Consider the following 230,686-nt stretch of genomic DNA (forward strand, 5'->3'; position numbering starts at 1 on the left):
CCTGCCACCGGCATCCGGATTTTAGAACGTGAATAATGCCACTGATGATCCGACGATCATCATCCCGCCGTGCACCGGAATAGACCTTGGGCAAGACAGGCTCGATTGCCGACCATTGCGCGTCACTAAGCCAGAACTCATGAGCCATAGCTTATCTCCTCGAATAAACGAAGAGAATCAATGTTTGCACCTTAAATCAATAGGATGATTAGGTTTTAAACCTAAACCGCTCAGGCCGCGCTGCAAACGGTTGTTTTGTAACGGCGTTCGGGAGCGTTATTCCTAATAAAGCCACATTGACGTTTGATAAGATTAATCCAATACTACCGGCCATCTGGGGCCTGTTTAACTGAGAATTGGTGTAAGCATGCGTAAGTTGATGTCCGGCGCCGTTCTGGCGGTTTCGCTTGTGACGCTGGCGGCCTGCACGACCGCAACCCCTTATCAGCCGGTCGCCGGCAATTCGGCGTCGTCCATGGCGCGCGGCTACAGCGATCAGAAGATCGAGAGCAATCGTTACCGGCTGAAATTCGCCGGTAATTCGGCCACGACGCGTGAAACGGTCGAGGATTACATGCTCTATCGTGCGGCCGAACTGGCGCTGGAAAACGGGTTTGACTGGTTCACCCTGTCGGGCCGCAATACCAAGGAAGACCGGACGACTACGACGACCTATGCCGATCCGTTCCGCGGCCCCTATTTCGGCGGGGTGTTCTGGCGCTATTACCGCGGCCCCGGCTGGGGGGCGTGGGGTGCATGGGAGCAGGACGAAACGACCTTTTACCGCTATGAAGCCTCGGCGGAAGTCCTTCTGGGGAAGGGCCCAAAACCGGCCAATGACCCCAATGCCTACGACGCGCGCGAAGTGAAGCAAAACCTCGATCCGCGCATTATCCGTCCGGCGGCGAGACAATAGCTATATTCAGAAAGGGCCCCTGACGGAGCCCTTTTTTATTCGTCCTATTCCAGCCCTTCCAGTTTGACCGGCTTGAGGCGGCGACGGTTCATGTGGTCGGATGGGGCTTCGGTTTGATCCGGCAGTTCGCCCTTGTGGTAGAACTTCTGCCACGCCTGCTTGATGGCGGCCGGGTCGCGGTTGACAAGGCTTGAGTTGAAGGCGGCGCGGCTGGTCGACCAGGCCTCGAACTGTGCCTTCAGATCGGGATCGGCCTCGATGGGTTTGATCACCGGCTGGATGTCGTCGAGCTTCTTGTGCTCTACCACATTGATGAAGCAGAAGGATTCGCCCTTTTCGAAATGCACGATGCCGGGACGCGTCATCTTCCAGTTCATGGTGAAGGGGAAGGGGAGCCAGTCGGTTTCGACAAGGCCCGTCAGGGGCATGATGCCGTCCTTGACCTGATTGGGCGCGCCTGAGGCCCATAGCGCCCAGCCGGGCTGGGTACGGAACAGGTAGCCCGTATGGAAGGTGACGATGCCGTGGCTGAAATGACTCTGGACGAAGTGATCGACATAGGCGCCGGGCTTATCCGCCGTGATGGTGATGTCGGTGGCCAGCGGCCCGCCGTTCCATTCGATGGTGATGTCTTCGGGCACGATCAGCTCCCAGCCGGTCGAATTGGCCATGGTCAGGGGCAGGCAGCGATAGGGGAAGCGGTTGGTGAAGGCGTCCATCCAGTCGCGATCGGTGCGGCCGGGGATGATTTCGCGCGCGCCGTTCTGCACGATAAAACATTCCAATTCCATTGCGCGGAAACCTCCTGTAAACGCCGGATTTATGAGCTCAGATAAGACCTTTTATACGCAACCCACCCTGCTTCAAGCCCTAAACGACTGGGGCATCGCATCGAACACGCTGGAGCATCCGGCGGTGTTCCGCGTCGGCGAAGGCGACGAGATCAAGACGGCGCTGCCGGGAGCGCATACCAAGAACCTGTTCCTCAAGGACGACAAGGGGCAGCTCTGGCTGATCAGCGCCGAACAACAGACCCAGATCAACCTCAAGGCCCTGCCGAAGCTGATCGGATCGGGGCGGCTATCGTTCGGATCGGAGGCGCGGCTATACGACGCGCTGGGCGTCAGACCGGGGTCGGTGACGGCATTGGCCCTGATCAACGACCCGGAGCAAAAGGTGAAGTTTATCCTCGATCAACATCTGTTCGACGCGGAAATCGTCAATTTCCACCCCCTGATCAACACGGCGACCACGGCCCTGACGCAGGCAGAGTTCTGGCGGTTTCTGGAGAAGCTGGGGCGGGAATATCGCGTCGTGGATTTCAACGGACTTTAATTACCTGCTCCAAGTGACGGGTGCAGGGGCTGTGCCCCTGCTGCTAGTCGATCCACTCGATGAACGACCGCACCGTGGTGACGGCGGCGGCGACATCGGCGGGCATTTCGGTCAGAGTCTCCGTCAAGCCATAGAGGTCCGTGATCGCGTCGGGGGCTTTCGGTTCGAAGCCCAGCGCCTCGGTGACGAAGGCGGGGAACTTGGCCGGATGGGCGGTCGACAGGACGATCTGTGGGGCGTCGCTGCGGCGCTCCAGCGCGGCGGCCAGCGCCACGGCGGTGTGCGGGCAGATGACCTGACCGTATTTTTCATAGGCCAGCTTGATCGTCGCCTTCGTGGTCTCTTCGGAAACGGTCGAGGCGGAGACCTCGGCTTTAAGCGCGGCTTGCAGATCGGCGGGCAGGGTGACGTCGCCGGTAGCCGCGAAATCGTTAAACAGGGTGCGCGTCACGTCGGCGTCGCGGCCCGAGGCTTCATAGACAAGGCGCTCGAAGTTCGACGGGGCCTGCACGTCCATCGACACCGAGGCGGTTTCGGTGGCCTGACGGCGGACATATTTGCCGTTGTTGATCGCCTGATTCAGCGCGTCGTTGCGGTTCACGGCGGCGTGCAGGTGACCGACATTGCCGCCGATTTTCCGCGCGACCCAGCCGGCGAAGGCGTCACCGAAATTGCCGGTCGGGACGACAAACTCAGGCTTATCGGCACCCGAATGGGCAGCGGCGGCCAGATAATAGGGCACCTGACCGAGCAGGCGGCCCCAGTTGATCGAATTGACCGAGGAAATCAGGCCCTGTTGCTTGAGGACGGGTTCGGACAGCAGCGCCTTGACGATGCGCTGGCAGTCGTCGAAATCGCCTTCGACACCGACATTCAGGACATTGTCGGCCTGAACCGTCGTCATTTGCAGACGCTGAACCGGCGAAACGCGACCGAGCGGGTGGAAGACGACCAGCTTGACGTGTTCGGAACCGGCAAAGGCGCGCACGGCGGCCGCACCGGTATCGCCGGAGGTGGCGGTGACAAGCGTCAGTTTTTTGCCGCGTTGCGCCAATGCTGCATCGGTCAGCGGGGCCATCATCTGCATGGCCATGTCTTTGAAGGCGTGGGTCGGGCCGTGATACAGTTCCAGCAGCCACAGATTGTCATCGAGCTTGGTCAGCGGCACTTCGCCGTTGCGCAGGAAGGCGTCTTCGGTCCGCTGGGCGGCAGCCTTGACGGCGTGGTCGCCGAGGACATTGACGCCGAACAGGTTGAGCAGCTTGACCGTCAGGTCACCATAGCCGCCCGCCGAAGCGCTTTTCAGGTCGAAATCGGGCGTCGGCCATGTCTGAGGCACGTACAGACCGCCATCGGGCGCCAGACCGTCAAGTAGAGCGCCCGAAAAGGTGCGGTGTTCGTTGAAGCCGCGCGTGCCGATATAGTTCATTTTGTTACCATTTCTTAAAAGCATTCAAACGCTTCTTGCATGAAGAGGCGTATGTCCGCTAATAGGCGCAGGCATTGGCCCGCGATAAAACTGTCGCGCGGGGCCTATCATTTTAAGCGGCGTTAGAAAAGACTTTCATGGCTTTGAGCGGCACAAAATCGGTGTTTCCGGCGCATCTGGCGGCGGCAAAGCGCGTGACGCTGAAGATCGGCTCGGCGCTGGTCGTCGATCCCGCGACCGGGGCGGCGGATATGGCGTGGCTGCGCGGTCTGGCCGCCGACGTGGCGGCGCTGCGCGAGGCCGGGGCCGAGGTGATGATTGTCTCGTCGGGCGCAGGGGCTCTGGGACGGCGCTATCTGGGGCTGAAGACGCGCAACCTGCCGCTCGACAAGAAGCAGGCGGCAGCAGCAGCGGGGCAACCGATCCTGATGCGGGCCTGGGACGAAGTATTCTCCGAACACGGAATCAAGGTGGCGCAGGTGCTGCTGACGCGCGAGGACACCGAACGCCGCAGGCGCTGGCTCAATGCGCGCGAAACGGCGGATACCTTGCTGAAACTGGGCGTCGTGCCGATTGTCAACGAGAACGATACGGTGGCGACCGAAGAGATCAAATACGGCGACAACGACCGGCTGGCGGCGCGCGCGGCTATGCTGGTGCGGGCCGAGGCGCTGGTCCTGCTGTCGGATATCGATGGACTGTATACCGCCGATCCGCGCAATGATCCGTCAGCGGAACATATCGCCGTCGTCGAGGCGATTACCCCTGATATCGAGGCCATGGCGGGCGGGGCGAATGCCTCGGCGGGCGTCGGGACGGGCGGCATGGCGACCAAGATCGCCGCGGCGCGCATCGCCGGGTCGGCGGGTTGTTCGACGACGATCATGAACGGTCAGGCGATCCGGCCTCTGTCGAAACTGGCCGACGGCGCGCGGTTCACGCTCTTTACCGCGCAGGGTTCGTCGGGCGCGGCCTATAAGGCGTGGATCGCGGGGACGGTGGTGCCTGCGGGGCAGATTCATATTGACGCGGGCGCGGCGAAAGCGCTGACGACGGGTAAGTCCCTTCTGCCATCGGGGATCAGCGCGGTGACAGGCATCTTCGACAAGGGCGACTCGATCGCCATCCTCAGCGACGGACGCGAAGTGGCGCGCGGCATCGCGGCCTATGGCTCCGACGATATCGCTCAGATCAAAGGCCGCGCCAGCAAGGATATCGAGGCCATCCTCGGCTATACGTCCGGCGATGTGGTGATACATCGTGACGATATGGTGATGGTGTGAACTGGGACTGGCTAGCACTGATCGGTGTTGGTTTGGCCGTCGTTTTTCTGGTGGCTATGGTCCGCATCAGCGCATCCCGCTCACGCAAAGGTCCGCCGCCCCACCCGGTTCAGGTGTCGTTGACCGATAGTGGATTCGCGGTTTCGATTGAGCGCGGTCCGCCGTTGATGATCCGCTGGCTGGATATTCAGAAAGTGACGATCATCATGACCGATGAAGGGCCGTGGGTGGATGATCTGTTTTTCCATATCATCCATGCGGGTGGCGACCTGACCTTACCGGATGAGGCAGGCGGTATGCCCGATTTCGTGGAGAAACTCGTAAAACTGCCGGGCTTCGATATGGACGCCTATACTCAGGCTATCCGTTCGACTCAGAATAATACGTTCGTCGTCTGCCTGAACACTTTGACCTGATTATCGCTGGAGCGTAAAACGTTCCGGAATTTTACGGAAACAAACCCATGGACACCGCCGCACCCCTCGACCTGACCCATCTGATGACCGATCTGGCCCAAAAGGCCAAGGCCGGGGCCGAGGCGCTGCGTCTGGCCGGACCAGAGGCGCGGACCGCGCTCATTCTGTCGGCAGCGAAGTTCATCCGCGCCCGTCAGGCCGATATCCTTGCCGCCAATGCCGCCGATGTCGACGCGGCTTCGACCAAGGGCCTGTCGAGCGCCATGGTCGAGCGTCTGGTACTCAATGCCGACCGCGTCGAAGCCATGGCGAAAGGCCTCGAAGAGGTCGCGGCGCTGCCCGATCCGGTGGGCAAGGAACTGGCGCGCTGGACGCGGCCGAACGGCCTTGATATCGCTCGCGTTTCCACGCCCATTGGCGTCATCGGCATCATCTACGAGTCGCGCCCCAATGTGACGGCGGACGCGGCAGCTTTGTGCATCCGCTCGTCCAACGGCGCGATCCTGCGTACCGGCTCCGAAGCCCTGAAATCGGCGCTGGCCATCTTTGCCGCGTTCGAGGACGCCTTTGCCGAGGCTGGGATCGAAGCCGCCGTGCAACTGGTGCCGACGCCGGACCGCGACGCCGTAGGTTTGCTGCTCGGCGGGCTGAACGACGCGGTCAACCTGATCATTCCGCGCGGGGGCAAGTCGCTGGTCGCCCGCGTGCAGGCCGAGGCTCGTGTGCCGGTGCTGGCGCACTTGGAAGGCCTCAACCACACCTATATCCATACCGCTGCCGACCCCGAAAAGGCGCTCAACGTTACGCTGAACGCCAAGATGCGCCGCGTCTCGGTGTGCGGCGCGACCGAGACCCTGCTGATCGACAAGGCTGTGGCGGAAACGCTTCTGCCGGGGATTGCCAAGGCTCTGGAAGACAAGGGCTGCGAACTGCGCGGCGACGCGGCGGCGCAGGCCATCTATCCCATGAAAGCCGCGACCGAAGACGACTGGCGCACCGAATATCTGGAGAAGATCCTCGCCGTGCGCGCGGTTGACGGGCTCGAAGCAGCCATGGCCCACATCAAGACCTACGGCACCCAGCACACCGAAGCCATCATCACCGAAGACGTCGAAGCGGCGGAGATTTTCCTCAACGAGGTCGATTCCGCCATCGTCATCTGGAACGCCTCGACGCAGTATGCCGACGGCGGCGAGTTCGGTCTGGGGGCGGAAATCGGCATCGCCACGGGCCGGATGCACGCCCGTGGTCCGGTCGGGGCCGAGCAACTGACCACCTTCAAATATGTGGTACGCGGCGCGGGTCAGACGCGGCCTTAAAGGAAGCTGGCCGTCAGGACACTTTCAACGCCGGAAATTCTAACATCTAACGTACAAAACTATACGACAGCCGGGTCATGTCTTTTGCATCCGGTGTGAAAACGTTTGCGCCTAAAAATCACATGTCAAAACGATTGCCACAGGCGAAATTCATTTGACGTACCGATATTCAATATATAATCATAATATATGACACGACGCGTTGGGCTTGTATCCCTCCAGATGTGGTGAAAACCACGTCGCCTTTGAGGCCTGATATCGTCTCTGTCCCTTTGACGCATGGGCTTTGTGCATGGTCTGGTGTCGAGGGTGTACCATCCCTTCTGTGGACTACAGCTTCGCCCCTCCATCGCCTCATGGAGGGGTTTTTTTTGAACGAATACCAAAATATCATCTCGATAATCAGGATGATATTTTACAGGTTTGCGCAGGCCGGACTATAACCGGTCGCAAAACAGGGACAAAACATATGGCCAGATATCTCCGCGGAACCCTCCTGCTGGGGGCCCTCATGGCGGCGACCGCCTTGTCGCCCGTCACGGCAATTGCTCAAACGACGGCGGCCCTGTCGGCGACGCGTGGTCTGCGTCCCAATCTGGAAGGTCAGACGGCGACGCCGCTGCGGTATCGCCCGGATGGCGCCGATTTCGTCATCCGTAATGGCGCGGAATTCTTCAACCGCGCGCTATACGGCGGCAATACCGCCTTCCGGGTCGACGGTGGTGACAAGCCGGAGTTGTCGCTGTACCTGCCGGGACGCGGTGGCAATCTGCGATTGGGAATCAAGACCGCGCAGGGCATCAAGTGGCTGAGTGACACGGCGGAGATTGTCACGCGCTACCGCCCCGGCGAGCTGCTCTACACCATCAGCGATCCGATCCTGGGTAAGGGGAAACTTGAGGTCGCCGTACTGGCCTATCATCAGACCGAAGGGGTCATCGTTCAGGCACAGGGCAAGGGCCTGCCCAAGGGCGCGGAGCTGGTCTTCGCCTATGGCGGCGGTAACGGTCAGCGCGGGGCGCGCGACGGCGATATCGGCACTGAAAAAGTGCCGATCAGCGAATATTTCCAGTTCAAGCCCGAATATGCTGCAGACGATCGTTATGTCCTGAGCACCGGCGGGTTCACCGTCTCGGGTAAGGCCGCGCAACTGAACGGCGTGACCTCGGTCCCGGCGAAAATCGTCTGGGCGGATGCGGCTAAGTGGGGTGATGCTCAGGCCCTGTTCACCTCGTCCGCCGAGGCACCGGTCAAGGTTGCGATCGGACATATTCCGCTCACGGACAATAAACCTGTTTATATCTCGGTACAGGTCACCGGGCGGCCGGTCGCGGGCGATCTGGACACCTATCGTGCGGTCACCGCCCCCGGCGGCAATGCCGGGGCGACCGCGAAGGTCATACCGCTCGACCCGACCTATGCGGCGGCGGAATTGCCGAAGCGCTTTGCCGCCACGCGCACCCACTTCGCCGCCTTGCGCGACCGCGTGAAGATCGAGACACCCGACCCCTATCTCGATGCTGCCGTCGGTGCGCTGAACGTCGGGGCCGACGCCATCTGGGATGAGGCGCAGAGCGGCGTCATGCACGGCGCCATCGCCTGGCGTGTCAAGCTGCTCGGCTGGCGCGGCCACTACACGCCGGATGCACTGGGCTGGCACGATCGCGCGCGCCGGAACTTCAGCGGCTGGACCGCGCGTCAGAACACCAGCCCGATCCCGGATAAACTACCGCCCGCCGATGCTGACGCCAATCTGGCGCGCAGCGAAGCGGCGCTGCATTCCAACGGCGACATGTCGAATTCGCACTACGACATGAATGCCGTCTTTATCGATGCCCTGTTCCGCCATCTGCTGTGGACCGGCGACGTCGACTATGCCCGCGAAGTCTGGCCGGTCATCGAGCGGCATCTGGCGTGGGAGAAGCGCATGTTCCGCCGGGAGTATGGCCCGGACAAACTGCCCTTGTACGAAGCCTATGCCTCGATCTGGGCCAGCGACGACGTGCAGTATAGCGGCGGCGGCGTGGCCTATCAGTCGGCCTACAACCTCTATCACAGCCGCATGGCGGCGCGCCTCGCCACCCTGATCGGCAAGGATCCGACGCCCTATGCGACGGAGGCCGATCTGATCGGGAAGGGGATGCGTCAGTATCTGTGGATGGAGGATCGCGGGGCCTTCGCCGAATATCGCGATATTCTGGGCGAGAAGCTGCTGCACCCCAGCTATGGCCTGTGGAGCTTCTATCACACGATGGATTCCGAGGTGCCGAATGCGTTTGAGGCCGCGCGCATGGCCGCCGATCTGCAAACCCACCTTAAACCCTTGCCGATAGCCGGTGAGGGTGTGCCGAAGGATCGCGACTACCACGTCCTGCCCAGCTCCGACTGGATGCCCTATAGCTGGTCGGTCAATAATGTGGTGATGGGCGAAAACCTGCACACGGCGCTGGCCTACTGGCAGGCGGGGCAGTCCGAAGAGGCCTATGACCTGACGCGCGGCTCGGTCATGGCCAGCTTCTATATGGGCATCGCGCCGGGCAATATCGGCAGCCTGAACTATCTCGACGTCTATCGCCGCGAGGCCCAGCGCGACTTCGCAGATGGGGCCGGGGTCATGTCGCGGACCGTGGTCGAAGGCCTGTTCGGCGTGAAGCCGGATGCCTTGAGCGGTGTCCTCACCCTGACGCCGGGCCTGCCGAAGGACTGGGATCACGCGAAGCTGACCCACCCCGATCTGGGGCTGGCCTTCAGGCGCACGGGCCTGAGCGAGCAATGGACGGTCAGCCAGACGGCGACGCGGTTTAAGCGCTTTACGCTGGAGATACCGGCGACGCATGAAACCGTGGCGGTGACCATCGATGGCAAACCGGTGAAATGGAGCGCGATCAAAAGCGTCGGCGCACCGAAACTGCGCATCGAAGCGCCATTGACCAAGACGGCGGTCATCAAGGTCGTGTGGTCCGGGGCGGCTATCGATCCCAAACGGAACCTCATGGCCATCGCCGGACCCGAGCCGGAGTTTCGGGCGCACAAACAGGGCGCGTTCGAGTGGTTCACGCTGGTGGAACGCGCGAAGGACACGCACCCGGTCTGTACACCCGAAGCGCCGACATGGACGCAGGCGGGCGCTAAGGTCACGGCTGAGGCCGTCGATCTGACGCCGTATTTCAATGACCGCGTCACCGACATCTTCAAGCCGAACAAATACCTGTCGCCGCGCTCGCCCTACGTGTCGCTGTCCCTGCCGTCGCAGGGCATCGGGGCCTGGGCTGGTCACGTCAAGGCCACCGCCGAGATCGACGACAAGGCCCTGCGCGCCGGGGGCGGTAAGGTCACGCTACCGAACGGCCTGAGTTTCGCGACGCCGGCGGGCGAGGCGAAGAATATCCTGTTCACCTCGCAGTGGGACAATTACCCGAAAACCGCGACCGTGCTGCTGACCGGCAAGGCCCGTCACGCTTATCTGCTGATGGCCGGATCGACCAACCATATGCAAAGTCAGATGGTCAATGGCGAGGTGGTGATCACCTATACCGACGGTACGGAGGCGAAGCTCGACCTGCGCAATCCGGAAAACTGGTGGCCGATCGAGCGCGATTACTTCATCGACGACTATCAGTTCCAGCTGTGCGGCAAGGCACCCGTGCGCCTCGATCTGAAAACCGGTGCGGTAAGCGTGCCCGGCACAGCGAGCAAGGGCCGCAAGGACCGCGAAACCATCGCGGGCGGTGCGGCCAATGTGCTGGATATCGCGCTCGATCCGACGAAGACGCTGAAGTCCCTGACGCTTACGACCCACGTCAATGAGGCGGTGATCGGCCTGATGGGCGTCAGTCTGGAGCGGTAGACCAAGCGCATCCCAAAAAGTGTGCAGCGGTTTTTTGGAATCAGATGCGCGACTAAAAAAGGCGGGAGGATCAACCTCCCGCCTTTATGTTTACAGTGACGGCGACAGCCCTTCGGCCTTGACGGTCCAGCCCTTGGGGAAGCCGGGGGCGCGGCGCGTTTCGCCGTCCCAGCCCCCGGCCATCAGGGCCACGGCCAGCAGCAGCGACCCGTTCGACGGGAAATAGGTCTCGGCGGCGCGCTGATAACCCGGACCGTCCGGTCCGGCGGCGGGTTGCGCCCCCGCGCCGGTCGCCGTCGGCACAAAGGCCGCGGCGTGGGCGTCGAGATGGACGCGCGGGGTCATGCCGCTCTTGCCATATTTATTGTTTTTGGCGTCGAAGAACAGCCAGTTGACGGCTTCGTCCGGGGCATTAAGTCGCGTGGCGGTCATGGCGATCATCGCATAGTCCCAGCCCCAGGTCTGACGCAGGTCCCAGTCGCGTTTCATCCGGTCCAGCGTCCGGCGCATGGTCGGCTTATCGACACCCTTGCCGGGCAGCCAGCCGAGCGGCATCAGGAACGACGGGTGGTCGCGGTTCTGGCAGGTTTCCTCCAGCGCGTTCGATTTGCACGTCCCCGCCGCCTTGTCCCAGAAACCGGGCTCGGAACCGACCGGCAGGTAAAGCCCGTCCTTTTGCGGCAGGGCCGGCCATTTGGCCAGCACGGCGTCCCAGTCGGCCCGACGCTTCAGGCCGCGCCGCTCGCGCCACGTCTGCGCCGTCTCGATACCCCAGCGGAAATAGGCGACCTCGAACATCGGGTCGAAGGTGGTCAGGGGCGCGAAGTTTTCCTGCACCGGAATGATCGGCGGACCCAGACGGTAGCGGCCCGACGTGTCGTCGAAATGTACGAACGAGGCCAGCAGTTCCGCCGACTGTTCGACCAGTTCGCCGTAACGAGACAGAACTGTCTTGTCCTTCCGGGCGCGCCACAAAAGCTCGCTCATATAGATAGGATGCGGCTGTTGCCACATGATGAAGGGCGAGACCTTGCTGGGGCTGTCGGCACCGTCCGGTCCGATCATCTTGGGCCACCAGGCACCCTTGACGCCTTGCTGGGCGGCGCGGGCCTTGGCCTTGGGCAGGAAGTTCACGTACCAGCCAAGGCTGCGCTCCAGAAGCTGCGGCCGTCCCCACAGGGCGAAGTGCGCCGAATGCCACGGGTGCATCTCAAGGTGCGACTTGCCGTTCCAGCTGTTCGAAAACAGGCCCTCCTCCTGCGGCGGGAAATCGCCTGCCGCATTCACCGCCATCAGATATTGCGACAGGACGACCCGGCGTTCCAGTTCAGTCGCGCGCGGGTCGGCGCTGCCGGCGAATTCGACCATGCCGCCGTTCGTCCAGTAGTCCTTCCAGTGTCGGGCAACCTGCGAACCCGCCACCGCAACGGACGGCAAGGCGAGGTCGGGCTTTTGTGAGAATTGCGCCATGACCATCAGGGTCGTGCCGGTCGCCGAAGCCCGGTAGGCGTGCGACCCGGCGGCCTCGACGCGCCCGCCGGTTGCCTGAACGGCGGCGTGATAGATCGTCTGGTCTATGCGGCGCTCCAGCCGGACTTCGTTCGGCTTGCGCGAACGCACCGTCGTCGTGTGGCTGTCGGTATTCGTCCAGTCCGCCGGATCGGGATTGAGCGTCTTCGACACGCCCGGATATTTGACGATCACCGCCAGCCGCCCGTCGGCGATCAGCTTCGAGGCGATATCGACAAAGACCGTATCCTGATCTGGCAGGACACGGGTCACCACCGTGACGGCCTCGCCATCATAGGTAAAACGGCTGGTCAGGGCGCCGGTCCACATATCGAGCGTTTGCTGCGTATCGCGGATATCCTCGAAGCGCGCGGGTTTGCCGGTGCGGTCCTTCAGGTCGAACGATACCCGCCCCAGCGAGAAACGGTGCGGATTTTCACGAATCCACGCGATAGCCGGGCGGGTATTGGCCTCGGCCCAGTCCTTGATATAGCCATAGCGGCGCTTATGCCCATGCACATCGATCTCGACCTGCGTATCGGCGACCGTATAGCCGTTCGGATTGGGGAAGCTGTGCCACGCCCACTGGGCCTCGGTGAGCAGCGGCGCGATCTTGCTGTAGGGCTCGGTGAAGGTCTGAAGGCCGGTAATGTCGGCGGTAAAGCCCATACTGCCGTTGCCCAGCATCAGCGGTGCCGAGGGATCGACCGCGGTGAGCGTGGGGTTATGCCGCGTCACCAGCGCCTTGCGGTCGATGGGCGTCTGAGCTTGCGCCTGACCGGCGATGGCTATCGAACCGGCGATGGCCGCGGCAGACCCCAGAAGATGGCGGCGAGACACAGTAAGGTGGGACATTTTCAGCCTCCTGAACAAGAGCGGGTCCGTTCAGTGCGGCCCGTACGTTTCCTGAGCATCGATTGACAGCGATGTCGTAATTGTAAAGTCGTATCTATATTCGAGACGACGGGCGTCAGCCCTGTGTGTCGCCACTGAAAAACAGAACCGTGCAGCGGTAGCGGTCCCACAATCTGAGACGCCGACGCCGCTTGAGCGGTTGACCCGGAGCGACTGACGGTATCCTTCCTGCGGAATTCAGCACGGACAAACCCGTTGGTTTGCCTATATTGGCAAGGCTAAAGCCGAAAGTCGATGCGCAAAACTGAGAGATTGTGAGACATTTACAACAAAATTTTGCCTTACCAAAATTGACGCAATGCACATTTTCACAAATGAAAACTTTTTTAAAAAATGCGTCAAAAGCGAGCATTTCTGTTTACAAGAGCGAAATGGAGCAATATCATTTTTGAAATAACGATATAAAAAATAGGGACGATATGAAACGGCATCCCCTGGGAGTAGCGGCTATTCTCGTGACGCTGGGCCTGCCTGTGGCAGGTCTGGCCGCCGTCATTGGCACAAACGAACCGGCGCCTTCCGTGACGCCGGAGCGCCTGTCGATTCTGCCGGTCAAGGATCGCGCGGTGTGGGCGGACTATATCAAGCGTTCCGACGCACAGATGAAGCTGGATCGCGAGACTCTGGCCGGTGAGCTTCAGCCGGGCGAAACCCCGCCGCCGCCGCCCGTCGCCGGCAGCGGCAAGATGCCGCTGAACAAGGACGCGGCGTGGTACGGCTCTGCCGAGGCGCGCGCCATCGCCGACACCATCGTCAGCTTCCAGACCCCGGCGGGTGGCTGGGCCAAGAACCAGGACCGCACCAAGCCGCCGCGTCTGCGCGGACAACGCTACGCCAATAATGCCGAGACCATGGAATTGGGGACGGGCAGCTTCGATGCGCCGCACGACCGTTTCTGGACCTTTGTCGGCACGCTGGACAATGGCGCGACGACGACCGAGATGCGCTTTCTCGCCCGTGTCCAGCAGCAGCTGCCGGGCAAGGACGGCGACGCCTATCGCGCCAGCATCCTCAAGGGGGTCAATTATCTGCTGACGGCGCAGTATCCGAACGGCGGCTGGCCGCAGGTCTATCCGATCGAGGGCGGTTTCCACGACGGCATCACCTTCAACGACAACGCCGTGGCCGAGGCGGCGATGCTGCTGGAAGACGTCGCCGAAGGTAAGGTCGAATACGCCTTCGTGCCGAAGGACCTGCGTCAGAAGGCCGGTGCCGCCAGCGCACGCGCCATTCGCCCGATCCTCGATGCCCAGATCGTAGTCGACGGCGTCAAAACCGTCTGGCCGCAGCAGGTCGATGCCCTGACGCTCGCCCCTATTTCGGCGCGAAATTACGAGATGCGCTCTCTGGCCAGTGCCGAAAGCACCGATATTCTGCTGTTCCTGATGCGCCAGCCGAACCCGACGCCGGAAATGAAGGCCTCGGTCCATGCCGGTGTCGCCTGGCTCAAGGCCCACGCCATCCGCGACAAGGCCTTTACCGAGGTCAGCAAGGACGAGGGGCGCAAGCTGATCGACAAGCCCGGCGCCGGGCCGATCTGGTCGCGCAACTACGACATCAGGACGGGCAAACCGATCTTCGGCGATTGGGACAAGTCGATTCAGGACGACGTCAACAATATCTCGAAAGGCCGCCGCAACGGCTATTCCTGGTACGGCAGCGGGCCGCAAAAGGCGCTCGATGCCTATGAGAAATGGGCGGTAGCCAACCCGGTCAAGAACTAAATCGGATGACGGGGGGCATCATGGCGGGCGGGCGCAAAGCCTTGCCGGGCAATGATACCGATATCACCCGATCTGTACGCATAACACGACATAAGCCGCTCAAGCGGTTATCAAAGGGGTAAGGACTCATGATTAGCAAACACGGATTGAAATATCTGGCCGGGGCGTCGCTTCTGGCCATTTCGGTCGCCACGGCGGCCCAGGCTCAGACGCCGGCACCGGTTGCGGCCAAGGGTGATGAAGTCACCGACGTCGTCGTCGTCGGCGCCCGCCGCGCCGAACAGTCGGCCATCAACCGCAAGAAAAAGGCGGCAACCGCGCAGGATTCGATCGTCGCCGACGATGTCGGTAACTTCCCGGACAAAAACGTCGGCGAAGCCATTTCGCGTATTGCGGGGGTAGCGCTCGACGTCAGCGATGCCGGTGACCAAGGTGGCTTCACCATTCGTGGTCAGGGCGCGGATCTGATTCGCGTCGAAGTCGACGGCATGTCCATGCTGCCGACCGACAGTCAGAATGGTCGTTCAGTGACGGCATTGGGTGACATGTCGTCCGATCTGATCAAGAGTGTGGACGTCGTGAAAGGTCAGACCGCCGATATGCGTCCCGGTGGTGTTGGCGGCACGGTGCGCATCGAACAGCGCAATGGTCTTGATTTCGCCAAGCCTCTCTACAAGTTCAATCTTCAATATCAGAAGAACACGCTTGACCAAAACTGGTCGCCGCGCGCCAACCTGATCCTGACGCGTAAATTCCTCGACGGCCGTCTCGGCATCCTGTTCAACTTCACCTACGATGACCAGCGCACGTCGACTGATTTCAACAGCGTATCTGACAAGCAGGTCGGTTATCAGCCAATGGGCGATCATGATAACTCGCCGGAAAAAAGCTTCGTACAGGCTTATGATCCTGTAGCGGCAGCCGTCACCACCAAGGCAGGGTGTGCGGCTTTGTCGACTACCGGTATCAACAGCCGTCTAAATTGTTATGCCCAATGGGAAGATTTTGCGCCGTCTCTGCCCCGTATGCGCCGCGAAAACCGTCGCGACGTGCGTACGTCCTTCCAATTGCGCGCTGATTATCGCGTCAATGACCATCTAACCGTCTTCGCTTCGTATAATCCCAATCTGCGTGAGCAGGATTTCCAAGCCTACAACCTGCAAATCATTGCTCCTACCGGGACGACGAACACGAGCGGCGTTCTGTCAACCAATATGCGTAATGTCACCGTTAACGCCAATCATTACATAACGTCCTACGACCTTATCCGTGGCAACGGTGTGACGACGCTCAACTACGATAGCCAGGTTCGCGACATCCAGCGCACCAACGAACAACACTACACCCAGTTGGGTGCCGATTTCAAATCCGGACAGTGGCTGGCCAAGGCGCGCATTCAATACGGTTCTGCGAAAGGGGAACGGGCCGACGACGCCTTCAAGATCATTGCCTCCATTCCGTCGGCCCACTTTTATATGATTCCGGAAAACGGTCTGTGGACCTTCGACGTGCCAAGCTTTGATCTGAACAACCCGGCATCTTACTATCCGACCTCGCCGGATAACGCGTCCGCAACGCCGCGTCCGGGCGTTTTCCAAAATCCGACTACTACCGCGCGCCTTGAATACACGCCACAGGCTGACAAGAACAACGAGTGGAATTATCAACTCGATGTCACGCGGACCTTTGAGAGCTTCGGGCCTCTGAAAACCATCAAGTTCGGTGGATCGTACACGACGCGTGAAAACCAAACCTGGCGGGAAGGCGGCTTCACCATTGCCCCGGGCGTAACTCTTTCTCGTGCACGAAGCCTCGACTATATCCGCATGTGCGATCCGACGGTGACCGGTTCCAATTGTAAGTACGGCTCGACGGTGATCAATACCATCTCGACCAGTGCGGATAGGCTGGAAAAAGAGCATATGCTCACACCGGCACAATATCGTGAGTTGATCGACAGCAGCCTGATCACGCTGCCTGGTGCAAACTATTTCAACGGCATGCCGGATCGGGGTAACCTTATCAATTCGTGGAAAGCGTTTGATTTCGACAGCTTCTTTGGGGTTCTGGGCAAGTATGCCGATTTGAGCTCCCACAATCTCGACTGTCTATACGAATGTGTCGCTTCCGACGGCAAGACTTACACGCGCCCCAGCTATTCGACCGAAGAATCCACGGCTTCGGCCTATTTCATGGGTGATTTTGAAACCAAGTTGCTGGGTATGGAGGTGTTTGGCAACCTCGGCTTCCGTTATCAGAAGATCGAGGTGCATGCCGCACCGTCGATCAACTTCTATGACCGTAAACTGGATACGACCAAGGTTTCGGCCAGCAATCCGGCACCGTATACGGATGTCTTCGTTTCCCGCCGTGTAGGACAGGTGGATCGGTCTTCAGAAGACTTCCTGCCGAGCTTCAACCTCGCCGTTTGGCCGATTGAAGATCAGGTCGTTGTTCGTTACTCGATCGCCAAACAACGCGCGCGTCCGAGCATGACAAACCTGACTGGTACCAGCGCGGCTAACTGTTACAAACTTGATCAGGCACTTATTGATTTTTACGCCAATAATCCGGCCTATTTCGATGACGGTGATCCGGACACCGAAAACCCTTCGGCGTCAACGGCCACGCGTTGCTCGGGGCGTATTGGAAATCCGGAACTCAAAGGCTACGAGGCCAACACCCAGAACGTATCGCTGGAATGGTATCCTAATAAGGATACTCAACTCAGCTTGGCTACTTACTCTATCGACGTAAAGACTCAGCGGCCGGAGGAGATTTCGCTGCCGGAGTATGAACTGGAAGGCACTAAGTATATTGCAGACAGCTATGTGGACGGTCCTGGCGGCTTGAAGCAAACGGGTCTCGAAGTTGCGGGACGTACCGCCTTCACCTTCCTCCCCAGCGTCCTGCGTTATACCGGTGCGGGCTTCAACTACTCGACGACCGAATCCAACGAAGCTAATACGGCCAAGGACCCGCTGACCGGAAAAGCCCTGCCGCCGGTGAAGCAGTCTGGTTATTACTACAACATCAACTTCTGGTATGACGACGGTAAGCTCAACGCCCGCGTCGCTTATCAGGAACGTGATTTCTACTATGACCGGATCGACGCGTCTGAAAGTGCCAACCGCGTGCCGAATGCTGCTACAGCGGCGATTATCGGTATCCCGGTTGTTCCTACGGGTAGCGCGACCAGCTACTTTAAGACGGTTACGCCCGTCTTCAAGAACGGCTCCAAATCTCTTGATGCGCGAGCCTCCTATAAGCTGAACCGCAACGTTCAGTTCTTCGTCGAAGGCAAGAACCTGCTTGACGATACGATCACGCGATACGCGCCGGATGATTATCGTAACGTTGGTGGAGGCACCCCGTACGTCTTCGATACCCTGTACTATGGTCGCCGTTATTACTTCGGCATCATCACGACCTTCTGATTTGTAAAGCGTACCCTTGTTGGAAACTCATCCGGTCCTGCGCCTCTCAGGACCGGACTTTTCCGACCCTCTACTTTTTGCCGTCCGGAGCGACATCCCCTCGCGACGGACGGCGCTTTTATCAGGGACATCGATTCATGACGTCTAAGCGCGCCGCCTTGTTGACGACCATCAGCCGCAACGCCATTCTTTCTCTGGCCCTGATCAGTACACTGACGATGCCCTTGCCAGCCTATGCGCAAACGGCAGCCGCACCCAAGGTCGCCGGTATAGAGACCGTCTGGCAGACGGCTCTGCCGCGTCCGAAACTCGATTTCAATCCGAATACCCTGCCGTCGCGTGAGGCCGTGATGGCTGCCGTCGAATACGTCAATTCGGCTCAGATTGCCGACATGACCAACCGTCCGCTTCAGATGGCGACCGGCAGCAACGTTACCGAAGCGTCTTCGAACTGGGTTGCCGCGACCTACTATGTCGGCGCGGCGCGTCTGGCCCGCGTGTCGGAAAATCGCAATACCCTGCGCTTCCTGACCGCGGTGGCCGAGCACTATAACTATTCCCTGCGCGGGGCGCGCTCCGACCGGACCATGCTCAATGCCGACGACGTGGCGATCGGCGATCTCTATCAGGAACTGTACAGCCGCCGCGGTCAGCAGGGCACCTTGATGCCGTTGCAGCAGCGCCTCGACTTCATGGTACCGCATCTCAATCGTCCGCAGGAAACCGAGACCCTCGTCTGGTGGTGGTGCGATGCGCTGTACATGGCGCCGCCGATTCTGGCGCGCATGTCGGCCATCACCGGCGACCCGAAATATATCAAGGCTATGGACAAGGAGTGGCGCCGCACGGCGGGCCGCCTGTGGGTCGAAAGCGACCGCCTGTTCCTGCGCGACGAACGCTTCAAGACCCGCATGGGCGATAGCGGCAAGCCGATCTACTGGGCGCGCGGCAATGGCTGGGTGATCGGCGGTCTGGCGCGGACGCTGGAATATATGCCCGCCGATTTCGAGGGCCGTGACTTCTACACCGATATCTTCCGCAAGATGTCGAGCCGCATCATCGAGCTTCAGCAGCCCGACGGCCTGTGGCGCGCCGATCTCAACGACCCGAAAGCCTTCCCCGAAGCCGAAACCTCCGGCTCGGCCTTTTTCGTCTATGGGCTGGCCTGGGGCATCAATCATGGCCTGCTCGACCGCAAGACCTACCTGCCCTATGTGACGCGCGGTTGGGCGGCGCTTAACAAGCAGGTGCTGCCGAACGGGATGCTGGGCGCGGCGCAGAAAACCGGTGACCGTCCGGTGCCGACCAGGGCTGAGGAAACCGGTCCCTACGCCACCGGTGCCTATGTGCTGGCCGGGCTTGAGGTCGCCGATCTCAATGACGCGGTGCAGTCCCTGCCCGAAGCGCTGCAGGGCCGCGACCACCCGGATACGGTCATGGCGACCACCCCGACCCCGCCGCCACCGGTGACCGTGGTCGGCGAAGAGGAAAAGGCGCGCCGTGAGGACGAGATGCGCTCGACGCGGGCTCTGGCTTACGATCCGGCGACGCTGAAACGCCCCGCCGCCATCGAAAAGCTGACCCCGCCGACGGAAGCCGAGCAAACACCGCGCGCCGTCGCTCGCTTCGCGCCGGATCGTCTTGACGACCTGCTGTGGGAAAACGACAAGGTCGCTCACCGCATCTACGGTCCGGCGCTGGAAGCGCGCGAGTCGCCGTCGGGCTCCGGCATCGATGTCTGGGCCAAGCGCGTCCGCTACCCGTTCATGGATCGTCAGCTGAAATTCCCGAACTACCACACCGACCGCGGCGAAGGCCTCGACTATTACGATGTCGGTCGCGGTCGCGGCGCGGGTGGTCTGGGCATCTGGTTCGATAACAAGCTGTGGACCTCGCGCAACTTCTCGACCTACAAGATTCTGAAAACCGGCGACGAAGCTCTGTTCACGGTCGATTATCGTCCGTGGCCGGTCGATGTCGCGCGCAAGGTGTGGGAGACGCGGACCTTCTCTCTGCCGCTCGGCTCAAACTTCACGCGCATGACCTCGACGATCCAGTCCGATACGAAGGAGCCGTTGATTGTCGCTGTCGGCATTTCCAAGCGCAAGACCGATGCCGGTAGCGGCGTGCTGCTGAAAGACGCCAAAACGGGCCGTCTGTCGTTCTGGGAGCCGTCCAACCCCGAACACGGCAGCCTGGGGATCAGCATTCTCGCCGATCCGGCCATGGTCGAGGGCTTTGCCGAAGACGCCGACAACTATCTGATCCTGCTGCGCGTCACGCCCGGTAAGCCCTTCGTCTACTATATGGGGTCGGCCTGGGACGGCGGGCTCGACTTCAAGTCGCGCACCGACTGGGACGCCTTTGTCGCCAAGCAAAAGCCCGACTTCAATCCGGCGAAAAAGTAGGAGTTCCCCGATGACCACTCGTCGCACCGCGCTGAAAAGTCTGATCGGGGCCTCGTCGCTGTTGCCCCTGCTGATGCAGAGCGAAGCCAGCGCGCAACCCGCCCCGCAACCCGCGGCTAAACCCGCCGGTCCCGCGCCAAAAGAATGGATCGATCCCAAGACCGGCCATCGCGTCATCCGCGTTTCGACCGAAGACGGGTCAGGCGTGCTTTACTTCTACCGTCAGGCCTATACGCCCGAAGGCGATATCATGGTCATCAAGGCCCCGTCGGGCATGCAGGCCGTGCGGCTCAAAGACTGGAGCGTGTCGACCCTGCTCAAGGGCAAGGAAAACGACCTTCTGTTCATGATGCGCACCACGCGCGAAGCCGTCTATGCGGTCACCGATGCCGGCGAAGGCGAGGCCGAGGACCGGCCCAAGACCATATATGCCATCCATGTCGATACGAAGAAAATCCGCAAGCTGGGTCGCATCAACGGCGGGCGCATAACCTCGTCAAATGCTGACGATACCCTGTTGCTGGGGCAGGTCGCCGATGGTGCCAAACCGCTCCAGCCCAAGGACGCCGCCAGCGTCGAGAAGTTCGGTCAGGCTGAATATGCGGCGCTGGGGCCGGACGGCAAACCGCTGAACTTCGCCAAGGCCAAGGGTGTGCGCATGTGGGAGCGCTGGTCGCAGCGCGTCCCGGCGGAGATTTTCACGCTCGATATAAAGAGTGGCGATCGCAAGGTCATTTACAAGACAGAGGACTGGATCGGCCATACCCAGTTTTCGCCGACCGACCCGACCCTGATTCGCTTCTGCATGGAAGGACCATGGCACCGTGTCGATCGCATCAAGCTGATCCGCGCCGACGGCACGGGCCTGACCAGCGTCCATACGCGCACCCAGAACATGGAGATTTTCGGCCACGAATTCTTCAGCCAGGACGGCAAGTGGATCTGGTACGACCTGCAAACGCCGCGCGGTCAGGTCTTCTGGGTCGCGGGCCTCGAACTGGCCACGGGCAAGCGCGTGTGGAAACGTATGGAGCAGAACGACTGGGGCGTCCATTTCAACATCGCTGCGGATGGCGTGACCTTCGCCAGCGACGGCGGCGACGCCGACATGGTGGCCCACGCGCCGGACGGCAAATGGATATCGCTGTTGCAGGGTGAAACCATCGTCGATGCCGATATGTCGGGCTATGATGACGGCCTGATCACCATTGAAAAATTCAAGGCGACGCGTCTGGCGGACATGTCGGGCCACGACTACCGGCTGGAGCCCAATCTGCGCTTTACGCCGGACGGCAAGTGGCTCGTTTACGTCTCTAACCTGCATGGTGCCAACCACGTCTATGCGGTCGAGGTTGCGCCCGTGAAAGGCTAATTTTGCTTTTTAGCGTATTATCATTATATTCGAGTCGAGCACGATAAAACGAATGATTTTGACATCCGGATAAAATCGGTATGTCCTGAAATATACCCTGGTTGGAGCCGCGTACCTTGCCTAAGCTGAAACTTGCTGAACCGAAAGACATGGACGCGGAGGTCGAGGACTTTGGCGAAAAGGAAAAGGGCGTCACCGGCGCCCTGACCCTGATGCGTGGTCTCGACGTTCTGAAATCGGTTTCAGGCGGCAACAATACCCTGCCCAAGATTTCCAAGGACTTGACGCTGAACAAGTCGACGGTCCATCGTCTGGCGACGACTCTGGTCGATTACGGCTACCTGTCCTTCTCGCAAAAGGAAGGCTACGCGCTGGGGACCATGCTGCTGGAGCTGGGGCACGCCGCGTCCCAGCAGATCACCCTGACCCGCGTGTCGCACGACTATCTGGTGCGTCTGGCCGCCGATACGGGCGATACGGTCAATCTGGGCGTTCTCGACGGCCATCAGGTTCATTATATCGACAAGATTCCCGGCACCCGTCGCATCGAGGTCCGTTGCGTCATCGGTGAGCGTCAGGCCATCCGTCCCACCGGTCTCGGCAAGGCCTTGCTGATCGATGCCGAGGAAGACAAGCTGCGCGAAGTCTATAATCGCGAAACCCGCGACTATCCCAACTATCGCTACGATATGAAGACATGGCTTGAGGTCATGAAGCACTATGCTCAGGAAGGCTATGCGCTGGACCTCGACGAGAACGAGGACCGCATCCGCTGCGTTGCCGCACCTATCCGCGACATATCGGGCCGTATCGTAGCTGCCGTATCGATCTCCAGCGCCGCCCAATATATGGATGACGGCCGGATCGAAACGCTCAAGGGATACGTAAAAGACGTTACGCTCCAGATCAGTCGCGAACTGGGGTACAAGGACTGACACAAGTCTGAAACAGACCGGTCTGTCCACATATGTTTCTTATCGATCTGTCACAACCCTGTCGTGAAATCTGCGTAGGCCTCTGTATTAAAAATACAGGGTGCCCTTGCGTATGGATAACAGGATATTAACGCACGCCAGCGTTCTATGGTTGCCTCACTCAGACTATATCGAAGCAGGCATGGCCAACAGACCCAAGAAAATCCGGGGCTATTTTCCGTTAAGTGTCGCTACCGGCATCATTATCCTCATCGTGCTGGCGATTATCGCGCCGAACGCCCCCTGGTTGATCTGGGTGGCGCTGACGGTGTTGGGGGTCTGCGCCTTTGCCATGAACCGCGACATCCGCAAGGCGCAGCAGGTGACCGCGCCGGCGCCGGCCCTCCCCGAACCCGTACGGGTTCAGCCCGAGGGGCCCAGCTTTCAGGAGGTCCTGCGCGCCATTCCTGATCCTGTCATGGTCGTTTCGGGGGTCGAGCCCAACGATATCGCCGGTCGCTGGGTGGTCTTTGCCAATACCGCCGCGCGCGAAGAGTTTCACATAACCGGCGAAAACGGGCTTCTGGTCTCCTCCGTGCGCAATCCCGAAGTGCTGGAGGCGGTCGACGAGGCCCTGTTCGGTAATATCCGCCGCGATACGGTGTTTGAAACCTCCGGCGCGCAGGACAAGTTCTGGCGCGCCTGGACCTCGCCGCTGCCCGTAGCCGAGGGGGCGCGGAAGCTGGCCCTGCTGGTGGTGCGCGATGAGACCGACATCCGCCGTATCGAGCGCATGCGCGCCGACTTCCTCGCTAATGCCAGCCATGAGTTGCGCACGCCCCTGGCCTCGCTAACCGGCTTTATCGAAACCCTGCGCGGCCATGCCAAGGACGACCTCAAGGCGCGCGACAAATTCCTCAATATCATGGCGGCGCAGGCCGAGCGCATGGGTCGGCTGATCCACGATCTTCTGTCGCTCAGCCGCATCGAGATGAACGAGCACGTGCCGCCGTCGGGCGAGGCCGACCTGTCTCTGGCGGCGCGCGACGTGATGGACAGCCTCAGCATTCTGGCGCAGGAAAAGGGCGTCACCCTGACCTTTACCGGCCCGGCGCCCGGCGCGATCAGTCTGGTTGCCGACCGCGACCAGATATTGCAGGTCGTCCAGAATCTCAGCGACAATGCCCTGAAATACGCGCCGCCCGGCTCGGAGATCGAACTGGAAATCCTCACCGACCGGACGCTGGAGCAAGCGATTGCCGCTCGCGATCCCGCCGCGGCCAAGCTGGTTCTGCTGCGCCCGGACCGTCGTGACGACTTCTATACCGTCATCCGCGTCAAGGACCATGGCCCGGGCATCCGGCGTGAATATCTGCCGCGGCTGGCCGAGCGCTTCTACCGTGTCGAAGGACAGAAATCCGGCGACAAGCTGGGGACCGGTCTGGGGCTGGCCATCGTCAAACACATCATCAACCGCCATCGTGGCGGTCTGGTGGTCGAATCCATTGCCCGGCCCTCGACCACGGACCGGGAACTGCTGGCCTACGACCTGCCGGATAAGGTGGCGGCGGTGTCCGACGATCTGACCACCTATACGGCTTTCAGCGCCTATTTCCCGCAGCCACGGCGGCTAAAAGCCTGATTATGAACCCGCTTTGCGGGAAAAATGACAGTTTTGCCGCTAAAACCTTGGGTAGGGCGCTCAGCTGTAATAAGCTTGTCACAAAATCCACATATGGGCTTTAGGCCAAGGACACCTGTCATGAACACGCACATCGTCAAAACCTACGGTGAAGAACTGGACCAGCTTTCGGCCGAAGTCGTCCTGATGGGCGGGCTTGCCGAAGCTCAGGTCGCCGACGCCGTCGAAGCCGTCGCCCGTCGTGACGTGGCGCTGGCGCAAAGCGTGGTCGTGCGCGACCAGAAGCTCGACGAGCTGGAAAAAGACATCGAGCGCAAGTGCATCCGTCTGATCGCCCTGCGTCAGCCTATGGCTGCCGATCTGCGCAAGACGGTTGCCGCCATGAAGATCGCCACCTCGCTGGAGCGTACCGGCGATCTGGCCAAGAATATCGCCAAGCGCTCGATGGTCATCGCCGAGGCCGAGCCGATGTCGCCGCTGACGCGCTCAATCGAACGTATGGGCAAGCTGGTCTCGTCGCGTCTGCGCGACGTGCTTGACGCCTATAAGTCGGGCAAGCTCGACATGGCCATGGCCGTCTGGTCGTCGGACACCGAGGTCGATGAGCATTACAACGCCCTGTTCCGCGAACTGCTGACCTATATGATGGGCGACCCGCGTACCATTTCGGCCTGCACCCACATCCTGTTCATGGCCAAGAACCTTGAACGCATCGGCGACCATGCGACCAACATGGCCGAACACATCCATTACGAGATCACCGGCGAGGATTACGTCGAAGATCGACCTAAGAGTTCAACCTTCTAAATTCTCAGCCGGAGCGGCTTTTTTCCCATGAGCGTGAAACCCTACATCATTGTCGCCGAAGACGAGGACGCCCTGTCCACCCTTCTGCAATACAACCTCGAAAAAGAGGGTTATGAGGTAGGAATCGCCGCCGATGGCGACGAAGCTCTGGTGATGATCGAGGAGCGTCTGCCGGACCTTCTGGTCTGCGACTGGATGATGCCCAAGGTGTCGGGCATTGAGGTCACCCGCCGCCTGCGCGCCCAGAGCGAGACGCGCAACCTGCCCATCGTCATGCTGACGGCGCGTTCGGAAGAGACCGACCGTATCCGTGGGCTCGATACCGGGGCCGATGACTATGTGGTCAAGCCGTTTTCGATGGTCGAGCTGGTGGCGCGCATCCGCGCCGTCCTGCGCCGCATCCGTCCGGGCCTCAGCGAGGACCGCGTGACCTTCGGCGAGATCGTCATCGACCGCCTGTCGCACCGCGTGCAGCGGTCGGGTCGCGACGTGCATCTGGGGCCGACGGAATACAAGCTGCTCGACTACCTGATGCAGCACCCCAAGCGCGTGTTCAGCCGCGAACAGCTGCTCGACGCGGTATGGGGCAATGATGTCTATGTCGAGGCTCGCACGGTCGACGTCCATATCGGCCGCCTGCGCAAGGCGATCAACAACGACAACGAGTTCGACCCGATCCGCACGGTGCGTTCGGCGGGCTATTCGCTGGATATGCAGGGCTAGCACCCCTTATACCTCCCCATCAAAGATGGGGAGGTATGATTACGCCCCATACCCGAACAGCGCTGTGCCGTGGGTTTTCAGCCACTGACGGGCAGGGCGATAATCCCCGAACAGCCGCTCGACCTCGGCCCAGAACCGGTCGCTGTGATCGGGGTGTTTGAGGTGGGCGACCTCGTGCGCGCAGACATAGGAAAAGACCGTCTCGTCTGCCATGATCAGCCGCCAGCTATAGCGGATCGCCTTGCGCCCCGGCGTACACGACCCCCAGCGCCCCTTGGCATCGAACAGCGACACCGTCACGCCGGTTGCCCCCAGCTGCTGCGCATAGAGTTCGGTATGGGCTTCGGCAAAGTCCTTTGCCGCCTTGCGCAGGAAACGCTCGATGCGCCGGTGATAGGCTTCGCCCTCGCCGCCGGCGCTCAGCACGCCGCCGATCAGGCGGGCGGCGGCACGGTCGCCGCTATGGGTGAGGCGCAGTTGCGAGCCGAGATAGGGGATGTCCATACCGGGCTGAAACATCCCGGCCACGGTACGCTTTTCCAGATGACCCAGTATCCAGTCGCGCCGCGTCAGGGCGAACTCGACGGCCTGAGATAAATCGCGCGGACGCGGCGCGGTGACGACCGCTTCGCCGGTCTTGTTGTCCAGCCGCAGCGAGATACGTCTGGCGCGTGCATTGACCCTGAGGCGCAGCCGGAATCCGTCGGCGTCGAGCACCTGACCGTTGGCATAATTCGTCTTCGACTTGGTTCCGAACACGCTTAAAGCGCGGCTTCCGTGCGGGCGATGAAGTCGCGGATCTTGGGGTAGATGCTCTCGCGGAAGCGGCGGCCATTGAAGACGCCATAGTGACCGGCGCCGGGCTGCACATAGAGTTCGCGCATGTCTTCGGGGATGTTCGGACACATGGCGTGGGCCGCCTGGGTCTGACCGACGCCGGAAATGTCGTCCTTTTCACCTTCGACGGTCATCAGGGCGATATCGGTGACGGCGTCCAGCCTTACCGGGCGGCCGTGGTGGGTCAGTTCGCCCTTGGGCAGGGCGAATTTCTGGAACACCAGATCGATGGTTTGCAGGTAAAACTCTTCGGTCAGGTCGAGCACCGACAGATATTCGTCGTAGAATTCGAGGTGCTTTTCGATACCGTCGCCGTCGTCATCGACCAGCGAGTTGAAATAGGACCAGTGGGCGTCCTTATGGCGCTCCTCGTTCATGCTCATAAACGAATAGAGCTGTACGAAGCCGGGATAGACGCGGCGACCGACGCCGGGATAGGGCGGCGGCACGTTATGGACCATGTTCGACTTGAACCAGGTGAACGGCTTTTCCTGCGCCAGATCGTTGGTGATCGTGGGGTTGAAGCGGGCATCGATCGGCGAGCCCATGAAGGTCATCGAGGCGGGGCGGCACGGATCGTTGTCCTCGGCCATCAGGCAGGCGGCGGCCAGCGTCGGCGGGCCGGGTTGGCAGACGGCGACGACGTGGGCACGCGCGCCGATCACCTTGAGCATGTCGCGGATATGGTCGATGAAGCTGTAGAAGTCAAAGCGGCCTTCGAGGACCGGCACCTGACGGGCATTGACCCAGTCGGTGACATAGACGTCGTGGTCGAGCAGGAATTCCTGCACCGTACCGCGCAGCAGGGTCGCATAGTGACCCGAAAGGGGCGCGACGATCAGGACGGCGGGGGCGGGTTTCTTGACGCCGGCGCGGCGCAGGTCGGTCGTGTCGCGCTGGAAGCGGACCAGCTTGACCCACGGGCTCGACCAGTCCTCGATCGTCTGAACGCGCACATCCTTGCCGTTGATGGCGACGCTGTCGATGCGCCAGTCGGGCTTGCCGTAGCGGCGGGTCACCGTGCTGAACAGTTCCGCCGAGGCATACATCTTGCGGCCGAACGGGGTTTCGGCGGCGGGATTGGCCTTGTTGCCCCAGAAATCGCGTGTCATCTGCGCGACACCGCGCAGGGGGGCGGCGGAATAATAGGCCATCTCGTGGAGCAGATACAGCATGGGCGCACTCAATCACATAACCGAAGCGGTTACGTTAACATAAGAGTCCTGCGAATATATTACGAGTCAAAATCGCCGTTCATTTCGCAAGTGCGAAACAAAAGTGCGTTATTGGCTCTTCATCGCGCCCCTTATGACGTCGGCGCTCTGTTCCGGCGTCAGGCCGTGGGTCAGCGGACTGACGAACTCGCCTTTGGGGTTCATCAGATAGATGACCGAGGTGTGGTTCATCGTATAGTCCTTGCCCTCGCCGACCTTTTCATAGGTGGCGCGGTAGGCCTTGGCGACGGCGGCGATCTGGTCCGGGGTGCCGGTCAGGCCGATGACGCCCTGCGGGAAGCCGCCACTGCTCAGATAGGCCTTCAGCGCCTCGGGGGTATCGCGTTCCGGATCGACCGTGATGAAGACGAACTGCAGCTTGTCGCCGTCCTTGCCCAGTTTCTTTTTGGCCTGATCGAGGGTTTGCAGTGTCAGGGGACAGATATCGGGGCAATAGGTAAAGCCGAAGAAGACGGCGGTCCATTTTTTGTTCAGCACCGCCTCGGTTTGCGGCCGGCCATACTGGTCGGTAAGGGTGAACGGCCCGCCGATGCGCACCGAACTGTCGGTGGTCGAGGTGGTCACAGGGCGGGTCAGGAGCGACGACCAGTAGATGGCGGCCAGGGCCCCCAGTCCGACGACCAGCAGGGCGATGATTGTCAGGCGCATCTTGTTCATCTAGGCTACCTATTCCCTTACCGTGCGCACATGTCGCATGGCGAAATGCCGCCGAAGCGCCTATAGCGCGTCTCAGGCTTTACTATGAGTGCTTCTGTATAGGCGAACCCGCACCGTGCGCCAACGGATTAAAACCTTCCTGTCATCATTTGCCGCACCCCCGCGCGAGGGTGGGCCCGTGTTCGACTGGGCGGGATTTACGCCGTCGCCGCTGAACCTCGACGGCGACAGCCTGCGCCTGCGTACCCTGGTCGGCCTGAGGTGGCTGGCCATACTGGGGCAGGGCCTGATGGTCGCCGTGGTGGCGCTGGGCTTCGGCTATGAAATCCCCCTGTGGCCCTGTGTAGCCGTGATCGCCGCCAGCGTCTGGCTCAATCTGCTTCTGCTGCTCAACGACCGGCGCAAACGGCTGGACGACTGGGATGCGGCGCTGCAACTGAGCTTCGACTGCGGGCAGCTGGCGGTATTGCTGGGCCTGACCGGCGGCCTCGACAATCCGTTCTGCCTGATGCTGATCGCCCCGGCGACGGTGGCCGCCGCCAATCTGCCGACGCGCTATGGTTTCGGCGTCGTCGCCGTGGCCCTGCTGGCGACCTCGGCCCTGGTCGTCTGGTCGATGCCGCTGCCGTGGGCCGACGGGCAGGTCTTTGTCATGCCGCAGCTTTACCGGCTGGGGTTTCTGGCGGCCATCCTGATCGGTATCGTCTTTACGGCAGGGTATGCCTGGCATGCGGCGCTGGAATCCCGGCGCATGGCGCAGGCGTTATCGGCCACGCAGGCCGTGCTGGAAAAGGAACACCGCTTGTCGGCGCTGGGCGGTCTGGCGGCGGCGGCGGCGCACGAACTGGGGACGCCGCTCGGCACGATTCAGGTCGTGGCGCGCGAAATGATGCGCGGTGTCACCCCCGGTACGGCCCTGTACGAAGATGCCGAACTTCTGGTCAGCCAGAGCCAGCGCTGCCGCGACATCCTGAAAAACCTCGCCCAGCGTCCGGAGACGCGCGATCAGGTCCACGACCAGATTCCGTTGCAGGCCTTTCTGGAAGAGGTCGCCCGGCCCTTTCGCCACGAAGGCAAAGCTATCCATATCGCGGTCACCATGGACGACGATCCGACCGGCGATGCGGGCGACCGCCTCAGTATCAAACGGCGGCCGGAATGGCTGCACGCCCTGTCGGCCTTTGTCGAAAACGCCGTCGATTTCGCCCGGACGGCGGTGTGGATCTCGGTCGATATCCGCCCGCGCCACGTCAGCCTGCGTATTCAGGATGACGGCCCCGGCTTTTCGACGGAGATCCTGTCGCGCATCGGCGATCCCTATATTTCGACGCGCGGCTTCGATTCGCGGCCGGAGACCTCGACGCACGGGGGCATGGGTCTGGGCTTTTTCATCGCCAAGACCCTGCTGGAACACACGGGTGCGGCCGTGACCTATGGCAATGCCGAGACAGGCGGCGCGTTTGTCCGCGCCTTCTGGCGCCGCGACCTGATCGATATCGTGCCAACCACGGATGTGACGGGGGACGACATCGCGCCCCTAAGTCGCGTTAAGGAGTAAGACCATGAGTGAAACTGAACACCCTGCCCCGCTAACGGCGTCTGCGATCGAGGCCCATGTGGCGGCCCTCGCCGACCGCAGCCTGATCCTGCTCGACGATGACGCCCCGTTCCGTCAGCGTCTGGCACGGGCGCTGGAGTCGCGCGGCTTCAGCGTGACCGCGGTCGACAGCGTCGCGGCGGCGCTCAAGGTGATCGAAAGCGATCCGCCGGCCTTTGGTGTGATGGACATGCGGCTCGAAGACGGCAACGGCCTCAAGGCGATCGAGACCCTGCATCAGGCACGCCCTGACGCGCGCGCCATCATGCTGACTGGCTACGGCAATATCGCCACCGCCGTGGCGGCGGTGAAGTCCGGGGCTATCGACTACCTGTCGAAGCCTGCCGATGCCGACGATGTGGTAAAGGCACTTCTGGCATTACAGGATCATACGCCCGCGCCGCCGGAAAACCCGATGTCGGCGGATCGGGTGCGTTGGGAACATATTCAGCGCGTCTATGCCCTGTGCAATCACAATGTCTCGGAGACCGCGCGGCGACTGAACATGCACCGCCGGACGTTACAACGCATTCTGGCCAAACGCGCACCGAAGTAGTCGAGGCGTTCTGAGGGGCTGCGAAAGCTCATCGGTCTGCGATACGCTGCTCACGTACTCAAGTACGCTGCGCTGCGTTTCTCGTCCGCTAAACTTTCTCGCCGCCTCATAACGCCTCTTTGGTAAGAGTCATGTTACTCGTCCGGAATGATAATGTCCGGATTGTCGGGCGGAATGAACTCGAACAGACCGATATCGAGGGCCTTTTGCGGGCGATAGGCCATTAACGGCGCATGCGCCAGCGCCCGCACCTCTTCGGGGGTCAGTTCGATGTCGAGCGCCTTCTTGCGCACGGCCCGGGCCTGAAGGTGCGGTGTGATCGACGGCGGCTTCAACCGGGCCCGGAGCGATCCGATCTTCCAGTAACCGATGGACAGCTTCCATTGTGGCGCGGGTCCGGCAGGCAGGGTCGGCCAGCGCTGCCCCTCCCGCATGACCGGCGCGGTGCGGGTGCGCGGTTTGGCCGTGCGTTCGAAGCCGCAGACCAGGGCCGCAAAGGGTGCGTTCAGCAGGGCATCGTAGTGTTGCCGCGCCGCCGCTTCGCTGGGAAAGGCGGGTTCAAGGGTTTCGCGCACGAAGGTGACGGGCTTGCCGCTGAGGTCGCTGGCCTCCCGCTCGCGCGCCGCCGTCCTGAGGCCGCTGTCCGGCCAGTTCAGGGCGATTTCGAGCGCGTTGTGAGCGATGGGATAGGCGATGGCGGACATGGCCCCAGTCTATAGGATGACGTCCCTTAACAAAACCCACCGTCGCGCGATTTATGCACAGGGCTTGACGGCGGAGCAATTATTTGGTATTTGCCGAAATAACAAATTTACGTACCCTTCAAAACGTACGCCCCCGGAGACCGGCCATGTCCGAAGTCTATAAGGCCCTCAGCGACCCCACGCGGCGACAGATTCTGGAAATGCTGCGTGACCGCGAAATGAGCGCGGGTGATATTGCCGATCGTGTCGCTGTATCCAAGCCGACCCTGTCCGGCCATTTGTCGACGCTCAAGGCCGCTGGTCTGATCGATGTGACGCGTCAGGGCACCAGCCTCATCTACCGGCTCAATGTGTCGGTTCTGGAGGAGGCGATCATGGCCCTGATGAGTGCCTTCAGGATCGGACAGACCGTTCCGTCTGCTGCGCATTCAGCGGATGCAAAAGGGGAAACCATATGAAAGCGGGATTTGCCAGCTGGCCGGGGGTGAAGATATTCAGTCTGCTGACGATTACGGGTCTGATCGGCATCAGCCTGTGGGCGCGGACCCGGTTGCCGGACGCGCTCATAGCGACACATTTCGGCCCCGGCGGTGTAACAGACGGTTTCATGCCACGCGACGAAGCCCTCATGGCCGGGCCGATGCTGGCGGTGATGCTGACGCTGGTGTTGTGGCTTCTGCCGTACTTTCAGCCGAAGAATGGCAAGGTCGAGCGCTCCGCCCGCATCTATGGCGTGGCGTGGATGCTGACGCTAGCCGTGGTGGCCGCGGCGCATCTGTTCATCGTCGGCAAGGCGCTCGGCATGACCGCCAATGTACAAGGGCTGACGCTGCTGCCGGGCGTTCTGTTTATCGTGCTCGGCAACTTCCTGCCCAAGACGCGCTTCAACTACATCATCGGTGTACGGACGCCGTGGACCCTGTCGAACGAGCGCGTCTGGGATCGCACCCATCGTCTGGCTGGGCCGGTCTTCATGCTGACGGGGCTTGTCATGCTCATCGGGGCATGGATGATGCCGGTGGATTATCAGCATACGGTCATTCTGACCGGGGCGCTGGGCTCGACCCTGATCCTGACGATCGCCTCTTACGTCTTTGCGCGCCAAAACCGTACCGTATAAGGCTGAATCACCATTTTATTGGGTGGTTGAATCAAGTTGCACTATTATGGCAGGCAACTGATTCGTTTTAGGCGACACCATGACGGTTGCAACCATTGCATTTGCCGCTGCGGCGGGGGCGACGGCCCTGGCGTTTTCGACCACCGTGCTGGCATGGCGGATGCGCGCCAGACTGACGGGTCTGAGCGAGGGTTTCCGCAGCCGCCTCGATGTGCAGCATACGGTTCTGGGCGAGCTGGACGCCGCGACCTCCGCCTTCGACGAAGCCTTTCTGGCCATCGAAGGCGATACGGTGCGCCTCGTCTGGGGTGAAGAGACGCTCACGACCGTCGCGGGCGCGCTGCGGATCGCGGTCCCGGACTCAGGCGCCGCGCCGCTGGTCATCGAAGCCCTGGCCGCCACGTCCAAAGAGGCGGCGGACGCGCTCAAGGCCCTGATCGCCGAAGGGAAATCCTGCCGTTTCGAGGTGTTTGCCGAAGCCTCGGGCGGGCTGGTCTCGGCGCAGCCCAAGGGCATGACCCTTGTGGTCGAAGGCCGGTCGTCGGGCGCTACCGCGTGGGTGCGTCTGGCCATTGCCTCGGCCCGGACGTCGCTGTCATCGGGACCGTTCGCCCAGATGGCCAATCGACTGCCGACGCCGTGCTGGGTCGTGCGCGACGGACAGCTGGTGTGGGCCAACCACGCCTGGCTCAGCGCCGTCGAGGCGCAAAGTCTGGAGCAGGCCCGCGCCGACCATCTGGGGCTCGACCGTTCGACCGATGCACTGGTCACCGAGGCGGGCGAACAGAATATCCGTCGCGAAGGCTTCCGCTGGCTGACCATCGAGGGTCAGCGCCGGGCCTTTCAGATCATCGCCGAGCCCCTGTCCGATACCTATGTCTGCGCCTACGCCATCGATGTGACCGAGGCCGAAGAAAGCCGCGAAGCGCTCAAGCGCCACGCCAAGGCCCACGACGAGACGCTGGATCGCCTCGAAGACGCCGTCGCCATCTTCGGTCCGGAAAAACGCCTGACCTTCCATAACAGCGCGTTCGAGACCCTGTGGGATCTGGAACCGGCGTGGCTGGCCGAGCGCCCCACGCACGGCGAACTGCTGGAACGCCTGCGTCAGAAGCGCAAATTGCCGGAAACCTCGGATTTCACCCAGTGGAAAGCGCAGGAACTGGAATTCTATGGCCTGACCGAAGCGGCCCCGGACGAGATGTGGTCGCTGCCGAACGGGCGGTCCTTGCGCGTCGTGCGTCAGCCGCACCCGCTGGGCGGGCTGCTGCTGCTGTTTTCCGACAAGACGGGCGAACTGAAACTCAAGGCGCAGTTCAACTCCCTGATTCAGGTTCAGCGCGCCACCCTCGATCAGCTCAACGACGCCGTCTCGGTCTTCGGCTCGGACGGGCGTCTGCGTCTGCGCAACGCGGCCTTCGACAAGTTCTGGGCGCTGTCGGCCGAGGATATGGTGGCCAATATCGACTTTGCCCAGATGGCCGAACTGTGCATCCCGCTGGTCCACGACCGCGGTTTCTGGAGCGAACTGAAAGCCCGCGTCACCGACACCGATCCGGTCGCCCGCGCCCCGCAAACAGGCGAGGTCAAGACCTCCGACGGGCGACTGGCGCAATGGCGGACCCAGCCCCTGCCCGATGGTGCGACTCTGGTGGCGTTCAGCGACATCACTACCCGTCGGGCGCTGGAGCAGGCCATCGAGCAGCGCGATCTGGCCCTGACCGAGTCGGTGCGCCTGAAACGCGACTTCGTCGCCAATGTCTCCTACGAGCTACGGACGCCGCTGACGACCATCGTGGGTTATGCCGACCTGTTGCAGCGTCAGGCCAATGCTGCCGAAGCCGATCCGATCGAGGCGCGCAACCGCAACTACCTTAACGCCATTCAGGCCGCCGCCTCGGTTCTGGCGCGCTCGATCGACGACGTGCTCGACATGGCGCAGATCGATGCCGGTGAAATGTCGATGTCGCTGTCGGAATTCAACCTGTCGCGCACGGTGGCCGCGGCGCTGGGGCGTCAGGCCGATACTCTGAGCGCCAAAGGCATTCGCTTCGACTATACGGGCCTCGATACCACGGCGCTGGTGCGGGCCGATCAGGCGCGTCTGGGGCAGGTGCTCGATCATCTGCTCGACTACGCTCTGCGCAACGCCGCTCAGGAAGGGCAGGTCGCCATCCGCAGCCGCAAGGACGGCGATACCCTGACGCTGGAAATCGGCTATACCGGGCGCGGTATTCCCTATCATACGCAGGCCCACATCTTCGATCGTTTCGTCGGACGTGAACGCGGCGGGCCGGGTCTTGGTCTGGCTCTGGTCAAGGCGCTGGTCGAACTGCACGAGGGCTGGATCACGCTGGAGTCCGAGCCGTCGTCGGGCGCGACCTTCGCCATCCATCTGCCGCGTCAGAGCGGGGTCGGCCACGAAGACCCGGTCAAGGCCCCCCTCCCGGAAGAGGTGACGACCGAGGCGCCTCAGGAAGAGCCCGAAGCGCCTGTCGCCGACCTGCCGCCCGAAGCGAAGGCGCTCGGCCTGACGGCGGAGACCTTCGCCCAGGCGAAGAAGATACTGGGTATGGCTTAGGACTCCTTCGTCCCGTACCAGTTGATATTCCGTGTCAGGATCATCACCGCCGCGATGACGAGGAAGGCCGAGACCGCGCCGACCAGTAGGGCGTAGTCTTCCATGCGCATCAGTATATAGATCAGACCGTATAATCCGCTGAACACACCCATGGCGGCCGCAAAGCGCCATTTCGAGTGGAAGACCAGACCGGCATAGCCGGCGATCAGCAGCACGGTCGCTCCTGCTGCGACGAAGAAAGCGGCGTCGAACCCGATGCGTTCGGCGAACGATAACAGCAGCAGATAGAAGGTGATCTGCGCAAGCCCGACCAGAATATATTGCGCCGGGTGCAGCTCCTTCTTCGAGGTGCTTTCGAACAGGAAATAGGTCAGGAAGACGAGGCCGACGAACAGCATGGCGTATTTCAGCGACCGTCCGACGCTTTGGTACGGATTGGTCGGCTCGACGAAGGTCACCGACAGCTCGGACTTACCCAGCGAGGCCAGCTGGTCCCGGTCGATGACGGCGGGCAAGCCTCGCGCGATGAACGGTACGGACCAGTTGGCCGTAAAGCCTGTTTTCGACGTATCGCGTGTCGCGGGCAGGAAGCCGCCGCCGAAGGACGGGTACGGCCAGTCGCCCGTGACGGTGGTCTCCGACGATTTGCCATAGGCCAGGATGCCGATCTTTTCCGAACCGGTGAAGACCATATCGACATCGACGGTCAGGTTTGCATTGGGGTCAAGCGTGCCCAAGCCTGCGGCAAACAGGTCGAGATCCTGCCCGTCGGGGGTCACGCCGGGCGCCCCGGCCCCGGCCGGGGCAACGGTCGTCGCCAGGCCATTGATATGGGCGACGATGTCCTTGCGGGCACCGCGCGAATCCGAAGCGCCGGTGAGCAACTGCGCCTTGTCCCACATCAGTACCGCGCCGGGGTGGCTGGCCGCGACGTCTTTCAGGTCGAAGCTGGCATTGAATTTGAGACTGGCCTCGTACACCGGTACGCGAAAGATCGAGCGCGAGCGGACCTCGCTTTTGGTCGCGACCTTGGCCAGACCTTTGGCCGGGAAGACGATCAGGTGGCCGGTTTCCTGCGGCAGGGTGATGCGGTTGCCCTTCTCGTCGGTCGAGAGGCGGGGGGCGATGGCATAGGGCACCTGAATGACCGGACCGAGGAAGACCTGTTCGCCCCCCATCTGGCTGCCGATCTCGCGCGCGACGCCTTCGGCGCGATGGGTGCGTTCCATGAGGAGCGCAAAGACGAGCAGGGCGGGAATAGCCATCAGCACCGCCAGGACGCAGACGACGAGCAGCTTAGTCCCCTTGGACCGGCTGACCTTCATCGGAGATTTGGGGAAGTCGTTCATGACGTATCTCTCAAAAATTGAACAATGTTCATTTTGATGAGAATTATGGCGATATTAGAGCATGCTGCGAAAAAGTGGCACCCGGTTTTTCGCGACAAGCATGCGTCCCCTAAGACCCGGACCCGGGTTCGCAACTATTGTGCCGTGAGCGCGTCGTATTTGCGCGGCTGCGCCTCACAGGCGCGCAACCAGACTTCCAGCGCATCGATCGGCATGGGGCGGGCAATCCCGTAGCCCTGCGCCATGTCACAACCCATTCCGGCCAGAAGCGCCAGGGCCGTATCGTCTTCCACGCCTTCGGCGGTGACCTTCATGCCGAGCCCGTGCGCCAGATTGATCGTCGCGGCGACCAGAAGCCGTTCGCGCTGGCCCTTTTCCATCTCCATGATGAAGGAGCGGTCGATCTTAAGTTCCTGCGCCGGGATCATTTTCAGATAGGACAGCGACGACAGGCCGGTGCCGAAGTCGTCGAGCGATACCTCGATCCCGGCGGCGACGAAGCGTTCGATGGCGGCCAGACCGACCGTCGGGTCTTCGATGACGGCGGTTTCAGTGATTTCAAGGCAGAGCTTGCCGGTGGCCTGCGCGCAGATGGCCAGGGTCTGTTCGGTATAGTCGCGGTCGGTCAGCAGGCGGCCCGAATAGTTGACGCTCATGGCGATGTCGAAGCCGAGCGATTTCAGATAGGCCTGATCGCGCAGGGTGTTTTTCAGCACCAGAAGCGTCAGATCGCGGATAAAACCGGTTTCTTCGGCCAGCAGGACGAAGCGCTGCGGCGAGACCATGCCGCGCGTGGCGTGGTCCCAGCGCACCAGCGCTTCGGCAGCGGTGACGCGCCCCAGCCGGTAATCGTATTTCGGCTGATAGAAGGTCATCAGGTCTTCGTTATCGAGCGCCGAATGCAGTTCATCGGTCAGCAGCACGTTGTCGGCCAGCTCGTCATAGGTCTTGGGATCGAACGCGGCGGTCTTGACCTTGGCGGTGCGCGCCTGATCGAGGGCAATCAGCGCCTTTTCGATATATTCGGCGGCGGTTTGCCCCGTCTGAGGCACCGGATCGTAGCCGATGACGACGCCGATATCGACCATCTGATCGTCGATGGAGACGCGGGCGTCGAGCTTCTGTACAAGGGTCGCGGCGAAGTCCGGCGCCAGATCGAACTGGAAGGTGTCCTCCGGACGGGGCAGGACCATGCCGATAACGTCGGGCCCCAGCCGCCCGATCAAGGCGTCGGGATCGAGGTCGCGCAAAAGATCGGACAACGCATTGATGACGCCGTTCGAGGTCTTCATACCCCAGATCGACCGGATATGGCTGAAGCGTTCCACCCCGATGGCATAGATCAGCGGGCGTCCGCCCTCGTCCGTCAGGGCACCAATGCGGTCTTCCAGCGCCGCGCGATTGGGCAGGTCTGTCGTCAGATCGTGCCGCGCCATATGCAGAATGCGCTGTTCGCGCTCATGGATCGACACGGCCATGGCGTTGAAGGTGGCCGCAAGGTCGGCGATCTCATCTTTCGAATGCAGGGTGACCAGTTCGGTTTCCCCGGCCTTCAGCTTTTCGGCGGCGTGATTGAGCATCAGGATCGGACGCGTCAGGGTCCGCGCCAGAAACAGGCTGGCCAGAATCACCGCGCACAGGGTCAGGCCGCCCAGCCCCATGAGGATGAACAGCAGGGTCTGGTATGAACTCAGAGCCTTGTTCAACGGATAGGACAGGAGCAGGAGGCTGGGCTGAGCCTCGTTCAGGCCGGGCAGGGCGGTCGCAACGGCGATGATCTGGCCCTGCGTGCCGGGTACGATCTCGGCCCGGGTATGCTGTTTCTGGTGGGCCGCGAAACCCGACAGGTCGCGGATCGCCTCGACCGAAAGATCGCCGGATGTCGACCGCCAGATCCCTTTGGCATCGGGCGAAATGATCGCCGCATCCAGCGGGATCGAGGACAGGGTCTCAAGCCCTTTCATCTGCGCGCGATCGACGCGCAGGGCGAAAACGACCCATCCCATAGGGTCGGGCGCCAGTACCGGGGCGATGACGGTCGAATAGGCCTGCCCGTTGACGGTGATGATGCCGGTCCGCGCCTCGATGGGCTGTGCGTCCATAACGATGGCGGCGATATTGGCGGCGATCGGACTCTGTGCCCCGGCCAGCACCGTCCCGTCAACGGCGACGATCAGGCCTTCGTCGGCCTGCACCCGGCTGCGGAGATTGTCGAAAGCCGAAGCCACGGTCGGCAAGTCGCCATTGGCCAGCGCCGACTTGAAACCGAAATCGCGCGCCAGAAGTTCGGCATTGGTCTTGATCGCCTCGGACTTCTGGCTCCACAGCCGGGTAAAGACCGAGGTCGCCGCGCCCATCTCGTTCTGTACGTTCTGCTTGGCGTAGGCGATGATCGCAAACTGCGCGGCCAGCCCAAGGAACAGCAGGGCGAGGCTGAACACGCCGCCGTACAGGATCAGGAGTTTGGTGCGCAGATTGCGGAACATGGAGCCGGCCGGGAGCGGAAGTCGGGGCGGAAGATGTATGACCTTAACCCGCGAGCCTTTAATATCTCCCTAAATCAGGCCGCCGGACGGTGATAGACCGCCCGCATCACGTCCGAGGCGCTGAGGATACCGGTCAGGCGCCGGGTCTCGTCGAGGATCAGCAGGTGGTGCTGGCCCTTGTCCGAAAACAGGGGCACCAGGGTCGCGACATCGGCCATATGGTCCGCGGTTCTGAAATGGGTCGTCATGACCTGGCCGGCGACTTCGGGCTTGTGCGAATGCGGTGACGGCGTGCGGCGAACCAGTTGCTTCAGGTTCTCGCGCAGGGTGGCGGGCGTACCGGCTGCCTGACGCAGAAGATCGTCGGGGGTAATGACGCCGACAACGCGGCGGGCCTTGTCGGTCACCGGCAGGAGCTTGAAATCATGCGTCCGCAGAATGTCCATGACCTCTTCCAACGGTGTGCCGAACTCTACATGGACCGGGTCGGGCGTCATGATATCGCGGGCGCGAATGTGATCCATCAGGCGCTGATAGGCATGGGTTTCCGACAGGATCAGCAGTTTTTCCAGATCGTCGGGCGCGATGTCGATGACGGTGTCCATCTGCTCAAGCGCGGCAGCGATGTCCCCGGGGGTAACGCGCCGGAGGTGGTTGTCCTCGGTCTGCGGAACCGGGGCGATGTGCGGGTAGTTGCGCTTGGCCACCATATTGAACGCGATGCCGACGGCGACCAGCAGCAGCGAATTGGTAAAGGCCGGGAACAGGGCGAACCACGGGTTCTGCGTGTGGGTCAGCACGACCAGCAAGGCCATGGCCCCGCCCGGCGGATGCAGGCTGCGGGTAGCGAACATGGCGGCGATGGCGAGAGACACGGCCAATGAGGCCGCGATGACCGGATCGGGCACGAGGTTGGCGCAGATCAGCCCCATAAGGGCCGACACCGTATTGCCGCCGACCACGGACCACGGTTGGGCGAGAGGGGAGGCCGGGACGGCGAAGACCAGCACCGCCGAGGCACCAACGGGGGCGACCAGCCAGGGTGACAGACCGGTCTGTCTGGCGAACAACAGGCAAGTGAGCGCGGTAAAACAAATCCCGATAAACGCCCCCAGCGCGCTGCGCATCCGCTCAAGGCCGGACACCGGCAGCGGTTTGGGTTTAAGGGCGTCGAGCCATTGGGAAAAGGTGACCGTCATTTAAGCGCTTATGTGAGTCTGATAGGCCATGATAAACTCGCGATGTCGGTCATAGACGGCATAATAGGCTTCGACCAGTTCCTGAGGTGTGTAGTAACGCAGACTATACAGGTCCGGCGTATGGTCGGGCTTCAGGACATGGGCCCGATCGACGGAGGGGTTATCGAAGTTCAGGCCCAGCATCCGGTGGACAGCGGGGTGTGGCGCTTTGACGATATCCGACAGATAATCCTCCTGCGTCACCTGGCTTATATCGTAGTGGTCTATGCCAAGATGGCTGAGAATGCGGTGAGCCAATACGCCGAGCAGATGCGCGGTGGGGTGATTGAGCGTGTGAAACAGGCGACGGCTTTTGTAATGCTCAGCGATATAGTCGGCCATCCTGACCTCAAGATGGGCTTCCCGCCTGACCATTTCAGCCAGAGACTGTTCGGCGGCACCGGCATAGTTCCGTTCGAAAAAGGTGTCGTCAGAGAACAGGGCGACGGCCCGGTCGGGCGACCAGCCCTGTTGATAGGCATGGATGACCGAGGCCAGATGATAGTCCGTCATCGGTCCCTGCACGACGTGGCGCGAACCAGCGGCGTGAAGATAGACCATGTCGGGCGTATAGCCGAGAAAATACATGTTCGGGATGAGGTGCAGGCGATCGCCGCATAGCGTCTGCAGATTGGTGGTGCGAAGCCATTCGACGGGGTACTGATCGTGGATCGTGAGCGAGAGTACGATGTCCGCCGTATCGATTAGACGGGCGTGGTTCGCATAGGTATTACGCGGAAAGCTGGCGACCGATACGGCCCCCAGAATATGGGCCGACGGCACCATGGCTTTCAACATGGGGATAAGCGCCTGCGCCTGACAGTTCCCGACCAGAGCGATACGGGGACTACCCGCGGAGGGCGTGAGGGAGGACAGAAGTCTTGACGCCTTGCGGGCCGCCCGGACTATCAGGCTTCTGTCTTGACTGCCTATCACGTGCGTCCCCCCGATATGCTTTAATCTCTTGTTTAGTCGCGATATTGTAGCCGAAAACCGCTTACACTTTTCGGCATATCGCTTTAATGCTGGTTTTCCGGCAGGCGCACGATCAGGCCATCGAGGGCTTCGGTGACGCGAATCTGACACGACAGGCGCGAAGTGGGTTCGACCTCCTGCGCGAAATCGAGCATCGACTCTTCCATGACCGACGGGCCGCCGGTTTTCTCGAACCAGTCCGGATCGACATAGACGTGGCAGGTCGCACAGGCGCAGGCCCCGCCGCAGTCGGCGTCGATGCCAGGGATATTGTGCTTGATCGCCCCTTCCATGACGGAATTGCCCGTCCGGACCTCGATCTCGTGGGTTTTACCGTTAGATTCGATATAGGTGATCTTGGGCATGAGGGGCTCTTTCAAAAGCATAGAGCCGAAGCGAGGCTTCGGCTCTCAGGATACAAAGCAAAAATTTGCGACGAGCCGTCTCTAGCAAATTTTTTCGATATCGGAAGGGGGCGCATGGGGGAAACGCCGTTTCCCCCATGCTGATAATTATCCCTTCGAGGGCATCATCTTCTTGAGCTCGGCGATCGCCTTGGCCGGGTTGAGACCCTTGGGGCAGACCTGCGCGCAGTTCATGATGGTGTGGCAGCGATAGAGCTTGAAGGGGTCTTCGAGCGATTCCAGACGCTGTTTCGTGTGATCGTCGCGCGAGTCGGCGACCCAGCGATAGGCCTGAAGCAGAGCGGCCGGGCCGAGATACTTGTCCTGATTCCACCAGTAGCTGGGGCACGAGGTCGAGCAGCAGGCGCACAGGATGCACTCGTAAAGACCGTCCAGCTTGTCGCGGTTGGCGGGGCTTTGCAGGCGCTCCTTCTGCGGGTCCGGCGTCGTCGATTGCAGATAGGGCTCGATCGAGGCGTACTGCGCGTAGAAGCCGCTCAAATCGGGGACGAGGTCCTTGACGACCGGCATGTGCGGCAGCGGCGCGATGGTGATCTCGCCATTATATTCGTCGTGACCCTTGGTGCAGGCCAGGGTGTTGCGGCCGCCGATATTCATGGCGCACGAACCGCAGATACCTTCGCGGCACGAGCGGCGGAACGACAGCGTCGAGTCGATGTTGTTCTTGATATAGATCAGCGAGTCGAGCAGCATCGGGCCGTGGGCCTTGGAATCGACCTCGTACTTGTCCCAGCGCGGGTTTTCGCCCGTTTCCGGATCGAAGCGATAGATCTTGTACACGCGGACGTTCTTCGCACCCGACGGCGCCTTGTAGCGCTTGCCGGCCTTGATCTGCGAGTGTTTGGGGAGCGTCAGTTCAACCATGGTTTCATACTCCCCTTAGTAAACTCGCGCCTTGGGCGCGATATAGGCGATGTCATTGGTCATCGTATAGGTATGGACCGGACGATAGTCGGCGGTCACGGCGCCCGTCTTGGTGTCGAGCCACATCAGGGTGTGCTTCATCCACTTATCGTCGTCGCGGTTCGGGAAGTCTTCGCGGGCGTGGGCGCCGCGCGATTCCTGACGGTTGAGCGCCGAATTGACGGTGATGACGGCCTGACCGATCAGGTTGTCGTACTCAAGGGCTTCGAGCAGATCGGTGTTCCAGATCATGCCGCGGTCCTTGATACCGATGTCCGACGACGCCGTGTAGATTTCGGCCAGACGGTTGACGCCCTGTTGCAGGGTTTCGCCGGTCCGGAAGACGGCGGCGTCTTCCTGCATGGCGCGCTGCATACGCAGACGCAGGTCGGCGGTCGGCGTCGAACCCGAAGCGGTGCGGAACTTGTCCAGACGCGCCAGATGGCCTTCGACGGCGGTCTTGCCGATGTCCTTGTGCGGCTCACCGGCCTTGACCAGCTCAGGGGCGCGCTTGCCCGCCGCGCGGCCGAACACCACGAGGTCGATCAGCGAGTTCGAGCCGAGGCGGTTGGCCCCGTGTACCGAGACGCAGGCCGCTTCGCCGACGGCCATCAGGCCCGGCACGACGGCGTCGGGATTGCCGTCTTTCAGGGTGACGACTTCGCCGTGATAGTTGGTCGGAATGCCGCCCATATTATAGTGGACGGTCGGGATGACCGGGATCGGCTCCTTGGTCACGTCGACACCGGCGAAGATCTTCGCCGATTCCGAGATACCCGGCAGGCGCTTGTGCAGCAGATCGGGCGGCAGGTGGTCGAGGTGAAGGAAGATGTGGTCCTTGTCCGGACCGACGCCGCGGCCTTCGCGGATTTCCATCGTCATCGAACGCGACACGACGTCGCGCGAGGCGAGGTCCTTGGCCGACGGGGCGTAGCGTTCCATGAAGCGCTCACCTGCCGAATTGGTCAGGTAGCCGCCTTCGCCGCGCGCGCCTTCGGTGATCAGGCAGCCCGAACCATAGATGCCGGTCGGGTGGAACTGAACGAACTCAAGGTCTTGCAGGGGCAGACCGGCGCGCAGGACCATGCCGCCGCCGTCGCCAGTGCAGGTGTGGGCCGAGGTCGCCGAGAAGTAGGCGCGGCCATAACCGCCGGTCGCCAGAATGACGAGGTGGGCGCGGAAGACGTGGATCGTGCCGTCGTCGAGCTTCCAGCAGGTGACGCCACGGCAGACGCCGTCATCCATGATCAGGTCGAGCGCGAAATATTCGATGAAGAACTCGACGTCTTCTTTCAGCGACTGACCATACAGCGTGTGCAACATGGCGTGGCCGGTCCGGTCGGCGGCGGCGCAGGTGCGCTGCACCGGGCCTTCGCCGAAGTTCTTGGTCATGCCGCCGAACGGACGCTGATAGATCTTGCCGTCTTCGGTGCGCGAGAAGGGCACGCCCCAGTGTTCCAACTCGTAAACCGCGTCCGGCGCGTTGCGGACCAGGTATTCGATGGCGTCCTGATCGCCCAGCCAGTCCGACCCCTTGACGGTGTCGTACATGTGCCACTGCCACTTGTCTTCGGACATGTTGCCCAAGCTTGCGGCGACGCCACCCTGAGCGGCGACGGTGTGCGAACGGGTGGGGAAAACCTTGGTGATACAGGCGGTCTTGAGGCCTGACTGGCCGCAGCCGAGCGCCGCGCGCAGGCCCGCGCCACCGGCGCCCACGACCACCACGTCATATTCGTGTTCGATGATCTTGTAGGTCATGGGTTACGCCTTAAAAGCCAGAAAGATGCCGCCAAGCGCCGCAACGAGCAGAACGAGGCAGAAGAGGGCGCTGATCAGTTTCAGCGCGCGCGAGTTCGGGAAATAGTCCAGAACATTGGCGGTCAGGCCCATATGGGTGTGCCACACGGTGATGATGAAGGTCAGGGCCAGCAGGCCCGCATTCACCGGGGCCTTGACGAAGGCCAGAGCCGCTTCATAGCCTTGACCCATCAGGCCGTAGGCGCTCCACAGCGCCCAGCCGGTCAGAACGATCAGTGCCACCGAAGTCCAGCGCTCGGCCAGCCATTCGCCCGCGCCGTGTTTTTCCGATTTCTTCCAGTCCTTCGAGGACCGCTCTCTCAGATACGAGTCAACCATTACAGCACCACCTTGCCCGTCGCGAACAGAACCACCCAGAAGACGATCGTCAGGGCGATCCCGATCAGCAGGCCCCACCACGACAGGGCGTTGGCCGACTTGAGCTGAAAACCGAGCCCCAGATCCCAGATCAGGTGGCGAATGCCGCCGGTCAGATGGATGAATCCGGCCAGAGACAGACCGAACCAGATGAACAGACCGAAGGGCGACGCCGCAAAGGTCAGGAAGCTCGTATAGGCCTGCGGGCAGCAGCCCGACGCCGTCAGGCCGATGGCCAGCAGCCACGCGGCGACCAGAACCGCGCCCACGACCAGCGCCAGACCGGTCGCCCGGTGCAGGATCGAGGTAAACATGGTGATATGGAATTTCCACACCTGAAGGTGCGGCGACAGCGGCCGATAGACCGTTGGCTTTGAGGGAGGCTGAGACATTCTATATGGCCTTGATTACCCGGTGTGTGGCGTGCCCCTCTTGACGTGGAACACGTTCGCCGGAGGCTTAACCTGATTTGGCGTCGAAAAGGTTAAATTTCCCGCGCCTTTGGGGGTCTTTTAGACCTTGAGGCGCATGTGTCAACAGACCGCACCCCCTGTCGGCGCGGTTTTTTGCGACCGCGAACATTTTGGCGACAGCGTGGCCAATTCACAAATTCGCTATTTAGGGTGATTGGCGTCCAAATTAGGCCCCAGTTAAGATGCATTACTTACCTTCTGTTTTATCTAAGGTTTGTTCGCCTTTTAGGGGAACGGGCTTTCTCGGCCTTTGTTTCGGTACTGTAGTGCGGGTGGTTTTCAGCGTGATTCAGAACAAGATGTCTCTTCGCCTTCTGGTGTCTTCGGCTCTGGCCTCTATCCTGATGCTTCAGGCGCCGGGCGCGTTCGCGGCGGCAGCAGCCAGGGTCAATGCGCGTGCCGATGAACTGACCGAGACGCAGAAAAAGCCTGCCAAGTCCAAAAAATCGACGGAGAAGGTGACCCCCTTCCGCGAAAAGACCGACGAAAAGACGACTGCCAAAAAGCCTGCCTCAAAAGACGAGAAAGCCGTCGAGAAAGCCAGCAGCAAGACCACCGCCAAAAAATCGACGATGGCCAGCAAGAGCAAGTCCGACGACGACAAGACGACCGCCAAGTCGTCCAAAGCATCTGGATCTAAAAAAGCCGATGCGGCCTCGAAAAAGGTCGTGGCCGACAAATCCTCGACGAAAAAGACGGATGCCAAGGCCACGACCAAAAAACCGGCGGCCAGGGATGACGAAAAGGTCGTCGCCACGTCATCGAGCAAGGGCACGCTCTATGTGACGCCGGACAAGGACGAGAAATACGCCAACCGCAAGACGGGCAATCTGGTCTCGAAGGCGGATGAAAAGCCTGCGCCCAAGCCGGTCGCCAAGGCCTCGCCGCCGGTGAAGGCCGTGGTCCTCAGCGCCGATGCCGACAAGGCGGTGAACCAGTTGTTCGAGGCCGATCCGAAGCCGACGGTACAGACGGTTGCACATAACGTGGAGGCACCCAAACCGGAACCGAAACTGGATCTGCCATCGGCGCCCATCCCCTATACGCCGTCGGTAAAGCCCGATGCCGCGCCCCAGCCAAAGGTGGATTTGGCCAAGGTCGATGTGACGCCTCAGCCGGTCGATCAGCCAGAGTCTAAAAAAGATATTCAGGTCGCTGACGTGGCCCCCCTGCCGGTAAAGGCTGCCGAGGTGAAGGCCGATCTTAAGCCCGAACCGAAACCTGAGCCGCAGATTATGCCGCCGGTGGTCGCCGTTGCACCCAAGGTGGTGCCGCAGGATGTGCCGCCCGTACCTGTAAAAGAGGTTGCGCCCGTTAAGGACAAGGTGCTGGTCGCCGTCAAGGTCGATGCCTATGGCCGCGATTACGAAGGCCAGCAAACCGGTTCGGAAACCCGTTACGACTCCGGCATTCGCGCAGGTCTGGCCAGCCGTCAGAGCCAGATGAGCGCGCTGGAAGGCAACTGGATGGTTAGTTCCCTGACGGGAGACAGACTGGTCTCTCTCGCCCTGCGCGGCGCGGGCGCTCAGAAGCTGGAGGGCGCCTGGCGCTCGTTGCAGGGCGGGGTCGGTATGAACCGCTCGGGCTTCGTGTCGGACGTGGTTCAGGCCGAGGACCGGCTGATGATCGACTATCAGGCCGCCTCCGCCAAGGGTCAGTTCCGTCTCGACCTGCGCAAGGAGCCTGACGGCCGCTGGCGCGGGCAGATGATCGATCCGAACGGGGCGGCCACCCCGGTGGTCATGTCGGCCCAGTAATTTCGAGTATTAATGTCGCGCGATTAGATCGTATCGTTTGATGTCGGAAGGCAGGCTTTTCGTTATCTCAGCAGGAATCTGACCATATTGAACGGGCAGAGATGTTCGGGTGAGATGTATTGAGACAACCTCTATGTCAGATGTACGTATTGTCCTGACGCCTTGCGGCGTGGAAATGGCCAATTGCGGCCCAAGATAGGCTTTAAGATCGCCATCGGTGCTTAGGGCTTGCTCGATATTACGGGCCAGTATGTCCGGACTGCCTGTAATCAACGGGTCGCCGGCTACGCTCGATTTCAGTAGGAACAGGACGCGTCCATCAGGTGTGTCCACGGCCAAGGCTTCACCCAGAATTCGACACCGCCCCGAAGCCGTGACATTGCGAAAATAGCGGACGCCCGGGCAGTGATAAGCCTGAACGGTTGAGCCAGAATAAATATGGCCACCAATTTGCACCCAAGCTGCTATTTTATAATGAGTTCCTTTTTGATCGGCATGTTTCTCGCCGAGGTATAAAACGATCACCGGAATGAAAACGACAGCCGCAATCGCGACGGCAGATACTATCCATTTTCCTAGTGTCTTCATGTGTTTGATTAACTTATCATATTTTGGTTCTGAGAACAGGCACTAACGCATCGATCTGTTCCGGGGCGAACGGTTCCGCCTGGCCGAAACCCCAGACCGGCCCAGGCCACGCGGCGTCCTGATCGTTGCGCGCGATGACGTGGATATGCAGTTGCGCGACGATATTGCCGAGATTGGCGATATTGATCTTGGTCACGGGGAAGCCCAAATGCGCCGCCGCCAGTCGGACCAGTTTTTCCGCCGCGCGTATATCGGCCCACAGCGCGGCATCGTCTTCCGCTGATACATCCGTCAGTTCGATCAGGCCCGCGCGTTTCGGCAGCAGAACCAGCCACGGAAAGCGCGCGTCGTTCTGCAAGCGCACCTCGCAGAGTTTGAGATCGCCCAATTTGACGGACGAGGCTTCGATACGCGGATCAACGATAAAGTCAGACATAGGTCGGCCTTTCCCGGAATATTAAGACATGTCCTTTATAGCCCCTGCGGGATTTTCGCATCACATTTCACATTGTTGCAGTGCGAGGTCTTGCGAACGCGTCTTAACAGGTTTAGAGGCGGCGTTAATCTTTAGGCGTCCCCTTGGCGGGACTTAGGTTAAAAAGGGAATGCTCATGGCACGTGCCAAAATTGCGTTGATCGGTTCGGGTATGATCGGGGGCACGCTGGCCCACATCGCCGCGCGTGAAGAACTGGGCGACGTCGTCCTGTTCGACATCACCGAAGGCGTGCCGCAAGGCAAGGCGCTGGATATCGCCGAAGCTTCGGCCGTGTTCGGCAAGGACGTCGCCCTGAAAGGCGCCAACGACTACGCCGACATCGCGGGCGCCGACGTCTGCATCGTCACCGCCGGTGTACCGCGTAAGCCGGGCATGAGCCGCGACGACCTGCTGGGTATCAACCTGAAGGTCATGAAGGCCGTTGGCGAAGGCATCAAGCAATATGCCCCGAACGCCTTCGTCATCTGCATCACCAACCCGCTCGACGCCATGGTGTGGGCGCTGCAAAAGTTCTCGGGTCTGCCGACCGGTAAGGTCGTCGGCATGGCCGGCGTTCTGGACTCGGCGCGTTTCGCCTACTTCCTGGCTGAAAAGACCGGCATCTCGGTCGAAGACATCCACGCCTGGACGCTGGGCGGCCACGGCGACGACATGGTCCCGATGGTTCGTCACTCGACCGTCGGCGGCCTGCCTCTGCCGGACGCGGTTGCCGCGGGCTTCCTGACGCAGGACGAACTCGACGCCATCGTGAAGCGCACCCGTGGTGGTGGTGGCGAAATCGTCGCGCTGCTGAAGACCGGTTCGGCCTTCTACGCCCCGGCGGAATCGGCCATCGCCATGGCGACCTCGTACCTCAAGGACAAGAAGCGCGTCCTGCCGTGCGCCGCCTATCTGACGGGTCAGTACGGCCTGAACGACCTGTACGTTGGCGTGCCGGTCGTGATCGGCAAGGACGGCGCGGAAAAGATCATCGAATTCTCGACCAATGACGAAGAAAAGGCGATGTTCAAGAAGTCGGTCGAAAGCGTTCAGGGCCTGATCGAAGCCTGTAAGGGCATCGACGGTTCGCTGGCCTAAGTCGATCCGCATTAAGCTTGAAAAGCCGTCCCGTGAAAACGGGGCGGCTTTTTTATTTTCGCGGCGGTAGCCTTGGCGGGAAAGGAGTTCCGCCATGAATACCACCCTCAAATTCGCCCTGCCTGTGGCCGGTCTTGTGGTTCTGGCCGTGGCGTGTGGACGCAACGAACCGGCGCGCGATGCCGCCATGCCCGAGCAGGCCGTGGCCAAATCAGCGGCAGCGGCCCTGTCGGAAACCCCGCCCAATGAACGTCCGTCCGAAAGCGCCACCGCGCCGCGTCCCGGTCCGGCGGGTTTCGATTGTAAACGGGCGCGGGCCGGTGCCGACACCATTGTCTGTGGCGATATCAATCTGGCGGCGCTTGATCGCGAAATGACGCGGCTTTATGGACTGGCGGAAACACAGGGACCGGCGGATACCCTGCATCGCCTGCAAGGCGGCTGGATGGCCAAGCGCGAGGCCTGTGTCGAGGCCGGTGATCCGACGGGGTGCCTGAAAGCCGCCTATGCCGGGCGCATCCATGACCTGCGCGCGGGATATGAAGCGGCGCGCAATGATACGGGCGGGATAAGCCAGGGGCAGGACTGGACCTGTCCGGATGGCGTGAAGTTGAGCGCCACCTTCCTCAACACCTTTGACGCGGCGGTTTATGTGACGTCAGGCGATACGCGTATCTGGATGCCGCGCGCCGTCAGTGCCTCGGGGGCGCGTTACGAAGGCGGCGGTTACGAGCTGTGGGTTAAGGGTCGGGAAGCCAGCTTCCGCCGCCCGGACGCGCCGGTGACGACCTGCACAATAACGCCTTTGTAACTGGCCATTTTTGCCCTGCGCGGCTACATCCGGGCCATGACAAAACTGCCCCTGACCTCGCCGCTTGGCCCGACGCTTGAAACCGCCCGTTTGATCCTGCGCCCGCCGGTGGCTGAGGATTTTCCCGGCTTCTGCGCCTTTCAGTCCGACCCCAAAGTCATGGCGCACCTCGGCGGCGTGACCTCTGACGCCGTAACGTGGCGGGTGACGCGGTCCATCGCCGGGGCATGGGCGCTGGACGGCTTCCATATGTTCAGCGTTATCGAAAAGGATAGCGGCGCGTGGATCGGCCGCATCGGCGCGCTCTATCCGCACCAATGGCCTGCCCGCGAAGTCGGCTGGGGCGTCCTGTCCTCGGCCTGGGGCAAAGGCTATGCGAAAGAAGCCGCCTTGGCCTGCATGGACTATGTGTTTGACGTGCTGAACTGGGAGGACGTGATCCACACCATAGCGCCGGACAATGCAGGGTCTCAGGGCGTGGCGAAATCACTGGGGTCTTACAATCGCGGACCGGGACGCCTGCCGGAACCCTATGCCGATGCCGCCGTTGATATCTGGGGTCAGACGCGTGCGGAGTGGCGGGAAAACAGAAAGCGACATACCGTTTAGAAAAGGCGCTTGACTCTCTGGCACGACGAGCGTACTTAACCATCAAGTTATTTAACTTTTCAGTTAAGTTTATGTCCGATCGTTTGTCCCTCACCCTGACCGCCTTATCCGACCCGACGCGCCGCGCGATTCTGGCGCGTCTGGCGCTCGGCGAGGCGACGGTCAACGATCTGGCCCAACCCTTCGACATGAGTCTGCCGGCGGTGTCCAAACACCTCAAGGTGCTGGAAAAGTCCGGCCTGATCAGCCGGGGACGCGAAAAGCAGTGGCGTCCCTGTCGGCTGGAGCCCGAGCCGCTTCAGGAGGTCGATATGTGGCTCAAGGATTATCGCCGCCTGTGGGAAGGCCGCTTCGACCGGCTGGAAGCCTATTTGCAGCAGTTGCAGGCCGCTGAAAAAGCGGTCAAGGTCGCGCCGGATAACGACGGCATCGCCCCGAAAGCCGCCGACGATCAGGGAGAGACGACATGAAACTCGCCACCCGCCCGTCCGATCCGATGTCCGGTTTCGAGGTCTCCTTCCCCAGCGAGATCGACATCGTCATGTTCCGCACCTTCAAGGCCCCGCCCGCGCTGGTGTTCAAACTGTGGACCGCACCCGAACACGTGATGCAGTGGTGGGGACCGAACGGTTTCGAGAACCTCAATTGCGAGATGGATTTCCGCGTCGGCGGCAGGTTCCGCATCGACATGCGCGCGCCGGACGGTACGCTGTGCCCGTGCGAAGGCACCTATGTCGAAATCGTCGAGAGCGAGCGCATCGTTTATGAGGGCGATCCGCATATCGATCATCCGTGCGGGTCCGGCCTGCCGCCCGAAGCGCTGGTGACGATCACGTTTAAACCGGACGGCGACGGCACCCGCCTGACCCTGCATTCCAAAATGATTTCACCCGACATCACCAAGGCCGCCATCGAGATGGGCTTCTCGACCGGCTGGGCCGACAGCTTTGACCGTCTGGAGGCGGCTATGGATACCCTCGATCAAGACCGTTTTGAAATCGTCACCTCGCGCCGCTTTGCCGCGACACCGGCAGAGTTGTTCGGCCTGTTCGCCGATCCGGCGCATCTGGCGCGGTGGTGGGGGCCGGATGGTTTCACCAACTCCATCCCGGTGTTCGACTTCCGCGAAGGCGGGGCGTTCCACATTACCATGCACGGGCCGGACGGGCGCGACCATGAGAACCACAAAGGTTTTGTCGAGATCGTCGAGAACGAGCGCATAGTCTTCGATCACTATCAGCCCACGCATGAATTCCGCATGACCATCGAATATATCGGTGACGGCGATCATACTGACATGATCTGGCGCATGGATTTCGCACCGTCCGAACACGAAGCCATGCTGAAGGCCTTCATTCCGCAGGCGAACGAGCAGAACTATGACAAGCTTGACGACTATATTCTCAAAACCAGGGGGTACTGATGCTGACGACGATTCTGATAATCATCCTGCTCGCCATCGCGGGGGTCCTTATCCTGGCGGCCACTCGGCCGGATCATTTCCGGCTTGAACGTTCGATCAGTATCGACGCCGCGCCCGAGATCATTTTCGACCAGATTCAGGATTTCCGCCAATGGCGCAACTGGTCGCCGTGGGAGAACATCGATCCTGACCTGCGCCGCACCTATACCGGCCCGGCGTCGGGCGCCGGCGCGGTCTATGAATGGGACTCCGACAATAACAAGGCTGGTCAGGGCCGCATGGAAATCCAGCGCACCGAACCCGCCCGCAGCGTGGTCATCGAGCTGACATTCATCAAGCCGATCGCCGCCGTCAATACCGCCGAATTCACCCTGCAGCCGCAAGACGGAAACACACGCGTCATCTGGGCCATGTATGGTCCTGCGCCCTTTATGTCCCGCCTGTTTGGCCTGATTTTCAATATGGACAAGATGGTTGGCGGCGACTTCGAAAAAGGCCTGATAGCCCTGAAAGCCGTTAGCGAAGCCAAATAAAACCCTGTCACGGAAGGAACGAAACCATGCGTCTCGAAGCTCACCTCAGTTTCCCCGGCACCTGCGCCGAAGCGTTCGCCTTCTACCAGAGCATTCTGGGCGGCGAGATCACCGCCATGTTCCGCTATGGCGATGCGCCCGGCGATATGCAGGGCGACCCGGCCACCAAGGATTATGTCATGCACGCCTATCTTCAGATCGGCGATGCGGCGATCATGGGGGCCGATGCTCCGCCGCAGTTTCAGTCAAAGCCGCAGGGTTTCTGCGTCAATATTCAGGCCGCCGACGTCGCCGAGGCCCAGCGCATCTGGGGTGGTCTGTCGGAAGGGGCGAAGGCGATTCAAATGCCGCTGGCACCCACCTTCTGGTCGCCGATGTTCGGCATGCTGATCGACAAGTACGACCAGCCGTGGATGGTCAATACCACGCCCGATGCCGCCTTTATGGCCGCCAACGCCCCCATGTAATTTAAATCCATCCTGTTTACCGATCTGACGCCGGTGTCCCGGCGAACGATCCCCTATGCCCGAAAGGCCCCCCATGAGCCTCAAAGACCGCGAACTGGTTCTCACCCGTACCCTCGATGCGCCGCGCGAACTGATCTGGCGCTGCTGGACCGACCCGAAGCTGCTGGCCGAATGGTTTTGCCCCAAGCCGTGGTATATCGACGAGGTCAAGCTCGATGTCCGCACCGGCGGCAGCAACAGCTTCGTCATGCACGGCCCGAACGGTGAAACCGTCCCCAATCGCGGCGTCTATCTGGAGATCGTCGAGAACGAGAAGATCGTCCTGACCGACGCCTATACGACCGCCTGGGAGCCGTCGGAAGACCCGTTCATGACCGCCATTGTCGAGCTGTCGGATGCGGGCGACGGCAAGACGCTGTATGTCGCCACGGCCCGCCACTGGTCGGTCGAAAAGAAGGTCCAGCACGAACAGATGGGCTTCCATGTGGGCTGGGGCATCTGCGCCGATCAGCTCGAAGCCCTCGCTCAAACTCTGAAATAAACAGGAGGACATCATGCGTCTTTTACCCTTTACCTTCGGCCTGCTGGCTGTTGCCGGTGGTCTTTCAGGTTTGGCCGCCTGTTCGCCCAAGCCGGCCGAGAAACCGCCGGTCGCCGCACCCGAAGCGCCGCAAGCCGTCGCGCCCAAGGACTTTCCGGCGGGTGAGTATAAACTCGACAAGTCCCACGCCAGCCTGACCTTCACCGTCAACCACACCGGCTTTTCGACCTATACGGCGGGCTTCGATGCCTTCGACGCCCAACTCACCATCGACCCGAAAGCGCCGGAAGCGGCCAAACTGACCGCCAGCGTCGAGGTCAAGTCGCTCGACCTGCCGACCCCGCCGACGGGCTTCCACGACAGCCTGATGGGGGCACAGTGGTTCGATGCGGCCAAGTATCCGCAGATGACCTTCGTTTCGACCAGGGTGGAAAAGACCGGCGACTATACGGCGAAAATCTACGGCGACCTGACCCTGCACGGGGTGACGAAGCCGGTGATGCTGGAGGCGACTCTGAACGGCGGCTATGCCGGGTTTGCGCCCTATGATCCCGCGGCTCGCGTCGGCTTCTCGGCCAAGGGCACGATCAAGCGCTCGGATTTCGGCATCAGCTACGGCATCCCGGCCCCCGGCACGGTGATGGGCGTCGGCGACAGCGTCGGTATCGCCATCGAAGCCGAGTTCTCCGGCCCGCCGCTGAAAGCGGAGAAGTAATATGACCCGTCACGTTACCCCCCACACCATGATCATCACCCGCGACCTGAAATTCGCACCGTCGGTGGTGTTCAAGGCCTGGGCCGATCCGGCCGCCAAGGCCCATTGGTTCTCAGGCCCGCCCGACTGGGAGGCCGAGCCACACCGGCTCGACTTCCGCGTCGGCGGCGAAGAATATAGCGCCGGTGGCCCCAAGGGCGGTCCGATGCACATCATGCGCGGTGTCATTCACGAGATCGTGCCAGATGAACGCATTATTTCCAGCTTCACCATGCACGTCGATGAGACCATACTGACCGTGTCGCTGGCGACGATCGAGTTCGTGGCGACCGCGACGGGCACGAAAATGACCCTGACCGAACAACTCGTCTTCCTCGACGGCTGCGACCACATCGCTGACCGTGAGCACGGCACCAATGCTATGCTCGACATGATGGAAGCCTATCTGAACCGGCAATGACATGACCGATACACCCATGCTGACCGTCACCACCGAAGACCACCACGATGTCGTCATGGTGCGTCACTTCGATGCCCGCCCGGCCCTGGTCTGGCTGGCCTTCACCCAGGCCGAACATATGGCGCAGTGGTGGGGGCCATCCTGTTTCACCGCCCGCGCCGAGATGGATGTGCGGCCGGGCGGGGCCTATGTCATTGACATGATTGGGCCGGACGGGTCTGTCTCGCCGATGAAGGGCCATTATATCGAGGTCATCGAGCACAAGCGGCTGGTCTTCGACTTCGATATCTCGGAACACGGCCCGGCGTTCAACCGGATGCTGCGCGAAAATTACGTTGCGGCGGGTGGCGGGGTGGACGATCCACTGGGGACGCGCAACACCATCACCGTAACGTTCGAGGACGAAGGCCACGGCACGCGCCTGACCTTCCGGCAGGGGCTGGCCACCGCCGCCGAACGCGACGCCTATGTCAAGATGGGCACGGCGGAAGGCTATGCTGAAAGCTGCGTGAAACTGGATAAGCTTCTGGCCTCGATGCAGCTGTTTTTCCACGGATAGGGCGAGCTTGAGCCACAAGGCCGGATAACATAGACTGAGCCCCAAAGAGGGGGAGACGACTATGAAATCAGGTGTTCTATGGTTGGCAGTGCTGGCGGCTTGGATCAGTCCTGCAGGGGCGGCAACGCCGCCACCTGAGGTGCCCTATGGTTATCTGGAAGAGGTGAAAGCGCCGCCACATGCACAGATAGCGCCGTCGGTGTTTCGGTTGGGGGGCGGGGTATATCGCTTCGAACAAACGTCTTTGATCGATCTGGCCAAGGCAACGGGTCATAGACGCATCGGTCACGAAGGCGATGCGTCCGAAGCTCTGGACTGGTTGTGCTTCACGGTAAAGTCACCGCAGCCTTATCGCCTGTGGTTGTCGTCCAGCGAGATGGGGGGCGGTACGATCGATGGTGTCAATATGCGTGCCGAAGCGGCAAAGGCGACGGAGGATTGTCCGATTCTGGGCGCGCGCCTGACGCCGGTATCCGTCGATGGTGTAAGGATCGGCATGACGCAGGTCGAGGTGCGCAAGGTGCTGGGCGCACCCGCCGATCAGCGTGACGGCTGGTGGATCTATACCTACGAAAAGAACGTCCGTCCGAGCGATCCGGGCTACTTTTTCACGGCCTATGGTCACATGATGCTGCGCTTCGAAGCCGGGCGACTGACTCATCTCAGTGCCGGTCGCGTTACCTCGAATTGAGGCGGCTATCATTATGTCAACGAGTTTAATCACCGCCATCGAAGGGCTATACGAAGCGTTTGAAGCGCCTAAACCGCGCTATATCGAACGCTGTCCATGTTGCGGTGACCGCAAGGTGGTCAAAAATCCTGAAAAGGCCTTACGCGATCTGACCGCTGACGATCTGAGCGCCTATTCCATAGCGGTATTTTCCACGGTCGGTGGCGTTATAGATTTCAAATATTACCTGCCTCGCATGTTTGAATTGGCAGCGGTGGACGACTCTTTATCGGCGGCACCTTCGACCTTGATGTGTCACCTGACACGCGGCGAATGGCGGCGCTGGCCAAAGTTCGAGCAGGTCGCCGTCGAAGTCTTTGTGAAGGCGTGGTTTCTGTTCACACTTGACCGGCAGCCTGAATATTCCGGCCAAGAGGTAATGGGTGATGCCGAAAACGTCTTGTGTGCCTTGCCAGAAGCCGGGTTGGCACTGGAGCCGTATTTTCATATGCTGAGGGCCGATCAAAAGGCTCTGATTCAGATATATTCTGAAAATGAAGCCGCGCTTTCGAATGAAAGCCTTCTGAATCGTTATCCATGGAATTATTGTCCAGAAGCGACCCGGGCGTTTCTCGACTTCCTGCGCTCAGCCGAAACCGAAGCGGCGCTTTACGCCTAAACCCAACCGTCGGCGCGCAGCGCCTTCTGGAAGCTGCGGCTGACCGGGGCTTCGAGGTCGCCTTTCAGCACAAGACAGACCTTTCCGTCTTGTTTGCGGATATCGGTAATCGCGTCGCGCGCCACCCACCATGAGCGGTGCGTCTGGCTGCCCTCGATGCCTTCCAGTTCGCGAATGGCGTCGTAAAGCCGCATCAGGATCATCGTATTTCCGGCGCTGGTGTGGACGCGCAGATAGTGGTCTTCGGCGGAGATAGCGTAGATGTCGGCGCGCTGATGCTTGAACGGCAGACGCTCCAGAAAGGCGACGGCGGACGGGATTGATTCGGCGACCGGTGCGACAAAGGCATGGCTTTGCAGGGGTTCGCGGTTGATCAGCATGTTCAGTCCGGTCATCGCCGCCGACAGGATGGCAACCGGCGTCAGCAGGCGGATATAGGTCGACAGCGTCAGGTCCGATGCCCCGAACAGCGGATTGAAAAGCCAGATAACCAGAGTGATGGCCGGGGTCAGCAGCACGATCAGCAGCAGCGCATAGGGCAGGGGCTTATGTTCAAGCCTGAGGCGCGCGCGCAGAGCGTAGAAGGTGAAGGCTTCGACGCCGATGGCGACCAGCGTCCCTAGCGTCATGACCGGCACCCAGTAGATCAGCCGGTGCCACAACGGCATGGCCCCGGTACCGAAGGCACCGATCAGGCTAAGGAAGACGCCCATACCGATGGCGACGCCGGTGGCACGGCTCCAGCCCTTCCAGTTCCGCGTCCAGACCTCATGCGCCATTGACGAAGCGTGAACGGTCGGCGGCGTCGTTTCACGCAATTCCGGCCCCGTCTCACGCATAGTTCAGTCCCCTGTCGAATGGCTGCCCTATTGGAGCCAAGCCGCGTCCATAACTCAAGGGGTAATTCCATGTCCAACGCCATTCCGGGGAAATTCAACTATCTACGCAGTTTCATGGCTGCCATGCTGCTGACGGTGGGTGTCGTCGGGATTGCGGTGTGGATGACGGGCGGCGACCTCAGCCATATCGGCGAGATAATTGCCCAAAGCCGGTTGCATCCGCCGCATTTCGATCTGATCGCGCAGTCTTCTCTGGCGACGCAGATCCACCTGAGCGCCGCGTGTTCGGCGTTCCTGATCGGCCTTTATCAGCTTATGGGGCCGAAGGGCCACACGCCACATCGCGTTCTGGGCTATATCTGGCTTTGCCTGATGCTGACGGCGGCGATATCGAGCTTCTGGCTGAAGGGCCTGAACCACGGTGCCTACAGCTTCATCCACATCCTGTCCGGCTGGACGGTGGTGGTCACACCGATGATCCTCTATGCGGCCCGAACGAAGAATATCAAACGCCATCGTGATATGGCGACAGGCCTGTTCATGGGCGGGCTGGTGGTGGCGGGTCTGTTCGCCTTCATTCCGGGACGGTTGCTATGGCGGGTGTTTTTCGGCTGATTGCCACAGGTGACAAAAAGGATCATGCTCCGCTCAAAACAAGTGGGGCGGACACATGAAACGGTTGATCGGCACTGTATTCACGCTGCTGGCTTTTGTGGCGGTACCGGCAACCGCCCAGAAAACCGCCCAGAAAAAAGCGACGCAATGGTCCGATATCACCGAGGTCGTGGTGCGCGCCCCGGCGGCCGGCCCGGCCATGTGGAAGCTGACGCGCGGCCAGTCCACCGTCTGGGTGCTGGGGACGCTGATCGTCGTGCCCGAAAATCTCAAATGGGATCAGAAGCGCCTGGCGCGGGCCCTGAACGGTGCGCACGTACTGATCACGCCCGCGGTCAGTCGCAGCGATCCGGCGCAGGCAGGGCAATTGCAGGCCTTGTCGAAACTGCCCGCCAACGGGCGGCTGTACGAGGTCCTGTCCGAGCCGGTTTATGCGCGGTTCGAGGCCACGGTTCAGCGTGAGCACCTGTCGATCAACGACTATATCCGTTTTCAGCCGGTGATCGCGGCGGGCAATCTGTCGCGCGACGCTTTGAGCGCCCACGGTCTGTCGGCGATGGCGCTTTATGAGCAGATGACCACCGTGGTGCGTAAGTCGAAGGTGCGCACCCGACGGGCCGGCAGCTACGACTATTCGGCGCTGATCGCCTATTATGTCAGCCTCGATGCGGCGCAGGCCGAGGCCTGCGTCGTCAACGGACTGGATGGACTGGACTACGACCTGCGCACGACGCAGTCGATGGCAAAGGCCTGGGCGACGGGGGATTTGCCCGCCGTCATGCGATTGTACCGCGAGCCGGATTTTCTGACCTGCGTCCTGTCGGGGGAAACCACGGCCGATATGTATCAGACCTATGCCATCGACAGCATGACGGCGGCCATCGGCGCGGCGCTCGATACGCCGGGCAAGAGCGTGGCCATCGTGCCCTTCGATGACCTGTTGCGTAAGGACGGTGTGCTGGATCGGCTGAAAGCGGAAGGCGTAGAGATCACGGCGCCGTCGCAATAGAGCGCCAATAATAAAACAATTCGTTTTATTAAAACGCCGTGCTAAATCCCGTTCTGTAATTGGTGCGGGATAGACATGGACGATCACACAAAAATCGGCTGGCGGGCGCATCTGTGCCTGGGTCTGTTGCTGATTGTCTATATCTTCAATTTCATCGACCGTCAGATCCTGTCGATCCTCGCCCAGCCGATCAAGGCCGAACTGAACCTTACCGATGCGCAGCTGGGCTGGCTGGGTGGGTTTGCGTTTGCCCTGTTCTATACGTTGGTGGGCATTCCGGCAGCGCTCTATGCCAACCGCATCGGACGGACGAAGATGATCGCCGCCGCCCTGATGCTGTGGAGCGCGGCGACGGCCTTTTGCGGGCTGGCCTCGTCCTATGCCATGCTGGCCATTGGACGCTTCGGCGTCGGTATCGGCGAAGCGGGCGGCGTCGCCCCGGCGCAGAGCCTGATCAGCGACCTCTATCCGCCACAGCACCGTGCCAAGGCCATGGGTGTCTTTTCGATGGGCGTGCCGCTGGGCTCGGGGCTGGGCATCATGTTCGGTGGGCTGGTCGCGGCGGCTTTCGACTGGCGCTGGGCCTTTATCGTCATCGGTCTGGCCGGGGTGATCTTTGCGCCGGTCTTCTTCTGGGGCGTCAAGGACGGTTGCGAACGCCCGGTCGATACGCGGCGAACCGCGCGCGACGCCCTCGGGGCCGTTATCCGTAACCGCAGCCTGTGGCTGATCTCTCTGGGCGCGTCGCTGTCGTCGGTGATCGGCTATGGTCTGATGTTCTGGCTGCCCTCGGTCTTCATGCGCTCGTTCAAGGCAACCCTGATGTCGGCGTCTATCGGGTTTGGGCTGATCGTGCTAATCGGCGGGGTCATCGGCATCGCCGGTGGGGCATGGCTGGCCGACAAACTGGGCGCGAAATCGCCGCGCAGCTTCGTCTTCGTGCCCGCGGTCGCCTATCTGCTGTGCATCCCGGCCTATGCGCTGGTCCTGCTCGACCCTGACTTCGGATTTAGCACGGGATCGGGTTTCGCCCTGCTCCTGCTCGCTCAGGCGCTGGGGCTGGTGTGGATGGGGCCAGTTATGGCTAGCCTGCATCACGTCGTCGCCCGCGAAGACCGGGCTTTGGCCTCGGCGGTGTTCCTGTTCGTCACCAATGTCATCGGGCTGGGCTTCGGGTCGTGGATTCTGGGCCTGATTTCCGATTATTTATCACATAATTACGCCGAAAACGCCCTTAAGATGGCCGTAACATGGGGCTTGGGCTTCTACGTTCTGGGCGCGGCCTGTTTTCTGCTGGCGTCGCGAACCCTTGCTCAGGACTGGAAAAGCGGCGGCGACTGACCCCATCAAACATCACTTTTGCAATGCAGTATCAATTTTCGGCGATCTTGCAGTTGCACAACCGTTTGCCGGACCTTATAAACCCTGCCCGTAACTCGGACGAGCAACGGTGTTCGCCCAGGAATGTCGCCCGGGCGGTTCGTCATCGCCCAGATTTGTCATTAGGGTGTCGCGTCGGCGATACCTGACATCCAATTTTTCAAGACCGGTTCCATGAACATTCACGAGCATCAAGCCAAGGCCGTCCTCAAAGAGTTCGGCGTCGCCGTTCCGCGCGGCTATCCCGCCTTTTCCCCCAAGGAGGCCCTTGAGGCCGCCAAGAACCTGAAAGACGACTCCACCAAGGTGTGGGTGGTCAAGTCGCAGATCCACGCCGGTGGCCGTGGCAAGGGCAAGTTCGAAGGCCTCGGTGCCGACGCCAAGGGCGGCGTCCGCGTCGTGAAGTCGCCCGCCGATGTCGAAGCCAATGCCGACGAAATGCTCGGCCGCGTTCTGGTCACGCACCAGACGGGTCCGGCAGGCAAGCAGGTCAACCGCCTGTACATCGAAGAAGGCGCCGACATCAAAAAGGAGCTTTATCTGTCGCTCCTCGTCGACCGCGTCACCTCGCGCGTCAGCGTCGTCGCCTCGACCGAAGGCGGCATGGACATCGAAGAAGTCGCCCACGCGACGCCTGAGAAGATCATCACCTTCACCATCGACCCCGCCACGGGCGTCTTCCCGACGCACGGCCGCACGCTGGCTGCTGCGCTGGGCCTGAAGGGCGATCTGGCCAAGCAGGGCTTCAAGCTGCTTCAGCAACTGTACGCGGCGTTCAACGCCAAGGACATGGACATGCTGGAAATCAACCCGCTGATCATTACCGGCGACGACCAGCTTCTGGTTCTGGACGCCAAGGTGTCGTTCGATTCCAACTCGCTCTTCCGTCATCCGGACATTCAGGCCCTGCGCGACCTGACCGAAGAAGACGCCAAGGAAATCGAAGCCTCGAAGTTCGACCTCTCCTATATCGCCCTTGACGGCGAAATCGGCTGCATGGTCAACGGTGCGGGTCTGGCCATGGCTACGCTCGACATCATCAAGCTCTACGGTTCGGAGCCTGCCAACTTCCTCGACGTCGGCGGCGGCGCGACCACCGAAAAGGTGACCGCGGCCTTCAAGATCATCACCTCGGACCCCAAGGTGAAGGGTATCCTCGTCAACATCTTCGGCGGCATCATGAAGTGCGATATCATCGCCACGGGCGTGATCACCGCGGTGAAGGAAGTCGGTCTCAAGGTGCCGCTGGTCGTGCGCCTCGAAGGCACCAATGTCGATCTCGGCAAGCAAATCATCAATGAAAGCGGCCTGAACGTGATCGCCGCCGACGACCTGGCCGATGCGGCCGCCAAGATCGTCAAGGCAGTGAAGGGCTAAGGTTTAAACATGTCTGTACTTATCAATCGCGACACCAAGGTCATCACGCAGGGCTTCACCGGCGCGCAGGGCACCTTCCACTCCGAACAAGCCATTGCCTACGGGACGCAGGTCGTCGGCGGCGTGACCCCCGGCAAGGGCGGCACCACCCACATCGGCCTGCCGGTGTTCGACAGCGTCGCCGAAGCCAAGGAGCGCACGGGCGCGACGGCCTCGGCCATTTACGTCCCACCGCCCTTCGCGGCCGACGCCATCCTTGAGGCCATCGAAGCGGAAATCCCGCTGATCGTCGCCATCACCGAAGGTATCCCGGTGCTGGACATGGTCAAGGTCAAGCGCGCCCTGTCGGGTTCCAAGTCGCGCCTCATTGGTCCGAACTGCCCCGGCGTCCTGACGCCGAACCAGTGCAAGATCGGCATCATGCCAGGCAACATCTTCTCCGAAGGTTCGGTCGGCGTCGTTTCGCGTTCGGGCACGCTGACCTATGAAGCCGTGTTCCAGACGACCAATGCCGGTCTCGGTCAAACGACCGCCGTCGGCATCGGCGGCGACCCGGTCAAGGGCACCGAGTTCATCGACGTCCTGGAAATGTTCCTTGCCGACGAAGCGACCAAGTCGATCATCATGATCGGTGAAATCGGCGGCTCGGCCGAAGAAGACGCCGCTCAGTTCCTGATCGACGAAGCCAAGCGCGGTCGCAAGAAGCCGATGGCCGGCTTCATCGCGGGCCGCACGGCGCCTCCGGGCCGTCGCATGGGTCACGCCGGTGCGATCATCTCGGGCGGCAAGGGCGGTGCGGAAGACAAGATCGCCGCCATGGAAGCCGCAGGCATCCGCGTCTCGCCGTCGCCGGCGGCGCTGGGTGAAACGCTTCTGGCCGTGCTGAAGGGCTAAGTTTCATCCTCCCCTGCGTAGCGGGGGAGGGGGACCACGTAGTGGTGGAGGGGGCGAGTCTCGGACTCTGCCCCCTCCGTCATTTTCGCTAATCGCTCAAATGCCACCTCCCCCGCTACGCAGGGGAGGATGAACGGCAATACATCCTTCATGAAAGGCGCGTAATTTCGGTTACGCGCCTTTTTTGCCGGTTCTCAACAGGTAATAAACAGAGTATAGGCAGAGGCGTCGGGCGGTGTCGTTATTGGCCGCCTTCACACCAGTGGAAAGGGAGACGGTGTCGTCATTGGCCGTCTCAAGGTGCATATATGGCGGACGATTCCGGTCGGCTTAATCAGGTTTTCGCAGAAACCTCGTTTCTGTATGGCGGCAACGCCCTGTTCATCGAACAGATTCAGGAGAAGTGGGCGGCAGATCCCAACTCCGTAACCCCCGCATGGCGGGCCTTTTTCGATCAGCTCATGGATCAACCGGCGAACGTGGCGCAGAACGCCTCGGTCGGCGGCTGGGCGCGCCCGGTACTGGATGCGCGCGACGAGCTGACCAGTGCTTTGGACGGGTTCTGGCCCGCCGTCGAAGCCAAGGCCGCCAAGGGTATCGCCGACAAGGCCGTCAAGGACGCCGCCGCCGGTAAGCCTGCCGCCTCCGCCGCCGATCTGCAAAACGCGGCGCGCGACTCGGTCCGCGCCCTGATGCTGATCCGCGGTTACCGTATCCGCGGCCACCTTCAGGCCAATCTCGACCCGCTCGGCCTTGAGCCGAAGGGCGACAATCCTGAACTTCAGCCCGCGCACTGGGGCTTCACCGACGCCGACATGGACCGTCCGATCTTCATCGACGGCGTGCTGGGCCTTGAAACGGCGTCGCTGAAGGAAATCCTGCAAATCCTGCGTCGTACCTACTGCGCCAATGTCGGCGTGCAATATATGCACATCGCCGACCCCGCCGAAAAGGCGTGGATTCAGGAGCGCATCGAAGGCCGCGACAAGGAAATCACCTTCACCAAGGAAGGCAAGATCGCCATCCTCAAGAAGCTGATCGAGACCGAAGGTCTGGAACGCTTCCTGCACCGCCGCTTCCCCGGCACCAAGCGCTTCGGCCTCGACGGCGGTGAAGCCCTGATCCCCGCGATGGAGCAGATCATCAAGCGCGGCGGCAATCTCGGCGTCAAGGACATCATCCTTGGGATGCCGCACCGTGGCCGCCTCAACGTCCTGACCGCCGTCATGGGCAAGCAGTACCGCGCCCTGTTCCACGAATTCCAGGGCGGTTCGACCGTCCCCATGGACATCGACTCGACCGGCGACGTGAAATACCACATGGGCGCGTCGTCCGACCGTTCGTTCGACGGCAACAACGTCCACCTGTCGCTGACGGCCAACCCGTCGCACCTTGAAATCGTCAACCCGGTGGTGCTGGGCAAGGCCCGCGCCAAGCAGGCCTATCATATCAAGGCCAAGGGCGACGGCGTGCTGGACCGTACGCAAACCATCCCGCTGATCCTGCACGGCGATGCCGCCTTCGCGGGTCAGGGCGTGGTGGCGGAATGCTTCGCGCTGATGGGCCTCAAGGGCTACAAGACCGGCGGCACGCTGCACATCATCGTCAACAACCAGATCGGCTTCACGACCGCGCCGCGCTTCTCGCGCTCCTCGCCCTATCCGTCGGATTCGGCGCTCGGCGCGCAGGCCCCGATCCTGCACTGTAACGGCGACGACCCCGAAGCCGTGGTCTTCTGCGCCAAGGTGGCCACCGAGTTCCGCCATCAGTTCGGCAAGGACGTCGTCATCGACATGTTCTGCTATCGCCGCTTCGGTCACAACGAAGGCGATGATCCGACGTTCACGCAGCCGATCATGTACGCTAAGATCAAGGACCACCCCTCGACGCGCGAAATCTACGGTACGCGTCTGATCGCCGAAGGCGTCGCCACGGCGGCGGACATCGACGGCTGGGTCGCCGAATTCGAAGCCTTCCTGAACGTCGAATTCGACGCCGGTAAGGAATACAAGGCAACCAAGGCCGACTGGCTGGACGGCAAGTGGTCGGGCCTCGGCCTGCCCGAGGACGACGAGCGTCGCGGCTCGACCTCGGTGCCGCGCGCCAAGCTGGAAGAGATCGGCAAGAAGATCACCACCATCCCGAACGAGATCGACGCGCACAAGACGCTGCGTCGCGTCATCGACGGCCGCCGTCAGGCGATCGACTCGGGCGAGAACCTCGACTGGGCGCTGGCCGAGCATCTGGCCTTCGGCTCTCTGCTCGACGAGGGCTTCGACGTCCGCCTGTCGGGTCAGGACTCGATCCGCGGCACCTTCTCGCAGCGCCACTCGGCCTTCATCGATCAGAAGACCGAAGACCGCTACTTCCCGCTGAACCACCTGCGTGACGGTCAGGCCCATTACGAAGTCATCGACTCGGCCCTGTCCGAAGAGGCGGTGCTGGGCTTCGAATACGGCTATTCGCTGGCCGATCCGAACACGCTGGTCATGTGGGAAGGTCAGTTCGGCGACTTCGTCAACGGCGCTCAGGTCGTCATCGACCAGTTCATCTCGTCGGGCGAACGCAAGTGGCTGCGCATGTCGGGTCTCGTCATGCTGCTGCCGCACGGCTACGAAGGTCAGGGCCCGGAGCACTCCTCCGCGCGCCTCGAACGCTTCCTTCAGGCCTGTGCCGAAGACAATATGCAGGTCGCCAACTGCACGACGCCGGCCAACTACTTCCACATCCTGCGCCGTCAGATCCACCGTCCGTTCCGCAAGCCGCTGATCATCATGACGCCGAAGTCGCTTCTGCGTCACAAGAAGGCGGTCTCCTCGATCACGGAAATCTCCGAAGGTTCGTCGTTCCACCGCGTGCTGCACGACGATGCCGAGCGCCGTCCCGACGTGGCGGGTGTCAAGCTGGTCGCCGACGACAAGATCCGCCGCGTGATCCTGTGTTCGGGCAAGGTCTATTACGACCTGCTGGAAGACCGTGAAAAGAAGGGCATCAAGGACGTCTATCTGATGCGTCTGGAGCAGTTCTATCCGTGGCCGATGAAGTCCCTGCTCACCGAGCTGGGCCGCTTCAAGAACGCCGAACTGGTCTGGTGTCAGGAAGAGCCGAAGAACATGGGTGGCTGGTCGTTCGTCGACCCGTGGCTGGAACTGACGCTCGACAAGCTCAAGATCAAGGCCAAGCGCGCCCGTTACGTCGGTCGTCCGGCCTCGGCCTCGACCGCTGCCGGTGTCATGAGCCGCCACCTCAAGGAACTCGAAACCTTCCTGAACGAAGCGTTCGCCTAATCGTCCTTCATACGGGGCGTGCTGAGTCGCGCCCCGACCCCAAATTCAAAAGATAAAATCGGAGCCTTATCATGGCCGACATCCTCACACCTGTTCTGGGCGAATCCGTCGCCGAAGCCGCCATCGCCAAGTGGACCAAGAAGCCCGGCGACGCCGTCAAGAAGGACGAAATCCTCGTCGAGCTGGAAACCGACAAGGTTTCGCTCGAAGTCGCCGCCCCGGCCGACGGCATCCTGACCGAAATCCTCGCCGGTGAAGGCGACACCGTCGTCCCCGGCACCGTTCTGGGCCGCATCGGCGGCGCGGGCGAAGTCGCTGCCGCCGCCCCGGCACCGAAGGCCGAAGCGCCTGCGGCGCCCGCCGCTGCTTCCAGCGCGCTGCTCGACGTAAAGACCCCGGTCATGGGTGAATCTGTCGCCGAAGGCGCGATCTCGCGCTGGGCCAAGAAAGCCGGTGAAGTCGTCAAGAAGGACGAAATCCTCGTCGAGATCGAGACGGATAAGGTTGCCGTCGAAGTCGCTTCGCCCGCCGATGGTGTGCTGGCCGAAATCGTCGCCGCCGACGGCGCGACCGTGACCCCGGGTCAGGTCATCGCCCGCATCTCGACCGACGGTTCGGTGGTCGCTGTCGCGCCTGCCGCTGCCCCGGCGCCCGCCGCCGCGCCGGTTGCCGCGCAAAAGGCCTCGGATCACCTGTCGCCCGCCGTCAACCGCATCGTCTCGGAAACCGGTCTGAACACCGCCGGTATCGCCGGTACGGGCAAGGACGGACGCATCACCAAGGGGGACGCGCTGGCTGCCCTGTCGAACCCGGCCCCGACGGCGATCGCCCCGGTCGCCACGCCCGCCGCGCCGATCGCCCCGCGCGAAGTCGGCCCGCGCGAAGAGCGCGTGAAGATGACGCGCCTGCGTCAGACCATCGCCCGCCGCCTGAAGGAATCGCAATCGACCGCGGCTCAGCTCACCACCTTCAACGAAGTCGACATGACGACGGTAATGAGCCTGCGCAACACCTATAAGGACGCGTTCGAAAAGCGCCACGGCGTCAAGCTCGGCTTCATGTCCTTCTTCGCCAAGGCGGTCGTTGCGGCGCTGAAAGACATCCCGGCGGTCAACGCCGAAATCGACGGCACGGACATCATCTACAAGAACCACTACGACCTCGGCATCGCCGTCGGCACCGAAAAGGGCCTTGTCGTGCCGGTTCTGCGCGATGTCGACACCCTGTCGCTGGCCGGTATCGAAAAGGGCATCGCCGGTCTCGGCAAGCAGGCCCGCGACGGCACCCTGTCGCTGGATCAGCTGCAAGGCGGCACCTTCACCATCACCAACGGCGGCATCTACGGCTCGCTGATGTCGACCCCGATCCTCAACATGCCGCAGGTCGGTATTCTGGGGATGCACAACATCGTGCAGCGCCCGATGGTCGTCAATGGTCAGATCGTTGCCCGTCCGATGATGTACCTCGCCCTCAGCTACGATCACCGCATCGTGGACGGCAAGGAAGCCGTGACCTTCCTGGTTCGCATCAAGGAAGGGCTGGAAGATCCGCAGCGCTTCATCCTCGACGTGTAATTTAGCTTGAGGGCCGTCTGCAAATGGCGCTTTTCTGCGCTCCGGTGCTCACGTACTTAAGTACGCTCCGCTCCGGTGCTCGAAAAACACCATTTTCGCCAAGCCCTGAAGCTAAATTCGCCTGAGAAATTAAGCCGCTTCGTTGATGTAACGGAGCGGCTTTTGTTTTGAATGCGGCGCGGTATAATGCGGCATGACCCACGCCCTGATCCGATCGTTCAAACACGCTGCGGCAGCCATTGGCATCGCGCTCAGCCTGTCGGCATGCGTGACGCTGGAACGACCGGAGCAGGACTATCCCAAGACGACCGATTTCGCACCGATGGGCTTCAAAAACGCCCGCATGTCGGCCAGCGACCCGTCGCTGCCTGAGAAGCTCGAAGCCGACGCCCGCAACGAGATGAAGCTGTCGGCCAAAAGCCGTTTCGACGTGCTGGCCCTGTCCGGTGGCGGCGCGGATGGCGCGTTCGGAGCGGGCGTGCTTCTGGGCTGGACCAAGCGCGGTGACCGGCCGCAGTTCCGCATGGTCACCGGCGTCTCGACCGGCGCCCTGATAGCGCCCTTCGCTTTCCTCGGCCCGGACTACGACGACAAGCTGAAAGAGGCCTACACCTCCGGCGCCGCTAACGGCCTGAGCAAGTCGCGCGGCCTGATGTCCTTGTTTACGCCGGGTATTCTCGACACCAATGCCCTCAGCGGTCTGGTGACGCGTTATGTCGACGAGCCCATGCTGATCGCCATAGCGCGTGAACACGCCAAAGGCCGCCGGTTGCTGGTGGCGACGACCAATCTCGATGCCCAGACCGGCGTCCTGTGGGACATCGGTGAAATCGCCAGTGAGGCTGTGGCCGCCAAATCGCCCGCACGTCTGACACAGGCGCGCGACCTGATCTGTCAGGTGCTGGTCGCCTCGGCCTCGGTTCCGGGGGCCTTTGCGCCGGTGATGATCGATGTCGAACGCTCGATCAACGGCGGCGTTCAGCACTTCCGCGAAATGCACGTCGATGGCGGGGTGACCCTGCCGTTCTTCGTTTTGCCGGAATCGATGCTGAACTGGACCGTGCCGCGCGACCTGATCAGTGCGGGTCATATCTATGTGCTGGTCAATGGCAAGATCACGCCGCAACCGGCCATCACCACCTATAATGCCCTGAACATCATGGCGCGCTCGCTCGATACCCTGACCAAGGCGCAGGCCCGCACGACCCTGATCACGCTGGAAAGCTTCGGCCAGCGCAACAATATGGGCGTCTCGTTCGTGTCTTTGCCGGACGAATTTGCCGAGGGCGGGCTGCTGGCCTTTAAGGAAGATTCCATGCGTCGGGTTTTCTATTACGGCTTTCAGCTTGGGGCCTCGGACAAGCTGTGGGCCAAACCGGAAAAATAAACAGACGGTTTGGACGTCGCGTTCCGCACGAAAACCCCATAGGCAAATTCCCGTAACTGCGGTACAAACACGGTTAACAAACGCTTAATCGTGAGACGCCCCATGAAGTATCTGCGTTGGATGATCGCCATCATCGTGCTGGCCTATGCCGGATGGATCGCGTTCCCGGTCGTCAAGAACGCCTTGACCCCGACCTATGACCCCAGCGTCCCGACGCGTCAGGCCGACGACACCTCCTATCGCAGCGGGCCGACCATCACCGCCAGCGATGACGCCTATGGGGCCGATGTCGTGGTGCCGACCGACTCCATTCAGGGTGAAACCGCCGTGGCGGCGATCGAGACCGACAACAAGCCGGTGATCTGGCTGTGGGCGGGCGTAGTGGTCTTCTATCTCCTCTCCGCCTTCCTGCTGGCCAAGGGTAATTTGCGCGCGGGCCTTGCCTATGGCGCGGCGTTCGTGGCCGATGTGACCCTGACCTATCTGACCAAGGGCGAGGCCGGATCAGGCCTGTTCGACAAGATCCTTGAGACCCTGTCGGGTTGGGATCCCCGTTACACCCTGACGCTGGTAGCGCTGGTGCTGGGGTTCATCGTCCTCATGGCGCGCGGCCGTCCGCTGCCGAAACGCCATCTGGTGATGGAATAGTCCACATTATAAGAAAAAACGCTTGTCCGGTTGTGAATAGACTTGACCCTGCGCCTTGAGGATTTTACGGCAAGACACACATATTTTTGCACGAAATAAGGCCCAGTCATGTCTCAGGAACAAAGCTTCGACGTCGTCATCATCGGCGGTGGTCCCGGCGGCTACAATGCCGCAGTTCGCGCCGGTCAGCTGGGCCTGAAAACCGCGATCATTGAATCGCGCGGCGTGCTGGGCGGCACCTGCCTGAACGTCGGTTGTATGCCCTCGAAGGCCCTGCTGCACGCCTCGGAACTGTTCGAAGCCGCGACGCATGAATTCAAGACCATCGGCATCGAAGTGCCTGCGCCGACGCTCAACCTCGTCCAGATGATGAAGGCCAAGCAGGACAGCGTGACCGCCCTGACCAAGGGCGTCGAATTCCTGATGAAGAAGAACAAGGTCACCTACCTGCCCGGCTTCGGCAAGATTGAAGGTGCCGGTAAGGTGTCGGTCACCGCGCAGGACGGTTCGGTCCAGCAACTGACCACCAAGAACATCGTCATCGCCACGGGCTCCGAGCCCACCCCGCTGCCGGGGGTTGCCGTCGATCAGAAGCAGATCGTCGATTCGACTGGCGCCCTGTCGCTGCCGACCGTGCCGAAGCACCTCGTCGTCGTCGGTGCCGGCATCATCGGCCTCGAACTCGGTTCGGTCTGGCGTCGTCTGGGCGCCAAGGTGACCGTGGTCGAGTTCCTGGACCGCATCACGCCGGGCATGGACACCGAAGTCGCCACGCAGTTCCAGAAAATCCTGACCAAGCAGGGCTTCGAGTTCAAGCTCGGCACCAAGGTCACCGCCGCCAAGACCTCGGCCAAGGGTGTCGCACTGTCGCTCGAAGCCGCAAAAGGCGGTAACGCCGAAACGCTTGAGGCCGACGTGGTGCTGGTCGCCATCGGTCGCCGTCCGTTCACCTCGGGCCTCGGCCTCGAAAACGTCGGCATCGCGACGGATCAGCGCGGCTTCATCCCGACCGACCACTTCAAGACCTCGGCCCCCGGTGTGTGGGCCATCGGCGACGTGATCACCGGCCCGATGCTGGCGCACAAGGCCGAAGAAGACGCGGTCGCCGCTATCGAGTTCATCGCCGGTAAGGCCGGTCACGTCGATTACGATCTGGTCCCGTCGGTCGTCTATACCTTCCCGGAAGTGTCGTGGGTCGGCAAGACCGAAGACCAGCTCAAGGCGGCGGGCGTGCAGTACAAGGTCGGCAAGTTCCCGTTCATGGCCAACAGCCGCGCCAAGATCAACCACGAGACCGATGGCTTCGTGAAGTTCCTGGCCGATGCCAAGACCGACCGCGTCTATGGCGTCCATATCCTCGGCCCGCAGGCCGGTGAAATGATCGGCGAGGCCTGCGTGCTGATGGCGTTCGGTGGCGCGTCGGAAGATCTGGCGCGCATCTGCCATCCGCACCCGACGCGTTCGGAAGCCGTCCGTCAGGCGGCCATGGGCGTCGAAGGCTGGACGATGCAGGCGTAACGCACGTGTTACGGGGTTTGGGGCCAAAGAAGCTTCTTGGGGCCCCAAGACTTATCTTTCAAAAGAAAAAGCCCTGTCATCAAGACAGGGCTTTTTCTTTTGATCGGTAAAGGTTTCGTGGGGTCACGGACCCCACACCCCGTAACCGGACGTCACCCCTTAGGATGCGCCGCCGCGTAAGCGCTGAGGAGCCGTTCAGCATCGACCTGGGTATATTTCTGCGTCGTCGATAGCGACACGTGCCCCAGCAATTCCTGAATAGAACGCAGATCGGCCCCCGATCCCAGCAGATGCGTGGCGTAAGAGTGGCGCAGGGCGTGCGGCGTGGCGCGATCCGACAAACCCAGTCGCGAGCGCATATGCTGCACCGAGGCCTGCACATGACGCGGTGATAATGGCCCGCCGCGTTTGGCGCGGAACAGGTCATCGTCGACGGAGAGATTGAACGGTTGCAGGCGTTTATAGGTCTCAACGGCGTCTCGCACCTCATCCAGCACGGGGACGAGGCGCGTCTTGTTACCCTTACCTACGATGCGCAGGCTGTCGGTCAGCGGCGTGTCCTTGACCTGCAACGACAGCGCTTCGGAAATGCGCAGACCGCAGCCATAGAGCAGCAGATAAACGGCCTGATCGCGCGCGGACTCCCATTCGGTTTTGTCCGGATCGAGGACGGCTTCCTGCATCAGCCCCAGCGCCTGATCTTCGTTCAACGGACGGGGCAGGGTGGCTTTCAGGCGGGGCCCGCGCGTCAGAGCCACCTGAGGGCTCGACATCCCCAGATGCAGGTCGAGATAGCTATGGAAGGATTTGATGGCCGACAGATGTTGCGCCAGAGAGCGTGGCGACAAGGGCGGGTCTTTGGACCGCAGATGCGCCATCCAGCCGCGAATATCGACCGAGGTCAGGTGCGTCAGGTCGGTGAGATCGATCTCAGGACCAAGTGTGCGTCTCAAATGCGCCAGATAGAGCCCGAAGGCGTGGCCATAGGCTTCCAGGGTGCGCGGCGAACAGCGCTTCTGGGCCTTCATATAGGTCAGCCAGTGCAGGCGGGCATCATCGATGGTCATGTGTTCAGGATAAGGTTAATTCCTGACCAAGGGCTTAAGCAAGAGCCCCCACCACCACATCTCATTTGCTTACGCAAATTCGTGCGGTCCCCGGCACCGGCCGCCCGGCTCCCCAACAAGTTGGGGAGGTATAATCAGGAAAGAACCGGCCAGCGTTCGGCGACGCGTTCGACCACGCGCGTGACGAAGGCGACCAGTTCGGCACCCATTTCCGGGCTGAACCCGTCGAAATCGGCCGAGCCGAAGGCCACCGCACCGGGGCGGCCATCGCGCCACATGGCGGTGCGCAGGACGGCAGCGGATTTGATACGGCGGACGTCTTCGCCGAACAGGGCACGGCAAACGCCTTCGGGGCCGAGCAGAGACAGACCGGTCTCACCGATGATATAGTCGACACCGCCGTAATCGAGCGTCATCCAGCCGAGCGGCACGGGTGCCGTGTCTTCCAGGGCGATGGTCGCAGCGACGAGGCCGAAACGGCTGCGCACCTCCTCATTGAGGCGGCGGGCCAGATCAGAGTGGTTGCGCGCTTCCATCAGGCTGAGGATCAGGCCGTGCGCCTGATTCTGCGCGTCGAAATTGGCTTTCGCGGTCAGTTCAAGCTGCCGGCGGACGTCGAAATCCTTGATCGCCTTGGCTTCCAGCCGCGACAGGGCGGCGGGGCCGAAGTCGATCAGGTTGCGCGTCTTGGGTTGCAGCCCCATCGCATCGAGCAGGGCGCGATCCTGTTTGATTTCCTGCACGAAGTCAGGCAACAGACCGCGCAGCGTCTGATAATCCATCAGCGCGGCAAGGCGTTCTACGGTGCTGGGTTCGCGGTAATCGGAAGACATCTGTGGTGAACGGCGGGTTAAGCTTGTTGTTGCTCCAATTGATGACATAAAATCCGTCACAGCATGAGTCAAATCTATGGTTAATACGTAAATTCTTATGGATGCCCTGTTCACCACCTCTGAAATGACGCGCTCGATACGCTGCGCGAAGGTGGCTGTGCTGGCGCCGATGGAGACGCCGCTCGATTATCTGGTGCCGGACGATTTAGCCGTGAGCGTCGGCGATCACGTCTGGGTGCCGCTGGGCTACGCCAAGATCCGCGGGCTGGTGACCGAGATTTCCGATACGATCGAGACCGAATTCAAGCTCAAACCGATTGCGGCTAAGATCGACGATGAGCCGGTCCCGGCAGCGTCCCTGCGATTTTGGCTATGGGCGGCGGGCTGGACCCTGACCGCGCCGGGCACCTTCCTCAAAGGTTGTTTGCAGGCCCTGAAAACGCCGAAGGCGCAGATTAAACACGGCTTTGTTCGCACCGGGGCCGAACCCGTCAAGCTGACGTCGAAACAGATGCGCGTGCTTGAGGTCGCCGTACTCCCGATGAGCGCCGCTGAACTGGCGCAGGCCGCCGGGGTAACCGTTGGCGTGGTGCAGACTCTGGAGAAAAAGGGCTATCTGGAACGCGTCGAATTCACCACGCAGGGTTTTGACGCGCCCGATCCCGATTTCATGACGCCGACGCTGAACGACGATCAGGCGGCGGCGGATCGTTTGCTGGAAATGGAATGGGACAGACAGGTCTTTTCACCCGTTCTGCTCGATGGGGTGACCGGTTCCGGCAAGACCGAAGTCTATCTGGAAACCGTGGCGCGCGCCCTGCGTGACGACCCTACCGCTCAGGTCATGATCCTGCTGCCGGAAATCGCCCTGACGACAGCGGTCATGGGGCGTCTCAAACGCCGCTTCGGCGTCGATCCGGTGCAGTGGCATTCGGCCATTTCGCCGTCGCAACGCCGCCGCATCTGGGAGGGCATTGCGCGCGGCGAAGCCCGACTGATCGTCGGGGCGCGCTCGGCCCTGTTCCTGCCCTATGCCAATCTGAAGCTGATCGTCATCGACGAAGAGCACGACGGGTCCTTCAAGCAGGAGGAGGGCGTGCGCTATCAGGCGCGTGATCTGGCGGTCATGCGCGCCCATCAGGAAGGGTTTATGGTGGTGATGGCCTCGGCGACTCCGTCGCTGGAGACCCTGACCAATGCCCAGAAAGGCCGGTACAGCTGGGTGCGGCTGGAACAGCGCCACGGCACGGCGCAACTGCCCGATATCGACCTGGTCGACATGAAGGCCCACGCCCCGGAGGCCGGTCCGACGGGGGATAAATGGTGGTTGTCCAATCCCTTGGTCAAAGAGATCGAGGCGACCCTGGCGCGGCGCGAGCAGGTGCTGCTGTTTCTCAATCGCCGCGGCTATGCGCCGCTGGTTCTGTGCCGGGCCTGCGGCGAGCGGATGACCTCGCCGAAGACCGATAGCTGGCTGGTCGAACACCGGGCGACCGGGCGGCTGGTCTGTCACCTGACCGGCTTTTCAATGAAAAAGCCCGACCGTTGCCCGCACTGCGGCGCGCTGGACAGCCTGACCTCAATCGGGCCGGGGGTCGAGCGCATTCTGGAAGAGGTGCGCGAGCGTTTCCCGGCGGCGCGGGCGGAGATTTTTTCGTCCGACACCACGCCGGACGCGGACTCATCTGCCGCGCTGATCAAGCGCGTGGAGGACCACGAGACCGATATCCTGATCGCCACGCAGGCGGCGGCCAAGGGCCACAATTTCCTCAACCTGACGCTGGTAGGCATCGTCGACGCCGATCTGGGTCTCAAAGGGGGCGATCTGCGCGCAGCGGAGCGAACCTTCCAGCTTCTGGCGCAGGCGACGGGCCGCGCGGGTCGCGCCGAAAAGGCGGGCAAGGCCGTGCTGCAAACCTATTCGCCGGAGCATCCGGTCATGCAGGCCCTCAAGGCGCAGGACCGCGAGGCTTTCTATGCCTATGAGCAGATGAGCCGTGAAATCGCGCAGTTTCCGCCGTTCGGGCGGCTTGCGGCAGTCATCCTGTCGGCCAAGGACAATGCCCTGCTCAACCGCTTCGGGCGCGAGCTGTCGCTGGCGATTCCGAACACGGAAGGTATCGACGTCTATGGCCCCGCCGATGCGCCCCTGAGCCTTGTACGTGGCATGTGGCGCAAGCGGTTTCTGGTCCGCGCCGACCGTAACCGCGATTTGCAAGGGTTCATGACGGCGTGGTTGAAAAGCGTGAAAACGCCGAATGCGATCCGTTTGGTGACCGATATCGAGCCGTACAGCTTTCTTTAGGCGTAAAGCACCGATTTCGGACCGAAGACCGCGCGTTCGTCGTCGAGGCCCTTGCTGAGGTCTTCGAATTCTTCCTCGATTTCCTTCATGTCTTCGTAAGAGCTGCGGAAATCCTCGACGGTGTCCTTGCCGACGGTCTGGAACGCCAGCTTGATCTTGGCCGTTTCGAGCAGTTCCTTGGTGGCCTTCATGAAACCGCGCACCAGCCGCATGAACTCACCAACCTCCATCAGTTCACCCTGGGCCCGGTCGCGCTCGGTCTTCACATAGGCTTCGGCGGCGGTTTTCGCCTCAAGCGGCGTCTGGGGCTTGTCGGTGGTTTCAGACGTGTCGGTCGTTTCCGGCGTCTCGGCGGCTTTATCGGCGACATCGATATCGGCATTGTCTTCGACCGCTTCGCTGGGAACGTCTTCCGACATAGCCTCAGCCTCGTCCGCGACGTCGGAGGCTTCGACCTCGGCAGCTTCCCCGTCTTTCGCCTCATCCGGGACAGGCGTACTGGCGGTGACCTGCGCGGCGGCATAGCCCGACACGTCGCTCGAATTGCCCCCGGCCCTGACATATTCCTTGACGATGGCTTTCAGCTCTTTCATCGCCTGCGCCAGCAGCTTGGCCATCATTTTCGGGTCGTTTTCGCCCAGCTTCTTGATGATCTTCATGCGTTCGAAAAGCTGCATCAGCTTTTCCTTAGCGCGGGCGCGGGTATCGTCGCGCACCTTGCGCGGCACATCGCGGACGTCTTCCATCGCCTGTTTCTGGGCGCTGAGTTTCTCGGCCTTAAGCGCCTTGAGTTTTTCGGCCATGCCGCCCGTCGTCAGTGACGGCATGAAGGTCGTTCTGATGTCCATGGTCTCCAGCCTTCTGCTGTATGTCTGGACTGTAACAGAACAGGCTTAACCGAATCTGAAACGCAAAACGCCCCCGTCGAGGCCGGGGGCGTTGCAAAGACCGGAAAGTCTTTAGCCTAGATATGCGGATCGGGATGCTTTTCAGTCCCTTGGGCGGCCTTTTTCTTCTGGCTGCTGCGCGAGAGCATGTTCAGCCCCTCGACCAGCGCCGAGAAGGCCATGGCGGCGTAGATATAGCCCTTGGGGACGTGGACGCCGAAGCCTTCGGCGATCAGAACGGTACCGATCATCAAAAGGAAGCCCAGCGCCAGCATGACGACCGTCGGGTTCTTTTCGATGAAGTTGGCCAGCGGGTCAGACGCCAGCAGCATGACCAGCACCGCGACGACGACGGCGACCATCATGACCGGGACGTGGTCGGTCATGCCGACGGCGGTCAGGATCGAGTCGACCGAGAAGACGAGGTCGAGCAGGATGATCTGAACGATGGCGGCACCGGCATTGTTGATGGTGGCGTTTTTGGCGTCCATAACATCATGGGTCGGCGCGGGATCGACCGTATGGTGGATTTCCTTGGTCGCCTTCCAGACGAGGAATAGACCACCCGCGATCAGGATAAGGTCTTTCCACGAGAAGGAGGTCTCGAACATCGGCTCGCCGTGTTCGCCCAGCGGCCCGATCAGACCCAGATTGAACACCTCGGCTTTCAGGCCGATGATCCAGCCGATGGTGAGCAGCAGCCCCAGACGCATGATCAGGGCCAGACCGATACCGAGGCGGCGGGTCTTCTGACGGTCCTTTTCCGGCAGCTTGTTCGACAGGATCGAAATGAAGACGAGGTTGTCGATGCCGAGCACGACCTCCATCACGATGAGGGTGACAAGGGCCGCCCAGACGGCGGGGTCGGTAAAAAGGGCCGCGAGGTCCATAGGATCTTTCTCTGAAAGCAATAGGGTGCGCTATACATAGGGCAACCCCGTCAAAGCACAATCAGTCGCATAACAGGAAAATCGTTTGCATAGGGTGCAGAGCCGATTTTTCGGGCAACCATAGCAGATAGGCGGAAAAATACGAAAATCATCCGTGATCTCGTCCGGTCACAGAAATTTGAAAAATGCCGTTTGGTTGGTTGCGATGCGGGAGACCCCATGCTAAGAGGCGCGCGGCTTTAAAGACGTGGCGCCTTGTATGTGTGCGCCGGTCGCGTTGTGCCCATTCCACTTATTTCTTTTGCCGGAACCTGCCGTGAGCGATATTTTTAGAGAAACAGAGGTTGGCGCCCGTTACGCCAAGGCCGTGTTTGAACTGGCCGATGCTGCCGGTTCTATCGACGCCGTCTATGCCGATCTCGCCACGCTGAAGGCCATGCTGACCGAAAGCCGCGACCTGCACCGTCTGGTGACCTCGCACGCCTTTGCATCAAGCGACAAGCTGAAGGGCCTGACCGCCGTTCTCGACATGGCCAAGCCGAACGCCCTGACGGTTAAGGCCCTGGGCCTGATCGCGCAGAACGGTCGCCTCAACGAAGTTTTCGGTTTCATCACCGCCTTTAACCGCCTGCATGACGCCCGCAAGGGCATCGTCTCGGCGGTCGTTACCTCCGCTACCGCGCTTTCCGAAGCCCAGGTGGCCGATCTTCAGGCGGCTCTGCGCATTGCGCTGGGCCGTGACGCCGTGATCAGCCAGTCGGTTGATCCGTCCCTGCTTGGCGGGCTTAAGGTCCGCGTGGGCTCGCGTCTGTTCGACGCGTCGCTCAAGACTAAACTCGACTCCCTCAAATTCGCCCTTAAGAGAGCGTAAGACTCATGGACATTCGTGCTGCCGAAATCTCGGCCATCCTCAAAGCTCAAATCGCCGGTTTCGGTGAAGAAGCCGACGTTTCGGACGTAGGTTCCGTTCTGTCGGTCGGCGACGGTATCGCCCGCGTTCACGGCCTCGACAAGGTTCAGGCCGGTGAAATGGTCTCCTTCCCCAAGGCGGGCGTCAAGGGCATGGCCCTGAACCTCGAAAAGGACAATGTCGGCGTCGTTATCTTCGGCGAAGACCGCGAAGTCCGCGAAGGCGACGAAGTGCGCCGCCTCGGTGAAATCGTTCAGGTGCCGGTCGGCAAGGGCCTTCTGGGCCGCGTCGTCAACCCGCTGGGCGAGCCGGTCGACGGCAAGGGTCCGATCGAAGCGACCGAATTCCGCCGTGTCGACGTCAAGGCCCCGGGCATCATCCCGCGCAAGTCGGTGCACGAGCCCGTGCAGACCGGCATCAAGGCCATCGACACCCTGATCCCCGTCGGCCGTGGCCAGCGCGAACTGATCATCGGTGACCGCCAAACCGGTAAGACCGCCGTCGCCATCGACGCCATCCTGAACCAGAAGGCCGTCAACGCCGGTACCGACGAGTCGGCCAAGCTGTACTGCATCTACGTCGCCATCGGCCAGAAGCGTTCAACCGTCGCCCAGATCGTCAAGGCGCTGGAAGAAAACGGCGCGCTGGAATACACGACCGTCGTCGTCGCTTCGGCCTCCGAGCCCGCTCCGCTGCAATATCTGGCGCCGTTCGCCGGTTGCGCCATGGGTGAATATTTCCGCGACAACGGCATGCACTCGCTGATCATCTATGACGATCTGTCGAAGCAGGCCGTCGCCTATCGTCAGATGTCGCTGCTGCTGCGCCGTCCGCCGGGCCGCGAAGCCTATCCGGGCGACGTTTTCTACCTCCATTCCCGTCTGCTGGAACGCGCCGCGAAGCTGAACGAAGACAACGGTTCGGGCTCGATGACCGCCCTGCCGGTCATTGAAACGCAAGCCAACGACGTGTCGGCCTACATCCCGACCAACGTGATCTCGATCACCGACGGTCAGATCTTCCTCGAAACCGACCTGTTCTATCAGGGCATCCGTCCCGCCGTGAACGTCGGTCTGTCGGTGTCGCGCGTTGGCTCGGCCGCTCAGATCAAGGCGATGAAGCAGGTGGCCGGTTCGATCAAGGGCGACCTGGCCCAGTATCGCGAAATGGCTGCCTTCGCCAAGTTCGGTTCGGACCTCGACGCCGCCACCCAGCGCCTGCTGGCCCGCGGTGCGCGCCTGACCGAGCTCCTGAAGCAGCCGCAATATTCGCCGCTGAAGGTCGAAGAGCAGGTCGCGGTGATCTATGCCGGTACGCGCGGTTACCTCGATAAGGTTGCCGTCAGCGACGTCGGTCGCTTCGAGCGCGACTTCCTGTCGCTCCTGCGCGGCAAGCACGTCGACCTCCTGACCGCGATCCGCGAGAAGAAGGCCCTGACGCCGGAGCTGGAAGAGCAATTGAAGGCCATCGTGGCCGATTTCGCCGCCAACTTCGCCTAAATGATGTGCCCTGAGTTTATCTCAGGGCATTAGTCAAAAAGTCGGATCAAATCGAAGGGCCGCCCCGAGATTTGATCCGTCGATATCAACCAAAATAAAATCGAAGATTTTGTTTTGAGGGAATATTTTCATGGCAAGTCTTAAGGACATGCGCGTTCAGATCGCCAGCGTGAAAGCCACGCAGAAGATCACCAAGGCCATGCAAATGGTCGCCGCCGCCAAGCTCAAGCGGGCTCAGGACGCGGCGGAGAACGCCCGCCCCTACGCCAAGCGCATGGCCGAGGTCATTGCGAACCTTGCCCGTGGCGTGTCGGGCGATGCCGCGCCGAAGCTGCTGGCCGGGACCGGCTCGACCCAGAACCATCTGGTCGTCGTCGCCACCGCCGATCGCGGTCTGGCGGGCGGTTTCAACTCCTCGATCGTCCGCGCCGCGCGTGAGCACATCCGCGGCCTGATCGCCGAAGGCAAGACGGTGCGCATCCTGACCGTGGGCCGCAAGGGCCTCGATCAGCTCAAGCGTCAGTACGCCGATCAGATCGTCGGTTCGTTCGAACTGGCCAAGACGCTGAACCTCGATGTCGCGCAACCGATCGCCGACGCCATCTTTACGGCGTTCGACAACGGTCAGGCCGATGTCGTGACGCTGTACTACAGCCAGTTCCGCTCGGTCATCTCTCAGGTGCCGACGCCCAAGCAACTGATCCCGGCCGAGATCGAAGCCACGACCGAGGAAACCTCGGGCGGCGCGGTCTATGAGTACGAGCCATCGGAAGAAGAGATTCTCGAAACCCTGCTGCCGCGTAATCTGACGGTTCAGATTCTGGCCAGCCTGCTTGAGAACAACGCTGGCTTCTATGCCGCCCAGATGAGCGCGATGGACAACGCCACGCGCAACGCGGGCGAAATGATCAAAGCCATGAACCTGAAATACAACCGTAAACGCCAGGCGCAGATCACGACCGAACTGATCGAGATCATCGCCGGTGCCGAAGCCATCTAAGGATTATTGAAAATGTCCGCCCATCAAACGATTACGGCCAATAAGGGCCGCGTCACTCAGGTTATCGGCGCCGTTGTCGACGTCGAATTCGACTCGAACCTGCCCGCCATCCTCAACGCGCTGGAAACCGTCAACACGGCTTCGGGCGCGCGCCTCGTCCTCGAAGTGGCGCAGCACCTCGGCGAAAACGCCGTGCGCACCATCGCCATGGACGCCACCGAAGGCCTCGTCCGCGGTCAGGAAGTGACCGACCTTGGCGCGCCGATCACCGTTCCGGTCGGTCCGGCGACGCTCGGCCGCATCATCAACGTCATCGGCGAGCCGATCGACGAAGCCGGTCCGATCGAGACGCAATTCTTCAACCCGATCCACGCCGACGCCCCGGCGTTTGCGGATCAGGCCACCTCGGCTGAAATCCTCGTCACCGGCATCAAGGTCATCGACCTGATCTGCCCGTACGCCAAGGGTGGTAAGATCGGCCTGTTCGGCGGCGCCGGCGTCGGCAAGACCGTGACCATTCAGGAGCTGATCAACAACATCGCCAAGGCCTACGGCGGCTATTCGGTGTTCGCCGGCGTCGGTGAGCGTACCCGCGAAGGCAACGACCTCTATCACGAAATGATCGAGTCGAAGGTGAACGAACACGGCGGTGGCGGCGCGTCACGCTGTACGCTGGTTTACGGCCAGATGAACGAGCCGCCGGGTGCCCGCGCGCGCGTCGCCCTGACGGGTCTGGCTCAGGCCGAATATTTCCGCGACGTCGAAGGCAAGGACGTGCTGTTCTTCGTCGACAACATCTTCCGCTTCACGCAGGCCGGTTCGGAAGTGTCGGCTCTGCTGGGTCGTATTCCGTCGGCGGTGGGCTATCAGCCGACTCTGGCGACCGAAATGGGCAAGCTGCAAGAGCGCATCACCTCGACCAACAAGGGTTCGATCACCTCGGTTCAGGCCGTGTACGTCCCCGCCGACGACCTGACCGACCCGGCCCCGGCCGCTTCGTTCGCCCACCTCGACGCCACGACCGTTCTGTCGCGTTCGATCGCCGAACAGGGCATCTATCCGGCGGTTGACCCGCTCGACTCGACCTCGCGTATCCTTGATCCGCGCATCGTCGGCGAAGAGCACTACAACACCGCCAACCAGGTCCAGCAGATCCTCCAGCAGTACAAGTCGCTGAAGGACATCATCGCCATCCTCGGCATGGACGAACTGTCGGAAGAAGACAAGCTGGTCGTGGCCCGCGCCCGTAAGATCCAGCGCTTCCTGTCGCAGCCGTTCCACGTGGCCGAAATCTTCACCGGCACGCCGGGCGTCCTGATGAAGATCGAAGACACCATCAAGGGCTTCAAGGGCCTTTGCAACGGTGACTACGACCACCTCCCCGAAGCGGCCTTCTACATGGTCGGCGGCATCGAGGAAGCCATCGCCAAGGCCGAGCGCCTGGCGGGTGAGGCCTAATCATCATGGCCGAGAAGCTCCACGTCTCTCTGGTGACACCGGAAAAGGAACTCTTTTCCGGTGACGTCGATCAGGTGATCGCACCGGGTTCCGAAGGCGAATTCGGCGTGCTGGTCAATCATGCGCCGTTCATGACGACGCTGGCCGAAGGTATGGTGACCATCCTCGACGGTGACAAGAAGCGCATGTATCAGGTGCGCGGCGGCTTTGCCGACGTGAACGCCGAGGGCATGACGATCCTAGCCGAAAGCGCCGAGGAATATGTCGAAACGGTCCACTAAGGATCGGTTTGATGTTGAAATTTAAAAGCCCTGCCGGATAGTATCGGCAGGGCTTTTTTACGTATCTGGGGGGATAATGCGGGGCGTCGGCTTGTTTGTGGGTATCGCTCTCGTCCTTGTGCCGACCGCAATGACCGCCGCAGAGAAAGGCAAGGTATCCGCTGTGACTTTATCTGATGATGACTTCAGTCATGGGCAATTGGTTCAGATAAACGATGAGCGCCGTCCCTTCCGGTTCGACTACTGGGACTTCAAGCCTGAATTTCAGGCATTGACGACGCCTGAAGGTGGTCAGGGCGGAGGGTATTCGCTCGAATCGATGGTCATTGCCGCCTTGGAAATCAGTGATCAAAAGATCGCCGTTGATTTCGACTCTGAGGGGGATTGCTTTGTCGCATGGGGCGATAAAGAAGAACTACGTGTTGTGGCAAGGATCGTTCTGCGCATTACGTCAGATAATGACTACGCGAAGATGGTCATGAAACACGCTGTTGCGCGTGGCTATTTTGAATAGCCACGCGTCTTGATAATTACTCCACGCCCTCGACCAGAACCATGTTGAACTCCGCCGCGTTGAGGCGGTGTTCGCGGGCGGCCTGATAGTCCGGCGAATTGTAGTAGCCGAGCGCCGCCTCATAGGACGGGAACTCAAGGATCACGACGCGCGGAAAGCCCTGACCTTCGAGGACTTCCGAACGACCGCCGCGCGCCAGCGGCGTCATGTTGAAGGCTTCGGCCGGGGCCTTGGTGCCCGCGCCGTACTTGGCGTAGGATTCGGGATCGCTGACCTTGGCCTGAGCGATGATGTAAGCTTTGGGCATATGAGCCTCCTTCTGAAATAACCGATAAGGGCCGTTAGCAAGAATTTGCACAAAAGCCTACAGTTTGGAGCGGTTTGAGACTATATAGGCCTCAAATGACGACACCTTTTCTCAAGATGAACGGCCTCGGCAATGATTTCATTGTCGTCGATGCCCGGAACCAGCGTTTCCAGCCCGCCGCAGAACAGATCCGCGCGTGGGGCAATCGTGCGTCCGGCGTCGGTTTCGACCAGTTGATCGCCATCGAAGCCTCACCGGAGGGCGATGCCTTCATGCGCGTGTGGAATTCCGACGGCGGCACGGTCGAGACCTGCGGCAATGCCCTGCGCTGCGTGGCGTGGTATCTCGATCAGGACCAACCCGATGCTGAGCTGAAAATCGATACGCTAGGCGGAAAGACTACCGCGCGGGTGCTGGAGCGCGACACCAAGACCGGCATCGCTTCGGTCGATATGGGTAAGCCGCGCCTCGACTGGACGCAAATCCCGCTTAGTGAGGAGATGAACACCGAACGGCTGGAGCTTCAGGTCGGGCCGATCGACGCGCCGCTCTATCATACGCCGTGCGCGGTCTCGATGGGTAACCCGCACGTCGTGTTCTTTGTCGATGATGTCTCCACCGTTGATGTCGAACGCACGGGCAGCCTGATCGAAAACCATCCGCTGTTCCCCGAAGGCGTCAATGTCGAATTCGCGCAGGTGATCGACCGCAACACCATCCGGATGCGGGTGTGGGAGCGCGGCGCGGGCATCACCAAGGCCTGCGGCACCGGGGCTTGCGCGACGTTGGTCGCCTGTGCGCGGCGCGGCCTGACCGACCGCCACGCCAATGTCATCATGGACGGCGGTCCGCTGCATATTCTGTGGCGTGCGGATGATCATGTCATCATGACCGGCCCGGTCGAAGTCGAATTTGAGGGCGCGCTGTAGTGGCTCACGATCACGCGCACGAAGAGGTTCTGGCTGACCCGCCCGCCACGCCCGTCGGCCTGCAAAACGGCGTCGAGGTGGTTACCTTCGGCTGCCGTCTGAATTCCTACGAGTCAGAACTGATCCGCAAGACCGCGGCCAATGACGGCCTCGATGGGGCGATCATCTTCAATACCTGCGCCGTGACGGGCGAAGCCGTGCGTCAGGCGCGTCAGGCCATCCGCCGCGCGCGCAAGGAAAACCCCGACGCCAAGCTGATCGTCACCGGTTGCGCGGCGCAGACCGATCCTGACACCTTCGCCACTATGGGTGAGGTCGATTTCATCATCGGCAATGGCGACAAATCGACCGCCGGGGCCTATGCCCTGACGCCGGATTCGGCACGCATCGCCGTCAACGACATCTTCTCGGTACGCGAAACCGCCGGGCACCTGATCGACGGGCTCAAGGACCGTGCCCGCGCCTATGTCGAGGTGCAGAACGGCTGCGATCACCGCTGTACCTTCTGCATCATCCCCTATGGCCGTGGCAATTCGCGCTCGGCGGCGGCGGGTGACGTGGTAGGGCAGATTTCGCGTCTGGTTGACGAGGGTTATAACGAGGTCGTCCTGACCGGGGTCGACCTGACCTCGTGGGGCAATGATCTGCCGGGGACGCCGCAACTGGGCAATCTGGTCGGGCGTATCCTGAAACACGTGCCGGACCTGAAGCGCCTGCGCCTGTCGTCTATCGATGCGGCGGAAATCGACGACAGCCTGATGCGGCTGTTTGCCGAGGAAGAGCGTCTGGCGCCCTATCTGCATCTGTCCCTGCAACACGGTGACGACCTGATCCTCAAGCGCATGAAGCGCCGCCATCTGCGTGCCGATGCCATCAAGCTGGTACAGCAGGTGCGCGCGCTTCGTCCGGACGTGGCCTTCGGGGCTGATATGATCGCCGGGTTCCCGACCGAGACCGAGGAACACTTTGCTAATTCGGTGGCGCTGGTCGATGAATGCGATCTGGCGTTTCTGCACGTGTTTCCGTACTCGCCGCGACCGCAAACCCCGGCGGCGAAGATCCCGCAACTGCCGCGTCCGCTGATCAAGGACCGCGCCGCCCGTCTGCGCGCCAAGGCCGGTGAGGCGCTGGTGCGGCACCTCGATCGTCAGGTCGGGCGCGAGATTTCGGCGGTTGTCGAAAAGGACGGCTTTGCCCGCGCGGCGGACTTTACCGAAGTGCTGTTCGAGGGCACCGCGACGATTGGGGGTATTGCGCATTTACGCGTTACCGGCCATGACGGTAAGCGCGCAATCGCAACCTCCCTTCTCCCTTGAGGGTTTAGCGTAGCGAAAGTATAGCTTTCGCTAGCGATGGGTGGCCCGAAGACGGATAAGAAGGATTGTCAGGTCTTGGCTGGCATTTCCCCCTCACCCCGACCCTCTCCCTCAGGGAGAGGGGGAGAAAAGAATGAGTGACACTAAAAAACCCGGCTGGTTTTCGCGCCTGACCCAAGGCCTGTCGAAGACCTCTCAGCAACTGACCGAGCAGGTGACGAGCGTCTTCGTCGCCAACAAGGCGCTGGATGCGGCGGCGCTCGAAGAGCTTGAGGACATGCTGATCGAGAGCGATTTCGGTCCGCAGATATCGGCGACCATTGCCGAAAAGATGGCCTCGAAAAAGTTCGCCGAGAACGATCCCACCGCCGTCAAGGAAGCCCTCGCCGAGGCCATTGCCGACGAACTGAGGGGCCGCGAAGAGGGCTTCGATCCCTTGTCGGGCCCCAAGCCTAATATCGTCCTGTTCGTCGGCGTCAATGGCTCCGGCAAGACGACCACCCTGGGCAAGATCGCCGCGTCGCTGACGGCGCGGGGGGCCAAGGTTCTGATCGTCGCGGGCGACACCTTCCGCGCCGCCGCCGTCGAGCAGCTCAAGGTCTGGGCCGAACGCGCCAAGGCCGACTTCATGGGCCGTAAGACCGGTGCCGATGCCGCCGGATTGGCCTATGACGCCTGCGTGCGCGCCAAGGAAGAGGGCTACGACGTCGTCCTGATCGACACGGCAGGGCGTCTGCAAAACAAGCAGCAGCTAATGGACGAACTGCTCAAGATCGTCCGCGTGATCAAGAAGGTCATCGACGGCGCGCCGCACGAGACCCTGCTGGTGCTGGATGCCACGGTGGGCCGCAACGCGCTGGCGCAGGAGCAGATTTTCGGCCGTCAGGCCTTTGTATCGGGACTGGTCATGACCAAGCTGGACGGCACGGCGCGCGGCGGCATTCTGGTGCCGATCGCCAAGGCGTCCGACGCGCCGATCAAGCTGATCGGCGTCGGCGAGGATATCGAAGACCTTCAGCCGTTCCGCGCGCGCGAATTCGCCCGCTCGATGGTCGGCTTAGAGCCTTTAAGTGAATAGTCAGGTGAATAGAATGAGCGACCTCCAGCCCAAAATCGAGATCACCGAAGCCCAAGCCGAGGCTCTCCCCGAAGCGATCGTGCCCGACGCGCCGGAACCGGTGGCGACCAACTGGGTCAAGTCGGCTATCGATTTCGGCCCCGTGGTAGGTTTTGCCGCCAGCTTCTTCATTTTCAAGAAACTGGGTATCGGCGGCACGGACGCCACGGCCCCGATGATCTATGCCACTGGCGTCCTGATCGCGGTGTCGATCATCGCCCTGATTGCCGCCTATATTATTGAAAAGCGCGTGGCGTGGATTCCGCTGGTGGCGACCCTGTTCGCCATTCCGATGGGCCTGATGACCATCTTTTTCCACGATCCGGTCTTCATCAAGGTCAAGGTGACCGTGGTCAATGTCCTGATCGGCGGTATTCTGGGGGTTGCGGCCCTGATGAAAAAATACCCGCTCAAAAGCCTTCTGGGTAGCGCGCTGAACCTGAAAGAGACCGCATGGCCGACCCTGACCTGGATCTGGGTGGCGTTTTACGGCGTCATGGCGGTGGCCAACGAGATCATCTGGCGGACGCAGTCGGATGATGTGTGGGTGACGTGGAAGCTGGGTTCGATGTTCGGCGGGCCGGTGCTTCTGACCCTTATCCTGACGCCGTTCCTGATGAAGAACATCGTCGAAGAGGGGAAACCTTCCGCCACCTGAGCGCCTTCCATCAGTGTGCGGATGGATTTGTCGCGAAACTGTGATAATCTGATGCTTATATGCGCGCATTCCATTCCGGGAGGCGGTGCATGAAAAAGCATAAGCGTAATCATTTTCAGGGGTCCGAATTGTTAGAGAATTCGCCGTCGCATCTGCTGCATCGCGTGCTTCAGATCGCCCTCGATATCTATACCGAAGAAACCGGCGACAACGCCCTGACCCAGCGTCAGTACGCGTTGCTGCTGGCCGTGGACTCGGCCGAGGGCCTGACCCAAACGGACCTCGTCAAGGCGACGGGGATCGACCGTTCGACCCTGGCCGACATGGTGGCGCGCCTGATCAGTAAGGGCTGGCTGGAGCGCGAACGCTCGGCCGCCGACGCCCGCGCCAATCTGGTGCGTCTGTCGACCGAAGGTCGCATGGTTCTGCGCGATATCCAGCCCAAGGTCGAGGCCGCCGACGAGCGCATCCTCAGCCTGTTGTCACCGCCTAAGCGCGAGAGTTTCCTCAAGCTGCTGCGCAAGATCGCTGCCGTGCGCGAAGAGGCCTCCGACGACGAGACCGTCGTCAAAAAGGTCAAGGCCGACAAAAAAGGCGACAAAAAGAAGAAGCACAAGAAGGCTGGCAAGAAGGGCAAACACGCCTTTTCCGACGGCCCGCTGCCGTTCCCGGAGCTCGATAATGGTGCCGTCGAAGACGCGCCTGCGCCGCCGGAAATCGAAAAAGCGTAATTTTAAGTGCCGCGCCGAATTTCTGCTTTGTCGCGATATTGTTGTCAAAAACCGCTTCACACTTTTTGGGGTGCGCTTAAACCCGAATATTCAACAGACTGCCGGGGCGCATCAGTTGCGTCTCTTCCGGCTTGATGCCCTGAGCGATATCCGCCGCCTTGAAGGTCGCGGGTGTCACGCCGGCGGGCTTGGGTGCGGCCTGCTCCACATTACCCGCCGCCTGACGGAAAAAGGCCTTCTGCGCTGACAGCGCGTCATTGAAGCGCGTGGCCGTTTCATCGGACGCGGCCTTGGCGGTCGCGCCCGTGGCTTGGGCGGGGCGGCCCAGAATCATCTGCGACAGGGAAGAGGGGATCGGCGTGGTCATGACCCTATATGTCGCCGAATCAGGTATTTATTTGGTTAACGGCGGATTAGGAAATCAAGGAATCTGCCGGTAGTCCTTGCCGTCGTAAGGTTTGAGCGCGAACGCCTTTTCCGAGACGACGGCGATGGGAATGAATGAAGGAATATCCGTCCGCGGCACCCATTCCAGCTGATCGGTGGTTCCGGCTTTGAGCGCCTGCATAACGGCGCGATCCTGCATCAATATCCAACTGCCGTCCTTGAGCCGCAGGGCGCGGGCCTCGACATAGGTCATGAAGCCCCGGCGCATGAAATCGATGCAGACCAGCCTGAGTTGCTTTTTCGATACCCATTGGCCTTCGTCGCAATTGACGGGGAAGTAATGGACCTTTTTCGTCGCCCAATCGACGATATACCAGCCGTTGCCATTGGCGGCGGGCGTCAGGCTGGCGATATAGCGGCCATCCGGCGACGCTGTGCCGCCGTCGACCAGCATATAGCCGGTGCCATCCTGATCGATGATCAACTGATCGCGGTTTTCGACCGCATCGTAGGTAATAACCGGCAGATCGGCGCGGCCTTCGGCGTCGCGCAGGCGCATGACGCCGGTAAACCGCTTGTCCGGTCCGGTGGCGGGACAGGGGGCCTTGGCGCAGGTTTTGACGGTCAGTTCGCCGATCCTGTCGCCATCGCTGTAGATCGTGAAGACGTCGTTGCGGCGCTTGACCAGGCCGCGGTGTTTCTTGAGCAGGGCGGTTTCGCGCGCTTCCGGCGTGACAGGGGCCTGCGCCTGCAGAGGGACGGTGGTCGTCAGCGCCATGACGGCGGTCAGGGCCGCCCCTATCCATGCTTTCATCCCGCCCTCGCTTTCGCCGCCACTATTCCACTCAGGCGCGCGTCTGACAAGTTACGATGACTGTGAGGATGAGCAGGCGGATATTTACGCGAGCCCCCCTCCGTCTGGCCTCTGTCCGCTTTCATACTCCCCCGGCACGCCGGGGGAGTATGAAAGCGGACAGATAACAAAAACAGAAACGGCCCTCTCTGGGGGGCAGACCCGCGCCGACGCGTGAGCAAGGCGCAAACTGAAAAGAGAAATCCCGATCTGCCCTGCACCGGGCGGGTGAAATAGAAACGGCCCTCTCTGGGGGGCAGAGAGGGCCGCGCATGCCGCCGGATTCGAGGGGGGGGGGATGATCCCGGCGACGAACTGTGGGTCAACGACTCAACATCTGTAAGCCGTAACCGATAAAGTCTAAATAAGAGTTATTTCGCAAAAGGGAAGAGGTAAAATAAAAAAAATATCGATTATTTTACCTGAGGCTCCCGACGATGGTGACTTTGTACCGATAAGTGTACGAATTCGTCTCAATCATCTGCGAATTAATCTTATTTACTCATACGTTACGTAAATTGCGCCAATTAAGCAAACAGCTTGGCCCAGTTGCGCTTTTCACGGCTCTTCCAGGCGCCGCGATGATAGGCGTCCGACCCGATCAGCGGCACGACGGTCGTGGCTTCGGCGAAGACCATCTGCTCATAGGTGGTCGAGACCTTGCCCCACGAGGCGGCTTCCTTGAGCGTCGAGGACGAGCAGGCGCCGTCACGCACGTCGGCGACCGTGATCTGGACCGCGTATTTGTGCATGTCGGCTTCGACGCCGAGGATTTCGGCGCAGACGACGGTGTCCTGAGCGAAGTTCTTCGGCACGCCGCCGCCGACCATGAACAGGCCGGTGGTGCCAGCGGCGATCTTGACGTCGGTCAGTTCGCGGAAATCGGCGACGGCGTCGATCATCAGGTACGGCTTGCCTTCGGCGATACGTTCCTTCTGGTGCTTCACGAGGCCGAAACCGGCGGACGAGTCGACAAAGGCCGGGCAGAAGATCGGCACGCCTTCTTCGTAGGCGGTCTGGATCAGCGAGCCGGGCTTCTTGGCATTGCCTTCCGACAGCCACTTGCCCATTTCCCAGATGAATTCGCGCGAGGAATAGCCGCGCGGCTCAAGGCGGTTGCAGATCTCAAGGATCGTGTGGTCGCAGGCCTGAAGTTCTTCTTCGTCGATATAGGTGTCGTAGATACGGTCGATATAGTTGTCGCGCAGGACGTTATCGTCCACGGGACCGGCGGCTTGATAGTGCTTGAAGCCCAGCGCTTCGAAGAAGTCCATGTCGACGATCGAGGCGCCGGTGGCGACGACGGCGTCGATCATGCCGAACTTCACCATGTCGCGATAGACGTGCATACAGCCGCCGGCCGAGGTCGAACCGGCCAGGATCAGCCACGGCGAGCAGGACTGATCTTCCAGAGCCATGTTGAAGATGTCGGCGGCGCGGGCGGTGTCACGCGACGAAAACGACATCTTGCGCATCGAGTCGATGATCGGGCGCGCGTCGTAGGACGTTATGTCGACGTGCTCAACGGTATTCTGGAGCAGGGCGGCTTTTTGATTGGATTGGAGGGTATCAGCGTTCATCTCTTTTTCCTTTTGAGACAAGAAGGTGGACGCCCGTCATTAGCCCGTGATCCCCAGACGGTGCGATGGGGTGGGAACTTAAAAAGCGCGGTCCCTATAGGGCATAGAGACCGGTTTGGCAAATAAGGTTCTAGTTGGCTTTTATGACTCTATTTTACGATTAGTGGTCTTTCTCTTTCCACGCGCGATCGTTCCAGTCGTTTATTTTCGAAGCGATGAAGAAGAAAGCGACGCCGAAACCAAAAAAGCTCAGACCCGCAGCGGCCATACCGAGAGCGTGTGGAATATCTCCCGCTTGCAGATACCGATAGACGTGAATGCCGGTCGCGATGACACAGAAGCCGAGCCACAGAATGATAAACGTTCTGGTGACGAACCAATGGATAGTTCCATAGATTTTGGCGGCACCTTTAAAACGTTTAAGCTTCATCGTTCGCCTTTACTTGCTCCGCTTCTTGCCGCGTTTGCCGCCCTTGGGACGGTTGAGGCGGACGACCTTGTTCTCTTCAACGGCGTCGTAGGCGTTGCGCGGCACGTTGAGCGAGCGCGGGGCCAGGCCGAACAGCGAGGCCATCGGGGCTTCGTCGAGGAAGACGGTTTCGCTTTCGCCATAGCCGTTGAAACCGGTCGTCATGGCGACGCCATAGGCCCCCAGCATACCGATTTCGACGTAGTCGCCTTCGTCCACGTCGGCGGGCAGCCAGAACGGCCCCGGCATATGGTCGATGGAATCGCAGGTCGGGCCGTAGAAACGGAACGGCTTCAAATCTTCGCTCTCGTCGCCATCCTCAGCACGATGCAGACGCACCGGGAACGGCCACTTGGCGTGGGTCGCGTCGAATAGATTGCCGTAGGCACCGTCGTTCAGATAGAGGGCGTCGCCCTTGCGCAGTTCGACGCGCGTCAGGATCGAGGTCGATTCGGCCACCAGCGAACGGCCGGGCTCGGCCCACAGCTCGGTCGCCTCGTGCACCTTCATGTCCTCGAAGGCGCGGTCGATGACGTCCATATATTCGGGCAGGGACGGCGGGATCATGCCGGGATAGACCGACGGGAAGCCGCCGCCGACATCGACGATATCGGCCAGCACCCCGGCGCGAACCAGCGCGCGCGAGGCTGCCGACATGGCGGCCGCATAGGCGGTCGGACGCATGCACTGCGAACCGACGTGGAACGACAGGCCCATACGGTCCTGCGTCGCCTGACGCGCCGCCAGCAGCAGGGCCGGGGCCTCATAGGGTTGGGCACCGAACTTGTTGGTCAGGGGCAGGTTCGAGCCTTCGCCCGAGGTCGCCAGACGCACGATCAGGTTCAGATCCTTCGCGCCACCCGTGGCGTCGAGGATCTTTTGCAATTCTTCGTGGGTATCGAGGCTGAAGGTCTTCACGCCGAAGTCATGATAGGCCTCGGCGATGGCGCGGCGCGACTTGACCGGGTGCATGAAGGCCAGGCGCGCGTCGGGCGCGATATCCTTCACCAGCTTGACTTCGTTGATCGAGGCCACGTCGAACGAGCGCACACCGGCTTCCAGCAGGGTCTGAATGACCCATGCGGACGGGTTGGCCTTGACGGCATAGAAGACATCGCCCTTGAAGTGGCGCTGGAACCATTGCGCTGCGACGGAAACAGGCTCGCGTCGCACAAGGGCGACGGGCTTTTCCGGTGACTGCTCGCGGACCAGGTCCAGGGCCGTTTGGTAGTGTTTCACTAGCCAAAACCCCGTAGATAAAAGTTAAACCCAGACCGGCGTTAGCAGCGTTTCATGGATACCCAGCCGAGGATCATACTGATCACAAGGCCCCAGGGTGTCCAACCTATGTGTCGGGGTCCGCCGGAAGCGCGCTATATCGGGTATTTTCGCCCCTGTGTAAAGAGTTTCAGGGCATAAAATTTCAATGACAACCATCGGCAGGGCCGACCTCTTGCGGCAAATGGCCCGTTTCAGATGTGAGGCGGTTGCCAAACCCCCGAAACTTCGGCAAGACTCCCGTTCATATCTGTTAACGCGTAGGGGCCGGGGCCACCGAATGTCGAGTTTGGTCGAAGTGCAGTCGGTGACAAAAACCTACGTCCAGAAGGCGCAGGGCGATACGCCGTCGCGTCCGTTCAAGGCACTGGATGCCGTGTCCTTTGCCATGACCAAGCCTGAGCGTATCGGCCTGATCGGGCCGTCGGGATCGGGTAAGTCGACGCTGTTGCGCTCGCTTTCGGGCCTGATCGTGACCGAGACGGGTACGGTGACGGTGCTGGACAAGACCGTTCAGTCTGCGGGTCGCCTTGGTGAAGATGTGCGCGCCGCACGGGCGTCGATGGGCATGATCGCGCAGTCGTTCAATCTGGTCGGACGGCTGTCGTTATTTACCAATGCGGCTTTGGGGTTGCTGGGGCGTATCAACCCGTGGCGTGGCTTTTTCGGCCTGTGGACCGTAGAGGAAAAGCAGCGCGTCATGGCGGCGCTCGATCACGTCGGCATCGCCGAACGGGCGGGGCAACGCGCCAATACCCTGTCCGGCGGGCAGCAGCAGCGCGGCGCGATCGCGCGCGCCATCGTGCAGGACGCGAAACTCATTCTGGCCGACGAGCCCGTCGCCTCGCTCGATCCGGTGTCGGCGCGCCGGGTGATGGAACTGCTGGTCGATGTCAATGAGCGGCAAAAGGTCGGTGTTATCGTTACCCTGCATCAGGTCGACTATGCGCGGAAATATTGCGACCGCATTCTGGCCCTCAAGGCCGGTAAGATCGTCTATGATGGTCCCGCCGATACGCTGGGGTTAGAGCAACTCAAGGATATCTACGGCTCTGAGATCGAGTCCGCCTATTGGGGAGAGATTTGACATGACGGTGTCACGCAAGGACATGCTGCGCGGGATCGCGGCCTCGGCACTTTTCATGGTCGCGGGTTGCGAGCGCAAGGCCGCGTCGGCCAAAGGCCCGCGCACCGAGATAAACTTCTCGATCCTGTCGACCGAGAACGCCCAGAATATGGAGCCGCTGTGGAAGCCGTTCCTTGAGGACATGTCGAAACAGACAGGTCTGACTATCAAGCCCTATTTCGGCAGCAACTACACCACCCTGATCGAAGCCATGCGCTTCGACAAGGTGCAACTGGGCTGGTTCTCCAACGCCTCGGGCCTCGAAGCCGTGCGCCGTTCGGATGGCGAGGTCTTTGCGCGCTCGTCGGACACGTCGGGCGTCGATGGCTATCAGTCGGTGATTATCACGCGCGCCGATTCACCGCTTACCGCTGAAGACCTGTTAAAATGCGACGGGACAAAAACCTTCGGCATGGGCGATGTGAAATCGACCTCGGGCACGCTGGCGCCGATGACCTATTTCTTCCTGCCGGCCAAGGTCGATCCGGCCAAATGCTTCAAGAGCGTGCGCTCGGCGGGGCATGAGGTCAATTTCCTCGCGGTGGCCAATGGCGTCGTTGACGCGGCGACCAATAACAATGCCTCGCTGGAGCGCATGGGGCAGGCGCACCCGGAAAAGCTCAAGCAGGTCAAGGTTATCTGGACCTCGCCGACCCTGCCCGAAGACCCGATCATCTGGCGCAAGGACCTCGACCCCGCGACCAAGGAGAAGATCCGCTCCTTCTTCCTGACCTATGGCACGGGCAAGGATGCGGAAGGCGCGCGTCAGCTTAAGGTATTGAACAATCTGTTGTTCGGGGTGTTCAAACCTGCGGATAACACGCACTTGTTGCCGGTGCGGGAAATGGAGGCCGCCGAGGCGTTGATTCAGGCACAGAACGCGGGCGATGCCGCGGCGGTCGAAAAGGCCAAGGCCGATCTGGCCGCCGTGACCAAAGAAGCCGACGCCGTCAAGGCCGCGCCGCAAGCCGCACCTGATGCTCAGTAATGTCTGAGTCCCGACTGACGGCACTGGAGCCGCCGCGCGCTTCCTTAAGCCAAAAACTCCTGACATGGGGCGTATGGCTCGCTGTCGGCCTCGTTCTGGCGCTTAGCTTTAAGGGCGCGCAGATCGGCAACCTGCCGTCGCTATGGCAGAATTCCGCCAATACCAGCGCCTATATGCGCGATTATGTGCACCCCGATTTTTCAAGCTGGCCGACGGTCAGGATGTATATCGAGCAGATGGGGCTGACCATTGCCGTGGCCATCTGGGGGACGGTGATCTCGGTCGTGCTGGCGGTGCCGTTTGCGCTGCTGTCCTCGGCCAATATAGCGCCGTCATGGATCGTGTTCCCGGTCCGTCGCCTGATGGATGTGCTGCGCTCGGTCAACGAGCTGGTGCTGGGGACGGCGTTCGTCGTCGCCGTCGGGCTGGGACCGCTGGCCGGGGTGTTGGCGCTGGCGCTGCACAATACGGGCGTGCTGGCCAAGCTGTTTTCCGAAGCCGTTGAAGCCGTCGATAATGCGCCGATCGAAGGGGTCCGCGCCACGGGCGGTACGCGGCTGCATGAGATTGTCTGGGGCGTCATCCCTCAGGTCGGGCCGCTATGGACGTCCTTTGCGCTCTATCGGTTTGAATCGAGCGCCCGCTCGGCCACCGTGCTGGGCCTGATCGGCGCAGGTGGGATCGGACAGATTTTGTTCGATAATATCAACAGCTTCAACTATGCCCGCGTCTCGGCGATCGCCATTGTGATCGTAGTGGCGGTGACCCTGATCGATATTGCCTCTTCGGCCATTCGCAAGCGGTTGTTGTGATGAGTTATTATGAACAGGATATCATAGCGCCGGTTTCCATTCATCATGGACTTGACTATGGGGTGCCTGAGCTCGATGGAAGTTTTGGATTTTTGTATAATTTCATAGACTACAGATTCGAAGCAGACGGTCAGGCGCTCACGGCGCGTCACTATCTCGATCAGTTTGGGGTCGTATCGCTAACTGAAGAAGTCGAGCTGACATCTGAGTTTGCCCAGAGCGTTTTAGTGTTTCTGGCGATGCGCTTTTCTGAAGTTCTTGATGCGGGACAAGGCAAGCTTCCGGAAGCGATAACCTCCGAATTGCGTTCGCGCCTTGCTGCGCACATGGCAAAACACGCTATTAAGTAAGCGCTTTTAAGCCGCCCTGCGCTTCAAGCGGCGCGGCAGGGCCCGCAAACGCGCCCAGAGCTTCTTCTTTTCCGCTTCCGGATAGGGCTCCAGATTGCGGATGAACTCCTCCGCACAGGCCCGCCAGGAAAACTTCTCGGCGTGGCGGCGTACGTGGCCGCGATCCAGTTTCAGGGCCTCTTTGATCGCCACGCTCAGATCGTCGTCGATGACGCCCGCCCCGGTGCCGGGGATCAGGTCGATCGGGCCATGCGCCGGGAAGGCGGCGACCGGGGTGCCGGTGGCCATGGCTTCGAGGATCACCAGCCCGAAGGTATCGGTCAGGGACGGGAAGACGAAGACGTCGGAATCGGCATAGGATCGGGCCAGTTCGTCGCCGAAGCGCGGACCGGTAAACAGAACGTCCGGATATTTTTCCCTGAGTTCTTCCAGTTGCGGGCCCTTGCCGACCACCACCTTGGTGCCGGGCAGGTCGAGCGACAGGAAGGCCTCGATATTCTTTTCGATGGCGACGCGGCCGATATAGGTCATGATCGGGCGCGGCAGGTCGCCGAAGATGGGCTCAAGATCAGGGCGGAACATCTCGGTATCGACGCCGCGCGTCCACGGCGAGATATTGCGGAACCCGCGCGCCTCAAGGTCCTTTTGCAGGGTGGGCGTCGCCACCATGATGCGGCCCGACGCCTTGTGGAACCAGCGCATATAGCCGTAGCCCCAGCTGAGCGGGATGGGCAGGCGCGCCGAGACATATTCGGGAAACTTGGTGTGGTAAGACGTCGTGAACGGCATCTTCCATTCGATGCACACCCGCCGCGCCGCCAGACCGACAAAGGCTTCGGTGGCGATATGGACGGCGTCGGGCTCATAGTCCTGAATGATTTCGCGCACGTCTTCGTAGCAGCCGAGCGCCAGCTTCACTTCGGGATAGTCGGGCCAGGAGACGGACTTGAACTGGTTATAGTCCACGATCTTGAATTCGTGGCCCAGTTTTTCGCATTCGCCGATCACGCGCTTGAGCGTCGTAACGACGCCATTGACCTGAGGGTCCCACGCATCGGTCGCAAGCAGAATACGCACGGTTGTCCTCAACTCCCTCAACGAACGGATCGCAATCTGTAAAGTGCAATCGGGCGCGTGTGAAGCATGATTTTGTATCAGACGCATGACGGTTTGACCTTGGGGCAAGCGCGGATGCCAGATAAAATTCGTCCGCAAACCGATATTTTCCAAGGGAAAACCCGGCATGGGCACCGGGTTTTTGTTGCGATGCACAAAAAGCGGCGTATAATTGCGGCTGGGGATTTGTCGCGTTCACTTGCTGTAACAATGGCTTGCCAAGCGCGTCGAATGCCCTAAATCTGAGTATCGTTCGCATCTGCGTGGTCACCCACCGGCAGGCACGGCGCGGGCGCAAGAAGGCATGTTGATGAGCGAGAAACCGAAAGATACGCCCAAATCCCGCCGCACGCGGGTGCAGATTCTGGAGACGGCCATGCGGCTGTTTGCGGAACTGGGCTATGATCGCGCCGGTAACGCTGCCATCGCTGAGGCCTGCGGCCTGACGCGCGGGGCCATGCTTTATCATTTTCCCACCCGCGAAGCCCTGGTCGAGGCCGCTGCCTGGCACATTCAGGCGGCGCGCGAAGCGGCCTTCGAGGCCGAGGCGGGTAAGCTGAAACCCGATCAGGACGCTCTCGACGGGGCGATCGACGCCTATTGGCGGCTGCTGAGTTCGGTGCCGTTCGCGGCCTTTCTGGCGCTGGAACGCGCCGCGCGTCAGGATCAGGACGTCGCCAAGGCGATCAAGCCGGCGCAGGAGGCCTTCGACCGCGGTGCCATGGGGCGCGCCACGCCGGGCTTTATCACCGCGGGGGTCGATGCACGCTTTCAGGCCAGCCGCGACCTGGCCCGGTTCGCCCTCGACGGCCTGCACCGGGCGGCGCTCACCTACGATCAGAACGAGCGGGTCGAGAATCTGCTTAATGTCATCAAGCGCGCGGTCCATATGCTGAACCGCAAGGGCGACGTGACCGATCTGTGGAACGACTAGATTGGTCGATGCGGCGATCATCCTGCGCCTGACGATCAAAGACCCGGTGCCGGGTGTTCTCTACAGTCTTCAGGACAAGGATAATCGACCGGTCGAAGCCAAAATCGCCGGGGAGACGTCTCTATCCTTCGATGTGCCGGTGCGCCTGTCCGACGACGGGCGCTGGCTGGGGGCGTTCGTGCGGCGCGAAGGCCCGACGCGCCGCTTCATCTATATCGCCATCGGCCAGCAAGCCGGTGAGTCCCATAGCCTGTGGAGCCGACGGGCGAAGATCGACATCCACACCCTACCCGAAGATTTGCGCGTCCTTGCCCGGGCGGGTCGTGTCATCGAGGCCGTACTGCCCGGTCGTGGCAAGGACGGTACGCCTGCGTGCGCCACGGTTCGGCCCGCCGGGGGCTGGCGCGAGTCAGAAAACGGCTGACTTTCCGGCGGACAGACGATATTAGCCACGGTCAAATCTCTTTCTGAAAGCCGTCCATGCGTCAGTTGCTGCGTTCCAAGATCCACAATGCCTACGTCACCGAGGCCAATCTCGCCTATATCGGCTCGATCACCATCGACGAGGACCTGATGGACGCTGTCGGCCTGTGGGACGGCGAGCGGGTGCTGGTGGTGTCCAACACCTCCGGTGCGCGGCTGGAAACCTACGTCATCACCGGTGAGCGCGGTTCGGGCAAGATCGCCATGAACGGTGCCGCGGCCCATCTGATCAACGAATCCGAACAGATCATCATCATGGGGTTCGAGCTGACCGACGCGCCGATTATCCCCAGAGTCGTGCTGGTCGACCGTGAAAATAAGATTGACCGCTATCTGTCCGAAACGCCCTCGACGATTCTTTAACAAGAGTCTTTTTTGGGGACATTTCTGTGAATCCCGGCCAAGCCCTTGAGCAGCTTGAACTTCTGATTTTTTTAGGATTTCATTAACTAAAAAGTTCGCCCGTGCGGCGACTTGGCCGTTGACGACTTCCCCGACTTATGGCCCCATATAGTTGTTCAGGGTGACATCAACCACTATATCTAGTTGCCAGATACGGTTGTTGGGTCGGCCATTTGTAAGCTCCGGGGGCGGAGCGGTTTAGCTTTCCAGGTGAAGTGACATGTCGGTTAACGATGCGGCGGCCAAGCGTGAGACTCCAGTGGCCTACAAGGCGAACAAGGCGGTTCGCCCGCATACGCGTCCCGAGTTCAAGTTGATCAAGCACGTGGTCACCGACCCGTCGAAGGACGCCAAGCTGACCGATTTCGGCATGAAGACGCTGGACGACCGCTACCTGATGCCCGGTGAATCGTATCAGGACATGTTCGCGCGCGTCGCCACCACCTATGCCGACGATTCGGAACACGCCCAGCGCATCTACAACTACATTTCGAACCTGTGGTTCATGCCGGCGACGCCGGTTCTGTCTAACGGCGGCGCGTCGCGCGGTCTGCCGATCTCGTGCTTCCTGAACTCGGTGCCCGATAACCTCGAAGGCATTGTCGGCACGTGGAACGAAAATGTCGCCCTGGCCTCGAACGGCGGTGGCATCGGCACCTACTGGGGCGGCGTGCGCTCCATCGGCGAAAAGGTCAAGGGCGCAGGCCAGACCTCGGGCATCATCCCCTTCATCCGCGTGATGGATTCGCTGACCCTCGCCATTTCGCAGGGTAGCTTGCGTCGCGGTTCGGCTGCCGTCTATATCGACATCCACCACCCGGAAATCGAGGAGTTCCTCGAAATCCGCAAGCCGTCGGGCGATTTCAACCGCAAGGCGCTCAACCTGCACCACGGCATTTCGATCACCGACGCCTTCATGGAAGCCGTCCGCGACGGCGAACAGTTCGGCCTGCGCTCGCCCAAGAACGACGAGATCATCAAGTTCGTCGACGCGCGCGCCCTGTGGCAGAAGATCCTCGAAATCCGTATGCAGACGGGTGAACCCTATCTGATCTTCTCGGACACGGTGAACCGCGCCATGGCCCCGCACCAGCGTGAACTGGGCCTCAAGGTCAAGCAATCGAACCTGTGCGCCGAAATCATGCTGCATACGGGTAAGGATCACCTTGGCGAAGACCGTACCGCCGTCTGCTGCCTGTCGTCGGTCAATGCCGAGACCTTCCTCGAATGGCGCGACCAGCCGCAGTTCATCGAAGACATCATGCGCTTCCTCGATAACGTCCTGCAGGACTTCATCGATACCGCGCCTAACTCGATGGCCGCCGCCATCTATTCCGCCGAACGCGAGCGCTCGGTCGGCCTCGGCCTGATGGGCTTCCACTCCTTCCTGCAATCGCAGGGCGTCGCCTTCGAATCGGCCATGGCCAAGTCGTGGAACATGCGCCTGTTCAAGCACCTGCGCCGCGAAGCCGACAAGGCCTCGGTTAAGTTGGCTCAGGAGCGCGGGCCGTGCCTCGACGCCGAAGAGCGCGGCGTCATGGAACGCTTCTCGCACAAGCTGGCCATCGCGCCGACCGCCTCGATCTCGATCATCTGCGGTGGTACGTCGGCGGGCATCGAGCCGATCCCGGCCAATATCTACACCCACAAGACCCTGTCGGGCTCGTTCGCGGTGAAGAACCCCTACCTCAAGGCGCTGCTCGCCGAAAAGGGCCTCGACACCAACGATATCTGGGACTCGATCGTCGAACACGAAGGCTCGATCCAGCACCTCGACGCGCTCGACGCCGACGAAAAGGACGTCTTCAAGACAGCGTTCGAAATCGATCAGCGCTGGGTGGTCGAACTGGCTGCCGACCGCGCGCCGGAAATCTGCCAGTCGCAGTCGCTCAATATCTTCCTGCCCGGCAATGTCGACAAGTGGGACCTGCATATGCTGCACTGGACCGCCTGGGAACAGGGCGTCAAATCGCTCTACTATCTCCGCTCCAAGTCGGTCCAGCGCGCCGCGTTTGCCGGTTCGGAGACCAAGGAAGCGGCGGCGTCGATGATGGACGCGGCCAAGACGGATTACGAAGAGTGTCTGGCTTGCCAGTAGGCTCGTGGGGTCACGGACCCCACACCCCATGACCGGGAACAGAATGAAAGGCCGGAGCATCAGCTTCGGCCTTTTTACATGAGGAACCTATGCTCAATATTATAAGAGCTGATTACCGCAATCCGGCCCACGCCGAAGCCATCGTCAGTCTACTGAAGATCTATGCGCTCGACCCGATGGGCGGTGGTTCCGCCTTGTCGGACGATGTGGCAAAAGTCCTCATCGACAAGCTGGCGGCGTTTCCGACCGCGTTTTCTCTATTGGCGCTTGTCGATAACCACCCTGCGGGGCTGGCCAATTGTTTCGACGGTTTCTCGACCTTTGCGGCCAAACCGCTGATCAATATCCACGACATCGTCGTCGCGCCGGAATTTCGCGGTCAGGGCGTGGCCAAAGCCCTGTTCGCCGAAATCGAAGTCATTGCCCGCGAAAAAGACGCCTGCAAGCTGACCCTCGAAGTGCTCGAAGGCAACCGTCCCGCACAGGCGCTCTATGCGTCGCTGGGGTTCGGCGACTACGTCCTCGACCCGGAACAGGGCAAGGCGCTGTTCTGGCAGAAGAAGCTTTAAACCGACAGGATATTCTCGAAGCCGCCCCAGAACATACGCTTGCCGTCGAACGGCATGTCTTCCATCTTCATGCGGTCGTCCTGCATCAGCTTGCCCCAGGCGTCGTCGCGCACGGCTTTCGATGGCCAGACGATCCATGAGAAGACCACGGTTTCGCCGTCCTGAAGCTTCACCGACAGGGGGAACGAGGTGACCTCACCTTCGGGGATATCGTTGCCCCAGTTTTCCCAAACGGCGACAGCGCCGTATTCCTTGAAGATGTCCGCGGCCTTGATCGCCGACTCCAGATAGGCGTCTTTCTTCTCGTTTTTAACTGGGCAGACAAAACCATCGACATAGGACATGGGAACCTCCGTTGTGAGAACGTCGATACCGTAACGGCATCGGGATAAGCTGGCCATATGAAATATTGTTAATGCGGCCCCGGCCCATATCGCCACAATTGTGCCTCAGCCGCCTGTGACACAGGGTTGATACGCCGCCGGGGGAGTGCGGTAGGGGGAAATTATGAAATCTTCGACATCCATGATTCTAACCGTCGTGTCGGCGTCTCTGGTCATGCCCGCCATGGCGCAGGCTCAAACCGCGGCACCGACGGCCGCGCAAACCGACGTCAAAACCGAAAAGGACAAGGTTCAGGACAAGGCCGATCCGACCACGGTGACCGTTAAAGGTCAGCGGAAGGAGATGAGCGGTGACAAGGAAGTCTATGACGTCACCAAAAATCCCGATGCCCTGACCGGCACGGCGCAGGATGCCCTGAACAAGGTGCCGGGTGTCAATGTCGACAATGACGGCAATGTCACGGTGCGCGGACGTGAGGCGCGGGTCTTCGTCAACGGCCGTCCGGCGCTCTATATGACGGGTGACAACCGCGGCGCGGCGCTGCAATCCATGCCGTCGGCCTCCATTTCATCCATCGAAGTCATTTCGAATCCCGGCGCGCAATATTCGTCGAGCAGCAATGAGCCCATCGTCAATATCGTCACCAAGCGCAATATGCCGCCGGGCGTTTTCGGCAGTGTCAGCGGGCAGGTCTTGTCCAACGAAGGCGCATCCGGAAACACCTTCCTGAGCCTTGCCAAGGATAAGCTGACGCTGACGGCGATGGGCAGCCTGAACCGCAGTATTCAAAATTCGATATCCGACTCGCAAACCCAGGGCTTCGATGCCTCGGGCAACCGGACGCGGGAATCGCGCCGCAATGGTCTGACGGACGGCGCCTATAGCCGGGCCTTTCTTTCGACCAGCCTGCAATACGATCTCGGCCCCAATGACGTACTCACCGGCGGCCTGACCTATACGGGTAGCGCGTCGGATACCGACTCGCTCAGTGCGTCCACGACCTTCAATGCCGGAGGTGCGGCGACGGACATCTTCACCAGCCTCAGTGAGAGCACGTCGGATCAGCAGAATGGCACGCTGAGTGCCGGCTATACCCACTACGGGCAAAAACCGGATCAGTCGTTCAAGCTGGATATGAGCCTGTCGCGCTCGGAAAACGAAAACGATTCGGACACGATCACGAGCTACGACCTGTCCTCGACCGGCAGTCGCCTGCCGCGCCCGGATCGTAAACTGCGCGACGGTTCAAATAATGCCGCCATGGTGCAGGCCGCTTACAACACGACGCTCGGTCGGACGCAGGTCAGTGTCGGGACGCAGATCAATCAGGACGACAATCGCGCCAACAGCCTGTCCTATGGACCGGACACCGCCGGCACCGGTCTTGTGCTGCAACCTTTGCTGACCAGCGACCTGCGTTACGAACAAACGGCCAGCGCCGTCTATGTGACCGCTCAGCGGCAGTTCGGCGCCAAATGGACCCTGCTGGGTGGTCTGCGCGCCGAATTCCTCGATATGGAAACGCACGAAACCCGCAGCAATACGCGTAATCAGGTCGATTATGCCCGTCTGAACCCCAGCCTGTTCGCGACCTACGCCCTGTCGAAGGACCGCAAGATTCGCTTGAGCTATACCCATAAGCAACAACGCCCTTCGCCGAACGACCTCAACCCGCGTCTGGTCTATATCTCCGACACGTCGGTGAGCGTCGGCAATACCGATCTCGGGCCGCAGGAAAGCGATAACTTCGAAGCCAGTTATGAGGTCAGTAACCCGACCGGCAGCTACGCGGTGCGCGGCTTCTGGCGCACTGACGACGACATGATCGTCAGTACCAGTCGTATCATCGCCGATCCGCAAAATCTGGGCAATGTGGTGACCCAGAGCATGCGTGTGAACGGAGGTTATCAGAGTCAGAAGGGTGTGACGCTGAGTTACAGCAAGCGCACCAAAAAGCTGAACCTCAATCTCGACGCTACCGTGACCTTTGTCGATATGGAGGGGCCGAATATCGTCGGCACGCAATCGGAAGTCACCTTCGGCGGCAGCGTCATGGCGACCTATACGCTCAAGAACAACGATACCGTATCGATAAATTACCGGCTGCAACCGCGGCGCTATACCGGTAACGGCTATTCGGACTCATCGGCCTTTAATTCGATCAGCTATCGTCATCGTCTGACACCTAAGATGTGGCTGAATTTCACCGTGCAGGACCCGTTCCGGACGCCCCGAAGCACCGGCGTCACCGAGGGGCCGTTGCTCAGGAGCCGCTACAGCAGTGAGCGCGAGGCGCGGGTCATGATGATCGGCCTGAGCCGCAGTTTCGGCGGCTTTACGCCGACGGCGGCACCGGTGCCGGTCAAGAAGCCATAAGCTTATCAGGCTTTCGGGTTATTTCTCCACCAGCACCTGAAAGCCGCCATAGATCAGGCGTTCGCCGTCAAAGGGCATGTCGTCGGACGGCTGCATGCGCGGGTCGTCCATGACGCGCTCATTGCCTTCGTCGCGCGCTTCCTTCGACGGCCACAGAACCCACGAAAAGACGACGCCGTCGGGCTGTTTGGCGCGCATCACCGACTTGAACGAGACGCCCAGCTCGCTTTCGGGCAGGTCGTCACCCCAGCATTCGACGACCTGAAGCGCGCCGTGTTCCTTGAACACGGCCGACGCCGTTTCGGCCAGTTTTTTGTAGGCGGCGCGGTTTTCCTTCGGCACCGGTACGACGAAGACATCGACATAGGCCATCAGCGTATCAGAGCCTCGACCTGCGCGATGACGTTACGATACGAGTCGCGCTTGAAATGCACCACGCGGTCGATGACGCGATCCAGCCCGCACCATTCCCAGCGGTCGAACTCCTGTTCGCCGTGGGCCTGAAGGTTGACTTCGCTGTCCTGGCCGGTGAAGCGGTAGAAGAACCAGATCTGTTTCTGGCCCTTGAAATTGCGACCGATTTTCTTCTGCGCCAGCACTTCGGGCGGGAAATCATAGATCACCCAGTCCTGCGTCCGACCGATCAGCTCGACCGAACGGATACCTGTCTCCTCAAAGAGTTCGCGCACGGCAGCCGCTTCGAGGTCTTCACCGGCGTCGACCCCGCCTTGCGGGAATTGCCAGGCATAGTCGCCGCTCATGCCGAAGCGGTGGCCGACCCATACGCGGTTATCGGCATTGACCACTACGATCCCCACATTGGGGCGGTATTCTTTGAGTTCGTCCGTCATCGCGCTATTGTTTCAGATATCGGGGCGCGATTCAACGCAATGGGCGGTTATTTATGTGCCAGTGCCGACGCGGGCGCCAGTTGCAGGCCCTTGGCCTCCAGCCCCTGCGTCCACTTGATCGCGACCGCCAGGGTCACCGGATAGGCGAAGCCCGTCCCCAGCGCCTGTCCTTTGGAGCGGGCGGCGGATTCGACGCCGCTCAGTTGCGCCGTGATGCTCTGGGCGTTGATCTGGGCATCGATGACGCGATCAGCGCTGGCGCGGTTCCACGCCCCGCCCTGATCGCGCGCCTGACCATCGTCGATAAAGCTCAGGCCGCGCGTCTTCATCGTGCCGAGGAAGCCGTTCATCGCCGGTTTGTCGCGCAGGAAGGCCGAGCCCTGATAGTTCATGACGCCGAAATAACCGACGGCGCGACCTAACACCCAGTTGAGGCGCGCCTGCATATCGTCCGGACGCTGATTAATCAAAAGGGTTTGCGGACCGGGGTCGACATCAGGGTAGTTGGTGGGCTCCATCGGCACTTCGATCAGCACCTCGTGCCCCTGTGCGCGGGCGGCATCGATCCAGCCCTGCAAACCTTCCGCATACGGAACGAAGGACAGGGTGACCTCGGCCGGCAGTTGCTCGATGGCGGCGCGCGTCGTCGTCGGATTGAGACCGAGGCCGCCGACGATCAGGGCGACCATCGGCTTGCCGTTGGATTTGAACGGCCGGGCATAGGTCGCCGCCGCCACACGACCGTCGGTGGCGATGATCGGCAGCGGGCCGTTGGGACCGTTTTGCGACAGGCCCGCGATCGGGGCGGGCGTCAGCGGTCTGGCGGGCAATTTAGTCGGGCCCGACGCGGCGACATCGATCGGCGCACCGTCATTGGGCAGGGTGATCACGGCGGTACCATCGACGGGACCGGCTTCGCCGCTGGCGTTGAACTGGTCGGCGGAGGCGTCCTTGAACAGGCCCAGCGAATCCAGAGTGAAGGCTTGAAGGCCCGACGTGGTGTCGTCGGCGACCGGCTGATCGGTGGGGGTGACGGTCGCGGCCTTGGGCGCATGATCGCCGCCGCCCATGGAGATGCGCACGCTGGGGGAACCGGCACCGGGGTCGGAGGCCAGATTGAGAAACAGAGCGCCGCCGCCGATGAACAGGCCCATGGCCAGAAGGGGAGCGGTATAGGGCTTTTTGAGCGCCTCCAGCGCCACGGGGCCGAGCCCCTTGAGGCGCGCCACAAGGCTCGTCGGCTGGCGGAACAGCGACGAGGAGGAAAGGGCTGACAGTTTCTGTTTGGCGAACATCGCGACGACCCACGCAAAAAACCCTGCCGGACGCGCGATCCGGCAGGGTTAATTTGTGCCCCAAGGGGGTTAATAAAGACTAACGAAAGCTGAAAATTACTTCTTTTCCGCCGGCTTTTGAACGGGCTTTTCCGGGGCCTTGGGGGCCGCAGACGAAGAGGCACCCGCCTTGGTCTTGTCGGCAAAGCGCGAGCCGGGCTTGTCGACCAGATCGGCTTCGGCCAGTTTCAGGCCGCGCGGATGGGCCGCCGCCTGTTTCACGTCGCCGCCATAGTTGAGCACGTCGACGGCGCGGGCCAGCTGGAAGTCGCCGGTCTTGACGTCATAGGCCTCGGGCGGCACTTCTGAGACGATATGGGCACCCTGACGGACCTTGCCCTCGTCGGCGTCCAGCGCGTTCTTGTAGTCGGCTTCCGAGAAGGAATAGTTGCGGTTGGCGATAACCTTGGCCTGTTCCTTCGACTGCGCGACTTCGAGGTCGGGCACGATGCCGGTCTTCTGGATCGAGCGGCCCGACGGCGTATAGTACCGCGCGATGGTCAGCTTTACGGCGCGGTTTTCACCGAGATTGACGACGCTCTGCACCGAGCCCTTGCCGAAGGTGGTCAGGCCGACGGTCGAGGCACGCTTGTGATCCTGCAAGGCGCCCGCGACGATTTCCGCCGCCGAGGCCGTGCCCGGATTGGTCAGGATCACGATGGGCTGGCCCTTCATGATGTCGCCCTTATGCGCCTGATAACGGGTGATGTCGTCCGGACGGCGGCCGCGTTGCGACACGACTTCGCCGCCTTCGAGGAACAGGTCCGCGACGCCGACCGACTGATCGAGCAGGCCGCCGGGATTGTTGCGCAGGTCGAGGATCAGGCCCTTCATCTGCGGGTTCTTGGCGCGCAGTTCGGTCAGGCCTTCCAGCGATTCCCGGGCGGTGTTCTCGTTGAAGTTCGAGATGCGCAGATAGCCGTAATTGCCTTCCATGCGCGTCTTGACCGACTTCACATTGATGATCTCGCGCGTCAGGGTGACGTCGAACGGCTCGTCCTTGCCTTCGCGCACGATGGTGAGCGTCAGGTCGGTCTTCGGGTCGCCCTTCATCTGCGACACGGCGTCGTTGAGACGCAGGCCGAGGATCGACTGACCGTTGATGGCGGTGATGTAGTCGCCCGACTGGATGCCGGCCTTCATGGCGGGGGTGTCGTCCATCGGGGTGACGACCTTGACCGCGCCGTCTTCGGACTGCACCTCAAGGCCGATGCCGCCATAGGCACCGCGCGTCTTCTCCTGAAGGTCGGTATAGTCTTCGGCGGAAAGGTAGTTGGAATGCGGATCGAGCGAGGACAGCATGCCCTGCAAGGCGGATTCGATCAGCTTCTTGTCATCGACCTCGACGACATAGTTCTGCTTGACGAGGGCGAGCACGTCGCCGAACAGCTCCAGCATCTCGTAGGTGTCGGACTTTGGCGAAAACGCGGGCTGGTTGGCATAGGCCACCGCACCGACACTGAGGGCCAGGGCCGCGATGCCGCCCAGCAGATAGTTCTTCATTCAATCCTCGATGGCGCCTTAAGGCTCCGGAATACGCACGCCGACACGTTTGGCGCACACGGTTACTACACATAGTACAGGGTTTTAATGTGGCGTAAACAGGGCGCGCGCAAACCGGCACAAAAGGAGTTTACACGCCACATATTTCCGTGTAATCGCCGCGCCATGTCCATGATGACCGTCATTAAAGCGATTATTAAGCCGGCCCGCACGCGCGGGGCGGTCCAGTCGCGCTTGACGGTTTAACAACCCAAAGCCTCTGGACGAAGCCCCGCCGAAGCGCGGGGCATGGTTTCTCAGACAGAACCCAGACCTTCGCGTTTCCGCCTAAATAAGGAAATGTGAGTCATGAATAACCCTTCTCAATCTGGCCTCAACGTCGGCATCGTCGGTGCCACCGGTCTTGTCGGCAGCATGATGCTGTCGCTGCTGGCCGAGCGTAACTTCCCGGTCAACCGTTTGCGCCTGTTCGCCTCGCCGCGCTCGGCGGGCAACCGCCTGTCGTTCGCGGGCAAGGACGTCGTCGTCGAAGACGCCTCGGCCGCCGACTATAGCGGTCTGGATGTCGTCTTCTTCTCGGCGGGTGGTTCGACCTCGAAGGCTTTGGCCGAAAAGGTCGCTGCGGCAGGGGCTCTGGTCATCGACAACTCATCGGCGTGGCGCAGCGACCCTGAGGTGCCGCTGGTCGTGGCCGAGGTCAATCCGCACGCCCTGCGCAATATCCCCAAAGGCATCGTCGCCAACCCCAACTGCACGACCATGGCGGCCATGCCGGTGTTGAAGCCCCTGCACGAAGCCGCAGGCCTCAAGCGTCTGATCGCCAGCACCTATCAGGCGGTGTCGGGCGGTGGTCTCGAAGGCATCGAAGTCCTGCGCAAGCAGGTGGTGGCGGGGGCCGAGGGCTGCGCGGCGCTGGCGCAGGACGGTCAGGGTGTCGATCTGGGGACGCCCGAAAAGTGGGTCGTGCCGATCGCCTATAATGTCGTGCCGCTGAACTACGTGCTGGGCGAGGACGGTTATACCGAAGAGGAACTCAAGCTGCGCGACGAAAGCCGCAAGATCCTGGAACTGCCGGATTTACGGGTGGCCGCGACCTGCGTGCGTGTGCCGGTTTTCACCGGACATTCGCTGTCGATGAATGTCGAATTCGAGCACCCGTTGTCGGTCGAAGCCGCGCTTGATATGCTCAAAGACGCGCCGGGCGTCGAACTGAGCGAGGTGCCCAACCCGCTGGACGCCACGGGTAAAGACCCGGTCTTCGTCGGTCGCGTCCGCCGCGATCCGACGGTGATCAACGGCCTGACCCTGTTCGTCAGCGGCGACAATTTGCGCAAGGGTGCCGCGCTCAACGCGGTGCAGATCGCCGAGGTGTGGTTGAGCCAGAAGGGTTAAGGTTTTATACCTCCCTGCGCTTGCGCGGGGAGGGGGACCGCGCCTGAAAGGCGTGGTGGTGGGGTGTCTTTCTTGCTTACGATATATGCCGTTGAATCTCCGTAAGGCACCCCACCTTCCGGCCTTCGGCCTCCCTCCTCCCCGCAAAGCAGGGAGGTATAAAGAGGCTACTTCAACAGCGTGATCTTCGGGATACCCGTGCCGCCGCAGGCCCATTCGCCATCCTTTGACGTGAAGCAGAAATAGCGGCTTTCGACGCGGCGCTTTTGCACGCCGTCGCGATATTGCTCACAAACAAGATGCACGGACAATACAGGCGTCAGGGTGGCATTGGGCGGCGCGGCGTCAGTGACGCGCTGGGCGCCCTTGCCCGGCACATTGGTCACCTTATTGACGATCGGCGCGCCGACCACAAAGCTTTCGAAAATGATCCCGACCCGCTGCGGCGCGCTCAGGGTGCCGTTGGCGTTCATCGCGTAATTATCATAAATCTTGCGCTGGAAAACGGCCTTCGATGCCGGGGCGTTTTTTGCCACCGCCGCGGGCGCACCCGGGCAGGTCTCAGCAGCTGCCTGCGCGCCGCCGCCCGGGCTTGGCGGGGCTTTGCCCTGCGTCGCCCAATAACGCTTTTCCCAGTTGACCACGTCCTCAGCCCACATTTCGGTGGCGTTGCCGTTCCCGATCAACTGACCGTTTTCATAGTACTTGACCATGCACTTTTCGCCCCACTGCGCCTGATAGCAGTTGATGACCTGAATTTCGGTCTTGGCGTCGATACGGTGCATCGAACCGGCGGGGATATTGTAGCTGCTGGCGGTGGCCCCAGGCAAAGCCGTCACGGCGAGCAGGGTCGAGGCCATAAGACCGCCGATAACGATGGGTTTCCACATGAGGCGAGCTCCCGGTGCAATTTTACCGATAGGCTAACAGCGGTATCCCGGATGTCAACTTACAGTCGCCTACAGTTTCGACAGGTCGAAACCCTTGGCCGGATTGACCGGCGCATCGCCCTGACGCAGTTCGACATAGACGCTGGTCGGCTTGTCGGTCAGGTTCGAGGTCCGCCCCAGAGGTTCGCCGCGCCCGACGGTCTTGCCTTGATCGACATAGACGCGCCCCAGCCCGGTAATCACCACGCGATAATCGCCACCGACATTGAGGATGATCACCTGCCCGTAGCCGTTGAGCGGTCCGGCATATTCGACCTCGCCTTCACCGGGGGCGCGGACCTGAGTCCCAGGTGCCGTTTCCAGCCGGAGGCCGCGCAAAAGCTGTCCGTCGACAGTTTCTCCATAGCTGCCCTTGCGCGTGCCGACGACCGGAACCTGCAGGTTCAGCCCCTTGTCCGGCGTTTGCAGAGCGCGTAGCGGCGCCAGCCCGCGCAATTCGCGTTGCCGTGCCTCAAGCTGGAGGTTGCGCGCTTCGATGGCGTCGGCTTCGCGCAGCAACTGGTCCTCCAGTTCGGCGCGCTGGGCCATCAGCCGTTCCAGTTCCTGCTGCTGCTCCGAGACGTCGCTCTCGGAGATGAACAGGGCTTCGTTTTGCAGGGCGGCGTCGCGGCGCAGCTTGATCAGGGTGCGGTTCTGGTCCGACAGGGCCTGAGCGCGCTTTTTCAGCTCCGGCGTGATGTCCTTGAGGATGATCGCGGCAATCACCGCATCATTGGCCTTGCGCGAGGACACGAAGATGGTCGGCGGCGGGTTGCGCGAATAGATCTGCAAAGCGCTAAGCAGCCTTGCCTGTTTGTTGCGCATGGTCCCCAGCCGCCGCGTCATGTCGGTTTCAAGCAGGTTGAGCGCCACCAGCCGTGAACGATAGACCGCCGCGCGCTTTTCCGACGCGCCCTGCGTGCGGGCGATATCGATCATCTGCTTGCGCAGATTCTCGGCTTCCTGCGCGATCTGCCGTGCCGACTGGCGCTTCTGTTCACGTTTTCTGGCATTGGCGCGTAGCTCGGCGCCGATGGTGTCCAGTTCGGTCTCGGCCTGTTTCGACAGAGGTTTCTGGGCCGTTTGCGCCACTACGCCGCCTGTCCCGCAGAGAACAAGGACGATCAGCGCCCCATGTTTCAGGGCGCGCGAGATAGGGGCGCGGAATGTCATCGCGGCAGGGTAAGGGCTGAGGGTTAATGCGGCGTTAGGGAGTCTCAACGTCATCGTTTCTTGATTTGACAAGATCGAGAGACGGACATTACCTTAAAACACCCTCGGGGAGTAGCCGGAGCCGCGTGTCAGGCTCATGCAGCGTCGTCAATACGAAGACAGTCCTGTCTGTCTTCCGGCGTTGTGCATCGCGTCAGTCGCGCGAATGGCGAGACCGGGACCGGTATTCACCTGTCCAGCCCGTGAGGTTTTCATGTCTTCTGTCGGTACGCCACTCCTGTGGTCGCTGTTCGCGGCCTTTGTCGTCATCGCTCTGCTCATCGATTTTTTCGCCATGAACAAGCAGGGCGCCCATAAGGTTTCCCTGAAAGAAGCCGCCATCTGGTCGCTGATCTGGGTCGCCGCCAGTATAGCCTTCATGGCCTTTATCTGGTGGCGGCTGGGCGGCACCGGGCCTGAACCGGCCCTGGCCAATGCCAAGGCGCTGGAGTTCCTGACCGGTTATCTGGTCGAAAAAGCGCTAGCGGTCGACAATATCTTTGTTTTCCTGATGCTGTTCACCTATTTCGCCGTGCCTGCCGAATATCAGAAGCGGGCCCTGATGATCGGGATTCTGACGGCGCTGGTCCTGCGCGGCGGGCTGATCCTGATCGGCGCGTGGGTGATCGCGCAGTTCCATTGGGTGCTCTATGTGTTTGGCGCATTTCTCGTTTTCACGGGTATCAGGATGTGGCTGGCCGCCGGTCAGGAGCCGGACATGGAATCCAATCCGGCCCTGAAATGGGTGCGCAAACATTTCACGATTTCGCCGAACTACGACGGCGAAAAGTTCTTCACGCGGTTCAACGGCAAAAAACTGGCGACGCCGTTGCTGGTCGTCGTCCTGCTGATCGGCGTGATCGACGTGGTGTTTGCCGTGGACTCGATCCCGGCCATCTTCGCCATCACCACCGATCCGTTTATCGTACTGACCTCGAACGTCTTTGCCATTCTGGGGCTGCGGGCGATGTATTTCCTGCTGGCTGGAATGCACGAACGTTTCCATCTGCTGCCCTATGGTCTGGCGCTGGTGCTGGTCTTCATCGGGACGAAGATGTTGCTCATCGATATCTATAAGGTGCCGATTACGTGGTCGCTTGGCGGCACGGCCTCGATTCTGGCCCTGACGGTGATCCTGTCGCTGCTGATCAAGCCGAAAAGCGCGCATCCGCACGGGGCATTTCCGTTCGATGCGAAGGAAAGGCGAGAGGATTAGTCTCTGTGATACGGCGATCCGGCGAGGATGGTGGTCGCGCGGTACATCTGCTCGGCCAGCATCAGCCGGACAAGCGCATGCGGCCAGGTTTGCGGCCCGAAGGCCAGCGAAAAGCGCGCCGACCTGACCAGATCGGCATCCAGACCATCCGCCCCGCCGATCAAAAAGGCCAGTTTGCGTTCACCGGAGTCTTTCAGCTTATCAACGCGCTGGGCGATCTGACGCGAGGTCAGAAGTTCCCCGCGTTCATCACAGGTGATCAGGCACACGCCATCACCCAAAGCGGCGCGGATGGCCTCGGCTTCGCGCGCTTTGTTGAGTACGGAGTCTTGTGATTTGGCGGTCTTTTTGGGCTCGATCTCTAAAAGTTCGACCGGCCCGAGCCCCAGGGCCCGGCCGGTCTGCGTGGCGCGGCTGAGATAGTCGCGCGTAAGCGTGTTTTCAGAGGTGTTGCCGAGCTTACCGACCGCGGCCAGCCACAGCTTCATACTACTGGCGCAGCGGGTCGATCGTGTGGTTCGACGACACCGACCAGATCTTTTCGATATTGTAGAAGCTGCGGACTTCCGGACGGAACAGGTGAACCACCACGTCCCCGGCGTCGAGCAGTACCCAGTCGCAAGCCGGCAGGCCTTCGACGCGAACCTTGCCGAAGCCTTGTTCCTTCAGGGCGCGCATGACGTGATCGGCCAATGCACCGACGTGACGGTGCGAACGGCCAGACGCGATGATCAGGGTGTCGGCGACAGAGCTTTTGCCGCGCAGGTCGATGCAGACGATGTCCTGCGCCTTGTCGTCATCCAGCTTGGTGAGGATGACATTTTCGAGCGATTCCGCTGCGAATTCGACGGGGTTTTGGTCGATATCCACCGCCGCAGCGGCGGCAGGGGTTTCCGAATGCGCATCTTGCGCAAGCTGACGAGACAGTGTGTTACTCCTGAAAAGGGTATCCGTGTGGATAAGATTGACCGCACCCTACCATAAATGCGGCTCCGGGTCACGGTGTGTATTTAGTTTTTTGCCGCCAGTCGCTGCGCCCGGATCGCGGTCGAGGACGCGTTGTGCAGCGGCCCTTTGAGATAGACCCATGCCGGCGCTTTTTTACCCGGCAGGATGTGGGCTTCGCGTTCCTTGAAACGGTAGTGGGCGAAGCGTCGCGCGGTGGGTGACAGACGGCTTTTCATCAGGACGCCGGGGCGTGAGACGATGGCGATGGGGATCATGCGGGCGATCTGCATCCAGCCGCGCCAGCGATGAAACGAGGCGAGGCTGTCGCCGCCCATGATCCACACGAACTTGACACCGGGATAGCGGGCCTTCAGCGCGCGTAAGGTGTCGAGCGTATAGGTGGCGTGGATGCGCGTCTCGAAATCAGAAATGATGTCCTTCGGGCCGATGAACGGCTTGATGGCGGCGATACGTTCGCTGAGCGGCGCCGTATCATGCTTAGATTTCAAGGGGTTCTGCGGCGAAACCAGCCAGATGATGCGGTCGAGCCCCAGCCGGCGCCGTGCGGTTTCCGCCACATGGGCATGGCCTTCGTGCGCCGGATTGAACGACCCGCCGAACAGGCCGATGGTCATGCCGCGCTCAAGGTGCAGTCCGGTCCTCAGCGCACCGGAACGCAGGGTATGGACAATGGGGGCGGGACCGGCGAACCACATCAGACTCTACCCTGGTTCATACCTCCCCAGCTTGCTGGGGAGGGGGACCGCACGAGCTTGCGAAGCAAGTGAGATGTGGTGGTGGGGGCTAGGTTAGATGCAGCATGCGCATTAGATCGGTAATTACGCGAGCCCCCCTCCGTCTTTTGCGGCGAGACCGCAAAAGCCACCTCCCCCGGCATACCGGGGGAGTAAGATAGGAAGTGTATAATTGAAGCCTTGATCACCCCTTAGTTATCCCAGGGGTTATAGGCGGTGGACGGCGGGTTTTCGGCCTGCTTTTCGGCCTTGTCGCCCGCGACGATCATCGAATGGACGACAAACAGAAGGTCGCGCACGCCTTCGCCGGTGACGCCGGAAATCACATAAGGCGTCTGCTTCGAAGCCTTTTTCAGCTTCTTGACCAGATCCTTGCGCGTGTCGCCATCAAGCGAATCCGCCTTGTTGATGACGACCAGTTCCGGACGCTCGGCCAGATCTTCGGCATAGGCCGCCAGCTCGTTGCGGATAATCTTATAGGCCCCGACCGGGTCTTCCTGCGTGCCGTCAATCAGATGGATCAGCACCTTGGTGCGTTCGACGTGACCGAGGAAGCGCGTCCCGAGACCGGCTCCTTCTGAGGCCCCCTCGATCAGGCCGGGGATATCGGCGATGACGAAACGCTGCTCGGCCCCCAGATCGATGACGCCGAGGTTCGGCGTCAGGGTCGTGAACGGATAGTCGGCGATCTTGGGCCGCGCGGCGGACGAGGCCGCGAGGAACGTCGATTTCCCGGCATTGGGCAGGCCCAGCAGTCCGGCGTCGGCAATCAGTTTCAGGCGCAGCCAGATCCACTTTTCTTCGCCGTCCTGACCGGGCAGGGCGAAGTCGGGGGCCTGATTGACCGGGCCCTTGAAGCGCGTATTACCCCAGCCGCCGTTACCGCCCTTGGCCAGCAGAATCTTCATGCCGACCTTGTCGAGGTCGGCGATCAGGGTTTCGTGATCCTCTTCGAATACCTGGGTGCCCACGGGGACACGCAGAATCAGGTCTTCGGCATTGGCGCCGTGCATCTGACGCCCCATGCCGTGCGTGCCGGTATTGGCCTTGAAATGCTGGGTGTAGCGGTAATCGATCAGGGTGTTCAGGCCTTCGACCGCCTCGATATAGACCGAGCCGCCCTTGCCGCCGTCGCCGCCGTCGGGCCCGCCGTTGGGGATGAACTTCTCGCGCCGGAACGACACGGAGCCCGCGCCGCCATTGCCCGAGCGGATGAAGATTTTACACTGGTCGAGGAATTTCATTGAGGTAATCGAACGGTTGAAGGCGGCCCCGCTGCTGCGGAAGCCGCCTTTGTGAACTAAGTCAGGGTGAAGATCAAATCCTTGCGCGCTTCTTATGCTCAAATCGAGAAAATGTCGCGCAGTTTTTAATTATAGAAGCCGGATCATATGGACCGCTTCGTGCTGGCCTTCGCGGGCGCGTGAGATTTCCAGCGTCCGGCGGCCTGTATAAAGGAAGCCCGCCCGCGCCAGCATCCGTGCCGACGGATCGTTATCGGCAAAGTGCGCGGCATGCAGCACGCGGTGGCCGCCGAAGCGTTCCGCGTAGCCGATCAGGCCTTCCAGCGCCTCAAGGCCATAGCCGTGGCCCTGGAACTCCGGTGCGATGCAGATGCCGACCGAGGGACCGAACAGATGCAGCCCGCCCGTCTGACCGCAGGTCGTGCGGTCGAGGCTGGTGATGCCGATCAGGTTCTCTTGCTCGTCACGCACCGCGAAGACCGGCAGACGCGGCGACGAATTCATCCGCGCCTTATCGATAAAGGCCTTGGCATCCATGCCGGTAAAGGGGTGCGCGATCGCATGGGTCATGCGCGCCACGGATTTGTGGGCAAAGACCTGACGCACATCATCAAGATCGTCCGGGCACAGGCCCGACAGATAGAGACGCTTGGTCTGCACGGCATTGCTGACGCGTCCGGAAACGCGACCGATAGCGGCGCGGGTACGTGGTGGCAGGCTGTGGACTTCGGGTGTTCTGACGATCATGATATTCCCCGTTCGCTTCTTAAAATAATAAGAGTGAACACACGCGGCTTTTGCCACGCGCTTCGTTCGTTATGGCCCGAATGTTTACGCGGACCCCGAGTGAAAGTGTCGGGAGGTGTCGTTTCTTGTGTGACCTGAGAGTGACAGATCATTCATAAAAATACGGCCTCCCGTGCCCTCACAGAAATAAAGATTCCGTAAGGGCGCAGCTTTATGAACGGGGAACTGGAGGGGAGGGCTTTGTTTTCGCGTCACTTTTTTGCATGTGCGAAAACGAAAAGGGAGCCCGGAAACAAATCCGGACTCCCCGTTCAAAGGCGTTGTCCAGATCGGCTTATATTAAGCGCGATCTGTGACACATCTTTCAGATCGCTTATTCGGCGGCGATAGCGGCCGGAATGATCGACACATAGCAGCGGTTGTCGCGCTTGGTCGTGAACTTCACCACGCCGTTGGCGGTGGCGAAGAGGGTGTGATCGCGGCCGAGGCCGACATTGTCACCCGGGAAGAACTTGGTGCCGCGCTGACGGACGAGGATGTTGCCCGCGACAACGTTCTCCGAGCCGTACTTCTTTACGCCAAGGCGCTTCGATTCTGAATCGCGGCCGTTACGCGACGAGCCGCCGGACTTTTTGTGAGCCATTGTTGAACTCCTCTAAACGGTTACGATTACGCTTCGTCGGAAGAGGCTTCAGCAGCCTTCTTCTTCGGAGCAGCTTTTTTCTTGGGGGCCGGAGCCTCTTCGGCAACCACGGTGTCAACGACCGGGGCTTCGACAGCAGCCGCAAGGCGCGGTGCGAGGTTACGGGCGCGGGCGTCGAGCTCGGCCTTGGTCACCAGCGACACGGTGCCTTCCCAGGCGGCCGACTTGCCGGCGCCGTTCAGCGAGGTGATACGGATGACCGTTTCATGCTGACGGTGACCGTTGGTGCGGCGATAGCCCTGACGGCGGGTCTTCTTGAAGATCTTGACCTTCTTGCCCTTGCGGGTTTCGATCAGGGTGCCTTCGACCACAGCGCCGTCAACGACCGGAGCGCCGACAACGGCACCGGCGTCGTCGCCGACGAGGAGAACTTGGTCAAAGCGGATGGCGGCGCCTGCATCGCCTTCCAGCTTTTCAACGACGAGCAGATCGCCCGCCGAAACGCGGTATTGCTTACCGCCGGTCTTGATTACCGCATACATCGGTTTAGCCTCTAAGCTTTAGTGACTGGCAAACCCGAACGGTGATAAAACCTGCGGTTCGCGCAAAAAAGGATGATCCCCGTAAGGCGGACCTCCGGGAGAAGAGGGGCGCTTTATATAGTTTTTGGCCTGTGAGTCAATCGCTCTTTGTCGGGCTTTTCCAACAAAATGAGGCCTTGCCGGATTCGCTCTGATATCGGAGCATTGGCCAAAAGGGGAGATGCAATGTCCGAGTGGGAAATGTCCACGCAGCCGTACAGGCTGACCATGTCCGATTTTCGATCTTATCGATGGGCAAACCTCAAAGCAAATGCGTTGACTTGGCGTGGTCTGTGGGAGCTGTGGAAGTATGTGATCCTTTCACTACTTTTCTGTCGATTTCTGATCTGGTTTATTGTCGATGCTCTCGGGCAGACTCTGACGGCAGACAAGATCGCGTTTGCCGTGCTCATTCCCGTGTTAGCTGTCTTACTTCTGGCTTGGCATACCTACGATACGAAGACTCTGATGCTGGCTAAATCGGATTATTCGGCGACGGACTGCCTGACCCGGATTGGTACGGAAGGCGTCATTGTTGTCCACCCGCACGGTGACAGTTCTCGTATCTGGAGCGAGTTCTCGCGTATTGCTTACGAAGGTAATCTCATTCTGTTTTACATGCCCGGTGAATTGGGGGTCGTGGTGCCGCGTCAAGCCTTCGTGACGGAACGACAAAGACGGGTCTTCTACGATTTGGCCAATCGTTATCTGAGTGCAGCCAAAATGAACGCACAAACCAAGGCTTGATTTCAGTCGTCAAAAGCCTACTTAGAGCCGGACTGTATATCTTACGAAAGCTTCCTCCATGGCCGATACCGCAAACGCCGTCGCGAAAACTCCCGTCACCGTCCTGACCGGCTATCTGGGCGCGGGCAAGACGACGCTGCTCAACCGCATCCTGTCGGAAAACCACGGGCAGAAATACGCGGTCATCGTCAATGAGTTCGGCGAAATCGGCATCGACAACGACCTGATCGTTGGCGCGGACGAAGAAGTGTTCGAGATGAACAACGGCTGCGTCTGTTGTACGGTGCGTGGCGACCTGATCCGCATTTTGTCGGGCCTGATGAAGCGAAAGGGCCGTTTCGACGCTATCATCGTAGAAACCACGGGTCTCGCCGATCCCGGCCCGGTGGCGCAGACCTTCTTCGTCGACGAAGACGTCAAGGCGCGCACCTATCTCGACTCGGTGACGGCGCTGGTCGATGCCAAACATTTCAAATCGGCGCTGGAAACCGACCGCGTGGTAAAGGAGCAGATCGCCTTTGCCGATCACGTGATCCTCAACAAGACCGATCTGGTGACGGCGGCCGAACTGGACGAGGTCGAGGCGCGCATCAAGGGCCTCAACCCGCTGGCTTCGATCCAGCGCGCCGAGCGGTCGGGCGTTGAGATCACGAGCCTGCTTAACCAGCACCGCTTCTCACTCGACAAGATGGAAACCATCGCCAATCACGACGAGCACGGCGTGGATTGCGGCGACGACTGCGGCCATGATCATCATCATGGCCACGACCACGGGCACCATCATCACCACGATCATGACCATGGGCACGGTCATAATCCGGCGCACGGCGAACCGGGTCACGTCCACGACGAACATTGCGGTCACGACCATCACCACCATGACCATGGCCATTCGCACCTGAACCCGATCCATGACGATGAAATCCGTTCGGTATCGCTGTCGTCGGAAAAGCCGGTCGATGGCGTGAAGTTCACCAAGTGGCTCGACAAGCTGCTGGCTGAAAAGGGTCAGGACATCCTGCGCGCCAAGGGCATCCTCCACGTGCAGGGCGAGGAAAAGCGTCTGGTCTTTCAGGCCGTGCACATGATCCTCGAAGGCGAACTGCAACAGCCGTGGCGCGACGGTGAACATCGCTTGAGCCGCGCGGTGTTTATTGGCCGCCATCTCGATGACGCCGCCTTGAAAGCCGGGTTCGAGGCCTGTATCGTCGCCTGATAACCAAACAGGGGCGATAAATGAGTGCCTATGCGTCCGTGATCGTCCTGCCCGACCGCGTCGATAAGGCTTTGCAGAGCCTCGACCGGTTTTCGGTCCCCTTCGGCAAGTACAATATCTCGATCCTCGACGCACTGAACTTCGTCGTCGTGACGGTGGCCGTCTATGTGGCGGCGCGCCTGATCTACTGGGTGGCGTCGCGGGTGATCGGTCGCGTGCCGGGGCTGGACGGTTCGCAAAAGCACCTGATGCAGAAATTCGCCGCCGTAGCGGTGGTCGTCGTCGCCGGCCTGATCGGTGTTGATATGCTGGGGATCGACCTGACGACCCTGGCGGTGTTTTCCGGGGCCTTCGGTCTGGCCATCGGTTTCGGGATGCAGAAGACGCTCGGCAATCTGATCGCCGGGCTGATCCTGCTGATGGACCGCTCGATCAAGCCGGGCGACGTGGTGGCGGTGGCCGATACCTTCGGCGTCATCGGAAAAATCGGGGTGCGCGCGGTGTCGGTCCTGACGCGCGACGGCAAGGAACACCTGATCCCCAACGAACTTTTGATGACGCAGCCGCTGGAAAACTGGTCCTATTCGGATCGCAATGTCCGCCTGCATATTCAGGTCGGGGTGTCGTACAAGAGCGATCTCGATCTGGCGCAAAAGCTGATGCTGGAGGCCTGTGCGGCCAATCCGCGCGTGCTGAAAAGCCCGGAGCCGCGCGTCTGGCTGATGGCGTTTGGCGAAAACCGTATCGAGCACGATATCCGCGTGTGGATCGACGATCCGGAACTGGGCGTCTACAGCGTCAAGTCGGACATTCTCAATCACCTGTGGCGGTCGTTCAAGGCCCATGGCATCGAGATCGCCCTGCCGCAGCGGGAGGTTTACGTGAAGGAATACCCTCTCCCTGAGGGAGAGGGTGGTCCGAAGGGCCGGTGAGGGAATAATAACGCCCTCTGGCCTTTTATCCCTCTTCTGTGTATGCCCCCTCCGTCGCGGACTACGCCGCGCCACCTCCCCCGCTCCGCAGGGGAGGATGTAACAGGAATAATCCATGCCCTTCGCTTTTGAGAAACACTTCGACGAATACGTCATCGCCGCCCTGTTCGATTCCGCTGACGATCCGGTGGTAGCGCTGGGCGATGGTCGTGTGGTGTTTCCCGATGTCGACGCGGTGTTCGAGCCGCACCCCAATGCCGGTATCCTCAGCGCCGTGATCCACCCGTCGGGGCTGGGTATCGTCACCGGCGGGGACGACGGGCGCATCGTCTGGACGACCAAGGATTCCGGCCCGATTGAGATCGCCCACATCAAGGGCGCCTGGTTCGACGCGATCACCGCCAATGGCGCGGCCATGCTGATCGCCGCTTCGGCGGGCAAGAAGGTCTATGTCTTCGATATCGTCAAAAAGACCGCACCGGTGGTCTTCGAGCATACGGCCTCCATCGCCGACCTGACCTTCGACGCCAAGGGACGCAAACTCTACGGGGCCAGCTATAACGGCGTCGCCGTCTGGTTCTCGCGCATCGCCCAGCAAAAGCCGACCCTGCTCAAATGGGCCGGGTCGCACACCAAAATCGCCATCAGCCCGGACGACAAGTTCCTGATCACCGCCATGCAGGAAAACGCCCTGCACGGGTGGCGGTTGTCGGACGCCAAGGACATGCGCATGGGCGGTTACCCGGCCAAGATCAAGTCGCTCGACTTCTTCGCCAAGGGCAAGCTGCTGGCGACGTCGGGGGCCAATGGCGCGGTGGTCTGGCCGTTCCTCAAGGCCAACGGCCCGATGGGCGAAGAGGCCTCCGAGATCAATGCCGAAGAGTCGACCATGGTCACCGTCGTCTCCGGTTCGGTCGAGGACACGCTGCTGGCCGCCGGGACCGAGGATGGGCGGGTCTGGCTGGCGGAGCTGCAATCCACCGGTATCGACTGGATCAAGCGCGAAAAAGGTCCGGCCATCACGGCGCTAAGCGTCTCGGGTGAGGCCAATCGTCTGATATTTGGCGACGAAGACGGAAACGTGTATATCTACGAGGCGGAGTAGGTTTTTTCAGCATCGGGGGATGCTCAGTGGCGTCTAAGACAAAATTCGGCATAGGCCGGTTGCTGATCATGCTGGTGGTCGGCGGGTTCGCGTTCAGTGTCCTGTCGGTCGCCGTGCATCGCTTTTTGCCGGTGCCGGTGACCTTCTTGATGGTGCAGCGTCTGGCCGAAGGCAAGGGTTACCACCACGAATGGGTGCCACTGTCGCGCATTTCCGACAACCTCAAGGTCTCGGTCATCGCCGCCGAAGATGCCAAGTTCTGCACCCACTACGGCTTCGACATGACCGCCATCGAAAAGGCCCAGCGGTCGAACGCGCGCGGCAAGAAGGTGCGCGGCGGCTCGACCATTTCCCAGCAGACCGCCAAGAACGCCTTCCTGTGGCCGCAGCGCTCCTATGTGCGCAAGGGCGTCGAGGCCTATTACACCCTGCTCATTGAGACCCTGTGGTCCAAGAAACGGATCATGGAGGTCTATCTGAACAGCGCCGAATGGGGGCCGGGGATCTATGGCGCGGAAGCGGCCTCGCAATACTGGTTCGGCAAGTCGGCGTCGGAACTGACGCGGTCGGAGGCTTCGCGACTGGCAGCCATCCTGCCGTCGCCGCTCAAATGGAAGGCGGCCAATTCCGGCAAGTACGTCAAGCGCCGCTCCGGCAAGATCAGCGCCAATGCCGGCCTCGTCAAACGCGAGGGCATCGGGACGTGCGTGCTGGATTAAAGAGGGAAGCGTGACCTACTATCGACATACCTTGTTGTCAGGTATTTTAAACGGTGTTGGCCTGATCATCATGCTGACCGCTTTTATGCGCCCGGTGCTTATGCACTTGGGCCTTACGCTTCCCTACTATCTTTCATTGGTAGGTCTGATCCCTTTATTGCTCAGCTATCGTCTGGCTCATAAGCGTACTGTGACGAAACTGCCTGAAAGTGTTGTGAAGGCGGAAGGTCTGAGTAAGTTCGGCTACCTTTTTATGATTTGTATCGCAGCTATTGCCGTGCTCGCATTTTTTCCCGTTGGGCAGGATGCGATGAAAAGCGCTTGGACGAGCGCGGCGGTCGTGCTGGTCTATTGTATCTGGACGTATGGGCGCTATCGCTATCAACAAGCTTATGAGGTTGTCGTTCGTAAGCATGAGGCATCGACGGTATTTTAAGCCTAACGCAAATCGTTCCATCCTTAACCTCTCTTGACGAATGCCGGAAAACGGCGTCAGTTTCCCTCCGTATTTTCGCGCTTGCTGGCCGCCCGCAAAAGGCCGCGCGCTGCATTTCAGGAGGGTTTTGATGATCAAGCGTTTGTTGGTGTCCGTCGCAGGGCCTGCCCTGATCTCCGGTGTGCTTTTGTCGGGCTGTACCTCCATGCCGCCGGAAACCCTGGTCAAGGATATCGTGCCGCCTGCGCCCAAGGCCCCCTCGCTCACCGAAACCCCGGCCCCGCCGCCGGTCGTCGGCCCTACCGCCGAAGACGCGAAGGCCTATGTCGAGGCCGCGGAAACCAAGCTGGCCGCCATGGGCGAATACGCCGCGCGCGTGTCCTGGGTGCGCAACACCTACATCACCCACGACACCATGTGGCTGGAATCGAAGGCCAATGCCGACTACACCGAAGCCAATGTCAAGCTGGCCATGGGCGCGGCGAAGTTCAATGACGTGCAGGTCGATGAGGTCACCCGCCGCAAACTGAACCTGCTCAAGCTATCCCTGACCCTGCCGGCCGCCGATAAACCCGGCGCGGCCGAGGAGATGGCCAAGCTGGCGACCTCGCTCGACTCAACCTACGCCACGGGGAAATTCACCTATAAGGGCAAGGTCTATACGCTGGACGACGCGTCCGAAATCATGGCGACCTCGCGCGATCCGGTCCTGCTGCGCGCCATGTTCGAAGGTTGGCGCACCATTTCCGTGCCGATGAAGGGCGACTATGCCAAGCTGGCGGCGCTGGCCAACGAGGGTGCCAAGGGGCTCGGATTTGCCGATACGGGGGCCTTGTGGCGGTCGAACTACGACATGGCGCCGGATGAATTCGCGGCCGAGACCGACCGTCTGTGGAAGCAGGTCGAGCCCTTCTATCAGAACCTGCACTGCTATGTCCGTCGCAAGCTGAACGAAAAGTACGGCGACGCAGTGCAGCCGGCCAAGGGTCCGATCCGCGCCGACCTGCTCGGCAATATGTGGGCGCAGGACTGGGCCAATATCTACGACGTGGTCGCGCCGAAGGACATCAAGGGCTCCAGCTATTCGCTCGACAAATTGCTGGTGGCCAAGAAGTACGACGCGACGAAGATGGTCAAGACGGGCGAGGGTTTCTATACCTCGCTCGGCCTCGCCCCCCTGCCGCAGACCTTCTGGGAGCGCTCGATGATCGTGCGTCCCAAGGATCGCGAAGTCGTCTGCCATGCCTCGGCCTGGGACGTCGACAATATCGACGATCTGCGCATCAAGATGTGCACCAATGTCAATGGCGAGGACTTCTATACGGTTCACCACGAACTGGGTCACAACTACTATCAGCGCGCCTATAAGGACCAGCCGTTCCTGTTCAAGAACGGGGCGAACGACGGCTTCCACGAGGCGATCGGCGATTTCATCGGCCTGAGCGCCGTGACCCCGGTCTACCTCAACCAGATCGGTTTGCTGGACAAGGTGCCGGGCGAGTCCGAGGACATCCCGTACCTGTTGAAAATGGCGCTGGGCAAGGTCGCCTTCCTGCCGTTCGGCCTGATGGTCGACCGCTGGCGCTGGGAAGTCTATTCCGGCAAGATCACGCCCGCCCAGTACAACAGCCGCTGGTGGGAACTGGTCAATCAGTATCAGGGCCTGACGCCGCCGGGCGTGCGTCCGGCCGATGCCTTCGATCCGGGCGCCAAGTACCACGTGCCGGGCAATGTCCCCTATACGCGCTACTTCCTCGCCCACATCTATCAGTTCCAGTTCCAGAAGGCCGCCTGCGATCAGATCGGCTGGAAAGGTCCGCTGCACCGCTGCTCGATCTACGGCCACAAGGAGGTCGGCGAAAAGTTCAACAAGATGATGGAACTGGGGCAATCCAAGCCGTGGCCGGACGCGCTGGAAAGCTTCACCGGCACGCGCCAGACGGACGCCTCGGCGGTGGCGGAATATTTCAAGCCGCTCAACGAATGGCTGATCGTACAGAACAAGGGGCAGCAGTGCGGGTGGTAAGCCTCGCATAGACTTTTGATGCTGCGATCCAGACAAAGGCTGTGAGTACGCTCGCAGTCTTTGTTCATGCTTTGAGGATATTATGTATTTGCCGGTCAGCTGGCAGACCTTTGTCGACGATATGACCGTCTGGGTCGCGGATCTGCCGTGGGGCGGTGACTATATCCTCAGCCAGAGCCTGATGGTGTTCTGGGTCAGCGGCGTCGTTCTGGCCCTGACGCCGACGGGGCAGCGCGCCGGACGCGCCCTGCGGATATTCGTCGGACTGGCCCTGTTCAGCAGCCTGCTCAGTTTCGGCGTCCCGGCGATACGATTGCTGATGATGCTGCAACTCGGCAATACCGGTGAACAGATCGGGATACTGGTTCAGTGGTGCCTGCTGTTCGCGGGGTTTTATGTCCTTATCGCTCTGCTGGGTTACGGCCCCGGACGGCTGATCGGCGCGGTGCTGAGGCCCGGACTTAAAAAGAGCCCCCGTCGCCGGAGGCTCTTTCTGGAAGATTGATTAAGCCAGCTTGATTTCCCGCAAACGCTGCTGAAGGAAGTCGTTAGCGGTGATCGACTGACCCGCATACTGATCAGGACGGTCTGCGGTGATCGTGCCGGGCAGGGTCTCGATCACATAGGGGCTTTCGAAATGCAGGAAGAACGGCATCGAATAGCGCGAGAAGCCCTTGCGCGACTCCGCCGGATTGACCACGCGGTGGATGGTCGACGGCAGGACGTGGTTGGTCAGGCGCGACAGCATATCGCCGATATTGATGACGATGGCGCCCGGCGGCGGCGTGATCGGCAGCCACGAGCCGTCGCGGTCGAGCAGTTGCAGACCCGGCTCCTCGGCCCCCATCAGAAGGGTAATCGCGTTGATGTCGCCGTGCGCCCCGGCGCGGACGCTCGCCCCGGCCTTGTCCACCGGCGGATAGTGCAGCATGCGCAGGACTGAATTGCCCAGTTCGACCTTGTCGTCGAAAAAGGTAGGCTCAAGCTTCAGATAGATGGCGATGGCCTTGAGCACCTTCTTGCCGAGACCGTCGAGGGCCGCATAGAGCGCCTGAAACGTCTCTTTGAATTCCGGCACTTCGGTCGGCCAGATATTGTCGCGCATATGGTCGCGGTACGGATGGCCTTCGGGCAGGTCGCGACCGATGTGGTAAAACTCTTTCAGGTCGCTGGCCGTATAGCCTTTGGCGGTTTCGACGCCGAACGGCGTATAGCCGCGCGCGCCGCCCTTGCCCTTTTCGTGGTGGGCGCTCTTGGTTTCGACCGGCAGTTCGAAATAGTCTTTCGCCAGCGCATAGGCCTTGTCCACCAGGGCCTTATCAAGACCCGCGCCATCCTTGTCGAACAGGCCCGACAGCACCGCAAAGCCATAGCGCTCGAACGATCCGCCCAGTTTCTGCGAGAAGGCAGACAGGTCTGTATCGTAAAGCGACAGGGGCACCGGCTCGATCGCGGGCGCGGTGGACAGGGGCGCGGAATCGTAAAGGGCGGTGTCGGACATGGCTTACTCTTTTGGTGCTTTCAGATGATACTTTTATGACGATGCGGGCATCGCCATGCAAGCGGATAAATGGTCGCGGTTTGCGGAACCCTGAGGCTGTTTTCGTTCAGTTTGGCGTCGTCACCCGCGCAATAGTATCACAGTACGCGACTCATGTATGCTGTCGCGCGATTTTTCGATTGCAGCGACGGCGCGAGTGTCGTTTTGATGCGGACATATTTTAGTGTCGCGTAATGGCGTTTTTCGGGCGGTTTTCACGGGTGGCTACAGGCAAGTTTCGGTTGGGTAAAATAGTGACCGCGGGCGTCTTCGCTCTGTCGGCCATGGCCCTGTGCGCGATCGGCTGGCCGGTGGCGGCGCAACTTCTGCCGGAAGAGCCCGCCAATGCCGAAGCGCTCGACAGCCTCGATCCCGCCTTGCAGCCGGTTAATTCGACTCAGGCGCTCAAAACGTCGGAACAGTCGGTGGTGCGCGTTCTGGTCGTTTATCGCGGCTATGGCGGCGTGCCGCTCGATGCGGTGGGCATGGGGTCGGGCTTCGTCGTCGCCCCCGGCTATATCGTCACCAATTATCACGTCATCGAAACCCCGCCCGAAGCCACCTCGGCGGAAATTTACATCGTCCCGCACAAGGATTCCGGCGCCGCCTATCAGCAGGTGACCCTGGCCCGTCCGTGGATGGAGGGCGATCTGGCGCTTTTGCGCGCCGAAGGTCTCAAGATCGCGCCGCTGAAACTGTCGCTGGTGCCTCAAAAGAACCAGCAGGTGGTGGCCATGGGCTATCCCGGCATCACCGACCGATTGCTCAAGCGTGGCGGCACCGAACTGCTGGAGCCCGCCGACGCCTATGTGACGCAGGGCTCGATCGCCCTGTTCGCTTCGACCAATCCGGACGGCTCGCGCGTCGATACCCTGTTCCATACGGCGCCGATCAACCCCGGCAATTCCGGCGGACCGCTGATGGACGAATGCGGTCAGGTGGTCGGCGTCAATACCTGGTCGGCGGTGTCCACCATGTCCGAAGGCGGCGACATGGACGTCCCGGCGGGTCAGTATGTGGCAACCCACGTATCGGCGCTCAACACCTTCCTGCAATCGGCCGGCGTGCCGGTCCAGACGACGTCCGACCCCTGCTACGCCAAGACCGCCGACGAAATCGTCAAGGACGAGGGCCTGTCGAAGGCGCTCGCCGCCTATCGTGACGCTCAGGCCAAGCGTATCGAAGAGCAGCGCAAGGCCGAGCAACTGAACGCCGTGATGGATCAGTTGCAGTTGGGAGCTCTGGTCCTGTTGTCGCTGTTGGTCGTGGTGCTCATCGCCCTGATCATCCGCCGTCGCCCGCATAAGGAAAAGGACGCGCCGACGGCCTATAGCGCGCCGACGGCGGACGACCTGCCGCCGCCCGCCCTGTCGATCCCCAATCCCCGGGCCCGCGCAAAGACGCCGGAGCCGGTGGAGAAAAAGCCGCACGCCAAACACCCCTTCCCGTGGGGGTGGATCGCGCTGGGGACGGTCGTGGTCCTGATTGCGCTCGGTTTCGTCCTGCGCGAAAGCCCGATGTTCCAGACCATGTCGCAGAAGGCCGAGGCCTCCGCCGTCAGTCCGGCCATCATGCGCCTGAGCTGCGATGTCGATCTCAAGGCCTCGCCGAAACCGTTGCCGGGGGTGGGGCCGATCGATTTCGAATTCGATGCCGCCCATGCCTGCGTCAGCGGCCGCACGCCCTATGAGGTGCAGCCCAATGGCACGCTTCTGCGCTTTACGGTGTCGGATGCCGAGCCTGTTGCCGCGCGGCTGGAACTGTCGCGCGACGGTCTGGTGTTCAAGCGCAGCGATTACCGCCTGAGCGACGATGCGCACAGGTCCTATGTCGCTCAGCGTCAGGCGCTCGGCTCGCTGCGTTGCGTCAGCGGCAAGGATACGGGTCAGGCCGAGGCCCTGAAGGATAATCTGCGTAAGGTCCGTACGCTGGCGCAATCTTTTCTGACCGCCGGACCCGAAACGGAAACGGTATGGAAGTGCCGCAAAGCGCCTGAAAAAGCGCAATAGCTGTATCGGTTCTTTATAAAACCACGTTAAGATTTTACGACAGCCTTAACGAATCCTTATTTCCCGTACATTGGCTATTTATACCCTTCATCATAGGTTCATGTGAAAGAGGCTAACTGTGCCTTCAACGGCGTCATACCCGCCGGATAACATACGGAGAGACCAAGATGCGTAAAGTTGCTGGACTGAAAGTCTTTGGCGCCCTGACCGGCCTCGCGCTGCTGACGGCGGCCTGCACGACCACCGACCCGAACACCGGCGAAGTGGTGCGCGACAACACCAAGACCAATGCCCTGATCGGGGCCGCCGTCGGCGCGGGCCTGGGCTATGCCACCAATACCAATAAGGGCGAGCAGGGTCGCAAGAACGCCGTCATCGGCGCAGGCATCGGCGCTCTGGCCGGTGCCGCCGTCGGCAACTACATGGACAAGCAGCAGGCCGAACTGCGCAAGGAACTGGCCGGGACGGGCATCGGTGTGACGCGTAACGGCGACAACATCATTCTCAACATGCCGTCGGATGTGACCTTCGCCACCGGCAGCGCCACCATCGATTCCGGTTTCTATCCGACGCTGAACGACGTGGCGACGGTGTTGAACAAGTACCCCTCGACCTATGTCGATATCGTCGGTCACGCCGATTCAACGGGCTCGGACGCTATCAATGAACCTCTGTCGGAAAACCGCGCCAATTCGACCGCCGCTTACCTGACCGGTCGCGGTGTCGCCAATCAGCGCCTGTTCGTCGCCGGCATGGGCTCGCGTCAGCCGATCGCATCGAACGCCACGCCGGAAGGCCGCGCCAAGAACCGTCGCGTGGAAATCACCCTGCGTCCGGTTACGGAGTAACCTCCGAATGCCGTTGCGGCATTCGGCAAGGGCGACCGCCCGCCGCCGCTTATGCGGCGAGCCATGCGGCGTTTGAGCTAAAGAAAGCCTTAACCCTGTTTCGTCAGGGGATTGAAACGGCTTTAGACTAGGCTGGGCGGCATGGAACATCCTTGTCGCCCTTCTCATGTCCGTCGTCTGCCCCTGCTGGGGGCCGAGGTCGATGTCGTCACACCCGATATGGTGATGGACTTCATCAGTGCGGCGCGCGGGCAAAAGGCCATCGTCGCCAATCACAATCTGCACAGTCTGTATCTGTTCAAAAAGCGCGCCGATATGCGCCGCTTTTACGATCACGCGGCCCTGATCGAGATCGATTCGGTGCCGATGATCGCCTGGGCGAAACTGATGGGGCACGACGTGTCGCGGGCGCATCGCTGCACCTATCTCGATTTCCGCGACACTTTCTGGGGCCGCGCCGTAGCCGAGGGCTGGCGCGTCTATCACATCGGCGGTGCGCCCGAACATAATGCCGCGTCGAAACAGGCGATCCTCAAGCGCCATCCGGGCGCGCAGCTTGAGGTGCGCAGCGGCTATTTCGACGTCAACGGCCCGGCCAACGAGCTGTTGCTGGCGGATATCCTTGCCCACAAACCGGATGTTCTGCTGGTCGGCATGGGTATGCCACGTCAGGAAACCTGGATACTCAACAATCTCGATAAATTGCCCGAGTGCGTGATCCTGCCCGTCGGGGCGGCCTTCGATTATGAGGCCGGGGTCATGTACACGCCGCCGCGCTGGGCCGGGCAGATGGGAGTCGAGTGGCTGGTGCGCTTTTTCCACGAGCCCAAACGTCTGTTCGAGCGCTATTTCGTCGAGCCGTGGGTGCTGATTCCGCAGATGCTGGGCGATCTCAGGCAACGTGGCAAGCGAACGGCCTAGGATATTAACCAATATTTCAGCGGCGCGCGCGACAATCCCGCCTAAGTAGTGGCAGGAACTATGCGTATGGCTGATATTTTCAGGGATTTCGCGCCGCAGGGCGATCCGGTTAAGGGCCAGTCGGTCCTGATTACCGGCGGCACGGGCAGCTTCGGCAAGAAGCTGGTCCATACGCTTCTGGAAAAATACGATCCGCGCAAGGTCATTATCCTGTCGCGCGACGAACTCAAGCAGTACGAGATGCGCTGCGAGCTGGAAGAAACCTTCCCGCCGGAAAAGCTGGCGAAGCTGCGCTTTTTCCTTGGTGATGTGCGCGACCGCCCGCGTTTGGAATTAGCTTTCCGCAGCGTCGATATCGTGGTCCACGCCGCCGCGCTGAAACAGGTGCCTGCGGCGGAATATAACCCGTCCGAATGTATCGCCACCAATGTCAACGGCGCGGAAAACGTCGTCTGGGCTTGCCTACAGCAAGGGGTGAAGCGCGTCGTGGCCCTGTCCACCGACAAGGCCTGTTCGCCGATCAATCTCTATGGGGCGACCAAGCTGGCCTCGGACAAGATTTTCGTCGCCGCCAATAACCTGTCCGGCGATATCGGCACGCGGTTCTGCGTCGTGCGTTACGGCAATGTGGTGGGCTCACGCGGTTCCGTGGTGCCCTATTTCAAGCGCCTGCTGGCGCAAGGCGCGAAAGACCTGCCGATCACCGACCCGCGCATGACGCGCTTCTGGATTTCGCTGCATCAGGGCGTTGATTTCGTCCTGTCGTGTCTGGAAACGACGCGCGGCGGGGAAATCTTCGTGCCGAAAATTCCCGCCACGACCGTCAGCGATCTGGCCACCGCCATGGCGCCCGACGCGCCGCAGCGGACGATCGGCATCCGTCCGGGGGAAAAGCTGCACGAAATCATGATCTCGGCTGACGATTCCCGCGCCACCTGGGAACTGCCTGACCGTTATATGATCGAGCCGGAATTCGTCGAATATCCGCGCGAAGGGGCCGACACCGTCGGCGCGCAGAAGGTCGAGGAAGGCTTTGCCTATTCCAGCGACATCAATCCGGAACGCCTGGATGTCGACGGCATCAAGGGCATGATGGAAGCCTATTTCGCGTGAGCGGGTTTCTGCCCTATGGCCGGCAGTCGATCGACGACAGCGATATCGCCGCCGTCGTCGAGGCTTTGCATTCCGATTACCTGACGACCGGGCCGATGGTCGAGCGCTTCGAGCGTGAACTGGCGGCCACCGTCGGCGCGAACGAGGCGGTGGTGGTGTCGAACGGCACGGCGGCCCTGCATCTGGCGGTTTTGACGCAAAATCTCGGCCCGGAAGACGCCGTCATCGTGCCGTCGATCACCTTTGCCGCCTCGGCCAATTGCGTGGCCTATTGCGGGGCTCAGGTGGTGTTTGCCGACGTCGATCCGCTGACGGGCCTGATCACCGATGAGGGCTTCGATGCGGCGGTGCGTCTGATCGACAGCCTCGGCCATCGGTTTGCCGGGGTTATTCCGGTCCATTATGCGGGGCGTCCGGTCGATCTGGGCCATATATCCGCCGTTTGTCGGGCGCGTGTGGCCTTCCTGATCGAAGATGCCTGTCATGCGCTGGGGACGCAAGGCGGGCAAGGCCCGGTCGGGTCGTGCGCGGCCTCCGATATGGCCGTCTTCTCCTTCCATCCGGTCAAGACCCTGACGACGGGCGAGGGCGGAGCGATCACCACGAACGACGCCGATCTGGCGCGGCAACTGCGCCTGTTGCGCAGTCACGGGATCGAGCGCGATCCGGCGCGGTTCGACGGCCTCGGGTATGGCGACAGCGACGATGCCGGGCCGTGGGTCTATGAGATGCAGGCGCTGGGGTTCAACTACCGTTTGCCGGACCTGAACTGTGCGCTGGGCGTGGCGCAGTTGAAGCGCCTGCCGTGGTTTATCGAGCGTCGTAAGGCGCTGGTTACGGCCTACGAAAATCTGCTAAAGACGAACCTGTCTGTCTCGTGGCCTTCGGCTGACTCGGGAACCGATCCGGTCTTCCACCTGATGGCCGTGGCAATTGATTTTGCCGCTGCCGGCAAATCCCGCGCTCAGGTCATGGCTGAGCTTAAATCGCGCGGCATCGGCACACAGGTCCATTATATCCCCGTGCATCGCCAGCCCTACTGGCAGACGAGGCAACTGGCCGCCCGCGACCTGCCGGGCGCAGATGCGTTTTATCGTTCGACCCTGTCCTTACCGCTCTATCCCGACATGACCGATGCCGACCCGGCGCGGGTCGTCGAGGCGTTGAAAGAGGTTTTGTCGTGACCCCCGAATTCACCATCGCCGGACGCAGGATTGGTGCCGCGCACAGCCCCTACATCATCTGCGAATTGTCGGGGAACCATAACGGATCGCTCGACCGGGCGCTGGCGCTGGTCGATGCCGCTGCCGATACGGGCTGCGACGCCATCAAGCTGCAAACCTATACCGCCGACACCATCACCCTCAAATCCGATCGCCCGGAGTTTCAGCTGACCGGCGGCATGTGGAAGGGGTATTCGCTTTACGACCTTTATGCCGAGGCCCACACGCCGTGGGACTGGCATCCGGCGCTGTTCGAGCGGGCAGCCAAACGCGGCGTGACGATGTTTTCCTCGCCGTTCGATGATACTGCCGTCGATTTCCTCAACGACCTCGGCGCCCCGGCGTTCAAGATTGCCTCGTTCGAACTGGTCGATCTGCCGCTGGTCGCCTATGCGGCCTCGAAGGGTAAGCCGCTGATCATGTCGACCGGCATGGCCAATCTGGAAGAGATCCACGCCGCCGTCGAGACGGCCCGCAAATTCGGCACCGGGGAGATTGTGCTGCTCCATTGCGTCAGCGAATATCCGGCTAATATCCACGACGCCAATGTCCGCGTCGTGCCTGACCTCGGCGCGAAGTTCGGTGTGCCGTCGGGCCTCAGCGACCATACCTTCGGCACCGCGGCCTCGGTCGCGTCGGTGGCTTTAGGCGGTTGTGTGATCGAAAAGCACTTCACGCTGGCGCGCGCCGATGGTGGGCCGGATTCGGGATTTTCGCTGGAACCCGCCGAATTCACCGCCTTGGTCAATGACTGCAAGGACGCCTGGGCAGCGCTGGGCCAGATTCACTACGACACGCTGGGCTCGGAGCGCGGCTCGAAACAGTTCCGCCGCTCGCTTTATGTGGTTGAGGATATCAAGGCTGGTGAGCCCTTCACCAAGGCCAATGTCAAATCGATCCGTCCGGGGCTGGGCTTGCCGCCGGTACGTCTGTGGGACGTGTTGGATAAGACGGCGTCGCGCGATATCGCCCGCGGCGAACCGCTCCGCGACGATATGATTGGCTAGCCAGGCCTTGCCTTAAGCCATTGCGGCGACTATGGCGGACGCAGGGGGATGCCGATGGATTACCGCGAACCAAAACGTCTGAGCTTTTGGCTAAAAGGTATGACTCTGTCCGGTCTGGGGGTGTCGCTGACAGGAGGGCTGCTCATCAGTCTGTCTGTCCTTATCGACCCCAATCTCCAAGGCCTGAACGATGTAAATGTTTTATTGCTGCTGGGTGTTTTGTTGTCTGCCGTCAACCTGCCCCTCAACGTCGCGGCCCAGCTATTCTGGATATTCTGGCTGCGTCGCCTGAGCCTGAATGCGGGGTTGAGCGGCGCAACGGCCGTGGCGGCCTATCTGATCCCCATCGGCACACTCTGGGGGCCGTTCAGAGTCATAAAGCGGGTAAGCACGCGTATCGGCGAAGTGACGGACCTGAGGCCTTGGTGGACCGTAACCGTGCTCGCGGGCCTGCCTATATTGCCGTTTACTATATGGCTGGCCGGTGAAGGCCTCGACAGGGCCGGATTGTCCACCCCGTCCATAGTTGTCATGCTTTTCGGTTATATGTCGGTCATCACCGGTGCCCGCGACTATACCGGTTGGCAGTTGGTCAAGCGTTTTAGCGCCGCCGACCACCGCGCCAAACAAACGGAAGTCGCGGTCAACGCTTTTTGAGGTAAGCCAAATGAAGTGGATCATGCGGGGCGCTCTAACCCTGTTGCTGACGGTGGCTCTGGCCTATGCCGGGGTGTGCGCCTACCTCTATATCAAGCAGCGCGATATGCTTTACATCCCGCCGAAAGAGGTCGTGGCCCCGAACGTCGAGGGGGTGGCCATCGAGGTGGTGACAATCGCCACGCCCGACGGTGAGACCCTGAACGGCTGGTACACACCGCCCGCTAAAAAAGACGGACTGGTCTTTCTCTATTTGCCGGGCCAGGGCGGCGGCCTCGACATGCAGGCCGGGCGTTATAAACGCATGGCGGCGAAAGGCATGGGTTTCCTCAGTCTGGCCTATCGCGGCTTCTTCGGCTCGACCGGTCAACCGACCGAAGCCGGTATCCTGACCGATGGACTAGCGGCCTATGACTGGCTGATCAGGCAAGGCTACAAACCCGAACAGATCGTTCTGCATGGGCATTCGCTGGGTTCGGGCCCGGCGACCTATATCGCCACACAGCGCAATGCGCGGGGGCTGATCCTCGAAGCGCCGTTCACGGCCGCGTCCGATGTGGCGCAGGAGCGCTATCCTTACGTGCCGGTGGGGATGCTGATGAAGGACAAATTCGCCAATCGCGAACGTATCAGGGACGTGCACATGCCGGTCCTCATCGTCCACGGCGACCGCGACAGCGTCGTGCCCTACCATCATGGTGAGCGCCTGTTCGCTCTGGCCAATGAACCGAAGATATTCAAACGCATGGCGGGGGAGGACCATTCGACCCTCACCCGCGCCGGTGTCTATGATATCTATTGGGCGTGGCTCGGCCTTACTTCAGCAAAGCCATAGCCCGGTTCTGATCGACCGAGGCAACCGCCGCTTTCAGGGTCGCGATGTCGATATCGGAACCTTCGGCCTCGATGGCGATGCGTTCACCGACGACGATCGTATAGCTGCCGCTGCGGGCGGCGCTGTCGTAGCGTTCGGAGACCAGCTTGCCGCCTTCGGTCGAGACCTTTTCATAGGACGTGCCGTTCTGGCTGGAGGACTGCACCTTCATCGCCGAGCCCAGCGCCGTCATGGCCCCCAGCGCGCCAATGTCGGTGATCTTGAGGTTGATGCGGCCAGTGCCCACGGCGTAGGACGCATGGGCTTCGGAAGTCGAGTAATTACCCGCGCCCCCGGCGGAGGTGCCGCCATCGGCCTTGGCGGCACCCGCGACGGAACCCGGCAGGAGACCGTCGAGCAGGGCCGGATCGAGCGCTGGCTTGGCCGTGCCGTCCTGCATCGCCTTGGCGGCGGATTCCATGCGTTTGGCGGCGGTTTCCAGACTGTTGCCTTCGACATTGACCGTGCCGTCAGGGGTGTTGATGCTGACATTGCCGGTGGTGTGCAGACCGCCGCCCGCCAGTGTCCCCATGAGCAGGATGGGGGCGGTAATTGCGCCGATTATGATCTGGATGACGATGGCGATGACCACGACGACGGCGGTATAGCCGAGGCTCTTTGCCTTCGGGGTCCTCATCAGGATCGGCAGGCCGGTATAGAGCAGATAAAGGCCGTATATGCCCAGAAGGCCGAGCACACCCAGCATCGGAATGGCCGCGAATATCCCGGCGACCCAACTGGCCGTCGCCGAATAGGCGGCGACCTTGAAGGCCTGTACATTGTTCTTCTGCCCGTCGAAACTCGGCGCCAGGGCGTCGATGATGAAGCCGGCGATATAGACCGAGGCGACCGACAGGGCGTAGATGACGGCCGCATAGATCAAGCCGCTGACCACCGAGACCTTGGTGGTGATGCCGAGTACGGAAATCCCGATCAGGCTCTGGCCGATAAAGCCCGCTACCGCCGGAATAGCGGCCAGAATCAGGACGTAGCCGGTGGTTATGCCGCTGATCGTCGACGGCTCGACGTCGATTTTCTGCCATTCCGGCGTCGGGCGCAGCAATATGCCCTTGACGCGTTCGACCAGCGACGGCGAGGCGGAGGTGACGGTGGGTGTCGACGTCGGCAGGGGCGGTATATCGCCTGTGGGGGTGTCGTTCATAAGGAGTTGTCCCGCGGTAAGAGGCCTTTAGGGCCATGCCTGAAAAGAAGCGAACGCGTACAAAAAGAGCGTCGCTACTTTTAGGTGCGGTGCGGAACCGGTCAATTCACCTTTAAGTCAGATGTAACGATCCAGCCGGACATATTCTGCCATTTCCCCCCGCTGCAATGCCGGGGCATTGGCCGGACGGCGGATAAGGGCATCGCTTTGCGAAAAGACGGCGATGAGCGACGAGTCCTGATCGGCAAAGGGTTTCAGGGTGGGTTGACCTGACGCATCGGTGACGATGCGGGCGCGCAGGAAGGTTTCACGCGGACCGTTGGCCGAAATATCCGAAGCCATAGGCAGGCGATGCGGTTGCGGCGGTTCGGGTTGGCCCAGCGCCGCCTCGATCCACGGTTTCAGGAACAGTTGCGCGCAGACCATTGCCGAGGCCGGATTGCCGGGCAGACCGAGGACGCGCTGATCGTTGGCGAGTGTGCCTGTCCAGGTCGGCTTTCCCGGTCTGATATTGATGCTGCTGAAATCGAGCGTCAGGCCAAGGCGTTCCAGCGCCGGTTTGACGAGGTCGTAATCGCCGACGCTGGCCCCGCCGATCGTGACAATCAGGTCGGCCTCGCAGGCTTTCACCGCGTCATGGATGCCATCGAGGTCGTCGCTTTCGACGCCGAGAAATTCGGCCTTGGCCCCCCACTGACGGCACATGGCCATCAGGGCGAAGGAGCCGGATTCGAAGATCTGATCAGGGCGCGGGTCGTCGCCGGGCGCGACCAGTTCGTCGCCGGTCGACAAAATAGCGATGCGTGGACGACGCGCCACGGTCACAGATTTGCTGCCCGCCGCTGCCGCCAGCGACAACCGCCACGGGTCGAGCCTGAGACCGGCGGAGAGCAGTTCGTGACCGGCTTTGAAGTCCTGACCGCGTGGGCGGATATGGGTCTTGGGATCGTTCCAGCCATCGGCCTCGATGAAGATGCCATGGTCCGTATGGCGCACGTTTTCCTGAATAACCACGGCCTTGGCGCCGTCCGGCACCGGGGCGCCGGTGAATATGCGCACGCACTGCCCCCATTCGACGCGGCCTTCGAAACGCTTACCGGCTATGCTTTCGCCGATCAGTTTTAGCGGCGCGCTCTGGGCCACCGGATCGGTCAGTGACTTGCATATGGCGTAGCCATCCATGGCCGAGGCGTCGAACGGCGGCTGGTCGCGGGTGGCCACGACCGGCGCGGTCAGGACGCGGCCGAGCGCCTTGCGCAGGGCGATCTTGCGCGGCACGGGCGCCGGTGCGACCTCACGCAGGAAGGCGCGCGCTTCATCGACGGTAATGCCTTTGCGAGTCATTTTTCTAAGAGCCGGGGCATAAGTTCGACCATATTGCACGGGCCGTGGCGTGAATCGAGCTGCCAGCGGATGACCTTGTCCCAGCCGTCCTTGCACGCGCCGTTCGACCCCGGCAGGCAGAAGATGAAGACGCCGCGGATAATCCCGGCCAGGGCCCGCGATTGCAGGGTGGACAGGCCGACCGTCTGGAAACTGACCATATGGAAGATGGTCGAAAAGCCTTCGATGCGCTTGTCCAGCATCGGTTCGACGGCTTCAGGCGTGATGTCGCGGCCCGTAATGCCGGTACCGCCGGTCGAGATGATCACGTCCACATTCCCGGACTCGATCCAGTTGGTTATGACGGTGCGGATATGATCCTTATCGTCGCGGACCAGTTCGCGTGCGGCCACATGATGACCCGCCGCCGTAATCCGCTTATCGAGCAAATCTCCGGACGTATCATTTTCGCGCGTGCGGCTGTCGGACACGGTCAGGACGGCGATATTGACGCTTTTGAACGGGCGGTCGGCATCGATGCGGCCTGCCCCCAGATAGGACCGTTCTGTCTCTGTCAGTTCCATGAAAGTCTCGCTTGTGAAATTAACCGCCGGTGACGGACATGGTCCGGCGCGGCACATAGGTCCGTTGGGGCGGCGGTGCGCCGTGACCGGCGATGAAAAAGTCGTGCGCCTTCGGCTTATGCGACAGCGCCGCCTTGAAAGCGTCAGTTAAAGACTGATCTGTCTGGTCTTCGCGCAGGGCCGTGCGCAGATCGACGTGATCGTCCTGCCCTAGGCACATATAGAGCTGGCCGGTACAGGTGACGCGCACGCGGTTGCAGGTATCGCAGAAATTATGGCTGAGCGGCGTGATTAGGCCTAGCTTGCCGCCGGTTTCCGCCACGCGATAATATCGCGCCGGGCCGCCGGTGGTGTCGGAAACCGGCGTAATGTCCCAGAAGCTATGCAGGTCGCTCATGACCTCGCGCAAAGAGACGAACTGGTCTTCCCGGCCCTCGATTTCGTCACCCAGCGGCATGGTCTCGATCAGCGACACGTCGATGTCGCGCGCGTGGGCAAACTGGATGATATCGGGCAGGTCGTGGCGATTGTCCTGCTGAAGGGCGACGACGTTCAGCTTGACCCGAAGGCCGGCCGTCTGCGCCGCCTCGATGCCGTCCAGCACCACGCCCAGATTGCCGGTGCGCGTAATGCGACGAAACACGTCGGGCCTGAGGCTGTCGAGCGAGACATTGACGCGCCTGATCCCCGCCTCAACCAGGTGCGGCGCGGCGGATTTCAACAGGGTGCCATTGGTCGTCAGGGTCAGTTCTTTCAAACGCCCATTGTGAACCTGCTGACCCAGTCGTTTGAGGAAATCGAGGATGCCCTTGCGTACCAGAGGTTCGCCGCCGGTGATGCGCAGACGTTCGACGCCGCGATCGATCAGAAACAGGCTCAGACGCTCCAGCTCCTCGAAACTCAGCAGTTCTTTTCGGGGCAGAAAGGTCTGTCTTTCCGGCATGCAATAGGTGCAGCGCAGGTCGCAACGGTCCGTCACCGAAATCCGCACATAGGAGATGCGGCGGTTGAAACCATCGATAAGCGCGGGCGACAAACTCATGCCTTTGAAATAACCGGAAAATCGCGGCCAATACAAGGCGTGACGCCTTTACTTTTGCGTGTTTCCGCGCAAACCTCGGCTCACAAGAAGAACATAATCCGAAACACAGGAAACCCTCATGAACCGCCGCCAAGTCCTGTCGGGCCTTTCCGCCATTGCCTTGTCATCTGCCGTGCCACCGGTGTCAGCCGCCGACGCGACCGTTACCGTCAAGACCGTAGCAGGGCCGGTTATCGGGCAGGTCAAGAATGGTGCCGTGGTGTTTCTGGGGCTGCGCTATGGCGAAACGACCGCGCCGCCGCATCGCTTTCAGCCGCCGCGCAAGCCCGTTGCGTGGACGCAGCCAGTACTGGCCGATACATATGGCCCGGCAAGCCCGCAAGGTAGCAATCCCGATTCTTACGGCAAGAGCGAAGACTGCCTGTTTCTCAATGTGTGGACGCCGGAGGCCAGTACCAAAACCAAACGCCCGGTGATGGTCTATCTGCACGGCGGGGCCTATTCGAACGGGTCAGGCTCGCACGCGGAATATGACGGGACGAACCTGTCTTTGCACGGCGATGTGGTGGTGGTGACGATCAATCACCGGCTCAACGCCTTTGGTTATCTATATCTGGCGCGGCTGGAGCGGCAGATTACCGGTAAGGCGGGGCCGCTGGCCCTGTCCGGCAATTGCGGGCAGCTTGATATCATTCTGGCGCTGGAATGGGTGCGTGACAATATCGCTCAGTTCGGCGGCGATCCCGGCAATGTCATGGCCTTCGGTCAATCGGGCGGCGGTGCCAAGATCGCGACCATGATGGCGACGCCCGCCGCCAAAGGTCTGTTCCACAAGGCCGCGACCATGAGCGGGCAGCAGGTCACCGCCTCCGGCCCCGGCAATGCGACTTTGCGCGCCAAGGCGTTTCTGGCGGCGCTCAATCTGAAGCCCGATGCGGACGGTCTGGCGGCGGTGCAGACCCTGCCGTGGGAACAATTGGTCACGGCTTTGAAAGCCACCGATCCGGTGCTGGGGGGCGGGGTCTATATGGGGCCGGTGCTGGACGAGACGCATCTGTTCCGGCATCCCTTCTATCCCGACGCCGCGCCGCAATCGCGTAACATGCCGATGATTATCGGCAATACCCTGAATGAAACCAAGGGGTTTCAGGTCAATAATCCGGAATTCCAGAATCTTACGTGGGAGGCGCTGGCCGAAAAACTGCCGCCCAATTATCGCGTCGATATAGATCCCTATCTGGTGATCGACACCTACCGCAAACTCTATCCGCAGATGACACCGACCGATATCTATTTTGCCGCGACAACGGCAGGGCGGTCCTGGCGCGGCGCGGTTATCGAAGCCGAGGAACGGGCCAAGGTGGGCGCTAAAACCTTCGTCTATCAGGCCAACTGGCAAAGCCCGAAGGATGGCGGCAAGTACGGCGCGCCGCACGCGGTAGAAATTCCGCTGGTCTTCCGTAATACGGCGGTGCCGAGTGCGGTGACCACAGACTCCGAAGGCGCACGGAAAATGGCGGATCTGTTCTCCGATGCGTTTATCGCCTTTGCCCGAACGGGATCGCCGCAGACCGCGGCCCTGCCGAAATGGACGCCCTACAGCTTGCCCAACCGCGAGACGATGTTGATGGACCTGCCGCCGAAGCTGGCCAATGACCCGCGCGGGGCGGAGCGCAGGTTGTTCGACAAGGTGCCTTTTGTTCAGGCGGGGACGTAAGCTTCGTATGGAGGGGTCTTTAGGGAGGGTGGATATGTCGCGCATCGGTATTGCGCTATGCCTTCTATTGCTCGGTGGTTGCCGTGTGGATTTCAAACCCCCAAGACACCTGCCACCCCTTTACGGGGAAAGTGCTCACCTGACGGATAGGTATTATATAGCTCGCCAAACAGAAAAGTTTCCCGTGGCACGGGCAGGCGATCAGATACGCCGCGAGCCGGGAGATTTAAGTTTGTGCCGATGGAATGAGCCGCCGGAGGGCGATTGCACAGCGGTTGTGCCTGGTAAAGTATTAGCTCTGGGTTTTGACGAGCATTACCTTGTCGTCAAGCAGGCGGTCGAGGGGCACGTCTCTTACTTTGTTATTGATCTTGCTGCCGATACGGCAGATCAGCCCCACGCGGGCGCCCTGTCCGAGGTGGAGTTTCAAAAGCAAGTCAAGGCTAAGGCTTTACCAGCCTTTGCCTCCCGGTTGCCCCGCTTGAAAGTCGGCAAGGCCGGGCCGCCTAGCGAAATATAGAGCTACCTATTCTGCACCATAAACACGATGGGGTAAGGATTGCCCGCATCGTCGGTTTCCGACCGGCCTGTTATGGTGAAACCGCACTTTTCGTAGAAGGTGATATTGCCGTCGACCTGCTCGTTAACCGTGACGGTCAGGGGGCCTTTCAGCGCTTGCGCGTGGTCGATCAGACCGCGACCGATGCCGTGGCGCTGAAACGCCGGAGCGACGAACAGCATGGCCAGTACATTCTCCCCGACCAGTGTCGCAAAGCCTGCCGACTGGTTGCCAATCTCCGCCACCCACACCTCGCCCCCGACCAGTCCGGCCAGCAGATAGGGCCGGTAAAAGTCGATGTCGGCCTCGCTAAGGAAGTGATAGGCGGCGCGCACCGAGTCTTCCCAGATGGCGATCAGGCGCGGGGCATCGGCGGTGGTGGCAGGACGAATATTCACCCCAGAACCTTGTCGAACCAGCGCGCGGCCAGCGCCGGCCACTGATCGTGGGTGCCGTCCAGTTCGCGCAGAGCAAAGCCGTGCGGGGCCTGCGGGAAGATGTGCGCTTCCAGATCGGCCCCCGTCTGCTGCGCCGTGCGGATGAAGTTCAGGGCGTGGTCGATGGGGACGATCTTATCGTGCAGGGCATAGGCCAGAAAGACCGGAATTTGCGGCACGCCGTGTGGCTCGGCGGCGATGCCGACCGGCCATGCGTTGTAGAAATCCTGCTTCTGCACCGGCGGAAAGTCTGGCTTGCCCGCGGGGGCCTTGTAATCCTTGTGGTTAGCATTGACCGGTGCATAGGCGATCAGCACGCCTTTGGCGGTCAGTTCATGCGGCTGACAGGCCATGACCCCGGCCAGATGTCCTCCCGACGACAGGCCGACATGCAGCAACGGCAGCGCGTCCAGCGTCGCCAGATGATCGAGCGCGGTCATGCCGTCCTGAAGCGCGATATCGTGCGGGTGGATATCGCCCGGACCATCATCGGTGCCGGGGAGGCGATGGACCAGCACATAGGCGTCGAGGCCCAGCGCGTTGAGCCACAGGGCAATTTCGATGCCTTCGCGATCGGCCACCAGATTAACATAGCCGCCGCCGCCATAGACCAGCGCTCGCCCACGCGGTGTTTCGATCTTATATTCGTGCAGTTCGGCGCGTGTGACGCGGTTGTAGCGCCGCTCGGGCCACTCGCCTTCGGCAATATTGGCCGCGCCTTCGCTGAGGGCGATGACGCGGTCGGCAGCAGGGGGATGATCGGGCAGGGCAGGGAGAGCGGTCATGGGTGTTCCTCAAGGTCGGAGACACCTATGACCGCCGTGCGGACGCTGTCAATCAGGCTGCGACATTTTCGCGAGACAGAAGAGTCTTGTACGCGGCTTCGACCGCCGCAATCACGCGCGGATCGCTGGCGAGTCCTTCGGGGAAAACCTTTCGGAACGCCAGCACCGTCGTCACATCCGCCACATCGTCGGTCAGGCCCTGGCCCAGGGCGATCAGGTCGGCGGCCAGCGGGTCGGTGATCGTGCCGCCCGAGACCGCCTTGTCACGGATAAAGCGCGCCCACGCGGCCAGCGGCACGGCAAAGCGCGATACGTCCTGACCCTTTTCGAGGGCTTCCGACAGCGAGGACAGCAGGCGGATAGGGATCTTCTGCGAGCCATCCCAGGCGATCTGCGCCAGCAGGTGCTTGATGGCCGGATTGCGGAAACGCTTAAGGATGGCTTCGGAATAGTCGACCAGATCGAGACCTTTCGGGGCTTCCAGCAGCGGCACGACGTCGGAAATCATCAGGTCGCGGGCCAGTTCGGCCAGTTCCGCGTCCTTCATGGCTTCGGACACGCTCTCGATCCCCTTGTGCAGCCCAGCATAGGCCAGAGTCGAGTGCGGCCCGTTAAGCAGGCGCAGCTTGGCGCGTTCATAGGCCGGCACATTGTCGGTCAGGATGACGCCGACGCTGGCCCAGTCGGGGCCGCCCTGGTGGACGTGTTCTTCGACCACCCACTGCGTGAAGGCTTCACGCTGGATCGGCCAGGCATCGCTGACGCCGATAGCCTCGGCCACGCGCTCGCGCAGGGCGTCGTCGGTGGCGGGGGTGATCGAATCGACCATGGTGCACGGGCAAGACAGGTCTGTCTCAATGCGTTGGGCGAGGGGGGCGTCCAGCTTGGCGACAAAGGCCACCACGGCGGCTTTCAGGCGATGACCGTTCTTGGGCAGGTTATCGCACGGGATCAGGACGAACGGCGCGACACCGGCGGCGTAGCGGCGGCGCAGGCCCTCGGCCACATAGCCGATATAGGATTTCGGCGTCGCGGGGTTGGCGAGATCGTGGACGATGTCGGCGTTGTTGAAATCGAGTTCCCAGTTCGGGTCGAGGCAATAGCCCTTTTCGGTGACGGTCGAGGTGACGATCTGCACTTCGGGACGCGTCAGGCGCTCCAGAACGGCCTCGATATCTTCAGGACCGACCAGCACTTCGCGCATCGAGCCGAGGATCTGATACTCGATCTTCTCGTCAAGGATGGCCAGCGTATAGAGGCCGTCCTGCGGCACCAGCGCATCGCGCACACCCTTGGAATGCAGGGAAACCCCGCAGATGCCCCAACGCGGATCGCTGGCCAGCAGCGCATCGACAAAGGCCGCCTGATGGGCGCGGTGGAAGGCGCCGGGGCCGAAATGGACGATGCCGACGGAGACCCTGGCCGGATCGTAGGCAGGTTTGATGACGTCGGATTTCAGGGCATCGAGCGTGGCAAGCGACAGGCGGGTCATGAGGGGTTCCTGTATAATTCCCTCTCTCTTGAGAGAGGGCGAAAGTATAGGGGGTTGTGAATAAGGGTCAGAGCGTCACGCCATTCTTCCAGATGGCGATTTCGCGTTCTTCGTTCTTTTCGTTGTTGCTTTGCTGGCCCGACGCGACGCGCAGGATCAAATCCATCAGATCGTCGGCGGTTTCGTCCAGCGTCTTGCCTTCCAGCGCCTGACCGGCGTTGAAGTCGATCCAGTGCGGCTTCTTTTCGGCCAGCGCCGTATTCGAGGCGATCTTGAGCGTCGGCGCGGGGAAGCCCAAGGGCGTGCCGCGGCCGGTGGTGAACAGGACGATGACCGCGCCCGCCGCCGTCAGGGCCGTCGAGGACACCGCGTCATTGCCGGGCGCTTCGAGCAGCGACAGGCCGGGCTGGCTGGCCCGCTCGCCATAGCGCAGGACCTCGGTCAACTGGCTCAGACCGCCTTTTTGTACGGCTCCAAGCGACTTTTCTTCCAGCGTGGTGATGCCGCCGGCCTTGTTGCCCGGCGAGGGATTTTCAAAGACAGGCTGATTGTTGTCGAGGAAATATTGCTTGAAATCGTTGACCACGTCGACGATCTCATGGAACACGTTCTCGTCCTTGGCGCGGGCCATCAGGATGCGTTCGGCGCCGAACACTTCCGGAATTTCGGTCATGATCGACATGCCGCCGGCCTGCGCCACCGTGTCGGCGACGCGACCGACCAGCGGGTTGGCGGTCAGGCCCGAAAAGCCGTCCGATCCGCCGCATTTCACGCCGATGGCCAGATCAGAGACGTGGCATAGTTCGCGCTGGTCCTTTTCGACCACGGCGACCAGTTCTTCCAAGGCTTCGAGACCCGCCTCGTGCTCGTCATCGACCATCTGGGCCGCGAAATATTTCAGGCGATCCGGACTGCGACCCTGAATTTCGTCGAGCAGGGCGGTAAGCTGGTTGTTTTCACACCCCAGACCGACGATCAGCACGCCCCCGGCATTGGGGTGCGAGGCCAGCGCCGCCAGCAGCTTGCGCGTATGGCTGAGGTCGTCACCCAGTTGCGAGCAGCCGAGCGGGTGGGTGAGCGCATAGACGCCGTCAACCCGGCCCTTGAAACGTTCCGATGCCACCTTGGCCAGACGCTCGGAGGTGCGGGCCACGCAACCCACCGTGCACAGAATCCAGATTTCGTTGCGGATACCGACACGACCATCCGCCCGACGATACCCCATAAAGGTGCGGCTGTCGGGATGCGAGCCCGGGCCTTCGGCGGGTTCGGGGAGATAGGCATAGTCTTCGACCCCGCTCAGAGCGGTCGCCAGGTTATGGGTGTGGATATGTTCGCCCGCCGCGATCGGGGCGATGGCCTTGCCGATGACGAAACCGAATTTCAGCACCTCCTGACCGGGGGCGATATCGTAGAGCGCGATCTTGTGACCCTTGGGGATATCGGTGGCCAGGGTCACGGTCAGATCGCCGAAGCGCAAAACCTCACCGGCGCTCAGCGGCTCGACCGCAATGGCGACGTGATCGGTCGAATGGACGCGCACATAGCGCGACATGGCTGGCGTTGCGGCGTCTTTATCGCTCAGGACCGCACAGGAGGGGGTATCGTTCGGCATGGGCTCAAGCTCCTCAACCGCCCCATTGGGGCAGATGAAACTTTATTGTTGTCTTTACTTGGTAACCGGTGTCATACTGCTGAACCGGTCCTATAGGCAAGAGCCCAGCGTCACGGGCGTCAAAAAAAGCAACAGCTTGCTCATCGGTCGGCTTTGCGCATAATACCGAATAATAAGAACCCTCGGGTCGAATCCGGAACCGCTCGCCTTCATGTCCATACCGCCGTCTTCGAAAACCCCTTCCGGTCCGTCCGCTGTCGATCCGGTCGAAGCGTTCCTTCAGCGCCGCAAAAAGGCGACCATCAACGACGTCGCCTCATTGGCTCAGGTGTCGAAAAAGACGGTCTCGCGCGTTATCAATAATTCGCCTTCGGTGCGCGCCGAAACGCGGGAGCAGGTCAATGCCATCATCAACCGCATCGGTTTCAAGCCCGATCCGCAGGCGCGCGGCCTGGCCTTTCGCCGCTCGTTTTTGCTGGGGCTGATCTACGATAACCCCAATGCACAGTACGTCGTCAATATTCAGGCCGGCATCCTCGATTGTATCCGCGGGTCGGGCACCGAGATCATCGTCCATCCCTGCGACAAGAACAGCGACGATTTTCTTGAGGAAATCCGCGATTTCGTCGAACTGCAAAGGCTGGCCGGGGTTATCCTGCTGCCGCCGATCGCCGAAAACCGCCAGCTTCTCGCCATGCTCGACGATCTGGATGTGCCCTATGTGCGGATTACCGCCATGCATGGCGCGGAAAACACGCCGCCCATCCTGTCGCCGCAGGTCGTATCACGGGACAGACAGGGCTGTCTGGCGGCGGCGGAGCATCTGGTCGAGCTGGGTCATACGCGCATCGGTTTCATTTCCGGCCCGGCGGGCTATGCTTCGGCGCGGGAACGTCGCCAGGGGTTCGACGAAGGGCTGGCCCGGCATGGCCTGAGTCTGTCGGATGAGCTGATCACCGGCGGGGAATATACCTTCGAATCCGGGTTCGAGGCCGCCCGTCATCTGCTGGCCTTGTCGCCGCGTCCGACGGCCATCTTTGCGTCGAACGATGAGATGGCGATCGGTGCCTATAAGGCGGCGGCGCAACTGGGCCTGACCATCCCCGATGAGTTGAGCGTCATCGGCTATGACGACGCTCCGATCGCGTCGCGCATTACGCCGGGCCTGACCAGCGTGAAGGCGCCGATCCGCGACATCGGGCGCACGGCGGCGGAAACCCTTATTTCCGAAGAGAAGCCCCGCCGCAACACCACTATTTTCGATACGGCGCTGATTGTACGGGAATCGACAGGTCCGCGTGAGCCGGACTTCAAACCGTAAGCCGAATAGGTTGCGCGCGTCTAAGAGACTGTTTGGAAAGCCTTCGGGTCGCTCCCGCGGGTCTTTATTTCCGCCCGCTGTGTTGGAAACTTGCCCCGATGTTCACATCGCGACTTCGTTTCCGCCTTGCGGATCGAAAAAAATCCCTCACGGGCGCTCAGCCGCTGACTTCCCAAACAGTCTCTAAAAAAACGTTGATTAAAATCATGACACCGGTTACCTGTTGCGGCGGGAGATCTGGGGCCAGTGATCGCAAAAAAGAACGCACAACGATCCGTCGGCTCGCTTTTTAACGGTTAAAAAATTCGCATGTCCAAGCCCTTGATTCTGAACGAAGATCGCCTGTTTTCGGCCGACCCGGCGCAGCGCGCCGTCGCCCGCGAACTCTATGCGCTCGTCAAAGCCTTTCCGATCCTATCGCCGCACGGCCACACCGACCCGCAATGGTTCGCCGACAATGAAAACTTCGGCAATGCGACCGAGCTGTTGCTGGCGCCCGACCACTATGCGTACCGCATGCTCTATTCGCAGGGCGTCGCCATGAACGATGTCGGCGTCGGCTCCAAGGCCGGCCCGTCGACCGCCGATCCGCGCGCCGCGTGGAAGATTTTCGCGTCGAACCAGCATCTGTTCCGCGGTACGCCGACCTCGATGTGGATGAGCCACGTCTTCGGCGAGATCATGGGCTTCGACAAGCGTCTGGATGAAACCACGGCGGATCATTATTACGACCGCATCGGCGAGCTTCTGGCGTCCGACGCCTATAAGCCGCGCGCCCTGTTCGAACGCTTCAACATCGAGCTTCTGGCGACGACCGAAAGCCCGACCGACACGCTGGAGCACCATCAGAAGATCAAGGCGTCCGGCTGGAAAGGCCGCGTGGTCACGGCCTATCGCCCGGACCCGGTCATCGACGCCGAACACGAGGATTTCCGCGACAAGCTGAAGGTGTTCGCCGAACTGTCGGGCGAGGACGTCTATAGCTGGACCGGTTACCTCAAGGCCCACCGTATCCGCCGCGATTTCTTCATGGAACTGGGCGCGACCTCGACCGACCACGGTCATCCGACGGCGCAGACGGCGAACCTGTCGACCGCCGAGTCCGAGGCCCTGTTCAACCGCATCATCAAGGGCGATTTCACCGCCGCCGATGCCGAGCTGTTCCGCGCCCAGATGCTGACCGAAATGGCCCGCATGAGCCTCGACGACGGTCTGACCATGCAGATCCACCCGGGTTCGTTCCGCAATCATAACCAGAAGGTTTTTGAGACCTTCGGTCGTGACAAGGGCTGCGATATCCCGATGGCGACGGGTTATGTCAACGAACTCAAGCCGTTGCTGGATGCGTTCGGCAACGAAAAGAACCTGACGGTGATCGTGTTCACGCTGGACGAAACCAGCTATTCGCGCGAACTGGCGCCGCTGGCCGGGCACTATCCGATCCTCAAGCTCGGCCCCTCGTGGTGGTTCCACGATTCGCCGGAAGGCATGACGCGCTTCCGCGAGCAGGTCACGGAAACGGCGGGCTTCTATAATACGGTCGGCTTCAACGACGACACCCGCGCCTTCCTGTCGATCCCGGCGCGCCACGACGTCGCGCGCCGCATCGATGCCAACTTCCTGGCGCGTCTGGTCGTCGAGCATCGCCTGGATATCGAAGAGGCAGCGGAGACGATCAAAGACCTGACCTATAATCTGCCGAAGGCGGCCTATAAGTTATAAGAATGAAGGGGCCGCAGGCCCCTTCACCCCCTAATATTTAGAGCTCCATCGGTAACGGTGGAGCTTTTTTGCTTCGAGGTGCAGGCGCGCTTTTTGTGCGCTACCGCTTCGCTGCTTGAGCGCGCCCTCCTGCATTCTTACATATTCAGCGAGAGGGGCGTTGAAAATGACACCGGTTTCCTATACAGGTCGATAAAACATATAAAAACGAAAAATAATGCGGGGAAACGTGGTTACGAACAGTGTCAAACTCACTGACGTCAAAAAGTCGTTTAATGGCCATGACGTTATCAAGGGCGTGTCGCTCGACGTGCAAAAAGGCGAAATGGTCGTCTTCGTCGGGCCGTCGGGTTGCGGCAAATCGACCCTTCTGCGCCTGATCGCCGGGCTCGATACGCCGACTTCCGGTCAGATCGAGATCGCCGGCAATGATGTCACCTACGCCCATCCGTCGAAGCGCGGCGTGGCGATGGTGTTTCAGTCCTACGCCCTTTATCCGCATATGACCGTGGCCGACAATATCGCCTTCGCGCTCAAGATTCAGGGCCTGCCCAAGGCCGAGATCGACGCCAAGGTCAGGGACGTGGCCGAAGTCCTGCAACTGACGCACCTGCTCAAGCGCCGCCCCAAAGCCCTGTCGGGCGGGCAGCGCCAGCGCGTCGCCATCGGGCGCGCCATCGTGCGTGAGCCCGATGTCTTCCTGTTCGACGAACCCCTGTCAAACCTTGATGCTTCCCTGCGCGGTCAGATGCGCGTCGAAATCGCGCGCCTGCATACCAAGCTCAACGCGACCTCGGTTTATGTGACCCACGATCAGGTCGAGGCCATGACCTTGGCCGACAAGATCGTCGTGCTCAATGCCGGTCGGATCGAGCAGATCGGCGCGCCGATGGAGCTTTATCGCAAGCCCGCCAACCTGTTCGTGGCCGGATTTATCGGTTCGCCGCGGATGAATATTCTGGGCGCCAAGGTCCGTTCGTCGTCGGGCGAAGCGGTGACGCTCGATACGCCTCAGGGCGTGCTGGCCATTCCGCGTACGGGGGCTCAGGCCGCGACCGGCGCGTCGATCAGCTTAGGGATTCGTCCGGAAAATCTGCATGTGGCGGCAGCGGGTGAAGAGGGGCATCTGAGCGGCTACGTCATCCTCATTGAGCGTCTGGGCGGAGAGACCTTTGCCTATGTGACGCTGAAAGGCTTCGACGGTGAGCCCGTCATTCTCAAGCTGGATGGCGAAGCTCAGGTACATAACCATCAGGAAGTGCGCCTGACGGTCGATCTGAACCGCGCGCACCTGTTCGACGAGGCCGGTCTGGCCGTCGGGGTTTCGCCCGACTTCGCAGATAAGACAGACGGGTCTGGTCATGTACAATAACAAGCTGATCGGTAGTCTCTACGTCACCCCCTTCGTCATCGGCTTTTTGCTGTTTACCGCCTTTCCGTTCGTCGCCTCCTTCATCCTCAGCCTGACCGACGCGCGTTTGCAGGACCAACTGGGCGCGGCGCAGTTTACCGGTGTTGCCAACTATACCGGCATGGTCGCGGATTCGACGTTTCAGAAGTCGCTGGGCGTGACCTTCGCCTATGTCTTCATCACCGTGCCGTTGAAGCTTGCCTTCGCGCTATTTATCGCCGTGGTGCTGAATTTCAAATTGCGCGGCATCGGCCTGTTCCGCACGGCCTTTTATCTGCCGTCTATCCTGGGCGGCAGTGTTGCCATCGCGGTCGTCTGGCGCTTCGTCTTCGCGGGCGACGGCCTGATCAATCAGGGGCTGGGCTCGCTCGGCATCGGCGGCGTCAACTGGTTAGGCGAGCCGACCACGGCCATGTTTTCCATCGTCCTGCTGCGTCTGTGGCAGTTCGGGTCGGCCATGGTCGTGTTCCTCGCCGGTCTGAAAGCCATCCCCGAAGATCTGTATGAGGCCGCCGACCTCGACGGTGCCTCGCGGATGAAGCAGTTCTGGATGATCACCCTGCCGTTGCTGACGCCGGTCCTGTTCTTCAACTTCATCATGCAGATCGTGCAGGCGTTTCAGGAGTTCAACGGGCCGTACATCATCACCGCCGGGGGGCCGCTCAAGTCGTCCTATCTGCTGCCGCTGATGATCTACGAGGAAGCCTTCAAATACTTCAATCTCGGCTATTCCTCGGCCCTGTCCTGGGTGCTGTTCATCATCATCGCCATCTTTACCGCCGTGGCCTTCTGGTCGCAGAAACACTGGGTGTTCTATGCTCAGGATCGCGGCGACGACAAGGGAGGCCACTGATATGGTCACCGCAACTATCGACACCGGCTGGCGCAAGCATCTGCCCGTCCTCAACGCCTTTCTGCGCTACGGCATTCTGATCCTCGTCGGCTTCGTCATGATCTATCCGCTGCTGTGGATGATCGGCGGGGCGTTCAAGAACAATGCCGAAATCTTCTCCTCGATCGGCTTTATTCCGAAAGCACCGACAACGGATGGCTTCGTCAATGGCTGGAAGACCTCGACCGAATATAGCTTCGCGACCTACCTGCTCAATACGATGAAGATCGTCATCCCCAAGGTCATCGTCACCGTCATTTCCTCGGTCGTCGTCGCCTATGGGTTTGCACGCTTCGCCATTCCGGGCCGCAAGTGGCTGTTTGCGCTGCTGATGGCCACCGTCCTGCTGCCGAAGTCGGTCCTGCTGATCCCGCAATATCTGATGTTCCGCGAATTCGGCTGGCTCGATACCTATCTGCCGCTCTACGCACCGCAGGCCTTTGCGACGGAGGGTTTCTTCGTCTTCATGATCATCCAGTTCATGCGCACCCTGCCACTCGATATGGAAGAGGCGGCGGTGATGGACGGCTGCAATTCGTTTCAGGTTCTGACCCTGATCGTCTGCCCGGTCATCCTGCCGGCGATTATCTCGGTCGCCCTGTTCCAGTTCATGTGGTCGATGAACGACTTCCTCCAGCCGCTGATCTATCTGTCGTCGGTCGAGAAATACCCTGTGGCGCTGGCGCTCAAGATGTCGATCGACGTTACCGAGGCGACGTCTTGGAACGAGATTCTGGCCATGTCGACCATCGCCATCGCGCCGTCGCTGATCCTGTTCTTCGCGGCCCAGAAATACTTCGTTGAAGGCCTGACCTCCGGCGCGGTGAAGGGCTAGGGCGATGGACGCGTACAGATTACATCGCCGGACCATGCTGCTGGGGGCGGCTGCCGCCTTGACGGCGTGCGGTCGGACGCCTTCGCGACCCGCTGGGACCAAGGAATTGCGTATGAGCTGGTGGGGCGGCTCGTCCGCTCACAAGGCGACACTTGAGGCACTAAGTCGCTTCGAAAAGCGCCACGGTATCCGCGTGCGCGCCGAATATACCGGGTTCGCCGGGCATCTGGAGCGCCTGACGACGCAGATTTCCGGGCGAACCGCGCCCGACGTCATGCAGATCAACTGGTTCTGGCAGACCCTGTTTTCACCGGAAGGCACGGGCTTCCTCGACCTCAACCAACACCGCGATAAAATCGATCTCAGCCAATTCGACGCGCGTAGCCTGAACATGGGGACGACGAAGGGGCATCTGAACGCCATTCCGGTGTCGAATGCCGCGCGACTGGTCTATCTCAATAAAACGACCTACGACAAGGCGGGCCTGTCGCTGCCGTCGTCGTGGGACGAGCTGTTTGCGCGTGGTCCGCAATTCAAAGAAAAACTCGGCGACGGCTACTATCCCATCGACGGCCTGTTCCTTGAGTTTATTGGCCTCGCGCGGACCTATGTGGTGCAGGGGACCGGCAAGCCGCTGATCAGTGCCGAGACCAAATCGCTCAACTGTTCGCGGCAGGACATGCATGACTTCGCCGGGCTCTATGCCCGGATGACGCGCGACCACGTGTGGCCAAGCGCTCAGGTCCGCGCCTCCTACGGCAACGTCGCCCAGCAGGAGATGCGCCCGTGGATCAACGGGCAATTCGCCGGGACCTTCATGTGGAACTCGACCATCGAGAAGTACAGCGACACCCTGGCCGGGAACCAGAAAATCGCGCTGGCGCCCTATCCGTTGCGCGAAGGCGCGAAAGACTCCGGCATGATGTTCCGCCCGTCGATGATGTTCGCCGCCAATGCCACGACGGCCCATCCGGACGAAGCGGTGATGCTGATCGACTTCCTGCTCAACGATCCCGACGGGGTGCGGGCGATGGAGCTGAAACGCGGCGTGCCGGTGTCGAAAACCGCCCGGAAACTGCTCAGCGACGAAGGCCTGATCAGTCCGCTGCAACAGGCCAGTGAGGCGCAACTGGCATCGGCGCAGATCAACGTGCTGGAAAGCCCCTATTTCGAGCATCCCCGCGTCCGCGACGGTTTTCAGGACATTCTCGAAGCGCTGGGCTATGGCCGGATTTCGGAACAGCAGGCGGGCGACCGCCTGTTCGACGACATCAATGCCATACTTCACCGCGTCGTGAGATAAATGGGTGACCTGAAACTCATCGCCGACCTGCCGACCGCGCTGACCTTCGAGGTGGATGACGGCAGCATCTACCGCGCCGATGCGCCGCGTCAGGTCGTGGTCGATGGTGTCGTGCGCTTAGAGACAGACCTGAATGTCTTTACCCTGCGCGATCTGAAGCCCGATACGGTTTATCGTGTCTCGGTGGGCAATTTGAGCGTCGCCGCGCGCACCACGGCGTTGAAGGCGGTGATCGATCCGCGTGCGTTCGGGGCCAGGGGCGACGGCGTCACCGACGATAGCCGCGCCTTGCAGGCCGCCATCTCGGCCTGCCCACGCGACGGGCTGGTTCGGCTGTCGGACGGCGATTACCTGACCGCGCCATTGTTCTTCAAAAGCGATATGGCGCTGGAAATCACCAAAGGCGCGCGACTGCTGGGGCATCGTGATGTCACACAGTGGCCCATTTTGCCGGGGGTATTGTACGACGGCGAAGGGCGCGAAAAGGCGTATCTCGGTTCGTGGGAGGGCGAGGCGGACGATTGCCATGCAGGGCTGCTTAATCTCTTGTCGGTCAGCAATGTCCAGATCTATGGCGAGGGCGAAATCGACGGTCAGGCCGGGTTCGATACCTGGTGGTCGAAACCTAAGGAAAAGTTTATCGGCTGGCGACCACGGCTGATCTATGCGGTGGATTGCGAACATGTGCTGATCGAGGGCGTGACCTTGATCAACAGCCCGTCGTGGACCTTGCATCCGCTGGCCTCGCGCTGGCTGACCTTCGCCAATCTCAAGATCAAAGCGCCCGCTAACAGCCCCAATACGGACGGTTTGAATCCGGAAAGCTGTACCGACGTGACCATCTGCGGCGTACATTTCACGGTTGGCGATGACTGCATCGCGCTCAAATCCGGCAAGCTGTCGATGGCGCGTCGCGTCGTGCGCCCGACGCGGCGGGTGCGGATATCGAATTGCTGGATGCAAGATGGTCATGGGGCCGTCGTCATCGGCTCGGAGATGGCCTGTGGGGTATATGATGTGTGGGTACAGAACTGTCTGTTTACCGGCACGGATCGGGGCATTCGCCTGAAAACCCGGCGCGGTCGCGGCAAGGACGCCATCGGGCGCAACCTCAACTTCGACAATATTCGTATGCAGGATGTCGGCACGGCCTTCGTGATCAACAGCTTCTACTGGTGCGATCCGGACGGCAAGACCGACTATGTGGCCGACCGTAACGCCCGCGCCGTGGACGAGGGCACGCCGAGCCTCGGCGGACTGTCGTTGCGCAATATCACCGCTGAGGGTGTACGCCACGCTGCGGTTTATGCGCTGGGGCTGCCGGAACAGCCCATTGACGGCCTGTCCATCGAAAATTTCCGCGTCCGTTATAATCCCGACGCTCAACCGGGCGAACCCGATATGGCGGCAACTATCGCGCCCATCGCGCGTCTGGGCGTATATATTTCCGCCGCCGAACATGCCCGCCTGACCGGAATCGATATCGAAGGTCAGGACGGCGAACCGATCATTCTGGAAAACGTCACATGCTAGATGTCAGCCATTCTATCCCCGTCGATGTCGCCGCGGCGACGGTCCAGCGCCCGTTCGATTTGTCGGTGGAAACGACACGTCGCCTGGGTCAGTTTGGCCTGCAGGTGCCGGACTTCCTCACCGGCTATTTCCGGAGCTGGACGCCTTATCGCCCTTACTGGAATTACGAGGACGGCGTCATCTGGAAAGGCGCGCTCGACCTCTATCTGGTCACTCGCGACCCGGCATTGCTCGATTACGTGCTGCAGGAAATGGAGAGCCGTATCCTGCCCGACGGTTCGATGCCGACCTTCCTGCCCAGGGAATACAATATCGACCACGTCAATGGCGGCAAGATACTCTTCCCGCTTTACGCCATCACTGGCGACGAACGGTTCCGCAAGGCAATGGATGTGCAGTTCGCGCAGCTGAAAGACCATCCGCGCACGAAATCCGGCAATTACTGGCACAAGCAGATCTATCCGCATCAGGTCTGGCTCGACGGCCTGTTCATGGCGCAACCGTTTCAGGCGTCCTATGCCCGGATCACCGGCAACGAAGTGCTGTTTGCCGATACGGTGGCGCAGTTCAGCAGCGTCGATCGTCTATTGAAAAAGGACAATGGTCTCTATTTCCACGGCTGGGACGAGAGCCGCGCCGAGCGCTGGGCCGATAAACAGACCGGTCTGTCTCAGAATGTGTGGGGCCGGTCGATGGGCTGGTGGATCGGGGCTCTGGTCGATGTCTATGAGGCGTCGGAAGGTTTCAGTGAGCACCTGCGCGACGAAATCGCCCGCATCACGCGCGATACCCTGACCGCGCTGCTGACATTTCGCTCGGAAAACGGCCTGTGGTATCAGGTCGTCGATCAGGGCGACCGCGAGGGCAATTACGAAGAGGCCTCGGCCTCGGCCATGGTGGCCTACGGTCTGATCAAGGCCGCGCGCATGGGCATTATGGGCAAGGATGTTAGCGATACCGGAATCGCATCGCTGCATGCGGTTTGTGATCGCTTTGTCACGCCGGGTGCGCTAAATGGCATTTGCGGAGTCGCCGGCTTGGGCAATGTGCCTTACCGCGACGGCTCCTACGAATATTATCTGTCGGAAAAAATTACGCCGAACGACCCCAAGGGTGTGGGCGCGCTGATGTGGGCGCTCTCCGAGGGGGTTCGGGTGAGGGAGCCCCAATGAGCACTCAGGATATCGCCAATCGTTTCGTTTCCGCCCGCCGCGCCGCGACGGCGCTTAAGGACTATCCGGGGACGATCCCGTCAGCCCTGACCGAGTCCTATGCCATTCAGGAAGCCGCCATCGGCCTGTGGAACCGTCCGGTCGTCGGCTGGAAGATCGGTCGTCTGGCGCCGGAACGTCAGGCCGAACACGGCACCGAGCGTCTGGCCGGGCCGGTGTTCGACACCCTGTTCAAGCCGGCTGCCGGTCAGGTCGAAATCCCCGTCTTCACCGACGGTTTTGCGGCTGTCGAGGCCGAGTTCGTCTTCCGCATCGGTAAGGACGCCGAGCCGGGCAAGACCGACTATAGCGAAGTCGAGGCGCTGGGCCTGATCGATGCCCTGTTTGCCGGTGTCGAAATGGCGGGTTCGCCCCTGCCGACGATCAACAAGCTGGGGCCGACGGTCGTGGCTTCGGATTTCGGCAATAATTTCGGTTTGATTCTGGGTCTGCAACTGGCGGCCTATGATGAGACCAGCACGGTCGCCGACCTCAGCGATTCCACCGTCAAGGGCTATAAGGCAACGACCGAGATCGATGGCGTTGTCGTCGGTGAAGGGGGCCTGTTCACCATGCCGGGCGGTCCGCTGAAGGCTATTGCCTGGCTGGCCGGGCATCTGGCGGCGCGGGGCCGCCCGCTCAAAGCCGGTCAATTGATCTCTTCGGGCGCCACGACCGGCATCCACGACATCGTCGCCGGTCAGGTCTCGAAAGTGACCTATTCCGGTCCGCATCACGACGAATACAGCATCGACCTTAAGACGGTCGAACTGACCCCGGACAAGTCCGAACTGGTATAGGCCTGACGAGATTACGGTGATCCACGCCGTCCCTGATTTTCAGGGGCGGCGTTTTTGTTTCAGAATTTATTAAGCCTGTTACGCGAACATTCTGACATCAGCGTCGAAAAAGACATTTTTCAGGTCGAAAATATGGCAGATATGTCACCCTTTATATCTTGTTGTGACGTATCTCTTGTTTTTCGCGTGGAGATATGTCTTTCTTGCCGGGATTGACACCGGTTACCTCAAATCTTTTTGACACCGGTGTCAGCAACGTCAATATCATAATGCCCGATAACGGGTGTCACAGTGCCGGAGAGCTTACCGCATAAAAAACAGCGGAAGCCTCCCGGTGTAACGGGGAGTTAAATTTATGAAGTCCAAGTCAATTCACGCTCGAACTGCGTCCAGAATCGCGCCTTACGGGGTATCGTTACTGGCCTTGATGGCGGCGGGGACGGCGTTTGCGCAAGAGAGCGCTCCGGCCGCACAGGAAGAAACGGTCGTTGTCGTCACCGGTTTCCGTAATTCGCTGCAAACGGCAATCAGCGAAAAGAAAAAATCGGTCGATATGGTCGATGTCATCAAGGCCGAGGATATCGGGCAGTTTCCCGACCTCAACCTTGCTGAATCGCTGCAACGGATTCCCGGTATTTCCATCGATCGTGACGGCGGCGAAGGCAAGCAGATTACGGTGCGCGGCCTGAACTCCGAATTTTCGCGCACCCGCCTGAATGGGCTTGAGGCGCTGGCGACGACGGGATCCAAGGATGCGTCGGGTGGCACCAATCGCGGTCGCGGCTTCGACTTCAACGTCTTCGCGGCGGACCTGTTCAACTCGATCACGGTGCGTAAGTCGCTATCGGCCGAGGTGGAAGAGGGCTCGTTAGGGGCCACGGTCGACCTGCAAACGGCGCGCCCCTTCGACTACAAAGGCTTCACCATGGCCTCGTCGTTCCAGCTTGGCTATAACGACCACTCGAAGGACACGGCGCCGCGCGGGACTTTCATGATCTCGAACCGTTGGGCGGATGGCCGTTTGGGCGCGCTCCTTTCGGTGGCCTATGGCGAGCGCACGGTGGTCGAGGATTCGGTCAATACGACGCGCTGGGAAAACGCCTATTCGGCGTCGAATGTGGGGCGTTTCGAGCGCTATTCGACCGACGGCGGTACGACCTGGAACACCATAGCGGCCTGTACCAACGCCAACGCCGCCTGCAACACGACCGAAACCCATACGACCAACCCGGCGCTGACCGGCGAAGCGCAGAAAATCAGCCGCGCCCTGCATCCGCGTATCCCGCGCTACAACCACTTCGAAACCGACCAGAAGCGCCTCGGCATCACCGGTGCGTTCCAGATGCGCCCGTTCGACGGCACTCTGGTGACCATCGACGCTATGCACGCCGAATTCCAGGCCAACCGCGACGAGTGGGAAATCGAAGCCATTTCGTTCAGCCGCAACGGTCAGGGCCTGCCCAAAACCGATGTGTACAACTATCAGATCGACGATCAGGGAACGCTGGTCAAAGGCAGCTTCAACGACGTCGATATCCGCTCGGAACATCGTTTCGATGAACTGAAGACCACCTTCGACCAGTTGAACGTCACCTGGGATCAGAAGTGGGGCGACCGTCTGTCGTCCAAGCTTTTGATTGGTTCCTCGGAATCGTTCCAGAACAATCCGGAACAGACGACCTTCACCTTCGAATCCTACAATGTGCAGGGCTATAGCTACGACTTCACGGATAGCCGTCACCCGACCTTCAACTACGGCAAGTCGTCAACGAACTGCACACCGGATCAAGCTTGTTACTGGACCTATTCGTCATCGACGGCTCTGGGTGACGCCTCGCTGATTCGTATTCGTCCGCAGACGGTCAAAAACACGTTCGGCACCACGCGTCTGGACCTCAAATTCGACCTGACCGACAGCCTGACCCTGAGGGGCGGTATTTCGGATAAAACCTACAAGTTCGTCTCGACGGAATACGGGCGCATTACCAACCTGACGACGCCGCAAACCCGCGACGAAAACGCGTCGGGTGTCATCCAGACAACGATCAACGCCGATATCGCCAAATATTCGCAAACGGTTACCGTCGCCGGCAACACCTTTCTGGTGCCGAATCTCGACCTGATCCGGTCGAATTTCGACTATAATTGCAACTGCGCCAACGCTTACGGCACCTTCTATCTCAACAATACCAATTCGTCGTCGCGTACCAATAACCGTCAGGCGCAGGAGGACGATTCGGCCTGGTATCTGCAACTCGATTTCTCGACGCAGCTGGGGAATATGCCTATCCGCGGCAATATCGGTACGCGTGAGGTCGAAACGAGCCTGACGGCGACGGGCTATGTCGGGTCCGGCAATAACGCTATCCTGACAACCGTGCGCCGCAGCTACAAGGACTCGCTGCCCTCGATCAACCTGTCGGTCGAGCCGATGGAGAACCTCTATATCCGCTTCGCCGCAGCCAAGACCATGGCGCGTCCGACCCTGCTCAGCCTGACCCCCGGCGGCGGCTCGATCAGCACCACGGCCCTGACCATCACCACGGGTAACCCGGACCTCGATCCGGTGCGCGCCAATACGATGGATTTCTCGGTCGAATGGTATCCGGACAAGGACACCCTGATCACCTTCGCGGCATTTAAAAAGGACCTGAAGAGCTATATCCAGACGGTTCAGAGCAGCAAGACCCTCAGCGAGCTGGGCTATACCCCGGCGGATCTGGGCGTTACCGGCGATCCGGCCTTCACGGTCACAACCCCGATCAACACGGCGGGCGGCGAGCTCAAGGGCTGGGAAATCAGCCTGCAAAAGCCCTTCCACTTCCTTCCGGGTTTCCTGTCGAAGACCGGCGGTATCCTGAACTACACCCACGTCGAGTCGCAGATCAACTACTACACCTCGCCGACCGCGACGACGACGACGCGTGCCAACCTGCTGGGCCTGTCGCCCGAAGCCTGGAACGCAACGGCCTATTACGAAGGGGAAGCGCTGTCGGGCCGTGTCGCTTTCTCGTATCGCGATGGCTATTTGTCGGTCCTGAATCCCGGTTCGTCGGCGGACTTCTGGGGTAAGAACGAGACCTTCAATATCGACGCTCAGGTCACCTGGAAAATCAACAAGAAGATGACGTTCGTCTTCGAAGGGATCAACCTGACCGACGAGGCCGACGACCGCTACATCGCCTACAATACGGCGCAGGGGAATACGGCTCAGGACCTGCTCTACGATTACGGCACGTCGGGCCGTCAATACTATCTGGGTCTGCGTTACAAGTACTGATCCATACCTTTGCGCCAAACTGACTGGAGGCGTCGCAGCAGCGGCGCCTCTTTTTGTAATCATATCTGCGTTCAAAGGGTTCCCCTTTTGGGGATAAGGCTTTAAAGCCTGACACAAATATATCCAACGGAAGCCGCTCCCAAAGGAACTTTCATGTCCTCGACGCCCCAAGCCTTTACCTGTTTCGGCGAATTGCTGATCCGCCTGTCCACCTCGGGCCGCGATCCGCTCTATAGCCTGCCGGAACTGACGCCCTTCGTCGGGGGGGCGGAGGCCAATGTGGCGGTCGGTCTGGCGCGTCTGGGGCACGCGACCCGCGTCATCAGCGTCATTCCCGACAATGATCTGGGGCACGCCGCCGCCGGGCAGTTGCGCTTCTGGGGCGTCGACGCCAGCCGCGTGACCACCGCGCCGGGCCGGATGGGCCTCTATTTCCTGACCACCGGCGGCATTCACCGTCCGTCGGACATCCTCTATGACCGTGCCGGTTCGGCCTTTGCCGAGGCCGATTTTGCGGCGTTCGACTGGGCGAAGCTTCTGGCCGGGTCGTCGTGGCTGCACGTCTCGGGCGTTACGGCGGCGCTGGGCCTCAATGCGTTCAACGGCGCGCTCAGGGCCATGCAGGTCGCCCGCACGCTCGGCATCAAGGTCTCGTTCGACTGCAACTACCGTCCGAAGCTGTGGGAAGCCTGGGGCGGCGACGCCCGCGCGCTGATCCCGCAATTGATGGCGCAGGCCGACCTGATCTTCGGCGGCTACCGCGACATCGAACTGGTCTTCCAGACGACCTTTGCCGGTGAGCCGGGCAGCGATGGCCGTAGCCGCGCCGCGGCCGATCACGCTTTCGCGGCCTTCCCCGATTTGCAACGCCTGATCTGCACGCGCCGCGAACAGGTCAATGTCGATCACAACCGTCTGGCAGGTCTGATGTATACCCGCACCGAGTCGCTGGAGACGAAGTGCTATGATATTGCGCGCATCATCGACCGGATCGGCGGCGGCGATGCCTTCGCGGCGGGGGTCTTGCACGGGATCCTCAGCGGCAAGAGCGATGCCGAAGCGCTGGATCTGGGTATCGCGGGCGGCTGCCTGAAACACGCCATGCCGGGCGATTTCGCGCTGGCGACGGTCGCCGACCTCGAAGCCTTCCTCAGTGAAGACGGCTTCGACGTAAAACGCTGATCAAGCTGTCTTGCGCGCGTCGGTTTCCGCAGCATTGACCCGCGCCATCAGCGTATCGATCAGCAAATCCGGGTCGATCGGCTTGGTCAGGAAGTCATAAACTCCGACCGCTTCCCACGCCTTTTTATGCCCGTCCAGCGCATTGGCGGTCAGGGCGATGATCGGGGTCGTCTGGTTGGGACCGGCCTCGGCGCGAATGGCGGCGGTGGCGTCGATGCCGCCCATGACCGGCATCTGCATGTCCATCAGGATCGCATCGAAGGTCTCGACCCGTGCCGCCTCTACGGCTTCGGCACCGTTGACGGCCATGACGGCGTCGAAACCCATCGGCTTGATAAACAGCGAGACGATGCGGCGATTGACCTCGTGGTCGTCGACGATCAGGACGCGACGGGCGCGCGGCGTATCGGTGGGGGACGCGGACATGGGAACTTCCTCGACAGGCGCGGTACGGACCGGCAGATAGGGCAGGCTGAGCGTAAAGGCCGAGCCGACATGGGGGATGGAGCACAGCTCGATATCGCCGCCCATCAGGCGGGCCAGCTGGCGTGAAATGGGCAGGCCGAGCCCCGTGCCGCCATAACGGCGGGTCGTGGCGGCTTCGGCCTGTTCGAAACTGGAAAAGATGCGGTCTTTCAGCGCCGGCGCGATACCTATGCCCTGATCGGCGACCTCGAAACAGAGGATGCCGTCGTGCTGAACGACGCTGAGGCGGATCGTGCCGTGCGCGGTGAACTTTACGGCGTTGGACAGCAGATTGAACAGGATCTGGCGCAGACGCAGCGGATCGGTCTGGATATGGCGCGACAGGTCCGGCGCGATATTGACCTCCAGGCGGAGCGATTTTTGCTCGATCTGGGGCCGCCATATCCGCGTCAGGCCATCGACCATGTCGGGCAGGTCGAGCGTAGCACGTTCGATGGTCATTTTGCCCGCTTCGATCTTGGAGATATCGAGCACATCATTGACCAGCCCCAGAAGCACGTCGCTGGCCTCGCCCAGCATGGTGACGTGTTCGGTCTGTTCCGACGTCAGGTCGGTACGCTTGAGCAGGTGGGCGGCGGAGACGACCGCGTTCATCGGTGTACGGATTTCGTGCGTCATGACGGCGAGGAAGTTCGACTTCGCCGCCGAAGCCTGTTCGGCCGTGCGGCGGGCTTCGGTGACCTCGATCATGGCGCGATGCGACTGGCGTACCGCGAGGGCCAGATTGGCCAGAAAGACCAGCGTCCCGATATTCAGGGTCAGGAGCATCAGGCCCTCACGGCCTTCGGTAAAGGCGCTGATAGTCGGCAGGGCCAGAAGATACAGCGCATGCGGGCCGACGGCGGCGTAGAGAAACCGCCGCTTCTGATACATTTGCAGACTGACGTGCAGCAGGGCGCCGGAAATGGCGACCACGGCAAACAGGCGTCCGACGGTGCCGCCAAGGAACCACGTATAGGCCGCCATACTGGAAAAGATGATGACGCTGACGGCGACCGAAACGATCAGGCGGATTTCCTGAGCCCGGTCGGGCGTGCGGTCGGGCTGTGCCGCCCATTCGCTGAACAGGCGTTTGTCGGCGGTTTGCGACACCGTGTAGATGATCAGCCACAGCGGCGGCCAGACGCTCCAGTGCAGCAGCAGGGCCGTGCCGCAGACGAAGGCGGCCAGCACGAGGCGCTCGGTAAAACCGCGCACACGGGAGGCGGCGATGTCGTGAAAGCCGTTCATGCGGTTGAGCCTAACCGCAAAAACTTAAAATTACTTCACGATGCCGTCCACGGTTGATCGGGTCACGTCGTGATAGAGCGGTCGCGCGGTCGCATAGACGCGTTTGGCCATATCGACCCCCCAGCCTTTCTGCGCCATCAGGTCTTCGTACAGCGGTTTGACGAACTTGCGCCGCCCCTGCGAGGTCAGGAAGGTTTCCAGCGGTTTCATCGCTGGTTCGTAATGGTGCGCGATGGCGATTTTCAGCCAGTCGAACAGGATTTCCGAATTGTGCGTCGTGGTGAAGCCAAACGTCGCGTCGAGATCCTTCAACTGCGCCTCGGTCATATCCTGCGGCAATTCTTCGAGGAAGCGCTGCCACTCCTGTGTGACCCATTCGCCGGTCTGCAAATCCTTGGCGGGTGTACCGGTCTTGAAGGCCTCGACTTGAGCATCGACGCGGGCAAAGGCGTCCGAAATCGGTGCGACGGCATTGGACGGCAGGCCCGGCTTATACAGCCATTCGTTCAGTTTCAGGCGGTCTTCGATACCGACCTCGCCCTTGAACAGGTTTTCGCGCATGTCGGCGACGAAGCCCTCGGTGGTCATGCCCTTGAAGGCGTAGCGCTGGAAATAGCCCTTGAGATAGGCGTCGAAGCGCTTGCGGCCGAAGGTCTGCTCCAGCAGGCGCAGGAAGGCAGCCCCCTTCTCATAGGGCACATCCGAGAACCCGTCGTCGGGATGCTTGCCTTTGAGATTGGTGTGCAATTGTTGCAGCATCGGGTTTTCGATGCCCTTCAATTCACCTTCGAGGCTGGTATAGCCGAGGCTTTGCAGCATCAGGGCGCGGTCCTTGCCATAGACCTCTTCCATGATGCGGTTTTCGAAATAGGTCGTGAAACCTTCGTTGAGCCAGAAATCGTCCCACGTCGCATTGGTGACGAGGTTGCCCGACCACGAATGGGCCAGTTCGTGGGCGATGAGCGAGACCAGCGACTTGTCACCGGCCAGAATGGTCGGGGTGGCAAAGGTCAGGCGCGGGTTTTCCATGCCGCCGAACGGGAAGGACGGCGGCAAAACCAGCACGTCGTAGCGGCCCCAACGGTAAGGGCCGTAGATCTTTTCGGCGGCGGTGACGAACTTTTCGAGGTCTTCCAGCTCGGCAGCGGATTTTTCGACCATGGCGCGTTCGGCATAGACGCCGGTGCGCTTGCCCGTCGAGCGGAAGTCGATATCGCCGATGGCCAGCGCGATCAGATAGGGCGGGATCGCCTCGTCCATCTCGAAGCGATAGGCTTTCAGCCCCGGTTTGCCATCGACGGCTTCGCCCTTGGGGGTGAGCATCTTGGCGCTCATCACCGCCGTCAGTTCTTTCGGGACGAGGATGGTGGCGCTATAGGTCTGACGCACGGCGGGCGAGTCCTGCGTCGGAATCCAGCTGCGCGTCAGGATCGACTGCCCTTGCGAGAACAGGAACGGGTGGACCTTGCCTTCGGTTTGCGACGGGCTGAGCCACTGCAGGGCTTCGGTCTTGTCGGTCGTCTGATAATGGACGACGACCTTTTGCGCGCCTTGAGGCAGTTCGATGGTCAGGGCGCTGCCGAGATATTTATCCGCCTTGCCGACTGTATATTTCAGTGCCGCGCCCGAAGCGTCGGTGACGCCCTGAATATCGAGCGCCTTGATGTCGAGCACGACCTGCTTGGCGGCGGGGTCGGTTTCCAGCGTCAGGGCGGCGGTGCCCTTAAGCACTTTCGCCTTGAAATCGGCGGTCAGGTTGAGATCGACGTGGCGCACACGCGCGACGTTCGGCTGGGCGTAGGAATGGACGTCGGCAGCGTTGCGAACCAGAGTCAGGACTTCGGAGTTTTCAGCGGCGGGCTCGACGGGCTTCGGCTGACAGGCCATGAGCGTCAGGCCTCCGGCCAGTGCCGCCGCAACACCCAGTGCCGCCCATAAACGGCGCCCTGGGGCGATCGATTGGCCCGAAACCTTCATAAGTCTGTCCCCATTACGCCGGCCGGAATGGGTTCCGGCGGGTAGAAATCTGATTAAACTGAATATTAGCTACATTCACAATCGTTAAAATGCAACCGGATGCGCCAGATACAACGCAAAAGGGGCCGCCGTTTCCGGCAGCCCCCTCTTGTTATTCAGCGCTGTGATTAACCGTTGCGCGAACGGCGCTTGAATTGTGCGCCTTCCGAACGATCGCCGACGGGCTCCGAATGGTGGGCACGCGGCTTGGTGTTGGTCTTCTTGCCCCCGAACTTCTTGCGGTCGCCGAACTTTCGGTCACCGGCAGGGCGTTCACCGGCGGGACGCGCCGGACGCTCTTCGAAGAAGCGCGAGTCCGAACGGACATCGTCCTTCTTCTTGAACGGGCGGTCGCCTTTCGGTTTGTCGAAGCGCGGCTTTTCCGCACGGTCGGCTGCCGGGAAGTCGCGGGCGGCCTTGGTCGGGGCGCGCTCGGCGGCCATCGGGTCGTAACGCTCGGTGCGCTCCGGACGGCCACCACGACCGCCGTTGCGATCTTGGCGCGCGCTGCGGTCACCGAAAGCGTTCTTCTTGCCGAAGGGGCGCTCACCACGATCTTCACGCGGTGTGAATTCACCACGCGTACCATCGCGTGGGGTGTCGGCGTTATTGCGACCTGGACGGTTGCGCGAACGCTTGTGCACGCGCTCGGCGTCCGGATCGCTGTGACGGGCTTCCTTGATGCGGTCGGGCGTCTTCGGCTTTTCGGTCTGACCCGAGGCGAGGATCGCTTCGTCGAGCAGCTTCAGGGCCTGATCCTTGCGGCGGTCGAAGGACGGGATGCGCTGACGGGTGATGCGCTCGATGTCCTTCAGCAGCTTGCGCTCGTCGTCCGACACCAGCGTGATGGCGAAGCCTTCGCGACCGGCGCGGGCGGTACGGCCGATGCGGTGGACATAGGCTTCCGGACCGAACGGCAGTTCGTAGTTGATGACGTGGGTGACGTTGTCGACGTCGATGCCGCGGGCGGCGATATCGGTGGCGACCAGGGCGCGAACCTTACCGGCCTTGAAGGCTTGCAGGGCGCGTTCACGCTGCGACTGGTTCTTGTCGCCGTGGATGGCGGCGGCTTCGATGCCACCGGCTTGCAGATAGGCGGTAACGCGGTCGGCGGAACGCTTGGTGCGCGTGAAAACCAGCGTACGGCTCAACTTGTCCTCAGCGTAGAGTTCGCTGAGCAAGGCGCGCTTGCGCAGGGATTCGACGAAGATGACGCTTTGCTCGACGCGCTCGGCGGTGGTGGCTTCCGGCGTGATTTCGACACGCTTGGGGTTGGTCAGCAATTCACCGGCCAGCAGGCCGATTTCCTTGGGCATGGTCGCCGAGAAGAACAGGTTCTGACGCTTGGCCGGCATGCGGCTGGCGACCTGACGGATCGGCTTGACGAAGCCGAGGTCGAGCATCTGGTCGGCTTCGTCGAGGACGAAGAATTCGACCGAACGCAGATCGACGGTCTTTTGTTCGAGGTGGTCCATCAGACGGCCCGGCGTCGCCACCAGGATGTCGAGGCCCTGCGCCAGCGCCTTATATTGCGGGCCGTACTTCACGCCGCCGAAAATGGTGGCGATTTGCAGGCCGAAGCCGCGCGAATAGGCCTTGAAGCTGTCGGCGATCTGGGTCGCCAGTTCGCGCGTCGGCGACAGGACCAGCACGCGGCAGGTCTTGGGGGCGGCGATGATGCGGTTCGACAGGACGTGGTGCAGGATCGGCAGGGCGAAGGCGGCGGTCTTGCCGGTGCCGGTCTGGGCGATGCCCAGCAGGTCCTGACCGTTCAGCAGCGACGGGATGGCTTGCGCCTGAATGGGGGTAGGGGTGTGATAACCCTCTTTGTCGAGGGTGGCCAGCAGGCTGGGGGACAGGCCTAAATCTTTAAACGTGGTCAAGAGCTTGCGCTTTCTCAAATAGGGGCGCGGACGCTAAAGCGCGCACAACACCCATTGGCCCGTTCTTATCGTAAGACGGGCGGTTTCGGGTGAGGCCAGCGCGTGTCTTAGCTCTCGGTTTTATTTTTAAAGATTATCAAGCACCGGATAGTCTGGCGCATCTGTCATCACTTAAAGTCTGGCGGAAGGGCGAAAAGCGGTGCCTATCCTCACGCGGCCAGATATGTCCCAAAAGGGGTTCGGCGTCTGTGTGCAGACGCGAAGATTGCGCATATGAGGCAAGACGGTGGAAAAGTCAAGCGGTGTAAAGAGTCTCTTCATGCTCTTGCGCCATTTGAGCCGTCCTTTTCCGCAGTCGTTTTTGCACTGCCCCTAGGATGGAATGACTTTGATTGGAATTGGCATTCCACCCTGGGTTTTCTTTGGTCGCGATATTGTAGCCGAAAACCGCTTCACACTTTTCGGCATATCGCTCTTATTTCTGAAAATTCATGCACGTTTTATCAACCTCGGGTCGCTATTCTCCTGCCAACGCACACAAACGGAAGTCTCCTGTCATGACCGCGCCCGCCGGGCGAGAGGCTTCGCCAGCCGCTCGTCCCATTAGTCCTGTGTCGAGCCCGGTAGCGGGCGTCTCGTCGCCGCGTCCCGGCGTCGAAATCATCCAGCCCTATGCGCAATTCACCAATCGTCGTTCGGAGCCACGGTTCGACTGCAACGAGACGGCCACCCTGTTCCTGTTCCCCAGTCAGGCCCAGGTCGAATGCCGTATCCTGAACCAGAGCGCGTCCGGCGCACAGGTTATCTTCGAATCCCTGCCTGAGGTTCCGGCTGAGATATGGCTCATCGATATCAGGACGCACACGGTCAAATGCGGCACGGCAGCGTGGTCGATGACCTCCAAGATGGGATTGAAATTCAGCTTCCTGCAACGTCTCGATCCGAACGCCGTGCGTCCGGCGCGGGTGCCCGAAGCCGTGTTCAAGGCGTGGCGTAAGCTGGCCGGTCTCGACCCGGAACCGCCGGTCGAGGATGATGTGTTTTTCTTGGATTAAGCCCTATTATACCTCCCCAGTTTACTGGGGAGGGGGACCGCACGACGCGTGGAGCGCTAGATGCGGTGGTGGGGGTTTTTGCTTGCTTAAGACCGTGGCCTCTGAAACAAAGAAAGATACCCCACCACCCCGCCCGCTACGCGGTCGCGGTCCCCCTCCCCAACAAGTTGGGGAGGTATAAGAAGGGGATAGTCTCTCGTCGAAGTAACTACACTAGCGAGCGGAACTTCAGTGTCCCGTTGACGGCGCGTAACTCATCGAGCGCCTCCTTCGAATAGCCGCGATCGACATCGACGATCACATAACCCAGTTGCTCGTTCGTCTTGAGGTGCTGGGCCAGGATGTTGAGATTGTACTTCGCCATGATCTGGTTGATCGAAGCCATGACGCCCGGCACGTTCTTATGGATGTGCAGGAAGCGGTGGCGGCCCTCGACCTCAGACAACTGCACGTTCGGCATATTGACGCTGAAGGTCGTGTCGCCGCGGCTGATGAAGTTCAGAAGGCGCTCGGAGGCGAACTCTCCGATGGCTTCCTGTGCTTCTTCGGTCGAGCCGCCGATGTGCGGGCTGAGGATGACATTGTCGAGCCCCATCAGCGGGCTGTCGAACGGATCGTCATTGGTGCGCGGCTCTTCCGGGAACACATCGACACCGGCGCCGTAAATTTTCTTCGACCTGATCGCCTCGGCCAGCGCCTCGATATCGACCACATGGCCGCGCGACAGGTTGATGAACAGCGCGCCGTCCTTCATCTTGGCAAACTGCGCCTTGCCGAAGATGTTCTTGTTCTCGGCGCGCCCATCGACGTGCAGCGACACCACATCGGCTTCGGCCAGAAGCGCGTCGAGCGAGCGATAGCGCTTGGCATTGCCCATGGTCAGTTTTTCGGCGACGTCGTAATAGATGACGCGCATGCCGAAGGCTTCGGCCAGCACCGAGAGCTGAGAACCGATAGCCCCATAACCGATGATGCCGATGGTTTTATTGCGGACTTCGTGCGCGCCGGTGGCCGACTTGTCCCACTTGCCGGTGTGCATCTGGATCGACTTGGAATAGATGTTCCGCGTCAGGACGACCGTCAGGCCCATGACCATTTCCACTACGGAACGCGTGTTGGAATAGGGGGCATTGAATACGGCCACGCCCTTTTCCGAGGCGGCCTTGAGGTCGATCTGATTGGTGCCGATGCAGAAAGCCCCGATGGCCATCAGCTTGTCGGCGGCGTCGAGCACCTTGCGCGTGACATTGGTCTTCGAGCGGATGCCCAATACGTGCACGCCTTGAATCGCCTCGATCAGCGCATCTTCGTCGAGCGCGCCTTTCAGGGTCGAGACGTCGTAGCCTTCTTCGCGGAAGTGCGCGATGGCGACCGGGTGGACGTTTTCCAGCATCAGCATCTTCATGCGCGAGCGCGGGAAGGAATAACGGCCTTCATAGCCTTCGTTATGCAGCACTTCATCGAACGAAGCCGCGACCTGAGTCGCCTCGTTGCCGGTGGTGGCGGCGACGACCTTTTCGCGGCTGATGTTCTCGACGAAGGCGTAGAAGCGATCCGCGCCGCCGCCCTTGAAGACCTCGAAATCGGTCCAGCCGTCGCCGATCATGACGACCTGACCGCTGACGGCCCAGCTTTGCAGGGCGATGATCTTGCCGCCGTCCTTCGACAGGGGATTGTCCTGCTCGACGCCGGTGGCGATGCCGTTGTCGTCGAAGATCAGGCGGTTAGCCAGCACGTGCTCGGCCTTGATGCCGTAATCGGCGACGACGGGCTCGATAAATTCATGGAAGCCGCCCGAGATGATGCGGATCTTGCCGGGATGCTCCTGAAACACCTTGAGGTTCCGGCCGATCGAGTCCGACACCTGCCGTTTCAGCGTCTCGGCCAGACCGGCGATGTCCTCACGCGACGGCTTCAGAATCTGGATGCGCTTTTGCAGGGCCTCGCCGAAGCCGATCTCGCCCGACATAGCCAGTTCGGTCAGTTCCTTGATCGCGTTCAGGTCCGTCAGGCGCGCCGGGTCGGACGAAAAGAGCTGTTCGGCAAGGACGTCGAGCGCCTCGACCTTGGTGAAGGTCGAGTCGAAATCGAGGACGAGCGTGGCGAGATTTGCGCTGGAGGGAGCCATGTGCATATACGCATCCCATAATTAACAGGGGGAGAAAAGTCGCGTTGGCGATTAAGCCAAAAGCCCCCGCAAGACAACCGCGTTTGTGATTATTTGCCTTCGGCGCGGCTTTTTTATACTGATGCGATGGTTTATGCTGGCTAACTTCCGAAGTCTCGTCTTGAAACTGGTCGAGACTGAAACTATCTGGGCGGCTTGCCCTTCTTTTTGTGTGAAATACCTAAATGACCGCCACGACCTTGCCCACTCAGGACTATGCCGCCCGTTTCGTGATCGACACCCTGCCGGTGCATGGCCGACTGGTGCGGCTGGACGAGACCCTGAACCGTATCCTTGATGCCCACGCCTATCCGGAGCCGGTGGCGACGCTACTGGGCGAGGCCTGCGTGCTGGCCGTGCTGGTCGGTTCGGCGCTGAAGTTCGATGGCCGTCTGATCCTGCAGGCCCAGGGCCGTCCCGATGAAGGGGGCGGGCCGGTGCGATACGTCGTGGCCGATTACGACACACGCGGGACGTTGCGCGGCTTTTGTCGTTACGATGAGGGCGAACTGGACGCGCTTCAGGCTGCCAACCAGGGCAATTTCCAGTCGCTGGGGGCCATGCAACTGCTCGGCAAGGGCACCTTCATCATGACGCTTGAGCCCGACGCGGCCTCGGGTCTGGGCGACCGCTATCAGGGTGTGACGCCGATCGAGGGCGACAGCCTGTCTTTGTGCGCGGAATACTATTTCGCCCAGTCCGAACAGGTGCCGACCCAGATCAAGCTGGCCGTCTCACACGTGGACGGTCAATGGCGCGCCGGTGGGGCGATGATTCAGGCCACCGCGGGCGACGATGCCCGCGGCGATACGAAGGACGCCTTCGAACATATCCGCGCCCTGTTCGCGACGCTGGGCGAAGACGAACTGACCGACTTCGACATCGACGCCGAACGCCTGCTCTATCGTCTGTTCCACGAAGACGGCGTGCGCCTGTCGCCGCTAATGCCGGTGGCGCAACAGTGCCGCTGCTCGCAGGAACGCGTCGAGGATCTGGTCAAGTCGTTCTCCGCCGTCGATCAGGAAGATATGATCGAGGCCGACGGTCAGGTGCATATTACCTGCGAATACTGCTCGAAGACCTATCACGTCGCGCCGTGATGGCCGATTGATTTTTAACGCGCTTGCGTGTCTTATCCGGTAACGAAAACCGGGAGCGCGTTATGACCACACATCAGGGAAGCTGCCATTGCGGGAAGATCGCCTTCGCGGTCGAGGGCGATTTCAGCGAGGCCATCGACTGCAACTGTTCGATCTGCCGCCGCAAGGGTTCGCTACTGGCCTTCGTGCCGCGCGACAAACTGGTCCTCAGCACGCCGGAAGCGGATATTTCGACCTACACCTTCAACAAACACATCATCCAGCACCATTTCTGCGGGACGTGCGGCACCTCGCCCTTCGGCGAGGGCAAGGGGCCGGACGGTTCGGCCATGGCGGCGGTCAATCTGCGCTGCGTGCCGGATGTCGATCTCGATAGCCTCAAAATTAATAAGTGGGACGGGGCCTCACACTGACAAGCATTAAATAGCCGCTCTAAACCTTCGTCACACAAACCATCGCTTTCCTTGGTCGGGTCAAAGGATTAGAAGACCGGCAATGGGGCCGTCAGCGCCCCTTTTTGCCGTGGTTTTCTTATGCTCGCATTGCCGCTGTCCTGGCCGCTGGAAGGCCGTCGCGTCGTCCTGATTGGGGCGGGGGACTGGCTTGCGCGTAAGCTGACCCTGCTGCGCCGGACCCCGGCGCGCCTGAGCGTCTATACGCCCGACGGCGGGACATTCGACATTGAGACCGAGCAACGCTGGCCTGAGGTCGCTGACCTTAGCGATGCAACGCTGGTCGTTGTCGCCTTCGATGATCGCGCCAAGGCCGAACGTGGGGCGGCACTGGCCCGCGCGGCGCATCTGCCCGTTAATGTCGTCGATTTCCCCGATCTGGGCGATTTCCATATTCCGGCGATCATCGACCGGGGCAGCCTCAGCATCGGCGTCGCGACCGGCGGGACCGCTCCGGTTCTGGCCCGCGAGACCCGCCGCAAGATCGAAGCCGCCGTGCCGCCGTCGGAAGCCTTCCTCGCTGATTTCGCCACACGCCTGAGCCCGGCTCTGCGCGAAGCCTTCGCCAATGTCGACGACCGTCGCCGGGTGTGGGAAGCCGTGCTCGACTCGTCTGCCGCCCGTCTGGCGCGCGAAGGCAAGGTCGAGGCGGCGCTGGAGCAGGCGCGCAAGGACATTCAGAACTCGCCGTCGCGCACGGGCGTCGTCCATCTGGTCGGGGCCGGTCCAGGCGATCCGGAACTGCTGACGCTTAAGGCGCTGCGCCTCCTCAGCGAGGCCGATGTCATCGTCTATGACCGGCTGGTCGGCGACGGGATCATGGACATGGCGCGCCGCGACTGCGAACGCTTCTATGTCGGCAAGGCGCGCTCGAACCATTCGGTGCCGCAGGATCAGATTCACACGCTTCTGGTCGAACAGGCCAAACTCGGCAAGCGCGTCGTGCGTCTGAAAGGCGGCGATCCGTTCGTTTTCGGGCGGGGCGGCGAAGAGGTCGAGGCCCTCAAAGCCGCCGGGATCGAGGTCCATATCACGCCGGGGATTACGGCTGCGCTGGGCTGTGCGGCGTCATCCGGCGTGCCGCTGACGCACCGCGATCATGCGCAAAGCGTGAGTTTCATAACCGGTCATGCCCAAGCGCCCGCCGAAAAGTGCGAAGCGGTTTTCGGAAGCGAGGGCGCGACCACTAAAAAAGAGGGGGATTTTGAGCATAATCCCCTCCAACTCGACTGGGATCGTCTGGCGGCGAAGAACCATACCTTGGCCGTCTATATGGGCGTCCATACGGCGCAGACCATTTCGGATAAGCTGACCGCGCACGGTCGCGATCCTGAGACGCCGGTTCTGGTCATCGAGAATGGCACCCGCCCGAACGAGAAACGCAGACTGACCCGTCTGTCTCTGTTGCCCGACGCCCTGCGCGCCGATCCGCCGCAAGGCCCCGCCCTGCTGATGATCGGCGAAGTGGCGTCTCTCTATACCCCTACTGCACCTGAACTCGGGATTTCCCTATGAAGCTACTGACTGCCAATCGCCTGACCGACGGTCTGGTCCTGTGGTATCGCGACGGCGACGACCTGAGCGGCTGGACGGAAAACGCTGTCGACGCCGCGCGTCTGGACGACGAGGCCGCGACCGCGCTTTTGGACGTCTGGAAGGCGCGCGAAACGCTTCTGGTTGCGCCATATCTGGTGCCGCTGGTCGATGATCACACGCTGGTCAAGCGCGAATATGTCCGTGAATTTGTCCGCGCCAACGGCCCGACCATCGGCCAGACCGCGCTCGATACCGCCAAGCTCCAAAATCGCGGAGAGGTTTTCTAAATGTACGTTTACGATCAGTTCGATCACGCCGTCGTCGCCGCGCGCAACGCCGAATTCAAGGATCAGGTCGCCCGCCGTCTGGCCGGTGAGCTCTCCGAGGATCAGTTCAAGCCGCTGCGCCTGATGAACGGCCTGTACCTGCAACTGCACGCCTATATGCTGCGCATCGCCGTGCCTTACGGTGTACTGTCGTCGGCCCAGATGCGCACCTTTGCGCACATCGCGCGGACCTATGACCGCGACTTCGGCCACTTCACCACGCGTCAGAACATCCAGTTCAACTGGATCAAGCTGGCCGACACGCCGCAGATTCTCGAAGACCTGGCGAAGGTCGAGATGCACGCCATCCAGACCTCCGGCAACTGCATCCGCAACACCACGACCGATCAGTTCGCCGGGGCCGCGAAGGACGAGATCGACGATCCGCGTCCGTGGGCCGAACTGATCCGTCAGTGGTCGACCTTTCACCCGGAATTCACCTTCCTGCCGCGCAAGTTCAAGATCGCCATCACCGGCGCGACGCGCGACCGGGCGGCGATCCGTGTCCACGACATCGGCCTGCAACTGACCGCCAACGGCTTCGACGTCTATGTCGGTGGCGGCATGGGTCGTACGCCGCACCTCGGTCACCTGATTAAATCGGGCGTACCGGGCGAAAAGCTGCTCAGCTATCTCGAAGCGGCTCTGCGCGTCTATAACCGCTATGGTCGCCGCGACAATATCTACAAGGCGCGGATCAAGATCCTCGTCTCGGCGCTGGGGCCGCAGGAATATGCGCGTCAGGTCGAAGAGGAATGGGCCTCGCTCGATCAGGCGAAGATCGACGCGCCCTATGCCGAAATCGCCCGCATCAAAAGCTTCTTCCCGGAGCCCGACTATACCGCTAAGGCGTTCGACGCTGCGGCGCTGGACCGTGCGAAAGCCGCCGATCCGGGCTTTGCCCGCTGGGTGCGCAACAATACGTTGGCGCATCGCCGCGACGACCATGTCTCGGTGACCATTTCGCTCAAGCCGACCGGTTTGCCGCCGGGCGACGCCTCGTCCGAGCAGATGGACGTCATGGCCGACCTCGCCGACGACTATGGCTATGCCGAACTGCGTGTCAGCCATGAGCAGAACGTCATCCTGCCGCATGTGGCCAAGGCCGACCTCTACGACCTCTATCAACGTCTGGATAAGACCGGTCTGTCTTCTGCCAATGTCGGCAAGATCACCGACATGATCGCCTGCCCCGGCCTCGACTATTGTTCGCTGGCCAATGCCCGTTCGATCCCGCTGGCGCAGGATATCTCGAAGCGTTTCGAGGATGCCGGTTATACGGACAAGATAGGCGATCTTCAGATCAAGATTTCCGGCTGCATCAACGCCTGTGGTCACCACCACGTGGGCCATATCGGCATCCTGGGCGTCGATAAGCAGGGCGAGGAATTCTACCAGATCCTGCTCGGTGGCCGGGCCGATGAACAGGCTGCTCTGGGCGCGATCACCGGCAAGGGCATGCCCGCCGAAGCCGTGCCGGCCGCCATCGAACGCGTCGTCAACCTCTACCTCGAACTGCGCACGGACGAATCCGAACGCTTCATCGACACCGTTGGCCGTCTGGGCCGCGAAGCCTTTGCCGGAGCCCTGCATGAGCCTGCTTAATTCCTCGCATGAGCCGAAACTGGTCACCGCCGACGGCACCCTGATCCCCGACGGCTGGCGTCTGCTGGCCGACGACGAAACCGTCGGCGTCGACGAGCCGAACGTGCTGGGCTTCGACCGCGCCTTGGCCGAACTCGACGGCCTGAACGGTAAGTATGGTGTGCGCGTCAATCCGGCGGATGACGTGCGCAAGCTCTTGCCGTTCATCGACAAGATCGCCCTGATCGAGGTCGCCTTCCCGGGCTACCGCGACGGCCGCGGCTATTCGACCGCCCGCATCCTGCGCGAAGAAGGTTTCACCGGCCCGATCCGCGCCGTCGGCGACGTCCTGCGCGATCAGTTACTGTACATGATCCGCGTCGGCTTCGACGAGTTCCTCGTCAAGGACGCCGATCCGCAAGGGGCCATCGCCCACGCCAAGAGCCTGTTCGATTACGCCTATCAGTCGGCGGCGGATGACCTCAAGCCGGTGTGGCAATTGCGGCAGGAAGCCACCGGAGCGTAAGATGACCGTTCTGATCAACAATCTGGTCGTCGATACGCCGGAGCATGAGCGGGCGCGCCAGTTGAGCGCCAAGTACGAAGGTTGGAACGCGGAGTCGATCCTGCGTGACGCCATCGACCACGAATTTGTGGGACAGATCGCTCTGTCTTCTTCGTTCGGGGCTGATGCCGTGGTGCTGCTGCATCTGGTGGCGCAGATCGACCGCACGACGCCGGTCATTTTTCTCGACACCGATCGGCACTTTTTTCAGACCCTGCAATATCGCGACGAACTGGTGGCGCAGCTTGGGTTGACCAATCTTATCAATCTGCGCCCGGCGCTGGAAGATGTGCGGGCGCTGGACCCGAAGAACGTCCTGTTCCAGAGCGATCCGGACGCCTGCTGCGACTTCCGCAAGACGAAGCCGCTGGCAGCGGTGACGAAGGATTACGCGGCGTGGATTTCAGGCCGCAAACGCGCTCAGGCCGCGACGCGCAAGGCCATGCAGATCGTTGAATTCGACGGACGCAATTTCAAGATCAATCCTTTGGCCGACTGGACGGCGCAGGACGTGGCCGACTATATCCGCGCCCATGATCTGCCACCGCATCCGCTGGTCGAACAGGGCTATCCGTCGATCGGTTGCTTCACCTGCACCAAGCCGGTCGAAGAGGGGCAGGACGCCCGTTCAGGTCGCTGGGCCGGTCAGGACAAGACCGAGTGCGGCATCCACCTCAGCGTCTATGACGGCGGTGGGATTTAAACCTCCACTGCCCCATAGCCCTTACGGCGGTCGTTGAGTACCGACACGACCCACATCAGCAGTCCGCCCAGCGTCAGGGCGCAGCCGACCCAGCCGGCTGACGGAAAGCCGTACCCGGCGGCGACGGCCATCCCGGCGAGATACGGCCCCAAGGCGTTGGCCGTATTGAAGGCCGAATGATTGAGCGCGGCGGCCAGAGTCTGGGCCTCACCGGCAACGTCCATCAGGCGCGTCTGCAACATGATGCCCAGTCCGCCGCCGCAGCCGATCATGAAGACGACCACGCACATGGCCCACAGCCAGGGTGTGGCGAAAACGAACAGCACCATGCACAGGGCGCTCCACAGCAAACAGGCGGCGACCATCGGCATCAGGGCGCTGTGCTGGCTGGACAGAGACAGAGCCGTCCACATCGGCTGAATCGAAGCGGGCAGGGGCTTGTCCGCCGCCCAGCCGCAGAACAACGTACCTGCGGTCATGCCGATACCGAAGATGCACAGCACGACCGGCACCATGGCGGGTGCGACATGCGTGACCTCCAGCAGCGTCGAGGCGACGTAGGTATAGACCGCGAACATCCCGCCGAAGCCGATGGCCCCGATGCCGAGCGTCAACCATACCTGCGATTTTTTCAATGCGCCCAGTTCACGCAGGGGACTGGCGTCTGTGTCCGGCACGTCCTGCGGCGCATAGAGTGCGATCAACAGCACCGTCAGGGCCGCCAGTCCGGCGACAATGCCGAAGCCCCAGCGCCAGCCGATGGCCTGCCCCAAAGCATTGGCGGCGGGCACGCCGATCACGGTAGCGACCGTCAGACCAATCATGATTAACGACACGGCCTGGGCGCGCTTGTGGTTGGCGACCAGCGATGCCCCCACCAAAGCAGCAACCCCGAAATAGGCCCCGTGCGGCAGACCGCTCAGGAAACGAAACAGCAGCATCGTATGATAGTCGGGTGCCAGCGCGCTCAGGCCGTTGGCGATGCCGAAAACGATCATCAGGCCGATCAGCAGGGTGCGCCGCGACAGCTTTGCCGCCAGAATGGCGATGGTCGGCGCGCCGACGACGACCCCCAGCGCATAGGCGCTGATCACGTGTCCCGCGACGGGTTCGCTGATGTTCAGGCCCCGGCTGAAATAGGGCAGCAGGCTCATGGCGGCGAATTCGGTCGTGCCGATGGCGAACGAACCGACGGCCAGCGCGAATAAAACCACCCCCGGATGAACTTTGGGATGAACTTTGGGGAGAGGGGACATACGAACTCCGGCTGCACACACAAAAGACAGCGCTGTCTCTGTAGCAGGTTGGAACTGGCTCGTAAATTCCGAAACTATGGGTTCAGTAAATCACGATTTGTGACGGGTTGCCGCGTAAAGCTGTTCGGCGACGGCCCAGTCTTCAGGTGTGTCGATATCGACGACCTCGGTGCGCGGCAGGATGACCGGGGCGGCGTCCGGCGAAAACACGCTTTCGCCCGCCAATGTCGCCTCGGTCCAGCTCCAGTAAAACTGCGCCGCGTCGTGATAGGCTTCGACCAGATCCTGTGACCGGGTGCTCAGATGTTCGGGTTGGAACATGGCCACCCCGCCATCAGGTGTCCGGTACAACGCGCGCTGAATGGGGAAAGCATAGGACGTCACTGAAAAGGCAAACCGCTTACCCTGCAAGGCTTGCCAGCCTTCGATCAGGCGTTCGGCGGTCAGGAACGGCGCGGTGGCATACACGCAGCATAAGGCGTCGGGACGTTCGCCCTGCTCGGTCAGCCAGTTGGCGGCGTGGATCATGACCGCGCCGGTCCCGGCCTGATCGTTGGACAGTTCCGATGGGCGCACGAAGGGCGTCTCGGCCCCAAACGACCGCGCAACCCCGGCGATCTCGGCATCGTCGGTCGAGACGATGACGTGGTCGAACAGGTCTGTCTCTATGGCCGCGCGGATCGAATAGGCGATCATCGGCTGGCCAAAAAACGGCTTGATGTTCTTGCGCGGGATGCGTTTGGAGCCGCCGCGTGCTGGGATGATGCACACGCGCCTCATCGCAGGAACACCTTGTTAGTATAGGGATCGTAGCCGCTGGGATTGTCCATAATCGGTGCTTTCGGCGAATGCGGCGACGGATAGAGATTATACTGAATAGCCAGCAACAGGCGCGGCTTCGCGACCGGCAGCAGCCCCTTATGAAAGCCGTAGACGTCTTCCATGAACCACGACCCGGCGGGGCCGGTGATGCGCACGACGTTTTCAGGGCCGAAGGCCTCGCTGATCGTGTCGTCGGTCTGAGCCTTACCGGTTTCCAATATGCGCGACCGCTGAGACCCCTTCGCATAGACGTGCGGTCCGGCCTCATTGTCGACCTCGGTCAGATAGTAGAACAGCTTCACATTGCGCACACAGTCATAGTCGCGATGGAAACGCTGAACGCCCTTGGACACGTCGCGCCCCGGCCACGACCACATACAGCCGATATTGTCGAGCACGGGTTTGGCACCGAGATAAAGCTCCGCGGCGGCCAGCACGTCGGGCCGGTTCATCAGGTCGAGCATGTGCGGGGCGCGCAGCACCTCTTCCGGCGTGAAATAGCCGATATTGACCTCATCCGACGGCACGGCGTCCCAGGCGAACGTCCCCAGATGCGGACGATAGGGATCGTGGCACGGCGTGGTTTTGAAGTAGCTGACCACATCGTTCAGTATGTCTGAAGCAATCGGCGGCTGGACGGCACTGAACCCGTCACGGCGCAGATCCCTGCACAGGGATCGCGCCACCGGCGACAGCTTGAGGCCGGGCGTTTTTGGATGGAAGGCGCTGACGATATTGCCCACGCGCCGACGCCCTTTCAGGCCCAGTGCCGGGAGCAGATCGTAGGCGATATTGCGCTCGTCGGCGCGGGCGCGGGCAAGGAAGTGCGACCACGACGGCACGCGCGTTTTCAGACGCTCGGCAAAGGTGGTCGTCTCCGGCACTTAAAGCTCCGCGACGGCGGCCAGATCGTTGAGCGTTACGGCGTCTTTCAGCTTTTCGCCATCGACGATGTGGCCCAGATCGGAATCGACCATGGCGACGAAGGAGATGACCGACAAGCTGTCCCAGTTGCCGATGTCGCGCACCTTTTCCTCGCCGGTCAGACCGGCGGGGTCGATTTCGAGGATTTCCGCGACGGCGGCAAAGAAGGCGGGTTTGTCCATGATGAATTACTCTCTAAGGGCGAAGTTGAGGCTGATGGAATCGCCTTTTCGTCAATATTTGCTTAAAACTTGATAACTAAGGTTAACGACGCGAATTTTAGTGGAGTCCACATGACCGACGGCGTGTTGCAGGGGGTATCGATCCGCGGCGTGCGCGCCTGCGTGCCCGCGCAAAGCCGGGGCATAGACGGCCTGATCCCCGACGAGGCCGAACGCACGCGCCTGACCGGCTCGATCGGCGTGCTGTCGCGCCGTATCGCGCCCGCGGGTGTCCTGACGTCGGACCTGTGCAGCCGCGCGGCGGAAAACCTTCTCGCTGATCTCGGCTGGGAAAAAGACAGCGTCGACGTGCTGATCCTCGTGACGCAAAATCCCGACTATGTGATTCCGGCGACGGCCTGCGTGCTGCAAACGCGGCTGGGGCTCGGCAACTGTCTGGCCTTCGATATCAATCTCGGTTGTTCGGGCTATACCTACGGCCTGTGGACGGCGGCCAGTTTGCTCAAAACCCTCACCGTCGAAGGTCGTCCGGCGCGCGCGCTTCTGCTCGCCGGCGACGTCAGTTCGGCGCGACTGCTGCCGGATGATCGTTCGACCGTGCCTCTGTTTGGCGATGCCGGATCGGCGACCGCGCTGGAAATCGATCCCGAGGCATCCGACATCTACGGCGTCTTCGGCACCGATGGTTCCGGTGCGCCGCATATCCTGATCGAGGCGGGCGGCACGAAGATGTCGCTCATGCCACCGAAAGAGCCGGTATCGCCCGAAGAGGCGGAAAAACTGTATAAGGCCGCGCGGCTGCATCTCAACGGTGCCGAGGTCTTCAATTTCACGCTCAAGGCCGTGCCGCCGCTGATGAAGGCCATCCTCGAACGGTCGCAAGCGACGGTCGAAGACATCGACTACGTCCTGTTCCATCAGGCCAATGCCTTCATGCTCAACCACCTGCGCAAGAAATCCGGCCTCCCCGAGACCAAGGTGCCAGTGGCGATGGAAAGCTACGGCAATACGTCCTCGGCCTCGATCCCGCTGACCCTGTGTGCGTCTCTGGCCGATGTGCTGGACGTGCCGAAGCATGTGGTCATGATGGGTTTCGGGGTCGGCTGGTCGTGGGGCGCCTTGAAATTGACCCTGCACCCGGCGGTGCGCCCCGCCATTGACGAGTACGCCTGACATGCAGATGGGCGCAGTCACCTCCGATTTCTATCACCGCGACGCCGTCTTCGCGGCGGAGATGGACCGTGTCTTTCGCCCAAGCTGGCTGTGTGTCGGCTTTGCCGAAGATCTGAAAAATCCGAACGACTTCATCACGACCGACATCGGGCCGCACGGCATCGTCGTGCAGAATTTCAAGGGCGAGCTGCGGGCGTTCAGAAACGTCTGCACGCATCGCTTTTCGCGGCTCCAGACCGAACCCTGCGGCAATCGTCCCCTGACCTGTCCCTATCACGGCTGGACCTTCGGCAAAGATGGCGCACCCGTTGGCATCCCGTTCGAGCGGCAGAGCTTCGGATTTTCCGCGGAAGAAAAGGTGTCCCTGAGCCTCGATACCTACGCGGTCGAGGTGGTTGGTAATTTCGTCTTTGTACGGATGGAACCGGGTGACGTGACCCTGCGCGACTATCTGGACACCTATTACGACATGCTGGCGCATCTGGGCGGTCTGTGTACCGACCGGGTCGAGAGCGAACGTTTCGTATGGGAGGGCAACTGGAAGCTGGCTATGGATAATGCCGCCGAGGCCTATCACGTGCCGCTGGTTCACGCCGACAATTTCAGCCTGATCCTGCACAACGATCTCAGCATCACGACCGAGGGCGAACATGCGACCTCAACCGGTGAGTTGAAAGAACGTTCGGTGAAATGGTGGGCCAATGCCTGTAGGGCGCTTAAGATCGAGCGGTCTGATCAGTGGCAGGGCTATATGAGCGCCGTTATTTTCCCGAACATCGTCCTCACCTTTTCCTACGGTGCGTTTCTGACGTTTCAGACCTTCGATCCGATCGATAAGGATTGTTTCACCATCAAGACGGCGGCGTGGATCGGCACCAATCGCGGTGGCGCAGCGCGCGCCATGATTCACGAAAACCTGCGCGAATTTACCGCCAGCGTCCGCGCCGACGACGAGCACATCATCGCTCAGGTCCATAAGGGTACGCGCGATCTGCCGACGCCGCGCCGCGCGGTTTTAGGCGCGATGGAGGCCGGTCCGGCGCAATTGCAACGCGCCTACGCCGAACGCATGAAGGGCGTACTCGCATGACCGACCTGATCCCGAACACACCATCGGCGCGACGCCCTTTCAATCCTCTGTCGCTCGAAGGCCGCACGATCCTCATCACCGGCGCGACCAGCGGCATCGGTCAGGCGACGGCCGTCTATCTGTCGAAGCTTGGGGCACGGATCATCGCCACGGGCCGTGACGAGACGCGCCTGCAAATGACGCTCGATCAACTGTCCGGCGACAGCCATGTGGGTCGCACCTGCGACCTCGGTGAAGCCGATAAGATCGCCGTCTGGATGAAGCAACTGTGCGCCGATCATGGCCCGCTCAACGGTCTGGCGCATTGCGCGGGCATCCAGACGACGCGCCCGCTTCAGGCGATCAATCTGGCCTATGTGACCGAGATGCTGAACGCCAATCTGGTCACGGCCTTCATGCTGCTTCAGGCGTTCCGCCTCAAGGCCTGCCACCATCCCAATGCTTCGGCTGTATTAGTTTCCTCCTCCTCGGCCTTGAAATGCGCGCCGGGTAATTCGGTCTATGCGGCGTCGAAAGGCGGCATCATTTCCGCGACCAAAGGACTGGGCGTCGAGCTGATCCGCGATGGCATTCGCGTCAATGCGGTGGCTCCAGCTCTGGTCGATACGCCTATGTCGGATCGGTTCAAATCGGTCCTGTCCGAGGATAATTTCCAGCGTGTCGTCGACATGCATCCCCTCGGTCTCGGGCAGCCCGACGATGTAGCGGGCGCGATTGCCTTCCTGCTGGCGGATACGTCACGCTGGATCACCGGCTCGGTCATCACGGTCGATGGCGGGTTGCTGGCGTGATGCTCGTGGCCGAAAAACCCTCGCGCAAGATCAGCCTGTCGTACACGGACGGTTCGCAGGGCCGCATCAGCTTCCTTGAAATGGGGCGTGCCGATGCGGCTGCCGTTGTGTTCGTACACGGCTTTGCAGCAGACCTTCTGACGTGGCAGTTCTGTCTGGTGCCGATGGCCGCAAACTATCGTGTCATCGCGATTGACCTGCCCGCACATGGCAAGACGCACGATGCCGCGGGCGATTGCAGCCTCGACTATATGGCCGACTGGCTCAATGCAGCGCTGAACCTACTAGGCGTCGAAGCGGCCCATATTGTCGGTCATTCGATGGGCGGGCGTATCGCTCTGGCCCTAGCTGAAGCCCATCTGGAAAAAGTGCTTAGTCTGTCACTGATCGCACCAGCGGGGATCGGCGGACATTTCCATCGCGAGGCCTTCGAGCGCTATCTGTACGAAGGCAGTGAGGCCGCCGCCCATGCGGCCGCCGTTCAATTGGTCGGCACGGACAATACCGCTTATATTCCGGCCCTGACGTCGTCCTTGATCGCCGCCGCGACACCGGAACGCCGCGAAACCCTGTTGCGGTTTCTACGTCGCATCGAGTCCGCATCGGGAGATCTCGGCGTCTATGACTGGTCGCAGCTACACTGTCCGGTGACGGTGCTGTGGGGGGATCAGGACCGCATCATTCCCGTGCCGGACGGCTTGCCCAACCTTCGACGGATCGACGGTGCAGGCCATGTGCCGCATATCGAGGCCTCGCGCCGCGTCACGAACCATATTCTGGAGTTTCTCAATGTCCTTTGACCTTGTCCGTACTGAGTTGACGCAAATCCTGACGGACAAATCCGCGCCGGTGGTGGAGATCACGCCGGACACGGTTCTCCTCAACGGACCGCTGGATATCGACAGCCTGGATCTGGCGACGCTGGTGGTGACGCTGGAAGAAGCGACGGGCTTACAGCCGTTCCGTGAAGGTTTTGTCCTGTTTCATACGGCGGGCGAACTCGGCGCTCTGTTCACGAAGGCTGCCGGATGAACCTGAGCCTCGACACGCGTTTTGAACTGATCGAAGGCGGACAGGTATTCACTGCCGCCGATCTGCGCACGCGTGCCGAAAATGTCTCGACGGTTGTAACCGTCACGGGCGATCACCCCGTTGCCGATCTGATTGCAGCTCTGATTGCGATATCGGAAAATGGGACAGACCTGTTCGTTCAGCGTAATTCCGACGCCGAGATTCTGGTGCCGGATCAATCGCCGGGTCGTGTGTGGTTGCAGACCTCCGGCACCACGGGCACGCCCAAATGGGCAGGCCATGATCTGTCTAAACTAACGCAAAAAATCGCTGCCGGATCAGGAGCGAAGGCGCGCTGGTTGCTGACCTATCATCCGTTCAGCTTCGCCGGGGTACAGGTCGTCTTGTCAGCCATGATCGGCGGTCACACCCTGATCGCGCCGCCGCTAAAGGCTTCGGTGTCTGATATGGCCGGGCTGGCGGAGGCCACGCAACCGACCCATATCAGCGGCACCCCTACCTTCTGGCGCGCCTTCCTGATGGCCGCGCCGAACCTTGACCTCAAGAGCGTGACACTGGGCGGTGAGGCCACGGACCAGGGCCTGCTCGACGCCCTGCGTGCGCGATTCCCGAACGCTCATATCCGCCATATTTACGCCACGACCGAGGCCGGGGTGGTGTTTACGGTCAGCGATGGCAAGGCGGGTTTTCCGGCGACGTGGTTGAACGATCAACTGGCCATAACCGAGCACGGCACTTTGAGCGTCAACGGGCGCGATACCCACGATGCGGTGACCATCGACGGCGACCGTGTCCTCTTCCGCGGGCGGCTGGATTCGATGGTCAATATCGGCGGCGTGAAAGTCTTCCCCGAAGAGGTCGAGGCCTATCTTCTGACCTGTACGGCTGTGCGCGATGTGCGGGTCACCGCCCGACCAAACCCCATCACAGGCCATATCCTGACCGCTGAAATCGCGCTTGATCCGTCAGCGGATGAAACCGGGGCGAAGGCGCAAATCAAGGCCCATATCCAGACCTTGCCGCGCGCCCAGAGACCGGTCAGTCTTTCTTTCGTCGAAGCGATCCCGTACGGCGAAACAGGCAAGAAATCGAGGGCTGCATCATGAGCCAATGGGTAATCGTCAGCGGCGTCAGCCGGGGCCTGGGCCACGCTATCGCGCTGGATTTGCTGGCGGCCGGATATGACGTAGCGGGCTGTTCGACGACCCTGAGTGACGAGGTCAAGGCCCTGCAATCCGAATTTGGTCCGCGCTTTGTCTGGCAGGCGACCGACATGGGCGACAACGACGCCATCGATGCCTTTGTGGCGGGATCTATTGCGCATTTCGACGCCCCGCCGTGGGGTGTGGTCAATAATGCCGGCATGTCGGTCGAAGGCATTTTGTCCACCCTGCCGTTGGCCGATATCGAGCGCGTCTTGCAGGTCAATCTGACCGGGGCGATAGCTCTGACGCGTGCCGCCTTGCGTCGGATGATGCGCACGCGCAAGCCGGGGCGGATCATCAATATTTCCTCGATCACCGGTTCGCGCGGCTATACGGGCCTCAGCGCCTATGCGGCGTCGAAGGCGGGCATGGACGGCTTCGGTCGCGCCCTGTCGCGCGAAGTCGGGCGGCTGGGGATCACGGTCAATTCCATCGCACCGGGCTATATGAAGACCGCCTTGTCGGCCGGACTGGATGACAAGCAGCTCGATCAGATCGTGCGCCGTACGCCGCTCAACCGGCTGTGCGAGCTGAGCGACATCACGCCTTTGGTGCGTTTCCTGTTGTCGGATGAGGCGGCGTTCATTACCGGGCAAACCCTCACCGTGGACGGGGGGCTGACCAGCTGATGACGGCCTTTGCCATGACAGCTCCGGTGTTGCGCGGCGTGGTCACAGCCATGCCCGAAGCCGTGTCCGAAAATGCCGATCTGGCGCCGCAGTTCGGTAGCGAGGTCATGGCCAAGATCATCGCGGCCACCGGCATCGAACGCCGCCCGGTCTCCACCGTTCACACCGTGTCGGAACTGGCCGTCGTGGCGGCTGAAACACTGATCGAGGCGCTGGAGTGGGCGCGTGACTCGATTGATCTGCTGGTCGTCGTGACCCAGACGCCGGACTATCCTCTGCCGTCCACGGCCTGCGTCATTCAGAACAAGCTCGGTCTGGGGGCGCAGGTGGCGGCCTTCGATCTGGGGCTTGGCTGTTCGGGTTACGTGTACGGATTGTCGGTCATCAGCGCCATGATGCAGGCCGGAAACATCCGTCGCGCCCTGCTGGTGACCGGGGACATGACCTCGCGCATGATCTCCGACGATAACCGCGCGCTGGCCCCTTTGTTTGGGGATGCGGTGTCGGTGACGGCTTTGGAGACAGGCCAAGCGACCGCAGCTTTCGATCTTGGCTCTGATGGTTCCGGCGCACCCTATCTGATCTCGAAGACCGGCGGTCTGGCCGAACCGGGTACGCCGGAACTGTTTATGGACGGCACGCAGGTCATGGCCTTTTCGCTCCGTCAGGTCGCGCCGTCGATTGCGCGCGCTTTGACGACGGCGGGCAAGGACATTGCCGATATCGACCACGTTATCCTGCATCAGGCCAATGCCCTGATGCTGCGGACTCTGGGTCATAAGATCAAGGCGCGCGACGATCAGATGGTCTATGCCGTGCGCGACTACGGCAATACGTCCTCGGCCTCGATCCCGCTGGCCCTGTGCGACTATCTGCCGAAGCAACCACCCAGGGATCGCCTTGAATTGCTGCTGTGCGGGTTCGGGGTAGGCTGGTCGTGGTCGACCGCTGTGTGGTCGACGCCCGCGCCCGCCATCGCTGCCATCGTACAGGTGCCCTGATGCGGATGTGGGTGCGCACCGAAGCCTCGACGCGGATCGGCCTGGGGCACTTCATGCGCTGTTTCGCTATCGCCGAAGAGGCTCGCCACCACGAAATCGAGGTCGTGTTTCTGCTCAACGAAGCGCCGGACGCCGCCATCGCGCGCCTGCAATCCATCGGTGCGAAATGGCGCTGGATGGAGACGCGGATCGGCTCACCCGAAAACGCTGCGGCCATCAAAACCGTGGTCCCGAAAGGCGATGTCCTGCTGCTCGATTCCTATGCGTTCGACGCCGATAGCTATGATCGTCTGTCGGCGGACTATTATCTGGCCGTGATGGATGATCTGGCCGAAGTTTGCCCCCTTAAAGCACACCTGATCGTCAATGCCGCCGGATCGGCGGTCGATCTGCCCTATGCCGAGATCGCGCCCGACGCCACCCTGTGCCTCGGCCCTGACTACGCGCAAATCCGCCGCGAGTTCCGTCGTCATTACCCAGCTCCGCGCCGCCCGCACATCTGCATCATGTTCGGCGGGTCCGATCCCAAAGGTCTGACCGCCATCTGTGCCGAAGCCTTGCTGGAGTCCGCCCCGGCGATGGATATTCGCCTGATCGTCGGTCCTGCCAATGCCAATGTCGATGCCTTGCGCCAGCTCTGTGCGAAGCGAGCGGGGCTAAAGCTCTACCTGTCGCCCGACAATGTCGCTGAAGTCCTGACCGGTGCCGAACTGGTCGTCACCGCGGCGGGGGGCAGCGTCGGCGAAATCGCCGCCATGAACCTGGCGGCTCTGGTCATGGTCGTGGTCGATAATCAGGTGGCCGCGCTCAAATCGTCGCCCTTTCCGGTCCTCGACGCCCGCAAGGGCTGGCCCACCGACTTCGCCCTGACCATCGAGGCCCTGATGGGCGATGCCGACATGCGGCGTGAGATCGCCGCCCGCGCGCACGGGCTGATCGACGGCAAAGGCTGCGAACGCATCATAAAGGCGATCCGATCCCATGGCTGAGTTCCTCTCCTACCGCCCGATCACGCCCGACGATGCGATGCTCCTGCTCGATTGGCGAACAGCCCCGCATATCACGCGCTATATGCTGACCGACGTGCCCTACGATATCGAGCGCCAGAAGGCCTGGATCGAGCGATCCAATGCCCGCGACGACTACCATCACCGCATCATCCAGATTCACGGCAAGGATGTCGGCTTCTGTTCTCTGACCGTCACCGATAAGGCCAACCAGATCGGCGAGGTCGGGGTCTATATCGGCGACCCGGAGGTGCCCGTTGCCCTATCGATGTACAATTTCCTCGGCACGCTGAACCATGCCTTTTTTACGCTGGGTCTGCATAAGCTGGTCAATCACGTCGTCGACTGGAACGATCGGGTGATCCGTACCCAGGCCTTTATCGGTTATCGTCACGTCGGTGTTCTGAAGAACCATGCTTTGAAAGACGGTGTGCGGCATGATTTGCATATCTTCGAGCAGGAAGCGTCTGAATGGGCCGCCTTCCGTAAAAAGTTTCGCGACACCCGTGATTGGGATGGGAACGAGACTATATAAGACGAAGAATTGGGGCCGCAGGCCCCAAACCCCGGAACTGGAAGTTTAAAATGGCGAAATCGAAACTCGGCTTTGACCTGACGCCACCCTCAAAAGAACAAATCGATCAACTGGCCGCGCGGCTTGATCCCGAAGCGCGGCGCATCCTGCTCAATCATGGCACCGAACCGCCCTTCTGTGGCAAGTTCGACGAGTACGAGGACGAGGGCATCTATACCTGCGCCCTGTGCGCCTTGCCTTTGTTCAACTCTCGCGCCAAGTTCCATTCCGGTTCCGGCTGGCCCAGCTTCTATGAAAGCATCGGCGAAGGCCATATTCATTATCTGCGCGACGTATCGCACGGCATGGTGCGGACTGAAATCCGCTGCGGGCGTTGCGACGCCCATCTGGGTCACGTCTTCGATGACGGCCCGCGTCCGACCGGTCAGCGCTACTGCATGAATTCGGTGGCCATGGACTTCGTACCAGAAGGGCAGGCACTGCCGGATTTGTTACAACGCGACGATCCGGTGCAGGTAAAAATTTAGCGTTGTGCGGCGCATTATGATTTTGGCTTTCTGATTATCGTTTGCAAATCGGCAGGTTATTTTCATATATACTCCGTTAACTGACTAAAAAATAATGCCGAAAAATCGCATTTTTTAGTCCGAACCCTGATTATTTCACTTGAAAATTCCAAATAGCGGCGCATCCTCAGGGGTGCAGCCTTGGGTATGGTTGTGCCTCAGAGACAGGCTTCACCCAATGCAACGGAAAACAAGAGTAACAGGAGTGAATATCATGAAGACATTGGTTCTGGGGGCGCTGGCCGTCTGCGGCGTCATGGCGGCGGGTTCGGCGTTTGCGGAATGCGACGCGACGCAGGAAAAGATGGTGGGCAAGGCGATTGCCGACGTCGTGGCGTCCGAGACAGGGAAGGTCGCTCCGGCGCAAAAGGAAGTCGTCGATCTGGATCGTTGCGAAGGCGGCAGCTCGCATTTCGATACGCGCTTCAAGTACAAGGCCGTGATGGCCGATGGTAAGGTCGCATGGATCGAAGGTCGCGCCCGCGGCACCGACGACCGCATCGAAGATATCCGTTATACGCGCGCCAGCACCGAACTGGCGGCCTTTGCGCAGGGCGCGATGGTGGCGGCTCGATAACAAAAAAAGCGACCCCGTTTCCGAGGTCGCTTTTCTTATATCATGGGGTTTGGGGGCTGTGCCCCCAAGCCTTTTCTTTAACCCGCGAAGGTATAGGCCGTCTTGACGATGGTGTAGAATTCCTTCGCGTAGGCGCCTTGTTCGCGCGGACCGTAGGACGAGCCCTTACGGCCGCCAAACGGAACGTGGTAGTCGACACCGGCGGTCGGCAGGTTGACCATGACCATGCCCGCTTCGGCGCGGCGCTTGAAGGTCTCGGCCGACTTCAGCGAGGTCGTGCAGATACCTGCCGACAGACCGAATTCGGTGTCGTTGGCGACCTTGATGGCTTCTTCCAGATCCTTGACGCGGATGACCGAGGCGACCGGGCCGAAGACTTCTTCCTTGTTGATCGCCATGTCGACGGTCGTCTTGTCGATCAGGGTCGGGGCGTAATAGTAGCCCGGCGTACCGAAAGTCAGGTCTTCACCACCGGCCAGAATCACGCCGCCTTCGGCCTTGGCCTTGGCAACCGCCTCCTGAGCGATCTTGAGTTGCTCTTGGCTGGCGATCGGGCCCATCTGGACGCCGTCGGCGCGCGAGTCGCCGACCTTGATGGCCTTGGCGGCGTCGGCGAGGGCGGCGACGAATTTGTCGGCGATGCCTTCGGTGACGATGATGCGCGACGACGCCGTGCAGCGGTGACCCGACGAGAAGAAGGACGAGTTCAGCACGGAATTGACCGCGACATTGAGGTCGGCGTCATCAAGGACGACGACGGGGTTCTTACCGCCCATTTCGCACTGGATGCGCTTGCCCTTGGCGACGGCGGCGTCACGGACGCGCGTGCCGGTGGGGACGGAACCGGTGAAAGAGATGGCGTCGCAGCCGTCGATCATCAGCGGACCGGCGACCGAACCGCGGGCGAAGACGACGTTCAGCACGCCCTTGGGCAGACCGGCGCGGGTCAGGATGTCGGCCAGAGCCCAGGCACAGGCCGGGGTCAGCTCGGCGGGCTTACAAACGACGGTGTTGCCGAAGGCGATGGCCGGAGCCATTTTCCACGCCGGGATGGCGATGGGGAAGTTCCACGGACAGATCAGACCGATCACGCCGACGGCTTCGCGGGTGATCTCGACCTTGACGCCCGGGCGGACCGAGTCGAGGACTTCGCCGTGGGCGCGCAGGGCTTCACCGGCAAAATACTTGAAGATGTGACCGGCGCGAGTGACTTCGCCGATGCCTTCCGGCAGGGTCTTGCCTTCTTCGCGCGACAGAAGCGCGCCCAGCTCGGCCTTGCGCGCCAGAATCTCGGTCCCGGCATTGTCGAGGACGTCGAAGCGCTGTTGCGGCGTCGAATATTGCCAGGTCTTGAAGGCTTCCTTCGCGGCGGCGATGGCGGCGGTGACTTCGGCTTCACCGGCGGTCGAATAGGTGCCGATGATGTCGTTGGTGTCCGACGGGTTGATGTCGTTAAAGGTGCTGCCCGTCACGACCCATTCGCCGTTGATCAGATTGCCGTATGTGGTCACTGTCCGCTCTCCCGGAAGATATGAAAGAATGCTGCGCGATTATGGTAGCGCTAACTTTGGCCGCCTGTGGTCGCGCAAATGCCGCCCTGCGTCAACCATGTCCGGCTAAAAAAGTAAAATGCCGGAACGGTATGGATCGCTGCGCAGATCGGCAGGTTCGAATACGCGGCCCTTATATAGACAAAAGTCTGACAAATTAAAGAGCGAAAGCCTCATGCGATCTTGTAATTTTGGGTAATGCCTTTTGAGATGCGCCGGACTCAGAACCTGTTACACCGTCAACGACTGTATTTTCAGGCTTTTTAAAGTGAGGCACAGCATGGCTATTCCGTTTATCGATCTCGGCGTTCAGCGCGAACGCATCGGCTCGTCCATCGAATCCGCCGTGCTCAAGGTCATCGGTCACGGTGCCTATATCATGGGGCCGGAAGTCAAAACCTTCGAAGCCAATCTGGCCAAATTCGCCGGATCGAAACACGCCCTGTCCTGCGCCAACGGCACGGACGCTATCGAACTGGTCCTGCTGGGACTGGGCGTCGGTGAGGGCGATGCCGTTTTTGTGCCCGCCTTTACCTTTGTGGCCACGGCCGAAGTCGTACCGATGACGCGCGCCGAACCGGTCTTCGTCGATATCGACCCGAAGACCTACAATATGGACCCGGCCAAGCTTGAAGCCGCCATCGCCGCCGTCAAGGCCGAAGGACGCCTGAAGCCCGCGGCTGTCATCGCGGTCGATCTGTTCGGTCAGGCCGCCGACTATCCGGCCATCTCAAAAATCGCCAAGGCACATGGCCTGCCGCTGATCGCGGATTCGGCGCAGGGCTTCGGCTGCACCATCGACGGCAAGCAGCCGCTGGAATGGGCGGACGCGACCTCGACCAGCTTCTATCCGGCCAAGCCGCTAGGTTGTTACGGTGACGGCGGTGCGGTGGTGCTGAATGACGATGCCCTGCTGGAAAAGCTGATCTCGTACCGTGTTCACGGCGGCGCGACGCCGACTGACGCGGCGACCATGAACTATACGCACGAAGCCAAGTACCTGAACGTCCGTATAGGGATGAATTCGCGCCTCGATACCATTCAGGCGGCGGTCCTGATCGAAAAGCTAGCTATCTTCGCTGAGGAGATCGATCTGCGTCAGGCCGTTGCCAAGCGTTATAACGACGCGCTCGACGGCTATGTGACCAGCGTCCCCTATGTGAAGGACGGCTACGTCTCGACCTGGGCGCAATATACGATCGAGCACGAAAACCGCGATGCCCTGCAACTTGCCTTACGCGAAAAGGGCATTCCAACGGCGGTCTATTACCCGATCCCGCTGCATCAGCAGCCGGGCTATGCGAAGTTCACATCCGGCACGGGTGACCTGAGCGTGTCAGAAGCCAAGTCAAAGACGGTGATCAGCCTGCCGTTCAGCCCGTACCTGACGGCGGAGACGCAGGCCGAGATCGTCGCCGCGGTGAAGGCGTTTAAGTAAGCTCTCGCGGTTTGGTTCGCATTAATTGAATGGCCCCCACCACCGCATCTAGCGCTTCGCGCGTCGTGCGGTCCCCGGCACCGGCCGCCCGGCTCCCCGCCATTATTCCTTATGTGGTTTCGTCTGAGGTAATGGCAGGGAGGTACAAGGAACTGTGTTTTTTCATCTCTCCCTGACCGTATCGCGGTTTATCCGCACAATGAAAACGGTCGGGGAGGGGGACCGCGCGAGCGAACGTAGTGAGTGAGATGTGGTGGTGGGGGCCATTCGATGACTCAGTATGAGCAAAGGACTTCCCCCCGCGTTGCAACACGCTGAAATCCCATTTGTGAAGTTTTTTGCCGGATGGCGCAAAATTTGCTCGCTTTTCGGTAAATTTTCGCGCAAAGAGCAAAAATGCAGGAAAACATTTGACGAAAGCCGCCCGGCCCGCTGGACCGCGACGCTTTTGCGGATGCGAGTTTCCTGAAAAATAAAACGACCAATCGACCGAGACATCTATGACAGCGACGACAACGAATGTGGTTGAAACGGCAGCGCCGGTGCTTCTCAAGCATCAGGCGGCGCTGGCGCTCGACACCGGCCATACGTCGTGGATCATCGTCTCCACCGCGCTGGTATTGCTGATGACCCTGCCGGGTCTGGCCCTGTTCTACGGCGGCATGGTGCGCAAAAAGAACGTTCTGTCGGTGCTGGCGCAATCGGTGGCCGCCGCCGTCATCGTTTCGGTGCTGTGGATCGTCATCGGCTATTCGCTGTCCTTCGGGATCAACGGCAATGAGGGCGTCAACCGCTTCCTCGGTTCGTTCGACGCCTTCCTGCTCAATGGTGTGACCATGAACACGGCGTTCGGCCTCGCGCCGCAATTGCCGGAGTTCCTGTGGGTCGCCTATCAGATGACCTTCGCTATCATCACCCCCGCCCTGATCGCCGGCGCGTTCGCCGAGCGCATGAAGTTTTCGGCCTTCGTCCTGTTCACCGCCCTGTGGACCCTGTTCGTCTATGCGCCGATCTGCCACTGGGTGTGGGGTGGCGGTTTCCTCGGCAGCGAAGGTGTTCTGGACTTTGCCGGGGGTGCCGTAGTTCACGTCAATTCGGGCGTCGCGGGCCTGGTCTGCGCCATCGTGCTGGGCAAGCGTCGCGGCTTCCCGCGCGAATATATGGCCCCGCATAATCTCGCCTTCACCATGATTGGCGCGTCGCTGCTGCTGGTCGGCTGGCTTGGGTTCAACGGCGGTTCGGCCTGGACGGCGGATGCGCTGGCCAGCGTGGCCGTGCTCAACACCATCGTCGCCGCCATGACCGGCGCGATCGGCTGGACCATCCCGGAGTGGATCGAGCGCAAGCAACCGACGGTTCTGGGCATGATTTCGGGTCTGGTCGCCGGTCTGGTCGCCATTACCCCGGCGGCGGGTTTCGTCGATCCGAAGGCCTCGCTGCTGATCGGTCTGCTCGGGGGCGTGGCCTGTTTCTTCGGCGCGACCGCGCTCAAGAAAGCCTTCAAATACGACGACAGCCTCGATGCGTTCGGCGTCCACGGCGTGGGCGGCATCGTGGGTGCCATCCTGACCGGCGTCTTTGCCAATGCGACGATCAACGCGGCGGGCGAAAACGCCAGCGTGATAAAACAGGCGCTGGGCCTTGTAGCCGTCATCGGCTGGAGCGCGCTCATTACATTCATTATTCTGATGATCTGCAAATACACCACCGGCCTGCGTGTGGACGAAGAGCAGGAAATCGAGGGTCTCGACGCGACACAGCACGGAGAGGCCCAGCACGGATAGGACCCGGAACCCACAACAGGGCAAAGGGGCTAACCGGAACCGGTCAAGGCAAGCCCCGCTCAAGATCAAAGTGGAACGACCCAAAACCGGATACGGAAACGCCCCTCAGGATTTGACAGACTTCGTAATCGAAGTTTGGCAGACACTGGGGGGTTTGCATGTCTATTACGCATATGCACAGATTTACGCAGGTCTTCGGAAATGCTAGGTCTGTAAGGGGTAGGCAGCATAAAAAGTATAAATTGAAACGACTTCGATAAATTTCTCACGCTGTGGGGTTTTTAATCGGGAATCGACGGGAATCTGCATTTTCCGCTTTGCATAACCGGACTTTTGCGCTTTACGAGCGTTTTAGTGCGCTAAAACAAAACGGACACCGAAAACCTTCCTTAAACGGAAGAGTCCGCACCGAGTTATAAGGGTTAAGCCTATGAGCTATGAGACGAACCGCTTCGTCGTTGAACATAAGAAAACGCCAAGCAAGGCTGAGGCGAAGACCCGAATTAACAACTTCGGTGAGATTTATGCCGACTTCAAACCGGGGCAGGCCGACAAGCAGGCCTCGCGCTGCGCCCAGTGCGGCATCCCGTTCTGTCAGTCGGGCTGCCCGCTGCAAAACAACATCCCCGACTGGCTGCGCATGACCGCCGAAGGGCGTTATGAGGAGGCTTATCGCCTGTCGTCGGCGACCTCGGCCCTGCCGGAAATCTGTGGCCGCATCTGTCCGCAGGACCGCCTGTGCGAAGGCTCGTGCGTGCTGGAACAATCCGGCTGGGAAAACGTCACCATCGGCGCGGTCGAGCGTCACCTCGGCGACCTGGCGTTTGAGAACGGCTGGATCGAGCCCATCGTCCCGGTGCAGGAGCGTGACCAAAGCGTCGGTATCATCGGCGCGGGTCCGGCGGGCATCGCGGCCGCCGACCGACTGCGCACGCTGGGCTATAAGGTCACCATCTATGATCGCTACGACCGTGCGGGCGGCCTGCTGACCTATGGCATTCCGTCGTTCAAGCTGGAAAAGGATGTCGTGGCGCGCCGCACCGACCGTCTGGCCGCGTCGGGCGTCGAGTTCGTGCTCAACTGCGACATCGGTGAAGACGTCACCTTCGAGGAACTGCGCGAAAAGCACGACGCGATCCTCGTGGCAACCGGTGTCTATAAGACGCGCCGCCTGACCGTGCCGGGCTGCGGCTCGACGGGTGTCGTCGTGGCGCTGGACTACCTGACCATGGCGAACAAGGAAGGCTTCGGCTACAATGTCGAAGAAGCCGCCGAAGCGCATCTGAACGCCAAGGGCAAGCACGTCGTCGTCATCGGCGGCGGCGACACGGCCATGGACTGCGTGCGCACCGCCACCCGTCAGGGCGCGAAGTCGGTCACCTGCGTCTATCGCCGTGACCGCGCCAACATGCCGGGTTCCGACCGCGAAGTGACCAATGCTGAAGAAGAAGGCGTGTCGTTCGAATGGCTGTCGGCCCCCAAGGCCGTACTGGGCGACGCCGACCACGCCACGGGCCTGCGCATCCAGCGCATGCGCCTGACCACGCCGGACGCGCAGGGCCGTCAGGGCATCGAGGATATCCCCGGTGCCGAATCCGACCTCCCCGCCGATCTGGTCATCGAGGCGCTCGGTTTCGAGCCGGAAAACATCCCGGTCATGTTCAATCAGCCGGGTCTCGAAGTCACCAAGTGGGGCACCATCAAGGTGCAGGCCGGTGAGTTCCAGACCTTCGTGCCGGGCGTTTTCGCGGCGGGCGACATCGTCCGTGGCGCGTCGCTGGTCGTGTGGGCCGTCCGCGAAGGTCAGGACGCCGCCGCCGACATCCACCACTATATTCAGTCCAATGTTTCCGTGTCTCTGGAGGCCGCGCAATGACGACCACGTCCGGTTCCTCGTTCGCTTACGAACTCTATCATCGTAACCGCAAAAACCTGATCGACGCGCATGCCTACGACCCGGCTTCGGAAATCGATGCCTGCGGCGTCGGCGTGGTCTGCTCCATCGACGGCTCTGCCCGTCGCGACGTCGTCGAGCTGGCCGTCAAGGCGTTGAAAGCCCTGTTCCACCGCGGTGCGGTCGATGCCGACGGCAAGTCGGGCGACGGTGCGGGCATCATGCTGTCGGTGCCGCAGGACTTCTTCCGCGAGCAGGTGCGCAATATCGGCCACGAGCCGCGTCCGGGTCCCGTCCTCGTCGGTCAGGTCTTCCTGCCGCGCGCCGATCTCGGCGCTCAGGAAGCCGCACGGACCATCGTCGAGTCGGAAATCCTCCGCTCGGGCTTCTATCTCTATGGCTGGCGTCAGGCTCCGGTCGACGTGTCGCAACTGGGCACGCGCGCCAATTCCACGCGCCCGGAAATCGAACAGATCATGATGGCCGCGCCGGAAGGCCTGACGGATGAGGCGCTGGAACGCGCCATGTTCCTCTGCCGCCGCCGCATCGAAAAGCGCGTCGATGAAGCCAATCTCGACTGCTATCTGTGCTCCTTCTCGTCGAAGACGCTCATCTATAAGGGCATGTTCCGCGCCGAGCTGGTCGACGACTTCTATCTCGACCTGAAAGACCCGCGCTTCGCCTCCAGCGTCGCGATCTTCCACCAGCGCTTCTCGACCAACACCTTCCCCGAATGGCGTCTGGCCCAGCCCTTCCGCATGCTGGCGCACAACGGTGAAATCAACACCCTGCGCGGCAACGTCAACTGGATGAAGTCGCACGAAATCCGCATGGCGGCGGCGACCTTCGGTGAAAACGACAAGGACGTGAAGCCGGTCATCCAGCCGCGCGGTTCGGACTCCGCCGCGCTCGACAACGTGTTCGAACTGCTGGTCCGCGCCGGTCGCTCGGCGCCGATGGCCAAGGCCTTGCTGCTGCCGGAAGCCTGGTCGAAGCAGGCCGTGACCATGCCGGAATCGCACCGCGCGCTCTATGCCTACTGCAACGCCGTGATGGAGCCGTGGGACGGCCCCGCCGCCGTCTGCGCCACCGATGGCCGCTGGGTCATCGCCGGTAAGGACCGCAACGGCCTGCGTCCGCTGCGCGTCACGCAAACCCACGACGGCCTGCTGATCGTCGGCTCCGAAGCGGGCATGACCGGCGTATCGGAAGACCGCGTCTCTAAGCGCGCCACCATCGCGCCGGGCCGCATGATCGCGGTCGACCTTGAGGCCGGTCAGTATTTCGGCGAGGACGAGATCCTCGACGCGCTGGCGGGCAAGCACGACTACACGCAGTGGCTGGACAACATGGTCGATGTCGATTCGATCATCGAGCCGGGGCCGGAGCCGCGCTCCTTCCACGGTGAGGAACTGGACCGCCGTCAGATCGCGGCGGGCTTCACCCTCGAAGACCTCGACACCGTGCTCGATGCCATGGTCAAGGACGGCAAGGAAGCCATCGGTTCGATGGGCGACGACACGCCGCTGGCGGTTCTGTCGAACGAGTGGCGCCCCCTGTCGCACTATTTCCGTCAGAACTTCGCGCAGGTGACCAACCCGCCGATCGACCCGCTGCGCGAAGAAGCCGGCATGTCGCTCAAGACGCGTTTCAAGAACCTCGGCAACATCCTCGCCGAAGACGAAGCCCAGACCAATGTGCTGGTCATGGACTCGCCGTTCATGACGACCGGCATGTACGACCGTCTGCTGGAAACCAGCAATGTCGGTCAGGTCGCCGAACTGGACTGCTCGTTCCCGCTGCCGGAAGAGGGTGCGAAACCCGGTGCCGCCCTGCGCGCCGTGCTTGACTCGATCCGGGACGAGGCCGTGGCCGCCGTTAAAAACGGTGCGGGCATGATTGTCCTCACCGATCAGAACGCCGGTCCCGACCGCATGGGCGTGCCGATGATTCTGGCGGCGGCGGGCGTTCACGCGCGCCTCGTGCAGGAGGGCCTGCGCTCGTTCGTTTCGATCATCGTTCGCTCGGCCGAAGCCATGGACAGCCACGCCTTCGCGGTGCTGGTCGGCGTCGGCGCGACGGCGGTCAACCCGTATCTGGCGCTGGAGCTGATGCAGGAGCGTCTGGACAAGGGCCGCTACGGCAGCCAGACCTCGTACAAGTGCTTCATGAACTACAAGAAGTCCATCGAGGCCGGTCTGATGAAGATTCTGGCCAAGAAGGGCATCTCGATCATCTCGTCCTATCGCGGCGGCTACGAATTCGAAGCGCTGGGCCTGTCGCGGGCGCTGGTGGCGGAGTTCTTCCCCGGCGTGACCTCGCGTATTTCGGGTATCGGCCTCGCCGGTATCGAAACCAAGCTGAAGGCCCTGCACGACACGGCGTGGGCGTCGAAGCGCGCCCTCATCCCGATCGGTGGCTTCTACAAGATGCGCGCCGCCGGTGAGACCCACTACTATCAGCCGAAGCTGATCCATCTGCTTCAGGACGCGACGACGCGCGGCGATTACAAGACCTTCAAGACCTATTCCAACATGGTCGCGAAGATGTCGAAGGACACGCCGACCGCGCCGCGCGACCTGCTCGACTGGGCGCCCAAATCCGCGCCCATCGCGCTGGAAGAGGTCGAATCGGTCAACGAAATCCGCAAGCGGTTCGTCACGCCGGGCATGTCGCTGGGCGCACTCAGCCCCGAAGCGCACGAGACCCTGAACATCGCCATGAACCGCATCGGCGCGCGCTCGGTGTCGGGTGAGGGCGGCGAGGACCCGGAACGTTACGTTCGTCGTCCGAACGGTGACAACCCGAACTCGGCCATCAAGCAGATCGCCTCGGGCCGTTTCGGCGTCACGGCGGAATATCTGAACCAGTGCCGCGAAGTCGAAATCAAGGTCGCGCAGGGTGCCAAGCCCGGCGAGGGTGGCCAGCTTCCGGGCTTCAAGGTCACGGAATTCATTGCCCGTATGCGTCACTCGACGCCGGGCGTGGGCCTGATCTCGCCGCCGCCGCACCATGACATCTATTCGATCGAAGACCTGGCGCAGCTCATCTACGACATCAAGCAGATCAACCCGAACTGCCGCGTCACGGTGAAGCTGGTCTCGCAGTCGGGCATCGGTGCGGTCGCCGCGGGCGTCGCCAAGGCCAAGGCCGATGCGATCCTCGTCTCCGGTCAGGTCGGCGGCACGGGCGCGTCGCCGCTCACCTCGATCAAGTTCGCCGGCCTGCCGTTCGAACTGGGCCTGTCGGAAGCGCATCAGGTGCTGACGCTGAACAACCTGCGCGGCCAGATCCGTCTGCGTTCGGATGGCGGCATGCGCACGGGTCGCGACATCGTCACCGCCGCCATGCTGGGGGCCGAAGAGTTCGGCATCGGCACGGCGTCTCTGGTGGCCATGGGCTGCCTCATCGTGCGTCAGTGTCAATCGAACACCTGCCCGGTCGGTATCTGCGTGCAGGACGAACGTCTGCGCGCCAAGTTCACCGGCACGCCGGAAAAGGTCATCAATCTGTTCAGCTTCATCGCCGAGGAAGTGCGCGAAATCCTGGCCTCTCTGGGCCTGCGTTCGCTCGACGAAGCCGTCGGCCGCACCGATCTGCTGCGTCAGATCTCGCGCGGCGGGGCGCACCTCGACGACCTCGACCTCAACCCGCTGCTGGTCAAGGTCGAGCGCGATCCGTCGGCCCCGGTCACCTTGCCGCATGAGATCAATGAGGTCGCCGATACGCTGGACGCTCAGATCGTCCGTGACGCCGTGCCGCTGATCCAGCGCGGTGAGAAGATGTCCCTGACCTACGACGTGCGCAACACCATGCGCGCGGTCGGCACGCGCACCTCGCACATGCTGGTCAAGAACTTCGGCGACAAGCTGGCCGATGCCCATCTGACCCTGCAACTGCGCGGTTCGGCAGGTCAGTCGCTGGGGGCCTTCGCGGTCAAGGGCCTGTTCATCGACCTCAACGGCGAGTCGAACGATTACGTGGGTAAGGGCCTGTCGGGCGCGACCATCGTCATCCGTCCGAAGGTCTGGCAGAACGGTCAGATGCTGGCCGGGAACACCAACCTCTACGGCGCGACCTCGGGCAAGCTGTTCGTGGCGGGCCGCGTCGGTGAACGCTTCGCCGTCCGTAACTCTGGGGCCACGACCGTGGTCGAAGGCGTCGGCGCGCACGGCTGCGAATATATGACCGGCGGTAAGGTCGTCATCCTCGGCAAGACCGGCGCCAATTTCGGCGCGGGTATGACCGGCGGTGTGGCCTATGTCTGGGACCCGGAAGCGACCTTCCCGAACTTCATCAACCCGGAAGGTATCACGCTGCGTCCGGTGCCGGAGAAGGACGAGGCCGAGTTGAAGGCGCTGATCGCGGAGCACTTCGCGCTGACGCAATCGCCGCGCGCCGAGGCCATTCTTGATGACTGGGCCAATGCTCTGAAAACCTTCGTTCAGGTCATGCCGAACGAGATTTTGGCGATACAGGCGAAACAAACCGCCGCAGTAGCCTAAGGGAAAAGACGCAGGGGCGCAGCCCCTGCACCCCTAACCGGAAGTACCAAAAAAGCCGCCTCTGCAAAGGGGCGGCTTTTTATGCTCCAACGAACGGGTGCAGGGTCCGCGACCCTGCCTTACGATTTCGGGGCCAGAACCGCGGCGGCCTCGGCTTTTTCGGCAGCCGTCATCTGCGGCTCCAGTTGCTTCAGCGCCGCTTCGGCATTCGGATGCCCGGCCTTTTGCGCCACCGTGAACCACAGCCAGGCGCTCTTGCGGTCGACCGGGCCGCCCTGCCCTTTCATCAGCAGGACCGCCAGATTGTACATGGCCTCCGGCTCGCCGTTCTTGGCTGAGACCTCGAACCATTTGCGGGCAATGGCTTCGTCCTTGGGGAGGATCGTGTCGCCCTTGGCAAAATAGGTGCCGATGTCGTTCTGCGCCGCCGGATTGCCGCGCACGGCGGCTTCCTTGTAATAGTACAGCGCCTGTTTCGGATCGGCCTTGACGCCCTGTCCCTTGTCGTAGGCAACGGCCAGAGCATAGAGGCCGTCGGGATGGTTGGCCTTGGCGGCGTGATAGTACCAGCCGAGCGACGTTTTCGGATTGGCGGGGACGCCATCGTCACCGGACGCGAGAATCTGCGCCATGGCGATCTGAGCCGGGGCAAAGCCGTTTTCAGCAGCCGTTTTATAATTACGACTGGCGCGGACCACGTCCTTTTTTACACCGAAACCGTAGTAATAGAAATCGCCGACGGTTTTGTAAGCCGGGACGTAGGCACGCGACGCGGCCTTCTGGTACCATTTCAGCGCCGTGGCCGGATTCTTGTCGACGCCGTGCCCGATCAGGTAGATCTTGGCCAGAACGATGCTGGCCTCGGTGGCGGCATCCATGCGCTCGGGGGCCTTGGCGTCGAAGCGCAGGGTCCGGGGCGGGTTGGGCTGTTCGGCGGCCTTGTGCAGCCATTCCAGCGCCTTCGGCGTATCGGCCTTGGTGCCAAGGCCCAGCAGGTACATGCGGCCGGTCATCAGAGCCGCTTCGGCGTAACCGATCTTCTTGTACGACTTCTGGAACATGTCGAGCGCTTCGGGATACTTCTTCTGATCGAAGAGCGCGAAGGCATCGGTCAGGGTGCGGTCGCGGGCGCGGATATAGGCGCGCCCGGCGGCAAAATTGTAATCCGACTGCGAACAGCGGCTGCCGTCATTATAATCGTATATGCCACGCGAGCCATAGGTGTTGGGGTTACCATAGGGCGAGGACATGCCATACGGATCGCGTGACGCGTCGCCATAGGGCGAATAGGCGCTGAAATAGCCCGATCCGGCATAGCCGCGCGACGGGTCGCCGCCAAAGCGCGCCATGTAGTCGCGGGCATAGTCGCTGTCCATCGCCGAGGTGCCGAAGAAGTTGCAGCTTGAGGCCGAGCCAGGATTGATGCGGATATTGTCCAGCGGCACATTGGCATCGCGGCGCAGGAAGACCGTGACGTCCGTCACATCCCGGGCATTGGCATCCGGTCGTTGCGGCTGCGCCAGAGCCGGAGATGAGGCTGTCGCGAGGCACAGGGCCAGGGCCGCGCAAAATTTCAGGGATTTGAGCATGGTCTCACCTGCAGGATATATTTTGATTGTAGGGATATCTGAAATCTACTTATGCGGTATAATGCGCCTTATATTTTTATCGTCAAGTTTATTTTTTGTACGATTTTGTCAAATTCGTACATTAAATTTTTCACCAGTTATGTCGATACGGCGGCGGGCTGAAACAACAAACCCCTTTCCTGAGGCAGGAAAGGGGCGGGGCGTTTTACGAAGGCCGGGACCACCTACTTCACTATTTCGATAGCGGCGGTGGTTGAGGGGTCGTGGGGAGCGATGTCCGGGCCGGTGATGTCTTTCAGCACGCTGGTGGCCAGCGTCTTGCCCAGTTCCACGCCCCACTGATCGAAGCTGTTCAGCCCCATGACGATGCCCTCGGCGAAGGTCTTGTGCTCATAAAGCGCCAGCAGCGCGCCCAGCGTTTCCGGCGTTAGTGCGTCGAGCAGGACCAGCGTCGACGGCTTGTTGCCGGGACAGACCTTCTGCGGCGCGATGATCGCGGTTTTGGCGTCATCGAACCCAAGCGCGCGGCATTCGACCTCGGACGTCTCTAGCGACTTGCCGACCATGAAGGCCTCGCCCTGCGCGATGACGTTCGACAGCAGCTTCTGCTGCATGTCGAGCGGCGCTTCGGGGTTCGATGTCACCGCAATCAGTTCCAGCGGCACGATGTCTGCCGACTGGTGCAGCATCTGGAAGAAGGCGTGCTGGGCATTGGTGCCTTCGTCGCCGAAGACGATGGGGCAGGTCTTGGTCGGCAACAGGTTGCCATAGCCGTCGGTGCGCTTGCCGTTCGATTCCATCTCCAGCTGCTGCAGGAAGGCGGCGAGGCGACGCAGGCGGTGCGCATAGGGGATGACCGCGCGGGCCGGACGATCCAGCGCGATACGGTTGAAGATTTGGGCTGCGGCCAGAAGCAGCGGGGCGTTCTGAACAGCGGGCGCGGTCAGGAAGTGCTGATCCATTTCATGCGCGCCGGATAGGAGGCGTTCATAGACGTCGTAACCGCCGGCGATGATGACGCTGAGCGACACCGCCGACCACAGCGAATAGCGGCCGCCGACCCAGTCCCTGAAGCCGAAGACGCGGTCTTCGGGGATGCCGTAGGCGGAGGTTTTGGCGGGCGCGGCGGAGACGGCAGCGAGGTGTTTCGCGGCAGCGTCTTCGCCCAGAGCGCCGATGATCCAGTCGCGCGCCACAAGGAAGTTGGTCAGGGTTTCCTGCGTGGTGAAGGTCTTCGACACGGCAATGACCAGGGTCTCCGCCGGATCGAGGTCGGCGGTGGCGAGGGCCAGTTCCGAGCCGTCGACATTGGCAACGAAACGGATGTCGATTTGCGGCTTGAGCGGGGCCAGCGCCTGCCACAACAGGCGCGGGCCGAGGTCGGACCCGCCGATACCGATGTGGATAATGGTCCTGAACGGTTTGCCCGTGGCGCCCACGATCTCGCCCGCGCGGATACCGTCGGCATAGGCTTTCATGGCGTCGCGGGCGCCCTTGACGTCGGCGGCGATCTCTGCGCCGCGCAGGCGCTGGTTCTCGCTGTCGGAATCGCGCAGGGCCACGTGTAGGACCGCGCGGTCCTCAGACACGTTGATCGCCTGACCGGTCCACATCTTTTCGCGCGCGGCGTTCAGGCCGGCGATGTCGAACAGGCCCAGTGCGGCGTCGAACCCGGCCTGCGACCACGACTGCTTCGACACATCGACATAGAGCCCGGCGATGGACAGCGACTGCTGCCCCAGACGGTCGGCCTCATACTCGAACTTGGCCACGATGGGCGTCTTGGCGTCGATATGCGCCTGGGTGGTCAGAGCAGCGAGGGCAGCAGAAAGGGTCATTTTGGGCTCCGTAAATCCAGCCCGCGGCGCAGGATCAGGCGCGGGCTAAAGGTCAATAGACGTAAGAAATCGAATGAAGTTAAAAGGCGTTTTTTATGTATGGCGCGGCGATCGTCCCATACCGCGCCCAAGCCGAAAATGGCTTCCCTCAGGGCGCGACCGACGATGGTGCCGCGTCCCTTCAATACATCCTTCAGCGCGATAGACAAGCTAAACCCGATATGCGGCAGGAGCGTTAAGGCCATCACCGGTCCGGGCGTGTTTTTCAGATACATCCATAACCGGTTGCGGTAACCGTGATAGAGTGCGAAATCCGACCGTGCCCCCAAGGTCGCCGAGCCGATATGATCGACCTTCGCCTCAGGGATCAGCAGGACTCGCTCACCCTGCAAGCGCGCCCGCATCCCCAGATCGGCGTCCTCACAATAGATAAAAAAGCGCTCGTAAAAGCCGTTCAGGCGCTCAAACAGGCCGCGTTCGATGACGAAGGCCGCACCGCACGGGGAAAAGACCTCGCTGACCGGAATATGCGGTGGTTTAGATGCGCGATACCCCATGCGAAAGGGGAAGCCGAAAAACGTCATCCCGTCGCCGGCGCCGTCGAGGATCGTCTGGTCCTGCGGGTCCAGTTGCAGCGAGGTGAAGATGCGGGTGTCGGGGTATTGTTCGATCGCGGCGTCCATCTGCGCCAGCCACGTGGCGTGAACGAAGACGTCGGGGTTGATGAAGGCCAGCCACTGGCCTTTCGCGTGACCGGCGGCTTGGTTCATGCCTTTGGCGAAGCCCATATTGCCGCCGTTATCGACAAACCGCACATCAGGGTGTTTGGCGATGACCTGTTGCGGGGCACCGTCGGTCGAGCCGTTGTCGGCAAGGATGATCTCGAAATCGATCGTTTGTCGTGCACCCGATTCCGAAAACCGGCTTCCACTTTGCGGGGCGCACTCAAGCGCCTTCAGCGCCTCGATGCAGCGTTCGAGATAACCGCCGCTCTGATAGGCCAGCACGATAAGCGAGAATCTAGGCGGCATCCTGTCTCCATTCAGCCAGAACCTCCGGATCGGTCTCCTCCGGCAAACACATGTCGCGCAAGGCGGCGAAATCCTGAGGCGGGAGGCCGCGCGACAAGGCCCACACCGCCGAACCACGCACGACGGGGCTGTCGTGGCGCAGATTGCGCACCAGCGGGTCTATTTTTTCGAAGTCCACCAGATCGCCGAAGCTGTTGCCGATCGCATAGTGGATGTTACGCAGAAAGGTCACAAGACCTATGCGTTTGATGGGCGACTTGGAAAACAAAGCGCGGAACGCCGGGTCGTCGAGCTGCGCCAGCTCGAACAGCGGCATGGTGGTCGCGCCGTCGCGCGCCATCAGTTTCGCCTCGGTTGCCGATTGCGCGAACTTGTTCCACGGACAGACCGCCAGACAGTCGTCGCAACCATAGATGCGATTGCCCATCTGCTCGCGAAACCGCTTCGGCCAGTGACCGTGATATTCGATGGTCAGGTACGACAGACACGACCGCGCATCGAGCTTATAGGGTGCAACGAAGGCGTTGGTCGGGCAGATATCGAGGCACGACCGGCACGATCCGCAATGATCCTTTTCCGCCCGATCCTCCGGCAGTTCCATATCGGTCAGGATGACGCCCAGAAACATCCACGAGCCGAATTCCCGCGACACCACATTGGTATGCTTGCCCTGCCAGCCGAGCCCCGCCAGTTGCGCCAGCGGTTTTTCCATCAGGGGCGCGGTATCGACGAAGACCTTGACCTCGCATCCGGCCATTTTGACGATGTCCGTGGCCAGAAGTTTGAGCTTTTTCTTGATCAGGTCGTGGTAATCGTCACCGCGGGCATAGACGCTGATATTGGCGATATCGGGTTCGTTGAGCCCCACAAGCGGATCGCTGTCGGGGCCGTAGTTGAAGCCCAGTACAATCGCGCTTTTCGCGCCGCTCCACATGTTCTGCGGGTGCTGGCGGCGTTCGAGCGTCTCTTCCATCCAAGTCATGGCACCGTGATAGCCCTCGGCCACGAAGGCTTTCAGGCGCTCAGCCGCCTCCCAGGTTTGCGGCAGATTGACGAAGCCGACGGTGGCAAAGCCGAGGTCGAGGGCTTTTTGCTCGATCAATCCCCTCGCCCCTTCGGGGAGAGGGCTAGGCGCGGCCCGGCTAGGGTGAGGGGGCTGCATAGGTGTTGTCGGTGAAGGCGGTGCAGGTTGGGCCTGCGCTGCCCCCTCACCCGGCCAAAGGCTAGCGCCTTCGTCCACCCTCTCCCCGCAGGGGCGAGGGGAAGAAGGGGAAGGGGAGCTCATCAAAAATCCAGCTCTTTGTACTGCGCCGACGGCGCCACCCCCGGCAGCACGTCCGACAGCAGCGGTCGGAACGCCGGACGCGACTTGATGACCATGTACCACGTCTTCAGGTGCTTGAACCTGTCCCAACTCACCTCGTCGAAATAGTCGATGACGCTGAGGTGCGAGGCCAATGCGAAATCGGCGAACGACAGGTTGCGCCCGGCCAGCCAGTTGCGCGCCTCAAGCAGGCTCTCGAAATAGCTGAGATGGTCGCGCAAGGCCTCGCGACCGGCGCGCAGATTTTGCAGGTTGGGCGCCCCCAGCCCCATCAGGCGCTTTTCCATCTTTTCATGCAGCAGCAGCGAGTTGACGTCCCAATCGAACTTACGCTCGAACCAGCCGACAAGACGCCGCGCCTCGCCACGCTCCTGCGGGTCGGTGGGCCATAGGCGAATCTCCGGTGCGGCTTCGTCCAGATGTTCAAGGATGGCGCGGTTCTCGCACAGGGTGACCGTGCGTCCGTGATCGAAGAGCTCTACCAGCACGGGCAGCAAACCCGACGGGTTCATGCGGATAAGGTCGTCGGTCGGCTCCCAGTATTTGATAGGCACCTCGTCGAAGGGCAGTTTCTTTTCGCCCAAAGCCAACCGCACAAGGCGGGAATGCGGATCGAAGGCGAAATGATGGAGCGTGCGCTGCGGGAATGTCATCGGCTCGTTATACTCTACTCGGCGCGGGAAGAAACGCCTGAAAATACGCCGCCATGCGGTTCGGAAGCCCCCTCCGGATCGGGGTGAATCAGGATATCGGCGTTCGGGAAGACGCTCAAGATGCGTTGCTCCGCGCTTAGGATTATTTCATGCGCCCTGACAAGGCTCAGATCGGCGGGTAGCGCCATATGCATCTGGATAAGCCGGTGCGGCCCGGAAATACGTGTGCGCAACCGGTGGACGTTCAGCACGTCCGGCGCGGCGCAGGCGGCTTCGATGATACGTGCGATATCGTCGTCGTCCATGGCACGGTCCATCAGGTGATCGGCGGCGGAACGCAAAACCTGCACCGCGCCCCACAGGAGCCACAGCGCGATTAGTCCCCCGGCGATGGCGTCGATATGGACGATGCCCAGAGACGCCGCGCCGACCCCGATCAGGGCGATACCATTGCCGGCCAGATCGGCGGCGTAGTGGGCGCGGTCGGCGGCGACGGCAACCGAGCCCGACGCCCTGACCGCGAGAGCCTGTGCCCAGATCAACAGGCTGGTCAGTAGCAGAGACACGATCATCACCGCGACCGAAAGGACGCCGCCGCTGACCGGCTGCGGATCGCGCAGATGGGCCCAGCTATCGCTGAGGATCAGGGCCGCCGAGAAAAAGACCAGTCCAGCCTGTATCAAGGCGCTGAACGCCTCGGCCTTGCCATGGCCGAAAGGGTGTTCCTTGTCCGGTGGGGTCCGGGCGAAGCGCACGGCGAAGAAGGTGATGAGAGATGCAATCAGATCGAGCGCGGAATCGGTCAGCGACGCCAGGACGGCCACCGAGCCCGATGCCGAAAGCGCAAGGGTTTTCAAAGCGATCAGGATCACGGCCACGACCACCGACAGGGCCGATACGCGCAGTACCGCCTGTTCCGGCGTCAGGTTACGGAAGCTGAACGGATTAGCGTTTTTACGCGGTAAAGTCGTCATGCCAAGGGGATCACACGGTTGCGCGGGCGCGTCAACACACCACGCCCGCAGGGCGCGCTAAAATAACGAGGATGATTTTAATCGGCCATGGATTTTTAACATCGGCTATGGTTTATTTTGCGCAATAATCAATCTTGATTGCTCAAGGTGTTGACACCCCTCGCTCAGGATATCGTCATGTCACGTCAATGGATCAGCCGCGCCGAAGCGCTGGAACGCCTCGATGTCAAGCCGCAGACTCTCTATGCCTATGTGAGCCGCCAACGGATCGCCGCGCGTGCCGACCCGACGCATCCGCGCAAGAGCCTCTATGCGCTGGACGATATCGAACGCCTCTCGACCCGCGCGCCGGGACGTCAGACGGGTGTGCCGGCACCGAAGCCCGTCCTGACCGGCGGGCCGTCGGTACGCGGCGAGGCGGCCATCGATTCCGAAATCTTCGTCGCCATCGACGACCGGCCCTATTACCGCACGCACGACTCTCTGGCTTTGAGCGAGACCGAGAATTTCGAGGCGGTGGCGGCGCTCCTGTGGGCGGATGAGCCTAACCCTTTCGGCGCGCTCAAGCCGCGCCCCGATGTCAATTTCCCCGGTAGCCCGCGTGCCCGTGTACTCGGCATGTTGTCGCGTCGCCTCGAAGAAGAGGCGATGGCGGAACCGATTCCCGACCGCAACCTCAAGGGGGAGGCGGCGGGCGTGCTCAACGAGCTGATCGACGCCGTGACCAATGGCGGTCCGCGCCTGTTTTTCCATCAGCGGCTGGCCCGCGCGTGGAAGGTCAACGACCCCAAGGACGTCGATCTGATCCGCCGCGCGCTGGTCCTGTCGGCCGATAACGGCCTTGATCAGGCGACCCTGGCGGCGCGCGCGGCGGCGGCGGGGCAGGGACCTCTGGCCGCGCCGGTCATGGCCGGGTTCGCGACCCTGTCGGGTCCGGCGCTGGGGGGGCGCGTGTCGCGCGCCGAGAGCTTCGTCACGCAGGTCCGGCGTCAGGGCAATCCGCGCCTTGTTGCCGAAACCTTCCTGCGTCAGGGCATCGAGTTGCCGGGCTTCGAGACAGGCCAGTCGGCCTGCGACGCCCTGCGCGCCGAAAGCCTGATGAAGGCGGCCCCCCATATCGGCGAGGACCTGAAAACGATCCGTGCGGTGGGTGAAGACCTGACCGGCAAGCCGCTGGGCTTTACGCTGGCTCTGGCCCTGATCGGGCGGCATCTGGACTTGCCGAAGGAAGCGCCGTTCACCCTGTTCGGTGTCGGGCGCTCGGCCGGCTGGCTGGCCCATGCGATCGAGCAGACGGAGTCGAAGTCGCGCCCTAATATTCGCTTGCGTTATATTGGTGAAAATCCTGTCGTTAACGCCTGATAAAGCATAGGCTCGTAAGGCTGCGTGGAGGCAGCTTTAGGAGCGGGCATGGACTATCTGATTGCGGTATTTCTGGGCTTTGTCGAAGGCCTGACCGAATATATCCCCGTTTCGTCGACCGGCCATTTGCTGCTGCTGTCACATTTCCTGGGCTTCGACTCACAGGGCAAGGCGTTCGAAGTCCTTATCCAGCTGGGCGCGGTTCTGGCCCTGCTGAGCCTCTATTTCAACCGCCTGTGGAACGTGCTGATCACGCTGCCGTCGTCGCCGGAGTCGCGCGGTTTCGTCGTCTCGATCCTCATCGCGTTTTTCCCGGCGCTGGTGCTGGGCGTCGTCCTGCACGACTTCATCAAGACCGTGCTATTTGAGAGTCCGCAACTGATCTGCATCAGCCTGATCGTCGGCGGGATCATCCTGTGGGCCGTTGATAAATACGCGCCGACGCCGACGCACGGCGACGCCATGCGCCTGAGCTGGAAAACCTCGCTGGTCATCGGCCTGTTTCAATGTCTGGCCATGGTGCCGGGCATGTCCCGGTCGGGCTCGACCCTGATCGGAGCCATGCTGTGCAAGGTCGAAAAGAAGGCGGCGGCGGAGTTTTCGTTCTTTCTCGCCATGCCGACCATGGCGGGAGCCTTTGCCTATGATGTCTATAAGACGCACGACCAGATGAGCTTTAACGACGCGGGTCTGGTCGCTGTGGGCTTTATTACGGCCTTCGTGACGGCGCTGTTCGTCGTGCGGGGGGTACTGAACTTCGTGGCCAAGAACGGCTATGGCATCTTCGCCCTGTGGCGCATCGCGGTGGGCGGGATCGGCCTGATCCTGCTGTCGCTGGGGCACTAAACACGCAAAATCAAAAGGCCTCCGTTTCCGGAGGCCTTTTGATTTACCCGTTGACCACTTCGGCGAACTGACCGTTCTTGCGGAAGCGCCAGAGGTAGGACGGGACCACCGACTCGACCGCCGTCGGCGCGATAGCCAGATCCTTGAAACCGAGCGTCTTGCCCGTCACGATATTATCGCTTTGCAGCAGGGTGACCTGATCGTTGGTCAGCAGCGGCTTGATCAGGAACGACGAGACATCGCCGACCAATGCGATCAGACGCGCGGCGAAGACCGGCATCCATACCAGCGGGCGCGGCGACTGCACTTCCTGACCGACATAGGTCACCAGCTCGTTATAGGTGAACACTTCGGGGCCGCCCAGCTCGAAGGTCTGGCCGGCATAGGCGGCATTACCCAGCACTTCACCGACGGCGCGGGCGACGTCGCCCACATAGACCGGCTGGAACTTCGTCTTGCCGCCGCCGATCGACGGCATGAGCGGGAACAGCTTGACCTGCTGGGCCAGGCTGGTGAAGAAACCGTCCTGCGGGCCGAAAACGACCGACGGACGCACGATGATGGCCGACGCGATCGCCTTGTGTACCGCGGCCTCGGCCTGCCCCTTGGACGCGGCGTATTTCGAGCCGGATTTGGCGTCGGCACCGAGGGCCGAAATCTGCACGAAGTCACTGATGCCCCGTGCGGCGGCGGCCTCGGCAATGGCCTTGGACGCACTGCGGTGCAGTTCGTCGAAGCTTTGCGACGGCGTTTCATAAAGAATGCCGACCAGATTGACGACCGCCGAGGCGCCGTTGAGCGCGGCGGCGATATCGGCCTCCTTGCGCACATCGCAGCGGGTGACCTGAATTTGCCCGACGCCGCCCAGCGGTTTCAGATCATAGGCGTAGGTCGCCTTGCGCACGGCGACGCGGACGCGCCAGCCGCGCTGAGCGAGGGCGCGCACGACCTGCTTGCCGACGAAGCCGGAGCCGCCGAACACCGTAACCAGTTTCGTGTCGAACGGAGTAGCCATGGGAGAGGTCCTGAAAGCGCTGTGGGTAATAAGTAATGTCCTCAATTAGCGCATGGCCATAGGCGCCGCAATCCCCAAGCGGAGTACGGAACAGGTTTTTGGCCGCACGCATCTGTGGAAATGTCATAAAGCGCAAAAAATGTCATTGACCTGCCCGGTCATTATCGGTATCAGGCCCTCCTCCGGTCGCGAGATCGGGGAACTACCACCTAAGACGAGTGCCCAGGTGGCGGAATTGGTAGACGCGCTGGCTTCAGGTGCCAGTGATGTAACAGTCGTGAAGGTTCGAGTCCTTTCCTGGGCACCATCTTAAAAAACCCGCCGTTCGGCGGGTTTTTTAATGCCTTGAAATGCGTCTCAGGCCGTGGCCTAAAGCTATGCATACTTGCAGTTGCTGTGTGGACCGACCGGATGCCTATCCCCGATTATCAAGCTCTGATGTTGCCCGTGCTGCGTATGGCGGCAGTGAGAGAGACTCGTGTACCTGACGTAGCTGATCGTATCTCCGAACTGTTGGGACTCACTGAGATCGAAAGAGAGGCGTTGTTGCCTAGCGGTCGGCAAAGATTACTTCACAATCGCATCCATTGGGCCAAATTTTACATGTCCAAGGCCGGATTGATTGACAGCCCTTCGCGGGGACGTTTTGTCGCAAGTGAAGAAGGTCGTAATCTGCTTGCCAAGAATCCCAGTTTTATCGATGTGCAGACGCTTAAAAACTACCCGGCCTTTTTGGAGTTCTACTTCACTAACAATACCACTTCTGACAATTCGGAAATTCCGCTGGCTCCATCTTCCGTAGTTGAAGTCTCAAATGTAGCTACGCCGGAAGAACAAATCGACTCCGCTCAAACCGTATTGCATCAGGCTTTAAAAACAGACCTGCTTCAACGTATTTTGGCACAAAGTCCGGCTTTTTTCGAGCGCGCCATTGTCGATCTACTCGTGAGCATGGGTTACGGGGGCAGTCATGAAGACGCTGCGAGACGGCTTGGTAAAACAGGGGATGGTGGTGTTGACGGTGTGATCGATGAGGATCGCCTCGGCCTTGATCGTATTTATGTACAAGCCAAGCGTTATGCGCCGCATATCGGTGTTGGGCGCCCCGAGGTTCAGGCATTTGTTGGTAGCCTAGTTGGCTTTGGGGCGGCTAAAGGTGTTTTCGTCACAACATCCAGCTTCAGCATGCCAGCCACAGATTTCGTACGTCACTTGCCTCAACGCATTGTATTAATTGACGGAGATCGTCTCGCGGATTTGATGATTGAACACGGTGTTGGTGTACGTGTCGCGCGCACCATTGAGGTGAAGCGGTTGGATGAAGATTTTTTTATTGAAGATTAGTATCCAGTTGTACTCAAACGATCCGGGTTTGTAATTGGCCTAGATAGGCTTCGCTTAGACTAATAAAATCAAATTCACGCAATGCGTTGCAGGGGCCGGTCCTCGGCATCCATATGTACTGTGCCGGTCGTAGAGTTCGTCTCGATGCGGTCGATAGCGGTTTTCAGGGCCTCGAAACACACGGGGTCGATAGCGTTGCCGACGCTCTCGCCGATGATTTCCAAAGCCTTCCACACCGGCATGGCGGCGCGGTAGGGCCGGTCGGCCGTCAGGGCGTCGAAAAAGTCCGCCACAGAGATGATCCGCGTTTCGAAACTGATTTCGTCGGCCCCCAGACCGTGCGGATAGCCCTTGCCGTCCAGCCGTTCGTGGTGCGCGCCGGCGATTTTGGCCAGTTCCGAAAACGCCCCGATGCGCGACAATATGGTCTCGGTGTGCAGGGCATGGGCCTGCATCTGCGTCCACTCGTCGCCCTCCAGTTTGCCCGGCTTGTCGAGGATGGTATTCGAGACGCCCAGCTTGCCGACATCGTGCAGCAGGGCAGCGCGTTTCAACCAGCGCCTTTGATGCGCTTCAAGGCCCAGCACCTCGGCGATCATATCGGTATAGAGCGCGACGCGCGACGAATGGCCTGCCGTGTAGGGGCTCTTGGAATCGACCACCTGCCCGAAGGCGATGGCGATATCGTCGAGATAGTCCTCGTCCAGTTCGACCTCGGCGTGGGGTGGCTCCAGCGCCTGCACCCGCGCGGCGATGTCGGGCGAGCCGAGGCCGTCCCAGAAGCCGTCGCGGTCGCAGATTTCCAGAAACGCATCGACGGCCTCGGGCTCGAACCACGTCCCGGCCCGTTTCAGCACCTCGTCCTTGGCAGCGTCGCGGCCCCGGCTCATGAAAAAGACATCGACGCACTGACTGAGCAGCGCGATGCGGGCATAGGGCGAAATGGCATTGCGCGACAGCTTCATCGGCTGGCCGCGACCGTCCCAATGCTCGTCCAGATCGCGGATGCCGACGGCGATATGTTCGGAGAAACGCAATTGACGCGCGATATCGGCCCCGCGCTGGCAACGGGTTTCGATCAGTTCGCGGGCGATTTCGCCACCGTTCTTGAAGATATTGACCACGGCGCGGAAGCGTTCGGCCAGATCGGCCTTTAGTCCCGTGTGTGAAATGACGAAGCGCATCACATCCGACAGGCCGGTGTCGATCTCTTTGAAATCGCGTTTGAAATCGAGATCGTTGGTCAGATAGAGTTGGCAGATGCGCGCGGCGTTCGACGAACAGCCCAAATCCTTGAGCAGCAGGACATAGTACAGTTCCCACAGTTCCTGCGGCGACATGCCCAGTTCCTCGCCGACGTGCATCCCGATCCAGCAGCAGCGGACGCAGTGCCCTTCGGGCTGGCCTTCGGTGATATCGAGCGCATAGGAAAAGGCGCTCAGAAGCTCCGAGAGTCTGAGGTTTTTCGCCGTCACCAGCGGGAGTTTGGGGGCCTTTGTCATGTCCGCTCCGGAGGTCAGGCCGTGACCATAGACCGGACACGCTTAAGAAGCCGTTGCGTCGGTTCCGCGCCCGCTGATATAGGCCGCTTATGGACCGTCTGCACTTGATCAATCTCATCTGGTCGAAGACCAGCCTCGTTCTGGCGATCGTCTTCGGCATCTGGGCGCTATGGCGCGGCACCCGGACCGAGCGGATCGGCACGGGGCTGATCTGGTTCGGCTGGGTCGCCTCGCCGCTGGTTCAGACCCCGCGTCCGGGCATGGATGTGGGCATCGCCATCGTCGATACGATGGTGCTGATCGGCTTCGTCTGGCTGTCGTTCACTACGCGCAAGCTATGGACCGCCTGTGCGGCAGCGTTCATGCTGGTGGCGGTCGCCTGTCATTTCGCGCCGCTTCTGACGCCGCAGGTCAGCCTGTACGTCTATATCACGGCCAACAGTTTCTGGGGCGGTTATGCCTTGCTTGGGGCGCTCTTGGCGGGGATGCTTCGGGTCGAAAAGGATCGGCGTATCGCTCTGGCGTAAGCGCTGGCCGCTCGTCTACGACCCTATTTGATCATGATGCGATACCTCAGACTGAAGTTGGACCCGGCGCGGAAGGTGCCGCTGAGCGTGACGCGGATATTGGTTATGTTGGCGTCATAACCGTCTGCGTCGGCCGTCGGCGTATAGCCCCAGGTCGCGCCGTTATCGTTGGAAAAGGCTATCGAATCCGTCCCACTGCTCAGGCCGCCGTAGGTGTAGCTCAGATCGCTGCCCAGAAGGCCGAGGCCGAGGAGATTGTCGTCGTAGAAGGCGACCGGTCCTGTGGTGACCAGATTGACACTATTCAAGCTGAGCGAGCCCAGTGCACCGACATAGAATTTCGTGCGCGGCGGCAGGGCGTCGGTGATCGCCACCGGCGTCACCGTGGTGAAGATGCCGTTGGGATTGGTGATCTTCACCGTATAGTCGACGACGGCGCCGGGGATAGCCTTTGGGCTGGTGATGCCGTTGAGCGGGTCCGACATCAGCAGCGACGATTTGGCGATCGTCAAAGCTGCGGCGTTAGCGTTCAGGGGTAAGCACAGCAGGCCGAAAAGAAGCAGAAACAGGCGTTTCATCTTAGTGTTTCCCCAATCGTTGGGCGGCGTTGGCGAACGTCGTCTGGTCGAACTTGAAGCGGGCCGTGACATAGGCCCCCTGACGCGTATAGCGCGAGTCGTCGAAGTCACGGTCGTGGAAGCCCGCAATATTATAGCCTGCGGTCAGCCACACATTCTTGGCCGGCGAGAAGCCGAGCGACGGGCCGTAGGTGTAGTTCACGGCACCGGTGGTCCAGGCGTGCTGGACGGCGAGGTTGAACCCGACGTCGAAGCGTTGGCCCAGGTCGTGGCGGAATTCGACGCCGAGAAGGTCGACGAACCCGTCGTAGCTGTCGTCGGCGAAGCGGCCTTCGACATATTTCGCGCCGTAATAGGCGGACACTTCGTAACCGTTGGCGCGGTCGTCATTGTCGTCCATGCGGGCGAATTGGGTGAAGTTGATCGCCAGATTGTTGACGATGCGGGTGGTCTGCTGCGCGAAGCTGCCCGAATTCACAGCCAGCACGTTGTTACGGCTCACCCCGGCATCGGCATTTTCATGGCGCAGTTCCAGACGCTCCAGCACCGACCAGCGGCTGTCGAGCGGGCGGTAGGCGATGGCGACGTCGGCGGCGGCAAAGCGCGTCGTCTGGCCGTCATGGCGAACCACTTCGTAGGCGCGCAGGCCGGAGGCGACGGTCTTGCCTTCGCCGAGGCTGCGCAGGACGTTGGAGGTTACCCCCCAGCGATCGGAGGTATCCGAGGTACGGCGCTCCAGGCGGCCGGTCCACGACCAGTCGCTGGCGCGGTAGGTGGCGCCGACCGTGGCGGCCACGTAGTCGCCATTGCCGCTGTCGCCGTCGGTATTCGTCGTCACCGGACGGAAGGGATTGACGCCCGTCGGCGTCTGACCGGACATGGTTTGGCTGGCGTCGAAGGTCGCGTCGACGGTCCAGTTCTTGCTCAGCGGTACCGACTGGTTCAGGCCGAGGCTGGCGAAGGTGCGCGCGCCGTTTTCACCGATGGCCTGCTGGTTGACGGTGGTCGAGACCTTGGCCCCGGCCCACGGCGCGACCTCGAAGCCGAGCTGCGTATTGTGGGCCTTGAAGGCGTCGCCCTCGGCGATTTCGTGGCTGGCCAGCAGGCGGATACCGTCGCGGATCTTGTAGGCGGCGGAGATCTGATGGCGCATCGGGAAGTCGGACGAAGCCTTGTCTCCACCGAGCGCGAACTGAACCTGAGCCGACAGTTGCAGCGTATCCTTGAGGAAGGACTGGCTGCCGCCCAGGGTCAGCAGACGGCTGCGGTTGGTGGAGTCCGGCTGCGTCTCATCGAAACCGCGATCCGAGGTGGCTTCCAGCCCGGCGAATACGGTGCCGTTGGCGCGGCGGTATTCGAGGCGGGCATTGCCCGAGGTACGCGTTTGCGGGCTATCGATCTGGGTTTGCTGCCACAGGCCGCCGGTCAGGCGCCATGTGTCGTTCAGGCGGACTTGCCCATCGATGCCGTGCTTGAAGGTGCCGCTTTCGCCGAGGTTCTGCTGCCCCAGACCGAAGCCGTGGTCCTGACGGCGGGCATAGGCCAGAACGTCGGCGCGGGCGGAATGATGTTCGACCTCGACCAGATAGGCCCCGGCATCGCGGTTGGCGGCATCGCCACCCTTGGCGGCTTCGACGCGCAGTTCGGTGTTCTCGAAGATCTGCGCCTTCAGGTCGAGCCCGGCGACGCTGGCGTCATTGTCGGATTCGTCCTTCAGCAGGCTGGCCCCGACGACGACCTTATCGGTCAGTTGCGCGGTGGCGCGGGCCCCGGCGACGAGGCGCTGATCGCCATTGCCGTCGATTTCGTAGTCGGCGACGATGAAGATCGGGTTGCGGTCGGCGTCCCAGGCCATGACCGGCTCACGGAAAGTCAGGGTGCCCGACAGCGGGTCGATGTCGTAGTCGATGTGACGCGTCAGCAGGCGGCTGTCGATGATCTTTTCCGAGCGGTAGCGGTCGCGGGTTTCCAGCGTGATCTTGTCGGAATTGGCGATAATGTCCGAGGCGCTCAGGCGGTAGGGACCGCTCAGGCCGTTGCCGCGGATTTCGTCGCGGGCATAGCGCTGATCCGAGCGGGCAGCGAAGGCCTTCACGCTGATTTTTTCGCCGTGGTACTCGGTCTTGACGCCGTTCAGGGTGCGCGAGAAGCGGGCCAGTTGCGTGTCGATCATACCCGTCTCGAAATCGCCGAACAGGGCATAGTATTCGCGGCGCTCCAGACGCAGATACAGCTTGCGTTGGGTGGCGGCATCGTAGGCTTGCTGGGTGCCATCGCCATAGACGGTGTAGTACTTGTTCGGGTCGATGACCGACAGCAGGCCGGTGCGGGCGTCGAACTTGCGGTCGGAGTCATAGGCCATGGTCATCAGCCACTCACCCTTGACGCGGCCCTTGGCGTAGAAGGCCAGTTGCCCGTCGGTGATGGTGTCTTCTTCACCGGCCTTGAAGGCCTCAGCCTTGTCGGACAGGGTGTCGAAGCCGAGGGTGCCCGCGCCGAAGCCGACGACGACCCACTTCTGCTGACCGGCCTTCAGCCACGGGCGCAGTTCGGACTTTTGTTCGATGCCGTCCTGCGTGAAGCGGAAGACGAGGTGGACGGTTCCGGCCTGCATGGTGGGTTGCAGGGCGACGAAGGCGATACCGTCGTCACCGACGACACGGGCGGTCGGCAGGTTGCCGTCGAGGCCCGACAATTGACGGTTTTGTTCGGCGGCGGCGGTCTGCGCGGCGACATAGGGCTGATCGACCATGAAGGTGGCCATGGTTCCGGCGCGAACGGGCTTGCCGTCGCGGTCGGTCAGGCGCACCGCGATCATCGGCTTTTGCACACCGTCGGCGATCAGGCGGGAATGTTCCGGGGCCAGAGCGGCCTTCACCGGGGTGTTGGAATAATGGACCGTGCGGGTCAGGACCTTGGCCACCGAGGCGTCGGCATTCAGGACACGGGCTTCGAGGGCGTTGTCGCCTTCTTTCAGCGGCAGGCCGGTCCACACGCTGACGGCGATGTCACCGTCGCGGTCAGCGCCGTCGAAAGCGAGCGCGTCGGGGGTGACGCCATTGACGGTCAGGGCAACGCGTTGGGTGGGGGCGTGCTTGATGGCGACGCGCAGAGCCGGGGCACGGGGGTTGTGATCGATTTCCGGGAACAGCCAGTCGATGCCGGGGGCCTGACCGATGAACCAATTGGTGCGGCCACCCGAAGCAACGGCATCATCGGCGATTTTCAGCGAAACAGACGGGTCTGTCTCTACCGGATCGGCTCCATTTCGGCGAACCCGGAAGTCAACGCGGATAAGGGAGCCGCCTTGTCCTTCGATAAATCTGGAAATGTCAGACCCCGCCCAGCGCGTATCGTTAGCGCAGGCGCTGGGGATCAGGTTTTTGGCCAGGGCATTGGTGTCGATCTGCACGACGTGGCGACCTTTGCGGGCACCTTCGATGTGATACAGGCCGTCGCGATCGGTCACGACCGAGGTGCCGTCTTCGAGCAAAATGCGGACATTGGCCACGCCCTTGCGCTTTTCGGGTGGCAGGACGCAATCGCCTTCGGTGACGCGGCCGACAATGGTCAGGGCGTCGCTGTTGAGGAAGGGGCGGATGCGGACTGAGGCGCTGGCCTCAAGGCTTTTCACTGAATTGCCGTCCACCCAGGCCGTGGCACGGTTGACGGCTTCGCCGGTACGCGCATTGGGCAGGACATCGGTGACGTAGCGAATAGCGGTGGCGCTACCGGGGGCGATATCGCCGATATCAAAGATCAGGGTGCGTCCGTCGCCGGATACGGCGGGTTCCGCCGCGCCGCGCGTCGAACCCTTGCGATAGCGCTGGCCGGACGGCAGGCTGTCGGTGATCATCACCTTGCGCATGGTCCAGGTGTCGGGATTGCTGACGCTCAGTTGATAGGGGATGATGTCGCCCGCCGAGGCTTCGCGGACGGAGGTCGTCTTCTGCATTTGCAGGCTGCCGTGCGGCAGAGGATCGATCGGGATATCGACTTCGAGGGGCTCAGGCGCGCTGAGGACGAAGGATTTCCCATAAGATGCGTCAATAATGGTGTAGATATCGTGCTCGGTTGTCGGAATATCGGCGGGTGCGACCAGCGAGGGCGCCACATAGCCTTCCGGCGGCGTGACTTTCAGGCGATAGGTCCCGGCATGGGTCATCGGGAAGCGGTATTCGCCGTCACCGAAGGTGTATGTCAGGCCCCCGGAATCGGTCACCGGGCGGCCGCTGACGACGGTGGAGGGATAGGCGGTCACGCCGTCGTCGGCAAACACCTTCGCCGGTTGGCCGGTCGCCTCGTCGATCAGGGTGACCGTCGCGCCATTGATCAGGGCGCCGGTTTTGGAATCGAAGACCTGACCGAACGGATCGATCAGGATGGTGTCTGAGGTTGGCGTGGCTAAACCTTCGGCGTTAAAACGGATGGTGACGGTCAGGTTTTTCGGGAATGGCGGGATGCACACCTTGGCATTCGAGGTCGAAGCGGTTGTTGAGACGCCGCCAGCGAAAACGCCCGTATTGACATCGGTTTCAGTCAGGATGAATTTCGCGGTGCGCCCGTCCGACAGCGCGCTGTCGATGATCTGGGTTTCGCGGACATTGGGGTCTTTGTTGCCGTTCGGATAGTCCAGCACCATACCGGTGGTCTGGTCCGTATGGCTGTCGTCCTCCGGCATGGTCGCCAAAACGTCCGGAGAGATAGGCGCGGCGTGCACCAGACGGGACGCCATATCCACGCAGGTCAGTTCGCTGTAGTTGAAATTGCGCGGCATGCGATGGAAGCGCAGCCGGGCGTAATGCAGTTCGTCCTTGGTCGTCAGAACCGTGCTGTTGGACGAAACGGCGCGGGGACCGCCGCCTCTGGTGAAGGTCAGTTGAGCCGTATTTTCGATAGAATTCGCCTGCACAACCGCCGGGGCCGTTGTGGTTATGCTCGCCAAAGCAATGATCAGGGACGCAATTTTACGCGATAAGGCCATGACTGTCCGGCCCGCACGGAAAGAACCCGTGCGATGGCCGCCTTCACCAGAGAAAAGCGGGGGTAGTTTTTTTAGTTGATGACGACGCGGAAGCGCGCCGAAACCGTCGTCAGCGGCAGGATGACCGGCATGGTCGCCGTCACCTTGGTGCCATCGAAGTTACCGCCGTTGATGTCGGTTTCGTCGAGGCCCGTGGCATCGTCGTCTTCCGGCGTGCCGTCGATGACGCAGGTGCCCAGAAGCGTCGTGCCGCCGGACCAGATCGAGCCCGGCACATAGGTCGTGCCCGCGGGGATATTGTCGGTGATCGAGATGTCGGTCACCGAGCCCGGGCCGCCATTGGTGACCATAAGGCAGTATTCGACGACGGCGCCCGGTACGGCCTTGGGAGACAGAATGCCGTTGACCGGATCGGAGATGATGGTGGCCTTCTTGACGAAGTTGATGGCCGCCGTACCGACCGTATATTGGTCGTAGGCCGAGGACTTGCCGTCGCGCAGACCGTCGAGGATACCGGCGTCGTCGGCAAAGACGATGTCGACGCCCGCGTCGGTGCCCGCACCGCTGGTGCCGACCACGTCGATGCCCAGAGCGCCTGCACCGCCGCCATTGGCAGTGACGGCGGTCAGGCTGACACCGGCGATGGCACCGATAGGACCGGTGGCCGGGACGTCGGCGACGATGAAGACCGTCTTGGAGCCGTCGGCGGCCAGTTCGTCGATGAAGGTCGCCGTATCGGTACCGGCCTGATAGATGCCGTCGTCATTGGCATCGACATAGACATGCACATTGGTCATGTCCATGTTGTCGACACCGCCGAAGGCCGTCAGGGACAGGGTGCCCTGCTGACCGGCGACCAGACGGAAGTCCTGCGTCGCATTGGTCAGGTTGGTGACCTTGAAGGTCGTGACCTGAGCCGTGGCGCCGAAGAAGACGTTGGTGGCCGAGTTGCCGACTTCGGTAACGGTCAGATTGACCTTCTTGTCGACGACGAAGCTGGCGGTGTTGGAGGTCACTTCGGGCTGCGGCGTGCCGCCGACCGAATATTTCACCTTGGCGACGTTGGTGATCTCAGTACCGGCGACCGTGGCGGTCGCGGCCTGAGCGCCCCCGGCCACAATGGCCAGGCTGGCGGTGGTTCCCAGCAGGATTGCGGGGAGGGTACGCTTGATCATGTCTTGCCCTTTCTGTGCTGACGAGATCGGTTACAAATTCACCTGCTGGTGAATGGGGGTCATGACGGCGCTTAGTTAAGCACCGCCTTGAAGGAGACCTGGCCGGACGCGCCCGGGGCTACCGGGGTTTTGAGCGTCCAGCGCAGGTGTGTGACGTCGGCAGCCGTCGCCAAACGGCCGCCGATGTGCAGGGTTTCGAGACGTGCGAAGGTCTTGCCATCGACCGAGACGTCCGGAACGGAGGAACCGCCGACAGCCGCGCGATAGGCGACACCCTTCGGCAGGGGATAATCGAGCACCACATCGGCCACCGGCGTCTTGCCGGTGTTGCGGTAGCTGAGGGTATAGACCAGCGTATCGCCGGGAACGGCGGATTTGAGCGGCACGGTTTTGATCGTCGTCGTGCCATCCTTGGCAGCAATACGCTGTTCCTTGACCACGTTGAGGTTCAGCGTGACCGGATCGGCGGCAAAGGCCGGGAGTGCCGCGGCGATAAGGCCGAAAGTGCAGAGAAGACGGGGCAGTTTCATTCTGAGGCTCCTTTGGCTTTTGCCGTTTATTGAATGGTGACTTTGAAGGTGACCGTGCGGGTCGTCTCGCCGACAGGATCGCCGAGATTTATTTCCAGCGATTGACGGGTCGTATCGAACTGGCCGGCGTCGCTGTCGGCGGCATCGGTCAGGACCGTGCCGTCGAGCGTCAGGCTGGCGGGGACATAGGTCGTCCCGGCGGGAATGGCGTCGATGATCCGTGCACCACCGGCGCGGGCGCCCACGGGGAAACGAGCGATCAGGGTGTAGGTGATGACGTCGCCGCGTGTCGGCTGAGGGCCGGACTGGGTCGTGGTGGTCAGGGACTTGGTCAGGGTGACGCCGCCCGTGCCGCTGTCGTCATTGTCGGCCAGCAGTTGCACCGTCGCGGTGGCGGTACCGGTCGTTCGCCCGGTCATGGCGTCCATGCCGTCCGCGCCGGCACCGGGGAAAAGGGTGCCTGCCGGGCCGCTGCCCGTGCGCGAGGTTGCGGTGACGCTCAGGGTGGTGCGTTCGTCATCGGCCACATCGCCGATACGGCTGACGACCAGTACGGTGACCGTTTCCCCTGCACGCAGGGCAATCCCGGTCCCGGTGACGGGCGTATCGACGGCGGCATCGAAGACACCGTCGCCATTACGATCGATCCACAGGCCGCGTACGGTCGTCCTGGGGTTGTTCAACTCGGCCGTGAGCACGAACGTGTCGCCATGGGTGCCGCTGTTGGTCAGGAGGAAGGTCGCGCTAAAGTCGTCCTGCAAGGCCTGCACCGTCAGCGGGTCGGAAGCCGGGCCTTGCAACCGAACGTCAAGCAACTGGGTTAACGGCAGGGTCTGGGTGTTGGAGGCCAGACGTACCGGTGCGCCGCCGAGCGTGGTCTGAAGATAGGCGGTGTTGGTAATGGCATCGGCGGCCACGACATCGCCGGCCTGCAGGCCTGAAAGGCCTGTTGCACAAGCGAAAAAAACGCCGCGGCAACCCACCGTCAGGGGGCGTCCGGAGGAAGCGTTTCTACGCCTCATATGGATGTGGGAACAGGAAAAACGCACCTGCCGACCTCTTACGCAACATTACTATACCGCGTCAGGGTAGAGTCCAATGGTTAAAAGAGTCCCCTACAGGTTGCGATAATGGCGGCTTCGAGTCAGGGTTTTGGTGCGCAATGGTTGTGCCGTTACAAATATGCTCTATTTTAACGGTATGAACTTTAACGGGAAACGCGCCTGTTTCTTCCCCTAACGTCAGGTTGAAAAAAGAACGTAAAAAAGTCTTATTTCACGTGAAAGTGTCACCGTTTGATAGGTGCGGCGCGCCCGGCAATGTCGTTCCGGTGAAAAGCCCTGATCGTTTCAGGGTGCTTTCAGAGTGTTTTTCACGCCGGGGCCTTGCTCTTTTCGGCCCAGGTACTGACGCCGTTGCGCAGATCCGACGCCCTGAGGATGAACGGTGCCCAGGCCGCCTGTCCGCGGCTGTTGCGCAGCACAAAAGTCAGGCGTGGCTCCGGATCGAAATCGAAGCGAAGGCTGCCGAAATTGACGTCGGACACATAGGCCGGCCGGATGCGCTTCTCCGGTTTGCGCGACGCGTTGGCCAGTTCTGGGTCCTGCGCCAGCGGCGAGGAGACGAGGTCGTACAGGTCGTAGCCGCCCTTTTCCGACGCCGGGATGGCATTCAGTTCCCCGACATGGGTATCGCCGGACAACAGGACCACGCCTTCGATCTTTGCGTCTCGGATGAAATCGAACAGGGCGTCGCGCTCGTTGAGGAAAGCGGCCCAGGAATCGCCGCCGGGTCCCTTGGCGTTCGACCAGCCCGATCCGCAGGCGATGATCTTGAAGCTGGCGCGGCTTTTTTTCAGCCCGTCCTTCAGCCATTGCAACTGACGCGCCCCGAGAAGCGTTTTTTGCGGCGTATCGGGCGCCTCGTTCGGGTCGCGATGATAACGGCTGTCGAGCATGAAGAAATCGACATCGCCATAGCTGAAGGCGAAGAAGACCCCCGGGGCGTCGGGCAGGCCGTAGCTCGGATTGGCCCAGTATTTTTTGAAACTGGCCAGCGCGATATCCTTGACCGGATTGGTGCGGTCGTGGTCGTTCAGGCCGTAATCGTGATCGTCCCAGATGGCCAGTTGTGGCACGGTGCGCAGGATCGGTTCAAGATTGGGGACCGAACGCTGCCAGCGCCACATCTCGTCCATGATCTGCGGCTCCAGCGTGTCGTGATAGACGTTGTCGCCCAGCCACAGGAAGAGGTCCGGGTCCTGTGCGGCGATGGCGTCCCAGATCGGCTGGACCTCGGCGGCCTGAATACGGGCGCACGACCCGAAGGCGACGGTGAAGGGCTGACGCTGGCCGACGACAGGGGCCGTCGTGAAATGAAAGGGAGCGAGGCGTTTCTGATAACCGTCCGGCTGCCCGTCGATCAGTATGCGATAGGCATAACGTGTGGCGGGCGTCAGGCCGGTGAGCTCGATCAGGGCGATATAATCGGTGTCGGGGCCGGTCGCGACACCGGCGCTGACCTTCGATCCGCTGAAATCGGGATTGGTCGCATATTCCACGGTAAGCGTCGCGCACGCCGAACAGCGCATGTGGAGGCGCACACGGTCTGGCCCGACCGCCCCCAGCATCGGCCCCTGCATCAAACGGTAGATCCCCTTCTGGCTGACCGCCCCCAGGACCTTGCGCGGCAGGGCCGTGACGCCCGCCAGAACGGCGAGGGCGGAGGTCAGCAACTGACGGCGGAACAGGGTCATGCGTGTCTTCCCGGATAAAAATCGGCGGTCCGGAGACGGGCGGACCGCACATTCAGGGCTGGCTATAGGTAGCATAGACGTCACTTTTGTGAACCCTGAGCGGTTTGTGAGCCTGTTCCCGCAAACGGTTGCGCCCGGACGGTTGCGAACAGGCGCCGGTACGGTTAGGCTCCGGTCTGTCGAAGCAACCGGTAACGGGTGAGGCCATGACGGATACCGTGGAGGTCGCGATTATTTCGCCTTTGCCGTTTGCTTATGGGGACAGCGCCGCCCGGCATATACCGCTTATCCGGCGGGCGGCATGGTCGTCACACACCGTTTGCAGGGCCGTCCCATGACCTATGCCGTCGATCAGCTTGTGCTCGTGCCCGACGATATCGACCTGTCGCGTTCGCCGCTGGCCGGGCATCTGGGGGTCGAAACCTATTGTCTGGGCGCGTTCAACCCCGGTCTGCTGCGGCTGGACAACGGCAATCTGCTAATGATCGTCCGCGTTGCCGAGGCCCTGCGGACGCCGATATTCGACGGCGCCATCCACGCTATTCGCTGGGAGGCGGAAGCCGGTGGCCGTTACGTCCTCGACGGCTGGCCGGTAGAGCTGGCCGATATCGCCGACCCGCGCAAATTCACCCTCTATGGCGGGCCGTGGAAGATCATGGCCCTGACCTCGCTGTCGTGGCTGCTGCCGGTGGAACTGACCCCCGACGGGCGCAAGGTGGTGGCGCATCATTACGACAAGGCGATCGCGCCCCACGCCAGCTTTCAGTGCTACGGCGTCGAGGACGCCCGCGTCAGCCGCGTCGGTGGCCGCTGGCTGATGACGGTGTGCGCCGTCAGCCCCGAACGTCATTCCACGTGCCTGTACAGCTCCGTCAACGGCCTCGACTGGGTGTGCGAGGGGATCGTCCTCGATCACCAGAACAAGGACATGGTCATTTTCGAGGGACTGATCGACGGACACTACTGGGCGCAAACCCGGCCTCTGGGGTCGCTCTACTTCGCCTATCCGCCGGGCAGCCGCTGGCGCTCGGGGCCTTCGATCAATCTGGCGCATTCCAGGGATGCCCTGTTCTGGCGGCCTTATGAAAAGCCCGGCATCCGGCCGACACTCGATGGCGTCATCATGGAGCGGCTGGGCGGAGGGACGCCCCCGGTCCTGACCGAAGACGGATGGCTGACCCTGTGGCACGGCGTCGAACCGCACGAAATCGTCGGCATCTACCGCACCTACTGGTCATTGCTCGACAGGGACGATCCGGGCATCGTCCTGAAGACGGGGGCGACGGCGCTGCTCGCCGCCCGTCCGGACCTGACGCGTCCGATCGAGCATCAGATGTATCTGCGCGACGTGGTGTTTTCCACCGGGATCGCCGATGCGGGTGACCACTATATCGTCGCGTCCGGCGAGGCCGATCTGGCCTGCCGGATCACCCACGTGCCGAAATCGGCGTTTCGCTGATCAGGGGGCTCTGGCCCATGGACAGATCGAGGCGCGCATAGGCGAAGGCGTCGCCGACGCCGATCAGCACGGGGCCTTCCCAGCCATTGTCGCCGACCATGGCCGCCAGATGCTGAAGGCTGGCGCTTTGGGCGCGGGCCTGGGCGCGTCCGGCGTTTTCGACCACGATCACCGGCGTCGAAGGCTGGCGGCCGGCGGCCAGAAGCTGGGCCTGAATATCGGCGGCATTGTGCGACGCCATGTAGAAGACCAGCGAAGCGCCGGGATCGGCCACGGTGGCGGCCTTGAGGTCGATGCTGCCGCTCAGGGTCCGGCCGGTCAGGAAGGTCACGGTGCGGGCTTCGCCGCGATGGGTGAGCGGGAAGGCGAACTGTGCCGCCGCCGCCGAGGCCGCCGTGACGCCGGGCAAGGTCTTGTGCGCGATACCGTGCTGATCGAGATAAAGCCGCTCTTCCTCGACGCGCCCGAATACCGACGGATCGCCGCCCTTGAGCCGCACCACGTGCAGCTCCTTATTCGCCAGTCGCACCATCAAGGCGTTGGTCTTGTCCTGCGGCACCGATAACCGGTCACCGCGTTTGCCGACACAGATTTTTACACAGCGATCCGGCGCGAGGGCCAGTATATCCTCGCTGACCAGGGCGTCGTAAAGCAGGGCCTGCGCCGATTGCAGCGCCTTGAGCGCGCCCAGGGTCAGGTGATCGGCATCGCCCGGACCCGCACCGACAAGAGAGACAAAACCGTTAGGCATTGACGGTCTCCTTTTTCATGGCCTGTTTCAGCAGGCATTGCTTCAGTTCGCCCTTGCACGAGCCGCACGAGGTCCCGGCAGTGGTGATCTCGCCGATGTCTTCGACCGTTTTGGCCCCGTCGGCGATGGCGGCGTTGATGGCGATTTCCCCAACCGAGCGGCAGGCGCAGATAATCCGGCCCTTGTCCTGCATCCCGGGCAGACGCCCGATGATCAGGGCGGCGCGGTGGGCGTCGGTCAGTTCGGCGTCGCCGAAGCGCTCCAGCAGCCAGTCGCGCGGCGGCAGCTTCTTGTGGATCGGGGTGACGAAGATCGCCCGCGTCAGGCGCTCGTTTTCCACCCGTACCCGGCGGGTGATGCCGGTCGTGGCGTCGTCCAGAGTCAGGCTGGCTTCTATGGCAGATACATCCAGTGGCGCGATCCCGGCGATCTCGAAACAGTCGGCATGGGCGTGCGTCGTCCGCCGCCAGATCGTATCTTCGCCCCACTGCGGCAACTCGCCGTCGAAATCGCGCGGCGTCATGACGAAGCCGTGCCACGCCTCATTATAGGCCTTTACAGTGGCCGGGGTGTGCTTGAATTCCGGCTGCCCCGACATCGGATCGACCGCGGGATTGATCAGCTGGTTCGACCGCCCGAACGGCGCGAACTGCCTCGTCCAGTGCATCGGTACGCTGAGATTGCCTTCGCGCACGTCGTCGGTGACGCGGGCCTTGAGGATCGCCTCGCCATAGGCGGTGGTCACGACCGCCAGCCGCCCGTCCTTGATATGCAGGCGGCGCGCATCCCTGGGATGGATATCGAGCAGCGGTTCGGTCAGGTGGCGGTTCAGCTCCGGCGCCAGCGCCGTGCGTGTCATGGTGTGCCAGTGATCGCGTACGCGGGCCGAGTTGAGATGGAACGGGAACTCCGGCGAGGTCTGGTTGGCTGGGCCGCGCACGATCGGCGGCACCAGCCGCGCCCGCCCGTTCGGGGTATTGAACTTGCCGTCGGAGAACAGCCGCGTCGACGGCAAACCGTCGGCCTTGAACGGCCAGCGCACGGGTTGAAGCGCGTCGTATTCGGCCTTCGTCATGCCGCTCAGACCACCAAGGTCGAGGAAGCGCCTGCCATTGTTCTCGAACGCCGTCAGGCCTGCGTGTTCGGCAAAGACTTCGTCAGGACCGGCCCAGTTGAAGGCCGTTTCCCACGCGGTGTTCATCCGCCGTCCGACCTCGGCGATGATCGCCCAGTCGGGGCGGACCTGACCGGGCAGATCGGTCAGGTTGCGCTGACGCGAAATGACGCGCTCGCTATTGGTGACCGTGCCGTCCTTTTCGCCCCAGGCGGCAGCGGGGAGCTGGATATGGGCCATGTTCATCGTGTCGGTGCGCGCGATGACGTCCGACACCACGACCATTTCGCAGTTGGACAGGGCCTCGTGGATCTTGTTGGTGTCGGGCATGGAGACCATCGGATTGGTCGCCATGATCCAGATGGCCTTGATCTTGCCGCTGCGCACGGCCTCGAACATGTCGACGGCCTTCAGGCCCGCTTTCGGCGCGATGGTCGGCGAATCCCAGAAGCGCTGAACTAGCGATTTGGAGACCTCGTCGAAATCCATATGCGCCGCCAGCATGTTGGCCAGACCGCCGACCTCGCGCCCGCCCATGGCGTTGGGCTGACCGGTGATCGAGAACGGTGCCGCGCCCGGCTTGCCGATCTTGCCCGACAGCAGGTGGGCGTTGATCAGGGCCAGCCCCTTGTGGACGCCTTGGCTCGACTGGTTCGAGCCCATGGAGAACAGGCTGACGACCTTGGGCGTATGCAGGAAGGCGTCGTAGAATTTTTTCAGATCGACCGGCGAGATGCCGCAGTCCTCGGCGACGGCCTCGATGCTCTGATCGTCGGCGCTTAAGCTTGCCATCAGACGCGAAAAGCCCTGCGTATGAGCATCGATGAAGTCGTGATCGATGGCGTCGCGGGCGATCAAATGCGCGCACAGGCCGTTCCACAGGCGGATATCGGTCTGAGGTCGGATCATCAGGTGCAGGTCGGCGGCCTTGGCGGTGTCGGTGCGCTTGGGGTCGATGCAGACGCGGAACTGGTTCTGACGGGTTTCGATGCGGCGATAAAGGACCGGGTGCGTCCAGGCGGCGTTGTGACCGCTGAAGACCAGCATGTCGGCCTCGGTCAGGTCGTCATAGGTGCCGGGGACGAGGTCGGCCCCGAAGGCCTGCTTGTGCGCGGCGACAGCGGACGACATGCACAGGCGCGAATTGGTATCGACATTGGCCGTGCCGATATAGCCCTTGGCCAGCTTGTTGACGGCGTAATAGTCTTCGGTCAGCAACTGACCCGACACGTAAAAGGCCACGGCATCCGGGCCGTGCTCGGCGACGACCTGCGCGAACTTGGCGGCGACCTGCGACAGGGCTTCGTCCCACGTGGCGTGTTCAAGCTGACCGTTGCGGCGGATGCGCGGTTCCAGCAAACGCCCTTCGAGGCCAAACGTATTGCCCAACGCCGTGCCTTTCGAACACAGCCGGCCCTGATTGGCCGGGTGCGTGTCGTCGCCCTTGACGGTCATGGTGCGGCCGTCGAGCGATGCCTTGACCCCGCAGCCGACGCCGCAATAGGGGCAGGTGGTTTGGTGAGGGGTAGGAGCAGTCATCCGTGTTTCCGAAGCGTCCGGTGATTCCCTTCTCCCCGCAGGCGGGGAGAAGGTGGCCCAAAGGGCCGGATGAGGGGCAAATCGCGCAAAGAAAGTAGCCCCTCGCCCTAACCCTCTCCCCGTAATCGAGGAGAGGGGACTCTTAGCGAAGGCCTAAAAGAATCCGCTCGTCTTCGATGCGCAACGGCACGGTCGGCGTGCAGCCCTTGCCCGCGTCGGCCCCGACGGCTTCACCGGACTCCAGCGAAAACGACCAGTTATGCAGCGGACAGGCGATGTGGCGACCGTGGACGATGCCTTCGGACAGAGGGCCGCCCTTGTGCGGGCACTTGTCCATAACGGCGTAGTATTCGTTGTCCACGGTGCGAAAGACCGCGATGGCCCCCAGATCGGTTTCGACGCGACGCGCGCCCTGATGCGGCACGTCGATCGCCGCCCCGACATCGACCCACTTTAGTGCGACAGTGGCGTTCATCATGCCTTTTCCTTCAAACTATCCTGAGAGATGCCCGTGCGCAGGTCCGCCAGCGGCGAAAAGACCTTGGCCGGTTCGGACTTCGGCGCGTGCTCGGCCCACGGATCGACCTGGAAGACGGCCTGAGACTCGAGGAACCGTGTCATCAGGGCCTTGCGTTGGTCGGCGTCGAGGATCGTCGTCTTGATCGCCTCAAGGCCGACACGCTCGATCCACGGCGCGGTGCGCTCAAGATACCAGGCGTCTTCGCGGTAGAACTGGACGAAGGCCATCGAATATTCACGGGCTTCCTCTTCGGTCGCCACCTTGCACAGCAGGTCCGTGCCGCGCAGATGGATGCCGCCATTGCCGCCGACGTGCAGTTCGTAGCCGGAGTCCACGCAGATGACGCCGAAGTCCTTGATGGTGGCTTCCGCACAGTTGCGCGGGCAGCCCGACACGGCCATCTTGAACTTGTGCGGCATCCACGAGCCCCAGGTGTCCTGCTCCAGCTTGATGCCCAGCCCGGTCGAATCCTGCGTGCCGAAGCGGCACCATTCCGAACCGACGCAGGTCTTCACCGTGCGCAGGGCCTTGGCATAGGCGTGGCCCGATACCATGCCGGCGGCGTTGAGATCGGCCCAGACGGCGGGCAGGTCTTCTTTCTTGACGCCGAAGATGTCGAGGCGCTGACCGCCGGTGACCTTGACCATGGGCAGGTCGAACTTGTCCACCACATCGGCGATGGCGCGCAGTTCCTTGGCGGTAGTCACCCCGCCCCACATGCGCGGCACGACGGAGTAGGTGCCGTCCTTCTGGATATTGGCGTGGTTGCGCTCATTGACGAAGCGCGAGCGCGGATCGTCCTGATATTCGCGCGGCCAGGCGCACAGCAGGTAGTAGTTCAGCGCCGGACGACACGACGAGCACCCGTCCGGCGTCGTCCATTTCATGGCCTGCATGACGTCGGGGATGGTTTTCAGGCCATCTTCGACAATGGCCTTGCGGACGTGCTGGTGGCCGTGCTCGGTGCACTTGCACATCGGCTTCGGACCGGTTTGTGCCTTGAAGGCGTCGCCCAGCGTCACCTTCAGCAGTTGTTCGACAATGCCGGTGCACGAACCGCATGACGCGGACGCCTTGGTGCAGCCGCGCACCTTGTCGAGATTGTCTGCGCCACCGCAGATCGCCTCAACCACCGTACCCTTGGTAACGCCGTTGCAGCCGCACACTTCCGTGTCGTCGGGCCATG

At 61.3% G+C, this 230,686-nt stretch carries 207 protein-coding genes and 1 tRNA gene (1 of these 208 cut by a window edge); 127 read left to right on the forward strand and 81 right to left on the reverse strand.

Annotated elements, in window-relative coordinates; genetic code table 11:
• Positions 1-148: transposase (locus PQU92_RS04805; RefSeq protein WP_272747340.1), on the reverse strand; the 148-nt coding region annotated here is incomplete at its 3' end.
• A gap of 219 nt (positions 149-367) precedes the next feature.
• On the opposite strand from PQU92_RS04805, the gene PQU92_RS04810 reads away from it, so the two are divergent.
• Entirely contained in the window at positions 368-916 is a 549-nt protein-coding gene (locus PQU92_RS04810; RefSeq protein WP_272747073.1) for a CC0125/CC1285 family lipoprotein, read from the forward strand.
• A gap of 44 nt (positions 917-960) precedes the next feature.
• On the opposite strand, the gene PQU92_RS04815 is transcribed toward PQU92_RS04810, so the two are convergent.
• Entirely contained in the window at positions 961-1,707 is a 747-nt protein-coding gene (locus PQU92_RS04815; RefSeq protein ID WP_272747074.1) for a DUF6065 family protein, read from the reverse strand.
• A 31-nt stretch (positions 1,708-1,738) separates the two neighbouring features.
• Between PQU92_RS04815 and PQU92_RS04820 the strand changes: the two genes are divergently transcribed.
• Positions 1,739-2,251 (forward strand): prolyl-tRNA synthetase associated domain-containing protein, encoded by a 513-nt coding sequence (locus PQU92_RS04820; protein ID WP_272747075.1) that lies wholly within the window; start codon positions 1,739-1,741, stop codon positions 2,249-2,251.
• Between the two features lie 43 nt (positions 2,252-2,294).
• On the opposite strand, the gene thrC is transcribed toward PQU92_RS04820, so the two are convergent.
• Positions 2,295-3,680 carry a threonine synthase gene (gene thrC / locus PQU92_RS04825; protein WP_272747076.1) on the reverse strand — a complete coding sequence of 462 codons (1,386 nt, stop codon included), beginning with the start codon at positions 3,678-3,680 and terminating at the stop codon, positions 2,295-2,297.
• 137 nt (positions 3,681-3,817) lie between these two features.
• On the opposite strand from thrC, the gene proB reads away from it, so the two are divergent.
• The 4 genes from proB to PQU92_RS04845 all read left to right on the forward strand — a co-directional run bounded on the left by proB (position 3,818) and on the right by PQU92_RS04845 (position 10,545).
• On the forward strand, positions 3,818-4,963 hold the full coding sequence (proB, locus tag PQU92_RS04830; protein WP_272747077.1) for a glutamate 5-kinase: 1,146 nt from the start codon (positions 3,818-3,820) through the stop codon (positions 4,961-4,963).
• Positions 4,960-5,379: a hypothetical protein gene (locus PQU92_RS04835; RefSeq protein WP_272747078.1), complete on the forward strand. Its 420-nt coding sequence runs from the start codon at positions 4,960-4,962 to the stop codon at positions 5,377-5,379. Before proB ends, PQU92_RS04835 begins: the two co-directional genes overlap by 4 nt.
• 47 nt (positions 5,380-5,426) lie before the next feature.
• Positions 5,427-6,698: a glutamate-5-semialdehyde dehydrogenase gene (locus PQU92_RS04840; RefSeq protein ID WP_272747079.1), complete on the forward strand. Its 1,272-nt coding sequence runs from the start codon at positions 5,427-5,429 to the stop codon at positions 6,696-6,698.
• Positions 6,699-7,167: 469 nt separating this feature from the next.
• Positions 7,168-10,545 carry a DUF4450 domain-containing protein gene (locus PQU92_RS04845; protein ID WP_272747080.1) on the forward strand — a complete coding sequence of 1,126 codons (3,378 nt, stop codon included), beginning with the start codon at positions 7,168-7,170 and terminating at the stop codon, positions 10,543-10,545.
• A gap of 90 nt (positions 10,546-10,635) precedes the next feature.
• Here PQU92_RS04845 and PQU92_RS04850 read toward each other — a convergent pair whose 3' ends face one another.
• A complete protein-coding gene (locus tag PQU92_RS04850) occupies positions 10,636-12,909 on the reverse strand; it encodes a hypothetical protein (RefSeq protein ID WP_272747081.1) in 2,274 nt (757 codons plus the stop codon).
• 479 nt (positions 12,910-13,388) lie between these two features.
• On the opposite strand from PQU92_RS04850, the gene pelA reads away from it, so the two are divergent.
• The 8 genes from pelA to phoB all read left to right on the forward strand — a co-directional run bounded on the left by pelA (position 13,389) and on the right by phoB (position 25,996).
• Positions 13,389-14,693 carry a pectate lyase gene (gene pelA, locus PQU92_RS04855; protein WP_272747082.1) on the forward strand — a complete coding sequence of 435 codons (1,305 nt, stop codon included), beginning with the start codon at positions 13,389-13,391 and terminating at the stop codon, positions 14,691-14,693.
• Positions 14,694-14,821: 128 nt separating this feature from the next.
• Positions 14,822-18,130 (forward strand): TonB-dependent receptor, encoded by a 3,309-nt coding sequence (locus tag PQU92_RS04860; protein WP_272747083.1) that lies wholly within the window; start codon positions 14,822-14,824, stop codon positions 18,128-18,130.
• Between the two features lie 137 nt (positions 18,131-18,267).
• Positions 18,268-20,538: a glycoside hydrolase family 88 protein gene (locus PQU92_RS04865; RefSeq protein WP_272747084.1), complete on the forward strand. Its 2,271-nt coding sequence runs from the start codon at positions 18,268-18,270 to the stop codon at positions 20,536-20,538.
• Between the two features lie 10 nt (positions 20,539-20,548).
• The gene (locus PQU92_RS04870; protein ID WP_272747085.1) at positions 20,549-21,910 is read left to right on the forward strand and encodes an oligogalacturonate lyase family protein; all 1,362 of its coding nucleotides are present in this window, start codon (positions 20,549-20,551) and stop codon (positions 21,908-21,910) included.
• A gap of 116 nt (positions 21,911-22,026) precedes the next feature.
• Entirely contained in the window at positions 22,027-22,845 is an 819-nt protein-coding gene (locus PQU92_RS04875) for an IclR family transcriptional regulator (protein WP_368407094.1), read from the forward strand.
• Positions 22,846-23,026: 181 nt separating this feature from the next.
• Positions 23,027-24,466: an ATP-binding protein gene (locus PQU92_RS04880; RefSeq protein WP_272747086.1), complete on the forward strand. Its 1,440-nt coding sequence runs from the start codon at positions 23,027-23,029 to the stop codon at positions 24,464-24,466.
• Positions 24,467-24,586: 120 nt separating this feature from the next.
• Entirely contained in the window at positions 24,587-25,273 is a 687-nt protein-coding gene (gene phoU / locus PQU92_RS04885; protein WP_023460596.1) for a phosphate signaling complex protein PhoU, read from the forward strand.
• 33 nt (positions 25,274-25,306) lie between these two features.
• On the forward strand, positions 25,307-25,996 hold the full coding sequence (gene phoB / locus PQU92_RS04890) for a phosphate regulon transcriptional regulator PhoB (protein ID WP_272747342.1): 690 nt from the start codon (positions 25,307-25,309) through the stop codon (positions 25,994-25,996).
• A 39-nt stretch (positions 25,997-26,035) separates the two neighbouring features.
• Here the strand turns inward: phoB and PQU92_RS04895 are convergent, their stop codons facing one another.
• From PQU92_RS04895 to PQU92_RS04905, 3 genes are all read right to left on the reverse strand, one after another.
• Positions 26,036-26,755 carry a M48 family metallopeptidase gene (locus PQU92_RS04895; RefSeq protein WP_272747087.1) on the reverse strand — a complete coding sequence of 240 codons (720 nt, stop codon included), beginning with the start codon at positions 26,753-26,755 and terminating at the stop codon, positions 26,036-26,038.
• A 2-nt stretch (positions 26,756-26,757) separates the two neighbouring features.
• The gene (locus PQU92_RS04900; RefSeq protein ID WP_272747088.1) at positions 26,758-28,008 is read right to left on the reverse strand and encodes a polyhydroxyalkanoate depolymerase; all 1,251 of its coding nucleotides are present in this window, start codon (positions 28,006-28,008) and stop codon (positions 26,758-26,760) included.
• Between the two features lie 108 nt (positions 28,009-28,116).
• On the reverse strand, positions 28,117-28,725 hold the full coding sequence (locus PQU92_RS04905) for an SCO family protein (RefSeq protein ID WP_272747089.1): 609 nt from the start codon (positions 28,723-28,725) through the stop codon (positions 28,117-28,119).
• Between the two features lie 178 nt (positions 28,726-28,903).
• Here PQU92_RS04905 and PQU92_RS04910 point away from each other — a divergent pair, with 178 nt between their 5' ends.
• Both PQU92_RS04910 and PQU92_RS04915 read left to right on the forward strand, forming a co-directional pair.
• Positions 28,904-30,283 carry an ActS/PrrB/RegB family redox-sensitive histidine kinase gene (locus PQU92_RS04910; RefSeq protein ID WP_272747090.1) on the forward strand — a complete coding sequence of 460 codons (1,380 nt, stop codon included), beginning with the start codon at positions 28,904-28,906 and terminating at the stop codon, positions 30,281-30,283.
• 4 nt (positions 30,284-30,287) lie between these two features.
• Positions 30,288-30,878: an ActR/PrrA/RegA family redox response regulator transcription factor gene (locus PQU92_RS04915; protein ID WP_272747091.1), complete on the forward strand. Its 591-nt coding sequence runs from the start codon at positions 30,288-30,290 to the stop codon at positions 30,876-30,878.
• A gap of 134 nt (positions 30,879-31,012) precedes the next feature.
• On the opposite strand, the gene PQU92_RS04920 is transcribed toward PQU92_RS04915, so the two are convergent.
• Complete coding sequence (locus tag PQU92_RS04920; protein WP_272747092.1) at positions 31,013-31,582, reverse strand: hypothetical protein; 570 nt, start codon at positions 31,580-31,582, stop codon at positions 31,013-31,015.
• 146 nt (positions 31,583-31,728) lie between these two features.
• Between PQU92_RS04920 and PQU92_RS04925 the strand changes: the two genes are divergently transcribed.
• The 3 genes from PQU92_RS04925 to PQU92_RS04935 all read left to right on the forward strand — a co-directional run bounded on the left by PQU92_RS04925 (position 31,729) and on the right by PQU92_RS04935 (position 35,283).
• Positions 31,729-32,040 carry an autorepressor SdpR family transcription factor gene (locus PQU92_RS04925; RefSeq protein ID WP_272747093.1) on the forward strand — a complete coding sequence of 104 codons (312 nt, stop codon included), beginning with the start codon at positions 31,729-31,731 and terminating at the stop codon, positions 32,038-32,040.
• Positions 32,037-32,702, forward strand: a complete 666-nt coding sequence (locus tag PQU92_RS04930; protein WP_272747094.1) for an SdpI family protein — start codon at positions 32,037-32,039, stop codon at positions 32,700-32,702. Before PQU92_RS04925 ends, PQU92_RS04930 begins: the two co-directional genes overlap by 4 nt.
• A 79-nt stretch (positions 32,703-32,781) precedes the next feature.
• The gene (locus PQU92_RS04935; RefSeq protein WP_272747095.1) at positions 32,782-35,283 is read left to right on the forward strand and encodes a PAS domain-containing sensor histidine kinase; all 2,502 of its coding nucleotides are present in this window, start codon (positions 32,782-32,784) and stop codon (positions 35,281-35,283) included.
• Here PQU92_RS04935 and creD read toward each other — a convergent pair.
• The 9 genes from creD to sdhC all read right to left on the reverse strand — a co-directional run bounded on the left by creD (position 35,280) and on the right by sdhC (position 45,229).
• Positions 35,280-36,632, reverse strand: a complete 1,353-nt coding sequence (creD, locus tag PQU92_RS04940; RefSeq protein WP_272747096.1) for a cell envelope integrity protein CreD — start codon at positions 36,630-36,632, stop codon at positions 35,280-35,282. The two genes, PQU92_RS04935 and creD, sit on opposite strands and share 4 nt — an antisense overlap.
• 134 nt (positions 36,633-36,766) lie before the next feature.
• Positions 36,767-39,118 carry a putative bifunctional diguanylate cyclase/phosphodiesterase gene (locus tag PQU92_RS04945; RefSeq protein WP_272747097.1) on the reverse strand — a complete coding sequence of 784 codons (2,352 nt, stop codon included), beginning with the start codon at positions 39,116-39,118 and terminating at the stop codon, positions 36,767-36,769.
• Positions 39,119-39,192: 74 nt separating this feature from the next.
• A complete protein-coding gene (locus PQU92_RS04950) occupies positions 39,193-40,317 on the reverse strand; it encodes an HPP family protein (RefSeq protein ID WP_272747098.1) in 1,125 nt (374 codons plus the stop codon).
• Positions 40,318-41,442: a WcbI family polysaccharide biosynthesis putative acetyltransferase gene (locus PQU92_RS04955; protein ID WP_368407095.1), complete on the reverse strand. Its 1,125-nt coding sequence runs from the start codon at positions 41,440-41,442 to the stop codon at positions 40,318-40,320. It lies immediately after the preceding gene.
• Complete coding sequence (locus PQU92_RS04960; RefSeq protein WP_272747100.1) at positions 41,376-41,696, reverse strand: 2Fe-2S iron-sulfur cluster-binding protein; 321 nt, start codon at positions 41,694-41,696, stop codon at positions 41,376-41,378. The genes PQU92_RS04955 and PQU92_RS04960 overlap by 67 nt, the downstream gene beginning before the upstream one ends.
• Positions 41,697-41,843: 147 nt before the next feature.
• Positions 41,844-42,620: a succinate dehydrogenase iron-sulfur subunit gene (locus tag PQU92_RS04965; protein WP_272747101.1), complete on the reverse strand. Its 777-nt coding sequence runs from the start codon at positions 42,618-42,620 to the stop codon at positions 41,844-41,846.
• Between the two features lie 15 nt (positions 42,621-42,635).
• On the reverse strand, positions 42,636-44,420 hold the full coding sequence (sdhA, locus tag PQU92_RS04970) for a succinate dehydrogenase flavoprotein subunit (RefSeq protein WP_272747102.1): 1,785 nt from the start codon (positions 44,418-44,420) through the stop codon (positions 42,636-42,638).
• Between the two features lie 3 nt (positions 44,421-44,423).
• Entirely contained in the window at positions 44,424-44,798 is a 375-nt protein-coding gene (gene sdhD, locus PQU92_RS04975; protein ID WP_272747103.1) for a succinate dehydrogenase, hydrophobic membrane anchor protein, read from the reverse strand.
• Positions 44,798-45,229 carry a succinate dehydrogenase, cytochrome b556 subunit gene (gene sdhC / locus PQU92_RS04980; RefSeq protein WP_272747104.1) on the reverse strand — a complete coding sequence of 144 codons (432 nt, stop codon included), beginning with the start codon at positions 45,227-45,229 and terminating at the stop codon, positions 44,798-44,800. The genes sdhD and sdhC overlap by 1 nt, the downstream gene beginning before the upstream one ends.
• A gap of 380 nt (positions 45,230-45,609) precedes the next feature.
• Here sdhC and PQU92_RS04985 point away from each other — a divergent pair, with 380 nt between their 5' ends.
• Positions 45,610-47,067 (forward strand): hypothetical protein, encoded by a 1,458-nt coding sequence (locus PQU92_RS04985; RefSeq protein ID WP_272747105.1) that lies wholly within the window; start codon positions 45,610-45,612, stop codon positions 47,065-47,067.
• Positions 47,068-47,076: 9 nt separating this feature from the next.
• Here the strand turns inward: PQU92_RS04985 and PQU92_RS04990 are convergent, their stop codons facing one another.
• Complete coding sequence (locus tag PQU92_RS04990) at positions 47,077-47,655, reverse strand: hypothetical protein (RefSeq protein ID WP_272747106.1); 579 nt, start codon at positions 47,653-47,655, stop codon at positions 47,077-47,079.
• Positions 47,656-47,671: 16 nt separating this feature from the next.
• Positions 47,672-48,091, reverse strand: a complete 420-nt coding sequence (locus PQU92_RS04995; protein ID WP_272747107.1) for an HIT domain-containing protein — start codon at positions 48,089-48,091, stop codon at positions 47,672-47,674.
• A gap of 175 nt (positions 48,092-48,266) precedes the next feature.
• Between PQU92_RS04995 and mdh the strand changes: the two genes are divergently transcribed.
• The 13 genes from mdh to PQU92_RS05060 all read left to right on the forward strand — a co-directional run bounded on the left by mdh (position 48,267) and on the right by PQU92_RS05060 (position 56,696).
• Positions 48,267-49,229 carry a malate dehydrogenase gene (gene mdh, locus PQU92_RS05000; protein ID WP_272747108.1) on the forward strand — a complete coding sequence of 321 codons (963 nt, stop codon included), beginning with the start codon at positions 48,267-48,269 and terminating at the stop codon, positions 49,227-49,229.
• 94 nt (positions 49,230-49,323) lie between these two features.
• The gene (locus PQU92_RS05005; RefSeq protein ID WP_272747109.1) at positions 49,324-50,040 is read left to right on the forward strand and encodes an MliC family protein; all 717 of its coding nucleotides are present in this window, start codon (positions 49,324-49,326) and stop codon (positions 50,038-50,040) included.
• 36 nt (positions 50,041-50,076) lie between these two features.
• Entirely contained in the window at positions 50,077-50,649 is a 573-nt protein-coding gene (locus tag PQU92_RS05010; RefSeq protein ID WP_272747110.1) for a GNAT family N-acetyltransferase, read from the forward strand.
• 71 nt (positions 50,650-50,720) lie between these two features.
• Positions 50,721-51,119, forward strand: a complete 399-nt coding sequence (locus PQU92_RS05015; protein WP_272747111.1) for an ArsR/SmtB family transcription factor — start codon at positions 50,721-50,723, stop codon at positions 51,117-51,119.
• The gene (locus PQU92_RS05020) at positions 51,116-52,072 is read left to right on the forward strand and encodes an SRPBCC domain-containing protein (RefSeq protein ID WP_272747112.1); all 957 of its coding nucleotides are present in this window, start codon (positions 51,116-51,118) and stop codon (positions 52,070-52,072) included. Before PQU92_RS05015 ends, PQU92_RS05020 begins: the two co-directional genes overlap by 4 nt.
• On the forward strand, positions 52,072-52,605 hold the full coding sequence (locus PQU92_RS05025) for an SRPBCC family protein (RefSeq protein ID WP_272747113.1): 534 nt from the start codon (positions 52,072-52,074) through the stop codon (positions 52,603-52,605). The genes PQU92_RS05020 and PQU92_RS05025 overlap by 1 nt, the downstream gene beginning before the upstream one ends.
• Positions 52,606-52,631: 26 nt before the next feature.
• Positions 52,632-53,072 (forward strand): VOC family protein, encoded by a 441-nt coding sequence (locus PQU92_RS05030; protein WP_272747114.1) that lies wholly within the window; start codon positions 52,632-52,634, stop codon positions 53,070-53,072.
• A gap of 73 nt (positions 53,073-53,145) precedes the next feature.
• Entirely contained in the window at positions 53,146-53,613 is a 468-nt protein-coding gene (locus PQU92_RS05035; RefSeq protein WP_272747115.1) for an SRPBCC family protein, read from the forward strand.
• Positions 53,614-53,626: 13 nt separating this feature from the next.
• Positions 53,627-54,328 carry a YceI family protein gene (locus PQU92_RS05040; protein ID WP_272747116.1) on the forward strand — a complete coding sequence of 234 codons (702 nt, stop codon included), beginning with the start codon at positions 53,627-53,629 and terminating at the stop codon, positions 54,326-54,328.
• Between the two features lies 1 nt (position 54,329).
• A complete protein-coding gene (locus PQU92_RS05045; RefSeq protein ID WP_272747117.1) occupies positions 54,330-54,788 on the forward strand; it encodes an SRPBCC family protein in 459 nt (152 codons plus the stop codon).
• Position 54,789: 1 nt separating this feature from the next.
• Positions 54,790-55,347, forward strand: a complete 558-nt coding sequence (locus tag PQU92_RS05050) for an SRPBCC family protein (RefSeq protein ID WP_272747118.1) — start codon at positions 54,790-54,792, stop codon at positions 55,345-55,347.
• A 61-nt stretch (positions 55,348-55,408) separates the two neighbouring features.
• A complete protein-coding gene (locus PQU92_RS05055) occupies positions 55,409-56,038 on the forward strand; it encodes a hypothetical protein (RefSeq protein ID WP_272747119.1) in 630 nt (209 codons plus the stop codon).
• Between the two features lie 13 nt (positions 56,039-56,051).
• Positions 56,052-56,696, forward strand: a complete 645-nt coding sequence (locus PQU92_RS05060; protein ID WP_272747120.1) for a hypothetical protein — start codon at positions 56,052-56,054, stop codon at positions 56,694-56,696.
• Here PQU92_RS05060 and PQU92_RS05065 read toward each other — a convergent pair.
• Positions 56,693-57,535: a LytTR family DNA-binding domain-containing protein gene (locus PQU92_RS05065; RefSeq protein ID WP_272747121.1), complete on the reverse strand. Its 843-nt coding sequence runs from the start codon at positions 57,533-57,535 to the stop codon at positions 56,693-56,695. The two genes, PQU92_RS05060 and PQU92_RS05065, sit on opposite strands and share 4 nt — an antisense overlap.
• 69 nt (positions 57,536-57,604) lie before the next feature.
• Between PQU92_RS05065 and PQU92_RS05070 the strand changes: the two genes are divergently transcribed.
• From PQU92_RS05070 to lpdA, 10 genes are all read left to right on the forward strand, one after another.
• Positions 57,605-58,150, forward strand: a complete 546-nt coding sequence (locus PQU92_RS05070) for a DUF2306 domain-containing protein (RefSeq protein ID WP_272747122.1) — start codon at positions 57,605-57,607, stop codon at positions 58,148-58,150.
• Positions 58,151-58,205: 55 nt separating this feature from the next.
• Positions 58,206-59,159: a TraB/GumN family protein gene (locus PQU92_RS05075; RefSeq protein ID WP_272747123.1), complete on the forward strand. Its 954-nt coding sequence runs from the start codon at positions 58,206-58,208 to the stop codon at positions 59,157-59,159.
• Between the two features lie 75 nt (positions 59,160-59,234).
• The gene (locus PQU92_RS05080) at positions 59,235-60,500 is read left to right on the forward strand and encodes a spinster family MFS transporter (protein WP_272747124.1); all 1,266 of its coding nucleotides are present in this window, start codon (positions 59,235-59,237) and stop codon (positions 60,498-60,500) included.
• A 213-nt stretch (positions 60,501-60,713) separates the two neighbouring features.
• On the forward strand, positions 60,714-61,916 hold the full coding sequence (gene sucC / locus PQU92_RS05085) for an ADP-forming succinate--CoA ligase subunit beta (protein WP_272747125.1): 1,203 nt from the start codon (positions 60,714-60,716) through the stop codon (positions 61,914-61,916).
• Positions 61,917-61,925: 9 nt separating this feature from the next.
• Positions 61,926-62,810, forward strand: coding sequence for a succinate--CoA ligase subunit alpha (gene sucD, locus PQU92_RS05090; RefSeq protein WP_272747126.1), 885 nt, complete (start codon positions 61,926-61,928; stop codon positions 62,808-62,810).
• Positions 62,811-63,118: 308 nt separating this feature from the next.
• Positions 63,119-66,097, forward strand: a complete 2,979-nt coding sequence (locus tag PQU92_RS05095) for a 2-oxoglutarate dehydrogenase E1 component (protein ID WP_272747127.1) — start codon at positions 63,119-63,121, stop codon at positions 66,095-66,097.
• Between the two features lie 71 nt (positions 66,098-66,168).
• Positions 66,169-67,671, forward strand: coding sequence for a 2-oxoglutarate dehydrogenase complex dihydrolipoyllysine-residue succinyltransferase (gene odhB / locus PQU92_RS05100; RefSeq protein WP_272747128.1), 1,503 nt, complete (start codon positions 66,169-66,171; stop codon positions 67,669-67,671).
• Positions 67,672-67,864: 193 nt separating this feature from the next.
• Positions 67,865-69,058, forward strand: a complete 1,194-nt coding sequence (locus tag PQU92_RS05105) for a patatin-like phospholipase family protein (protein ID WP_272747129.1) — start codon at positions 67,865-67,867, stop codon at positions 69,056-69,058.
• Positions 69,059-69,160: 102 nt separating this feature from the next.
• Positions 69,161-69,706, forward strand: coding sequence for a hypothetical protein (locus PQU92_RS05110; protein ID WP_272747130.1), 546 nt, complete (start codon positions 69,161-69,163; stop codon positions 69,704-69,706).
• A gap of 108 nt (positions 69,707-69,814) precedes the next feature.
• Positions 69,815-71,224 carry a dihydrolipoyl dehydrogenase gene (gene lpdA, locus PQU92_RS05115; RefSeq protein ID WP_272747131.1) on the forward strand — a complete coding sequence of 470 codons (1,410 nt, stop codon included), beginning with the start codon at positions 69,815-69,817 and terminating at the stop codon, positions 71,222-71,224.
• Positions 71,225-71,376: 152 nt separating this feature from the next.
• Here lpdA and PQU92_RS05120 read toward each other — a convergent pair whose 3' ends face one another.
• Both PQU92_RS05120 and PQU92_RS05125 read right to left on the reverse strand, forming a co-directional pair.
• The gene (locus tag PQU92_RS05120; protein ID WP_272747132.1) at positions 71,377-72,291 is read right to left on the reverse strand and encodes a tyrosine recombinase XerC; all 915 of its coding nucleotides are present in this window, start codon (positions 72,289-72,291) and stop codon (positions 71,377-71,379) included.
• A gap of 134 nt (positions 72,292-72,425) precedes the next feature.
• Positions 72,426-73,124, reverse strand: coding sequence for a DUF484 family protein (locus PQU92_RS05125; RefSeq protein ID WP_272747133.1), 699 nt, complete (start codon positions 73,122-73,124; stop codon positions 72,426-72,428).
• Positions 73,125-73,221: 97 nt separating this feature from the next.
• Here PQU92_RS05125 and PQU92_RS05130 point away from each other — a divergent pair, with 97 nt between their 5' ends.
• Entirely contained in the window at positions 73,222-75,429 is a 2,208-nt protein-coding gene (locus tag PQU92_RS05130; RefSeq protein WP_438263804.1) for a primosomal protein N', read from the forward strand.
• On the opposite strand, the gene PQU92_RS05135 is transcribed toward PQU92_RS05130, so the two are convergent.
• Both PQU92_RS05135 and PQU92_RS05140 read right to left on the reverse strand, forming a co-directional pair.
• Positions 75,426-76,277, reverse strand: a complete 852-nt coding sequence (locus tag PQU92_RS05135; protein WP_272747134.1) for a hypothetical protein — start codon at positions 76,275-76,277, stop codon at positions 75,426-75,428. The genes PQU92_RS05130 and PQU92_RS05135 overlap by 4 nt on opposite strands.
• Positions 76,278-76,393: 116 nt before the next feature.
• Complete coding sequence (locus tag PQU92_RS05140; RefSeq protein ID WP_272747135.1) at positions 76,394-77,206, reverse strand: TerC family protein; 813 nt, start codon at positions 77,204-77,206, stop codon at positions 76,394-76,396.
• Positions 77,207-77,522: 316 nt separating this feature from the next.
• Between PQU92_RS05140 and PQU92_RS05145 the strand changes: the two genes are divergently transcribed.
• From PQU92_RS05145 to PQU92_RS05170, 6 genes are all read left to right on the forward strand, one after another.
• The gene (locus PQU92_RS05145) at positions 77,523-78,077 is read left to right on the forward strand and encodes a F0F1 ATP synthase subunit delta (protein WP_272747136.1); all 555 of its coding nucleotides are present in this window, start codon (positions 77,523-77,525) and stop codon (positions 78,075-78,077) included.
• A gap of 5 nt (positions 78,078-78,082) precedes the next feature.
• On the forward strand, positions 78,083-79,615 hold the full coding sequence (atpA, locus tag PQU92_RS05150) for a F0F1 ATP synthase subunit alpha (protein WP_272747137.1): 1,533 nt from the start codon (positions 78,083-78,085) through the stop codon (positions 79,613-79,615).
• Between the two features lie 130 nt (positions 79,616-79,745).
• Positions 79,746-80,615 carry a F0F1 ATP synthase subunit gamma gene (locus PQU92_RS05155; protein WP_272747138.1) on the forward strand — a complete coding sequence of 290 codons (870 nt, stop codon included), beginning with the start codon at positions 79,746-79,748 and terminating at the stop codon, positions 80,613-80,615.
• 12 nt (positions 80,616-80,627) lie between these two features.
• On the forward strand, positions 80,628-82,073 hold the full coding sequence (atpD, locus tag PQU92_RS05160; RefSeq protein WP_272747139.1) for a F0F1 ATP synthase subunit beta: 1,446 nt from the start codon (positions 80,628-80,630) through the stop codon (positions 82,071-82,073).
• A 5-nt stretch (positions 82,074-82,078) separates the two neighbouring features.
• Positions 82,079-82,354 (forward strand): ATP synthase F1 subunit epsilon, encoded by a 276-nt coding sequence (locus PQU92_RS05165; protein ID WP_023460654.1) that lies wholly within the window; start codon positions 82,079-82,081, stop codon positions 82,352-82,354.
• A 76-nt stretch (positions 82,355-82,430) separates the two neighbouring features.
• Positions 82,431-82,868, forward strand: a complete 438-nt coding sequence (locus tag PQU92_RS05170; protein WP_272747140.1) for a hypothetical protein — start codon at positions 82,431-82,433, stop codon at positions 82,866-82,868.
• Between the two features lie 16 nt (positions 82,869-82,884).
• On the opposite strand, the gene PQU92_RS05175 is transcribed toward PQU92_RS05170, so the two are convergent.
• On the reverse strand, positions 82,885-83,175 hold the full coding sequence (locus tag PQU92_RS05175) for a DUF1330 domain-containing protein (RefSeq protein ID WP_023460655.1): 291 nt from the start codon (positions 83,173-83,175) through the stop codon (positions 82,885-82,887).
• A 95-nt stretch (positions 83,176-83,270) separates the two neighbouring features.
• On the opposite strand from PQU92_RS05175, the gene dapF reads away from it, so the two are divergent.
• The 5 genes from dapF to PQU92_RS05200 all read left to right on the forward strand — a co-directional run bounded on the left by dapF (position 83,271) and on the right by PQU92_RS05200 (position 87,926).
• The gene (dapF, locus tag PQU92_RS05180; protein ID WP_272747141.1) at positions 83,271-84,104 is read left to right on the forward strand and encodes a diaminopimelate epimerase; all 834 of its coding nucleotides are present in this window, start codon (positions 83,271-83,273) and stop codon (positions 84,102-84,104) included.
• Positions 84,104-85,420: a tRNA (N(6)-L-threonylcarbamoyladenosine(37)-C(2))-methylthiotransferase MtaB gene (mtaB, locus tag PQU92_RS05185; protein WP_272747142.1), complete on the forward strand. Its 1,317-nt coding sequence runs from the start codon at positions 84,104-84,106 to the stop codon at positions 85,418-85,420. Before dapF ends, mtaB begins: the two co-directional genes overlap by 1 nt.
• A 133-nt stretch (positions 85,421-85,553) precedes the next feature.
• Positions 85,554-86,498: a signal recognition particle-docking protein FtsY gene (gene ftsY / locus PQU92_RS05190; RefSeq protein ID WP_272747143.1), complete on the forward strand. Its 945-nt coding sequence runs from the start codon at positions 85,554-85,556 to the stop codon at positions 86,496-86,498.
• Positions 86,499-86,511: 13 nt separating this feature from the next.
• Positions 86,512-87,195, forward strand: coding sequence for an inner membrane-spanning protein YciB (locus PQU92_RS05195; RefSeq protein WP_272747144.1), 684 nt, complete (start codon positions 86,512-86,514; stop codon positions 87,193-87,195).
• An 89-nt stretch (positions 87,196-87,284) separates the two neighbouring features.
• Positions 87,285-87,926 (forward strand): MarR family winged helix-turn-helix transcriptional regulator, encoded by a 642-nt coding sequence (locus PQU92_RS05200; protein WP_272747145.1) that lies wholly within the window; start codon positions 87,285-87,287, stop codon positions 87,924-87,926.
• A gap of 76 nt (positions 87,927-88,002) precedes the next feature.
• On the opposite strand, the gene PQU92_RS05205 is transcribed toward PQU92_RS05200, so the two are convergent.
• From PQU92_RS05205 to PQU92_RS05225, 5 genes are all read right to left on the reverse strand, one after another.
• Positions 88,003-88,293 carry a hypothetical protein gene (locus tag PQU92_RS05205; protein ID WP_272747146.1) on the reverse strand — a complete coding sequence of 97 codons (291 nt, stop codon included), beginning with the start codon at positions 88,291-88,293 and terminating at the stop codon, positions 88,003-88,005.
• Between the two features lie 54 nt (positions 88,294-88,347).
• A complete protein-coding gene (locus tag PQU92_RS05210; RefSeq protein WP_272747147.1) occupies positions 88,348-89,127 on the reverse strand; it encodes a hypothetical protein in 780 nt (259 codons plus the stop codon).
• 566 nt (positions 89,128-89,693) lie between these two features.
• Complete coding sequence (locus PQU92_RS05215; protein WP_272747148.1) at positions 89,694-90,746, reverse strand: 1,9-bis(guanidino)-5-aza-nonane synthase; 1,053 nt, start codon at positions 90,744-90,746, stop codon at positions 89,694-89,696.
• A gap of 160 nt (positions 90,747-90,906) precedes the next feature.
• Positions 90,907-91,176 (reverse strand): hypothetical protein, encoded by a 270-nt coding sequence (locus PQU92_RS05220; RefSeq protein ID WP_272747149.1) that lies wholly within the window; start codon positions 91,174-91,176, stop codon positions 90,907-90,909.
• Between the two features lie 9 nt (positions 91,177-91,185).
• Complete coding sequence (locus tag PQU92_RS05225; protein WP_272747150.1) at positions 91,186-92,454, reverse strand: type III PLP-dependent enzyme; 1,269 nt, start codon at positions 92,452-92,454, stop codon at positions 91,186-91,188.
• Between the two features lie 319 nt (positions 92,455-92,773).
• Here PQU92_RS05225 and PQU92_RS05230 point away from each other — a divergent pair, with 319 nt between their 5' ends.
• From PQU92_RS05230 to PQU92_RS05245, 4 genes are read left to right on the forward strand one after another with little or no spacing between them, the layout of a single operon-like run.
• Positions 92,774-93,580, forward strand: a complete 807-nt coding sequence (locus PQU92_RS05230) for a phosphonate ABC transporter ATP-binding protein (RefSeq protein WP_272747151.1) — start codon at positions 92,774-92,776, stop codon at positions 93,578-93,580.
• A 1-nt stretch (position 93,581) separates the two neighbouring features.
• Entirely contained in the window at positions 93,582-94,607 is a 1,026-nt protein-coding gene (gene phnD / locus PQU92_RS05235) for a phosphate/phosphite/phosphonate ABC transporter substrate-binding protein (protein ID WP_272747152.1), read from the forward strand.
• On the forward strand, positions 94,607-95,419 hold the full coding sequence (gene phnE, locus PQU92_RS05240; protein WP_272747153.1) for a phosphonate ABC transporter, permease protein PhnE: 813 nt from the start codon (positions 94,607-94,609) through the stop codon (positions 95,417-95,419). Before phnD ends, phnE begins: the two co-directional genes overlap by 1 nt.
• A complete protein-coding gene (locus tag PQU92_RS05245; RefSeq protein ID WP_272747154.1) occupies positions 95,419-95,769 on the forward strand; it encodes a hypothetical protein in 351 nt (116 codons plus the stop codon). Before phnE ends, PQU92_RS05245 begins: the two co-directional genes overlap by 1 nt.
• 6 nt (positions 95,770-95,775) lie before the next feature.
• Here PQU92_RS05245 and PQU92_RS05250 read toward each other — a convergent pair whose 3' ends face one another.
• Positions 95,776-96,846 (reverse strand): glycosyltransferase family 4 protein, encoded by a 1,071-nt coding sequence (locus PQU92_RS05250; protein ID WP_272747155.1) that lies wholly within the window; start codon positions 96,844-96,846, stop codon positions 95,776-95,778.
• A 349-nt stretch (positions 96,847-97,195) separates the two neighbouring features.
• Between PQU92_RS05250 and PQU92_RS05255 the strand changes: the two genes are divergently transcribed.
• The 5 genes from PQU92_RS05255 to PQU92_RS05275 all read left to right on the forward strand — a co-directional run bounded on the left by PQU92_RS05255 (position 97,196) and on the right by PQU92_RS05275 (position 101,371).
• Positions 97,196-97,819: a TetR/AcrR family transcriptional regulator gene (locus tag PQU92_RS05255; protein ID WP_272747156.1), complete on the forward strand. Its 624-nt coding sequence runs from the start codon at positions 97,196-97,198 to the stop codon at positions 97,817-97,819.
• A 1-nt stretch (position 97,820) separates the two neighbouring features.
• Entirely contained in the window at positions 97,821-98,243 is a 423-nt protein-coding gene (locus PQU92_RS05260; RefSeq protein WP_272747157.1) for a DUF5990 family protein, read from the forward strand.
• A 56-nt stretch (positions 98,244-98,299) separates the two neighbouring features.
• Positions 98,300-98,665: an aspartate 1-decarboxylase gene (gene panD, locus PQU92_RS05265; protein ID WP_272747158.1), complete on the forward strand. Its 366-nt coding sequence runs from the start codon at positions 98,300-98,302 to the stop codon at positions 98,663-98,665.
• Between the two features lie 259 nt (positions 98,666-98,924).
• Positions 98,925-100,802 (forward strand): ribonucleoside-diphosphate reductase subunit alpha, encoded by a 1,878-nt coding sequence (locus PQU92_RS05270; protein WP_272747159.1) that lies wholly within the window; start codon positions 98,925-98,927, stop codon positions 100,800-100,802.
• An 89-nt stretch (positions 100,803-100,891) separates the two neighbouring features.
• Positions 100,892-101,371, forward strand: a complete 480-nt coding sequence (locus PQU92_RS05275) for a GNAT family N-acetyltransferase (RefSeq protein ID WP_272747160.1) — start codon at positions 100,892-100,894, stop codon at positions 101,369-101,371.
• Here PQU92_RS05275 and PQU92_RS05280 read toward each other — a convergent pair.
• Complete coding sequence (locus PQU92_RS05280) at positions 101,368-101,715, reverse strand: DUF1428 domain-containing protein (RefSeq protein ID WP_272747161.1); 348 nt, start codon at positions 101,713-101,715, stop codon at positions 101,368-101,370. The two genes, PQU92_RS05275 and PQU92_RS05280, sit on opposite strands and share 4 nt — an antisense overlap.
• A gap of 163 nt (positions 101,716-101,878) precedes the next feature.
• Between PQU92_RS05280 and PQU92_RS05285 the strand changes: the two genes are divergently transcribed.
• Positions 101,879-104,092 carry a TonB-dependent receptor domain-containing protein gene (locus tag PQU92_RS05285; RefSeq protein WP_272747162.1) on the forward strand — a complete coding sequence of 738 codons (2,214 nt, stop codon included), beginning with the start codon at positions 101,879-101,881 and terminating at the stop codon, positions 104,090-104,092.
• A gap of 18 nt (positions 104,093-104,110) precedes the next feature.
• Here PQU92_RS05285 and PQU92_RS05290 read toward each other — a convergent pair whose 3' ends face one another.
• From PQU92_RS05290 to PQU92_RS05305, 4 genes are all read right to left on the reverse strand, one after another.
• Positions 104,111-104,464, reverse strand: coding sequence for a DUF1428 domain-containing protein (locus PQU92_RS05290; protein ID WP_272747163.1), 354 nt, complete (start codon positions 104,462-104,464; stop codon positions 104,111-104,113).
• Positions 104,464-104,943: an RNA pyrophosphohydrolase gene (locus tag PQU92_RS05295; protein WP_272747164.1), complete on the reverse strand. Its 480-nt coding sequence runs from the start codon at positions 104,941-104,943 to the stop codon at positions 104,464-104,466. The genes PQU92_RS05290 and PQU92_RS05295 overlap by 1 nt, the downstream gene beginning before the upstream one ends.
• Positions 104,944-104,990: 47 nt before the next feature.
• Positions 104,991-106,238, reverse strand: coding sequence for a divergent polysaccharide deacetylase family protein (locus tag PQU92_RS05300; protein WP_272747165.1), 1,248 nt, complete (start codon positions 106,236-106,238; stop codon positions 104,991-104,993).
• Positions 106,239-106,334: 96 nt separating this feature from the next.
• A complete protein-coding gene (locus PQU92_RS05305; protein ID WP_272747166.1) occupies positions 106,335-107,780 on the reverse strand; it encodes a S41 family peptidase in 1,446 nt (481 codons plus the stop codon).
• 348 nt (positions 107,781-108,128) lie between these two features.
• On the opposite strand from PQU92_RS05305, the gene PQU92_RS05310 reads away from it, so the two are divergent.
• Positions 108,129-109,172: an aspartate-semialdehyde dehydrogenase gene (locus tag PQU92_RS05310; RefSeq protein WP_272747167.1), complete on the forward strand. Its 1,044-nt coding sequence runs from the start codon at positions 108,129-108,131 to the stop codon at positions 109,170-109,172.
• A gap of 167 nt (positions 109,173-109,339) precedes the next feature.
• Here the strand turns inward: PQU92_RS05310 and PQU92_RS05315 are convergent, their stop codons facing one another.
• Positions 109,340-110,062 carry a hypothetical protein gene (locus PQU92_RS05315; RefSeq protein ID WP_272747168.1) on the reverse strand — a complete coding sequence of 241 codons (723 nt, stop codon included), beginning with the start codon at positions 110,060-110,062 and terminating at the stop codon, positions 109,340-109,342.
• Between the two features lie 69 nt (positions 110,063-110,131).
• Positions 110,132-111,193 (reverse strand): murein hydrolase activator EnvC family protein, encoded by a 1,062-nt coding sequence (locus tag PQU92_RS05320; protein ID WP_272747169.1) that lies wholly within the window; start codon positions 111,191-111,193, stop codon positions 110,132-110,134.
• A gap of 334 nt (positions 111,194-111,527) precedes the next feature.
• On the opposite strand from PQU92_RS05320, the gene PQU92_RS05325 reads away from it, so the two are divergent.
• On the forward strand, positions 111,528-112,529 hold the full coding sequence (locus PQU92_RS05325; protein WP_272747170.1) for a TerC family protein: 1,002 nt from the start codon (positions 111,528-111,530) through the stop codon (positions 112,527-112,529).
• Here the strand turns inward: PQU92_RS05325 and rlmH are convergent.
• The 7 genes from rlmH to rplU form a co-directional block, all read right to left on the reverse strand.
• The gene (gene rlmH / locus PQU92_RS05330) at positions 112,526-113,017 is read right to left on the reverse strand and encodes a 23S rRNA (pseudouridine(1915)-N(3))-methyltransferase RlmH (RefSeq protein WP_272747171.1); all 492 of its coding nucleotides are present in this window, start codon (positions 113,015-113,017) and stop codon (positions 112,526-112,528) included. The two genes, PQU92_RS05325 and rlmH, sit on opposite strands and share 4 nt — an antisense overlap.
• Position 113,018: 1 nt before the next feature.
• Positions 113,019-113,399, reverse strand: coding sequence for a ribosome silencing factor (gene rsfS / locus PQU92_RS05335; protein WP_272747172.1), 381 nt, complete (start codon positions 113,397-113,399; stop codon positions 113,019-113,021).
• 140 nt (positions 113,400-113,539) lie between these two features.
• Positions 113,540-114,193: a nicotinate-nucleotide adenylyltransferase gene (locus tag PQU92_RS05340; protein ID WP_272747173.1), complete on the reverse strand. Its 654-nt coding sequence runs from the start codon at positions 114,191-114,193 to the stop codon at positions 113,540-113,542.
• A gap of 230 nt (positions 114,194-114,423) precedes the next feature.
• Positions 114,424-115,476 carry a GTPase ObgE gene (gene obgE, locus PQU92_RS05345; RefSeq protein WP_272747174.1) on the reverse strand — a complete coding sequence of 351 codons (1,053 nt, stop codon included), beginning with the start codon at positions 115,474-115,476 and terminating at the stop codon, positions 114,424-114,426.
• A gap of 129 nt (positions 115,477-115,605) precedes the next feature.
• The gene (locus PQU92_RS05350; protein WP_272747175.1) at positions 115,606-116,223 is read right to left on the reverse strand and encodes a GNAT family N-acetyltransferase; all 618 of its coding nucleotides are present in this window, start codon (positions 116,221-116,223) and stop codon (positions 115,606-115,608) included.
• A gap of 373 nt (positions 116,224-116,596) precedes the next feature.
• Positions 116,597-116,866, reverse strand: coding sequence for a 50S ribosomal protein L27 (rpmA, locus tag PQU92_RS05355; protein WP_272747176.1), 270 nt, complete (start codon positions 116,864-116,866; stop codon positions 116,597-116,599).
• Positions 116,867-116,892: 26 nt separating this feature from the next.
• Positions 116,893-117,408 (reverse strand): 50S ribosomal protein L21, encoded by a 516-nt coding sequence (gene rplU, locus PQU92_RS05360; protein ID WP_272747177.1) that lies wholly within the window; start codon positions 117,406-117,408, stop codon positions 116,893-116,895.
• A 225-nt stretch (positions 117,409-117,633) separates the two neighbouring features.
• Here rplU and PQU92_RS05365 point away from each other — a divergent pair, with 225 nt between their 5' ends.
• From PQU92_RS05365 to PQU92_RS05400, 8 genes are all read left to right on the forward strand, one after another.
• The gene (locus tag PQU92_RS05365) at positions 117,634-118,194 is read left to right on the forward strand and encodes a YcxB family protein (protein ID WP_272747178.1); all 561 of its coding nucleotides are present in this window, start codon (positions 117,634-117,636) and stop codon (positions 118,192-118,194) included.
• Between the two features lie 58 nt (positions 118,195-118,252).
• Positions 118,253-119,410, forward strand: a complete 1,158-nt coding sequence (locus tag PQU92_RS05370) for a CobW family GTP-binding protein (RefSeq protein WP_272747179.1) — start codon at positions 118,253-118,255, stop codon at positions 119,408-119,410.
• A 20-nt stretch (positions 119,411-119,430) separates the two neighbouring features.
• Complete coding sequence (locus PQU92_RS05375; RefSeq protein WP_272747180.1) at positions 119,431-120,342, forward strand: mechanosensitive ion channel family protein; 912 nt, start codon at positions 119,431-119,433, stop codon at positions 120,340-120,342.
• A gap of 115 nt (positions 120,343-120,457) precedes the next feature.
• On the forward strand, positions 120,458-121,447 hold the full coding sequence (locus tag PQU92_RS05380; protein ID WP_272747181.1) for a WD40 repeat domain-containing protein: 990 nt from the start codon (positions 120,458-120,460) through the stop codon (positions 121,445-121,447).
• Between the two features lie 68 nt (positions 121,448-121,515).
• Positions 121,516-122,166, forward strand: a complete 651-nt coding sequence (mtgA, locus tag PQU92_RS05385; protein WP_272747344.1) for a monofunctional biosynthetic peptidoglycan transglycosylase — start codon at positions 121,516-121,518, stop codon at positions 122,164-122,166.
• A gap of 10 nt (positions 122,167-122,176) precedes the next feature.
• On the forward strand, positions 122,177-122,602 hold the full coding sequence (locus PQU92_RS05390) for a hypothetical protein (protein WP_272747182.1): 426 nt from the start codon (positions 122,177-122,179) through the stop codon (positions 122,600-122,602).
• Between the two features lie 130 nt (positions 122,603-122,732).
• The gene (locus PQU92_RS05395) at positions 122,733-124,628 is read left to right on the forward strand and encodes a M2 family metallopeptidase (RefSeq protein ID WP_272747183.1); all 1,896 of its coding nucleotides are present in this window, start codon (positions 122,733-122,735) and stop codon (positions 124,626-124,628) included.
• An 82-nt stretch (positions 124,629-124,710) separates the two neighbouring features.
• Positions 124,711-125,133 carry a hypothetical protein gene (locus PQU92_RS05400; protein WP_272747184.1) on the forward strand — a complete coding sequence of 141 codons (423 nt, stop codon included), beginning with the start codon at positions 124,711-124,713 and terminating at the stop codon, positions 125,131-125,133.
• Here PQU92_RS05400 and PQU92_RS05405 read toward each other — a convergent pair whose 3' ends face one another.
• Positions 125,134-126,129 carry an isopenicillin N synthase family dioxygenase gene (locus PQU92_RS05405; protein ID WP_272747185.1) on the reverse strand — a complete coding sequence of 332 codons (996 nt, stop codon included), beginning with the start codon at positions 126,127-126,129 and terminating at the stop codon, positions 125,134-125,136. It abuts the gene before it with no gap.
• Positions 126,130-126,422: 293 nt separating this feature from the next.
• Between PQU92_RS05405 and PQU92_RS05410 the strand changes: the two genes are divergently transcribed.
• From PQU92_RS05410 to PQU92_RS05445, 8 genes are all read left to right on the forward strand, one after another.
• Entirely contained in the window at positions 126,423-128,177 is a 1,755-nt protein-coding gene (locus PQU92_RS05410; RefSeq protein ID WP_272747186.1) for a S1C family serine protease, read from the forward strand.
• A 167-nt stretch (positions 128,178-128,344) separates the two neighbouring features.
• Entirely contained in the window at positions 128,345-129,025 is a 681-nt protein-coding gene (locus PQU92_RS05415; RefSeq protein ID WP_272747187.1) for a YiaD family glycine zipper/OmpA-like lipoprotein, read from the forward strand.
• A gap of 141 nt (positions 129,026-129,166) precedes the next feature.
• Positions 129,167-129,946 (forward strand): WecB/TagA/CpsF family glycosyltransferase, encoded by a 780-nt coding sequence (locus PQU92_RS05420; RefSeq protein WP_272747188.1) that lies wholly within the window; start codon positions 129,167-129,169, stop codon positions 129,944-129,946.
• A gap of 66 nt (positions 129,947-130,012) precedes the next feature.
• A complete protein-coding gene (gene pseB, locus PQU92_RS05425) occupies positions 130,013-131,059 on the forward strand; it encodes a UDP-N-acetylglucosamine 4,6-dehydratase (inverting) (protein ID WP_272747189.1) in 1,047 nt (348 codons plus the stop codon).
• Positions 131,056-132,243: a UDP-4-amino-4,6-dideoxy-N-acetyl-beta-L-altrosamine transaminase gene (pseC, locus tag PQU92_RS05430; protein ID WP_272747190.1), complete on the forward strand. Its 1,188-nt coding sequence runs from the start codon at positions 131,056-131,058 to the stop codon at positions 132,241-132,243. The genes pseB and pseC overlap by 4 nt, the downstream gene beginning before the upstream one ends.
• On the forward strand, positions 132,240-133,289 hold the full coding sequence (gene pseI, locus PQU92_RS05435) for a pseudaminic acid synthase (protein ID WP_272747191.1): 1,050 nt from the start codon (positions 132,240-132,242) through the stop codon (positions 133,287-133,289). Before pseC ends, pseI begins: the two co-directional genes overlap by 4 nt.
• Positions 133,290-133,343: 54 nt before the next feature.
• A complete protein-coding gene (locus tag PQU92_RS05440; protein ID WP_272747192.1) occupies positions 133,344-133,946 on the forward strand; it encodes a hypothetical protein in 603 nt (200 codons plus the stop codon).
• A 10-nt stretch (positions 133,947-133,956) separates the two neighbouring features.
• Positions 133,957-134,781: an alpha/beta hydrolase gene (locus PQU92_RS05445; RefSeq protein ID WP_272747193.1), complete on the forward strand. Its 825-nt coding sequence runs from the start codon at positions 133,957-133,959 to the stop codon at positions 134,779-134,781.
• Here PQU92_RS05445 and PQU92_RS05450 read toward each other — a convergent pair.
• The 4 genes from PQU92_RS05450 to moaA all read right to left on the reverse strand — a co-directional run bounded on the left by PQU92_RS05450 (position 134,762) and on the right by moaA (position 138,931).
• Positions 134,762-135,982 carry a Yip1 family protein gene (locus tag PQU92_RS05450; RefSeq protein ID WP_272747194.1) on the reverse strand — a complete coding sequence of 407 codons (1,221 nt, stop codon included), beginning with the start codon at positions 135,980-135,982 and terminating at the stop codon, positions 134,762-134,764. The two genes, PQU92_RS05445 and PQU92_RS05450, sit on opposite strands and share 20 nt — an antisense overlap.
• A gap of 117 nt (positions 135,983-136,099) precedes the next feature.
• Positions 136,100-137,326 carry a molybdopterin molybdotransferase MoeA gene (locus tag PQU92_RS05455; protein ID WP_272747195.1) on the reverse strand — a complete coding sequence of 409 codons (1,227 nt, stop codon included), beginning with the start codon at positions 137,324-137,326 and terminating at the stop codon, positions 136,100-136,102.
• Positions 137,323-137,889 (reverse strand): molybdenum cofactor biosynthesis protein B, encoded by a 567-nt coding sequence (moaB, locus tag PQU92_RS05460; protein WP_272747196.1) that lies wholly within the window; start codon positions 137,887-137,889, stop codon positions 137,323-137,325. Before moaB ends, PQU92_RS05455 begins: the two co-directional genes overlap by 4 nt.
• Before the next feature lie 19 nt (positions 137,890-137,908).
• Positions 137,909-138,931, reverse strand: coding sequence for a GTP 3',8-cyclase MoaA (gene moaA, locus PQU92_RS05465; RefSeq protein ID WP_272747197.1), 1,023 nt, complete (start codon positions 138,929-138,931; stop codon positions 137,909-137,911).
• 118 nt (positions 138,932-139,049) lie between these two features.
• Between moaA and PQU92_RS05470 the strand changes: the two genes are divergently transcribed.
• The gene (locus tag PQU92_RS05470) at positions 139,050-140,648 is read left to right on the forward strand and encodes a carboxylesterase/lipase family protein (RefSeq protein WP_272747198.1); all 1,599 of its coding nucleotides are present in this window, start codon (positions 139,050-139,052) and stop codon (positions 140,646-140,648) included.
• Between the two features lie 34 nt (positions 140,649-140,682).
• The gene (locus PQU92_RS05475; protein WP_272747199.1) at positions 140,683-141,168 is read left to right on the forward strand and encodes a hypothetical protein; all 486 of its coding nucleotides are present in this window, start codon (positions 140,683-140,685) and stop codon (positions 141,166-141,168) included.
• Between the two features lie 2 nt (positions 141,169-141,170).
• Here the strand turns inward: PQU92_RS05475 and PQU92_RS05480 are convergent, their stop codons facing one another.
• The 4 genes from PQU92_RS05480 to PQU92_RS05495 form a co-directional block, all read right to left on the reverse strand.
• Complete coding sequence (locus tag PQU92_RS05480; protein ID WP_272747200.1) at positions 141,171-141,605, reverse strand: GNAT family N-acetyltransferase; 435 nt, start codon at positions 141,603-141,605, stop codon at positions 141,171-141,173.
• On the reverse strand, positions 141,602-142,429 hold the full coding sequence (locus tag PQU92_RS05485; protein WP_272747201.1) for an alpha/beta hydrolase: 828 nt from the start codon (positions 142,427-142,429) through the stop codon (positions 141,602-141,604). The genes PQU92_RS05480 and PQU92_RS05485 overlap by 4 nt, the downstream gene beginning before the upstream one ends.
• 52 nt (positions 142,430-142,481) lie before the next feature.
• Complete coding sequence (locus tag PQU92_RS05490; protein ID WP_272747202.1) at positions 142,482-143,921, reverse strand: mannitol dehydrogenase family protein; 1,440 nt, start codon at positions 143,919-143,921, stop codon at positions 142,482-142,484.
• A gap of 67 nt (positions 143,922-143,988) precedes the next feature.
• Entirely contained in the window at positions 143,989-145,536 is a 1,548-nt protein-coding gene (locus tag PQU92_RS05495; RefSeq protein WP_438263805.1) for a UxaA family hydrolase, read from the reverse strand.
• A 211-nt stretch (positions 145,537-145,747) separates the two neighbouring features.
• Between PQU92_RS05495 and PQU92_RS05500 the strand changes: the two genes are divergently transcribed.
• The 11 genes from PQU92_RS05500 to PQU92_RS05550 all read left to right on the forward strand — a co-directional run bounded on the left by PQU92_RS05500 (position 145,748) and on the right by PQU92_RS05550 (position 161,026).
• Complete coding sequence (locus tag PQU92_RS05500) at positions 145,748-146,857, forward strand: LacI family DNA-binding transcriptional regulator (RefSeq protein WP_272747203.1); 1,110 nt, start codon at positions 145,748-145,750, stop codon at positions 146,855-146,857.
• 309 nt (positions 146,858-147,166) lie between these two features.
• Positions 147,167-148,579, forward strand: coding sequence for a glucuronate isomerase (uxaC, locus tag PQU92_RS05505; protein ID WP_272747204.1), 1,413 nt, complete (start codon positions 147,167-147,169; stop codon positions 148,577-148,579).
• A gap of 229 nt (positions 148,580-148,808) precedes the next feature.
• Positions 148,809-149,951: an ABC transporter ATP-binding protein gene (locus PQU92_RS05510; RefSeq protein WP_272747205.1), complete on the forward strand. Its 1,143-nt coding sequence runs from the start codon at positions 148,809-148,811 to the stop codon at positions 149,949-149,951.
• On the forward strand, positions 149,941-150,843 hold the full coding sequence (locus PQU92_RS05515) for a carbohydrate ABC transporter permease (protein ID WP_272747206.1): 903 nt from the start codon (positions 149,941-149,943) through the stop codon (positions 150,841-150,843). Before PQU92_RS05510 ends, PQU92_RS05515 begins: the two co-directional genes overlap by 11 nt.
• 1 nt (position 150,844) lies before the next feature.
• On the forward strand, positions 150,845-151,717 hold the full coding sequence (locus PQU92_RS05520) for a carbohydrate ABC transporter permease (RefSeq protein ID WP_272747207.1): 873 nt from the start codon (positions 150,845-150,847) through the stop codon (positions 151,715-151,717).
• A gap of 4 nt (positions 151,718-151,721) precedes the next feature.
• Positions 151,722-153,020 (forward strand): ABC transporter substrate-binding protein, encoded by a 1,299-nt coding sequence (locus tag PQU92_RS05525; RefSeq protein ID WP_272747208.1) that lies wholly within the window; start codon positions 151,722-151,724, stop codon positions 153,018-153,020.
• Positions 153,021-154,553: a glycoside hydrolase family 28 protein gene (locus PQU92_RS05530; RefSeq protein ID WP_272747209.1), complete on the forward strand. Its 1,533-nt coding sequence runs from the start codon at positions 153,021-153,023 to the stop codon at positions 154,551-154,553.
• On the forward strand, positions 154,547-155,725 hold the full coding sequence (locus PQU92_RS05535) for a glycoside hydrolase family 88/105 protein (RefSeq protein WP_272747210.1): 1,179 nt from the start codon (positions 154,547-154,549) through the stop codon (positions 155,723-155,725). Before PQU92_RS05530 ends, PQU92_RS05535 begins: the two co-directional genes overlap by 7 nt.
• Positions 155,722-156,564, forward strand: a complete 843-nt coding sequence (locus PQU92_RS05540; protein WP_272747211.1) for a 2-keto-4-pentenoate hydratase — start codon at positions 155,722-155,724, stop codon at positions 156,562-156,564. Before PQU92_RS05535 ends, PQU92_RS05540 begins: the two co-directional genes overlap by 4 nt.
• Before the next feature lie 355 nt (positions 156,565-156,919).
• Positions 156,920-159,844, forward strand: coding sequence for a TonB-dependent receptor (locus tag PQU92_RS05545; protein ID WP_272747212.1), 2,925 nt, complete (start codon positions 156,920-156,922; stop codon positions 159,842-159,844).
• A 153-nt stretch (positions 159,845-159,997) separates the two neighbouring features.
• Positions 159,998-161,026, forward strand: coding sequence for a sugar kinase (locus PQU92_RS05550; protein ID WP_272747213.1), 1,029 nt, complete (start codon positions 159,998-160,000; stop codon positions 161,024-161,026).
• On the opposite strand, the gene PQU92_RS05555 is transcribed toward PQU92_RS05550, so the two are convergent.
• The 3 genes from PQU92_RS05555 to PQU92_RS05565 all read right to left on the reverse strand — a co-directional run bounded on the left by PQU92_RS05555 (position 161,027) and on the right by PQU92_RS05565 (position 166,641).
• Positions 161,027-162,742: an ATP-binding protein gene (locus PQU92_RS05555; RefSeq protein WP_272747214.1), complete on the reverse strand. Its 1,716-nt coding sequence runs from the start codon at positions 162,740-162,742 to the stop codon at positions 161,027-161,029. It lies immediately after the preceding gene.
• Between the two features lie 30 nt (positions 162,743-162,772).
• Complete coding sequence (locus PQU92_RS05560; protein WP_272747215.1) at positions 162,773-164,719, reverse strand: M1 family metallopeptidase; 1,947 nt, start codon at positions 164,717-164,719, stop codon at positions 162,773-162,775.
• 167 nt (positions 164,720-164,886) lie between these two features.
• Complete coding sequence (locus PQU92_RS05565; protein WP_272747216.1) at positions 164,887-166,641, reverse strand: DEAD/DEAH box helicase; 1,755 nt, start codon at positions 166,639-166,641, stop codon at positions 164,887-164,889.
• A gap of 557 nt (positions 166,642-167,198) precedes the next feature.
• Here PQU92_RS05565 and PQU92_RS05570 point away from each other — a divergent pair.
• Positions 167,199-167,696, forward strand: coding sequence for a PilZ domain-containing protein (locus PQU92_RS05570; RefSeq protein WP_272747217.1), 498 nt, complete (start codon positions 167,199-167,201; stop codon positions 167,694-167,696).
• Between the two features lie 208 nt (positions 167,697-167,904).
• Here PQU92_RS05570 and serA read toward each other — a convergent pair whose 3' ends face one another.
• Positions 167,905-169,824: a phosphoglycerate dehydrogenase gene (gene serA, locus PQU92_RS18965; RefSeq protein WP_438263806.1), complete on the reverse strand. Its 1,920-nt coding sequence runs from the start codon at positions 169,822-169,824 to the stop codon at positions 167,905-167,907.
• 224 nt (positions 169,825-170,048) lie between these two features.
• Here serA and PQU92_RS05580 point away from each other — a divergent pair, with 224 nt between their 5' ends.
• The 7 genes from PQU92_RS05580 (at position 170,049) to PQU92_RS05610 (ending at position 176,129) form a co-directional block, all read left to right on the forward strand.
• Positions 170,049-170,963, forward strand: coding sequence for an Hsp33 family molecular chaperone HslO (locus PQU92_RS05580; protein ID WP_272747219.1), 915 nt, complete (start codon positions 170,049-170,051; stop codon positions 170,961-170,963).
• Positions 170,964-171,025: 62 nt separating this feature from the next.
• On the forward strand, positions 171,026-171,376 hold the full coding sequence (locus tag PQU92_RS05585) for a GFA family protein (protein ID WP_272747220.1): 351 nt from the start codon (positions 171,026-171,028) through the stop codon (positions 171,374-171,376).
• A gap of 120 nt (positions 171,377-171,496) precedes the next feature.
• Positions 171,497-172,930: a siroheme synthase CysG gene (gene cysG / locus PQU92_RS05590; protein WP_272747221.1), complete on the forward strand. Its 1,434-nt coding sequence runs from the start codon at positions 171,497-171,499 to the stop codon at positions 172,928-172,930.
• The gene (locus PQU92_RS05595; protein WP_272747222.1) at positions 172,927-173,238 is read left to right on the forward strand and encodes a DUF2849 domain-containing protein; all 312 of its coding nucleotides are present in this window, start codon (positions 172,927-172,929) and stop codon (positions 173,236-173,238) included. The genes cysG and PQU92_RS05595 overlap by 4 nt, the downstream gene beginning before the upstream one ends.
• Positions 173,239-174,882, forward strand: coding sequence for a nitrite/sulfite reductase (locus PQU92_RS05600; protein WP_272747223.1), 1,644 nt, complete (start codon positions 173,239-173,241; stop codon positions 174,880-174,882).
• On the forward strand, positions 174,869-175,387 hold the full coding sequence (locus PQU92_RS05605) for a DUF934 domain-containing protein (RefSeq protein WP_272747224.1): 519 nt from the start codon (positions 174,869-174,871) through the stop codon (positions 175,385-175,387). Before PQU92_RS05600 ends, PQU92_RS05605 begins: the two co-directional genes overlap by 14 nt.
• Before the next feature lies 1 nt (position 175,388).
• On the forward strand, positions 175,389-176,129 hold the full coding sequence (locus PQU92_RS05610; RefSeq protein WP_272747225.1) for a phosphoadenylyl-sulfate reductase: 741 nt from the start codon (positions 175,389-175,391) through the stop codon (positions 176,127-176,129).
• Here PQU92_RS05610 and PQU92_RS05615 read toward each other — a convergent pair.
• The 4 genes from PQU92_RS05615 to PQU92_RS05630 all read right to left on the reverse strand — a co-directional run bounded on the left by PQU92_RS05615 (position 176,126) and on the right by PQU92_RS05630 (position 179,313).
• On the reverse strand, positions 176,126-177,385 hold the full coding sequence (locus tag PQU92_RS05615; RefSeq protein WP_272747226.1) for an MFS transporter: 1,260 nt from the start codon (positions 177,383-177,385) through the stop codon (positions 176,126-176,128). The two genes, PQU92_RS05610 and PQU92_RS05615, sit on opposite strands and share 4 nt — an antisense overlap.
• Positions 177,386-177,475: 90 nt before the next feature.
• Positions 177,476-178,165: a pseudaminic acid cytidylyltransferase gene (gene pseF, locus PQU92_RS05620; protein WP_272747227.1), complete on the reverse strand. Its 690-nt coding sequence runs from the start codon at positions 178,163-178,165 to the stop codon at positions 177,476-177,478.
• Complete coding sequence (locus tag PQU92_RS05625; RefSeq protein WP_272747228.1) at positions 178,162-179,091, reverse strand: phytanoyl-CoA dioxygenase; 930 nt, start codon at positions 179,089-179,091, stop codon at positions 178,162-178,164. The genes pseF and PQU92_RS05625 overlap by 4 nt, the downstream gene beginning before the upstream one ends.
• Positions 179,092-179,313 carry a phosphopantetheine-binding protein gene (locus PQU92_RS05630; RefSeq protein ID WP_272747229.1) on the reverse strand — a complete coding sequence of 74 codons (222 nt, stop codon included), beginning with the start codon at positions 179,311-179,313 and terminating at the stop codon, positions 179,092-179,094.
• A 111-nt stretch (positions 179,314-179,424) separates the two neighbouring features.
• Between PQU92_RS05630 and PQU92_RS05635 the strand changes: the two genes are divergently transcribed.
• From PQU92_RS05635 to PQU92_RS05690, 12 genes are all read left to right on the forward strand, one after another.
• On the forward strand, positions 179,425-180,486 hold the full coding sequence (locus PQU92_RS05635) for a 3-oxoacyl-ACP synthase III family protein (RefSeq protein ID WP_272747230.1): 1,062 nt from the start codon (positions 179,425-179,427) through the stop codon (positions 180,484-180,486).
• A 7-nt stretch (positions 180,487-180,493) separates the two neighbouring features.
• A complete protein-coding gene (locus tag PQU92_RS05640) occupies positions 180,494-181,576 on the forward strand; it encodes an aromatic ring-hydroxylating oxygenase subunit alpha (protein WP_272747231.1) in 1,083 nt (360 codons plus the stop codon).
• Positions 181,573-182,367 carry an SDR family NAD(P)-dependent oxidoreductase gene (locus tag PQU92_RS05645; RefSeq protein ID WP_272747232.1) on the forward strand — a complete coding sequence of 265 codons (795 nt, stop codon included), beginning with the start codon at positions 181,573-181,575 and terminating at the stop codon, positions 182,365-182,367. Before PQU92_RS05640 ends, PQU92_RS05645 begins: the two co-directional genes overlap by 4 nt.
• Positions 182,368-182,372: 5 nt before the next feature.
• Positions 182,373-183,167 (forward strand): alpha/beta fold hydrolase, encoded by a 795-nt coding sequence (locus tag PQU92_RS05650; RefSeq protein ID WP_272747233.1) that lies wholly within the window; start codon positions 182,373-182,375, stop codon positions 183,165-183,167.
• Positions 183,157-183,399: a phosphopantetheine-binding protein gene (locus PQU92_RS05655; protein ID WP_272747234.1), complete on the forward strand. Its 243-nt coding sequence runs from the start codon at positions 183,157-183,159 to the stop codon at positions 183,397-183,399. Before PQU92_RS05650 ends, PQU92_RS05655 begins: the two co-directional genes overlap by 11 nt.
• A complete protein-coding gene (locus PQU92_RS05660; RefSeq protein ID WP_272747235.1) occupies positions 183,396-184,505 on the forward strand; it encodes an AMP-binding protein in 1,110 nt (369 codons plus the stop codon). Before PQU92_RS05655 ends, PQU92_RS05660 begins: the two co-directional genes overlap by 4 nt.
• The gene (locus PQU92_RS05665; protein WP_272747236.1) at positions 184,502-185,233 is read left to right on the forward strand and encodes an SDR family NAD(P)-dependent oxidoreductase; all 732 of its coding nucleotides are present in this window, start codon (positions 184,502-184,504) and stop codon (positions 185,231-185,233) included. Before PQU92_RS05660 ends, PQU92_RS05665 begins: the two co-directional genes overlap by 4 nt.
• Complete coding sequence (locus PQU92_RS05670; protein WP_272747237.1) at positions 185,233-186,234, forward strand: ketoacyl-ACP synthase III; 1,002 nt, start codon at positions 185,233-185,235, stop codon at positions 186,232-186,234. Before PQU92_RS05665 ends, PQU92_RS05670 begins: the two co-directional genes overlap by 1 nt.
• The gene (gene pseG, locus PQU92_RS05675; protein ID WP_272747238.1) at positions 186,171-187,223 is read left to right on the forward strand and encodes a UDP-2,4-diacetamido-2,4,6-trideoxy-beta-L-altropyranose hydrolase; all 1,053 of its coding nucleotides are present in this window, start codon (positions 186,171-186,173) and stop codon (positions 187,221-187,223) included. Before PQU92_RS05670 ends, pseG begins: the two co-directional genes overlap by 64 nt.
• Positions 187,216-187,776, forward strand: coding sequence for a GNAT family N-acetyltransferase (locus PQU92_RS05680; protein ID WP_272747239.1), 561 nt, complete (start codon positions 187,216-187,218; stop codon positions 187,774-187,776). Before pseG ends, PQU92_RS05680 begins: the two co-directional genes overlap by 8 nt.
• A gap of 50 nt (positions 187,777-187,826) precedes the next feature.
• Positions 187,827-188,303: a peptide-methionine (R)-S-oxide reductase MsrB gene (msrB, locus tag PQU92_RS05685; RefSeq protein ID WP_272747240.1), complete on the forward strand. Its 477-nt coding sequence runs from the start codon at positions 187,827-187,829 to the stop codon at positions 188,301-188,303.
• Positions 188,304-188,556: 253 nt separating this feature from the next.
• A complete protein-coding gene (locus PQU92_RS05690) occupies positions 188,557-188,919 on the forward strand; it encodes a hypothetical protein (protein ID WP_272747241.1) in 363 nt (120 codons plus the stop codon).
• 77 nt (positions 188,920-188,996) lie between these two features.
• On the opposite strand, the gene PQU92_RS05695 is transcribed toward PQU92_RS05690, so the two are convergent.
• Positions 188,997-190,430, reverse strand: a complete 1,434-nt coding sequence (locus PQU92_RS05695; RefSeq protein WP_272747242.1) for an aldehyde dehydrogenase family protein — start codon at positions 190,428-190,430, stop codon at positions 188,997-188,999.
• Positions 190,431-190,749: 319 nt separating this feature from the next.
• Here PQU92_RS05695 and PQU92_RS05700 point away from each other — a divergent pair, with 319 nt between their 5' ends.
• The 5 genes from PQU92_RS05700 to gltB all read left to right on the forward strand — a co-directional run bounded on the left by PQU92_RS05700 (position 190,750) and on the right by gltB (position 200,090).
• The gene (locus PQU92_RS05700) at positions 190,750-191,907 is read left to right on the forward strand and encodes a DegT/DnrJ/EryC1/StrS family aminotransferase (protein WP_272747243.1); all 1,158 of its coding nucleotides are present in this window, start codon (positions 190,750-190,752) and stop codon (positions 191,905-191,907) included.
• Positions 191,908-192,187: 280 nt separating this feature from the next.
• The gene (locus tag PQU92_RS05705) at positions 192,188-192,376 is read left to right on the forward strand and encodes a hypothetical protein (protein ID WP_272747244.1); all 189 of its coding nucleotides are present in this window, start codon (positions 192,188-192,190) and stop codon (positions 192,374-192,376) included.
• A gap of 31 nt (positions 192,377-192,407) precedes the next feature.
• Positions 192,408-193,691, forward strand: a complete 1,284-nt coding sequence (locus PQU92_RS05710) for an ammonium transporter (RefSeq protein WP_272747245.1) — start codon at positions 192,408-192,410, stop codon at positions 193,689-193,691.
• Between the two features lie 430 nt (positions 193,692-194,121).
• Positions 194,122-195,567 (forward strand): NAD(P)-dependent oxidoreductase, encoded by a 1,446-nt coding sequence (locus PQU92_RS05715; RefSeq protein ID WP_272747246.1) that lies wholly within the window; start codon positions 194,122-194,124, stop codon positions 195,565-195,567.
• A complete protein-coding gene (gene gltB, locus PQU92_RS05720) occupies positions 195,564-200,090 on the forward strand; it encodes a glutamate synthase large subunit (RefSeq protein WP_272747247.1) in 4,527 nt (1,508 codons plus the stop codon). The genes PQU92_RS05715 and gltB overlap by 4 nt, the downstream gene beginning before the upstream one ends.
• Before the next feature lie 119 nt (positions 200,091-200,209).
• On the opposite strand, the gene PQU92_RS05725 is transcribed toward gltB, so the two are convergent.
• The 6 genes from PQU92_RS05725 to PQU92_RS05750 all read right to left on the reverse strand — a co-directional run bounded on the left by PQU92_RS05725 (position 200,210) and on the right by PQU92_RS05750 (position 207,499).
• Positions 200,210-201,679, reverse strand: coding sequence for an SEL1-like repeat protein (locus PQU92_RS05725; protein WP_272747248.1), 1,470 nt, complete (start codon positions 201,677-201,679; stop codon positions 200,210-200,212).
• 224 nt (positions 201,680-201,903) lie between these two features.
• Positions 201,904-203,517 (reverse strand): glucose-6-phosphate isomerase, encoded by a 1,614-nt coding sequence (gene pgi / locus PQU92_RS05730; RefSeq protein WP_272747249.1) that lies wholly within the window; start codon positions 203,515-203,517, stop codon positions 201,904-201,906.
• A complete protein-coding gene (locus PQU92_RS05735) occupies positions 203,514-204,548 on the reverse strand; it encodes a glycosyltransferase family 2 protein (RefSeq protein WP_272747250.1) in 1,035 nt (344 codons plus the stop codon). The genes pgi and PQU92_RS05735 overlap by 4 nt, the downstream gene beginning before the upstream one ends.
• Positions 204,538-205,650, reverse strand: coding sequence for a tRNA epoxyqueuosine(34) reductase QueG (queG, locus tag PQU92_RS05740; protein ID WP_272747251.1), 1,113 nt, complete (start codon positions 205,648-205,650; stop codon positions 204,538-204,540). Before queG ends, PQU92_RS05735 begins: the two co-directional genes overlap by 11 nt.
• 182 nt (positions 205,651-205,832) lie before the next feature.
• A complete protein-coding gene (fzlA, locus tag PQU92_RS05745; RefSeq protein WP_272747252.1) occupies positions 205,833-206,525 on the reverse strand; it encodes an FtsZ-binding protein FzlA in 693 nt (230 codons plus the stop codon).
• A 14-nt stretch (positions 206,526-206,539) separates the two neighbouring features.
• Entirely contained in the window at positions 206,540-207,499 is a 960-nt protein-coding gene (locus PQU92_RS05750) for a cation diffusion facilitator family transporter (RefSeq protein ID WP_272747253.1), read from the reverse strand.
• A 177-nt stretch (positions 207,500-207,676) separates the two neighbouring features.
• Here PQU92_RS05750 and PQU92_RS05755 point away from each other — a divergent pair, with 177 nt between their 5' ends.
• Both PQU92_RS05755 and PQU92_RS05760 read left to right on the forward strand, forming a co-directional pair.
• The gene (locus PQU92_RS05755; protein ID WP_272747254.1) at positions 207,677-208,861 is read left to right on the forward strand and encodes a citrate/2-methylcitrate synthase; all 1,185 of its coding nucleotides are present in this window, start codon (positions 207,677-207,679) and stop codon (positions 208,859-208,861) included.
• Between the two features lie 48 nt (positions 208,862-208,909).
• Positions 208,910-209,707: an undecaprenyl-diphosphate phosphatase gene (locus PQU92_RS05760; protein WP_272747255.1), complete on the forward strand. Its 798-nt coding sequence runs from the start codon at positions 208,910-208,912 to the stop codon at positions 209,705-209,707.
• A gap of 43 nt (positions 209,708-209,750) precedes the next feature.
• On the opposite strand, the gene PQU92_RS05765 is transcribed toward PQU92_RS05760, so the two are convergent.
• Positions 209,751-210,722: a complex I NDUFA9 subunit family protein gene (locus tag PQU92_RS05765; RefSeq protein WP_272747256.1), complete on the reverse strand. Its 972-nt coding sequence runs from the start codon at positions 210,720-210,722 to the stop codon at positions 209,751-209,753.
• A gap of 220 nt (positions 210,723-210,942) precedes the next feature.
• On the opposite strand from PQU92_RS05765, the gene PQU92_RS05770 reads away from it, so the two are divergent.
• Positions 210,943-211,029 (forward strand) — tRNA-Leu (locus PQU92_RS05770).
• Between the two features lie 104 nt (positions 211,030-211,133).
• Entirely contained in the window at positions 211,134-212,066 is a 933-nt protein-coding gene (locus tag PQU92_RS05775; RefSeq protein ID WP_272747257.1) for a restriction endonuclease, read from the forward strand.
• A gap of 74 nt (positions 212,067-212,140) precedes the next feature.
• On the opposite strand, the gene PQU92_RS05780 is transcribed toward PQU92_RS05775, so the two are convergent.
• Positions 212,141-213,568: an HD-GYP domain-containing protein gene (locus PQU92_RS05780; RefSeq protein ID WP_272747258.1), complete on the reverse strand. Its 1,428-nt coding sequence runs from the start codon at positions 213,566-213,568 to the stop codon at positions 212,141-212,143.
• Positions 213,569-213,657: 89 nt separating this feature from the next.
• On the opposite strand from PQU92_RS05780, the gene PQU92_RS05785 reads away from it, so the two are divergent.
• Positions 213,658-214,095, forward strand: a complete 438-nt coding sequence (locus PQU92_RS05785) for a hypothetical protein (protein WP_272747259.1) — start codon at positions 213,658-213,660, stop codon at positions 214,093-214,095.
• Between the two features lie 23 nt (positions 214,096-214,118).
• On the opposite strand, the gene PQU92_RS05790 is transcribed toward PQU92_RS05785, so the two are convergent.
• From PQU92_RS05790 to PQU92_RS05815, 6 genes are all read right to left on the reverse strand, one after another.
• Complete coding sequence (locus PQU92_RS05790; RefSeq protein ID WP_272747260.1) at positions 214,119-214,673, reverse strand: hypothetical protein; 555 nt, start codon at positions 214,671-214,673, stop codon at positions 214,119-214,121.
• Between the two features lies 1 nt (position 214,674).
• On the reverse strand, positions 214,675-219,585 hold the full coding sequence (locus tag PQU92_RS05795) for a hypothetical protein (RefSeq protein WP_272747261.1): 4,911 nt from the start codon (positions 219,583-219,585) through the stop codon (positions 214,675-214,677).
• A gap of 143 nt (positions 219,586-219,728) precedes the next feature.
• Positions 219,729-220,832 (reverse strand): hypothetical protein, encoded by a 1,104-nt coding sequence (locus tag PQU92_RS05800; protein WP_272747262.1) that lies wholly within the window; start codon positions 220,830-220,832, stop codon positions 219,729-219,731.
• A gap of 71 nt (positions 220,833-220,903) precedes the next feature.
• On the reverse strand, positions 220,904-221,362 hold the full coding sequence (locus PQU92_RS05805) for a hypothetical protein (protein WP_272747263.1): 459 nt from the start codon (positions 221,360-221,362) through the stop codon (positions 220,904-220,906).
• A gap of 26 nt (positions 221,363-221,388) precedes the next feature.
• Entirely contained in the window at positions 221,389-222,279 is an 891-nt protein-coding gene (locus PQU92_RS18845; RefSeq protein WP_272747264.1) for a hypothetical protein, read from the reverse strand.
• 455 nt (positions 222,280-222,734) lie between these two features.
• Positions 222,735-224,117, reverse strand: a complete 1,383-nt coding sequence (locus PQU92_RS05815; protein ID WP_272747265.1) for an alkaline phosphatase D family protein — start codon at positions 224,115-224,117, stop codon at positions 222,735-222,737.
• Positions 224,118-224,418: 301 nt separating this feature from the next.
• On the opposite strand from PQU92_RS05815, the gene PQU92_RS05820 reads away from it, so the two are divergent.
• Positions 224,419-225,576: a glycoside hydrolase family 130 protein gene (locus tag PQU92_RS05820; protein ID WP_272747266.1), complete on the forward strand. Its 1,158-nt coding sequence runs from the start codon at positions 224,419-224,421 to the stop codon at positions 225,574-225,576.
• Here PQU92_RS05820 and cobA read toward each other — a convergent pair.
• The 4 genes from cobA to nirB all read right to left on the reverse strand — a co-directional run.
• Complete coding sequence (cobA, locus tag PQU92_RS05825) at positions 225,545-226,327, reverse strand: uroporphyrinogen-III C-methyltransferase (RefSeq protein WP_272747267.1); 783 nt, start codon at positions 226,325-226,327, stop codon at positions 225,545-225,547. The two genes, PQU92_RS05820 and cobA, sit on opposite strands and share 32 nt — an antisense overlap.
• Positions 226,320-228,980 (reverse strand): nitrate reductase, encoded by a 2,661-nt coding sequence (locus PQU92_RS05830; RefSeq protein WP_272747268.1) that lies wholly within the window; start codon positions 228,978-228,980, stop codon positions 226,320-226,322. Before PQU92_RS05830 ends, cobA begins: the two co-directional genes overlap by 8 nt.
• Positions 228,981-229,122: 142 nt before the next feature.
• Positions 229,123-229,455: a nitrite reductase small subunit NirD gene (nirD, locus tag PQU92_RS05835; protein WP_272747346.1), complete on the reverse strand. Its 333-nt coding sequence runs from the start codon at positions 229,453-229,455 to the stop codon at positions 229,123-229,125.
• Positions 229,455-230,686 carry the 3' portion of a nitrite reductase large subunit NirB gene (gene nirB / locus PQU92_RS05840; RefSeq protein WP_272747269.1) on the reverse strand. Its footprint extends 1,267 nt past the window's final position, so the window shows 1,232 of its 2,499 coding nt (coding positions 1,268-2,499); the start codon falls outside the window, past its right edge; it ends in the stop codon at positions 229,455-229,457. Before nirB ends, nirD begins: the two co-directional genes overlap by 1 nt.

It is taken from the genome of Asticcacaulis aquaticus (assembly GCF_028550415.1).
GTDB lineage: Bacteria > Pseudomonadota > Alphaproteobacteria > Caulobacterales > Caulobacteraceae > Asticcacaulis > Asticcacaulis aquaticus.

Bases quoted from the DNA above. Each gene is read 5' to 3' on its own strand.
- PQU92_RS04810 (WP_272747073.1), top strand. From the start codon at position 368: ATGCGTAAGTTGATGTCCGGCGCCGTTCTGGCGGTTTCGCTTGTGACG.
- PQU92_RS04815 (WP_272747074.1), bottom strand. From the start codon at position 1,707: ATGGAATTGGAATGTTTTATCGTGCAGAACGGCGCGCGCGAAATCATC.
- PQU92_RS04820 (WP_272747075.1), top strand. From the start codon at position 1,739: ATGAGCTCAGATAAGACCTTTTATACGCAACCCACCCTGCTTCAAGCC.
- thrC (WP_272747076.1), bottom strand. From the start codon at position 3,680: ATGAACTATATCGGCACGCGCGGCTTCAACGAACACCGCACCTTTTCG.
- proB (WP_272747077.1), top strand. From the start codon at position 3,818: ATGGCTTTGAGCGGCACAAAATCGGTGTTTCCGGCGCATCTGGCGGCG.
- PQU92_RS04840 (WP_272747079.1), top strand. From the start codon at position 5,427: ATGGACACCGCCGCACCCCTCGACCTGACCCATCTGATGACCGATCTG.
- PQU92_RS04845 (WP_272747080.1), top strand. From the start codon at position 7,168: ATGGCCAGATATCTCCGCGGAACCCTCCTGCTGGGGGCCCTCATGGCG.
- PQU92_RS04850 (WP_272747081.1), bottom strand. From the start codon at position 12,909: ATGTCCCACCTTACTGTGTCTCGCCGCCATCTTCTGGGGTCTGCCGCG.
- pelA (WP_272747082.1), top strand. From the start codon at position 13,389: ATGAAACGGCATCCCCTGGGAGTAGCGGCTATTCTCGTGACGCTGGGC.
- PQU92_RS04860 (WP_272747083.1), top strand. From the start codon at position 14,822: ATGATTAGCAAACACGGATTGAAATATCTGGCCGGGGCGTCGCTTCTG.
- PQU92_RS04865 (WP_272747084.1), top strand. From the start codon at position 18,268: ATGACGTCTAAGCGCGCCGCCTTGTTGACGACCATCAGCCGCAACGCC.
- PQU92_RS04870 (WP_272747085.1), top strand. From the start codon at position 20,549: ATGACCACTCGTCGCACCGCGCTGAAAAGTCTGATCGGGGCCTCGTCG.
- PQU92_RS04880 (WP_272747086.1), top strand. From the start codon at position 23,027: ATGGCCAACAGACCCAAGAAAATCCGGGGCTATTTTCCGTTAAGTGTC.
- phoU (WP_023460596.1), top strand. From the start codon at position 24,587: ATGAACACGCACATCGTCAAAACCTACGGTGAAGAACTGGACCAGCTT.
- PQU92_RS04900 (WP_272747088.1), bottom strand. From the start codon at position 28,008: ATGCTGTATCTGCTCCACGAGATGGCCTATTATTCCGCCGCCCCCCTG.
- PQU92_RS04905 (WP_272747089.1), bottom strand. From the start codon at position 28,725: ATGAACAAGATGCGCCTGACAATCATCGCCCTGCTGGTCGTCGGACTG.
- PQU92_RS04915 (WP_272747091.1), top strand. From the start codon at position 30,288: ATGAGTGAAACTGAACACCCTGCCCCGCTAACGGCGTCTGCGATCGAG.
- PQU92_RS04920 (WP_272747092.1), bottom strand. From the start codon at position 31,582: ATGTCCGCCATCGCCTATCCCATCGCTCACAACGCGCTCGAAATCGCC.
- PQU92_RS04925 (WP_272747093.1), top strand. From the start codon at position 31,729: ATGTCCGAAGTCTATAAGGCCCTCAGCGACCCCACGCGGCGACAGATT.
- PQU92_RS04930 (WP_272747094.1), top strand. From the start codon at position 32,037: ATGAAAGCGGGATTTGCCAGCTGGCCGGGGGTGAAGATATTCAGTCTG.
- PQU92_RS04935 (WP_272747095.1), top strand. From the start codon at position 32,782: ATGACGGTTGCAACCATTGCATTTGCCGCTGCGGCGGGGGCGACGGCC.
- creD (WP_272747096.1), bottom strand. From the start codon at position 36,632: ATGAACGACTTCCCCAAATCTCCGATGAAGGTCAGCCGGTCCAAGGGG.
- PQU92_RS04945 (WP_272747097.1), bottom strand. From the start codon at position 39,118: ATGTTCCGCAATCTGCGCACCAAACTCCTGATCCTGTACGGCGGCGTG.
- PQU92_RS04950 (WP_272747098.1), bottom strand. From the start codon at position 40,317: ATGACGGTCACCTTTTCCCAATGGCTCGACGCCCTTAAACCCAAACCG.
- PQU92_RS04960 (WP_272747100.1), bottom strand. From the start codon at position 41,696: ATGCCCAAGATCACCTATATCGAATCTAACGGTAAAACCCACGAGATC.
- PQU92_RS04965 (WP_272747101.1), bottom strand. From the start codon at position 42,620: ATGGTTGAACTGACGCTCCCCAAACACTCGCAGATCAAGGCCGGCAAG.
- sdhA (WP_272747102.1), bottom strand. From the start codon at position 44,420: ATGACCTACAAGATCATCGAACACGAATATGACGTGGTGGTCGTGGGC.
- sdhD (WP_272747103.1), bottom strand. From the start codon at position 44,798: ATGGTTGACTCGTATCTGAGAGAGCGGTCCTCGAAGGACTGGAAGAAA.
- sdhC (WP_272747104.1), bottom strand. From the start codon at position 45,229: ATGTCTCAGCCTCCCTCAAAGCCAACGGTCTATCGGCCGCTGTCGCCG.
- PQU92_RS04985 (WP_272747105.1), top strand. From the start codon at position 45,610: ATGTCTCTTCGCCTTCTGGTGTCTTCGGCTCTGGCCTCTATCCTGATG.
- PQU92_RS04990 (WP_272747106.1), bottom strand. From the start codon at position 47,655: ATGAAGACACTAGGAAAATGGATAGTATCTGCCGTCGCGATTGCGGCT.
- PQU92_RS04995 (WP_272747107.1), bottom strand. From the start codon at position 48,091: ATGTCTGACTTTATCGTTGATCCGCGTATCGAAGCCTCGTCCGTCAAA.
- mdh (WP_272747108.1), top strand. From the start codon at position 48,267: ATGGCACGTGCCAAAATTGCGTTGATCGGTTCGGGTATGATCGGGGGC.
- PQU92_RS05005 (WP_272747109.1), top strand. From the start codon at position 49,324: ATGAATACCACCCTCAAATTCGCCCTGCCTGTGGCCGGTCTTGTGGTT.
- PQU92_RS05010 (WP_272747110.1), top strand. From the start codon at position 50,077: ATGACAAAACTGCCCCTGACCTCGCCGCTTGGCCCGACGCTTGAAACC.
- PQU92_RS05015 (WP_272747111.1), top strand. From the start codon at position 50,721: ATGTCCGATCGTTTGTCCCTCACCCTGACCGCCTTATCCGACCCGACG.
- PQU92_RS05020 (WP_272747112.1), top strand. From the start codon at position 51,116: ATGAAACTCGCCACCCGCCCGTCCGATCCGATGTCCGGTTTCGAGGTC.
- PQU92_RS05025 (WP_272747113.1), top strand. From the start codon at position 52,072: ATGCTGACGACGATTCTGATAATCATCCTGCTCGCCATCGCGGGGGTC.
- PQU92_RS05030 (WP_272747114.1), top strand. From the start codon at position 52,632: ATGCGTCTCGAAGCTCACCTCAGTTTCCCCGGCACCTGCGCCGAAGCG.
- PQU92_RS05035 (WP_272747115.1), top strand. From the start codon at position 53,146: ATGAGCCTCAAAGACCGCGAACTGGTTCTCACCCGTACCCTCGATGCG.
- PQU92_RS05040 (WP_272747116.1), top strand. From the start codon at position 53,627: ATGCGTCTTTTACCCTTTACCTTCGGCCTGCTGGCTGTTGCCGGTGGT.
- PQU92_RS05045 (WP_272747117.1), top strand. From the start codon at position 54,330: ATGACCCGTCACGTTACCCCCCACACCATGATCATCACCCGCGACCTG.
- PQU92_RS05050 (WP_272747118.1), top strand. From the start codon at position 54,790: ATGACCGATACACCCATGCTGACCGTCACCACCGAAGACCACCACGAT.
- PQU92_RS05055 (WP_272747119.1), top strand. From the start codon at position 55,409: ATGAAATCAGGTGTTCTATGGTTGGCAGTGCTGGCGGCTTGGATCAGT.
- PQU92_RS05060 (WP_272747120.1), top strand. From the start codon at position 56,052: ATGTCAACGAGTTTAATCACCGCCATCGAAGGGCTATACGAAGCGTTT.
- PQU92_RS05065 (WP_272747121.1), bottom strand. From the start codon at position 57,535: ATGCGTGAGACGGGGCCGGAATTGCGTGAAACGACGCCGCCGACCGTT.
- PQU92_RS05070 (WP_272747122.1), top strand. From the start codon at position 57,605: ATGTCCAACGCCATTCCGGGGAAATTCAACTATCTACGCAGTTTCATG.
- PQU92_RS05075 (WP_272747123.1), top strand. From the start codon at position 58,206: ATGAAACGGTTGATCGGCACTGTATTCACGCTGCTGGCTTTTGTGGCG.
- PQU92_RS05080 (WP_272747124.1), top strand. From the start codon at position 59,235: ATGGACGATCACACAAAAATCGGCTGGCGGGCGCATCTGTGCCTGGGT.
- sucC (WP_272747125.1), top strand. From the start codon at position 60,714: ATGAACATTCACGAGCATCAAGCCAAGGCCGTCCTCAAAGAGTTCGGC.
- sucD (WP_272747126.1), top strand. From the start codon at position 61,926: ATGTCTGTACTTATCAATCGCGACACCAAGGTCATCACGCAGGGCTTC.
- PQU92_RS05095 (WP_272747127.1), top strand. From the start codon at position 63,119: ATGGCGGACGATTCCGGTCGGCTTAATCAGGTTTTCGCAGAAACCTCG.
- odhB (WP_272747128.1), top strand. From the start codon at position 66,169: ATGGCCGACATCCTCACACCTGTTCTGGGCGAATCCGTCGCCGAAGCC.
- PQU92_RS05105 (WP_272747129.1), top strand. From the start codon at position 67,865: ATGACCCACGCCCTGATCCGATCGTTCAAACACGCTGCGGCAGCCATT.
- PQU92_RS05110 (WP_272747130.1), top strand. From the start codon at position 69,161: ATGAAGTATCTGCGTTGGATGATCGCCATCATCGTGCTGGCCTATGCC.
- lpdA (WP_272747131.1), top strand. From the start codon at position 69,815: ATGTCTCAGGAACAAAGCTTCGACGTCGTCATCATCGGCGGTGGTCCC.
- PQU92_RS05120 (WP_272747132.1), bottom strand. From the start codon at position 72,291: ATGACCATCGATGATGCCCGCCTGCACTGGCTGACCTATATGAAGGCC.
- PQU92_RS05125 (WP_272747133.1), bottom strand. From the start codon at position 73,124: ATGTCTTCCGATTACCGCGAACCCAGCACCGTAGAACGCCTTGCCGCG.
- PQU92_RS05130 (WP_438263804.1), top strand. From the start codon at position 73,222: ATGGATGCCCTGTTCACCACCTCTGAAATGACGCGCTCGATACGCTGC.
- PQU92_RS05135 (WP_272747134.1), bottom strand. From the start codon at position 76,277: ATGGACATCAGAACGACCTTCATGCCGTCACTGACGACGGGCGGCATG.
- PQU92_RS05140 (WP_272747135.1), bottom strand. From the start codon at position 77,206: ATGGACCTCGCGGCCCTTTTTACCGACCCCGCCGTCTGGGCGGCCCTT.
- atpA (WP_272747137.1), top strand. From the start codon at position 78,083: ATGGACATTCGTGCTGCCGAAATCTCGGCCATCCTCAAAGCTCAAATC.
- PQU92_RS05155 (WP_272747138.1), top strand. From the start codon at position 79,746: ATGGCAAGTCTTAAGGACATGCGCGTTCAGATCGCCAGCGTGAAAGCC.
- atpD (WP_272747139.1), top strand. From the start codon at position 80,628: ATGTCCGCCCATCAAACGATTACGGCCAATAAGGGCCGCGTCACTCAG.
- PQU92_RS05165 (WP_023460654.1), top strand. From the start codon at position 82,079: ATGGCCGAGAAGCTCCACGTCTCTCTGGTGACACCGGAAAAGGAACTC.
- PQU92_RS05170 (WP_272747140.1), top strand. From the start codon at position 82,431: ATGCGGGGCGTCGGCTTGTTTGTGGGTATCGCTCTCGTCCTTGTGCCG.
- PQU92_RS05175 (WP_023460655.1), bottom strand. From the start codon at position 83,175: ATGCCCAAAGCTTACATCATCGCTCAGGCCAAGGTCAGCGATCCCGAA.
- dapF (WP_272747141.1), top strand. From the start codon at position 83,271: ATGACGACACCTTTTCTCAAGATGAACGGCCTCGGCAATGATTTCATT.
- ftsY (WP_272747143.1), top strand. From the start codon at position 85,554: ATGAGTGACACTAAAAAACCCGGCTGGTTTTCGCGCCTGACCCAAGGC.
- PQU92_RS05195 (WP_272747144.1), top strand. From the start codon at position 86,512: ATGAGCGACCTCCAGCCCAAAATCGAGATCACCGAAGCCCAAGCCGAG.
- PQU92_RS05200 (WP_272747145.1), top strand. From the start codon at position 87,285: ATGAAAAAGCATAAGCGTAATCATTTTCAGGGGTCCGAATTGTTAGAG.
- PQU92_RS05205 (WP_272747146.1), bottom strand. From the start codon at position 88,293: ATGACCACGCCGATCCCCTCTTCCCTGTCGCAGATGATTCTGGGCCGC.
- PQU92_RS05210 (WP_272747147.1), bottom strand. From the start codon at position 89,127: ATGAAAGCATGGATAGGGGCGGCCCTGACCGCCGTCATGGCGCTGACG.
- PQU92_RS05215 (WP_272747148.1), bottom strand. From the start codon at position 90,746: ATGAACGCTGATACCCTCCAATCCAATCAAAAAGCCGCCCTGCTCCAG.
- PQU92_RS05220 (WP_272747149.1), bottom strand. From the start codon at position 91,176: ATGAAGCTTAAACGTTTTAAAGGTGCCGCCAAAATCTATGGAACTATC.
- PQU92_RS05230 (WP_272747151.1), top strand. From the start codon at position 92,774: ATGTCGAGTTTGGTCGAAGTGCAGTCGGTGACAAAAACCTACGTCCAG.
- phnD (WP_272747152.1), top strand. From the start codon at position 93,582: ATGACGGTGTCACGCAAGGACATGCTGCGCGGGATCGCGGCCTCGGCA.
- phnE (WP_272747153.1), top strand. From the start codon at position 94,607: ATGTCTGAGTCCCGACTGACGGCACTGGAGCCGCCGCGCGCTTCCTTA.
- PQU92_RS05245 (WP_272747154.1), top strand. From the start codon at position 95,419: ATGAGTTATTATGAACAGGATATCATAGCGCCGGTTTCCATTCATCAT.
- PQU92_RS05255 (WP_272747156.1), top strand. From the start codon at position 97,196: ATGAGCGAGAAACCGAAAGATACGCCCAAATCCCGCCGCACGCGGGTG.
- panD (WP_272747158.1), top strand. From the start codon at position 98,300: ATGCGTCAGTTGCTGCGTTCCAAGATCCACAATGCCTACGTCACCGAG.
- PQU92_RS05270 (WP_272747159.1), top strand. From the start codon at position 98,925: ATGTCGGTTAACGATGCGGCGGCCAAGCGTGAGACTCCAGTGGCCTAC.
- PQU92_RS05275 (WP_272747160.1), top strand. From the start codon at position 100,892: ATGCTCAATATTATAAGAGCTGATTACCGCAATCCGGCCCACGCCGAA.
- PQU92_RS05280 (WP_272747161.1), bottom strand. From the start codon at position 101,715: ATGTCCTATGTCGATGGTTTTGTCTGCCCAGTTAAAAACGAGAAGAAA.
- PQU92_RS05285 (WP_272747162.1), top strand. From the start codon at position 101,879: ATGAAATCTTCGACATCCATGATTCTAACCGTCGTGTCGGCGTCTCTG.
- PQU92_RS05290 (WP_272747163.1), bottom strand. From the start codon at position 104,464: ATGGCCTATGTCGATGTCTTCGTCGTACCGGTGCCGAAGGAAAACCGC.
- PQU92_RS05295 (WP_272747164.1), bottom strand. From the start codon at position 104,943: ATGACGGACGAACTCAAAGAATACCGCCCCAATGTGGGGATCGTAGTG.
- PQU92_RS05300 (WP_272747165.1), bottom strand. From the start codon at position 106,238: ATGTTCGCCAAACAGAAACTGTCAGCCCTTTCCTCCTCGTCGCTGTTC.
- PQU92_RS05305 (WP_272747166.1), bottom strand. From the start codon at position 107,780: ATGAAGAACTATCTGCTGGGCGGCATCGCGGCCCTGGCCCTCAGTGTC.
- PQU92_RS05310 (WP_272747167.1), top strand. From the start codon at position 108,129: ATGAATAACCCTTCTCAATCTGGCCTCAACGTCGGCATCGTCGGTGCC.
- PQU92_RS05315 (WP_272747168.1), bottom strand. From the start codon at position 110,062: ATGTGGAAACCCATCGTTATCGGCGGTCTTATGGCCTCGACCCTGCTC.
- PQU92_RS05325 (WP_272747170.1), top strand. From the start codon at position 111,528: ATGTCTTCTGTCGGTACGCCACTCCTGTGGTCGCTGTTCGCGGCCTTT.
- rlmH (WP_272747171.1), bottom strand. From the start codon at position 113,017: ATGAAGCTGTGGCTGGCCGCGGTCGGTAAGCTCGGCAACACCTCTGAA.
- PQU92_RS05340 (WP_272747173.1), bottom strand. From the start codon at position 114,193: ATGTGGTTCGCCGGTCCCGCCCCCATTGTCCATACCCTGCGTTCCGGT.
- obgE (WP_272747174.1), bottom strand. From the start codon at position 115,476: ATGAAATTCCTCGACCAGTGTAAAATCTTCATCCGCTCGGGCAATGGC.
- PQU92_RS05350 (WP_272747175.1), bottom strand. From the start codon at position 116,223: ATGATCGTCAGAACACCCGAAGTCCACAGCCTGCCACCACGTACCCGC.
- rpmA (WP_272747176.1), bottom strand. From the start codon at position 116,866: ATGGCTCACAAAAAGTCCGGCGGCTCGTCGCGTAACGGCCGCGATTCA.
- rplU (WP_272747177.1), bottom strand. From the start codon at position 117,408: ATGTATGCGGTAATCAAGACCGGCGGTAAGCAATACCGCGTTTCGGCG.
- PQU92_RS05365 (WP_272747178.1), top strand. From the start codon at position 117,634: ATGTCCGAGTGGGAAATGTCCACGCAGCCGTACAGGCTGACCATGTCC.
- PQU92_RS05370 (WP_272747179.1), top strand. From the start codon at position 118,253: ATGGCCGATACCGCAAACGCCGTCGCGAAAACTCCCGTCACCGTCCTG.
- PQU92_RS05375 (WP_272747180.1), top strand. From the start codon at position 119,431: ATGAGTGCCTATGCGTCCGTGATCGTCCTGCCCGACCGCGTCGATAAG.
- PQU92_RS05380 (WP_272747181.1), top strand. From the start codon at position 120,458: ATGCCCTTCGCTTTTGAGAAACACTTCGACGAATACGTCATCGCCGCC.
- mtgA (WP_272747344.1), top strand. From the start codon at position 121,516: ATGCTGGTGGTCGGCGGGTTCGCGTTCAGTGTCCTGTCGGTCGCCGTG.
- PQU92_RS05395 (WP_272747183.1), top strand. From the start codon at position 122,733: ATGATCAAGCGTTTGTTGGTGTCCGTCGCAGGGCCTGCCCTGATCTCC.
- PQU92_RS05400 (WP_272747184.1), top strand. From the start codon at position 124,711: ATGTATTTGCCGGTCAGCTGGCAGACCTTTGTCGACGATATGACCGTC.
- PQU92_RS05405 (WP_272747185.1), bottom strand. From the start codon at position 126,129: ATGTCCGACACCGCCCTTTACGATTCCGCGCCCCTGTCCACCGCGCCC.
- PQU92_RS05415 (WP_272747187.1), top strand. From the start codon at position 128,345: ATGCGTAAAGTTGCTGGACTGAAAGTCTTTGGCGCCCTGACCGGCCTC.
- PQU92_RS05420 (WP_272747188.1), top strand. From the start codon at position 129,167: ATGGAACATCCTTGTCGCCCTTCTCATGTCCGTCGTCTGCCCCTGCTG.
- pseB (WP_272747189.1), top strand. From the start codon at position 130,013: ATGGCTGATATTTTCAGGGATTTCGCGCCGCAGGGCGATCCGGTTAAG.
- PQU92_RS05440 (WP_272747192.1), top strand. From the start codon at position 133,344: ATGGATTACCGCGAACCAAAACGTCTGAGCTTTTGGCTAAAAGGTATG.
- PQU92_RS05445 (WP_272747193.1), top strand. From the start codon at position 133,957: ATGAAGTGGATCATGCGGGGCGCTCTAACCCTGTTGCTGACGGTGGCT.
- PQU92_RS05450 (WP_272747194.1), bottom strand. From the start codon at position 135,982: ATGAACGACACCCCCACAGGCGATATACCGCCCCTGCCGACGTCGACA.
- PQU92_RS05455 (WP_272747195.1), bottom strand. From the start codon at position 137,326: ATGACTCGCAAAGGCATTACCGTCGATGAAGCGCGCGCCTTCCTGCGT.
- moaB (WP_272747196.1), bottom strand. From the start codon at position 137,889: ATGGAACTGACAGAGACAGAACGGTCCTATCTGGGGGCAGGCCGCATC.
- moaA (WP_272747197.1), bottom strand. From the start codon at position 138,931: ATGAGTTTGTCGCCCGCGCTTATCGATGGTTTCAACCGCCGCATCTCC.
- PQU92_RS05470 (WP_272747198.1), top strand. From the start codon at position 139,050: ATGAACCGCCGCCAAGTCCTGTCGGGCCTTTCCGCCATTGCCTTGTCA.
- PQU92_RS05475 (WP_272747199.1), top strand. From the start codon at position 140,683: ATGTCGCGCATCGGTATTGCGCTATGCCTTCTATTGCTCGGTGGTTGC.
- PQU92_RS05485 (WP_272747201.1), bottom strand. From the start codon at position 142,429: ATGACCGCTCTCCCTGCCCTGCCCGATCATCCCCCTGCTGCCGACCGC.
- PQU92_RS05490 (WP_272747202.1), bottom strand. From the start codon at position 143,921: ATGACCCGCCTGTCGCTTGCCACGCTCGATGCCCTGAAATCCGACGTC.
- PQU92_RS05495 (WP_438263805.1), bottom strand. From the start codon at position 145,536: ATGCCGAACGATACCCCCTCCTGTGCGGTCCTGAGCGATAAAGACGCC.
- PQU92_RS05500 (WP_272747203.1), top strand. From the start codon at position 145,748: ATGTCCATACCGCCGTCTTCGAAAACCCCTTCCGGTCCGTCCGCTGTC.
- uxaC (WP_272747204.1), top strand. From the start codon at position 147,167: ATGTCCAAGCCCTTGATTCTGAACGAAGATCGCCTGTTTTCGGCCGAC.
- PQU92_RS05515 (WP_272747206.1), top strand. From the start codon at position 149,941: ATGTACAATAACAAGCTGATCGGTAGTCTCTACGTCACCCCCTTCGTC.
- PQU92_RS05520 (WP_272747207.1), top strand. From the start codon at position 150,845: ATGGTCACCGCAACTATCGACACCGGCTGGCGCAAGCATCTGCCCGTC.
- PQU92_RS05525 (WP_272747208.1), top strand. From the start codon at position 151,722: ATGGACGCGTACAGATTACATCGCCGGACCATGCTGCTGGGGGCGGCT.
- PQU92_RS05530 (WP_272747209.1), top strand. From the start codon at position 153,021: ATGGGTGACCTGAAACTCATCGCCGACCTGCCGACCGCGCTGACCTTC.
- PQU92_RS05535 (WP_272747210.1), top strand. From the start codon at position 154,547: ATGCTAGATGTCAGCCATTCTATCCCCGTCGATGTCGCCGCGGCGACG.
- PQU92_RS05540 (WP_272747211.1), top strand. From the start codon at position 155,722: ATGAGCACTCAGGATATCGCCAATCGTTTCGTTTCCGCCCGCCGCGCC.
- PQU92_RS05545 (WP_272747212.1), top strand. From the start codon at position 156,920: ATGAAGTCCAAGTCAATTCACGCTCGAACTGCGTCCAGAATCGCGCCT.
- PQU92_RS05550 (WP_272747213.1), top strand. From the start codon at position 159,998: ATGTCCTCGACGCCCCAAGCCTTTACCTGTTTCGGCGAATTGCTGATC.
- PQU92_RS05555 (WP_272747214.1), bottom strand. From the start codon at position 162,742: ATGAACGGCTTTCACGACATCGCCGCCTCCCGTGTGCGCGGTTTTACC.
- PQU92_RS05560 (WP_272747215.1), bottom strand. From the start codon at position 164,719: ATGAAGGTTTCGGGCCAATCGATCGCCCCAGGGCGCCGTTTATGGGCG.
- PQU92_RS05570 (WP_272747217.1), top strand. From the start codon at position 167,199: ATGACCGCGCCCGCCGGGCGAGAGGCTTCGCCAGCCGCTCGTCCCATT.
- serA (WP_438263806.1), bottom strand. From the start codon at position 169,824: ATGGCTCCCTCCAGCGCAAATCTCGCCACGCTCGTCCTCGATTTCGAC.
- PQU92_RS05580 (WP_272747219.1), top strand. From the start codon at position 170,049: ATGACCGCCACGACCTTGCCCACTCAGGACTATGCCGCCCGTTTCGTG.
- PQU92_RS05585 (WP_272747220.1), top strand. From the start codon at position 171,026: ATGACCACACATCAGGGAAGCTGCCATTGCGGGAAGATCGCCTTCGCG.
- cysG (WP_272747221.1), top strand. From the start codon at position 171,497: ATGCTCGCATTGCCGCTGTCCTGGCCGCTGGAAGGCCGTCGCGTCGTC.
- PQU92_RS05595 (WP_272747222.1), top strand. From the start codon at position 172,927: ATGAAGCTACTGACTGCCAATCGCCTGACCGACGGTCTGGTCCTGTGG.
- PQU92_RS05600 (WP_272747223.1), top strand. From the start codon at position 173,239: ATGTACGTTTACGATCAGTTCGATCACGCCGTCGTCGCCGCGCGCAAC.
- PQU92_RS05605 (WP_272747224.1), top strand. From the start codon at position 174,869: ATGAGCCTGCTTAATTCCTCGCATGAGCCGAAACTGGTCACCGCCGAC.
- PQU92_RS05610 (WP_272747225.1), top strand. From the start codon at position 175,389: ATGACCGTTCTGATCAACAATCTGGTCGTCGATACGCCGGAGCATGAG.
- PQU92_RS05615 (WP_272747226.1), bottom strand. From the start codon at position 177,385: ATGTCCCCTCTCCCCAAAGTTCATCCCAAAGTTCATCCGGGGGTGGTT.
- pseF (WP_272747227.1), bottom strand. From the start codon at position 178,165: ATGAGGCGCGTGTGCATCATCCCAGCACGCGGCGGCTCCAAACGCATC.
- PQU92_RS05630 (WP_272747229.1), bottom strand. From the start codon at position 179,313: ATGGACAAACCCGCCTTCTTTGCCGCCGTCGCGGAAATCCTCGAAATC.
- PQU92_RS05635 (WP_272747230.1), top strand. From the start codon at position 179,425: ATGACCGACGGCGTGTTGCAGGGGGTATCGATCCGCGGCGTGCGCGCC.
- PQU92_RS05640 (WP_272747231.1), top strand. From the start codon at position 180,494: ATGGGCGCAGTCACCTCCGATTTCTATCACCGCGACGCCGTCTTCGCG.
- PQU92_RS05645 (WP_272747232.1), top strand. From the start codon at position 181,573: ATGACCGACCTGATCCCGAACACACCATCGGCGCGACGCCCTTTCAAT.
- PQU92_RS05655 (WP_272747234.1), top strand. From the start codon at position 183,157: ATGTCCTTTGACCTTGTCCGTACTGAGTTGACGCAAATCCTGACGGAC.
- PQU92_RS05660 (WP_272747235.1), top strand. From the start codon at position 183,396: ATGAACCTGAGCCTCGACACGCGTTTTGAACTGATCGAAGGCGGACAG.
- PQU92_RS05665 (WP_272747236.1), top strand. From the start codon at position 184,502: ATGAGCCAATGGGTAATCGTCAGCGGCGTCAGCCGGGGCCTGGGCCAC.
- PQU92_RS05670 (WP_272747237.1), top strand. From the start codon at position 185,233: ATGACGGCCTTTGCCATGACAGCTCCGGTGTTGCGCGGCGTGGTCACA.
- PQU92_RS05680 (WP_272747239.1), top strand. From the start codon at position 187,216: ATGGCTGAGTTCCTCTCCTACCGCCCGATCACGCCCGACGATGCGATG.
- msrB (WP_272747240.1), top strand. From the start codon at position 187,827: ATGGCGAAATCGAAACTCGGCTTTGACCTGACGCCACCCTCAAAAGAA.
- PQU92_RS05690 (WP_272747241.1), top strand. From the start codon at position 188,557: ATGAAGACATTGGTTCTGGGGGCGCTGGCCGTCTGCGGCGTCATGGCG.
- PQU92_RS05700 (WP_272747243.1), top strand. From the start codon at position 190,750: ATGGCTATTCCGTTTATCGATCTCGGCGTTCAGCGCGAACGCATCGGC.
- PQU92_RS05705 (WP_272747244.1), top strand. From the start codon at position 192,188: ATGAGCAAAGGACTTCCCCCCGCGTTGCAACACGCTGAAATCCCATTT.
- PQU92_RS05710 (WP_272747245.1), top strand. From the start codon at position 192,408: ATGACAGCGACGACAACGAATGTGGTTGAAACGGCAGCGCCGGTGCTT.
- PQU92_RS05715 (WP_272747246.1), top strand. From the start codon at position 194,122: ATGAGCTATGAGACGAACCGCTTCGTCGTTGAACATAAGAAAACGCCA.
- gltB (WP_272747247.1), top strand. From the start codon at position 195,564: ATGACGACCACGTCCGGTTCCTCGTTCGCTTACGAACTCTATCATCGT.
- PQU92_RS05725 (WP_272747248.1), bottom strand. From the start codon at position 201,679: ATGCTCAAATCCCTGAAATTTTGCGCGGCCCTGGCCCTGTGCCTCGCG.
- pgi (WP_272747249.1), bottom strand. From the start codon at position 203,517: ATGACCCTTTCTGCTGCCCTCGCTGCTCTGACCACCCAGGCGCATATC.
- PQU92_RS05735 (WP_272747250.1), bottom strand. From the start codon at position 204,548: ATGCCGCCTAGATTCTCGCTTATCGTGCTGGCCTATCAGAGCGGCGGT.
- fzlA (WP_272747252.1), bottom strand. From the start codon at position 206,525: ATGACATTCCCGCAGCGCACGCTCCATCATTTCGCCTTCGATCCGCAT.
- PQU92_RS05750 (WP_272747253.1), bottom strand. From the start codon at position 207,499: ATGACGACTTTACCGCGTAAAAACGCTAATCCGTTCAGCTTCCGTAAC.
- PQU92_RS05755 (WP_272747254.1), top strand. From the start codon at position 207,677: ATGTCACGTCAATGGATCAGCCGCGCCGAAGCGCTGGAACGCCTCGAT.
- PQU92_RS05760 (WP_272747255.1), top strand. From the start codon at position 208,910: ATGGACTATCTGATTGCGGTATTTCTGGGCTTTGTCGAAGGCCTGACC.
- PQU92_RS05765 (WP_272747256.1), bottom strand. From the start codon at position 210,722: ATGGCTACTCCGTTCGACACGAAACTGGTTACGGTGTTCGGCGGCTCC.
- PQU92_RS05775 (WP_272747257.1), top strand. From the start codon at position 211,134: ATGCCTATCCCCGATTATCAAGCTCTGATGTTGCCCGTGCTGCGTATG.
- PQU92_RS05780 (WP_272747258.1), bottom strand. From the start codon at position 213,568: ATGACAAAGGCCCCCAAACTCCCGCTGGTGACGGCGAAAAACCTCAGA.
- PQU92_RS05785 (WP_272747259.1), top strand. From the start codon at position 213,658: ATGGACCGTCTGCACTTGATCAATCTCATCTGGTCGAAGACCAGCCTC.
- PQU92_RS05790 (WP_272747260.1), bottom strand. From the start codon at position 214,673: ATGAAACGCCTGTTTCTGCTTCTTTTCGGCCTGCTGTGCTTACCCCTG.
- PQU92_RS05800 (WP_272747262.1), bottom strand. From the start codon at position 220,832: ATGATCAAGCGTACCCTCCCCGCAATCCTGCTGGGAACCACCGCCAGC.
- PQU92_RS05805 (WP_272747263.1), bottom strand. From the start codon at position 221,362: ATGAAACTGCCCCGTCTTCTCTGCACTTTCGGCCTTATCGCCGCGGCA.
- PQU92_RS05815 (WP_272747265.1), bottom strand. From the start codon at position 224,117: ATGACCCTGTTCCGCCGTCAGTTGCTGACCTCCGCCCTCGCCGTTCTG.
- PQU92_RS05820 (WP_272747266.1), top strand. From the start codon at position 224,419: ATGGTCGTCACACACCGTTTGCAGGGCCGTCCCATGACCTATGCCGTC.
- cobA (WP_272747267.1), bottom strand. From the start codon at position 226,327: ATGCCTAACGGTTTTGTCTCTCTTGTCGGTGCGGGTCCGGGCGATGCC.
- PQU92_RS05830 (WP_272747268.1), bottom strand. From the start codon at position 228,980: ATGACTGCTCCTACCCCTCACCAAACCACCTGCCCCTATTGCGGCGTC.
- nirD (WP_272747346.1), bottom strand. From the start codon at position 229,455: ATGAACGCCACTGTCGCACTAAAGTGGGTCGATGTCGGGGCGGCGATC.